General features: G+C 49.4%; 225 protein-coding genes, 1 other RNA gene, 4 pseudogenes and 1 riboswitch (2 of these 231 only partly in view). Of the genes and pseudogenes, 97 read left to right on the forward strand and 133 right to left on the reverse strand.

Going from position 1 to position 230,686, the window contains the following annotated elements:
* The 6 genes from SFSGTM_RS15280 to SFSGTM_RS15300 all read left to right on the forward strand — a co-directional run.
* A protein-coding gene (locus SFSGTM_RS15280) for a type VI secretion system Vgr family protein (protein WP_198420571.1) crosses the window boundary here: on the forward strand, positions 1-1,905 show its 3' portion. It extends 1,563 nt beyond the left edge of the window; the window shows 1,905 of its 3,468 coding nt (coding positions 1,564-3,468); its start codon lies off the left edge, out of view; the stop codon is at positions 1,903-1,905.
* A complete protein-coding gene (locus SFSGTM_RS15285) occupies positions 1,902-4,268 on the forward strand; it encodes a phospholipase D-like domain-containing protein (RefSeq protein WP_162085909.1) in 2,367 nt (788 codons plus the stop codon). The genes SFSGTM_RS15280 and SFSGTM_RS15285 overlap by 4 nt, the downstream gene beginning before the upstream one ends.
* Positions 4,265-5,278 carry a T6SS immunity protein Tli4 family protein gene (locus SFSGTM_RS15290; RefSeq protein ID WP_162085910.1) on the forward strand — a complete coding sequence of 338 codons (1,014 nt, stop codon included), beginning with the start codon at positions 4,265-4,267 and terminating at the stop codon, positions 5,276-5,278. The genes SFSGTM_RS15285 and SFSGTM_RS15290 overlap by 4 nt, the downstream gene beginning before the upstream one ends.
* Complete coding sequence (locus SFSGTM_RS17235) at positions 5,275-5,400, forward strand: hypothetical protein (protein ID WP_269780065.1); 126 nt, start codon at positions 5,275-5,277, stop codon at positions 5,398-5,400. Before SFSGTM_RS15290 ends, SFSGTM_RS17235 begins: the two co-directional genes overlap by 4 nt.
* Before the next feature lie 237 nt (positions 5,401-5,637).
* The gene (locus SFSGTM_RS15295; RefSeq protein WP_162085911.1) at positions 5,638-6,414 is read left to right on the forward strand and encodes a tetratricopeptide repeat protein; all 777 of its coding nucleotides are present in this window, start codon (positions 5,638-5,640) and stop codon (positions 6,412-6,414) included.
* 250 nt (positions 6,415-6,664) lie between these two features.
* On the forward strand, positions 6,665-7,486 hold the full coding sequence (locus tag SFSGTM_RS15300) for an outer membrane protein (RefSeq protein WP_162085912.1): 822 nt from the start codon (positions 6,665-6,667) through the stop codon (positions 7,484-7,486).
* Positions 7,487-7,604: 118 nt separating this feature from the next.
* On the opposite strand, the gene SFSGTM_RS15305 is transcribed toward SFSGTM_RS15300, so the two are convergent.
* The 7 genes from SFSGTM_RS15305 to SFSGTM_RS15335 all read right to left on the reverse strand — a co-directional run bounded on the left by SFSGTM_RS15305 (position 7,605) and on the right by SFSGTM_RS15335 (position 12,168).
* Entirely contained in the window at positions 7,605-8,249 is a 645-nt protein-coding gene (locus SFSGTM_RS15305) for a tetratricopeptide repeat protein (protein ID WP_162085913.1), read from the reverse strand.
* Between the two features lie 410 nt (positions 8,250-8,659).
* On the reverse strand, positions 8,660-8,986 hold the full coding sequence (locus SFSGTM_RS15310) for a BrnA antitoxin family protein (RefSeq protein WP_198420572.1): 327 nt from the start codon (positions 8,984-8,986) through the stop codon (positions 8,660-8,662).
* Positions 8,967-9,263, reverse strand: a complete 297-nt coding sequence (locus SFSGTM_RS15315) for a BrnT family toxin (protein WP_162085915.1) — start codon at positions 9,261-9,263, stop codon at positions 8,967-8,969. Before SFSGTM_RS15315 ends, SFSGTM_RS15310 begins: the two co-directional genes overlap by 20 nt.
* Before the next feature lie 52 nt (positions 9,264-9,315).
* Positions 9,316-9,906 carry a recombinase family protein gene (locus SFSGTM_RS15320; RefSeq protein ID WP_162085916.1) on the reverse strand — a complete coding sequence of 197 codons (591 nt, stop codon included), beginning with the start codon at positions 9,904-9,906 and terminating at the stop codon, positions 9,316-9,318.
* Positions 9,907-10,320: 414 nt separating this feature from the next.
* Positions 10,321-10,800, reverse strand: coding sequence for a DUF1203 domain-containing protein (locus tag SFSGTM_RS15325; protein ID WP_162085917.1), 480 nt, complete (start codon positions 10,798-10,800; stop codon positions 10,321-10,323).
* Positions 10,801-10,829: 29 nt separating this feature from the next.
* Positions 10,830-11,840: a carbon-nitrogen hydrolase family protein gene (locus tag SFSGTM_RS15330; RefSeq protein ID WP_162085918.1), complete on the reverse strand. Its 1,011-nt coding sequence runs from the start codon at positions 11,838-11,840 to the stop codon at positions 10,830-10,832.
* Positions 11,841-11,916: 76 nt separating this feature from the next.
* Complete coding sequence (locus SFSGTM_RS15335; RefSeq protein WP_162085919.1) at positions 11,917-12,168, reverse strand: hypothetical protein; 252 nt, start codon at positions 12,166-12,168, stop codon at positions 11,917-11,919.
* 197 nt (positions 12,169-12,365) lie between these two features.
* Here SFSGTM_RS15335 and SFSGTM_RS15340 point away from each other — a divergent pair, with 197 nt between their 5' ends.
* Positions 12,366-13,112 (forward strand): tyrosine-type recombinase/integrase, encoded by a 747-nt coding sequence (locus SFSGTM_RS15340; protein ID WP_162085920.1) that lies wholly within the window; start codon positions 12,366-12,368, stop codon positions 13,110-13,112.
* Between the two features lie 45 nt (positions 13,113-13,157).
* Here SFSGTM_RS15340 and SFSGTM_RS15345 read toward each other — a convergent pair whose 3' ends face one another.
* The gene (locus SFSGTM_RS15345) at positions 13,158-14,204 is read right to left on the reverse strand and encodes an IS3 family transposase (RefSeq protein ID WP_434784343.1); all 1,047 of its coding nucleotides are present in this window, start codon (positions 14,202-14,204) and stop codon (positions 13,158-13,160) included.
* 88 nt (positions 14,205-14,292) lie between these two features.
* On the opposite strand from SFSGTM_RS15345, the pseudogene SFSGTM_RS15350 reads away from it, so the two are divergent.
* Positions 14,293-15,473, forward strand: a pseudogene (locus tag SFSGTM_RS15350) (IS3 family transposase); the annotation flags it as partial.
* Between the two features lie 106 nt (positions 15,474-15,579).
* On the opposite strand, the gene SFSGTM_RS17345 reads toward SFSGTM_RS15350, so the two are convergent.
* A complete protein-coding gene (locus tag SFSGTM_RS17345) occupies positions 15,580-15,870 on the reverse strand; it encodes a transposase (protein ID WP_353545175.1) in 291 nt (96 codons plus the stop codon).
* Positions 15,871-16,006: 136 nt separating this feature from the next.
* On the opposite strand from SFSGTM_RS17345, the gene tnpA (SFSGTM_RS15360) reads away from it, so the two are divergent.
* The 3 genes from tnpA (SFSGTM_RS15360) (at position 16,007) to tnpC (SFSGTM_RS15370) (ending at position 18,377) form a co-directional block, all read left to right on the forward strand.
* Positions 16,007-16,312 (forward strand): IS66 family insertion sequence element accessory protein TnpA, encoded by a 306-nt coding sequence (tnpA, locus tag SFSGTM_RS15360; protein WP_162083703.1) that lies wholly within the window; start codon positions 16,007-16,009, stop codon positions 16,310-16,312.
* Positions 16,313-16,374: 62 nt separating this feature from the next.
* The gene (gene tnpB, locus SFSGTM_RS15365) at positions 16,375-16,668 is read left to right on the forward strand and encodes an IS66 family insertion sequence element accessory protein TnpB (protein WP_232526076.1); all 294 of its coding nucleotides are present in this window, start codon (positions 16,375-16,377) and stop codon (positions 16,666-16,668) included.
* 80 nt (positions 16,669-16,748) lie between these two features.
* The gene (gene tnpC / locus SFSGTM_RS15370) at positions 16,749-18,377 is read left to right on the forward strand and encodes an IS66 family transposase (protein WP_162084465.1); all 1,629 of its coding nucleotides are present in this window, start codon (positions 16,749-16,751) and stop codon (positions 18,375-18,377) included.
* A gap of 34 nt (positions 18,378-18,411) precedes the next feature.
* Here tnpC (SFSGTM_RS15370) and SFSGTM_RS15375 read toward each other — a convergent pair whose 3' ends face one another.
* From SFSGTM_RS15375 to SFSGTM_RS15400, 6 genes are all read right to left on the reverse strand, one after another.
* A complete protein-coding gene (locus SFSGTM_RS15375) occupies positions 18,412-18,900 on the reverse strand; it encodes a DUF2867 domain-containing protein (protein WP_162085923.1) in 489 nt (162 codons plus the stop codon).
* A gap of 72 nt (positions 18,901-18,972) precedes the next feature.
* Positions 18,973-19,665, reverse strand: coding sequence for an aspartate/glutamate racemase family protein (locus tag SFSGTM_RS15380; RefSeq protein WP_162085924.1), 693 nt, complete (start codon positions 19,663-19,665; stop codon positions 18,973-18,975).
* Between the two features lie 35 nt (positions 19,666-19,700).
* Complete coding sequence (locus tag SFSGTM_RS15385; protein ID WP_162085925.1) at positions 19,701-20,051, reverse strand: antibiotic biosynthesis monooxygenase family protein; 351 nt, start codon at positions 20,049-20,051, stop codon at positions 19,701-19,703.
* Between the two features lie 4 nt (positions 20,052-20,055).
* A complete protein-coding gene (locus tag SFSGTM_RS15390; protein ID WP_162085926.1) occupies positions 20,056-20,415 on the reverse strand; it encodes an antibiotic biosynthesis monooxygenase family protein in 360 nt (119 codons plus the stop codon).
* Positions 20,416-20,492: 77 nt separating this feature from the next.
* Positions 20,493-21,008, reverse strand: coding sequence for a hypothetical protein (locus tag SFSGTM_RS15395; RefSeq protein ID WP_162085927.1), 516 nt, complete (start codon positions 21,006-21,008; stop codon positions 20,493-20,495).
* A gap of 28 nt (positions 21,009-21,036) precedes the next feature.
* Positions 21,037-21,330 (reverse strand): DUF1330 domain-containing protein, encoded by a 294-nt coding sequence (locus tag SFSGTM_RS15400; RefSeq protein ID WP_162085928.1) that lies wholly within the window; start codon positions 21,328-21,330, stop codon positions 21,037-21,039.
* Positions 21,331-21,362: 32 nt separating this feature from the next.
* On the opposite strand from SFSGTM_RS15400, the gene SFSGTM_RS15405 reads away from it, so the two are divergent.
* Positions 21,363-21,500 carry a hypothetical protein gene (locus SFSGTM_RS15405; protein WP_162085929.1) on the forward strand — a complete coding sequence of 46 codons (138 nt, stop codon included), beginning with the start codon at positions 21,363-21,365 and terminating at the stop codon, positions 21,498-21,500.
* Positions 21,501-21,653: 153 nt separating this feature from the next.
* Here SFSGTM_RS15405 and tpx (SFSGTM_RS15410) read toward each other — a convergent pair whose 3' ends face one another.
* A complete protein-coding gene (gene tpx / locus SFSGTM_RS15410; RefSeq protein ID WP_162085930.1) occupies positions 21,654-22,145 on the reverse strand; it encodes a thiol peroxidase in 492 nt (163 codons plus the stop codon).
* Positions 22,146-22,855: 710 nt separating this feature from the next.
* Here tpx (SFSGTM_RS15410) and SFSGTM_RS15415 point away from each other — a divergent pair.
* Positions 22,856-23,134, forward strand: a complete 279-nt coding sequence (locus SFSGTM_RS15415) for a type II toxin-antitoxin system RelE/ParE family toxin (RefSeq protein ID WP_162085931.1) — start codon at positions 22,856-22,858, stop codon at positions 23,132-23,134.
* A 10-nt stretch (positions 23,135-23,144) separates the two neighbouring features.
* Entirely contained in the window at positions 23,145-23,435 is a 291-nt protein-coding gene (locus SFSGTM_RS15420; protein WP_162085932.1) for a HigA family addiction module antitoxin, read from the forward strand.
* Between the two features lie 76 nt (positions 23,436-23,511).
* Here SFSGTM_RS15420 and SFSGTM_RS15425 read toward each other — a convergent pair whose 3' ends face one another.
* From SFSGTM_RS15425 to SFSGTM_RS15435, 3 genes are all read right to left on the reverse strand, one after another.
* Positions 23,512-23,823 (reverse strand): hypothetical protein, encoded by a 312-nt coding sequence (locus SFSGTM_RS15425; RefSeq protein ID WP_162085933.1) that lies wholly within the window; start codon positions 23,821-23,823, stop codon positions 23,512-23,514.
* On the reverse strand, positions 23,820-24,449 hold the full coding sequence (locus SFSGTM_RS15430; RefSeq protein ID WP_162085934.1) for a nucleotide-binding protein: 630 nt from the start codon (positions 24,447-24,449) through the stop codon (positions 23,820-23,822). The genes SFSGTM_RS15425 and SFSGTM_RS15430 overlap by 4 nt, the downstream gene beginning before the upstream one ends.
* 222 nt (positions 24,450-24,671) lie before the next feature.
* Entirely contained in the window at positions 24,672-25,097 is a 426-nt protein-coding gene (locus tag SFSGTM_RS15435) for a hypothetical protein (RefSeq protein WP_162085935.1), read from the reverse strand.
* A gap of 335 nt (positions 25,098-25,432) precedes the next feature.
* Between SFSGTM_RS15435 and SFSGTM_RS15440 the strand changes: the two genes are divergently transcribed.
* From SFSGTM_RS15440 to SFSGTM_RS15455, 4 genes are all read left to right on the forward strand, one after another.
* Positions 25,433-26,710, forward strand: coding sequence for a carbohydrate porin (locus tag SFSGTM_RS15440; RefSeq protein WP_162085936.1), 1,278 nt, complete (start codon positions 25,433-25,435; stop codon positions 26,708-26,710).
* A gap of 22 nt (positions 26,711-26,732) precedes the next feature.
* Entirely contained in the window at positions 26,733-27,920 is a 1,188-nt protein-coding gene (locus SFSGTM_RS15445) for an NHL repeat-containing protein (RefSeq protein ID WP_198420574.1), read from the forward strand.
* A complete protein-coding gene (locus tag SFSGTM_RS15450) occupies positions 27,917-29,203 on the forward strand; it encodes a Dyp-type peroxidase (protein ID WP_198420575.1) in 1,287 nt (428 codons plus the stop codon). Before SFSGTM_RS15445 ends, SFSGTM_RS15450 begins: the two co-directional genes overlap by 4 nt.
* A gap of 151 nt (positions 29,204-29,354) precedes the next feature.
* On the forward strand, positions 29,355-29,885 hold the full coding sequence (locus tag SFSGTM_RS15455) for a carboxymuconolactone decarboxylase family protein (RefSeq protein ID WP_162085937.1): 531 nt from the start codon (positions 29,355-29,357) through the stop codon (positions 29,883-29,885).
* A gap of 506 nt (positions 29,886-30,391) precedes the next feature.
* On the opposite strand, the gene SFSGTM_RS15465 is transcribed toward SFSGTM_RS15455, so the two are convergent.
* On the reverse strand, positions 30,392-33,343 hold the full coding sequence (locus tag SFSGTM_RS15465; protein ID WP_162085939.1) for a Tn3 family transposase: 2,952 nt from the start codon (positions 33,341-33,343) through the stop codon (positions 30,392-30,394).
* A gap of 159 nt (positions 33,344-33,502) precedes the next feature.
* Between SFSGTM_RS15465 and SFSGTM_RS15470 the strand changes: the two genes are divergently transcribed.
* From SFSGTM_RS15470 to SFSGTM_RS15500, 7 genes are all read left to right on the forward strand, one after another.
* Positions 33,503-34,153: a recombinase family protein gene (locus SFSGTM_RS15470; RefSeq protein ID WP_162085940.1), complete on the forward strand. Its 651-nt coding sequence runs from the start codon at positions 33,503-33,505 to the stop codon at positions 34,151-34,153.
* 331 nt (positions 34,154-34,484) lie between these two features.
* Entirely contained in the window at positions 34,485-34,718 is a 234-nt protein-coding gene (locus tag SFSGTM_RS15475) for a hypothetical protein (RefSeq protein WP_162085941.1), read from the forward strand.
* Positions 34,715-36,025 (forward strand): RNA polymerase sigma factor, encoded by a 1,311-nt coding sequence (locus SFSGTM_RS15480; protein WP_162085942.1) that lies wholly within the window; start codon positions 34,715-34,717, stop codon positions 36,023-36,025. Before SFSGTM_RS15475 ends, SFSGTM_RS15480 begins: the two co-directional genes overlap by 4 nt.
* Before the next feature lie 97 nt (positions 36,026-36,122).
* Positions 36,123-36,545 (forward strand): YciI family protein, encoded by a 423-nt coding sequence (locus SFSGTM_RS15485; protein WP_162085943.1) that lies wholly within the window; start codon positions 36,123-36,125, stop codon positions 36,543-36,545.
* A gap of 87 nt (positions 36,546-36,632) precedes the next feature.
* A complete protein-coding gene (locus SFSGTM_RS15490; RefSeq protein WP_162085944.1) occupies positions 36,633-37,118 on the forward strand; it encodes a VOC family protein in 486 nt (161 codons plus the stop codon).
* Between the two features lie 34 nt (positions 37,119-37,152).
* The gene (locus SFSGTM_RS15495; protein ID WP_162085945.1) at positions 37,153-37,503 is read left to right on the forward strand and encodes a YciI family protein; all 351 of its coding nucleotides are present in this window, start codon (positions 37,153-37,155) and stop codon (positions 37,501-37,503) included.
* Between the two features lie 363 nt (positions 37,504-37,866).
* Positions 37,867-38,454, forward strand: coding sequence for a dihydrofolate reductase family protein (locus SFSGTM_RS15500; RefSeq protein ID WP_162085946.1), 588 nt, complete (start codon positions 37,867-37,869; stop codon positions 38,452-38,454).
* A 154-nt stretch (positions 38,455-38,608) separates the two neighbouring features.
* On the opposite strand, the gene SFSGTM_RS15505 is transcribed toward SFSGTM_RS15500, so the two are convergent.
* From SFSGTM_RS15505 to SFSGTM_RS15535, 7 genes are all read right to left on the reverse strand, one after another.
* Positions 38,609-38,932 (reverse strand): integrase core domain-containing protein, encoded by a 324-nt coding sequence (locus SFSGTM_RS15505; protein ID WP_162086377.1) that lies wholly within the window; start codon positions 38,930-38,932, stop codon positions 38,609-38,611.
* A 208-nt stretch (positions 38,933-39,140) separates the two neighbouring features.
* Positions 39,141-39,830 (reverse strand): hypothetical protein, encoded by a 690-nt coding sequence (locus SFSGTM_RS15510; RefSeq protein ID WP_162085947.1) that lies wholly within the window; start codon positions 39,828-39,830, stop codon positions 39,141-39,143.
* Positions 39,831-39,847: 17 nt separating this feature from the next.
* The gene (gene tnpC, locus SFSGTM_RS15515) at positions 39,848-41,476 is read right to left on the reverse strand and encodes an IS66 family transposase (RefSeq protein ID WP_162084465.1); all 1,629 of its coding nucleotides are present in this window, start codon (positions 41,474-41,476) and stop codon (positions 39,848-39,850) included.
* A gap of 80 nt (positions 41,477-41,556) precedes the next feature.
* Positions 41,557-41,916 (reverse strand): IS66 family insertion sequence element accessory protein TnpB, encoded by a 360-nt coding sequence (gene tnpB / locus SFSGTM_RS15520; RefSeq protein ID WP_162083704.1) that lies wholly within the window; start codon positions 41,914-41,916, stop codon positions 41,557-41,559.
* Entirely contained in the window at positions 41,913-42,218 is a 306-nt protein-coding gene (gene tnpA / locus SFSGTM_RS15525; protein WP_162083703.1) for an IS66 family insertion sequence element accessory protein TnpA, read from the reverse strand. The genes tnpB (SFSGTM_RS15520) and tnpA (SFSGTM_RS15525) overlap by 4 nt, the downstream gene beginning before the upstream one ends.
* Positions 42,219-42,244: 26 nt before the next feature.
* The gene (locus SFSGTM_RS15530) at positions 42,245-42,982 is read right to left on the reverse strand and encodes a hypothetical protein (RefSeq protein WP_162085948.1); all 738 of its coding nucleotides are present in this window, start codon (positions 42,980-42,982) and stop codon (positions 42,245-42,247) included.
* 168 nt (positions 42,983-43,150) lie between these two features.
* The gene (locus SFSGTM_RS15535) at positions 43,151-46,129 is read right to left on the reverse strand and encodes a Tn3 family transposase (RefSeq protein ID WP_162084761.1); all 2,979 of its coding nucleotides are present in this window, start codon (positions 46,127-46,129) and stop codon (positions 43,151-43,153) included.
* Positions 46,130-46,287: 158 nt separating this feature from the next.
* On the opposite strand from SFSGTM_RS15535, the gene SFSGTM_RS15540 reads away from it, so the two are divergent.
* The 5 genes from SFSGTM_RS15540 to SFSGTM_RS15560 all read left to right on the forward strand — a co-directional run bounded on the left by SFSGTM_RS15540 (position 46,288) and on the right by SFSGTM_RS15560 (position 49,812).
* Positions 46,288-46,488 carry a DUF5397 domain-containing protein gene (locus SFSGTM_RS15540; protein WP_162084760.1) on the forward strand — a complete coding sequence of 67 codons (201 nt, stop codon included), beginning with the start codon at positions 46,288-46,290 and terminating at the stop codon, positions 46,486-46,488.
* Positions 46,488-46,769, forward strand: coding sequence for a virulence factor (locus tag SFSGTM_RS15545; RefSeq protein ID WP_162084759.1), 282 nt, complete (start codon positions 46,488-46,490; stop codon positions 46,767-46,769). The genes SFSGTM_RS15540 and SFSGTM_RS15545 overlap by 1 nt, the downstream gene beginning before the upstream one ends.
* Positions 46,770-46,813: 44 nt before the next feature.
* Positions 46,814-47,371: a recombinase family protein gene (locus SFSGTM_RS15550; protein ID WP_162084758.1), complete on the forward strand. Its 558-nt coding sequence runs from the start codon at positions 46,814-46,816 to the stop codon at positions 47,369-47,371.
* A 529-nt stretch (positions 47,372-47,900) separates the two neighbouring features.
* A complete protein-coding gene (locus SFSGTM_RS15555) occupies positions 47,901-48,779 on the forward strand; it encodes a DUF6671 family protein (protein WP_162085949.1) in 879 nt (292 codons plus the stop codon).
* 103 nt (positions 48,780-48,882) lie between these two features.
* Positions 48,883-49,812: a LysR family transcriptional regulator gene (locus SFSGTM_RS15560; protein ID WP_162085950.1), complete on the forward strand. Its 930-nt coding sequence runs from the start codon at positions 48,883-48,885 to the stop codon at positions 49,810-49,812.
* A 351-nt stretch (positions 49,813-50,163) separates the two neighbouring features.
* Here the strand turns inward: SFSGTM_RS15560 and SFSGTM_RS15565 are convergent, their stop codons facing one another.
* The 18 genes from SFSGTM_RS15565 to SFSGTM_RS15650 all read right to left on the reverse strand — a co-directional run bounded on the left by SFSGTM_RS15565 (position 50,164) and on the right by SFSGTM_RS15650 (position 67,999).
* Positions 50,164-51,087, reverse strand: a complete 924-nt coding sequence (locus tag SFSGTM_RS15565; protein ID WP_162085951.1) for a class II fructose-bisphosphate aldolase — start codon at positions 51,085-51,087, stop codon at positions 50,164-50,166.
* Positions 51,088-51,243: 156 nt separating this feature from the next.
* A complete protein-coding gene (locus SFSGTM_RS15570) occupies positions 51,244-53,802 on the reverse strand; it encodes a YbcC family protein (protein ID WP_198420576.1) in 2,559 nt (852 codons plus the stop codon).
* Between the two features lie 2 nt (positions 53,803-53,804).
* Positions 53,805-55,454, reverse strand: a complete 1,650-nt coding sequence (locus SFSGTM_RS15575; protein WP_162085952.1) for an NADH-quinone oxidoreductase subunit L — start codon at positions 55,452-55,454, stop codon at positions 53,805-53,807.
* 35 nt (positions 55,455-55,489) lie between these two features.
* Entirely contained in the window at positions 55,490-57,841 is a 2,352-nt protein-coding gene (locus SFSGTM_RS15580; protein ID WP_162085953.1) for a nitric oxide reductase activation protein NorD, read from the reverse strand.
* A gap of 132 nt (positions 57,842-57,973) precedes the next feature.
* Positions 57,974-58,777: a CbbQ/NirQ/NorQ/GpvN family protein gene (locus tag SFSGTM_RS15585; RefSeq protein WP_162085954.1), complete on the reverse strand. Its 804-nt coding sequence runs from the start codon at positions 58,775-58,777 to the stop codon at positions 57,974-57,976.
* Between the two features lie 87 nt (positions 58,778-58,864).
* Positions 58,865-59,074 (reverse strand): hypothetical protein, encoded by a 210-nt coding sequence (locus SFSGTM_RS15590; protein WP_162085955.1) that lies wholly within the window; start codon positions 59,072-59,074, stop codon positions 58,865-58,867.
* Entirely contained in the window at positions 59,065-59,700 is a 636-nt protein-coding gene (gene parA, locus SFSGTM_RS15595) for a ParA family partition ATPase (RefSeq protein WP_162085956.1), read from the reverse strand. The genes SFSGTM_RS15590 and parA overlap by 10 nt, the downstream gene beginning before the upstream one ends.
* Positions 59,701-59,725: 25 nt before the next feature.
* Positions 59,726-60,010, reverse strand: a complete 285-nt coding sequence (locus SFSGTM_RS15600; RefSeq protein ID WP_162085957.1) for a hypothetical protein — start codon at positions 60,008-60,010, stop codon at positions 59,726-59,728.
* Entirely contained in the window at positions 60,007-60,450 is a 444-nt protein-coding gene (locus tag SFSGTM_RS15605) for a ferritin-like domain-containing protein (RefSeq protein WP_162085958.1), read from the reverse strand. The genes SFSGTM_RS15600 and SFSGTM_RS15605 overlap by 4 nt, the downstream gene beginning before the upstream one ends.
* Positions 60,451-60,476: 26 nt before the next feature.
* The gene (gene csoS1, locus SFSGTM_RS15610) at positions 60,477-60,803 is read right to left on the reverse strand and encodes an alpha-carboxysome major shell protein CsoS1 (RefSeq protein ID WP_162085959.1); all 327 of its coding nucleotides are present in this window, start codon (positions 60,801-60,803) and stop codon (positions 60,477-60,479) included.
* Between the two features lie 51 nt (positions 60,804-60,854).
* Complete coding sequence (gene csoS1 / locus SFSGTM_RS15615) at positions 60,855-61,148, reverse strand: alpha-carboxysome major shell protein CsoS1 (protein ID WP_162085960.1); 294 nt, start codon at positions 61,146-61,148, stop codon at positions 60,855-60,857.
* Between the two features lie 52 nt (positions 61,149-61,200).
* Positions 61,201-61,494, reverse strand: a complete 294-nt coding sequence (gene csoS1, locus SFSGTM_RS15620; RefSeq protein ID WP_162085961.1) for an alpha-carboxysome major shell protein CsoS1 — start codon at positions 61,492-61,494, stop codon at positions 61,201-61,203.
* A gap of 33 nt (positions 61,495-61,527) precedes the next feature.
* The gene (locus SFSGTM_RS15625) at positions 61,528-61,785 is read right to left on the reverse strand and encodes a carboxysome peptide B (protein ID WP_162085962.1); all 258 of its coding nucleotides are present in this window, start codon (positions 61,783-61,785) and stop codon (positions 61,528-61,530) included.
* Position 61,786: 1 nt separating this feature from the next.
* Positions 61,787-62,038, reverse strand: a complete 252-nt coding sequence (csoS4, locus tag SFSGTM_RS15630) for an alpha-carboxysome shell vertex protein CsoS4 (protein ID WP_162085963.1) — start codon at positions 62,036-62,038, stop codon at positions 61,787-61,789.
* Positions 62,039-62,057: 19 nt separating this feature from the next.
* Complete coding sequence (locus tag SFSGTM_RS15635; protein WP_162085964.1) at positions 62,058-63,629, reverse strand: carboxysome shell carbonic anhydrase; 1,572 nt, start codon at positions 63,627-63,629, stop codon at positions 62,058-62,060.
* Positions 63,630-63,676: 47 nt separating this feature from the next.
* On the reverse strand, positions 63,677-66,064 hold the full coding sequence (locus SFSGTM_RS15640) for an alpha-carboxysome scaffolding protein CsoS2 (protein WP_162085965.1): 2,388 nt from the start codon (positions 66,062-66,064) through the stop codon (positions 63,677-63,679).
* Positions 66,065-66,155: 91 nt separating this feature from the next.
* Entirely contained in the window at positions 66,156-66,488 is a 333-nt protein-coding gene (locus tag SFSGTM_RS15645; protein ID WP_162085966.1) for a ribulose bisphosphate carboxylase small subunit, read from the reverse strand.
* 89 nt (positions 66,489-66,577) lie between these two features.
* Positions 66,578-67,999 (reverse strand): form I ribulose bisphosphate carboxylase large subunit, encoded by a 1,422-nt coding sequence (locus SFSGTM_RS15650; protein ID WP_162085967.1) that lies wholly within the window; start codon positions 67,997-67,999, stop codon positions 66,578-66,580.
* Positions 68,000-68,593: 594 nt separating this feature from the next.
* On the opposite strand from SFSGTM_RS15650, the gene glgP reads away from it, so the two are divergent.
* From glgP to zwf, 11 genes are all read left to right on the forward strand, one after another.
* The gene (glgP, locus tag SFSGTM_RS15655; protein ID WP_162085968.1) at positions 68,594-71,140 is read left to right on the forward strand and encodes an alpha-glucan family phosphorylase; all 2,547 of its coding nucleotides are present in this window, start codon (positions 68,594-68,596) and stop codon (positions 71,138-71,140) included.
* Between the two features lie 110 nt (positions 71,141-71,250).
* Positions 71,251-72,135 (forward strand): slipin family protein, encoded by an 885-nt coding sequence (locus SFSGTM_RS15660; protein WP_162085969.1) that lies wholly within the window; start codon positions 71,251-71,253, stop codon positions 72,133-72,135.
* A 16-nt stretch (positions 72,136-72,151) separates the two neighbouring features.
* Entirely contained in the window at positions 72,152-72,691 is a 540-nt protein-coding gene (locus SFSGTM_RS15665) for an HdeD family acid-resistance protein (protein WP_162085970.1), read from the forward strand.
* A 54-nt stretch (positions 72,692-72,745) separates the two neighbouring features.
* Complete coding sequence (glgX, locus tag SFSGTM_RS15670; RefSeq protein WP_162085971.1) at positions 72,746-74,911, forward strand: glycogen debranching protein GlgX; 2,166 nt, start codon at positions 72,746-72,748, stop codon at positions 74,909-74,911.
* A gap of 140 nt (positions 74,912-75,051) precedes the next feature.
* Positions 75,052-75,414: a SpoIIAA family protein gene (locus tag SFSGTM_RS15675; protein WP_162085972.1), complete on the forward strand. Its 363-nt coding sequence runs from the start codon at positions 75,052-75,054 to the stop codon at positions 75,412-75,414.
* Between the two features lie 60 nt (positions 75,415-75,474).
* Complete coding sequence (locus tag SFSGTM_RS15680; RefSeq protein ID WP_162085973.1) at positions 75,475-78,075, forward strand: plasma-membrane proton-efflux P-type ATPase; 2,601 nt, start codon at positions 75,475-75,477, stop codon at positions 78,073-78,075.
* A gap of 73 nt (positions 78,076-78,148) precedes the next feature.
* Positions 78,149-78,637 carry a YHS domain-containing protein gene (locus SFSGTM_RS15685; protein WP_162085974.1) on the forward strand — a complete coding sequence of 163 codons (489 nt, stop codon included), beginning with the start codon at positions 78,149-78,151 and terminating at the stop codon, positions 78,635-78,637.
* Between the two features lie 350 nt (positions 78,638-78,987).
* Positions 78,988-81,114, forward strand: a complete 2,127-nt coding sequence (locus SFSGTM_RS15690; RefSeq protein WP_162085975.1) for a copper-translocating P-type ATPase — start codon at positions 78,988-78,990, stop codon at positions 81,112-81,114.
* 90 nt (positions 81,115-81,204) lie between these two features.
* Positions 81,205-82,095 (forward strand): ADP-polyphosphate phosphotransferase, encoded by an 891-nt coding sequence (locus SFSGTM_RS15695; protein ID WP_162085976.1) that lies wholly within the window; start codon positions 81,205-81,207, stop codon positions 82,093-82,095.
* Positions 82,096-82,122: 27 nt separating this feature from the next.
* The gene (locus SFSGTM_RS15700; RefSeq protein ID WP_162085977.1) at positions 82,123-82,638 is read left to right on the forward strand and encodes a zinc ribbon-containing protein; all 516 of its coding nucleotides are present in this window, start codon (positions 82,123-82,125) and stop codon (positions 82,636-82,638) included.
* Between the two features lie 33 nt (positions 82,639-82,671).
* Complete coding sequence (gene zwf, locus SFSGTM_RS15705) at positions 82,672-84,084, forward strand: glucose-6-phosphate dehydrogenase (protein WP_162085978.1); 1,413 nt, start codon at positions 82,672-82,674, stop codon at positions 84,082-84,084.
* A 105-nt stretch (positions 84,085-84,189) separates the two neighbouring features.
* Here zwf and SFSGTM_RS15710 read toward each other — a convergent pair whose 3' ends face one another.
* From SFSGTM_RS15710 to SFSGTM_RS15735, 6 genes are all read right to left on the reverse strand, one after another.
* Positions 84,190-84,861 carry a class I SAM-dependent methyltransferase gene (locus SFSGTM_RS15710; protein ID WP_162085979.1) on the reverse strand — a complete coding sequence of 224 codons (672 nt, stop codon included), beginning with the start codon at positions 84,859-84,861 and terminating at the stop codon, positions 84,190-84,192.
* A gap of 12 nt (positions 84,862-84,873) precedes the next feature.
* A complete protein-coding gene (locus SFSGTM_RS15715; RefSeq protein WP_162085980.1) occupies positions 84,874-85,392 on the reverse strand; it encodes a DUF2059 domain-containing protein in 519 nt (172 codons plus the stop codon).
* 48 nt (positions 85,393-85,440) lie between these two features.
* Positions 85,441-88,077, reverse strand: a complete 2,637-nt coding sequence (locus tag SFSGTM_RS15720; RefSeq protein ID WP_162085981.1) for a bifunctional diguanylate cyclase/phosphodiesterase — start codon at positions 88,075-88,077, stop codon at positions 85,441-85,443.
* A 70-nt stretch (positions 88,078-88,147) separates the two neighbouring features.
* A complete protein-coding gene (locus SFSGTM_RS15725) occupies positions 88,148-88,720 on the reverse strand; it encodes a response regulator (protein WP_162085982.1) in 573 nt (190 codons plus the stop codon).
* A gap of 23 nt (positions 88,721-88,743) precedes the next feature.
* Complete coding sequence (locus SFSGTM_RS15730; RefSeq protein ID WP_162085983.1) at positions 88,744-89,604, reverse strand: ion transporter; 861 nt, start codon at positions 89,602-89,604, stop codon at positions 88,744-88,746.
* 3 nt (positions 89,605-89,607) lie between these two features.
* Positions 89,608-89,808 (reverse strand): hypothetical protein, encoded by a 201-nt coding sequence (locus SFSGTM_RS15735; RefSeq protein WP_162085984.1) that lies wholly within the window; start codon positions 89,806-89,808, stop codon positions 89,608-89,610.
* A 216-nt stretch (positions 89,809-90,024) separates the two neighbouring features.
* Here SFSGTM_RS15735 and SFSGTM_RS15740 point away from each other — a divergent pair, with 216 nt between their 5' ends.
* Positions 90,025-90,798: a hypothetical protein gene (locus SFSGTM_RS15740; protein WP_179954405.1), complete on the forward strand. Its 774-nt coding sequence runs from the start codon at positions 90,025-90,027 to the stop codon at positions 90,796-90,798.
* Position 90,799: 1 nt separating this feature from the next.
* Positions 90,800-91,396 (forward strand): DUF938 domain-containing protein, encoded by a 597-nt coding sequence (locus tag SFSGTM_RS15745; protein WP_174237428.1) that lies wholly within the window; start codon positions 90,800-90,802, stop codon positions 91,394-91,396.
* 26 nt (positions 91,397-91,422) lie between these two features.
* On the opposite strand, the gene SFSGTM_RS15750 is transcribed toward SFSGTM_RS15745, so the two are convergent.
* The 8 genes from SFSGTM_RS15750 to SFSGTM_RS15785 all read right to left on the reverse strand — a co-directional run bounded on the left by SFSGTM_RS15750 (position 91,423) and on the right by SFSGTM_RS15785 (position 97,657).
* Entirely contained in the window at positions 91,423-92,553 is a 1,131-nt protein-coding gene (locus SFSGTM_RS15750) for a GNAT family N-acetyltransferase (protein WP_198420577.1), read from the reverse strand.
* Between the two features lie 4 nt (positions 92,554-92,557).
* Positions 92,558-93,178, reverse strand: a complete 621-nt coding sequence (gene cobO / locus SFSGTM_RS15755) for a cob(I)yrinic acid a,c-diamide adenosyltransferase (RefSeq protein ID WP_162085985.1) — start codon at positions 93,176-93,178, stop codon at positions 92,558-92,560.
* Entirely contained in the window at positions 93,175-93,735 is a 561-nt protein-coding gene (locus SFSGTM_RS15760; RefSeq protein ID WP_162085986.1) for a hypothetical protein, read from the reverse strand. Before SFSGTM_RS15760 ends, cobO begins: the two co-directional genes overlap by 4 nt.
* A gap of 52 nt (positions 93,736-93,787) precedes the next feature.
* Complete coding sequence (locus SFSGTM_RS15765) at positions 93,788-95,725, reverse strand: TonB-dependent receptor plug domain-containing protein (protein WP_162085987.1); 1,938 nt, start codon at positions 95,723-95,725, stop codon at positions 93,788-93,790.
* Between the two features lie 130 nt (positions 95,726-95,855).
* Positions 95,856-96,040: riboswitch (cobalamin riboswitch) on the reverse strand.
* A gap of 23 nt (positions 96,041-96,063) precedes the next feature.
* The gene (locus SFSGTM_RS15770) at positions 96,064-96,585 is read right to left on the reverse strand and encodes a hypothetical protein (protein WP_162085988.1); all 522 of its coding nucleotides are present in this window, start codon (positions 96,583-96,585) and stop codon (positions 96,064-96,066) included.
* A 4-nt stretch (positions 96,586-96,589) separates the two neighbouring features.
* Positions 96,590-97,039: a hypothetical protein gene (locus SFSGTM_RS15775; RefSeq protein ID WP_162085989.1), complete on the reverse strand. Its 450-nt coding sequence runs from the start codon at positions 97,037-97,039 to the stop codon at positions 96,590-96,592.
* Positions 97,036-97,317, reverse strand: coding sequence for a nucleotidyltransferase domain-containing protein (locus SFSGTM_RS15780; RefSeq protein ID WP_162085990.1), 282 nt, complete (start codon positions 97,315-97,317; stop codon positions 97,036-97,038). Before SFSGTM_RS15780 ends, SFSGTM_RS15775 begins: the two co-directional genes overlap by 4 nt.
* A gap of 10 nt (positions 97,318-97,327) precedes the next feature.
* Positions 97,328-97,657 (reverse strand): hypothetical protein, encoded by a 330-nt coding sequence (locus tag SFSGTM_RS15785; RefSeq protein ID WP_162085991.1) that lies wholly within the window; start codon positions 97,655-97,657, stop codon positions 97,328-97,330.
* Between the two features lie 74 nt (positions 97,658-97,731).
* Here SFSGTM_RS15785 and SFSGTM_RS15790 point away from each other — a divergent pair, with 74 nt between their 5' ends.
* The 4 genes from SFSGTM_RS15790 to SFSGTM_RS15805 all read left to right on the forward strand — a co-directional run bounded on the left by SFSGTM_RS15790 (position 97,732) and on the right by SFSGTM_RS15805 (position 99,066).
* Positions 97,732-97,932 carry a coiled-coil domain-containing protein gene (locus tag SFSGTM_RS15790; RefSeq protein ID WP_162085992.1) on the forward strand — a complete coding sequence of 67 codons (201 nt, stop codon included), beginning with the start codon at positions 97,732-97,734 and terminating at the stop codon, positions 97,930-97,932.
* Positions 97,929-98,264: a cell division protein ZapA gene (locus SFSGTM_RS15795; RefSeq protein WP_162085993.1), complete on the forward strand. Its 336-nt coding sequence runs from the start codon at positions 97,929-97,931 to the stop codon at positions 98,262-98,264. Before SFSGTM_RS15790 ends, SFSGTM_RS15795 begins: the two co-directional genes overlap by 4 nt.
* 8 nt (positions 98,265-98,272) lie before the next feature.
* A non-coding RNA gene (ssrS, locus tag SFSGTM_RS15800) (6S RNA) lies at positions 98,273-98,450 on the forward strand.
* Positions 98,451-98,457: 7 nt separating this feature from the next.
* Positions 98,458-99,066: a 5-formyltetrahydrofolate cyclo-ligase gene (locus SFSGTM_RS15805; protein WP_162085994.1), complete on the forward strand. Its 609-nt coding sequence runs from the start codon at positions 98,458-98,460 to the stop codon at positions 99,064-99,066.
* Here SFSGTM_RS15805 and SFSGTM_RS15810 read toward each other — a convergent pair.
* Together SFSGTM_RS15810 and SFSGTM_RS15815 are read right to left on the reverse strand one after the other, a co-directional pair.
* The gene (locus SFSGTM_RS15810) at positions 99,053-99,583 is read right to left on the reverse strand and encodes a phosphatase PAP2 family protein (RefSeq protein WP_162085995.1); all 531 of its coding nucleotides are present in this window, start codon (positions 99,581-99,583) and stop codon (positions 99,053-99,055) included. The genes SFSGTM_RS15805 and SFSGTM_RS15810 overlap by 14 nt on opposite strands.
* Positions 99,549-100,766: a glycosyltransferase family 4 protein gene (locus SFSGTM_RS15815; protein ID WP_162085996.1), complete on the reverse strand. Its 1,218-nt coding sequence runs from the start codon at positions 100,764-100,766 to the stop codon at positions 99,549-99,551. The genes SFSGTM_RS15810 and SFSGTM_RS15815 overlap by 35 nt, the downstream gene beginning before the upstream one ends.
* A 96-nt stretch (positions 100,767-100,862) precedes the next feature.
* Here SFSGTM_RS15815 and SFSGTM_RS15820 point away from each other — a divergent pair, with 96 nt between their 5' ends.
* On the forward strand, positions 100,863-103,046 hold the full coding sequence (locus tag SFSGTM_RS15820) for a primosomal protein N' (RefSeq protein ID WP_162085997.1): 2,184 nt from the start codon (positions 100,863-100,865) through the stop codon (positions 103,044-103,046).
* Positions 103,047-103,052: 6 nt separating this feature from the next.
* Here the strand turns inward: SFSGTM_RS15820 and SFSGTM_RS15825 are convergent, their stop codons facing one another.
* The 5 genes and pseudogenes from SFSGTM_RS15825 to SFSGTM_RS15850 all read right to left on the reverse strand — a co-directional run bounded on the left by SFSGTM_RS15825 (position 103,053) and on the right by SFSGTM_RS15850 (position 107,384).
* Positions 103,053-103,319, reverse strand: a complete 267-nt coding sequence (locus tag SFSGTM_RS15825; protein WP_162085998.1) for a Txe/YoeB family addiction module toxin — start codon at positions 103,317-103,319, stop codon at positions 103,053-103,055.
* A complete protein-coding gene (locus tag SFSGTM_RS15830) occupies positions 103,312-103,566 on the reverse strand; it encodes a type II toxin-antitoxin system Phd/YefM family antitoxin (RefSeq protein WP_162085999.1) in 255 nt (84 codons plus the stop codon). Before SFSGTM_RS15830 ends, SFSGTM_RS15825 begins: the two co-directional genes overlap by 8 nt.
* Positions 103,567-103,649: 83 nt before the next feature.
* The gene (locus tag SFSGTM_RS15835; RefSeq protein WP_162086000.1) at positions 103,650-104,645 is read right to left on the reverse strand and encodes an integron integrase; all 996 of its coding nucleotides are present in this window, start codon (positions 104,643-104,645) and stop codon (positions 103,650-103,652) included.
* A gap of 713 nt (positions 104,646-105,358) precedes the next feature.
* On the reverse strand, positions 105,359-106,474 hold the full coding sequence (locus SFSGTM_RS15840; protein WP_162083488.1) for an IS91 family transposase: 1,116 nt from the start codon (positions 106,472-106,474) through the stop codon (positions 105,359-105,361).
* Positions 106,471-107,384, reverse strand: a pseudogene (locus tag SFSGTM_RS15850) (tyrosine-type recombinase/integrase). The gene SFSGTM_RS15840 and the pseudogene SFSGTM_RS15850 overlap by 4 nt, the downstream one beginning before the upstream one ends.
* Positions 107,385-107,585: 201 nt before the next feature.
* On the opposite strand from SFSGTM_RS15850, the gene SFSGTM_RS15855 reads away from it, so the two are divergent.
* On the forward strand, positions 107,586-107,813 hold the full coding sequence (locus SFSGTM_RS15855; RefSeq protein WP_162086001.1) for a hypothetical protein: 228 nt from the start codon (positions 107,586-107,588) through the stop codon (positions 107,811-107,813).
* Between the two features lie 90 nt (positions 107,814-107,903).
* On the forward strand, positions 107,904-108,557 hold the full coding sequence (locus tag SFSGTM_RS15860; protein ID WP_162086002.1) for a hypothetical protein: 654 nt from the start codon (positions 107,904-107,906) through the stop codon (positions 108,555-108,557).
* Positions 108,558-108,658: 101 nt separating this feature from the next.
* Here the strand turns inward: SFSGTM_RS15860 and SFSGTM_RS15865 are convergent, their stop codons facing one another.
* The 3 genes and pseudogenes from SFSGTM_RS15865 to SFSGTM_RS15880 all read right to left on the reverse strand — a co-directional run bounded on the left by SFSGTM_RS15865 (position 108,659) and on the right by SFSGTM_RS15880 (position 110,894).
* Positions 108,659-108,796, reverse strand: coding sequence for a hypothetical protein (locus SFSGTM_RS15865; RefSeq protein WP_162086003.1), 138 nt, complete (start codon positions 108,794-108,796; stop codon positions 108,659-108,661).
* Positions 108,797-108,874: 78 nt separating this feature from the next.
* Positions 108,875-109,984, reverse strand: coding sequence for an IS91 family transposase (locus tag SFSGTM_RS15870; protein WP_232525998.1), 1,110 nt, complete (start codon positions 109,982-109,984; stop codon positions 108,875-108,877).
* Positions 109,981-110,894, reverse strand: a pseudogene (locus tag SFSGTM_RS15880) (tyrosine-type recombinase/integrase). The gene SFSGTM_RS15870 and the pseudogene SFSGTM_RS15880 overlap by 4 nt, the downstream one beginning before the upstream one ends.
* Positions 110,895-111,099: 205 nt before the next feature.
* On the opposite strand from SFSGTM_RS15880, the gene SFSGTM_RS15885 reads away from it, so the two are divergent.
* The 4 genes from SFSGTM_RS15885 (at position 111,100) to SFSGTM_RS15900 (ending at position 113,692) form a co-directional block, all read left to right on the forward strand.
* Entirely contained in the window at positions 111,100-111,432 is a 333-nt protein-coding gene (locus tag SFSGTM_RS15885) for a hypothetical protein (RefSeq protein ID WP_162086004.1), read from the forward strand.
* A gap of 203 nt (positions 111,433-111,635) precedes the next feature.
* Positions 111,636-112,172, forward strand: coding sequence for a DUF924 family protein (locus tag SFSGTM_RS15890; RefSeq protein WP_162086005.1), 537 nt, complete (start codon positions 111,636-111,638; stop codon positions 112,170-112,172).
* A gap of 72 nt (positions 112,173-112,244) precedes the next feature.
* The gene (locus SFSGTM_RS15895) at positions 112,245-112,796 is read left to right on the forward strand and encodes a pyridoxamine 5'-phosphate oxidase family protein (RefSeq protein ID WP_162086006.1); all 552 of its coding nucleotides are present in this window, start codon (positions 112,245-112,247) and stop codon (positions 112,794-112,796) included.
* 140 nt (positions 112,797-112,936) lie between these two features.
* Entirely contained in the window at positions 112,937-113,692 is a 756-nt protein-coding gene (locus SFSGTM_RS15900) for an SDR family oxidoreductase (RefSeq protein ID WP_162086007.1), read from the forward strand.
* Positions 113,693-114,029: 337 nt separating this feature from the next.
* On the opposite strand, the gene SFSGTM_RS15905 is transcribed toward SFSGTM_RS15900, so the two are convergent.
* Positions 114,030-115,115: a rhodanese-like domain-containing protein gene (locus tag SFSGTM_RS15905; RefSeq protein ID WP_162086008.1), complete on the reverse strand. Its 1,086-nt coding sequence runs from the start codon at positions 115,113-115,115 to the stop codon at positions 114,030-114,032.
* Positions 115,116-115,304: 189 nt separating this feature from the next.
* On the opposite strand from SFSGTM_RS15905, the gene SFSGTM_RS15910 reads away from it, so the two are divergent.
* The 4 genes from SFSGTM_RS15910 (at position 115,305) to SFSGTM_RS15925 (ending at position 117,854) form a co-directional block, all read left to right on the forward strand.
* A complete protein-coding gene (locus tag SFSGTM_RS15910; RefSeq protein ID WP_162086009.1) occupies positions 115,305-115,889 on the forward strand; it encodes a TMEM175 family protein in 585 nt (194 codons plus the stop codon).
* 51 nt (positions 115,890-115,940) lie between these two features.
* Positions 115,941-116,273 carry a hypothetical protein gene (locus SFSGTM_RS15915; protein ID WP_162086010.1) on the forward strand — a complete coding sequence of 111 codons (333 nt, stop codon included), beginning with the start codon at positions 115,941-115,943 and terminating at the stop codon, positions 116,271-116,273.
* 42 nt (positions 116,274-116,315) lie between these two features.
* A complete protein-coding gene (locus SFSGTM_RS15920) occupies positions 116,316-116,918 on the forward strand; it encodes a hypothetical protein (RefSeq protein WP_162086011.1) in 603 nt (200 codons plus the stop codon).
* 81 nt (positions 116,919-116,999) lie between these two features.
* Positions 117,000-117,854 carry a transposase gene (locus SFSGTM_RS15925; RefSeq protein ID WP_162086012.1) on the forward strand — a complete coding sequence of 285 codons (855 nt, stop codon included), beginning with the start codon at positions 117,000-117,002 and terminating at the stop codon, positions 117,852-117,854.
* 101 nt (positions 117,855-117,955) lie between these two features.
* Here SFSGTM_RS15925 and SFSGTM_RS15930 read toward each other — a convergent pair whose 3' ends face one another.
* The 5 genes from SFSGTM_RS15930 to SFSGTM_RS15950 form a co-directional block, all read right to left on the reverse strand.
* Positions 117,956-118,963 carry a class 1 fructose-bisphosphatase gene (locus tag SFSGTM_RS15930; protein ID WP_162086013.1) on the reverse strand — a complete coding sequence of 336 codons (1,008 nt, stop codon included), beginning with the start codon at positions 118,961-118,963 and terminating at the stop codon, positions 117,956-117,958.
* An 80-nt stretch (positions 118,964-119,043) separates the two neighbouring features.
* Positions 119,044-119,931: an energy transducer TonB gene (locus tag SFSGTM_RS15935; RefSeq protein WP_232525999.1), complete on the reverse strand. Its 888-nt coding sequence runs from the start codon at positions 119,929-119,931 to the stop codon at positions 119,044-119,046.
* An 18-nt stretch (positions 119,932-119,949) separates the two neighbouring features.
* Positions 119,950-121,827 carry a ribonuclease catalytic domain-containing protein gene (locus SFSGTM_RS15940; protein WP_162086014.1) on the reverse strand — a complete coding sequence of 626 codons (1,878 nt, stop codon included), beginning with the start codon at positions 121,825-121,827 and terminating at the stop codon, positions 119,950-119,952.
* A 15-nt stretch (positions 121,828-121,842) separates the two neighbouring features.
* Positions 121,843-122,394: a YqiA/YcfP family alpha/beta fold hydrolase gene (locus tag SFSGTM_RS15945; protein WP_162086015.1), complete on the reverse strand. Its 552-nt coding sequence runs from the start codon at positions 122,392-122,394 to the stop codon at positions 121,843-121,845.
* The gene (locus tag SFSGTM_RS15950; RefSeq protein WP_232526000.1) at positions 122,394-123,299 is read right to left on the reverse strand and encodes a serine hydrolase; all 906 of its coding nucleotides are present in this window, start codon (positions 123,297-123,299) and stop codon (positions 122,394-122,396) included. The genes SFSGTM_RS15945 and SFSGTM_RS15950 overlap by 1 nt, the downstream gene beginning before the upstream one ends.
* Before the next feature lie 267 nt (positions 123,300-123,566).
* Between SFSGTM_RS15950 and SFSGTM_RS15955 the strand changes: the two genes are divergently transcribed.
* On the forward strand, positions 123,567-125,198 hold the full coding sequence (locus SFSGTM_RS15955; RefSeq protein WP_162086017.1) for a putative bifunctional diguanylate cyclase/phosphodiesterase: 1,632 nt from the start codon (positions 123,567-123,569) through the stop codon (positions 125,196-125,198).
* On the opposite strand, the gene SFSGTM_RS15960 is transcribed toward SFSGTM_RS15955, so the two are convergent.
* From SFSGTM_RS15960 to SFSGTM_RS15970, 3 genes are read right to left on the reverse strand one after another with little or no spacing between them, the layout of a single operon-like run.
* Positions 125,187-125,903, reverse strand: coding sequence for a pseudouridine synthase (locus tag SFSGTM_RS15960; protein ID WP_162086018.1), 717 nt, complete (start codon positions 125,901-125,903; stop codon positions 125,187-125,189). The genes SFSGTM_RS15955 and SFSGTM_RS15960 overlap by 12 nt on opposite strands.
* 59 nt (positions 125,904-125,962) lie before the next feature.
* Positions 125,963-126,703, reverse strand: coding sequence for a hypothetical protein (locus SFSGTM_RS15965; protein WP_162086019.1), 741 nt, complete (start codon positions 126,701-126,703; stop codon positions 125,963-125,965).
* Entirely contained in the window at positions 126,700-127,248 is a 549-nt protein-coding gene (locus tag SFSGTM_RS15970; protein WP_162086020.1) for an RNA polymerase sigma factor, read from the reverse strand. Before SFSGTM_RS15970 ends, SFSGTM_RS15965 begins: the two co-directional genes overlap by 4 nt.
* Before the next feature lie 189 nt (positions 127,249-127,437).
* Between SFSGTM_RS15970 and SFSGTM_RS15975 the strand changes: the two genes are divergently transcribed.
* Both SFSGTM_RS15975 and SFSGTM_RS15980 read left to right on the forward strand, forming a co-directional pair.
* Positions 127,438-127,890, forward strand: a complete 453-nt coding sequence (locus tag SFSGTM_RS15975; RefSeq protein WP_162086021.1) for a DsrE family protein — start codon at positions 127,438-127,440, stop codon at positions 127,888-127,890.
* A 51-nt stretch (positions 127,891-127,941) separates the two neighbouring features.
* Positions 127,942-129,285, forward strand: coding sequence for a porin (locus SFSGTM_RS15980; RefSeq protein WP_162086022.1), 1,344 nt, complete (start codon positions 127,942-127,944; stop codon positions 129,283-129,285).
* Positions 129,286-129,339: 54 nt separating this feature from the next.
* Here the strand turns inward: SFSGTM_RS15980 and SFSGTM_RS15985 are convergent, their stop codons facing one another.
* Together SFSGTM_RS15985 and aroB are read right to left on the reverse strand one after the other, a co-directional pair.
* Positions 129,340-130,476, reverse strand: a complete 1,137-nt coding sequence (locus SFSGTM_RS15985; protein ID WP_162086023.1) for a deoxyguanosinetriphosphate triphosphohydrolase — start codon at positions 130,474-130,476, stop codon at positions 129,340-129,342.
* A complete protein-coding gene (gene aroB, locus SFSGTM_RS15990; protein ID WP_162086024.1) occupies positions 130,460-131,548 on the reverse strand; it encodes a 3-dehydroquinate synthase in 1,089 nt (362 codons plus the stop codon). The genes SFSGTM_RS15985 and aroB overlap by 17 nt, the downstream gene beginning before the upstream one ends.
* Positions 131,549-131,834: 286 nt before the next feature.
* Between aroB and SFSGTM_RS17240 the strand changes: the two genes are divergently transcribed.
* The 5 genes from SFSGTM_RS17240 to SFSGTM_RS16015 are packed head-to-tail and all read left to right on the forward strand — an operon-like array spanning position 131,835 to position 136,066.
* Positions 131,835-133,445 carry a methyl-accepting chemotaxis protein gene (locus SFSGTM_RS17240; RefSeq protein WP_162086025.1) on the forward strand — a complete coding sequence of 537 codons (1,611 nt, stop codon included), beginning with the start codon at positions 131,835-131,837 and terminating at the stop codon, positions 133,443-133,445.
* A 26-nt stretch (positions 133,446-133,471) separates the two neighbouring features.
* Positions 133,472-133,783 carry a (2Fe-2S) ferredoxin domain-containing protein gene (locus SFSGTM_RS16000; protein WP_162086026.1) on the forward strand — a complete coding sequence of 104 codons (312 nt, stop codon included), beginning with the start codon at positions 133,472-133,474 and terminating at the stop codon, positions 133,781-133,783.
* Positions 133,780-134,385: an alpha/beta hydrolase gene (locus SFSGTM_RS16005; protein WP_162086027.1), complete on the forward strand. Its 606-nt coding sequence runs from the start codon at positions 133,780-133,782 to the stop codon at positions 134,383-134,385. Before SFSGTM_RS16000 ends, SFSGTM_RS16005 begins: the two co-directional genes overlap by 4 nt.
* On the forward strand, positions 134,373-135,287 hold the full coding sequence (locus SFSGTM_RS16010) for an ATP-binding cassette domain-containing protein (RefSeq protein ID WP_174237429.1): 915 nt from the start codon (positions 134,373-134,375) through the stop codon (positions 135,285-135,287). Before SFSGTM_RS16005 ends, SFSGTM_RS16010 begins: the two co-directional genes overlap by 13 nt.
* Positions 135,284-136,066 carry an ABC transporter permease gene (locus SFSGTM_RS16015; RefSeq protein WP_162086028.1) on the forward strand — a complete coding sequence of 261 codons (783 nt, stop codon included), beginning with the start codon at positions 135,284-135,286 and terminating at the stop codon, positions 136,064-136,066. The genes SFSGTM_RS16010 and SFSGTM_RS16015 overlap by 4 nt, the downstream gene beginning before the upstream one ends.
* A gap of 1 nt (position 136,067) precedes the next feature.
* Here SFSGTM_RS16015 and SFSGTM_RS16020 read toward each other — a convergent pair whose 3' ends face one another.
* The 4 genes from SFSGTM_RS16020 to SFSGTM_RS16035 form a co-directional block, all read right to left on the reverse strand.
* Positions 136,068-136,691, reverse strand: a complete 624-nt coding sequence (locus SFSGTM_RS16020) for a hypothetical protein (protein WP_162086029.1) — start codon at positions 136,689-136,691, stop codon at positions 136,068-136,070.
* 5 nt (positions 136,692-136,696) lie between these two features.
* On the reverse strand, positions 136,697-138,688 hold the full coding sequence (locus SFSGTM_RS16025) for an alkaline phosphatase family protein (protein WP_162086030.1): 1,992 nt from the start codon (positions 138,686-138,688) through the stop codon (positions 136,697-136,699).
* 284 nt (positions 138,689-138,972) lie between these two features.
* Positions 138,973-140,340, reverse strand: coding sequence for an autotransporter outer membrane beta-barrel domain-containing protein (locus tag SFSGTM_RS16030; protein ID WP_162086031.1), 1,368 nt, complete (start codon positions 140,338-140,340; stop codon positions 138,973-138,975).
* Between the two features lie 136 nt (positions 140,341-140,476).
* Positions 140,477-142,891: a Lon protease family protein gene (locus SFSGTM_RS16035; protein WP_162086032.1), complete on the reverse strand. Its 2,415-nt coding sequence runs from the start codon at positions 142,889-142,891 to the stop codon at positions 140,477-140,479.
* 218 nt (positions 142,892-143,109) lie between these two features.
* Here SFSGTM_RS16035 and gltB point away from each other — a divergent pair, with 218 nt between their 5' ends.
* From gltB to hemE, 3 genes are all read left to right on the forward strand, one after another.
* The gene (gene gltB / locus SFSGTM_RS16040; RefSeq protein ID WP_162086033.1) at positions 143,110-147,555 is read left to right on the forward strand and encodes a glutamate synthase large subunit; all 4,446 of its coding nucleotides are present in this window, start codon (positions 143,110-143,112) and stop codon (positions 147,553-147,555) included.
* 39 nt (positions 147,556-147,594) lie between these two features.
* The gene (locus SFSGTM_RS16045; RefSeq protein ID WP_162086034.1) at positions 147,595-148,998 is read left to right on the forward strand and encodes an FAD-dependent oxidoreductase; all 1,404 of its coding nucleotides are present in this window, start codon (positions 147,595-147,597) and stop codon (positions 148,996-148,998) included.
* A gap of 92 nt (positions 148,999-149,090) precedes the next feature.
* Positions 149,091-150,155, forward strand: a complete 1,065-nt coding sequence (gene hemE / locus SFSGTM_RS16050; protein WP_162086035.1) for a uroporphyrinogen decarboxylase — start codon at positions 149,091-149,093, stop codon at positions 150,153-150,155.
* A 333-nt stretch (positions 150,156-150,488) separates the two neighbouring features.
* Here the strand turns inward: hemE and fabG are convergent, their stop codons facing one another.
* From fabG to SFSGTM_RS16070, 4 genes are read right to left on the reverse strand one after another with little or no spacing between them, the layout of a single operon-like run.
* Positions 150,489-151,208, reverse strand: a complete 720-nt coding sequence (gene fabG, locus SFSGTM_RS16055) for a 3-oxoacyl-ACP reductase FabG (protein ID WP_162086036.1) — start codon at positions 151,206-151,208, stop codon at positions 150,489-150,491.
* Positions 151,205-151,678, reverse strand: coding sequence for a hotdog family protein (locus SFSGTM_RS16060; RefSeq protein ID WP_162086037.1), 474 nt, complete (start codon positions 151,676-151,678; stop codon positions 151,205-151,207). Before SFSGTM_RS16060 ends, fabG begins: the two co-directional genes overlap by 4 nt.
* Entirely contained in the window at positions 151,672-152,469 is a 798-nt protein-coding gene (locus SFSGTM_RS16065; RefSeq protein ID WP_162086038.1) for a beta-ketoacyl synthase chain length factor, read from the reverse strand. The genes SFSGTM_RS16060 and SFSGTM_RS16065 overlap by 7 nt, the downstream gene beginning before the upstream one ends.
* Positions 152,466-153,659: a beta-ketoacyl-[acyl-carrier-protein] synthase family protein gene (locus SFSGTM_RS16070; RefSeq protein WP_162086039.1), complete on the reverse strand. Its 1,194-nt coding sequence runs from the start codon at positions 153,657-153,659 to the stop codon at positions 152,466-152,468. Before SFSGTM_RS16070 ends, SFSGTM_RS16065 begins: the two co-directional genes overlap by 4 nt.
* A gap of 248 nt (positions 153,660-153,907) precedes the next feature.
* On the opposite strand from SFSGTM_RS16070, the gene SFSGTM_RS16075 reads away from it, so the two are divergent.
* On the forward strand, positions 153,908-155,242 hold the full coding sequence (locus SFSGTM_RS16075; protein WP_162086040.1) for an NAD(P)/FAD-dependent oxidoreductase: 1,335 nt from the start codon (positions 153,908-153,910) through the stop codon (positions 155,240-155,242).
* 57 nt (positions 155,243-155,299) lie between these two features.
* A complete protein-coding gene (locus SFSGTM_RS16080) occupies positions 155,300-156,064 on the forward strand; it encodes a lysophospholipid acyltransferase family protein (RefSeq protein ID WP_174237430.1) in 765 nt (254 codons plus the stop codon).
* A 77-nt stretch (positions 156,065-156,141) separates the two neighbouring features.
* Here the strand turns inward: SFSGTM_RS16080 and SFSGTM_RS16085 are convergent, their stop codons facing one another.
* Complete coding sequence (locus SFSGTM_RS16085; protein ID WP_162086041.1) at positions 156,142-156,912, reverse strand: ABC transporter permease; 771 nt, start codon at positions 156,910-156,912, stop codon at positions 156,142-156,144.
* A 10-nt stretch (positions 156,913-156,922) separates the two neighbouring features.
* Positions 156,923-157,747: an ABC transporter ATP-binding protein gene (locus SFSGTM_RS16090; protein ID WP_162086042.1), complete on the reverse strand. Its 825-nt coding sequence runs from the start codon at positions 157,745-157,747 to the stop codon at positions 156,923-156,925.
* Positions 157,748-157,968: 221 nt separating this feature from the next.
* Here SFSGTM_RS16090 and SFSGTM_RS16095 point away from each other — a divergent pair, with 221 nt between their 5' ends.
* Positions 157,969-159,132 (forward strand): TGL-type protein-glutamine gamma-glutamyltransferase, encoded by a 1,164-nt coding sequence (locus tag SFSGTM_RS16095; protein WP_162086043.1) that lies wholly within the window; start codon positions 157,969-157,971, stop codon positions 159,130-159,132.
* Between the two features lie 4 nt (positions 159,133-159,136).
* Here SFSGTM_RS16095 and SFSGTM_RS16100 read toward each other — a convergent pair whose 3' ends face one another.
* The 11 genes from SFSGTM_RS16100 to argB form a co-directional block, all read right to left on the reverse strand.
* Positions 159,137-160,459: a cation:proton antiporter gene (locus SFSGTM_RS16100; RefSeq protein WP_162086044.1), complete on the reverse strand. Its 1,323-nt coding sequence runs from the start codon at positions 160,457-160,459 to the stop codon at positions 159,137-159,139.
* Positions 160,460-160,471: 12 nt separating this feature from the next.
* A complete protein-coding gene (locus tag SFSGTM_RS16105) occupies positions 160,472-161,125 on the reverse strand; it encodes a phosphatase PAP2 family protein (RefSeq protein WP_162086045.1) in 654 nt (217 codons plus the stop codon).
* On the reverse strand, positions 161,122-161,925 hold the full coding sequence (locus SFSGTM_RS16110) for a polysaccharide deacetylase family protein (RefSeq protein WP_162086046.1): 804 nt from the start codon (positions 161,923-161,925) through the stop codon (positions 161,122-161,124). The genes SFSGTM_RS16105 and SFSGTM_RS16110 overlap by 4 nt, the downstream gene beginning before the upstream one ends.
* Complete coding sequence (locus tag SFSGTM_RS16115) at positions 161,912-164,245, reverse strand: MMPL family transporter (RefSeq protein ID WP_162086047.1); 2,334 nt, start codon at positions 164,243-164,245, stop codon at positions 161,912-161,914. The genes SFSGTM_RS16110 and SFSGTM_RS16115 overlap by 14 nt, the downstream gene beginning before the upstream one ends.
* A complete protein-coding gene (locus SFSGTM_RS16120) occupies positions 164,242-164,820 on the reverse strand; it encodes a LolA-related protein (RefSeq protein WP_162086048.1) in 579 nt (192 codons plus the stop codon). The genes SFSGTM_RS16115 and SFSGTM_RS16120 overlap by 4 nt, the downstream gene beginning before the upstream one ends.
* A complete protein-coding gene (locus SFSGTM_RS16125; protein ID WP_162086049.1) occupies positions 164,817-165,737 on the reverse strand; it encodes a lysophospholipid acyltransferase family protein in 921 nt (306 codons plus the stop codon). The genes SFSGTM_RS16120 and SFSGTM_RS16125 overlap by 4 nt, the downstream gene beginning before the upstream one ends.
* Positions 165,734-166,030: an ApeI family dehydratase gene (locus tag SFSGTM_RS16130; protein WP_162086050.1), complete on the reverse strand. Its 297-nt coding sequence runs from the start codon at positions 166,028-166,030 to the stop codon at positions 165,734-165,736. Before SFSGTM_RS16130 ends, SFSGTM_RS16125 begins: the two co-directional genes overlap by 4 nt.
* Complete coding sequence (locus SFSGTM_RS16135; RefSeq protein WP_232526001.1) at positions 166,027-167,415, reverse strand: AMP-binding protein; 1,389 nt, start codon at positions 167,413-167,415, stop codon at positions 166,027-166,029. The genes SFSGTM_RS16130 and SFSGTM_RS16135 overlap by 4 nt, the downstream gene beginning before the upstream one ends.
* A complete protein-coding gene (locus SFSGTM_RS16140) occupies positions 167,381-168,022 on the reverse strand; it encodes a COG4648 family protein (RefSeq protein WP_162086051.1) in 642 nt (213 codons plus the stop codon). The genes SFSGTM_RS16135 and SFSGTM_RS16140 overlap by 35 nt, the downstream gene beginning before the upstream one ends.
* Positions 168,022-168,306, reverse strand: coding sequence for a phosphopantetheine-binding protein (locus SFSGTM_RS16145; protein WP_162086052.1), 285 nt, complete (start codon positions 168,304-168,306; stop codon positions 168,022-168,024). The genes SFSGTM_RS16140 and SFSGTM_RS16145 overlap by 1 nt, the downstream gene beginning before the upstream one ends.
* A gap of 150 nt (positions 168,307-168,456) precedes the next feature.
* Entirely contained in the window at positions 168,457-169,344 is an 888-nt protein-coding gene (gene argB, locus SFSGTM_RS16150) for an acetylglutamate kinase (RefSeq protein WP_162086053.1), read from the reverse strand.
* Between the two features lie 94 nt (positions 169,345-169,438).
* Here argB and purE point away from each other — a divergent pair, with 94 nt between their 5' ends.
* From purE to SFSGTM_RS16165, 3 genes are read left to right on the forward strand one after another with little or no spacing between them, the layout of a single operon-like run.
* Positions 169,439-169,939, forward strand: coding sequence for a 5-(carboxyamino)imidazole ribonucleotide mutase (gene purE, locus SFSGTM_RS16155; protein WP_162086054.1), 501 nt, complete (start codon positions 169,439-169,441; stop codon positions 169,937-169,939).
* Positions 169,936-171,078: a 5-(carboxyamino)imidazole ribonucleotide synthase gene (locus tag SFSGTM_RS16160; protein ID WP_198420578.1), complete on the forward strand. Its 1,143-nt coding sequence runs from the start codon at positions 169,936-169,938 to the stop codon at positions 171,076-171,078. The genes purE and SFSGTM_RS16160 overlap by 4 nt, the downstream gene beginning before the upstream one ends.
* Before the next feature lie 52 nt (positions 171,079-171,130).
* Positions 171,131-171,460 (forward strand): antibiotic biosynthesis monooxygenase family protein, encoded by a 330-nt coding sequence (locus SFSGTM_RS16165; protein ID WP_162086055.1) that lies wholly within the window; start codon positions 171,131-171,133, stop codon positions 171,458-171,460.
* Positions 171,461-171,593: 133 nt separating this feature from the next.
* Here the strand turns inward: SFSGTM_RS16165 and SFSGTM_RS16170 are convergent, their stop codons facing one another.
* The 7 genes from SFSGTM_RS16170 to SFSGTM_RS16200 all read right to left on the reverse strand — a co-directional run bounded on the left by SFSGTM_RS16170 (position 171,594) and on the right by SFSGTM_RS16200 (position 180,224).
* A complete protein-coding gene (locus SFSGTM_RS16170; RefSeq protein WP_162086056.1) occupies positions 171,594-172,598 on the reverse strand; it encodes a DUF3108 domain-containing protein in 1,005 nt (334 codons plus the stop codon).
* Between the two features lie 2 nt (positions 172,599-172,600).
* Complete coding sequence (gene purN / locus SFSGTM_RS16175; protein WP_162086057.1) at positions 172,601-173,233, reverse strand: phosphoribosylglycinamide formyltransferase; 633 nt, start codon at positions 173,231-173,233, stop codon at positions 172,601-172,603.
* Positions 173,233-174,828, reverse strand: coding sequence for an ABC-F family ATPase (locus SFSGTM_RS16180; RefSeq protein WP_162086058.1), 1,596 nt, complete (start codon positions 174,826-174,828; stop codon positions 173,233-173,235). Before SFSGTM_RS16180 ends, purN begins: the two co-directional genes overlap by 1 nt.
* 52 nt (positions 174,829-174,880) lie before the next feature.
* Positions 174,881-177,178 (reverse strand): EAL domain-containing protein, encoded by a 2,298-nt coding sequence (locus SFSGTM_RS16185; protein ID WP_162086059.1) that lies wholly within the window; start codon positions 177,176-177,178, stop codon positions 174,881-174,883.
* Positions 177,179-177,207: 29 nt separating this feature from the next.
* Positions 177,208-178,047 carry a phosphate/phosphite/phosphonate ABC transporter substrate-binding protein gene (locus SFSGTM_RS16190; RefSeq protein ID WP_162086060.1) on the reverse strand — a complete coding sequence of 280 codons (840 nt, stop codon included), beginning with the start codon at positions 178,045-178,047 and terminating at the stop codon, positions 177,208-177,210.
* 67 nt (positions 178,048-178,114) lie between these two features.
* Positions 178,115-179,458 carry an amino-acid N-acetyltransferase gene (gene argA / locus SFSGTM_RS16195; RefSeq protein ID WP_232526002.1) on the reverse strand — a complete coding sequence of 448 codons (1,344 nt, stop codon included), beginning with the start codon at positions 179,456-179,458 and terminating at the stop codon, positions 178,115-178,117.
* Positions 179,459-179,498: 40 nt separating this feature from the next.
* The gene (locus SFSGTM_RS16200) at positions 179,499-180,224 is read right to left on the reverse strand and encodes a 16S rRNA (uracil(1498)-N(3))-methyltransferase (protein WP_162086061.1); all 726 of its coding nucleotides are present in this window, start codon (positions 180,222-180,224) and stop codon (positions 179,499-179,501) included.
* Between the two features lie 68 nt (positions 180,225-180,292).
* On the opposite strand from SFSGTM_RS16200, the gene SFSGTM_RS16205 reads away from it, so the two are divergent.
* The 7 genes from SFSGTM_RS16205 to fba all read left to right on the forward strand — a co-directional run bounded on the left by SFSGTM_RS16205 (position 180,293) and on the right by fba (position 188,711).
* Complete coding sequence (locus tag SFSGTM_RS16205) at positions 180,293-180,847, forward strand: thioredoxin family protein (protein WP_162086388.1); 555 nt, start codon at positions 180,293-180,295, stop codon at positions 180,845-180,847.
* A gap of 4 nt (positions 180,848-180,851) precedes the next feature.
* On the forward strand, positions 180,852-181,655 hold the full coding sequence (locus SFSGTM_RS16210) for an inositol monophosphatase family protein (protein WP_162086062.1): 804 nt from the start codon (positions 180,852-180,854) through the stop codon (positions 181,653-181,655).
* Positions 181,656-181,785: 130 nt separating this feature from the next.
* On the forward strand, positions 181,786-183,771 hold the full coding sequence (gene tkt, locus SFSGTM_RS16215; RefSeq protein WP_162086063.1) for a transketolase: 1,986 nt from the start codon (positions 181,786-181,788) through the stop codon (positions 183,769-183,771).
* Positions 183,772-183,842: 71 nt separating this feature from the next.
* A complete protein-coding gene (gene gap, locus SFSGTM_RS16220) occupies positions 183,843-184,841 on the forward strand; it encodes a type I glyceraldehyde-3-phosphate dehydrogenase (protein WP_162086064.1) in 999 nt (332 codons plus the stop codon).
* A gap of 96 nt (positions 184,842-184,937) precedes the next feature.
* A complete protein-coding gene (locus SFSGTM_RS16225) occupies positions 184,938-186,119 on the forward strand; it encodes a phosphoglycerate kinase (protein ID WP_162086065.1) in 1,182 nt (393 codons plus the stop codon).
* A gap of 57 nt (positions 186,120-186,176) precedes the next feature.
* Positions 186,177-187,619, forward strand: coding sequence for a pyruvate kinase (gene pyk, locus SFSGTM_RS16230; protein ID WP_162086066.1), 1,443 nt, complete (start codon positions 186,177-186,179; stop codon positions 187,617-187,619).
* A 27-nt stretch (positions 187,620-187,646) separates the two neighbouring features.
* Positions 187,647-188,711, forward strand: a complete 1,065-nt coding sequence (gene fba / locus SFSGTM_RS16235) for a class II fructose-bisphosphate aldolase (RefSeq protein ID WP_162086067.1) — start codon at positions 187,647-187,649, stop codon at positions 188,709-188,711.
* Between the two features lie 57 nt (positions 188,712-188,768).
* Here fba and SFSGTM_RS16240 read toward each other — a convergent pair whose 3' ends face one another.
* The 5 genes from SFSGTM_RS16240 to SFSGTM_RS16260 form a co-directional block, all read right to left on the reverse strand.
* Entirely contained in the window at positions 188,769-189,602 is an 834-nt protein-coding gene (locus SFSGTM_RS16240; RefSeq protein ID WP_162086068.1) for a CorC family transporter, read from the reverse strand.
* Entirely contained in the window at positions 189,595-190,095 is a 501-nt protein-coding gene (gene ybeY, locus SFSGTM_RS16245) for an rRNA maturation RNase YbeY (RefSeq protein WP_162086069.1), read from the reverse strand. The genes SFSGTM_RS16240 and ybeY overlap by 8 nt, the downstream gene beginning before the upstream one ends.
* Positions 190,070-191,008 carry a PhoH family protein gene (locus SFSGTM_RS16250; RefSeq protein ID WP_162086070.1) on the reverse strand — a complete coding sequence of 313 codons (939 nt, stop codon included), beginning with the start codon at positions 191,006-191,008 and terminating at the stop codon, positions 190,070-190,072. Before SFSGTM_RS16250 ends, ybeY begins: the two co-directional genes overlap by 26 nt.
* Positions 191,008-192,336 carry a tRNA (N6-isopentenyl adenosine(37)-C2)-methylthiotransferase MiaB gene (miaB, locus tag SFSGTM_RS16255; protein WP_198420673.1) on the reverse strand — a complete coding sequence of 443 codons (1,329 nt, stop codon included), beginning with the start codon at positions 192,334-192,336 and terminating at the stop codon, positions 191,008-191,010. The genes SFSGTM_RS16250 and miaB overlap by 1 nt, the downstream gene beginning before the upstream one ends.
* A 101-nt stretch (positions 192,337-192,437) precedes the next feature.
* Complete coding sequence (locus SFSGTM_RS16260) at positions 192,438-192,827, reverse strand: rhodanese-like domain-containing protein (protein ID WP_162086072.1); 390 nt, start codon at positions 192,825-192,827, stop codon at positions 192,438-192,440.
* A gap of 141 nt (positions 192,828-192,968) precedes the next feature.
* On the opposite strand from SFSGTM_RS16260, the gene SFSGTM_RS16265 reads away from it, so the two are divergent.
* Entirely contained in the window at positions 192,969-195,146 is a 2,178-nt protein-coding gene (locus SFSGTM_RS16265; protein ID WP_162086073.1) for a TonB-dependent receptor, read from the forward strand.
* 43 nt (positions 195,147-195,189) lie between these two features.
* On the opposite strand, the gene ydiK is transcribed toward SFSGTM_RS16265, so the two are convergent.
* Entirely contained in the window at positions 195,190-196,236 is a 1,047-nt protein-coding gene (gene ydiK, locus SFSGTM_RS16270) for an AI-2E family transporter YdiK (RefSeq protein WP_162086074.1), read from the reverse strand.
* Between the two features lie 57 nt (positions 196,237-196,293).
* On the opposite strand from ydiK, the gene mutY reads away from it, so the two are divergent.
* Genes mutY through SFSGTM_RS16285 form a run of 3 tightly spaced genes read left to right on the forward strand, consistent with a single transcriptional unit; the run spans position 196,294 to position 198,599 of the window.
* Positions 196,294-197,340, forward strand: a complete 1,047-nt coding sequence (gene mutY, locus SFSGTM_RS16275; RefSeq protein WP_162086075.1) for an A/G-specific adenine glycosylase — start codon at positions 196,294-196,296, stop codon at positions 197,338-197,340.
* A gap of 27 nt (positions 197,341-197,367) precedes the next feature.
* Positions 197,368-198,135, forward strand: a complete 768-nt coding sequence (locus tag SFSGTM_RS16280; protein WP_162086076.1) for a TatD family hydrolase — start codon at positions 197,368-197,370, stop codon at positions 198,133-198,135.
* Positions 198,132-198,599: a methyltransferase family protein gene (locus SFSGTM_RS16285; RefSeq protein WP_162086077.1), complete on the forward strand. Its 468-nt coding sequence runs from the start codon at positions 198,132-198,134 to the stop codon at positions 198,597-198,599. The genes SFSGTM_RS16280 and SFSGTM_RS16285 overlap by 4 nt, the downstream gene beginning before the upstream one ends.
* 35 nt (positions 198,600-198,634) lie before the next feature.
* Here SFSGTM_RS16285 and SFSGTM_RS16290 read toward each other — a convergent pair whose 3' ends face one another.
* Positions 198,635-198,976 carry a PsiF family protein gene (locus SFSGTM_RS16290; RefSeq protein WP_162086078.1) on the reverse strand — a complete coding sequence of 114 codons (342 nt, stop codon included), beginning with the start codon at positions 198,974-198,976 and terminating at the stop codon, positions 198,635-198,637.
* A 115-nt stretch (positions 198,977-199,091) separates the two neighbouring features.
* On the opposite strand from SFSGTM_RS16290, the gene SFSGTM_RS16295 reads away from it, so the two are divergent.
* A complete protein-coding gene (locus tag SFSGTM_RS16295; protein WP_198420674.1) occupies positions 199,092-199,631 on the forward strand; it encodes a DUF1415 domain-containing protein in 540 nt (179 codons plus the stop codon).
* Here the strand turns inward: SFSGTM_RS16295 and SFSGTM_RS16300 are convergent.
* The gene (locus SFSGTM_RS16300) at positions 199,617-203,153 is read right to left on the reverse strand and encodes a DUF748 domain-containing protein (protein ID WP_162086080.1); all 3,537 of its coding nucleotides are present in this window, start codon (positions 203,151-203,153) and stop codon (positions 199,617-199,619) included. The genes SFSGTM_RS16295 and SFSGTM_RS16300 overlap by 15 nt on opposite strands.
* 146 nt (positions 203,154-203,299) lie before the next feature.
* Positions 203,300-203,521, reverse strand: a complete 222-nt coding sequence (locus SFSGTM_RS16305) for a nicotinamide mononucleotide transporter (protein WP_162086081.1) — start codon at positions 203,519-203,521, stop codon at positions 203,300-203,302.
* 240 nt (positions 203,522-203,761) lie between these two features.
* Between SFSGTM_RS16305 and SFSGTM_RS16310 the strand changes: the two genes are divergently transcribed.
* Positions 203,762-204,100, forward strand: coding sequence for a hypothetical protein (locus SFSGTM_RS16310; protein WP_162086082.1), 339 nt, complete (start codon positions 203,762-203,764; stop codon positions 204,098-204,100).
* 192 nt (positions 204,101-204,292) lie between these two features.
* A complete protein-coding gene (locus SFSGTM_RS16315) occupies positions 204,293-205,594 on the forward strand; it encodes a polyadenylate binding domain-containing protein (protein WP_162086083.1) in 1,302 nt (433 codons plus the stop codon).
* Between the two features lie 221 nt (positions 205,595-205,815).
* Here SFSGTM_RS16315 and SFSGTM_RS16320 read toward each other — a convergent pair whose 3' ends face one another.
* Positions 205,816-206,391: a recombinase family protein gene (locus SFSGTM_RS16320; protein ID WP_162086084.1), complete on the reverse strand. Its 576-nt coding sequence runs from the start codon at positions 206,389-206,391 to the stop codon at positions 205,816-205,818.
* A gap of 497 nt (positions 206,392-206,888) precedes the next feature.
* Between SFSGTM_RS16320 and SFSGTM_RS16325 the strand changes: the two genes are divergently transcribed.
* Both SFSGTM_RS16325 and SFSGTM_RS16330 read left to right on the forward strand, forming a co-directional pair.
* A complete protein-coding gene (locus SFSGTM_RS16325) occupies positions 206,889-207,185 on the forward strand; it encodes a type II toxin-antitoxin system RelE/ParE family toxin (protein WP_162086389.1) in 297 nt (98 codons plus the stop codon).
* Between the two features lies 1 nt (position 207,186).
* A complete protein-coding gene (locus tag SFSGTM_RS16330; protein ID WP_162086085.1) occupies positions 207,187-207,477 on the forward strand; it encodes an addiction module antidote protein in 291 nt (96 codons plus the stop codon).
* Between the two features lie 297 nt (positions 207,478-207,774).
* Here the strand turns inward: SFSGTM_RS16330 and SFSGTM_RS16335 are convergent, their stop codons facing one another.
* The 4 genes from SFSGTM_RS16335 to SFSGTM_RS16350 all read right to left on the reverse strand — a co-directional run bounded on the left by SFSGTM_RS16335 (position 207,775) and on the right by SFSGTM_RS16350 (position 211,523).
* A complete protein-coding gene (locus tag SFSGTM_RS16335; RefSeq protein WP_162086086.1) occupies positions 207,775-208,953 on the reverse strand; it encodes a polysaccharide deacetylase family protein in 1,179 nt (392 codons plus the stop codon).
* Complete coding sequence (locus tag SFSGTM_RS16340) at positions 208,953-210,137, reverse strand: tetratricopeptide repeat protein (protein ID WP_162086087.1); 1,185 nt, start codon at positions 210,135-210,137, stop codon at positions 208,953-208,955. Before SFSGTM_RS16340 ends, SFSGTM_RS16335 begins: the two co-directional genes overlap by 1 nt.
* Before the next feature lie 710 nt (positions 210,138-210,847).
* The gene (locus SFSGTM_RS16345) at positions 210,848-211,201 is read right to left on the reverse strand and encodes an antibiotic biosynthesis monooxygenase family protein (protein ID WP_232526003.1); all 354 of its coding nucleotides are present in this window, start codon (positions 211,199-211,201) and stop codon (positions 210,848-210,850) included.
* A 28-nt stretch (positions 211,202-211,229) separates the two neighbouring features.
* The gene (locus tag SFSGTM_RS16350) at positions 211,230-211,523 is read right to left on the reverse strand and encodes a DUF1330 domain-containing protein (protein ID WP_162086088.1); all 294 of its coding nucleotides are present in this window, start codon (positions 211,521-211,523) and stop codon (positions 211,230-211,232) included.
* Positions 211,524-211,555: 32 nt separating this feature from the next.
* Here SFSGTM_RS16350 and SFSGTM_RS16355 point away from each other — a divergent pair, with 32 nt between their 5' ends.
* Complete coding sequence (locus tag SFSGTM_RS16355) at positions 211,556-211,693, forward strand: hypothetical protein (RefSeq protein WP_162085929.1); 138 nt, start codon at positions 211,556-211,558, stop codon at positions 211,691-211,693.
* A 153-nt stretch (positions 211,694-211,846) separates the two neighbouring features.
* On the opposite strand, the gene tpx (SFSGTM_RS16360) is transcribed toward SFSGTM_RS16355, so the two are convergent.
* The 7 genes and pseudogenes from tpx (SFSGTM_RS16360) to SFSGTM_RS16385 form a co-directional block, all read right to left on the reverse strand.
* Positions 211,847-212,338, reverse strand: coding sequence for a thiol peroxidase (gene tpx / locus SFSGTM_RS16360; RefSeq protein ID WP_162085930.1), 492 nt, complete (start codon positions 212,336-212,338; stop codon positions 211,847-211,849).
* A 651-nt stretch (positions 212,339-212,989) separates the two neighbouring features.
* Positions 212,990-214,077 (reverse strand): IS3 family transposase gene (locus SFSGTM_RS16365; RefSeq protein WP_162083368.1). Its coding sequence is split into 2 segments (ribosomal slippage): positions 212,990-213,825 and positions 213,825-214,077, totalling 1,089 coding nucleotides; the frame shifts between segments, so codons are not numbered across the junction.
* Between the two features lie 204 nt (positions 214,078-214,281).
* Positions 214,282-215,010 carry a tetratricopeptide repeat protein gene (locus SFSGTM_RS16370; RefSeq protein ID WP_162086089.1) on the reverse strand — a complete coding sequence of 243 codons (729 nt, stop codon included), beginning with the start codon at positions 215,008-215,010 and terminating at the stop codon, positions 214,282-214,284.
* A gap of 33 nt (positions 215,011-215,043) precedes the next feature.
* Entirely contained in the window at positions 215,044-216,345 is a 1,302-nt protein-coding gene (locus tag SFSGTM_RS16375; protein ID WP_162086090.1) for a hypothetical protein, read from the reverse strand.
* Positions 216,346-216,351: 6 nt separating this feature from the next.
* Positions 216,352-216,647: pseudogene (locus SFSGTM_RS17160) on the reverse strand (IS30 family transposase); the annotation flags it as partial.
* Positions 216,648-216,696: 49 nt separating this feature from the next.
* Complete coding sequence (locus SFSGTM_RS16380; RefSeq protein ID WP_162086091.1) at positions 216,697-217,146, reverse strand: IS66 family transposase; 450 nt, start codon at positions 217,144-217,146, stop codon at positions 216,697-216,699.
* A gap of 3 nt (positions 217,147-217,149) precedes the next feature.
* A complete protein-coding gene (locus tag SFSGTM_RS16385; protein WP_162086092.1) occupies positions 217,150-218,241 on the reverse strand; it encodes a J domain-containing protein in 1,092 nt (363 codons plus the stop codon).
* 140 nt (positions 218,242-218,381) lie between these two features.
* Between SFSGTM_RS16385 and SFSGTM_RS16390 the strand changes: the two genes are divergently transcribed.
* Entirely contained in the window at positions 218,382-218,534 is a 153-nt protein-coding gene (locus SFSGTM_RS16390; RefSeq protein ID WP_162086093.1) for a hypothetical protein, read from the forward strand.
* Between the two features lie 188 nt (positions 218,535-218,722).
* Here SFSGTM_RS16390 and SFSGTM_RS16395 read toward each other — a convergent pair whose 3' ends face one another.
* Positions 218,723-219,337 carry a hypothetical protein gene (locus SFSGTM_RS16395; RefSeq protein WP_162086094.1) on the reverse strand — a complete coding sequence of 205 codons (615 nt, stop codon included), beginning with the start codon at positions 219,335-219,337 and terminating at the stop codon, positions 218,723-218,725.
* Positions 219,338-220,638: 1,301 nt separating this feature from the next.
* On the opposite strand from SFSGTM_RS16395, the gene SFSGTM_RS16400 reads away from it, so the two are divergent.
* The 3 genes from SFSGTM_RS16400 to SFSGTM_RS16410 all read left to right on the forward strand — a co-directional run bounded on the left by SFSGTM_RS16400 (position 220,639) and on the right by SFSGTM_RS16410 (position 225,086).
* Entirely contained in the window at positions 220,639-223,617 is a 2,979-nt protein-coding gene (locus tag SFSGTM_RS16400; protein WP_162084761.1) for a Tn3 family transposase, read from the forward strand.
* 374 nt (positions 223,618-223,991) lie between these two features.
* Positions 223,992-224,348, forward strand: a complete 357-nt coding sequence (locus SFSGTM_RS16405; protein WP_162086095.1) for a hypothetical protein — start codon at positions 223,992-223,994, stop codon at positions 224,346-224,348.
* A gap of 207 nt (positions 224,349-224,555) precedes the next feature.
* Positions 224,556-225,086: a carbonic anhydrase gene (locus tag SFSGTM_RS16410; RefSeq protein ID WP_269780112.1), complete on the forward strand. Its 531-nt coding sequence runs from the start codon at positions 224,556-224,558 to the stop codon at positions 225,084-225,086.
* 96 nt (positions 225,087-225,182) lie between these two features.
* Here SFSGTM_RS16410 and SFSGTM_RS16415 read toward each other — a convergent pair whose 3' ends face one another.
* The 3 genes from SFSGTM_RS16415 to glmU form a co-directional block, all read right to left on the reverse strand.
* On the reverse strand, positions 225,183-225,560 hold the full coding sequence (locus SFSGTM_RS16415) for a BON domain-containing protein (protein ID WP_198420579.1): 378 nt from the start codon (positions 225,558-225,560) through the stop codon (positions 225,183-225,185).
* 444 nt (positions 225,561-226,004) lie between these two features.
* Positions 226,005-227,834, reverse strand: coding sequence for a glutamine--fructose-6-phosphate transaminase (isomerizing) (gene glmS / locus SFSGTM_RS16420; protein WP_162086096.1), 1,830 nt, complete (start codon positions 227,832-227,834; stop codon positions 226,005-226,007).
* A 3-nt stretch (positions 227,835-227,837) separates the two neighbouring features.
* The gene (gene glmU / locus SFSGTM_RS16425) at positions 227,838-229,214 is read right to left on the reverse strand and encodes a bifunctional UDP-N-acetylglucosamine diphosphorylase/glucosamine-1-phosphate N-acetyltransferase GlmU (RefSeq protein WP_162086097.1); all 1,377 of its coding nucleotides are present in this window, start codon (positions 229,212-229,214) and stop codon (positions 227,838-227,840) included.
* Positions 229,215-229,435: 221 nt separating this feature from the next.
* Here glmU and pgaA point away from each other — a divergent pair, with 221 nt between their 5' ends.
* On the forward strand, positions 229,436-230,686 hold the 5' portion of the coding sequence (pgaA, locus tag SFSGTM_RS16430) for a poly-beta-1,6 N-acetyl-D-glucosamine export porin PgaA (protein WP_162086098.1). The gene runs 1,038 nt beyond the window's last position; 1,251 of the gene's 2,289 nt are visible here — the first part of the coding sequence; its start codon is at positions 229,436-229,438; its stop codon lies off the right edge, out of view.

The raw sequence follows: 230,686 nt of genomic DNA on the forward strand, positions 1-230,686 counted from the left end.
TGTTGTGATGCGCTGGGGCGGGTGCGGATACGGTTCCAGTGGCAGGATGCGCTAGACCAGACTGGCAGTCGTGCCAGTTGCTGGGTACGGGTGGCGCAGCGTTCGGCTGGTGGCGGGATGGGCAGTCAGTTCCTGCCGCGTATCGGGCAAGAAGTCCAGGTGCAGTTCATGGAGGGTGATATCAATCGCCCGGTGATAGTCGGTGCGCTGTACTTTGGTCAGGGTGAGGCCGGTGTACCGGCAACCCCTGCGGGATCGTTGGTGGATGCGGATACCAGTGCGTTAAGTCAGGCATCTGATCACAGTGTGTCGGCGCAGGGCAATTTGACCGCAGGCTATGCGCCTGCCTGGCATGGTGCGGGGGTGGGTGCGGATGCGCATAACAACGCTGCTGCGCAGTTTGGTATCCGTAGTCAGGAATACAGTGGGTCGGGTTATAACCAGCTGGTGTTTGATGACAGTGATGGTGCGGGTCGGATACAGTTGAAGACAACACAATCAGGGACAGAGTTGAATCTGGGGCATCTGCTGCATACGGCAGATAACTATCGGGGCAGTTTCCGTGGTAATGGGATTGAGCTGCGTACCGATGCCTGGGGGGCATTACGTGCAGGGTCGGGCTGGCTGGTGTCGAGTTATGGGGTGAGCCACAGTGCCAGTCAACGCCAAACCGCTGGGGATGTGCCTGCGGGCTATGGGTTGTTGAATACGGCCAATACGCTCGGGGCGAGTCTGAGTCAGTTGGCGGATAGTCATTTGAGTGTGGGTATTGCGGCGCTCAAGGGCAGTAGCAAAGCCAACGCCAGTTATCTGAATGAGCAGGCGGCGCCAATTCCTGCCTTGGGCAAGGTGTTGCAGGGGATGGTGGATGGCAAGGCGCTGGATGCAGCACAGGGGGATGCGGCAGCACAGAACACGCAGGCAGATGACCAGCACCTGCCCCACCACACTGATCCAGTGATCAGCATTCTGGCGAAGCATGATTTGAGTATGACGGCGAGGCAAGATGTGCAATTTAACGCAGGTGAGACGTTGAATGTGCTGAATGCGGCAGATAGTCAGTTCACTACGGGTGGGGCGTTCCGTGTTCACAGTGGGCAGGCGATAGGCTTGACGGCTGGGGGGTTGAAGCAGAACCAGACGGCGGGCATGCAGTTGATTGCAGCACAAGGCGATACGACGATACAGGCGCATAACGACATCATCAGTTTAAAAGCTAAAAACAATCTGGATATGAAGAGTGCGCAGGCGAGTATCGACTTTGCTGCGGCGACGGATATTACACTGCGTACCGCAGGCGGTGCGGCTATCACGATTGCTGGGGGGAATATCACGGTGCAGTGTCCAGGTAAGATACTGGTGCAGGCTGGGGTGAAGGGGTTTACGGGGGGTGCTAGTATGAATTATGCGTTGCCAACCATGACACGATCACAATTACCACCTGAAGCACCATTCAAACCTGGCATACAAATCACCGATGGGCCAGGACCAACAGGTACAGCCCGGCCTTACACCCCCTGGCGCATTGTGAAGGCACGTAATGCTGAACAGGCTGGTATGAGCGATCACATCATCGTACAGGGTGAGAGTGATGATCAAGGCAAAGCCGCGCTCACCAGCGCGGATAACGATACCCTTAAAACAGCCTATAACCAGACACCCAACCAATTGTGGCTGGTGTATGCAGGCCAGATACGCGAATTTGCACCCAATATTGAACAGCCTCACTGGACTAACAGAGACAAGCTTTATCAAGCATTGGATGCGATGGGTTTTAACGACCAGCCATTCAGTGTGAATGGTAACGACACCGATCAGTTTCATACAGGCTTGTCTTTTGATGAGCTGGCAACGACATCAGGCAGCACCATTTTGAACAAGCTAGACGACGGAGCGTCCTCATGATTCCAACTCAACCTGCCCGCAGCATCAACCCTATTGTGCGTCCTGATGGTAGTTGCTACACCGCCTACGCCACAGAAAATGTCTGGACTGGTGTTGAGGCTTACTCAGGAGTGACCTGGGGCAATAGCGTCACCCCCTACACCACGGGCAAGGATTATTTTGCGCAACTGATTGTTGCACTCAAAGGCGCAACCAAAAGCATTTACATTGCAGGCTGGCAAGTCAACTGGGACGCACAACTGGCCAAGGGTGTACGCCTGTTTGATGTATTGCTCGAAGTCGCCAAAAAAGGCACGGTGCAGATTTATGTGATGCCATGGGATGATACCCCGCCAGTGCAAACCTATGATGACCAGACCAAAGCGGTATTGGAAGCGATCAATGGGATTACTGGCAACCAATGCGTCCATGTCAACCTGGCAGCGTCACTGGCTGATAGTAATGCCAAGTTCTATAGCCATCACCAGAAACAAGTGGTCATCGACAATCAGATCGCCTTCATTGGCGGCATGGATTTGGCTTATGGCCGATATGATGATGCGACCTATGACTTGCACGCCAACGCAGATGGCCGAGCGGTGCTGAATCGTTATAACGGCTGCGTTGCATGGGTAGGGAGCGTCACCAAAAGTGAGGTAGCCGATCCCGATTTGCTGGTGGGGATGTATGATACTCCAGTCAATAGAACAGCCACACTCGCCGCGATACAAAAAGGGGCAATGCAAATACCTGATGGCGCGACATACACCACCCTGAATCCTGCAACCCAACCCCGCATGCCCTGGCAAGACGTACACCTGCAGATAACCGGCCCGGCGGTTGCCGATCTGGTGCGTAATTTTATATGGCGCTGGAATAGCGAAGGCGGCAGTCCGAGCATACCGTTACCTGCGACACCCGCCAAACAAACCGTCAATACCGGCTGTGGCATACAAGTGCTACGCAGCGCTCCCCTGAAAATGCGTCAGGCCGAGTACAAAGCCTTGCCATTTAGCGCCAGGCCAGAAACACCCATTAAGGGAGCGCAGGCCAACATCGCCGACGCTATGGCCATCCTTATCGACAAGGCGCAACACTTCATCTATATTGAGAATCAGTTTTTTGTGTCTGGGTTTGGGCTTGCGGGGAATCGCGAAAGTGGTGATTTAACAGGACCTGCCGACGTAGTACACTCTAACAATAAATACGGTATCGAAGCCACCCGTGTCTATGCTATGTGGGACATTGACGAACCCCCACAAAACAAAATCTGCGAACAACTTGCCACCAAAATAAATGCATTCATCATGAATCATAAGGGTGAGCCGTTCCACGTCTATATCACCCTGCCCGTCCATCCCGAAGGCAAGCTCAATGACGGCTCTATCATGACCCAGATCCACTGGACGATGCAGAGTCTGGTATTTGGTACAAAGAGCCTGCTTAATCGGATACGGCGTTCCTTCAGGGCACGGGATCTGGTTGATCAGAACGGACCCGACAGCGATTGGAAACGTGCGTATGCAGACGACAATACCGAATATGAAAGCATCGACATCAAGCGTTGTTTTGAGTATGTTACCCTGCTTAATTTGCGCAACCATGCGCAACTGGGTGATCGTTATGTCACTGAGCAAATCTATGTGCACAGCAAGATGCTGATAGTGGATGACCTTTTTGCCATTGTAGGCAGTGCCAACATCAACGACCGCAGCTTGCTGGGTAGCCGTGACAGCGAGCTGGCGGTGCTGGTGATGGATAGCAAGGTAGACAGCGTGAATCTGTGCGGTGATAACAAGTTGCGACCTACCCGAGGCCATGCCAGGCAGTTGCGCATGGCGGTGTGGAACAAGCTGTTCGGGATAACCGCAGGTGGAGAGCGTGCAGCAACCGAGCTCAAGGATGCTGTGGAGAGCCCAGGGGCTAAGGCTAGCTGGGAGGCGATACAGGCCAGAGCCGCTAAAAATACGGCGTTGTATGAGGCTGCGTTTGATTTTATTCCGAGGAATAAGACACCGTATAACCCATTGAATTTAACAAATCCAGGTGCGGCTTCTATTTGGCCCAGATGGTATTCAACCGACCCAGCAAAAAAAACATGGGGAAACTTGGGTCTTATGCCCTTCGATAAAGCGTTCTGGACTAACCCTCAATTCAACGCAGCTGCCGCAGCCCAGCTCGCAGTTACTGCAGCCCAGCTCAATGAGGTCAAGGGCTTTATTACCCTGCTCCCCATAGAATGGACAAAAGGCGAGAACAATAATCTGGGCTATCCTACAGCACTCGTTGTTGAGAACAAGACGAACGCTAATCCACTACAACAACCCACAGCAATAGCGCAGGAGGATGTCTCGTTTACGCCCACTACGGAAGGAAAAACATGATGAACCGTTTATTATTGGGGTTAATGTTGTCGATGACGTTGTTGTCGGCTGGTTGTCATGCTGAACCTGCCAAACAAACACAGGCAGCGACTACCACCGACTGGAAGACTGAGTGTGTGGGGCGGTATCAGGTGGCGGTGCCTGGGAATATGGAGGTGGCATTAACTATCCCAGAAAAACTTTTTAAACCCAATGATGTTGTTAATGAGTATAGGTTTAACGATGGGGGGGTTGCGTCATTTTCTGGTATATCTACTGAATATGGCGGTGCGTTTGTAACTAAACCTTTAAATAAAGAAAAATACATCGATTTAAAATCAGAAATTTCTGACCAGTTAAAACAAAGAAAAGAGGAGTTGATTCAACAAGGTGAGAATAAAAGCGCCGACAGTATCACTGTACAATCATTCAACTCTCGATTCAGCAAAAATTTCAGCTGGATTTCAAAATCAGGCGCGATGATTTTTGTACAAGATAATGATGGAAGAATATTTGAACAATTTGGTATAAAGGAAAATCAAACTGGTGAAGAAATTGTTCGTGCATTCCTAACCCATTTCCACCCTCGCGCCCTCTTCGAAATCCCCAAGCAACCAGGAGTGTGTTTCCCCTATGGCTTCATTGCTGATGATGGCAAAGCCCCGCGCAATGTCGCTGTGACCATGAGATTGGTTGATCATCCTGATGTGGAGGTGTTTTTTAAGGATTCGTCTTATCCACTTACTGCGGTAGAGAGCCAGACACCCAAGCAAATCATTGAAACCTTCTGGGAGTTTGGCAACCGGCAGGTCATCAAACAGGCAAAAATGGACTGGCGCGGTTACCGCAGCATCAAAATTGATAACCGTGATGGCACTGGTTTGTTTGTGACGCTGACCCGCTATGACCATAGCACCTACCACGGTGATGAAGCCATGGCTATGGGTGCCCCGGCAGATGGTAGCACCGATTATGGCTACGTCGCCGTTGTAAAAGGCGATTCCAAAGCACAAGAAGCCCCCCCAACTTGATGATCTACGTCATCCGCACGGCCAGTCGCGCCATTGCCAAAGGCATACAACCCGTCAGCAAGGAACAGATCAAAGACATTGCCGAGCAAATGATGGCGTCGATCAAGCGACATCCTGAGTAAAATGAAACCCCTATCATGATTCAAACTACGCACGTGACAAAGCAGACAACAATACCGAATATGAAAGCATCGACATCAAGCGCTGTTTTGAGTATGTTACCCTGCTCAATTCAACGTGGCAGCCACAGCCAAATTCACAGGAATTAATTGTTTTATTACGCGGCTACCAATAGAATTTACCAAAGGTGGGAACGGCAATCTGGGTTCTGTATTTTTTTAAAATGGAGTTATTAAAACATGCGCAAAAGTAAACAATTCAGCATTAGCATCACTGTCAGCGCGGCACTGATTTTGTTCTCGGCAAACGCTTTTGCAATAAGTGGTGGTGATGCCGTTAAACAACTTTCTTCCCAGGCTTATAATGGAGATGCAGCATCGCTTCAGACACTAAAGCAGGACGCCATGAACGGGGATGCTGCATCTGAAAATTGGTATGGTGGTTATTTGGATGCGAAAAAAGATTACGCGCAGGCAGCGATGTGGTACAGAAAAGCTGCTGATCAGGGAGTTGCTAATGCGCAGATCAACCTTGCTATGCTATATGCCAACGGCCAGGGTGTGGCTCAGGATTACGCGCAGGCGGCGGTATGGTACAAAAAAGCTGCTGATCATGGAGTTGTTGATGCACAGTCAAACCTTGGTGTGCTATACGCCAACGGCCAAGGTGTAACGCAAGATTATGCGCAGGCAGCAGCATGGTTCAGAAAAGCCGCTGACCAAGGGGATGGTCAAGCACAAAATGATCTTGGATTGTTGTACGAAAAAGGAGAAAGCATCCCACAAAACCATATCATTGCTTATGCGCTGTACAACCTTTCGGCGAGCAATGGCAGGTCGAGCAATAATACTGCTCTGACAAACAGAGATGCTATCGTTCCTTTGATGTCAGAAGCACAAATTAAAGCGGGGCAAGGCTTGGCGCAGGAAATGGCTGCCAATGGGGTAACTGCCGCAATAGGCAATTACTTGATGCCGCGTAAAAAAATTACATATCAAAAAAGAAAGCATCAATAATTCAATGCTTCAAATGACCGAAGCAATAAATATAGATATTTCAGGTTCAGTGTTTAATTATATAATTAATATGACATTAGCTAAAACCTCCCTTTTCAAGAGAGGATAAAGCGTCGCGCTGGTCAAAGGCCTGCTGTTGTTGATTTTAGGTGTAAGCCCCTTTCTTTCTTGCTTAAGCAAGTTTGCCTTGGCAAAAGGTGAGGGAAGCACATCGCGGACTGTTCAATATATAACTAAGAAAGATTAAACCATGCAACTACGTACTATCGCACTATCGGTCAGTTATGCACTGATTTCTATCAATGCTCTTGCGAACACAACTGACATCAAGTCAGCTAATAATCAAGTTGGCATTCAATACCAATCAACTAATGTTGATTATACTGAAACAGGTAATGGTGTATTGGGTGCAGCAGGCGTTACGCTAGATACAGAAAATGGTTCAGTTCCTGGTTATGGAATTTCCGCATCAGTCATGAAAGATTTGTGGCTTGGTAATGATTATTTTGCGGCTGAATATGATCATGCTAGCGGATCTACGAACTATGTAGGTTCACTTCAGGGTGGTACATACGGTTCTGTTGTGCAATCAGATAGTGCGACATTGGCTAATTACAGCTTACGTTATGGTAAGGGTTTTGTCGTTAATAACAGTACAATGTTGACACCATTTGCTGAAGTTGGTCATCATAAATGGGATCGTGGTGTTAATACGGGTGAAGATTACAGCAACCATTATTTTGGTGCTGGCGTTTTGGCGCAATATTCACCAGTCAGCAAATTAGTATTGTCTGCTAATGCATTGCTTGGTTACACATTTGGCTCGTATATTACTGTTAATGCCATTCCATCGGCCAATTTCGCTGGCTTTGCGGGTGGTCTTGGCAACTCTCCTTTATACCGAGTCGGTGCTGGTGCTGATTATGCATTAACGCAACAGATACATGCCAATATTGGCATTGATTACACTAGCTTCAAATATGGTGCGAGCGCTATTTATAGCGGCTATGGCGAGCCTGATAGCAAAACCAATTACACCACAGTAAAAGTCGGTATTGGTTACGCATTCTAAATTTCATTTAGCGTGTATAGGTTGCCAGATAAATTCTTATTCATTTGGCAACCTAGCAACTTATAAAGGCTGCGTTTTTCTGATTCATTAATGCCACTTTATAGTCATTCACACATCATCATTGATGAATGATATGTGCTTCATTTGACATATACCATTCATCAGCCAGTTTGCGTGAGTCTGATATTTGAGATGGTGTGACAAGTTGCTTTATGCTCTGCATATTCTGCATGGCGGGGACAAAACCATTGTCCACGGCTAACATATACCACTTCATGGCCAGTATATAATCTTGTGGCACACCTTTGCCTTTAGCGTATATAAAACCCAAGTTATTTTGTGCTCCTGCAATACCATGATCAGCCGCTTTTTGATACCAGTCCATGGCTTTTATAATATCTTGCTGAACTCCTTTACCGAAGTCGTACATAATCCCTAGTTGAAATTGTGCGGGTGCATAACCTTGAACGGCTGATTGCTGAAACAGCTGGAATGCAATGATGTGGCTTTGCCGTACACATCGGCCTGTATCATACAAAATTCCTAAATTGTACTGTGCAGAGGCTGCGCCTTGTTTTGCTGACTGGCTGTATTGATCAATATGACTGAGACAATAAGTCTGATCATCATTATTAATGTGCATAACTGATGTATTATCAGATGGCGACACGCCCTCAGTAGCCGTCTGCGAACAAGCAGAAACGCCAAATGACGTAGCAATTAAATAGAGTAGTACGGCTGTTATTTGAGGCGTGAATTTCATGACGGCTTCTTGCAATTTAAATGCAAATTAAAAGGTCGTGTCTGAACGTGCACCATCTTGGTTTTCCAAACTTTTGCCAACGCCCATCTTCAATTGCGCCTTAGACAAAAAGTCCCAAGAGATGCCGTTAATCGCACTCAATTGGACTGATGGTAATCCCCCCTGCAAATAATCGTATTTAAAAGTGGAATTTTCTTAATGATGATTTGCTCTATAGAAAATCCCTGTGTCGTTAGAGGTCTTATTCGTGATCACCAAGGAATTTGCCGAACTTCCCGCCTCGGCTCTCATAGCGAACTGTTTTGGCGAACCAGCCAGGTTGGAGCACGCTTCGACTTGACATCTATCGTTCCTGTTCCTGTTAGCCCCATTAATTCGGCGACCTAGTTTCTGTTTATGCAATGATCTGGCTAGGTATTCTTGGTCGAATGCGTCTTTACCCAATCCAGCAATACTTTGTCCATTTGCACTTGCCATCCAGCACCTTTTGCTTTGAAGTAATCAAGAACTTCCCGGTGATAACGAATTGAAACCTGCACCTTGTTATCTTGACCCAAAGGTCTTCCAATACGGCGTTTCTCAAGATCAGCACGCAGCAATGCGGCGGCATTAGGAGAGTCTTCGTCCTCTGCTGGTTCAATATCATTCTTTACCATACGATGAACACGTGCCCAGTCACTCTGGCTTTTGCCGTTTTCACGGGCCGCACTCATTTCTTCATTCGTCATTGTAGTCATTTTCGAGCCAGTCATAATATATTTCCCGTTCATCTCTGTGAGCATGTCGAAAGCTGATGATATGTGGAATTTCACCAGGCTGATAAACCAATGTCAACACAGTCAATTCATCAAATACATACGAAAATACCTGTTTACGTATTTCCTGTCCTCGCGGACTATCTATTTCATATTTATATGGACTTTCAAGCACTAAATCCGCATCAATGAAATCAAGACCATGCTTAACAATATTCGCTTTGCGTTTAGACTCTTTCCATGTGTAGCGTGTACTCATGTTGTTATTGTAGCTTCAATAAGTAAAATAGGTGATTTTATTTGCGCAACTGTCAGGCATCCACCTTCAAATCCGCCTCCCTGACCCTAATCACCGTCTGCCGAGTGGTGTTAAACTCACGCGCCACTTCTGTGACGCTAGCCCCTGCTGACAACCGTGCAATCACTCGCGCCTTGTCCTCATCATTCAGAGAGGACGGCCTGCCAAATGATTTACCTGCTGCCCGTGCACGTGCAAGACCTGCCTGAGTACGTTCAATCAGCAAGTCGCGCTCAAACTCCGCCACAGAAGCAATTACCTGCATCGTCATCTTGCCTGCTGGGCTGGTGAGATCAATGCCTCCCAATGCCAGGCAATGTACACGTATCCCGCTGCTTTCCAGTTGCTCTACCGTTGCCCGCACATCCATCGCATTGCGACCCAAACGATCTAACTTACTGACCACCAGCACATCACTGGACTCCATCCTGTCCAGTAGCTTCATAAAGCCAGATCTGGCCTTAGCGGCAACCGAGCCACTAATACACTCTTCAACGATACGCTGATCCTCAATAGCAAATCCTGCTGCCTTAATTTCTAAAACTTGGTTTTGGGTGGACTGATCGGCGGTTGAAACACGACAATAGGCGAAAGTGCGTGACATGGCTGAATTGACCGTACTAAATAGATGTACGGATTGTAACGCACATCCGATATTCATTTTGCCTAGTTTCGGACAGGGCTAATTGGGGGTGTACGCAACTGGACGGTTTCGGATGGTGCTGGTGTGACTTGTCACTAATTAACAAAGCAGCTTTTATTGGGTATTATAGTGCGCACGAAATTATGGGGCGCAGCTATATGTACGTAGTGCCGCGCCTAATGAATCGTTTGTTATCATTAGGTCACTACAAGCGCAGTCAAAAAGATATTTCCATAAGCGCTCAAGCAACACCCGCCCCAGCCATGCCGGGCTTGTCCAACAAACGGTTCAGATTGTGGCTCGCTTCGCGATCACAATCTAACCTTATTCGTTAGGCTGGGTGTGTGATTGCTGGACATGAGCCGCCCCATTTAGTTACTCACGTTCGATTCTGAAGCTATAGCATCCGTATGCTGCATACCGAGCCAAAACAAACTCGACTTGGCTGTTCTCAAACATCTTGGTTAGAACCTCTTGAGCGGATGAAGGTTCTAAAAGCTCCGCAGCCACAATATTTTCGGTTTTACTGTAGGCACGCAGGACAAACGGCTGATCGCGTAAGTAGTCTGTCGGCGACCCTTTAGGCAATGGGAGGGATTTATAGTCTACGAATTCTGTTGAAGGAGATGCAAGCACAAACACCGCACCATATTCTTTATACGGGCCAGCTACGGTAAATGGGCAGTAACTTGCCAAGATGAGTTCTTCACCAGGCATTGCTCTTCGGAGAACGTCCCTGCATGGTTCGCCACCGCTCGCAATGACCCGAACCACTTTTTGGTTCTGGTCATCTAGACCAGCATCACGAACTTTCAGTAGGAAGTCTTTCCTAATTGGACGGATTGCTATTTTCATAGTGACACCTTGGTTTTGTGGCCTAACGTTCAAATTGAGGGGCGCGCCGCTTTTGGCGCGTCCCGCTCGAATGCAGGGTTGGGCGTCTTTGACACCACCATTGCCTTTGATTTGCGCAAAGCGCTCTTGGCGTAGGCTCTCTCACCCATTCGTTGTGTCAGCACCCAAATGAATGCCCACCAAGGCATCTTTGCTGTCCAACGCCCGAATGCTCGCGGAATCAATTCCTTTTTCTTGCGCTCTGGCATGAGATGAACTGTGCCGAGAATGACACCTTGCTCGCCGGGGCCAAGTTGCCCTAAGAGCTTGCCGTCGCTGTCAGCGATGGCGCTGAAGCCAGGAAACTCGATGTCTTGCGGTGGAAAGCCTGCAGGAAGCGTGCTCACCAAGCGACCAACCTTGTTGGACATGACAACCGGGATTCCCATCAACTTGGCGGTCTCAGTTGTACCATCACGCAACGCGGCGTTAAGGATATCTGCGTCTCGTTGTCTTACCGGAAACTTGGCTTCAAATGAAGCTCCTGAAAATGGGCGTAGGTATAAGTCGATTCCGGCCTGATGGAGCTCGGCGTAACGTTCATAGAGTGCGTTCTCGAAGCAAATGCCAACGCCAATACGGCCTATAGGCGTATCAAACCAATGGCGGTCAGAACCTCCAGCAAAGAAGTACGCTTCGAAAGATGCGGGAGGGCATTTTCGAACCCGAGCGACAACCTCGCCTTCTGTGCCGGTGAGGACGAATGTGTTGTAGAAGTCTTCGCCATCCGCCTCAAGAAAACTCGTGCCCATATACACTTTTAGGCGCTTAGACAGCTCTCTCATCCATTGAGTGGAAGGTCCATCGAATGGTTCTGCGGTATCCCAAATTGCCTCATTCAGTGTGTAGCCTCCCGGCATCATCTCGGGCAGGAGAATCAACTGGGCTCCTTGCTGAGCCGCCAGCTCCACATATTTTTGCGCATTCGCAAGATTGCCCGCGCGGTCGCCGAGATGACAGGCAACTTGTACTGTTGCGACAGTAAGTGTGTCTGGTTTCATATGGATGCTCGTTTAAGACGCCCAACGTGGAGCTAAGGGGCGCCGCGCTTTTGCGGCGTCCCTCTTGAGCGTAAAGTTAGAATGGAAGTGTTTCATCTGACTGCGGGCGAGATAGTTCCAGTTCGATATAAGACGAATCGGATAACAAAGCATTAAGTCCGTGGTTTAAGTCGAGTTTATTAATGTTGACTTTATAAGCCATGCCCGTTAACCCACCCAATGCTTTTGAAAACGCCTCTTCAATTTGCAGGATGCTGGCAGTTTTTATAGGCCGATGCTCCCAGTCGAACGCTGTTTCATCTTGAGGTTTTTGTTTTTTTACACTCATAAAATTTCTCCGTATATTGAGCTATAGAATTCTAACGTGGAGCTAAGGGGCTGCGCGCTTTTGCGCAGTCCCGCTTGAGCGCAGAGTTGAACGAAGCCGCTATCGCGGAGAAATATCCCTGATCCATCAAATTCCGCAGCATAATTTCGTTTCCCCCAATAATGGATTTTTAATCACTGTAGCACAAGGAGACGACATTGACAGCACCCACACCCATCTCCGCGCATTTTGCGCACAATCACCAGCGGCTGCTGGATTGCCTCAGGCTCAGAGGCATGCAGCCTAAAACCATCGCCTTGTATTCACACGGCGTACGGCGCGCAGCGGCGTATTTTAATGAGCAGATAGACGCGCTCACCAAGCCACAATTAACCGACTATTTTGTACGCATCCTCGATACCCATTCATGGAGTACGCTCAAACATGATCTGCATGGTCTAAAGTTCTATTATGCCCATGTACTGGGCCAACCCTGGCCAGGTGCGGATCTGGTTAAACCACCTAAGTCCTATCGCCTGCCCGACATCATTACCGTCGCCCAGGCACAACAAATCTTCATGGCCACCCGCGTATTGAGCTACCGCGTCTTCTTCTTCACCCTCTACAGCCTGGGCTTACGATTAGGCGAAGGCTTACGCCTGCAGGTAGGGGACATCGATGCGGATAGGATGCGCGTACAAATACGCAACGCCAAAGGCAATCGAGACCGTTTTGTGCCGCTGCCAGACAATACCTTGCACGTATTACGTCGTTTCTGGCTCACCCACCGCAACCCAAACCTGCTCTTTCCTAATCGGCACGGCGGTCTTGCCAAATCGCACCTGGCTCACACCCCGCTGGATCGCGGCGGTATCCAGACCACCCTGAGTCAAGTGACCCGTGACTGTGGCTTAAAAAAAGAATTACACCGCACAGCCTGCGCCACAGCTATGCCACCCACCTGATAGAAGCGGAAATTGTCAACCTAGTTGTCGCCTGACTACTTGCGATTATGCTGCTATTTTGAGAACCAAATCTCCTTTTATTTTCTCGTCTTTTTCAGTGAACTGTTGATCTGGATTCAAGTGCACAACGAGCACGGGTTGCCAGTTTCTGGTGGCGCCGCTCCAGCGCTCAGGATGTCTGTTTTTTGCTGCCTGGTAGACGATAGCACGCTGCGCCAATAATGCCGTATCGAGGCCAGTATGGCGCTCTGCTGGGGTCACGAAGTTGATTGCGCTGTGCCGGTGTTCTTCGTTGTACCATTGCACAAATAGTCCTACCCATTGCCTCGCAGCGAGTAAGTTTTCAAAGGCCCGACGCGGATACGTAGGCCGGTATTTCAAAGTCTTGAACAGCGATTCCGAGTACGGATTATCATTACTGACCGCCGGACGACTGAACGACGGGGACACGCCCAACGCTTGCAACGTCGCCAGCATGGTGGCACCTTTCATCGGGTGGCCGTTGTCAGAATGCAGCACCACCTGATCCGGTTTGATGGCTTCTCGCGCACAAATATCTCGCATCACGTCGCCCGCCAATTCGCCGCTTTCCGCTTCATAAATCTGCCAGCCGACGATTTTTCGACTAAAAATATCCATGAACAAATACAGGTAAAAATAAATGCCTTTCACCGGTGTCGGCAAATAGGTGATGTCCCAACTAAACAGCTGATTCGGCGCAGTGGCGCAGAGTGCTCGCGGTTTGCGACGACGTTGCGCAGGTCCTGCCGCAGCCCGATGTTTCAGCTGATTCTCCGCCCTCAGGATGCGATAGAAGCTTGATTCAGAAGCGATGTATTCGCCACGATCCGCCAGTATTGGCACGATTTGAGAAGGTGGCAGACTGCCAAACTCATCCGAGCTGGCAACCATCAAAACCTTTTTACGCTCCACTACGCTCAGCCTGTTTGACGGCACTTGCGTCCGCTCTGTGCGTTGATCGCCCCGTGTCTGATCACTCTGCCAACGCTGCAAAGTGCGTTCGCTAAGGCTAATCACCGTACAGGCACGATCCTGACGTGCGCCGCAATCCATGGCATGTTGCACCATCATGATGATCTCACCGCGCTCTACAAGGGAAGTCATTTGACCTCGTCCTCCCAGAGTAAAGTGGACCCCGATTTCTGGACAATGAATTAAGATGGTAACCTGCTGTAAAAAGGAGCGGGTTGTGAGTGAAACAAATCGTAAGCATTTTTCGGGTGAGTTTAAAGCCAAGGTTGCAGTGGAAGCGATTCGTGGTGTCAAGACGGTTAACGAAATAGGTCAGGAATTTGGCGTGCATCCGACCCAGGTTGGATTGTGGAAGAAAGAGTTGCAAGAACAAGCTGCTGGCTTGTTTAATGCCAAACGCGGCCCGAAGCCAGTGGATCTCTCTGCTAGTCCAGAGCGACTGTATTCCGAGATTGGCAGACTCAAAATGGAATTGGACTGGCTTAAAAAAAAGTCCGGGATCAACCCATAGCACTGCGCAAGCAGTGGATTAGCCAATGCACATCTTTAGCACTCAGTCAGCAGTGTGCATTGGCGGGTGTGGCGCGATCCAGCGTTTATGCGCCCAGATTGATCAAAGCCACTGACGAACAAGAATTGGCATTGCTGACGTTGATAGACACAGAATACACACGGCATCCATTTTATGGCAGCCGCAAGATTAGGCATTACCTGAGTAGCATAGGACACCACATCAATCGCAAACGAGTGCAACGATTAATGCGCACACTGGGGTTAGCTGGCATGGCGCCAGGACCGAACACCAGTCGTGCGCACCCGCAGCATAAGATTTATCCTTACCTGCTCAGAGGTGTCGCAGTGACCCGTCCCAATCAGGTGTGGAGTACGGATATCACTTACCTGCGCCTGCCACGAGGATTCGTGTATTTGGTGGCAGTGATAGATTGGTACTCGCGCAAAGTGCTGGCATGGCGATTATCGAATACGATGGACAGTGGCTTCTGTGTGGACTGTCTGGAACAGGCACTACAGTCGCACGGCATACCTGAGTTATTTAACACTGATCAGGGCAGTCAGTTCACCAGTGACGCGTTTACGGGTGCACTCAAGGAAAACGGCATTACGATTAGCATGGATGGTCGCGGACGGGCATTGGATAACATCTTTGTGGAACGGCTCTGGCGTAGCGTCAAGCACGAAGACGTATATTTGAAAGGCTATGCTACATTACCAGCACTGCTGCTAGGATTGACGGAATACTTTGTGTTTTATAACGCTGAACGTATCCATCAGTCACTGGGTTATAAAACACCAGACGAGGTTTATCGAACAGCCAGTGGCGGTGGTGCCAGCATCGTGGACAAGTTCACTACGTCAGGAAAAGCGTTGTTAGAAAAAGATCGAAAACCAGAAACAAAACCGGGGCAGCGCCGTGCAGCTGCATATGAAAGGTTACCCTCTTAAACTCGACGTATTATTGTCTTGACGGAGGGGTCCACTTTAGTAATGCTTCACCCGACAGACCGTGGGTTTGATGTAATGCGATCAGCTGCTGTTCAGGGGTCCAATCTTGCGGCCGCTTCTCTTTTACAGGCAACACGCCAGAGCCAACTGCTTTTCTTTTCATCCAATTCTTTACCGTATGACAATTGACATTCAATTCTTCCGCAACCGACCTCACCGTCCGTGTGCCTCGAGAATATACCTTAAATAACGCTTGCTCGATAAATGCTTCTGAATACCGTATTACCATTGTCGCCTCCATGCCTCAAAGTTAAATTTTTGAGGCGACAACTAGTCTGACACCGGGGGTAAGTCTATGGTAAGCGTCCAGCCCATCCACCTGTCATTGCCCGCCAAACTCATGCAATCTAGCTGCTTTTTTATGAAAGGCACGCTAGATGGCTACTCGACACACGCCTGATTTTTGGCAAACGCACCTTACCGCTTGGCAACAAACCAAACTGACCGTCACAGCTTATTGCACCCAGCACGGCTTATGTGCCAAGACCTTTTATCGCTGGCGCAGCCAGCTGACAACAGCGCCCAATCTCACGCGCCAGCCACCGCTAACCCTCATCCCCGTCAGTGTTCAACCTGCGCCTGTCACGGGCACGCTCCAGCTCCACAGCCCCACTGGCTGGCGGGTAGAGCTTCCCATTGCTAGCACGCCCTGGCTAATTGACTTGTTGCGGCAACTGCCATGATATCTGCCCATCCCATCAGCCCCATCGCCACCCAGGTCTGGCTAGTCATCGAACCCGTGGACATGCGCATCGGCATAGATGGCCTTTCCCAGCGCATCCAGCACCGCCTGGGTCGCAGTCCCTGCGACGGCGCCGCCTACGCCTTCCGTAATCGTCGCCAAACGCGGGTCAAGCTCCTGGTCTGGGATGGCACAGGGGTCTGGTTGTGCCAACGCCGACTGCATCGTGGTCACTTCACCTGGCCAGACATCGCTGCCATCACCCATCCTTTAACCCCCACACAGTGGGACTGGCTGATCACAGGTATCGACTGGCAAAGACTCAGTGCCCCAGCCCCTGCCCACTGGCAGGTGTAGCCACTCATGATTCAGTAAAAACATGCCTGAAACCCGCATTATTGCTGGTTTCAGGCGGGGTGAAATGGTATAATTCAAGCATGGATTCAGCCCAACAACTTGCCCAATTTATCCCCGATCCCGCCTTGGCGGCGTATGTGGATAAGCTGTTGGCGCAGGTTAAACAGGATGCTGAACTCATTCAACAAAACACAGTATTACTCCAGCAAAACACCGCACAAATCCTCACGCTGACTAAGCAAATCCAGCACGCCGAACTCAAGAACCAGGCTTTGGTACTGGAACTTGCCTATTACCGCCGCATCCGCTTCGCCAACAAGAGCGAGCAGCTCTCGCCTGAGCAGCGTGCGTTGTTTGATGAGTGCTGGGCAGCCGACATCACGGCCATTGAAGCCCAAATCGGGCAGCCAGATACACCTAATACCGAAGATGCGACAACCGCTATCCCCAAGCCTGCGCGTCCACGCGCAGGTCGTCAGCCACTGCCTGACCATCTGCCCCGCATCATTCATCGCCATGAGCCTGCATCTTGCCAGTGCGGTGCGTGTGGTGGTGCGTTAATCAAAATCGGTGAAGACATCAGCGAACAACTGGATGTCGAACCTGCCCAGTTCACCGTGCATCAACACATCCGTCCACAGTATGCTTGTCGCCACTGCGAAACCGTTGCTGCCGCCCCCATTCCAGCTGCCGTCATCGACGGCGGCGTGGCGACATCAGGTTTGCTGGCGTGGGTGATGATCAGTAAATTCGTTGATCATTTACCGCTCTACCGTATAGAACACATTGCCCAGCGCAGCCAGGTGACCCTGGCGCGTTCCACCTTGGCGGAGTGGGTCGGACGTGTGGGGGTAGCGTTGCAACCGTTGGTCGACAGGCTCACTGAATTACTGCTGGCACGCAGTGTATTGCATGCGGATGAAACGCCAGTGCCACAATTAGACCCCGGGGCGGGCAAAACCAAGAAAGCTTATCTGTGGGCTTACCGCACGGGTGATTTGGCATCCCCTTCATCCGCACCGCCTATCGTGGTGTTTGACTATCAGCCAGGGCGACAGGGATTGCATGCGCGGCACTTTCTGGCAGGTTGGCAAGGACACTTGATGGTTGACGATTACGCTGGTTATAAAGCGTTATTTACCCAAGGCATCACTGAGCTGGCATGCTTCGCACATGCACGTCGGAAGTTCTTTGATTTGCATGCGGCCAACCAAAGTCCAATTGCAGCGGCTGCGCTGCAGCGTATCGCGGCACTCTATGCCATTGAGCAGGCTGCGGACAAGCTGGATGCGGCAGGTCGTTTGCAGTTGCGCCAGACTCAGGCAAAACCGTTATTGGGCGAACTGCATGACTGGTTAATCCAGACTCGCGTCAAAGTGGCCGATGGCAGCGGCACAGCCCGCGCGTTGGATTACAGCATCAAGCGTTGGCCAGCACTGATACGCTATGCGGACAGCGGCATCTTGCCTATTGATAACAACCCAGTCGAAAATGCGATACGACCCATTGCCATCGGCAAAAAGAATTGGCTGTTCGCAGGCTCAGAACGTGCAGGCAAACGCGCTGCAGCGATTCAGAGTTTGTTGGCTACCGCCAAGCTCAATGGCTTGGAACCCTATGCATGGCTCAAAGATACGTTGGAAAAATTACCGGTCTGGCCTAATAGCCAGATTGATGAATTGCTGCCGTTTAAAAATGAACTACCATAAGTAGTGAAGGGATTGGAGTGGCTGGGCTGGACGCTTACAGTCTATGCAGTGGCGTAACCGGAAGCATATAAATTCGCCCCAATAGGTTGTGAATGTGGACAACTGTTGTCACCGAGACGGACTGAACGCCACCTTGGACAGGAGGATGCTTGTAGATGGAGAGCACAACATCCAGATGCTTGTCGCGATCTCCCAGCAGCGCCTCATTGGGTGAATTGGAAATGAGTGTGAAGATACCTACTCGATCTCCAGGCGCATAAGCTGACGCAGGCTTTGAAGGGTTCAACTCTCCAAGGTCACCAAGGTCTTTTAAGCCGACAAAGCGAACCATCTTGTTCCGCAACGCCATGAGCGAATTAACCCAAGGTGGGGTCTTTGCCAAAGCAGTTAGGAAGTAGCCGAGCGCAGTGCGTGTAGTGTCGGGAATAGTTATGACGTAGCAATCGTGAAAATATGCATCCGGTAGTCGTACGTTGATTGCACTTCCGGGTGGTACATCGGAGAGTATGGCGCGTGGTTTCATTGTGGCCTAACGTTCAAATTGAGGGGCGCGCCGCTTTTGGCGTGTCTCGCTCGAATGCAGGGTTGGGCGTCATTATGCAAGCGCCTCTTCTGCAGCCGCACGCGCGTGAATGGCTGTGGTGTCAAACAGCGGAACCTCGGAGTCTTGCTGGCTGACGAGAAGGGATATTTCTGTGCACCCAAGAATAATGCCTTCTGCGCCTTGTGATGCCAGATTTTCCATGATCCGCCGATACTCGCTACGGGACTCAGGCAAGACAACCCCAAGGCACAGTTCTTCGTAAATGATGCGGTGGATAGTATCGCGGTCTTCCGCGTTAGGGACAATCACTTGAAGCCCCTGATGTTCGCTCAAGCGGTCGCGGTAGAAGGCCTCTTCCATCGTGAACCGTGTGCCGAGCAGGCCGACAGTTGAGTGCCCGGCTCGTTTGATTTCTGCAGCGGTTGTATCGGCAATGTGAAGCAGTGGAATGGTGACAGCCGCCTCGATGCTAGGGGCCACTTTGTGCATGGTGTTCGTGCATAAGACCAAAAAATCCGAACCCGCCGTTTCGAGCGAGCGGGCAGCTTCGGCCAACATAGCTCCTGCAGCTTCCCAATCGCCAGCATGCTGTAGTTGCTCGATGTCATGGAAGTCGACGCTGTACAGAACGATCTTCGCCGAATGCAGCCCGCCCAAGCGATTCTTGATCGTCTCGTTGATCTGTCGGTAGTACGGGACAGTTGACTCCCAACTCATACCGCCGATTAGTCCAATTGTCTTCAAGAACACTCCTTGTTAGTAAATGGTGACGCCCAACGTTAAGTTGAGGGGCTCGCCCGCTTCTGGGCGAGTCCCGCTCGAACGACGGGTTGGGCCTCACGTTGCGATGACACAACTGATTGCCCGAAAAAACTACTGTGGCCGTCTTTTACTAAGTAGACCAAATTTTTCGCAATAGCAGTACTCAAAAAATCTTTCAAGCCATCTTGAGCGAAACTTTGGTCATTCCAAGCAATACGATCAGACCAAAATTCTGAGCCTTCATACAATTCATAGGCAATGAAACCATCTTTGTTTTTGAGCCAAGCAACCATCTGTTCAGTGAGATCAAGAAATGATTCACGTGAAGTATCAGGTTTAAGTTTAAATTTTACAATTTGAACGAACATGGTTTTATATACGCCCAACGTTTGAATTCAGCGGCCGCCGGAGGCGGTCCGCTGGAATGATGGGTTGAGCCTCACGTTGCGATGACACAACTGATTGCCCGAAAAAACTACTGTGGCCGTCTTCTACTAAGTAGACCAAATTTTTCGCAATAGCAGTACTCAAAAAATCTTTCAAGCCATCTTGAGCGAAACTTTGGTCATTCCAAGCAATACGATCAGACCAAAATTCTGAGCCTTCATACAATTCATAGGCAATGAAACCATCTTTGTTTTTGAGCCAAGCAACCATCTGTTCAGTGAGATCAAGAAATGATTCACGTGAAGTATCAGGTTTAAGTTTAAATTTTACAATTTGAACGAACATGGTTTTATATACGCCCAACGTTTGAATTCAGCGGCCGCCGGAGGCGGTCCGCTGGAATGATGGGTTGGGCGTTTGAATCATGTTCCCGCTACTCGCTTCAGCGCGGAGACAAGGGGAATTCCACGCTCTTCTGCTCGTTCTAGTGCTTGTAGGCACGAAAGGCTTCTCGCTCTGAGTTCGGTATCTGACATTTCCTTGTAGTGAACGGAAATGAGCCCGAAAGCAACCCGGAACCCGTTCATATTCCCATAGACATAGATGGTGTCTTCCACAAGCTTTGGTCCGAGGAGGCCGATTTTCTCAACCGCCGTCTCAAAGACGAAGTCCTTTGGCTTCTCGAAAGGCCTGAAAATCACGTTCTCTCTATTATGTGTATCCACTGCCTCTATGGTTTTTTGCAGTACATCCCTCAGCATGGGCAACGCCGGCTGATAGGACGATAGCTCTCCGGCTAGAGCTGCCGCAAGAGCCTTGCGATCTCTGTGCCTTCGGAATTGCTCTGCAACTATCGAGTTTAAGTATGCGACAACGAGCGCCGCGGAAGCTGCGACGATAGCCGCAAGTAAAGCATCGGAAACAACGAGAGCTGGCATCGTTACGCCCAACGTTAATTGGGCGTCATCACTGGGCCAGACCATCGACACACACGAGGCGGGCAGAGCTACATTCGTCACGCACCGCTTTGAGCCATTGGTACACGGGACCGTTGTAGAAGGACTCCCATGCTTGAACAGACGGGAACTCGATCAGCACGATACGGCGTGGAGACCAATCACCTTCATGGACCTTGTGCGAACCGCCGCGGGCGAGGTAGCGGGCACCTGCGGACTCAATCGCAGGCTTGACCTCGCGGATGAAATCTTGGTACCGCTCAGGATTGTGGATATCGACGTCGAAGATGACAAAGGCAGACATGGAGCCTCCGATGGTTAGTTGATGTGATCAGGATGAACGTGACGCCTAACGAGGCTGTAGAAAAACTACAAAAAAACATTTTGACAGCGAAATGGATGGGCAGCGAAACCATTCCTGACGTCGCGATCGTCGATCATGGTGCATTCTGTGAAGCCAATTTTCTTTGGTAGGTAATCGAAATATTTTCATTTAGGTTTTTCTACAGCCGCGCACCATGTGACCCAGCCCTTCAGGTTCCAGCAGGCTCATGTGGATGGTCGAAACTATTATCGCCATTCCTTGATTAGTACAGATGAGCCACACCAATCCTGATCCCTGATTTCTCATTTCAATACAGTCAGCGCGGCATCGTAGTTCGGCTCCTGTTTGATTTCTGGAACCAGCTCGGCATGCATCACCCTGTTGTTTTCATCCAGCACGATCAGCGCCCGTGCGCAAACACCAGCGAGGGGTCCGGTGTCGATATTCACGCCATAGTTGACCTTGAAATCCTGGCCACGCATGGTGGAGAGTGTGTATACATTCGGTGCTTCGGCACCACAAAAACGGCTTTGTGCGAAGGGCAGGTCGGCGGAAATGACGATGACCGCTATGCTTTCATTTGCTGCGGCGTTGAGCTTCTTTGTCGAAACCGCACACAGAGGCGTATCGAGAGATGGGACAATGTTGAGGATTTTCTTTTTTCCGGCAAAATCAGACAGTGAAACATCGGCGAGATCCTTGTTCACCAGCTTGAAATCCGGTGCCAGTTCGCCGATCTCTGGAAAGGTGCCGGTGACTTCTATGGGCTTGCCGCCCAAGGTAATGGTTGTCATGCTGTATTTCTCCTACTGACTGATTGAAAGGGTAACTTCAGCGTGCGGCACTGTAGTTAGAATATTATAAACACTATGTCTTACATTTTTGTTACGAAAATTGGCTCTATGCGCGCACTCAAGTTCGAAGTGCAAAGAACCGCTGGTTGTTTAGTATAAGACATTTCCACACCAACAAAGCATACCCCATCTTTGCTTCTGAATCCAAGCATTTTTCGAGGCGACATAACCTACTCTGTCCTATAAAATATATTTTTTATCCTATGTCTTTGTCAGCATGTTCGTAACCAACTTATACCAAAATACAACCCAACCACTCGCTGACCTAGATGCATTGGCAACGGCCTTACGTACCGGCCTGCAAACCGACCGCCTGCTGCGCCTGCACACCCCACTGGACGCGCATTATGGGGTCGTCTCAGAATTCGGAAATTATCGTACGTTAAGCTGCTGGCATGGTCTCGTCTCTCGTAAACGGGGTGATGGCGCATGGGATGTCCTACTGCGACTTTGAAGCTTTCCCAACTGATGTTATGGAACAGCGGATCAGTCTGCGCACCTGCAAAAATTGCAAAAGGATTGTAGCCTGGCATATTGGCGTTACAGTATGGTGTTCGTGCTGGAAACAATACGCACATTGCAACCCAATTCTATACAGATATACCAATCAATTATTGACAACCGTTAATTAACGGTTTACATTATTCGGCATGATTAAAACTTTTCATCACAAAGGACTTGAGCAATTCTTCCGAGATGGAAGCAAAGCTGGAATACAGCCACACCACGCTAATAAGCTACGCATCATGCTAACCATGCTAGACAATGCGAAAAAACCAACGGATATGAATGCACCAGGATGGCGGTTTCACTCATTAGTTGGCAATCTTACAGGGCATTATTCCGTAACGATTAATGGTAATTGGCGAATGACATTCCGCTTCGATGGCAATGATGCCGAGCTGGTGAATTATCAGGACTATCATTAGGAGATTTGAAATGAGCAGAATGAACAATCCAGCACATCCTGGTGAAGTATTGCGTGAATGGATACCAGAAGGCATGACGATAACGAATGCAGCAAAGGCATTACAAGTGTCCCGCGTCACGCTTTCCAAGGTGTTAAATGGTAATGGTGGCATAACAGCAGGCATGGCATTACGTCTTGCGTCATGGCTGTGCACATCTCCTGAAGTTTGGCTTGGGATGCAAACACAGTGGGATCTGTGGCAAGCCGAGCAACAACCAATTCCAAAGATCAAACCGCTTGACCGAACAGCAACTCTTTAGGCGAATCAAAATAAAAAACACTACGCCTTTATGTGAAGACAAAAAACACAACCTATAAAGATAGCTATATATATAGTTATCTATCTATATTAAAAAACTCTCGCAACGCCTGCTCAACCAGTTCAGTCTCGGTCACACGACACCCGCTTTTTTCAGATCGCTCATAGGATTCCCGTTTAAGCACCTTAATTAATTCTAAAGGCAATCTGAAAATCTTTTGCTCTCGATGAATTTTAGTATCCAATACTCTTTCTTCGGTCACTATTGAGTCACCGTCAACATTCTGTAATTTCCCTGTTTTATCTGCCGCATCAGCCGCACCGCCTTCGAGAAAAGCAGACGGGTCTTTCTTCGACTTAAACTGTTCAGTATTGGGTTTTGCTTTCATACGCGAACCTCCCGAAAGAAAGCCTCAATTTCAGCAATTGCCGCCTGATCCTTACCTAACTCCTGAACAGTCACACCTTCTCCAATAGCACGACGAAAAGCAACTCGCTCACAAACTTTAGTTGGCAACACCGTTAAATTTTGTTCAGCTAGAAATGCAAGCATTTCTGCAGCATCTTTTGTACGTGGGTCAACACGAGTCAGCAACACACGAACATCCAAATCCGGATTGTAATCGCGACTTAACTCAACAACCTCCAATAGATCGGTCATAGCCGCAGCATCAAGATTACTAGCGCCAACTGGCACAATCGCCATTTGCGCTAACAGCAGGGCAGAACGCAAACCAACTGAATCACGACCACCCGCATCAACTACAACGTGTTCATATTTAGTTGCAAGCTGTTTACCTTCCAACAGAATAGCTTTACCAGCCAGGCAAGTTGTCGTCGGACTAGGCCCATGAGATAAATTATCACGCCGCCATGCAGCCCAACTTGCGGCACTTGCTTGCGGGTCGCCATCAATTAACAAAGTCTCACCCGTAAGTGCAAGCATAGTTGCCAGATGCACTGATGTGGTAGTTTTACCAACGCCACCTTTGGTATTTACGACTGCATAAATCATGAATGCTCCTACTAGATATATAGTTATCATTATAGCTATATATCTATAAATTATGAAAGCCCATTGTATAGAATTGCACATTCGGGCATTTCTGCCAGCAAAAACAGCTCACCCGTCACTAAAAACTTCCTAAAAACCACCACCCGTCACTAGAAACCCCTACAGCCGTCACTAGAACCTAGCTTAATGTCTTGAATATTTTCTGTGGCGAGGGGCAGATAGTCAATTCGCAAGATCGGCCTCGATAGCATCAAACAAATCATCATGCGCTACCCAAACAGTATTCGGGTCATCCGCTTGTTTGATGGCGGCATCCAGGCTGCGCTGAATCTCGGCCGCTGCCAATGCCTCTCGCAACACTGCGGCTCGATCTGGTCGGGTTGCACGGCCGATGTCCGCCTGTTCTGGCCGCCAGTTTTTAGTGTCCACAGAAAACTCGCGTACCCCCAGCTCTCTGAGCAACAGGGTGGCGCGCTGCACATTACGAAACTCGCGCAATACCGTGCTTCTGGACTTGGTAAGCACGGCATCCCCACGTCGGGTTTCTGCTTCCACATGAAATGCACCGCCTTGTGCCACTAACGACACTGAGAGTATTCCCCCTGTTTCCAGGGTAGTGCGGAATGCGTCTAAGTCTAACTTGTGCATAATGCGTCCTTAATAACAGTAATGTATTTATTATTTTATACAGTTATGGAACACATACAATAGTAATCTGCGCATCCTGCTTAACATAACACCTCTTGTGGGCAATCATGATAAGACAGATAAAGATATTTTCATTCAGCATTGACAATTCATACACATTAATTATAATGCGAGTCATTCTCATTTACTTTCAAGTTCCCGTTAACGATATTTAGGTGTAGTGCTTTATGATGATGTTTCAATCGCAATATAAACAGATGGCAATGCTAATTTGTTTGACTGGTTGCCTGTCAACAAATGTATATGCTGCACCACCTCCAATGATGATGCCGGCCATGGATGATGATACCCCAGCCAATTCAGCAGGATTTTTTGGATTTCTGGATGGTATTAATCGTAGTAGTGCGTTGCTGGGCGATATGTGGGGTATTAGAAAGAACCTCAGCAGGCATGGCATTTCTTTGGGTGTGCAGGAAACGAGTGAGTATTTAGGTAACCTGACGGGTGGTTCGCAAAAGGGATTTGAGTATGATGGGCTTACTCAGGTAGTAGCGCAACTCGATACGCGGCGCTCATTTGGGCATTATGGCGGGTTGTTCAATATTAGCCTGTTGAACATCCACGGTAAAAATCTTAGTGCTGATAATTTACAGACCCTGCAAACTGCCAGCGGCATAGAATCGACTGCAACCACACGCTTGTGGGAAGCATGGTACGACCAGAAATTTCTTGACGAAGATCGACTCGATGTCAAGGTTGGTCAGATAAGTATTGATCAGGAATTTATGGTGAGCAGTAATGCACTTTATTTTGTGAACACCATGTTTGGCTGGCCTGCGTTGCCGTCTTATGACATGCCTGGCGGGGGTAATGCTTATCCGCTGTCGGCATTGGGTGCGCGTATCAGTGCACGTCCAGTTGATGGGGTGACCGTATTGGCTGGCGCATTTAATGGTACGCCGCTGGATCATAATGGGAATAATTTGCACGGTACGAGCTTTCCCTGGAGTGGTGGCAAGCTATATATCGCAGAAATGCAATTTTCTTATCCTGCTTTAGGCAGCATGGTGGAACCTGGGCAAACGCAACCGTTGGGATGGACTTATCGATTAGGTGCCTGGTATAACTCCAGAGATGATTTTGCTGCTGTTTCTGGGGCTGATGTACAGTACAAGGGAAACTATGCAGTTTATGCTGTGGCGGATAAGCTGGTATGGCGTGATGCTGCAGATCCTAATCGTACGGTAGCCTTATTTGGACGAGTGATGGGGACGCCATTAACAGACAGAAATCTGGTCGATTTCAGTATGAATGCAGGTATGGTTTTTCATAGTCCTTTCCGTAATCGCGCTGCCGACACTTTTGGGATAGGTACGGGTTATGCCCATGTCAGCAATCAGGCCCCACAACAGGTGTTGCAAGAGTTGGATTCCATACCACGTGGCGAGGCGTTTGCTGAATTAACTTATCAATATCAGTTAAAACCATGGATACAGATACAACCTGATATTCAGTATGTAGTGAATCCTGGGGCTGGTGTCATAGTGCCTGATAGCACAACGCGTATTAAAAATGAGTTAGTTGCTGGTGTACGCACAAATATTTCTTTCTGATTTTCGATTGGACATTAATTATATGAATACTATTTTTACTTCATTGCTGAATCAATCATCCAGATCCATCAAGGCTGGCTGTTGCAGCTTTGCACTCGTGTTTGGCATGAGTACCGTATATAGCACAGCGGCAATGGCTGATGAACCCAAGGGGTTGCTGGAAACCATGCATAAGCATAAATTTCTGACTTCAACTATGCCAGACAATGGTGATGTTAACCCTTATGCAGTTATTGTTGCCCCTACGTCAGTTGGGTCGATTGAGCAGGGGGATGTATTAGTTGATAATTTCAATAACATTTCAAATCTTCAGGGTACAGGCACAACGATAGTTCGCTATCGCCCAAGCACTAAGGAAACCAAGCTGTTTGCCCAGGTTCCGCAAAAGCTGAAGGAGTGTCCAGGTGGCGTAGGTCTGACTACCGCAATGACCATGCTCAAAAGCGGCTGGGTAATTGTTGGTAGTGCGCCTAGTACTGATGGCACAACACGGACTAAGGGCGATGGTTGTCTGCTGGTATTCGATGCGAATGGTCAGCATGTGGCCACATGGACTAGCCCCACTATCAATGGTCCGTGGGGGAATATGGCCACGATAGACCGAGGCGATAGTGCCACGCTGTTTATTAGCATGGCGGGATTCGGGCTGCAAAGTCCTGATGTTATCGATCCGAAAACAGGCTATCCAGTAATGGGTAATCAGGCAACGGTGCTGCGTCTGGATATGACCATCCCTGCGGGCAAACCACCCGTGTTGCAAAGTCAAACAGTGATAGGCAATGGTTTTTCAGCCAGATCAGATTTGGCTAATTTCCTGCTCGGCCCTACAGGACTGGCACTGGGAACGGATGACACGCTCTATGTAACAGATGGTTTGGACAACGAAATTACAGCTATTCCTAACGCCAGTACACGCACAATCAGCGCAGGTAAAGGCACGCTGGTGACGAAAGATGGTTTACTTGCCTGGCCACTGGCTATGGTGATGACTGCGCAGGGGCATCTAATTGTGGCCAACGGTAAAAATGGTCAGGCAGTAGAGATTGATCCAGTGGCAGGGAAACAAATTTATGCGCATTGGCTGAATGCTGACCAGGCGCAATCCCCACCAGGAAACGGCAATTTGTTCGGGATTACATTGGCTGCAGATGGTAAGAGTTTCTATTATGTAGAAGATGATATTAATGCTTTAAGGATAGCGATGCCATGACTAAGATTATTGACAAAATTCATAACGTGAATCGGCGTAACTTTCTAGCGCGAGCTACACTGGCGGCAGCTGCGATACCCTTTGCTAAAGACACTTTGGCAGCGACTGTATCTAAAACAGTACACACGGAAGCTTCATGCCCAGATACCGAGTCATTCTGGGGTAAACACCAGAGTGGAATTGCAACGCCTATTCAGCGTAGCACCTATTTTATTGCTTTTGATATGGTATCGGAGAAACGGGAAGATTTGATCAAGCTGTTACGCTTATGGACAGATGCGGCAGCAAAGATGAGCAGTGGTCCAGCGCATTTTGATCCTAAGGCTGATCTCAATCAGCCAAGTCGGGAGTCTGGTGCAACGGTTGGTTTAGCTGCATCGCGTTTGACCATCACATTTGGTTTCGGTCCCAGCCTCTTCGATAAAAAAGGTGTGGACAGATTTGGCCTGGCAAAACAACAGCCTGAAGCCTTGGTGGATTTACCACATTTTGCAGGTGATCAACTGGTTCCTGAGCACACTGGAGGTGACTTGTCCGTGCAGGCGTGTGCGGACGATCCACAAGTCGTTGAATATGCGGTGCGCAAGCTTGCAAAATTGGCAGCAGGTATTGCAGAAATGCGTTGGGCACAAATGGGGTTCACTGGTGGATATAAGCCTAGTGAAACGCCACGTAATCAGATGGGCTTTAAGGACGGCACCATTAATATTGACACCAAAGATGCTACTGCCATGAATAAATTTGTCTGGGTGGGTGCAGAAGGACCTTCCTGGTTGCGAGACGGTAGTTATATGGTGATCAGACCTATACGTATTTCCCTCGATCATTGGGATGATATGAAAACCTCGTTTCAGGAAGAGACTGTTGGTCGCCAAAAAATAACAGGTGCACCAATAGGTAAAGCACATGAATTTGATAAGCTGGATTTGACTACAGCCGACAAATACGGCAATACCATCACCGCTGAAAATTCTCATGCAGCTATGTCTGCTCCTGAAAATAATGACGGGGCTGAAATATTGCGCAGGGCATTTTCTTATGACAACGGTATTACCAAAATCGCAGAGCGCTGGCCGCCTTGGCGTCAAGTGGTGACATTTGATGCTGGGCTCTTGTTCCAATGTTATCAGCGGGATCCGAGAACAGGTTTCATTAAATTATTTAAGAAAATGTCACAAATTGACATGCTGAATCAGTTCACAACTCATGTAGGTGGCGGATTATTTGCCTGCCCGCCTGGAGTGAAGCCAGGGGAATTCATTGGGCAGGGAATGTTCGGTTAGCGGCATGTCGGATTTTTGCGATGATACTGATTGAGCGTGAAGCCTTCCTCACCTCTTACCAGGGCAAACTTGCTTAAGAAAATAAAGAAGGTGTCATTGCAAGTAGATTTGTTTAAACTTGGGATTTTTATCTCATCAGGAGCGGGGAAACATGGCAATTATTGAAACAGTATCACCTGAAAGTGCGACAGGTGAGATTGCTGATATTTATGAGCAAACCAAGCAACGTATTGGATACATCCCCAATTCACATGTGCTGTACAGTGCCAATCCGTTGGTGTTAAGGCAGCAAGCAGAATACATCCAGAGCATCATGCAGCACAAGACACTGAGCCCAGCCTTGATGGCGTCAATTCGCGTACTGGTATCCCAATCAACTCAGTGCGCGTACTGCGTTGATCGGAATACGCATATGCTTGTGAATTACTTTGGCTGGACGATTGATCAAGTCGCTGCGACCAAGGAAAACTACATGAACAGCCCACTTTCTGACAAAGAAAAAGCTTTGCTGGGTTTGGTAATTCAATCTGTTAAAGACTCGCACAGCGTCAGCGCAAAGGATATTGAATCAATGCATGGGCTTGGCTGGACAGACGGCGACATTTTTGATGCGATTCATCACGGTGCTAGAATGGTTGCGGCAGATATTGTCATCAACGCTTTTAAAGTGGAGATGGACTGAAACGGACATGTGTGACATGTCAAAAATGAACATAAGGTTGTAGGCGACACACTCGCCACTGAACTCTGTTGCAAATAATTCGCTTGCCACATCATCATTGATTATGTGCAACAAAACCGTTTCTTAGATTCACACAACAATACCAGTATCACAAGGGACTGAATATGCATAAAGCGTCAGGTGCGATGTCGATATCGCCAGGCCTTGTAACAGTACCATAATCCACACGCGCCATCGAAAAATAACCATGGTTTTCTAGCCGCTGGAATACAGGATAGTGCAGATACGGTCGCATATCGAAGTGCCGTTGCTAACCATTATTGAAAGTTAGTCATAACCCGAAATCGGAAGCCACTTGGGGTCGCTGTAGAAAACGGAATTTAAAGTACGTTAAGCCGTCCCAGAAGCTGGAATCCAGCGGTACAGGGGGTGCGTTTAAACAAACGACAGAAAACTCTCATAGGATTTTATTAACCTCTCCCCCCATCGATGTTTTCGACCTCTATTTAGGGTGGAGTCAAACCCATCGAATCGACCATCCGCTCATCCGAAAAATCGAATTCCCCATGCAGGTTGAAATGTGCCCACGTAGCAGCCGATCCATTACGAATGGCTTCGATTAGCAACGCCCTGCGCGCCTCGTTTTTCTCCTCGGCAAGTATCCGCGAAAGATAGAGATAGTTCCAGCATACAATGGCATTTTTGATCAACCGTCGGCAGGCTTCGGCAATTTCCTGGTCTTCCTTTTCGCCCTGGATAAACTCGTGGCTGTGACCAAAAGAAACAGCTTTGGAGAACTTGTTCGAGCCCTCTCCTTTGTTGAGTTGTTTTTCGATAGACTGCCTGAATGGTAGATCGTCACAGTACTTTAAAATGAAAACCGTCTTTGGGGCTTTCCCAAACTCTTTTATGGCCTGATACAGCGGATGCTGCCTGGAATAGGAGTTCAATCGCTTGAAGAGCTGGGAAGCCGTGGTTATTTTCAGTTGGATGGTCGCGATAAAGCGCAGCATCTCATCCCATTGACCCTCTATCATATCCCCATGGACATAATGGCCAGGCAGCAATACGTGTCCTTGATCCTTGTAATGCTGGCGATTCTTGAAGGCGTAGAGCCGCTGGCGGCCGATGCCCTTGATGCGCGGCGCGAACCCAAAATGCAGAAGATGTGTTGCTGCAAAGATGACTTCCGAGAACCCATGCGTGTCAGTCGAATGGATATCGCTCTGGATCACGTCGTTGTGCATCAGCCCATCGATAACGTAGGCAGCTTCCCGTTCGGCGGAGCTGATTACCGTGGAATGCCACATGAAGTCGCGCATATCAACAAATGTAAGCACGCTAACTCCCTTGTCCTTACCCAAGTATTTGAACGAGTAATTGGCATTCAATGAATCCACAGCCACTTCGACTTTCTGTCCGTCACTGGATGTGTGCAAAACATCAGAATCTTGTCGGTAGATGTTCGGCAGATTCATCTGGTCCATAAACCGCAGAATGCGTTCATTGGCATTCTGTATGTTTTGGAGCGAGAAATACCAGTTGACCACATTATCCAACTCACCCTCGTCGATCTGCCTGGATATCTGCGCCAGTTTGCGATGGCCAATGTCACAGCCAAAACCGATAACCCCAGCCAGAAAAAGCTTTTTGGCTGGTTTGGCGCGCTGGAACTTGACCTGCCAATGCTCAAATTCGTCGAGGAAATTTGTGGCATGATCCACTGTCGCCAGCATTTCCAGCATGGAGATATACTTCCGATCTGGAAAGAAAGTTCCCAATGACACGCTTTCGACTTCTTCCTGCTTGGGCGTGCTGACATGGAAAGACCCGTTGGCACGAACGGTCAGATATGGATTTTTGCCAGACGTTAAATTATCGTTGGTTTCCTGGTAACAAGCATCGAGAGTCTGATTCAGCGCTCTCAATGTGGCCTTGCAGTCGGCGAATTCGTCGAGCTGTGCCCGGTGCAGATATTCATCCCTGTTGGCATCCCAATCCGCTTTGGGGATCAGGTATTCGTCGAGCGCGCGATATTTTTCCGAGTGGATGAGATTCAACGCGCCTGACTTGATCGCATCGGCAATGCTGACATACAGCAGCACCTTGTACAGAGATGGGCGAAATTTTCCATCTTGGGTGATCAGTGCCGCCCACAGCTTCGGCAGACTGCAGTTTGGTGCGAATTGTACTTGACGTACGATGTCGGCAACGCGGTGTTGCAGTTTGAGGGAGTACGCCTCCATCAAGGCGAAATAATCCTGACCATGCTGAAGTTTCGTCGCATTTTCCTTGAATTCGTCGACTTGCAAATCGACACGGGCTGTGACATTTTCTGTATTCACGACGGCACCAATCAAGGCAACCTTCTGACTGTCGCTCAATTGCGCATTGGCCACGATATGTTGGATTGATGATATTGTTTCACGGACGCTCCGACGTAGATGTTCGGCCAGTGCGGAGAGGGACTGGGAACGCTGTTCGCGTTCTTGGAAGTAGGCTTCTTTCTCGGCCTTTTCCACGCCATTGACGGCAGCCTGCACGGCGCTCAATAACGTATCGATCAGCGTGTCGTTCAGTTTGAAGGTCTGGTACACAACAAAGGCAATGAGGTGCAGCAAACGGTCATCAGCGGCGCGGCGTGAAACTTGGGGAATCTGGGCCTTGATCACCGAGTAGGCGTAGTATCGGATACACTCGTAACTCAAGTCCAAGCACTGTACCGCTGGTTTCAGGTCGAGATAGAGCGATTGCAGGGTGCCTAGATCGGCCAGATTAGCTCTGATTTTTAACGGCCTGGTGGATTGGAAAGGTCGCTTCAGCAGCGTGATGCGATAGCGCCAACCCTCAATCGTTCCGTTATCGGTCTCCTTTTCCAGCAATGCGTCAAGCGAAGCACGCTGTTCTTCGCTGATGTTGGTGGCGACGATATCGCTGAGCATACGTCGGTGCCAGTTGATGGCAGTGACGATCAGGTCAGCCAGCACATTGTAGCTGGGGATCTCGATTTTCTTGCGGATCAGGATTTGAATGGTTTCCAGCAGAACCAGTTTAGGTCGAAATTGAACGTGCACAAGAGCCGTGATTTCGTTGGCGATGAAAGCCGTCGCTGCTGCGTCGAACGGGACGCAGCCAAAGTGACCCAGGATCACGCGCTGATGACGGGCATACGTATCTTTGTTGTAGGTCTTTGTGTGAACTTCGGCAGGATTTTCGCCAAGCTGTTGTGCAACGTACTCGATGTCCGCTTGGTGAAATTGCCAGGCAAAGAATTTGCGCCGCGCCTTGAAATAACCCGCTGTTACCAGAAAGCAAACTTTATTGGTGGGGGTGCGCAGCCCAACCGCGCCAAACATTAAGGGCAAGGAGAAGAACTGCTTACGCTCCTCGCTGTTGAACACGGGTGGAGACTCGAATGCCTCCTCCTCCAGGGTATTGAAGATTTTCATTCTTGCCATAAGGAAACTTTCAAAATTGGGTGGTAAATACTGCGGGTAAAAGCATACTAGAAACGAACGTTTATAGTATGCTTTAAATTAGATATAAATCATTGATATTTGCATTAATATGACTATATAATAAGTGCGTATTTCTGGTTTTCATCGAAAGGCGTAAAAATGGAGGCGAAGATAGCAGCACAAACGACAGGAAAAACGATCGCTTACCTTCGCGTTTCGACGCTCGACCAGGATATTGAGAAGAACAAAGCGGATATCCTCCACTTTGCTAATGATCGAAATTTTGGCAAGGTGCATTTTGTTGAGGAGGTCGCTTCTGGGCGAAAACCTTGGCGGGAACGTAAGATTGCAGAGGTGCTGGAGGAACTGCAGGACGGAGATGCCATTATTGTGGCTGAACTTTCGCGCCTTGGCCGCAGCATGCTGGAGTGTATGGAGATATTGGCGCTCGCTATGCGCAAGAGCATCTGCGTCTATGCGGTGAAGGGCAACTGGCGGCTGGACAATAGTATTCAGAGCAAAATCATTGCTCTGGCATTCTCGATGGCGGCGGAAATCGAGCGCGACCTTATTTCGCAGCGAACCAAGGAAGCGCTACGGTTCAAGAAGGAACAAGGGGTTATCCTCGGTCGGCCCAAAGGACCTGGCAAGAGCAAGCTGGACGCCTTTAGACCTGAAATTGAAAGTTTGTTGGCGAATGGATCATCCCAGAAGTTTATCGCGCAGCGTTACCACACGACGGGGGCGAATCTCCATAACTGGATCAAGAAGCACTCGCTGAAGACGGTCAAAAGCCATGCCGTTGAGTGAGATGGACATAAGATTGGTTCATTTTAGAGCACTTGCATGTCCTGCCTTAGATAGGAAATCCTATGAGAGTTTTCTGTCGTTTGTTTAAACGCACCCGATAGTTGACGATGAATTTCAAATGGTGGCCTTTTGAAGGCGGACTTATATCGAGCTGTGTCAGCTGGTAATGATGCGGGAGCGCGGTATGGTGGTTGATCATACGACCACATATTGATAGGTCAAGTATTTGAATAATCAAATTGAGTCTGATCACGATCAGCGCAAGCAATTGATTAAAGCTACACTTTGGTTTATCGCTTATGCCACAATCAAGGGTTGAGAGGTGCTGCATATGATCAAAAATGGTCAGATGGCGATGTGGTACCATACCCAAAGTTTAATGGGAGAAGTTCGATTTATCGAGCGTCAATTTCTGATTTTTATAGCCTTAAAAATTGTAGGTAAGGGGCTTCATGCGCAATCAAATTATTTGCAACCGAGCCAGTTTGGCACCATCGAAAAGTGCTTGGCGTTCGAGGCGTATTGGGCGCGGATCGCCGCCCGCGCTTGCTGCTGTACCCCATGACCGTGCCTAAGCCAACCGCCGATGCCATTACGCGCACCATCGCCGCGATCTGGCGCATCGAATCGGCCAAGGTTGTGGCGCACGTAGCGCGCATCACCCATGACCTCGGTTTGGCCGAGGACTGTTCGCAGGACGCGCTGGTTGCCGCGCTGGAACACTGGCCGGAACTCGGCATCCCCGAGCGGCCTGGCGCCTGGCTGATGACCACCGCCAAGCGTCGCGCGCTCGACCATCTGCGACACCGTAAGCTTGCCGCACCGCGCCATGATGCGCTCGGCCACGAGACCGATCTGCAGTATGCCATCGCAGCGCAGGAGTTCAGCGAGATGATCGACACGCGGCTGGACGACGACATCTGCGACGAGCTACTACGGCTGATTTTCACCGCTTGCCATCCGCTGCTTGCGTCCGAGTCGCGCAGCGCGCTCACCCTGCGTGCGATAGGCGGCATGTCTACCGCCGAAATCGCTCGCGCCTACCTCAAGCCCGAAGCAACCATCGCACAACGCATCGTGCGCGCCAAGCGCACCTTGGCGGAAGCGCGCGTGCCCTTTGAGGTTCCGCGTGGCGAGGAACTACAGGCGCGACTAGCCTCGGTACTGGAAGTGCTGTACCTGATGTTCAACGAAGGTTATTGCGCTAGTTCTGGGCCGCACTGGACGCGCCCTGCATTGTGCGAGGAGGCACTGCGCCTGGGCCGCGTGTTGGTCGGTCTGATGCCACAGCAGGCAGAGGTGCAAGGCCTGCTGGCACTTATGGAATTACAGGCCTCGCGCTTGGTTGCGCGATTGGACGCGCAGGGCCAGCCCATCCTGCTCGCCGCACAGGACCGCAGCCGCTGGGACGCTCTGCTGATCCGCCGCGGCTTGGACGCACTGGCTCGCGCAGAAGCGCTGCCAAGCCCGGTCGGGCCCTACGTGCTACAAGCAGCGATTGCGGCATGCCACGCCCGCGCCGCCAGCGTGGACGCAACCGACTGGCCACACATCGTCGCGCTGTACGACGCGCTGCTGCAGATCGCGCCTACTCCCGTAGTGGCGCTGAATCACTCAGTGGCGGTGGGGATGGCCTTCGGCCCCGCTGCAGGGCTGGAACAGGTGAACGCCCTGCAGAACGAACCTGCGCTGGCGCAATACCACCTGCTGCCGGCGGTGCGCGGTGATCTGCTCACCAGACTCGGACGGAACGACGAAGCGCGCGCAGAGTTCGAACGCGCCGCGAAGCTGGCTGGCAATGCGCACGAGCGTGCATTGATGCAAAAGCGAGCCGCGCAGTCGAGCACTCGACCGGCATCAACTGTGCCATGAAGCGACGTGCCGTGAAAACCAATTGTCGATTCCGCACCTCATCGCACGTCGTACGTTTGAAGGCCCGGATCCGCCGAGCCACCACCAGGAGACCCACATGCGTTACATGATCCTTGTCAAATCCATTCCCACCTTTGAGGCGCAGCCCGACACCGGCTTCCAGCCCGACCCCGCCGTGTTCACCGCCATGACTACCTATCACGAAGAACTTGCCCGCGCCGGCGTGCTGCTCGACGCCAACGGCCTCAAGCCGACTCGCAGCGGCTGGCGTGTGCGCTATGAGGGCGAACGCCGCAGCATTATCGACGGCCCGTTCACCGAGTCCAAGGAACTGATCGCCGGCTACACTTTAATCCAGGTGAACTCGCGCGAGGAGGCGCTGGAGTGGGCGCGACGTTTTCCCAATCCGGTGGGCGCTGGGCAACCGGCCGAGATCGAGGTACGCGAGTTGTTCGAGATGGACGATTTCGCGCCGTCCGATGAGCTGGAGCGCTTTCGCGCCATCGATGCCGCGATATAATTACGCCACTGCTGTCGATCCGCCCCCTGCCGGATCGTCGTAATGACAGGACTCACATTTCGTGCGCCCACCAACCAGGAGAACTTAATGAACAAAGTCAACGCCATCCCCGAAGGCATGCACAGCCTCACCCCGCATCTGGTCTGCCGTGACGCCGCAGCCGCTATCGATTTCTACGGACGCGCATTCGGCGCCATCGAGCAGTTCCGTTTACCCATGCCTGATGGCAAAATCATGCACGCCTGCGTGCAGATCGGCGACTCTAAACTCTTCTTGTTCGACGAAATGCCCGAACATGGTGCGTTCGGTCCGCAGGATCTAAAGAGCACGCCGGTAACCATTCACCTTCAGGTGCAGGATGCCGACGCTGTGTTCGCCCGCGCCGTTGCTGCTGGTGCCACCATGACCATGCCGCTGGCTGAGATGTTCTGGGGAGACCGATACGGTAGAGTGCGCGACCCTTTCGGTCACCACTGGTCCATCGCCACGCATACGCGTGATTTGAGCCCGGAGCAGATCCGCGACGCAGCGGCCACCTCAATGGGCAGTTGCCCTCAAGAATCGGCGCACTGATCCGCCGCACAGAACCCAACTAGGAGAAGTCACCATGCGCTATGTGCTGTTGATCCACGAACCGCGCGAACTGCGCGAGACCCGCAACGAGGTTGAGGGCCGCGTGCTCTACGCCGAGATGGTGGCCTTCGGCGAGGGGCTGGGCGAGCAACTCGTCGCCAGCCATTCGCTGCGTCCCGACCGCCACGGCGTGCGGGTGCAGGCACAGCCCAGCAAGCCCCTGCTGCGCGACGGCCCGTTCACCGAAACCAAGGAAATGCTCGGTGGTTTTTACCTTATTGACTGCGCCGACATGGATGAAGCACTCGCCATCGCGAAGCGCTGCCCCGCTACGCGCTTCGGTATCGTGGAAGTGCGCGCATGTGCGCCGTGCTATGAGGGGTAGTGTGCGCATAGGGGACGTTTGACGAAAGGGAAATTAAAGTACACTAAGCTGGAATGTGTGCGCTTAGACCTATAGCCAGATGAAACACTGTCATTAAATTGCTAAATTGCTAAATTGAGTTTATTTTGACGTGTTTCTGAACCTTGCCTGACGCCAAGTATGAGTATGTCTCATTCTGCCAAAGTAATTACAGGCGATGTGAACTGATGGAATTTTCGGTGGTTCTTGCGCAGCATCACTGCTTTTACCTACTGAGCAAACACGCAATATTGAGATGGCAAAATATGGTGCGATTATAAGGAGGGGCCAAACACGGGTGGGTCTTGCAGGCTATTTATCAACAGTTGAGTCAAAGAGAAAATCATGCGAAAAATCGTTTCATTTGCACATGTGTCACTGGATGGTTTTGTTGCCTCCACCACCGAGGGTATGCATAGCCTCGGCTGGATTACGATGAGCGAAGAGTTGTTTAGCTATGCGGAGCAACGGATCTTGCAGACCGACACCGCGTTATACGGGCGCGTCACCTACCAGATGATGGAGTCGTACTGGCCAACAGCTGCCGAACAGCCCAACGCTAGCCCGCATGATCATGTGCATTCGCGCTGGTATAAAACCGCTCACAAAATTGTGTTATCGAAAACCCTGTTGGAAAAAGATCATCCCAATACCAAAATCATCAGTAGCAATTTAAGCGATGAAATATGCAAGCTCAAGCACGGTGCTGGCAGCGAGATTTTAGTGTTCGGCAGCCCCTGTGCCACTCACGCGCTGATGGCGGAAAACCTCATCGACGAGTATTGGCTATTCATCAATCCGATTCTGCTGTGGCAGGGTATTCCCTTATTCAAAAACATTAATGACAAGACCGCACTCACGCTGGTGAAAAGTAAAATTTTTGCGTCGGGCGTGGTGTGCCTCCACTACGAGGTACAACGAAATCAAAGCTGATCCAAGCTGGATACGATAGTTCTTCAAATTCCTTGAGACCGCGACGTAGCGAACCTTCGTCCGACGAACCGGTTGCGATTCTCGATGGCTGTTCGGAAACGTAAACTTTAGGAACGATAGATGTCAAGCTAGTTGTCGCCTAAACGGATAATTCTCAGGCGGCTATTTTCAGTTTTTCATCATCATCCTTTTGATGGTCAGGGTTTAAATGAACGACGGTCACAGGCTGCCAGTTGCGCGCTGCACCAGACCATCGTTCTGGGTGGTTTTGTTTTGCTGCTGCATATACCGCCACGCGGTTCTGTAGCAATGCCGTATCCAAGCCTGCATGGCGTTGCGCAGGGGTCACGAAGCCAATGGCACTGTGGCGATGCTCATGGTTGTACCACTGTACAAATGCAGCTACCCATAGTCTGGCGGTCAGCAGGGTTGCGAATGGGCTGCGCGGGTAGGGGTCGTCGCAGAATTCGGAAAAAATCGTACGCTAACGATACACAGTGCATTGATTTTTAATTAATTTGTTTCACGCAAAAATGGTTGATTTGCGAGAAAAGCATGGCGAGCATAACTCATTGTATTTAAATAGCATAAAAAACGTTAGCGTACGATTTTTTTCGAATTCTGCGACGACCCCAACAAGGTTCCTTAACAGGGTTTTACGTTCCATTGCTCCCTAAACCCCACTTTCATTGCTCGACAAACAAATAAGTTGGAAACGTTTGCCCTGCCAAGTCCACACTAAACTTTGCAATCGTCTGACCCTGTTCGTTTGGTTCACCCGCAAATGGGAATCGCAAATTCTGTCGATATGGCGACTGCGCTTGCCAATATGAGAACCCTTGATCCAACCAAATTTTTGTCAGATGACGGTCATCTGTCTCAATTTCCAAAAAACGGGCATGCATCGCGTCACGCTTATCCATGCTGTGCAAGACGCTGTCCATACCGCAATAGTCAAATGCAGCACTGATAGCCGAGGTGCGATCTGGTACATTGGGCCAATTGTGGTACACGTACATGGGCCGATTAAAGCCGCCTCTTTCTTCTTGGAATGGTGCAACCACCAACTCGACTGACCGAACAGACCAACGGTCTTTGTAAGCCATTTTTAGCGCTGAAATAAAATCAAGAAGTAGCGCGGCGGGAAGGGGTGCGTTCAAATAGCGGTCATGGTAGGCAATACGAATTATGTCCCCTTGGCCTCCGATAAGCTTGGCTCCAAGGTCATCCTCTAACTTCGCCAACAACCGCCGTCCAAATCCATCGGACACACCATCGAGTTCACTTCTAATTTCAAACCGATGAACTTTCCCCTTCATTTCTGCAGGTGCATTTGCAACTATTGAAACTTGTTCGTAAGCGTCCAGCCCAGCCACTCCAATCCCTTCACTACTTATGGTAGTTCATTTTTAAACGGCAGCAATTCATCAATCTGGCTATTAGGCCAGACCGGTAATTTTTCCAACGTATCTTTGAGCCATGCATAGGGTTCCAAGCCATTGAGCTTGGCGGTAGCCAACAAACTCTGAATCGCTGCAGCGCGTTTGCCTGCACGTTCTGAGCCTGCGAACAGCCAATTCTTTTTGCCGATGGCAATGGGTCGTATCGCATTTTCGACTGGGTTGTTATCAATAGGCAAGATGCCGCTGTCCGCATAGCGTATCAGTGCTGGCCAACGCTTGATGCTGTAATCCAACGCGCGGGCTGTGCCGCTGCCATCGGCCACTTTGACGCGAGTCTGGATTAACCAGTCATGCAGTTCGCCCAATAACGGTTTTGCCTGAGTCTGGCGCAACTGCAAACGACCTGCCGCATCCAGCTTGTCCGCAGCCTGCTCAATGGCATAGAGTGCCGCGATACGCTGCAGCGCAGCCGCTGCAATTGGACTTTGGTTGGCCGCATGCAAATCAAAGAACTTCCGACGTGCATGTGCGAAGCATGCCAGCTCAGTGATGCCTTGGGTAAATAACGCTTTATAACCAGCGTAATCGTCAACCATCAAGTGTCCTTGCCAACCTGCCAGAAAGTGCCGCGCATGCAATCCCTGTCGCCCTGGCTGATAGTCAAACACCACGATAGGCGGTGCGGATGAAGGGGATGCCAAATCACCCGTGCGGTAAGCCCACAGATAAGCTTTCTTGGTTTTGCCCGCCCCGGGGTCTAATTGTGGCACTGGCGTTTCATCCGCATGCAATACACTGCGTGCCAGCAGTAATTCAGTGAGCCTGTCGACCAACGGTTGCAACGCTACCCCCACACGTCCGACCCACTCCGCCAAGGTGGAACGCGCCAGGGTCACCTGGCTGCGCTGGGCAATGTGTTCTATACGGTAGAGCGGTAAATGATCAACGAATTTACTGATCATCACCCACGCCAGCAAACCTGATGTCGCCACGCCGCCGTCGATGACGGCAGCTGGAATGGGGGCGGCAGCAACGGTTTCGCAGTGGCGACAAGCATACTGTGGACGGATGTGTTGATGCACGGTGAACTGGGCAGGTTCGACATCCAGTTGTTCGCTGATGTCTTCACCGATTTTGATTAACGCACCACCACACGCACCGCACTGGCAAGATGCAGGCTCATGGCGATGAATGATGCGGGGCAGATGGTCAGGCAGTGGCTGACGACCTGCGCGTGGACGCGCAGGCTTGGGGATAGCGGTTGTCGCATCTTCGGTATTAGGTGTATCTGGCTGCCCGATTTGGGCTTCAATGGCCGTGATGTCGGCTGCCCAGCACTCATCAAACAACGCACGCTGCTCAGGCGAGAGCTGCTCGCTCTTGTTGGCGAAGCGGATGCGGCGGTAATAGGCAAGTTCCAGTACCAAAGCCTGGTTCTTGAGTTCGGCGTGCTGGATTTGCTTAGTCAGCGTGAGGATTTGTGCGGTGTTTTGCTGGAGTAATACTGTGTTTTGTTGAATGAGTTCAGCATCCTGTTTAACCTGCGCCAACAGCTTATCCACATACGCCGCCAAGGCGGGATCGGGGATAAATTGGGCAAGTTGTTGGGCTGAATCCATGCTTGAATTATACCATTTCACCCCGCCTGAAACCAGCAATAATGCGGGTTTCAGGCATGTTTTTACTGAATCATGAGTGGCTACACCTGCCAGTGGGCAGGGGCTGGGGCACTGAGTCTTTGCCAGTCGATACCTGTGATCAGCCAGTCCCACTGTGTGGGGGTTAAAGGATGGGTGATGGCAGCGATGTCTGGCCAGGTGAAGTGACCACGATGCAGTCGGCGTTGGCACAACCAGACCCCTGTGCCATCCCAGACCAGGAGCTTGACCCGCGTTTGGCGACGATTACGGAAGGCGTAGGCGGCGCCGTCGCAGGGACTGCGACCCAGGCGGTGCTGGATGCGCTGGGAAAGGCCATCTATGCCGATGCGCATGTCCACGGGTTCGATGACTAGCCAGACCTGGGTGGCGATGGGGCTGATGGGATGGGCAGATATCATGGCAGTTGCCGCAACAAGTCAATTAGCCAGGGCGTGCTAGCAATGGGAAGCTCTACCCGCCAGCCAGTGGGGCTGTGGAGCTGGAGCGTGCCCGTGACAGGCGCAGGTTGAACACTGACGGGGATGAGGGTTAGCGGTGGCTGGCGCGTGAGATTGGGCGCTGTTGTCAGCTGGCTGCGCCAGCGATAAAAGGTCTTGGCACATAAGCCGTGCTGGGTGCAATAAGCTGTGACGGTCAGTTTGGTTTGTTGCCAAGCGGTAAGGTGCGTTTGCCAAAAATCAGGCGTGTGTCGAGTAGCCATCTAGCGTGCCTTTCATAAAAAAGCAGCTAGATTGCATGAGTTTGGCGGGCAATGACAGGTGGATGGGCTGGACGCTTACGATCAATAAGCCTGATCTCTGCCGAACCATTGGATAACAATGAAATTGGTCGTTCGATTTTTAGGTCAGCGGTGCGCATTTTTCGCTTCCCTTGCCCCAATGCCAGCGACACGTCATACCGTTTAGGTGCCAGTGGATTGCGATCAAAAATACGCAGGCGCGCACCGGTTAGATGGCGAAGTGCAATTTCATCTCCTTCGCGTAATGGCTTTTCTTTGGCATCGAAAAACCTACCACCCGCACTGGGGAAAGGTAGCTTTAATTGCAATTCCTGCGAGCAGCGTTGCCAACGCATGGCAAGGCTTACTGACTCAGGTGGAACATCGCCGCCCTGTAGAAACAGTTTTACACCACGCCCGGCCTGCTCAACCTTCCAATGAAGTCCAGGTTGATCCGCAATTGAAACGTCCGAACAGCCCCAACCATCCAGATGAATATGTCCTTCGCTTGCCGATGTTCCGGATGAGAAATCTGTACGCGCTGAGCTGTCCAGCACCACGAAACGGAAGCGAGCCAGCCGCTCTCCATCCCGTACCAAATAGACATCATGCGGGCCATGTGCGTTTGTTGCATCTTCAAATCGGTTGTTCGTTCCCGCCGCAAACCAGTGCAGTTCTGCTGCTGGTACGCGGCTACGCTCACCTTCAGACGGATAGCGAAAAAGCTTCGGAACTCCGATAAACACTGGCTGTGGACTGGAAGGGTAAGCAATTCGGCGACCTTCCCACACATAAGTGTCGGACGCGCTCGTTGCCTGCTTGGTGCGAATCCTATAATGCTGCTCGCATCTCCTCAGCGTCATTTCACCACGCACAGAATAGGGGTCGCTGTAGAAAACGGAATTTAAAGTACGTTAAGCCCCAGGCATCGGCCGCAACGGCCTGAACTTACCTGCCCCGATCTTAGCGCTGGAGCGCCAGACGTAATCGCCCGTCAGGTTGATGTGCTCCCAGCCCAGTGGCGACAGGTATTGCAATAGCAAGGTGTCCACCTCCTGGCCATGGTTCCGCAAAGTGGCTGTGGCCCGCTCCAGGTAGACCGTATTCCACAAAACGATGGCCGCCGTGACCAGGTTCAAACCACTAGCCCGGTAACGCTGCTGCTCAAAGCTGCGGTCGCGGATTTCGCCCAGTCGGTTGAAGAACACAGCCCTGGCCAGCGCGTTACGCGCCTCTCCCTTGTTCAGTCCGGCATTGACGCGGCGGCGCAACTCCACGCTTTGCAACCAGTCCAGAATAAACAGCGTGCGCTCAATGCGGCCCAACTCACGCAGTGCCACCGCCAAACCGTTTTGTCGTGGGTAACTGCCTAGCTTTCGCAGCATCAGCGAAGCTGTCACGGTGCCTTGCTTGATGGATGTGGCGAGCCGTAGGATTTCATCCCAATGGGCACGAATCTGCTTGATCTTCAATCGCTCACCGCTGATCATCGGTTTGAGACCGTCATAGACGGTGTCGCCTTTCGGAATGAAGAGCTTGGTCTCGCCTAAGTCACGGATGCGCGGCGCGAACCGAAAGCCTACGAAGGGCATCAGGCCAAAGACGTGATCGGTGAAACCTGCTGTGTCGGTGTAGTGCTCCTCGATCCGCAAGTCCGACTCGTGGTACAGCAAGCCATCCAGCACATAGGTGGAGTCGCGCACCCCGACATTGACCACCTTGGTGCTGAACGGTGCGTACTGGTCGGAGATATGGGTGTAGAAGGTGCGCCCCGGTTCCGAGCCGTACTTTGGATTGACATGGCCGGTGCTTTGGGCCTTGCTGCCTACCCGGAAGTTTTGTCCGTCCGATGAGGACGTGGTGCCATCCCCCCAGTGGTCGGCAAAAGGTTGCCGGAATTGGGTATTCACCAGGTTGGCCAAGGCGGCGTTGTAGGTTTCATCGCGGATGTGCCAGGCTTGCAGCCAAGCTAGCTTGGTGTAGGTGGTGCCAGGGCAGGACTCGGCCATCTTGGACAACCCCAGGTTAATACCGTCAGCCAGGAGGGTTGTCATCAACAATGTTTTGTCTTTGGCTACGTCGCCGGACTTCAGGTGGGTGAAGTGGTTGGTAAAGCCAGTCCACCCATCGACCTCCATCAGCAGCTCGGTAATCTTGATGTGGGGCAGCAGTGCCGCCGACTGGTCTATCAGGGCTTGTGCCTCATCGGGTACTACCGCGTCCAGTGGCGTGATCTTCAAACCCGTGGCTGTGGTGATGATGGCGTCCGGCAACTCGTTGGCTAGCGCCATCAAGTTGGCCTTGGCAAGCTGGGATTCCAGCAGCGTCAACCGCTCATGGAGGTACTGGTCACAGTCAGTTGGCACGGCCAGCGGCAATTCGTCGGCCAGTTGCATTGTGGTGAACTTCTCGACAGGGACAAGGTACTCATTGAAGTTCTTGAATTGGCGAGAACCTTGCACCCACACATCACCTGAACGCAGCTTGTTCTTCAGTTCCGACAAGGCGCATAGCTCATAGAAACGGCGGTCGAAACCATTGCTGGTTTTGACTAACCGTGCCCAGCGGGGCGTGATGAATTTGCTGGGCGCGTCCGCTGGCACTTGTTTAGCGTTGCTGGAGTTCATCAAGCGCAGTGCCTCGATAGCTTCCAGTACATCTTTGGCTGCTGGCGCGGCACGCAGTTTCAGCACATTCAGAAATTCAGGCGCATAGCGGCGCAAAGTCGCATATCCATCACCCATGCGGTGCAGGAAATCAAAGCTCTCGGGCTGGGCCAGCACTTGTGCCTCGCTGACGCTCTCGGCGAAGTCTTCCCAAGGAAGCACCGATTCAATGGCTGCGAATGGGTCAGCGCCTGTTTTCTTGGCTTCAATCAGCGCCAAGCCGATACGGCTGTAGAGGCACACCTTGTCATTGATGGCTTTGCCGGAGGCCTGAAACTGCTGCTGGTGCTTGTTTTTGGCTGCGTTGAACAGCTTGCCGATGATGCGGTCGTGCAGGTCGATTATTTCGTCGATGACCGTAGCCATGCCCTCAATGGCCAGCGCTACCAAGGTGGCATAGCGCCGCTGCGGCTCGAACTTGGCCAAGTCAAAGGCCCGCATTTGCCCACCCTCTCGGGCGATTTTGAGAAGACGGTTTTGATGTACCACGTGTTCAACACTGGCTGGCAGATCAAGTGCTTGCCATGATTTCAGGCGCTCAATATGCTCCAGCATGTGGCGCGAGTTTGGCTTCTTGGGTGATAGGCGCAGCCAGGCCAGCTTGGTTGTCTTGCTCCCCTCCTTGTGCAACAGTAGCTCATCCAGTCGCTGGCGGTGGGCGCGGGTCAGCTGATCTGACAGTGCCGCATAAATGCATTTGTTGGCACGGGTGATGGCTTCGGCACAAATACGCTCAATGACGTCAACGGTGGGCAACAACACCCCCTTGCTACGCAGCGACTCGGCCAGAACACTGGCCAGTACGATGCCCTTGTCAATCTGCAAGGCAAGCTCACCCAGGCTGTGCACTGCGGCCCGATAGTGGCTCAACGTGGTGAACGACTGAAATTCATAAGCGGCTTGGAGTTCCAAAAGATGTTCGCGCCGCGTTTCGGCACGCTGGTGCCCGTAGTCGTTCCAAGCCTCGCGGGGAACCTTCAACTCATTCGCCACCATGTTCAGTAAGTGGGCGGAAGGTTCGGCATCAACGCCCAGCAAGATGCCAGGGTAGCGCATGTAACAAAGCTGAACTGCAAAGCCCAACCGGTTCTGAGCACCGCGATGCTGGCGAATGAGTGCCAAGTCGACCTCGCTGAAGGTATACAGACGGATCAACTCATCCCCGGCTGTCGGGATGGCCAGAAGGCTTTCGCGCTCATTTGCAGACAAGATCGAACGGCGGGGCATGCTGTTTCCTTCTTCTTAAAAATGTAGGTTTTTGATAAGCCTCGCCTAGTCGCCGATGCGGCACGCAAAATCAAGGCACTTCCATTCTCACAAATAGTTCTTGATATGTTATTCTCAGTCAACTACCATTACAACGAGTTTTGATAAGGAGAGATGCTATGCAAGCCGTGACGACTGCCCCGCCCATACCCACGGGCAAGATCAAGAGCTTTGGTGCGTTCGGGCCAAAGTACGAAGTTGGCAAGCCACTTCGCCAGTTGGATGATGGTGACTGGATGGTCGAGGTCAAGATGGTCGAGACAGGCGAGTCCGCCGAATATCGGTTGACACATGTTTACGATGATCCAGAGGCTCGCTAATGTACGCAGTTTCCTTTGATCTGACGGTGGCCGACGCCGAGATGAACCACCCAAAAGGGGTTTCACAGGCATACACCGAGATCGGTGCCATCTTGGGTGAACATGGTTTTCGCCGAGTTCAAGGTAGCTTGTATGTGACAGACAACGAGGACATGGCCAATCTCTTCCTTGCCTTCCAAACGTTGCGTGCTCGTCCTTGGTTTCCGAAGTCCGTACGAGATATCCGAGCCTTCCGCATTGAGCAATGGTCAGATTTTACCGCCGTGGTTAAAGGAGTCTGAGCAATGAGCCAATCCACCGCACATAAATTTCACATTACAAAATCATGTTGATCGGGTATGCACGCGTTTCGACACAAGACCAAAACCTTGACCTTCAGATCGACGCTTTAACCAAAGCGGGCTGTACAAAACTGTTTGACGACAAAATCAGCGGCAGTAGTAGAGAACGGCTAGGGCTTACGAAGGCTCTGGATATGCTGCGCGAAGGCGATACCCTCGTGGTGTGGAAGCTTGATCGTTTAGGGCGTAGCGTAAAAAACCTGGTCGATTTGGTCAGTGATTTGCACAAGCAAGGTGTCCAGTTCAAAAGCCTGACTGACGCCATTGACACTGGCACCCCGTCAGGCCGCTTCTTCTTTCACGTCATGGCCAGCCTAGCCGAAATGGAACGTGAACTGACGGTGGAGCGCACCCGCGCAGGGCTGGAAGTCGCCAGAAAACTTGGCCGTACAGGTGGGCGCAAACGAAAAATGACCGACAGTAAGATCGAGTCAGCCAAGAAGCTGCTGGCCAACGGCGTGCCACCTTGTGACGTAGCTCATAACCTCGGCGTGTCCGTGCCAACCCTGTACCGCTGGATTCCAGCTTCTGGGACGGCTTAACGTACTTTAAATTCCGTTTTCTACAGCGACCCCGTGTAGGCTAATGTAAGATGAATATCAGGGTTGAATTTACGGCTTTCCTGAAAGCTGCTTTGAAATTGGTACGCCTTACCCCATCGTAAAATGGGAGTCGTTGTTTACGACTTTAATTATGCAGAACACCTAGCCTATAAAAGGTAATGGGGATAAATCAGTAAATAATAGTTAATCATATTATTAATAACATTTAACTTTCATTAATCAAAAAACCCATCCAAAATATCAACCATCTGCAAATGCTTTGATTCGCATCATCGTAAGTAATTGAGAATATCTCATGTTGCTATATGGTGTTTGCCATGTCAGCAAACACGAATTTTATTCTACTTGTACTTATTTTTGTCGCGCCGTGGCAATGTCGACCGTTAAAGAGCAGGGCGACATTGATAAAACCACAACGATGCTTACAGGGGATGATTATTTTCATATCAAGGACGGGTGATGGTAACAATGGTAATGAGATTTTTTCGATTTCGACCAGAGGCTAGCTATGCTTGAATTAGCGTCTGATGATTCAGATAGTACTAAAAAATCTATCTATAGTGGTTCATCCATTGCTTTGCTTACCCAGCATGGTAAGGAGAAAGTAATCGCCCCTGTACTTGCCGCCGCGGTTGAATGTCAAGTAATGTTGGTATCGGGCTTTGATACTGACCAGTTGGGCACCTTTACTCGTGACATCCCGCGACTTGGCTCCCAGCTCGAAGCTGCGCGAAAAAAGGCACGTATGGGTATGGAGTTGGCGGGTGCGTCGCTTGGTATAGCGAGTGAGGGTAGTTTTGGACCCGATCCATATACTGGGATGTTTCTGTGGAATGTGGAAATGATAGTCTGGATAGACGATACCCTGGGTATAGAAGTGGTGGGTATCGCTTCGGGCAAAGCCAGTTTGTTTCATCAGCTCACGACAAGTTGGGAAGAGGCTGAAAAATTTGCATACAAGGCAGGATTTCCCGAGCACGGTTTGGTAGTACGACCACAGCATCAGGACGATGCCCGCATACGTAAGGGAATTACTGATTGGGAAACATTGCACGAGGCTTTCCAGTGGGCATGCAGCGAGGCGGAAAATGGCAGCGCTTTTCTGGAAAATGACGTGCGTGCCCATATGAACCCTACCCGGATGGAGGTCATTGCCGAAGCGGCACGGGATCTGGCCCATAAGCTTAATGCTTTGTGCCCTAGCTGCAGCTCACCTGGATTTCAAATGGCTGATCATATCTTTGGCCTCCCTTGTGAGAACTGCGGTATCCCGACTCAAGAAGCACGTGCGGACATACACCGTTGTGTCCGATGCAGTTATGAGGTAACGGTACCAAGTTTAGAGAAAAAAGCGCCAGCTGGGCGCTGTGGTTTTTGCAACCCATGAGCAAATTCGTATTATTGGCATATCAGTTGTTCAAGCTTAATATGTCTTTTTAATAGGGATAGGGCACATTTATACTCATTTTTGACTAGGAATTGGTTTTCTTATGCCTATACATCACGCAACGCTTCATCAATTAAAAATATTTGATGCTGTAGCTCGGCACATGAGCTTCGCGCGCGCTGCGGAAGAGCTGCATCTGACACCTCCCGCCATCTCTATTCAGGTCAAGCAACTTGCAGAAGCCATAGGGCAGCCACTATTTGAACAAATAGGTAAAAAGATATCGCTAACACCATTTGGTGAGGTTTCATGGGCAACATGTCGGGACGTACTCAACCGAATGGAACGGTTAAGCCAGGAGCTCGCTGCACTACAAGGGCTGGAGAAAGGAAGCTTTAAGCTGGCAACGCTGGCTACGGCTAAGTATTTTATTCCACGGTTATTAGGTGAGTTTTGTACGAATCACCCTAAAATTGACACGGCCCTGTTTATGGGTAATCGCAAGGACTTACTCGAACGCCTTGCACAAAATCAGGATGATCTTTATATCTTGGGTCAGCCACCAGATCATATGAATGTTGTTACTGAAGCTTTTGCTGATAACCCACTGGTAGTAGTTGCGAGCCCCAATCACCCGCTAACTCAGGAAAGGGATATTGCTCCGGTACGTCTGCAAGACGATGCTTTTATCTTGCGGGAAACTGGATCTGGAACGCGCCTGGCAGCTGAGAAATTTTTTGGGGAGCACGGGGTAACACTCAAGGTACGTATGGAATTGGGCAGTAATGAGGCGGTTAAGCAATTAGTGGCTGGCGGTTTGGGAATATCCGTGCTGTCCGCCACGACGTTACGCGCTGAGATTGCCAGTGGCGAGCTCGTGATACTTGATGTGCGGGGTTTACCGTTAAAGCGAAAGTGGCATCTGGTCTATCCTGCAGCTAAGCAGCTTACCCCAGCCACCAAGGCATTTATAGAGCTACTTTATGCAGCTGCGCAAACCCTGGATTGGTCGCAGTCTGGTGGAGCAAATTAACTTGAGTTGTATATGATCCTAGAAACGGCAGTTGACCGCTAATTTGTTGAGTTAACATCATCATATTTAACGCTTATTTTGGTGATTTACCTGTCACCTGTTTGGTGACTACGCTACACGTTGAATTGCACGCCCCTCACGGCACATGGCGGCGTTGCTCCGCACCTGAATGGAATAGCCATTCAGGATTATCGCGCCTTGCCCTGCACCCTGATGCGCGTACACTTCAACGTGTCCAACTGCCGTTTCTAGGATTATATTCTGCAACGATCTTATCATCGCCCCCTAATCCCTTCGCGAGGTGCGGATAAGCAGCGATATGAATAGCATGCGCTAGAATATAATGTCTGGCTAAGCCAATCGTTTCATGTCTCGCTGATCGGTTTGTGAATTTGCATAATCACTATCCTGAGATTGACACTGTAATAACACTTCCGCTGCACGACCACCACAGCCCCATACTCTTATACAGCGTTCTACTTCAAGCCGGACTGCGTCACGTACGCCTTCCATTATGGCGGCATAGCCTTCGACACCCGCCAGTGCATTTTCTCTCATACGTTGTGCTGCAACATCGAGTAGCACCGAGCTGTAATTGATTTTGGCCGCGCCAAAACTGATCATGCGTTTTAACTGTTCATCGGTAAAACCCGCACTGCCGTGAATTCCAAGCGGGATACCGACGGCCTGATTGATTTTCGAGAGGCGGGTAAAATCATATTTGTTTGCACCGCTGTTCAGGCGCTTAACTGAAATAGCCAGACAACCGACCCCAGTTCGTTCAACGTAATATTTGGCCTCGGACGGCGTAGTAGAGCCGTTAGTTGCAGATTCAACTTCCTCTATGCTATCCCCAGTTTCGAGTTGACCCACTTGTCCGACTACCATTACACCACTTGCAGCAGCTAGCTCAACAACCTTTTGTGTCAATTTCACGTTATCTGGCAGAACGTGAGCAGAAGCGTTGAACACTATGCTGTTACAACCCATGCTGATTGCGACTTCAGCAGCCTGATAACTGTCCTCAACCTCGATCTGGAATGCTACTGGAATTGTGGCTCGCTGAGCCATTTCAATCACCCCGCGTGATAAAGATTCTATGCTGTCAGTTCCCGGATAAGCGTTGGATACACTTAGAATAATTGGCGTGCGCATACCCTCTGCAGCCGCAACCACACCTTCTAGTATCTCCCAGCCAGCCACACCAAAAGCACCCACAGCATAGCCATGATAGTAGGCGTGACCCAGCATATTTTTCATATCAACCAATGGCATTCCAAATCTCCTGAAAGTAGCGCTCACAAAGGCGACAGATGCAATGAATTATGGCGTCAACTTCGTATTAATAAAAGTTAAATATTATTACATTAACGTTTTACTTTTATTTATGATTAGGTCGTATATTCAAGCAGATAGACCTCGCCTACAAGGTTATGTGTCTATCGAGAGTGCTGTATCAGACATTTCCCACTGGGCAGTTGCAACACGACGATAAACGTCACCTGTCTCACCGATACGAAATAGGTGCAACCAGCCATTTTCAACCAACTGCCTCACCAGTTCGTGGCGGGCAATGATGTCTTCCATGGCCGCTTCCGGCGCCTCGATGAATACGCTCAGGCGTAACGGTTCATGGACCCAGCGCTTGCCGTTGTGCAGAGACTGCATAGGCAGGCCGACGCGCAGGTCGCCACCATTGCCCTCCAGCACGCCGATGGCACCGCCAACCACGTTGTGCAGTACTTTATTGCCGCTGCCGAAACGCGGGTTGTCGACGACGGAGCCGTAGTACTGCATGTTGATCCAGTTAGCCACAACCATGGGTGCAGTCATGATTAGTTCCAGGATCTTGAATCCACTATCGTTTTGCCAGGCGTAGTCGTGCAGAAAAGCGCGACCACCCAGATCCATATCTGCTGTACGTACACGTGGCGCAGCAATAAAGGCGGCGTTGTTGGCTAACGCCCATTCCGGCCGAAGTTGCGACCAGTCGCGGCTGCGTTCCCGCACATTGGCTTCAACTGCCTGATCCGATAGACCTGAAATTCCCAGCAAGGCCGAGCGCTGCATGCGGGTCAGGTCACCAGCTTGATCCAGCCACTCGCGCAGATGCGTCAGATCCGGAGCCAGCTGTTTGGGCACATCGTCAGTGTCGAACAGCCGCACCTCGTCTGTGGTGGTATCGTGCAGACCAGCCAGGAACCAGGTGTCCTCCGGAATTACGATGCCCCGCTCGTGGAGATCGCGCCGTACCGCTGGTTGATTCAGCAGAGCGACCACAACACGGGCACTGGCTTCGCCAGTCTGTCCGGCGCAAGCACCGCAGTCTAATCCAGTAGCGTGGGGATTGTTTACCGAGGTGCTGCCGTGACCAGTCAACAACACCAGACGCCCGAAGTTATCAGTCATGGACATAGCCCGCAGAATCCGCTCCGCGTGACCCACCCAGTCAGATGGCGGGATGCCTGAATCTGCATGGTGAGGACATGACTGTGCCTCAGGAACCTGAGCCAGCGTCGGCCCTATCCGATCAATGACCTGCTTGTCGAGTCCATGGGTGAAGGGATCTGGTACTGGCCGGCTCCAGCCAAAGCTGTCGGTCAGCAGTTTGGGCGCATACATCAGCCCGGCAGCCTCCACGAATGAAAAACAGGAGGAAGCAGAAAGCTTGAAACCTTTCCACGCCTTGGATAAAGCGATACGTTGACGCCGCTTGGTCAGTTCTTTGACAGTCTGCTGCTCATCGTCCTTGACCTCTTCATATATGCGATAGGCTGGATTAAAAAGTACCGGTACATGAGAATGGCCAGTGCTGGCACCTAAGGGTACGTATTCGATGAAAATACCAAAAAACCCAGCAAAACCGATGGTCTGTACTGATGGCGCCACAGTTTCCAGAGAGCGTCGGAACACCTCGGAGCGTACATCGATGCAGAAAGCCGCCTGAGCTGCCGGGCGCACAGCAGGTCGGGCTGGTTTTTCATTGGCTTTGCTCAGCCCAGCGATCACGCTACGTTGGAAGCCGATTTCCATGGCGTTGAGCATGATGCGGTCGATCTCGGCAGCAATCTGGCGCTTGGAGGAAGGTGCGCGCATGCTGGCCGCAAGCATCTCGCGCCAGCGTGCTACCAGGGCTACCGACTTTTTCTCTTTGAACAGCAACACGTCCCACATCAGGCGAATAGCCAATAGATCCACGATGGAATCGTTCTGCCCCCCAGTTAGCTCGGCCTGCCAACGCAGGTAACGAGCCCAGGCTGCCCAGCCACCTATACTCAACAGCGAGGCATGCAGATAGCGTTCCATTCCTGCTTCAGGGATGTCCAACTGTGCAACGGCCCAGGCAATAGCTGTGCGGGGATCATCGGGCAGTCGGCTGATTTCCGAGCGGAAGTGGTGTAAGCCCATCATTGCTGGACTGCGGTCGATAGTGGCAGCCTTACGCCAGGATGCATAGAGGGATAGGTTACGCCAGGGCATGGCCTGAATAGCCTGACCCAGGTCAAAATAGGCGGCGCAGTGCAAACTGATGCGTTCAGTAACGAAGCTCGACCAGAGGCCGCCTTCAACTCGCTCCAGCACCTCACTTACTGGCGCCATGCCCAGCTTGGGCTTGGGTGCTTCAGCGGATAGCGACCACTCAACGATAGAAATATCCAGTTGGCTGCCACAGCGGATAATAGCCTGTTGCAGGTCTTCGCGTGAAATACGCCCCGTTACCAATTGCTCGTGGTAATAATCTCTGGGCATATAGAGGTTAGAACCCGTGATGCGTGCGAGCGTGTCCGAGGCATCCTGAAAACTGTAGTCGCATAGCCCAAAGAAAGGATTGACGGCGACAAAGTGTTTCAATGGCCACAACGGTGCGATACGCCCGCAAGCGGCATTGATGCACTGGTTCAGCTCAGCGGCATCCATTTTTTTGGTTGTGGTTTCTTCGTGGGTAGCGATATCGGCGTCGCTCATCGCGATGCTGTCGTTTATACGCATGATCAACCTCCCGTTGGTTTTTCGGTTGCAAAGGGACTGGGACGTGTACTATGAATTGGCGCAGGCCATACCCGCTGCAACAATCGGGTGATATACACGTCAATATACAAGCCGTTATACAGATGCATGTAGAGTCCTTCGACTAGTGTCGGTGGTGCATATTTAAGCAATTTCTGCAGCATGAGCAGCGCCAGAAAGACGCTAATAATGGCAATAGCCATTGCATCCTGGAAGTATCCTGTCGCATCATGTATAGGCAGCACGCTGCCTTCCAGAGCCTTTTCGAAAAGGGCATGCAGGGTAAAATAGGCAGTACAGATTACAGCGCTCAAGCCGACACCACGCAGCAAAAATGTAGCGTTGCTCATTGCATTAGCCGTTTGTAGCAGCAACTGACTCAACGCAATTGCGACGATTCCACCAGCAGCAATTAAAGCGGGTTGCGACTCCGGCGTGATACCAAAAGCAGAACCCACGATTACTGCCATAAGCCCACCTGATCCCAGGGCGATGATGAGCTGGCCAAGCTTGAAGCCACCGTAACTACTGGCAATAGTTGGAGCACGGAAATTATCCACGCCACTGCCAGAAGACAGGAAAGCATGAGCCTTGTACAAGGAGTGGGCAACCAGGTGGAGCATAGCCAAACTGTAAAGACCAAGACCACATTCCAGCAACATGAAGCCCATCTGCGCGGTGGTGGACCAGGCCAGTGATACCTTAATGCTGGTTTGCGTCAGCATCACCAGTGAAGCCAGAGCCAGCGTAGTTAAACCGATCACCGCCAGAATGCCTAAGGCAATTTCTGAGTAAGACATGATAGGACTCATGCGGATAATCAGGAAAGCACCCGCGTTGACTATGCCTGCATGTAGCAATGCGGATACCGGCGTAGGTGCCTCAACTACCTGAATCAACCAGCCATGCAGCGGAAACTGGGCGGATTTGAGGACAGCACTCAGCACAATTAGCACAGACGCCCATTGCAACGTCAACGGTAATGGTTCTTGCATCAACGCCATGCTGTGGAGTATGTCCACGTATTCCAGACTGTGCAGGGTCGAACCAATCAGAAAAATAGCAGTGAGATGACTCAGGTCGCTGATACGGTTAGCGATAAACTTTTTATGTGCCGCAAGTACAGCGGCTGGACGCTCCCGATAAAACGTCAGCAGCTGGTGCAGACACAGGCTATTGGATATCCAGGCCAGCCAGAACATGAGCATGTTGCCCGAAATAATCAAGGTCAGTATGGTACCCAGGGTCAAACTCAGCCATTTGTGAAAGCGGCCCTGATTAGGGTCTCCATCCATGTAGTTGCGCGAGTAGCGGGTTACTATGGCGCCAACAAATGACACCAGCAACAGCATGATTACAGTTACGCTGTTGACATAGGTGGAGATGGAAAAGGCGCCTATATTCCCTGGCAGGTTAATACTGTAAAGCGTCCAGGTACGATTACCATCAAAGGTATGGACTACAGCCGCCAGTAAGGCACTAAAGCAGGCAAGCCATGCGACCGTACCATTCAGTCGCGCCATGAATTGTGGACGTTGATTGGCCCATCCAGTCGGTATCAGCCCTGCCAGCAGCACAATCAATGGCGCTGACAGGACGAGAATGGGCGTGAGTAGACTAGGCAGGGTTTGCATGACAATCTCCATTTAGGGTTTGGCAAAGGCGGTATTCATCGCGTCAATCCCATATAAAGCATAGGCAATTTCTCGGGCAAGCGCTGAACGTGATCAACCACCATGTAATTCTTTGCGCCGAAGATACGCGATACATACTCATCGGCTCTGGGGTCAAGGCTGAGACAATAAGTAGATATGCCGTTACGCGTTAATTCCTCTACTGCTTTTTTAGCATCAAACCGCAGATATTGCGGATCGCGTACATCATTGTCGGCCGGTTCACCGTCAGTAACTACCAGCAGCAGCTTTTTACTGCTGGGTTGGCGTTTCAGTATCGAACCGGCATGGCGCATAGCTGCACCCATACGCGTGGAAAGCTGACCACTCATACCGGCAAGGCGAGCCTTAGCCTTGTCGTTATAAGGCGTACCAAAATCCTTGTAACGGAAATATTCGACATCGTGTCGACCATTAGAATCAAAGCCGTGAATTGCAAAAGGATCACCTATCTTGTCGAGGGCGTCGGCCAAGAGAACAGTTGCTTCACGCGCAAGCTCCAACACGGTACTTTCTGAGCCAACTACGGCATCATTAGTAGATTCTGATAAATCTATCAACAGCATGACCGAGAGATCGCGTACTTTGCGTACATTGCGCATCATGATGCGCAGATCTGGCTGCTCACCCATGCGCATGGCAATCATGGCATTAACGGCTGCATTCAAATCAAGTTCATCACCGTCTTCCTGTTTGCGCAAGCGTTGTACGCCTTGTGGCTGCATCGCCTCAATCAGGAATTTGAGTCGTGAGATCAGCGGCTTGTGCTTGACCACTATGTCGTCAATAATTTTCGCGTCACTCGGTTTGGCACGTTTTTCAAGCACCGTGCACCATTCCGGCCGATCCAGCTGCATCTGGTAATCCCATTCTGGGTAATGGTAGGGATCCGGTGGCGGCTCACGACCCTCTTGCTCATTAATACTGGTGCTTTCCTCATCACGAAAAAACTCGCTGTTCAGCACCCATATTTCATTGGCATCGTCACCCGCGCCAGGTACGTCAATCGCGTTAATCATTTCCATCACGCTAACGTACTTGCGAATTTGCTGACTAGTCACGCCGGCGACGACCTGACCTGCTTCGCGAATATCCTCGAATTCCCAGATATACTGGTTATCATCACGATATGCGATATCTACCACGTCATTAGACTGGCTATAACTGGCACCCAACATCTGCATTTCGTCCGCTAACTGTATGCCGATCGCACATACCCACTCAGCGGCATTTTCTTGTATCTGCCGTTCCATGAATAAACGACGACCCAGTTTGACCCAGCTATGATCATCACGGTAATTTTCATCCAGCAGAACACGTGCCAGACGCGCCATCAGCGCTACCGCGTTATCTCCCGACTCAACTGTTGCTGTATGCATAGGCAGCCATATTTGCTGCAGGCCAGGAAATTGCGCCACTGCAAGTGATTCCACACGCGCGTCTTCAATCAGACCTATCATTGCAACTTGCAATGCATTTAAACCGGTACTGTCATACTGGACGGTACTGTAAACCTGATGGCAAGCTGCATGTGCTGCACTCGCACGGTACAGCTCTATGCCAGACATGCGTAATTCTTCTCCGTTTTCTGCCAGAGTAATGAAATCGTCATAAGCATCTGGCAGATGGATAATGTAACCCTCAATTGAAGGGCGATATCCTTCACGCTTTTCAAAATCGCCACTGGTAGGACGCATGAAAAAATCACGTGCCCACAAGGCGCGCAAATACATACCGATGCGCCGCTGCACATCAATAAATAGCGTACCTTTGCGTTCCTTTTGCAGCACGCCGATAGATTCGGGGCTTTCCAGACTAAAATATTTGAGCTGCCCGTCGAAATTGGTTTTGTGCGTCTGTGCACCCCATAACGCCCAGCGCCGTAAACCGCCTAATGTCAGTTGGCCGAGCAGGGTGCTAAGATGATCCAGCATGGGACGAACGCCGCGCGGAGCTTGTGCCAGCAAGCTATCAAGCAAGTGCAGATAACCGCGAAACAGCTCGGCATCCCCTAAGCGCGAAGCAGCCACTGGACTGGTAGAGAATATCGAGGCGATGACCGACGCACTGGTTTTAGAATACATTTTGATTGCAGCGGCAAGCAGATCGCTGACCGCATCTTCACCCAATTCACGTGCTACAGCGGGCGCGCTCTGGATAAATGAAACTACCAGATCTGTCCCGCGTCCCAGTGACTTCAGGCCAGTTGCGCCTTGCAGGTAATAGGTTTCCAGGCCGCGTGGACTGAACACCCGAGCCGCTTCGCCCCAGGAGGCACGCAATACATCACCTGCATGCTCCCCGAGCTCATCTAATATATCTTGATATTTTTCAAGTTCGACCGCCATGACTCAACTCCTGATGCTAGGTTGTGTTTGGTTTCTGCGGAGCGTAATGAGCTAGACGCATGCCGCGCCATTAAACTCTTTACCCAAATTCGATGGATGACGTTAGCTGTCTATCCATCCGGAACGATACGATTAGAAGTAGGTACTCACTGCTGCATCCAGCGCATCACGCATATCTGGATCATCTGTAATCGGACGGACCAGCGTCATGTGGCAAGCCGCCTTAGGATTGACGTTCTTGGCAATAAGACTTCCTGCGTAGATCAGCATACGAGTGGAGATACCTTCATCGAGACCATGCCCTTTGAGGTTACGCGCGCGCTCTGCAATGGATATCAGCTTGCCGGCCACCTCTGCAGTGACGCCAGTTTCGTGAGCGACAATCTCGGTCTCGATGTCATGTGCTGGATAATTAAAATCCAGAGCACCAAAACGCTGCTTGGTTGACTGTTTCAGATCCTTCATCAGAGACTGATAGCCTGGGTTGTAGGAAATAACCAACTGAAAATCCGGGTGCGCCTGGATCAGCTCGCCTTTTTTCTCAAGCGGAAGTACACGACGATTATCAGTCAACGGATGAATGACCACGGTGGTATCTTGGCGTGCTTCGACTACCTCATCCAGATAGCAAATCGCACCATTACGTGCAGCAATCGCGAGCGGACCATCTTGCCAGCGAGTACCGTTTGCATCTAGCAGGAAGCGACCAACCAGATCAGATGCGGTCATGTCTTCATTACAAGCAACCGTAATTAACGGCTTGTTGAGTTTCCACGCCATGTACTCGACAAAACGAGTTTTACCGCAGCCAGTCGGTCCTTTTAGCATCATCGGCATGCGTACCGAGTAAGCTGCTTCGTACAACTCTATTTCATCAGCTACGTTGCGATAGTAGGGTTGTTTTTCGATTCTGTATTGATTGATAATGTCATTCATGACTATTCCTTAATTGGGTAGATGAGTTCTCTATTAACAGCAGAACATAACCTGCCTGTTCTCAGCTAAGCACTATGCCTGGTCAAATCAATCCGGCCAGACGCGATCCGGATGCTGTATGCCTGATTTGCTGGCTTTGGCTGGCGCAGGCTTGGCGCTGGCACGAGGCTTTGCCGTGGTTACCTTGGCTGCAACGGGAGCGATATCCGGCACTGCAGTTGTTGGAGGGATATCCTGCTGTTCTTTAATCTGGCGTACACCACGTACAAGTTTTGATCCTACATTTTTCACAGGCATAAAACCTCCTCGATAATCGCTTCAATATCAGCCACGGCATGTTTACCGCGTTTTCCCACGCCATATACGCTCAGGCCTTCTACTGCAGCGGTGCGATATGCCGCACGTCGCTGCATGCCTGATGCCAGTACAGGCACATCAAATTCTGTTACTACTTCACGCATTTCACGTGACAAAGCGTTGCGAGATTCCAGCTGATTCAGTACCAGACAGGCACGCAACCCGGGGTTGTCCTGTTGCGCTTTTTTGACTGCATTAGCCATATCCACACTCGCCCACAAATCTATAGGTGAAGGCAAAACGGGTATCAGCGCCAAGTTCGCGATGTGCATGATGGCAGCTACCGTTTCCCCTTGCACCGTAGGTGGACAATCAACCACTACATAACGATAACTGCGTACCAATTTAGTAAGTACAGCAGTCGGATTACCTGCCAGTTGCGCAACACCTGGCAATCCTGAGTTACCACCACCCATGCCCACCCATTGGGTAATTGAGCGTTGCGGGTCGGCATCGACCAGATGCGTAGCACCACGTTTCGACAGTCCTGCCGCCAGATTCAGCGCCAGCGTGGTTTTGCCGGTTCCGCCTTTCTGGTTGATGACAGCGATAATGCGATTGGTCATGGTTAACTCCGCTTCCTGTTGCTAATTATTTAGCAACTGTAGTGGAAACCAGTGCGTGCATCTCGACGATAAAGCTGGAGTTGCGTTCATTCAGCACAGCGAGACCTTCACCATCAATACTGACGTTGGCATAAGTTTTTCCAAAATTAATATTTGGATAGTAATCTTCACGTTTTGACAGCTCTGCCAGTTCATCCAGAAACTTCCGGGTCTCTGGATAGCTGTTAAAGTCAAAGCGTTTATTCATGGTTGGTTCAAGGACTTTGCCGACTAAAACCGTGTCCTTATTGGCAATATTAGCTTCACTCATTGCTCTACTCCCTTATGAATTTCCGTCAACATACGATCCAGCTCTTCCAAATGTCCTAGCTCATCTTGCAAAATCGCTGTGAGCAGCGCATGGGTTTCACTATCTCGTATTCGTGCACAATAATTCGTTGCTTCTTCATATAATCGAATTGCTTCGATCTCCAGTACACGGTCTATCAGCAGCATTTCTTCTACACTACGACCAGTACGAGCCGGAGGTAATTGCGTAGCATTGGACGGGATGCCCAAAACCAGCATCCTCGCCATCAGTCGTTCAGCATGCACCAGCTCTTCTTTTACATCTGTACGCAGTCGGGTACTCATGTCTGTCATACCCCACAAACCGGCAAGTGTGGCTTGCATCAGATACTGTTGCACAGCCGCTAGTTCGTGGCTAAGGGCGCGCGACAGATATCCGTTTAAACGAGGGTCGGACTGCATGGGCATACCTCCATTAGTAGCGAGTATCAGCTGATGTCGCCATCACGGCCGCCAATGCTGGCGTCAGGTGTGCTTGGCAGGATGTTTTCTACCTCAGAGTGCACGCGAGCGATGATGTGCGCGGCTACCAGGCCATCACCCACACGTTCACATGCATCCGCACCCGCACGCACCGCTGCGTTTACTGCACCTGTTTCGCCACGTACCAATACAGTTACATAGCCACCACCTACAAACTGACGACCTACCAGGCGCACTTCTGCCGCCTTGGTCATCGCATCTGCGGCTTCAATCGCGGGTACCAGACCACGCGTTTCGATCATGCCCAATGCTACTCCGGTTACGTTTGCCATTTTTAGTACCCCTTCTCAATTCAGTTGGTTACAGACTTAATGATTGTTTCTTTACTCAGACGCGCTAGGCAGGATGTTTTCTACCTCGGAGTGCACACGAGCGATGATGTGTGCAGCTACCAGGCCATCACCCACACGTTCACATGCATCCGCACCTGCACGCACCGCTGCGTTTACCGCACCCGTTTCACCACGCACCAATACGGTTACATAGCCACCACCAACAAACTGACGACCTACCAGACGTACTTCTGCTGCCTTGGTCATCGCGTCTGCCGCTTCAATCGCAGGTACCAGACCACGGGTCTCGATCATGCCTAATGCTATTCCGCTTACGTTTGCCATTTTTAATGCTCCTTTTTAAATTCAGTTAGTTTCAGATTTAATGATTGTTCTGTTACTCAGTTGCAGTTGGCAGGATGTTCTCCACCTCAGAGTGCACACGCGCGATGATGTGCGCAGCAACCAGGCCATCACCCACACGTTCACATGCATCCGCACCTGCACGTACCGCTGCGTTTACCGCACCAGTTTCGCCACGTACCAATACAGTTACATAGCCACCACCAACAAACTGACGACCTACCAGGCGTACTTCTGCCGCTTTAGTCATCGCGTCTGCTGCTTCAATCGCAGGTACCAGACCACGCGTTTCGATCATGCCTAATGCCACTCCGCTTACGTTTGCCATTTTTAGTACTCCTTCTCAGATTAAAAAACTTGCTTATTCGCCGTTGCCGGCATCCCATGCATCAATAATTCCGCAGATAGTCAAGTCGGTTAAGGTCGCCTTGTCTCCTGTGGCAATTCGTGCTGCAGAACCACCTGCTGTTATTACCCATTTTCCTGGTGGTACACCCACCGGATCACAAGCCACGCTGATCTTGCCCTGAGTATCTTCCAATACTCTCAGTGAAGCGTTTTGCAGACCCGGAACACGCCGCGTCGCCACCAGATCTGACACCACGCGCATAATTTCCATATCAAGCCTCCGACCAGTGATCAATGATGCCGATAATAGTCAAATCACTAGGAAACTCTTTGCTACCGGCAGCTTCACGTGCTGCTGAAGAACCGACACATATCACCCAGTCCCCAGGTATACAACCCACCGCATCTACAGCAACCTGACGTGGCCCGCCTACTTTTTCGCGCACCACCAGTAATGGGCGATGTCCCAGATCCTTAATTCGGTTGGTTGAAACCAGCGTTTTTTCCACTTGGCAAATTTTCATTACGCTCTCCTAAACCGACCTATTTCTCACTCGCTGCTATCAGTTCTATCGGGCTACCTGGGCGCTTGTCCTGTACTGTCAGCCCACATACGATCAACCCCTTTTGTGCCAGCTCCTGGTAACGTCCTTCGATTGCGGCTTTCACCCGTCGGCAGCGTTCCACAGTGCGTTCGCGGCAACCCGGTACGCGACTGTCATAGCGAAAATGTATGGCTACAGGTGCTGGCAACCCACGATTTACATTGAGTTTGGTAAAAATCTTGATACCAACATCCATATCTGGCGCACCTTCTTCCACCGTATGCAGGTGGGCAAAGTAGGCAAGATTTCGCAACTGAAATTCCTCAAAGCCATCACCGACACTGATAAAGCGCTCGGCGTGACCGATGTCTGCATAACGTCCACCCCAGTTGCTGCATACATATTCAATCTGCGATAAATTATTAATCAGCAAAGTCGCAATAAGTCGACGCATGCCTTCATGCGGTTCACCCTGTCCTTCAGCCCAGCCCGTACTGCTGCTGGCAGACTGAATTGCCTGATAAACCTTGAGTCTGGCACCACTTGCGTCATCATTGACACTGGCGCGATACAATTCAATGTTATCTACATACCGATATAAACTTATGTCACCGTTAGCGTCGGGCACGTGTACTTTGATTGCATCAGTATCTGTATCCACACCGATCAACAAAATGTCTACGGACGCACCACAACAAAAACTATTTTCTATGGCCTGACGGAATTCAGTCAGACGCTTCAGTCCTGCTTCTGCCGCCAGGGTCACGTTGCTACAATGTGCAGCACAGCCTTCATGCGTCGGGTCAGAGCTGCTCCAGTGGTAAACCACCACCTTCAGGTAGCGCGTACCTGCATCTGCAGTCACTGGGCGACCTTCTCGGAAACGCATTAGCTCGGTTTCTACCCAGCGTTTCACATTGGCATCTACATCAAACATTGCACCAGCGTAGGCCTTACGGCTGCGCACAGCACCATCCGGCAAGCGCAGGATATAGCGTACAAGTCCCTTCAATCGGCCATCAGAACAGGGAGATATATCCACTGCGTGGTAACCACTGTCGAGAAAGAACGCTATTGCCTCATCTTTGCCCTGATGCGAATTATTTAATTCTGATTGTTCAGCCATGAGGCGCAATGTACGTAAAACACACTCGCCATATAACGCACGCATATCCAAATCTTCAATCCAGGCATCTGCTAACAGTTGAGCGGGCAATTCAAAACCGAGTTGCTCAAGCGCAATACGCTGAGCACGTTCAATAAAATCCGGTTCGTGCTGCATAGCTGCGATACGTTTCAGTACAGGGACAATTGCATCAAAAGCCCCTTTGACTCTATGTTCATGCGCTAACAAACGCTGATTTTCCATATCGTTAGTTAGCGGGTGACGGCATGGTCGTCCAGTTTCAGTCGAACATGCCGGGTTAACCATACGCTCATCATCGATTGCGAATACTGCCAGCCGAGGCCGTACCTGCAGCGCACCAGCAGGCGTGCCCAGTCCATAAGGCGGACGGCTTGCTGTTGACTGCGGGCTAATGACTCGCCCTGGACGGTTTCTCGTATTCATCACATTCTCCAATTAGCTTTACTGTTTACTTGATTACTTTTTTTACCTTAACCGCGCGCACCGCCGGAGTAAGTTATCGCTGAGCCTCTGGCATCATTACCGCTGCTGCCGGTAATTTTGCTTATTGGCAATTCTGGGCGATCACGCTCTTTCATTTGCGATGCACCTATCAGTGCACCACGCTGATCCCCACGTATAGTCGGATTGCGACGGCTGGAATTGCCTTCAGTACCAGTCACGCTTTCATTACGACGCCAAGCTGCTCCGGTGATAGCAAAACCACCTTCACGACCATCACCTGTAAGACGGCTGCGCACTTCTTCAACCACAGGTGTTTGCATCATGACTACGGGTGGTGCTACATCTTCCTGATAACGAAACTCAGGGGTACCTGACACCAGCCCTGCGGCCATGTTTATTGGTCCGGTGATGCGACCGATTGCGCCGTATGCAGTGCCGGTGATGCGGTTCAAGCTACTTTCCTGCGCACTGCGAGCCGGTGTAGCTATACTAAAATCCCCTTGCATCCTCTGTTGCTGGATGACAGGTTCCACTTCACGCGGTGCATTGAGCGGGCTGCGACTCAGCGGATGCGGGTTATTATTAGCGCCACGTTGAGAAACACGCTGATGTGTACCGGAATAAGGTGTACCGCTCAGTACCTGGCTTTCACCTCGCCCTGCACCTGTTACCTTGCCTGCAGATTCGGCATTATCGTTACGCAGTGCGATACCTGCACGTGCACCACGACTGCTCATCAATGCGCGTGACGCTGCCTGCTGCTCAGGATCACAAAATGCTATGTACTGATCCGGTCCTATGTATTCCGTGCCAGAGATTTGTTGACAGCCGCCAAACTCATCGCCGGTCACTTTCTGGCTATGTTCTAACGCAGTACCTGAAACAGGCTGCTCATTCCAGGTACGCATCATGTTTACCTTTTCTGGAACAGACACTGGCTCACGATTACATGCCTGATATTGAGCAAGGCCATTTGATTCAGTACCCGTAACACTTGCACACGCACCACGTTCTGTACCTGTCACCAAATTGCTGGTTGCTACATCAGTACCTGTCACCGTTTTATCCTGTAATGTACTCATGACACTTACCTTACGTGGCGCACTTGTACCATTGCGACTCGCACTTGTGGATTCATTCTGTACATACTGGCTACCAGTAAGTTTTGCACTAGCACCCGTTTCATCACCTGTTACTTTATTGGTACGGCCGATAGCGCCACCACTTACATTCTGACCAGCTGCCGTAACCATGACGCTCACTTTCGCTGGGCCAGGTTTAGGTTTGCTGTCGCAAAATGTAACAAACTGCTCTGTGCCGAGATATTCGGTACCGGTCACGCTCTTGCACAGCCCGTTATCATCGCCAGTTACTTTCATGCTCTGACCAACTTCGGTACCGCTTACACGTTGACCACGACTTGTGGTGCCGATGTTAACTTTTGCCGGAGCAGGCTCTGGTGTTGTGGTGCATAACTGTGAGTATTGCTCCATACCGATATATTCAGTACCAGTGATGGTGCGGCAACTGCCTGACTCTATACCCGTCACCTTGCCATTACGCTCTACCTGAGTTCCGGTTACAGCTGTACCACTTAACGTTGTGCCAGCCTCCACTTTTGCTGGAGCAGGTGGTTTGGGACGAACCCGACCGCTGGGTCGGCATGCAGGGTCGTTCCCGCGGCCTTGCTGGCACATTTCTTCGCGGCGAATTCTGGCTATTTCGCGTCCGCTTAGCCCGCTTTTTAAGCCATTTCTGGCAGCATTGCGTCGGTTTGCAGCTGATCCACCAGTGCTTTTTGCAGCGGTTTTACCCTTGCTGGAAAGCGCACGACGGCGTTCTTGACACAATTGACGAACTGCCGAAGCAACAGAACCAGACAACGCTAACGGTTCATCATCAACAATCGCGCATACCTCTTCAATTGCCTGCTCATATGCAGTCGTGTCAGTCGCCTTTGCCTCCTTACAGCCACATCCACAACCTGTGGTTGATCCACACCCTGAGGATGTGGATTCGGCTGTTGCAGGTTCAGGTGTATCAATTACCTTAACCTGGCTGAATGCAGCTGACATTACCGAATTGTTTTTTGCAATTGCTGACTTTCCACCCTGAGACATGGCTACTCGTCGCGCTCTAGACAACGATTTACCCGATGCACCAGTCACGGAAGCTGCTGTAGCCATTTGCACAGGCGTTACGGCAGCTTCCGCAATTGGCTGCACTGAGGTGACTTGCGGTGTAACAGTTGCTGTACTAGCGTTCGCTGCAGGCTTAGCCACAGATGCTGATGGCTGCGACGGCTTTACGCCTAGCGCAGTGCGTCCATTCTGGGACAGTGCACGTCGTCTCTCTAACGCCGCGGCTCGTGACGAACGTGGACTTGCTGTATTATTTTCCATAGGGTCGTTCATGCTCTTATCCTTCCGTATTCAACAGACCCTCACACGGGTCAATAGCTGCGAGGGTCATCTGCTGGATAGTCTGTCTACCTGGCCAACCTGCTTAACGACCGCGAAACACTACAAAGGAGCTACCCTGACTCTGAGAGTAATTGTCATAACCAATCAGGCGCACGTGATTATTCGGATGTGCGCGATGGCACGCTTCCAGTTCAGCAATAACAACGTCAACAGACTGTTCGCCGAACATAGGCAGCTTCCACATATACCAGTAGTACGCATCAGCACGTGCTGGTTCGACGTGTTCTATGCCGGGGTTCCATCCCTGGCTTATCACGTAAGCGATTTGACGGCGCATTTTATCTGGCGTCATCGCCGGTAAATACGAGAAGGTTTCGTATTTAGGAGTTGATTTGTAATCTTGAATTTCAGCCATTTCCGTTCCTTTCCTTTAGTCACTGCACGCGTTCTTCGTGCAAGCGAAAGTTTTAATTTACATATTTAAGGTTAAATTTGACCTTAAAATTAACGGTTTACCACGTCCAGCTTGTCCACAGTGTCGAATTCAAATTTGATTTCTTTCCATGTTTCCATAGCGATTTTCAGCTCTGGGCTATCCTTGGCTGCGTTGGTAAGAATCTCTTTACCTTCGCGTTCCAGTTCACGACCTTCGTTACGCGCTTCTACGCAAGCTTCAAGTGCGACGCGGTTAGCTGCAGCACCTGCCGCATTGCCCCATGGGTGACCTAAAGTACCGCCACCGAACTGCAACACGGAATCATCACCGAAGATGTTTACCAGTGCTGGCATGTGCCAAACATGAATACCACCAGAAGCAACAGGCATAACACCAGGCATAGAACCCCAGTCCTGATCAAACATGATGCCGCGTGAACGGTCTTCAGGAATGAATGACTCACGCATTAAATCAATCCAGCCGAGGGTCGCAGCACGGTCACCTTCCAGTTTGCCCACAACGGTACCTGAGTGCAGGTGATCACCACCCGACAAGCGCAGAATCTTGGTCAGCACACGGAAGTGAATACCGTGGTGCGGGTTACGATCCAGCACAGCGTGCATAGCGCGGTGTATGTGTAGCAACACACCGTTTTTGCGGCACCAGTTAGCCAGACTTGTATTCGCACTCAGACCACCAGTGAGGTAGTCATGCATAATGATAGGGGCGCCAATTTCTTTAGCGAATTCAGCACGTTCCAGCATATCTTCGCAAGTTGGTGCAGTTACGTTCAGGTAGTGACCCTTGCGTTCACCTGTTTCAGCCTGAGCAGCCATAGTTGCATCCTGAACAAACAGGAAGCGATCACGCCAGCGCATGAATGGTTGGCTGTTAACGTTTTCATCATCTTTGGTGAAATCCAGACCGCCACGAAGACACTCGTATACGGCACGACCGTAGTTCTTAGCTGACAGACCCAGTTTAGGTTTAATCGTACAACCCAACATCGGACGGCCATACTTGTTCATAACGTCGCGCTCTACCTGAATACCTTGAGGAGGACCGCCACAAGATTTCACGTAGGCAACTGAGAAGCGCACGTCTTCCAGACGCAGGGCACGAATCGCTTTAAATCCGAATACGTTACCTACCAGTGAGGTCAGAACGTTAACAACCGAGCCCTCTTCAAACAAATCGATAGGATAGGCAATGAACGCATAGAAACAGGTATCATCACCAGGTACGTCTTCGATACGATAAGCGCGACCTTTGTAATAGTCCAAATCTGTTAAAAGATCGGTCCAAACTGTGGTCCAGGTTCCGGTTGAAGATTCTGCAGCTACTGCAGCAGCAGCTTCTTCACGATCGACCCCTGCTTGTGGGGTGATCTTGAAACAAGCAAGAATGTCCGTATCCAAAGGTACGTACTCTGGCATCCAGTAAGTCTGCCGATACTCTTTAACACCTGCCTCATACTTTTTTGCGGCCATGTTTACTCTCCTAGCACTATTGTTGAAAAATTAAGTTGGAACCGTCATTTTGGTTCCGACGGTTGAAACTATTTTGCAAGAGGCATTTATTTAATAAAAGTTAAATATATTTACGATGTTCTTTTATCATCGTTTAATCTTTGCATTTCTATTCACTATGGAAACCGGCTCTATCCAAGATGCCGTATGCGATAGCCTGATACGCAAGCCTCGCTTGCACTGCAGAGATTTTTCAATTCAAAGGCTGATTTTTGTAAGAAAAATCATATATTTTTCTGGATTCAGTGGGTCTAATGCGGTTAGTAACCGGGTCTGATTTGGTTGGCTTGTCGATATTGGTCTTGAGTTCACCCACCTGGCATCATTGATGTAGCAGGCAGTTGAGGAACTATCACTTAGGGACGTAGTCCTACCGCTTTACTTCAAAAAACAGCGAACAACCAGTAAGCGTAAATCTTATGCAAACACCCTGTGGAGTGTTTTTATCTGGGTTTCTCTTATCCCTGAATAAAATCAGATTATCGACAGCGCTCAATTGCCCACAACTAAACAGGCGCTGGTGTTCGTATCCAGAACAAATTTGAAGGACAGCCAATGAATGAGCAAGTCCATATCGGTCACCCGAAAGAATTACTCTTACCAACCGACGTAGATGGGTTCGATGCTTTAGCTGAACTCGCTCTGGATATGCGTTCATCATGGAATCATGCCACTGACCAGATTTGGCGGCAGCTGGATCCCGAGCTCTGGGAGCTGACCCAGAACCCTTGGGTAGTATTGCAGACTGTGTCGCGAGAAAAACTTCAGGGGCTGTTAGCCGATGCTACTTTTCGCAATAATATTGACGGGTTGGTGCAAGCCAGACGGGATGCTGCCGATGCCCCCGCCTGGTTTCAGCAAGCTCATCCGCAAGTGCAGCTAGGTTGTGTCGCGTACTTCAGTATGGAATACATGCTGAGTGAGGCTTTGCCCATTTATTCTGGTGGGCTGGGTAATGTGGCTGGCGATCAACTCAAAGCCGCCAGTGATTTGGGCGTACCGGTCACAGCTATAGGGTTGCTCTATCAGCAAGGCTATTTTCGCCAGGTGATCGATAAAGATGGCGCGCAGCAAGCGCTATACCCGTACAACGATCCAGGGCAGTTACCCATTACACCGTTGCGCAAGCCGAATGGGGAATGGTTGCGGCTGGAGATCGCCTTGCCCGGTTACTCAGTCTGGCTGCGCGCCTGGCAGGTTCAGGTAGGTCGGGTGAAGCTGTATCTGTTGGATAGCAATGATGCAGCAAATTATCCCGCGCACCGAGGTATTACCAGCGAACTGTATGGCGGTAACCCTGAGTTGCGGCTCAAACAGGAAATGCTGCTCGGGATAGGTGGCTGGCGGCTGCTTGAAGCGCTGGGCATCAAACCGGAAGTCTGCCACTTGAATGAAGGCCACGCGGCATTTGCTGTACTGGAGCGCGCCCGCAGCTTCATGCACACCAGCGGGCAGTCATTTGAGGTTGCGCTGGCCGTCACTCGAGCGGGGAATCTCTTCACCACGCATACAGCAGTGGCCGCCGGCTTTGATCGTTTTACGCCTGCCCTTATCGAGCAGTACCTCGGTGGATACGCCGAGCAGAAGCTCGGAATTCCCTGCCACGATTTGCTGGCTCTGGGTCGTCAGAACCCAGATGATGCGACAGAACCCTTTAACATGGCTTATCTGGCAATACGTGGTTGCGGGGCGGTGAATGGTGTAAGCAGTTTGCATGGCAGGGTGAGCCGGCACTTGTTTGAGCCGCTTTTTCCAAACTGGCCAGTGGATGACGTGCCCGTCAGTCACGTAACCAACGGTGTGCATATGCCGACCTGGGATTCAGCAGCGGCCGATGATCTTTGGACCGAGGCCTGTGGCAAGGATCGCTGGCTGAACGGAACCGATACCCTTGAACAGCAGATGCGCGGTGTCGCTGATGCAAGGCTCTGGGAATTCCGCACCGCTGCAAGTGAATCTCTGGTCGAATACGCTCGCGAACGGTTGGCACTGCAACTGGCTACGTCAGGTTCGTCGCCCGAGGCAGTGGGCGCGGCGAAGCATCTGTTTGACTGTAATACCCTGACACTGGGATTTGCACGACGTTTTGCTACCTATAAGCGACCGAACTTGCTGCTTCACGATCCAGAACGCTTGCTGCGACTGTTGACCAATCCGCAACGCCCGGTACAACTTATCATCGCCGGCAAAGCCCATCCCGCTGATCTAGACGGCCAAGCACTGATCCAGCAATGGATCCATTTCACCCGCCGACCAGAAGCGCGCCCCCATGTGATCTTTCTCAGTGACTACGACATGCATTTGACTAAGCATTTGGTGCAGGGGGTAGATGTATGGCTCAATACGCCGCGCCGTCCATGGGAAGCATGTGGAACCAGTGGCATGAAGGTGCTAGTTAATGGTGGCATCAATCTGTCAGAACTGGACGGCTGGTGGGCAGAAGCCTACTCGCCAGACGTAGGGTGGGCGTTAGGTGATGGTCAGGAGCATGATAACGATCCAGCCTGCGACGCTGCCGAAGCTGAAGCGCTCTATGACTTATTGGAAAACGAAATAATCCCTGAATTCTATACACGTGATGAACAAGGGATACCTACTCTCTGGGTAAATCGGATGCGCGAAAGCATGGCGCAATTGACGCCACGCTTTTCCACCAATCGTTCAGTGCAGGAATATACAGAGCAGTACTACCTTCCTGCGGCTGCTGCCTATATGGAAAGGGCGGCTAATCAAGGCGCAATGGGTGTGGATATTATTAAATGGCAGCATGAACTGGAGCAACAATGGAACAGTCTTCATTTTGGTGAAGTAAAAATACAGAAGGAGGAGGGGCAATATATATTTGACGTTCAGATCTATCTGGATGGGCTGGACCCAGGCGCAGTGAGGCTTGAGCTTTATGCCGATGGTGTTAATGGCGCAGCCCCAGAACATATAGAGATGAAGCAGGTACGGCAATTAGTGGGCGCTGCAAATGGCTACACTTATCGCATCGATGTACCTGCAATTCGACCAACTTCAGATTATACGGCGCGACTTATACCGTACCACGTCGGTGTGGCGGTGCCACTCGAAGTCGATCGAATTCTGTGGCAGAGATGATGCCATGTAATGTCCGACACCATTTAACGATGCGTGTTGGTGCGCCACCGCACAGAACTGGCTGGCGTGGTCGTGTAATTTTGAGTGCTACTATCTGAGGAGTAATACGCATGAATCCCGTCACATCCTTTCTGGTCTTTGTGCTTATTTTCTGTGGTCTTGCCGTAGGCAAGTGGGTGGATCCCTATGTGGCAATGGTTTTCTTCGTCGCCGCGCTGATAGTTGCAGTGTCATTGAAAATGGCTAACACATGGCAGAAATTTGTCATCCTGAGGATGGGCAAGTTGCAAAGTGTCAAAGGTGCTGGCATGTTTGTCATTATTCCCGTCATCGACAACGTCATTGCGGTTATAGATGAGCGTATACAAACCACGGGTTTTAATGCTGAACAAGCGCTGACCAGAGACACGGTGCCAGTCAATGTTGATGCAATCATTTTCTGGCATGTACACGATGCGGAAAAAGCTGCATTGGCTATTACCGATTATCGTGCAGCCATCGATCAGGTAGCCCAAACCTCATTGCGCGAGATGATAGGTTCTTCAATGTTGGCCGCATTATTGTCAGATCGTAAAGATGCCGACCAGCAGCTAAAGAATGAGATCGGTGCTAAGACAGCACCATGGGGCATAACCGTAGGTTCGGTGGAGATACGCGATGTCGCATTGCCAGTGGCATTGCAGGATGCCATGTCACGGCAAGCCCAGGCTGAACGTGAGAAGCAGGCGCGGGTGATACTCGGTTCTGCCGAGGCAGCGATTGCAGGACAGTTCGTTGAGGCCGCCAATATTTATGCGGGTCATCCCGCGGCATTGCAGCTGCGTGCCATGAATATCATTTACGAGACCACCAAGGAACGTGGCGCCACCATCCTGATTCCAAGTGCGATGGTCGACAGCCTCAATCCTTCAGTTACGAGTATGGCACTTTCGCTCGCGACTAAAGAAATAGCAGATTCAGAAGTTACCCCACATCAAGTTACCGCTACTAGTTAAATCAGAAAGAGAAATAATGAACATTTTGCCTATTGATAAACACCCCAATAAATTCGGTTCATATACTTTGATGACCGGGGTATTACTAATCGTGCTGGGAGCAACGGGGATTTTATTGCCGACGCTGATGTCCCTGAGCACGTCTATCCTGGTTGGCTGGTTATTGCTAGTCGGCGCCAGTTTATGGGCCGTACACACTTATATATATAGTTCGAAGATAGTCATGGACTGGATCAAACCAGTTTTGCTGTTTGTCATCGGCAGTTTAATGCTGTTCTATCCGGTAACCGGGGTAGCCACCATAGGCCTATTGCTGGCGGTATATCTGCTGCTCGATGCGATGCACAGTTTCGCGCATGCACAGGCTACCCATCCTGCTAAAGGCTGGGGCTGGATGACTTTCAATGGTGTCATCTCGGCGCTGTTGGCTGCGCTGTTTTTGTTAGGTTGGCCGGCTACTTCCATGTGGCTGGTAGGTATATTTGTAAGCATCAGCCTGCTGTTTGATGGCTGGGCGCTAGTTGCCATCGGCTGGGCGTTACGTAAGGGGAAATAAGCTTATATCGGCATGTCGTTTTGTAAATATGAGCGGAGGTAATTTAATACGAACATGACTACACCTGAACGCCAACTCGATGAGTATATCGCTAGTGTTTCCGAACATGCTGATGTTCGCAGAGGTGTTCCCTTGCCCTTAGGAACACACGAGTCTGAGGGTGGTGTCAATTTTGCTTTATTTAGTCGTCATGCCACCCGTATCAGGCTGGACTTATTTGAACGGTCTGCAGATGCAACACCGGTCAGGACGATAGACTTCGATCCTGATCGCAATCGCACCGGTGATGTTTGGCACATCTGGGTTAACGGTATACGCCCTGGGCAACTTTATGGTTATCGGGTGGATGGCCCATATTTACCCGGTGAAGGCCATCGTTTCAATTTCCATAAGCTGCTTCTGGACCCATTCGCAACGGCAATTTCGGCGTTGCAAAAATGGGATTTTGGTCCAGCGCGAGGATGCGATCCCGATGCACCTGAACAGGACAAGGTGCGTTCGGAAATTGACGATGCCGGAACCATGCCGAAATCTGTATTTACTAGCGAGCACTTTCATTGGCAGGACGATAGTCCGCCTAGACATCTTTGGGCCAAGACGGTGATATATGAAATGCATGTTCGTGGCTTCACCATACACAGCAATTCTGGTGTGACACATGGTGGAACCTACCGAGGTCTGATCGAAAAAATCCCTTATTTGCAGGAACTGGGCGTGACCGCAGTGGAATTAATGCCCATACATGAATTCAACGAGTATCAGTCAGCAGGAATTCATCCACAAACGGGTCAGCTACTTAAAAACTACTGGGGTTATGATCCAGTGACTTTCTTCGCGCCCAAAGCAACTTATAGCAGTGCAGGCGGCTTGGGACAGCAGAAACTGGAATTTAAGGAGATGGTCAGGGCGCTCCATCAAGCCGGAATCGAAGTGATTCTCGATGTGGTGTTCAATCACACGGCTGAGGGTAACGAGCTGGGTCCGACCTTGTGTTTCCGCGGGATCGATAACGCGATTTTCTATATGTTGGCGGCAGATCAGCGCCATTATCAGGACTACACGGGCACGGGTAACACCATCAACGCCAATCATCTCGTGGTGCGGGATCATATTCTGACAGCCTTGCGCTACTGGGTGGTGGAGATGCATGTCGATGGATTCCGCTTTGATCTGGCGTCAGTTCTCGGCAGGGATGAAACCGGCAAGTTGTTGGCCAATGCTCCGCTACTGGAGCGCATCGCCGAAGACCCGATACTCGGCGATGTAAAAATTATTGCTGAAGCGTGGGATGCCGCCGGAGCCTATGAGGTAGGCAGTTTTTCGGAGCAGCGCTGGGCGGAATGGAATGGCCGCTACCGAGACGATGTACGGCGTTATTGGCGCGGCGACAATGGCATGCTCGGATTATTTGTCAGCCGCATCTGCGGCAGTGCTGATATTTATAGTGGCTCAGGCAAAGGCCCTAAAAACAGCATCAATTTTGTCACCTGCCACGATGGTTTTACGCTGAATGATCTGGTGAGTTATTGCAACAAGCACAATGACGCAAATGGCGAAAACAGCCGCGACGGCACTGATGCCAACTACAGCGATAACTATGGTGTAGAAGGTGTAGCGACGGATGCGGCAATCGAGGCGGTGCGCAAGACGCAGATCAAGAATTTCCTGCTGACGCTGATGATCTCGCGCGGGGTGCCGATGTTGCTCAGTGGAGATGAGATGCGCCGTACCCAAGGTGGCAATAACAACGCATGGTGTCAGGATAACGAAACCAGCTGGCATGACTGGAGTGGTTTAGAACAACACCGGGAAATTTTCCGTTTCACCCAGGGCATGATCGCCTTTCGTCGCGACCATTCAATTCTGAGCAAGGAGCAATTCTACACGGACGCTGATGTCCATTGGTTCGATCCGCAAGGAGGGCTACCTGACTGGGCAGATTCAAAAGCAAAACTGTTTGCCTGTCTGATCCATGAAGATGCGCAGCGCGCGATTTTGCTGATGTTCAATGCCGGTACCGAGGCAGTTGATTTCAGTTTGCCTCTGCTGAAAACGGGTACTTGCTGGCATCTGGCCGTTGATACCTCACATGAAGCACCTCAAGATTTGTATGTTGCAGGCGAAGAGCCGCTACTGCCAAACACCCAAACTTACTGCTTGCTTCCTCGATCCAGTGCCATATTGCTGGTTCGGGAGAGTATGTCAGTGGAGGCGATATGAAGCCAAATATAACAATTCCGTTCCTTGATATAGGTGGTGTTGTGCACACTAACGGCTGGGATCAACTTACGTGTCAGCAGGCCGCAAATGTTTTGTGAAACTTTTAAGCGGCACATTCTTAATAATTAAAGGAGTACGAAATGCCCATGCAGCTCAATGAAGAAAACGGCGGCAAATTGCTCGTCATCCACGTTACCGGCAAGCTGGTCAAAGCCGATTACGCCCAATTTGTGCCTGAAGTCGATCGGCTGGTTCAGCAGCATGGCACGTTGCGCTTGCTGTTTGATATGACCGATTTTCATGGTTGGGAAATCAGTGCAGCCTGGGAGGATTTCAAATTCGGCGTTGAGCATTATGCCGACATTGAGCGTATCGCCATGGTCGGCGAAAAGCAGTGGCAGCAAGGTATGGTTGTATTTGCCAGACCGTTCACAAAAGCGACAGTTCGATATTTCGATCATGCTGATGCCGTCGAGGCGCGTAAGTGGCTGGATGCTTCGTAGCACCATCAGTAATGTGCAGCTCGCAATTCGCAACATGGCAGGAACAGGAGAGTAGATGTTATGGAATCTGATACCGAACAGAGCAAGCCTACTAAAGCAAAGATAGCAACCAAGGACGATCTGAAGTCCTTGCCGCTGGATGAAGTGGAAAAAAAACTGGGATATTCCAAGGACGGCCTCAGTCAGGACGAAGCGCAGAAACGGCTGACTCAATACGGGCCTAACGAGATTGAGGAAAAGAAAACCAACTTGTTTTTAAAGCTCCTCAGCTATTTCTGGGGACCTATCCCGTGGATGATAGAAGCGGCCGTGATACTTTCCGCGGTAGCTCAGCATTGGCCGGATTTCGGCATTATTCTCACGCTGCTACTGGCTAATGCCGCCGTCGGATTCTGGGAAGAGCATCAGGCGGGTAACGCCATTGCCGCGCTGAAGGCCAAGCTGGCGATCAAGGCTCAGGTAAAACGCGATGGCAAGTGGGTCAACCCTGCTGCGCGTGAACTAGTCCCGGGCGATGTCATCCATTTGCGTCTTGGTAACATCGTACCGGCAGATGCGCGCTTGCTGGATGGTGACGCAATAGAAGTAGATCAGTCTGCGCTGACCGGAGAATCCTTGCCGGTCATGCACAAATCCGGTGATGCGGTGTTCTCGGGTTCTATCATTCGTACCGGCGAAATTGACGCGCTGGTGTACGGCACGGGTCAGAATACTTATTTTGGCAAAACGGCACAATTGGTGCAGGGGGCGCAGACAGCCAGCCATTTTCAGCGCGCAGTGCTAAAAATCGGCAATTACCTGATCATACTTGCTGTGGTGTTGGTGGCTGTGATTATTGCCGTCGCACTCTTTCGTGGCGACCCTATCCTCACCACCTTACAGTTCGCGCTGGTGTTAACGGTGGCGGCTATTCCTGTGGCGATGCCGACGGTATTGTCCGTGACGATGGCGGTGGGTGCGCGTCTGCTTGCGAAGAAACAGGCGATAGTGAGCCGGTTGGTGGCGATTGAAGAGCTGGCTGGTGTCGACGTGCTATGCGCGGACAAGACGGGCACGCTGACTCAGAACAAACTGACGCTGGGTGATCCATTCAGCGTGAACGACTATTCTGCCGATCAAGTCATCCTGAATGCCGCACTGGCGTCGAATGCGGACAATAACGACACCATCGATTTAGCAGTGATAGGTGGCCTGAAGGATAAAGCGTCGTTACAAGCTTATCAGGTAGTTCATTTTCAGCCATTCGACCCGGTACACAAGCGCACTGAGGCCACAATCAAGAATGCGGATGGAACTCAGTTCAAGGTGAGCAAGGGTGCACCGCAGGTAATTTTAGAATTATCAGCTAATGCTGCGCAGGTGAAAGATGCCGTCGACAAGGCAGTCAACGAGTTTGCGGCACGCGGATTCCGTTCGCTGGGTGTAGCGCGAGCTGATGGCGATGGGCAATGGCATTTTGTTGGCGTGTTGCCTATGTTCGATCCTCCGCGTGAGGATGCCAAAGCCACCATCGCGGCTGCGCTGGCAATGGGTGTCAAGGTCAAGATGGTGACGGGCGATGCGCTCGCCATCGCCAAGGAAACTGCCAAAAAACTGAACATGGGCGCCAACATCCTTGATGCCAGTGGTTTGGGCGATGTAAAACAAAATGAGAACGCGCAGACGGCCGCATCTATTGAGCAGGCTGATGGTTTTGCACAGGTGTTTCCAGAACACAAATTTCATATTGTCGATGTACTGCAAAAACAAGGGCATATAGTAGGTATGACTGGCGATGGGGTAAACGATGCCCCGGCGCTGAAGAAGGCTGACTGCGGCATCGCCGTATCTGATGCGACTGATGCTGCACGCGCGGCGGCGGATATCGTACTGATGACGCCTGGCCTGTCGGTAATCATCGATGCAATCAAGGAAAGTCGACGCATTTTCCAGCGCATGAACAGCTATGCGATTTACCGCATAGCTGAGACGCTGCGCGTGCTGTTCTTCATGACGCTGGCGATTGTGGTGTTCAATTTTTATCCATTAACAGCCGTCATGATCGTGATGCTGGCGCTGCTTAACGACGGTGCCATCCTGTCTATTGCTTACGACAACGTGCATTACAAGAAGCAGCCCGAGGCCTGGAACATGCGTATGGTACTGGGGATATCCACGGTACTGGGTATTATCGGTGTTGTCGCCGCTTTTGGTCTGTTTTATCTGGGTGAGCGCGTATTTCATCTCGATCGTGCACATATCCAGACGCTGATGTATCTGAAACTGTCAGTGGCGGGTCATCTGACGATTTTCCTGACACGTACACGTGGCCCATTCTGGTCCATACGTCCTGCCCGAATCTTATGGGTGGCCGTACTCGGTACGCAAATTGTAGCGACGCTGATAGCGGTTTATGGGCTGTTCATGACACCGTTGGGCTGGGGCTGGGCGGCATTTGTATGGGGTTATGCGCTGCTGTGGTTCCTGGTCAACGATCGCATAAAACTGCTGGCATATCGGATATTTGACCCAGTAGTAGAACCTACGTCAATTAAGCCAGCAGTTGATGTAACGCCACAGATTGCTACACGGGCTTATGAGCTGTATGAGCAGGAAGGTCGTCAGGATGGACATGATGTTCAGGACTGGAATCAGGCCGAGCGTGAGATACGGAAACATTAGGTAAGACGAGACAGTACGCCGATGTTTTTGTCGTGCTGGCGTTTATGGTTTTGTTCTTTGAAGGAAATTGATAATGAATGACGATACAAATGATCCTGTATGCGGAATGCTAGTCAAGCCAGACTCATTTGCAATGGAGTATCTCGACATACATTACGCTTTTTGTTCTCAGCAATGCAGGGATCGGTTCTGCGCGAATCCTCGTCTTTATGTCGGAGTGCCGGGTGAAGAAGCGCCCAAGCAGAAGGGTATGGAAGTTATTAAACAGCGACGTTTCCGCTTGGATCGGGAGTTGACCGGTGCAGAGGCGTTGCTGCTCGAGGAAGAGTTGAGTGTGATGATGGGTATCAGGCAAATCGTGGTTGCTGGTGACACCATCAATATCACCTATGACTTGTTGTTGGTAACTGCCGAACAAATTGAAGCATGTGTAGAGCAGGCGGGTATGCACCTTGGTACAGGATGGGGCGAGCGTCTACAACGAGGCTTTATCCATGATTTTGAAGAAATTGAAATTGACAGTCTGGAAGTCAGACCTCGGCCAGTACCAATCAAACCTTAAACATAGGTTAGCTTTTTGCCAGGGTTGCATACATAAGTGATCGTGATTGCATCATTTTCTTAGTCAGTCAGCAGTATTGTGTACGTTGGCGCACTGAGAATTTATTGGCAGTAATAAATAATATTTACTGTGATTTCTTCAACAACCGAAAAAATTAGAGGTAATAACGATGATACAAGGCAACTGGATGGCTGGCTGGGGTTGGCCTTGGATAATATTGGTCGTGATTTTGATTGTTGTTGGGATAGTGATCACGCGTAAAGATAATGACAGGAAGAAAAGTCATGTAAGAAAGCGGGTCAGGATGCCATGACTCAGCTACTTAAATTCCAAAAAAACGGTACATAAACATGCAAGCACATAATCATCAGAGTCACCACGCGCATATGGCTGAGGATTTCCGGCAGCGTTTCTGGATCGCATTGGTACTGACCGTGCCGATACTGGCCCTCTCGCCGTTGCTTCAGGAGCTGGTGGGTTTACGTAAAACCATCAGTTTTTCTGGCGATTTATATGTCTTGTTTGGCCTGTCTACCGCAGTATTCTTTTATGGTGGCTGGCCATTTCTGAAGGGTCTATACACAGAACTCAAATCCGCCCGACCGGGGATGATGACGCTGGTCGCAGTTGCCATCACTACGGCATATGCATATAGCAGTGCCGTGGTTTTTGGCTTGCCCGGCAAGGTGTTCTTTTGGGAGCTGGCTACGCTGGTCGATGTGATGTTGCTCGGGCACTGGATAGAAATGAAGTCAGTGATGGGTGCATCCAAAGCGCTGGAGGAATTGGCGAAATTGATGCCTTCCGACGCCCACAAACTCATGCCTGACGGCAGTGTGAAGGATGTGCCGTTAAGCGAGCTGGCGGTGGACGATCAGGTGCTGATCAAACCGGGTGAAAAGATTCCCGCTGACGGTATTATCGTGGATGGTGAAAGTGCGGTGAATGAAGCCATGCTCACCGGGGAATCAATGCCAGTCACCAAAAAAACCAACGACAAGGTTATCGGCGGTGCCATCAATGGCGAAGGTTCACTCACCATCGCAGTTAAAGGTACCGGCAAGGATTCATTTTTGTCGCAGGTCATCGATCTGGTTAAACAGGCTCAGGAAAGCAAATCCAAGACTCAGGATCTGGCCAACACCGCAGCAATGTGGCTCACCATTATCGCGTTGAGTGGTGGTGCAATTACCTTCTTTATCTGGTTGGGCGTCATGGGCAAAGATCTCTCTTTTGCTATTGAACGTGCCGTAACTGTCATGGTCATCACTTGCCCGCATGCGCTTGGTTTGGCAGTGCCGCTGGTAGTTGCTGTTTCCACGGCGTTGGCCGCGAGCAATGGATTATTGATTCGTAATCGTTCCGCTTTTGAACAGGCCAGAAAAGTACAGGCGATTATTTTCGACAAAACCGGCACGCTTACCGAAGGCCGTTTTGGCGTGACGGATACCCTGCTGTTAGCGCAGGATATCGACAAAGATACACTGATTAAATATGCGGCCTCGGTGGAAGCCAATTCCGAGCACCCCATTGCCAAGGCTATTGCTTCTTACGAAGATAAATTGCCCATAGAAAACTTTAAAGGCATAGCTGGCAAAGGTGCCGAAGCCAGAGTTGATGGCAAGGAGGTCAAAGTGGTGAGCCCGGGCTTCCTGCGCGAACAGAACATCGCTATGGATGACAAACGCGTGGACGAACTCAAAGCGCAAGGCAAAACGGTGGTATTTGTGCTGATTGATGGTCAGCTGAAAGGCGCAATTGCACTGGCTGATATCATCCGGCCCGAATCTAAACAGGCTATCGCTGCACTCAGGGCGATGGGTATCAAGTGCATGATGCTCACTGGGGACAACAAACAGGTCGCCCAATGGGTGTCGGATCAGGTCGGGCTGGATGAGTATTTCGCCGAAGTCCTGCCTCAGGATAAAGCGGCCAAAGTTAAAGAAGTGCAGTCCCGTGGCATATTGGTGGCTATGACCGGTGATGGCGTGAACGACGCTCCCGCGTTGGCGCAGGCGAATTTGGGTATCGCTATTGGGGCGGGTTCCGATGTTGCAGTCGAAACGGCAGACATTATTCTGGTGCGCAGTAATCCGATGGATGTTGTGGCGCTCCTCAAGCTTTCCAAGGCTACCTATAGCAAGATGATTCAGAACCTCATCTGGGCGACCGGCTATAACGCGTTCGCTATCCCGCTGGCAGCCGGTGCCCTTTACAGCTGGGGAGTGATTCTATCTCCAGCATTGGGCGCGGCGCTGATGGCCGCGAGCACGGTGATAGTCGCGATTAACGCACGTTTACTCACCATACCTCGGGGTTCTGATACCAAGTCGGTAATACCGCAAGATAAACAAGGTATTAAAACCAAACAACAAATCACCAAACGTGCCTATGAATTGTATGAGCAGGAAGGTCGTCAGAATGGACATGATGTTCAGGACTGGAATCAGGCCGAACATGAGATTCGGAAAGAATAGGCAAGATGGAATATTTGCACAGATGCTTTGCTACTCATAAGCGAAAAAAGTAATTTATGCAATCCAAATTACTGAAAGGAAAAGATAAAGATGAAAATTAAACCTAAGGATTTCCAGGTGCAAGAAGGTAAAAAGCTTGATCTTGCGAAGTGGCCGACGCAGATCAAAACGGTCTATAAGTCGAAGTCAAAATACAAGAAATACCTCAAAGCACAGGTGGAGGAGTTAAGCGAGCTGCAACGCATACACTACGCATCCAATCACTATTCTGTATTGCTTATTTTTCAGGCCATGGATGCGGCTGGTAAGGATGGCGCCATTCGGCACGTTATGTCCGGCGTCAATCCGCAAGGTTGTCAGGTATTCAGCTTCAAACATCCGACCCCCGAGGAACTGGAACACGATTTCCTGTGGCGTAGTACGCGTGATTTACCGGAACGAGGACGTATCGGTATTTTCAACCGATCCTACTATGAGGAAGTCCTGATCGTTCGTGTGCATCCGGAGATACTGCAAGGTGAAGGCTTGCCTGATGGGGTGCTCAATGAGAAAACCGTCTGGCGTGAGCGATATCGCTCCATCGTCGATATGGAGAACCATCTTTATCGAAACGGGACACGGATCATTAAGTTTTTCTTGCATCTTTCCAAGGAAGAGCAGCGCAAACGCTTTCTGGATCGCATCGACGAGCCTGAAAAGAACTGGAAATTCAGCCTCAACGATATGGTCGAACGGGGATATTGGGAGCAGTATATGCAGGCCTATGAATCATGCCTGAGTGCAACCAGTACCGAGCACGCACCCTGGTATGTGGTTCCTGCCGATGATAAGAAAAATGCGCGACTAATTATTTCCGAAATTATTCTGGATACATTCAAGTCACTCAACATGAGTTATCCGGAAGTAGACGCTGCACGGCTGCAGGAATTGGCGTCAATACGCCAGCAACTGATGTTGGAAGCGCCATGTCCTAAACCTTAAACACTAACAGTTAGAAGGAGAATTAAAATGAAAGATTTACTGCCACCACGCGATCCTATAGACGGTATGGGTGAAGCTTATGAATTGCTGCTGGAAAATGTGTTAAAGAAAACGCGGCAAAGTGGTATCGTTGCTCGTGAAGTATATGATGAGATTCGCAACGAGATCATAGCCTTGGACAAGTTTAGCGATGATGAAGTTGACAAGCTGGAAGTCTATATAAAACGCGACCTGATCGATGCCGCGCAATATCTCGATGAGAATGGTAAAGATTTGACAGCATGGATAGGGTTTGACATAGCATTGATCAAGCGTGATTTTCTGGAACGATTTACCAATGCAGCAGATCAAACTACTGTAGCGTTAGCTCGGCTGAAACTCAAAGCGGAAATAGCAGGTTATAAAACCGGTGAGCTGACTGGGTTGGGCACACTGGTCTGTGATCAATGTGGTGAAAAATTGCACTTTCATAAACCGGGGCACATCCCCCCTTGTCCCAAGTGTAATAGCACGCATTTTCACCGGCAGAAGATAGAATTATGAATGCATAATTGAGGCACTGAAAGGGGCGCAGAGATGGACACTAGCCATAGTCGTATGGCACCTGCAGATGCACTGGTGATTTTTGGTGTGACCGGCGACCTTGCCCACAAGATGATTTTCCCTGCGCTGTACGCAATGGCCAAGCGTGGTGTGCTTAACGTGCCCGTGGTAGGCGTTGCCGGGTCACAGTTGAGTCTTGCGCAATTGCGTCAACGGGTGGAGGATAGTGTTGCTGAAGCCGGCAAGATCGATGATCGTGCTGCATTCGATCACCTGCTGTCATTGCTCTGTTATGTGGGCGGTGATTACAACGATCCGGACACGTTCATTGCGCTTAAACAGGCATTGGGTGCTGCCCGTCGCCCAGCGCATTATCTGGCTATTCCACCTGCACTGTTCGCTATTGTGATCAGGGGGCTGGGTGCTGCCGGACTTGCCGATCAGGCGCGCGTCATCGTTGAGAAACCGTTCGGGCGCGATCTCGCTTCTGCACAGGCGCTGAACCGCATCGCGCTGTCGGTGTTCGCGGAAGATGCCATTTTCCGCATCGATCACTATCTCGGGAAAGAGGCTATTATGAATATCCTCTATTTCCGCTTCGCCAATTCTTTCCTCGAGCCAATCTGGAATCGTAATTACGTATCCAGCGTACAGATTACGCTGTCTGAAAATTTCGGCATCAAGGAGCGCGGTGCGTTTTACGAAAGTGCAGGTTGCCTGCGCGATGTTATCCAGAACCATTTATTTCAGATTGTCGCATTGCTGGCTATGGAGCCGCCAGCCTATCAGGGCTTCGGTGCCGTACATAGCGAGAAGGCCAAGGTATTTCAGGCCATGCGTCCTTTGCAGCCGGATGACGTGGTGCGTGGCCAGTACAGCGGTTATCGTCAGGAAGCGGGTGTTGCGCCAGATTCGGATGTCGAGACCTACTGCGCGCTGCGGCTATTTATCGATTCGTGGCGCTGGCAAGGGGTACCGTGGTATTTGCGTTCTGGTAAATGTCTGGCGGAGACGGCTGCCGAGGTGCTGGTCGAGCTGAAACCACCACCACAAAAATTGTTTGATGACGCTGCGGCTGTAACTGGGCGCGCCAATTATTTTCGTTTCCGGATTTCCCCCAATTCAGCGGTCGCGCTCGCCGCGCGCGTCAAACGGGCAGGCAAGGAATTCACCGGTGACCAGCGTGAACTTTATCTGCTGGATGAGCAACTTGGGGAAGAAACACCCTACGAACGCTTACTTGAGGATGCCATGGCCGGCGATGGCGCGCTTTTCACTCGTGAAGATGCAGTCGAAGCTGCCTGGGCAGTGGTCGACCTGGTACTCGACGCGCACCAGCCGGCATACCCCTACCAGCCCGGTAGCTGGGGTCCGCAGCAGGCTGATACATTGATTGCCGCAGACAGTATCTGGCATAACCCGATGCCAGAAAAGGGTAGAAAATGATGTCCGCACTGTATTAATACGCTGTTGAATTATCCTCAGCGAGTAAATCGTTAAGATCGCTCAGGCCGCAATCCACTTTTTATTATAAGTATTCACGGAATAGTTCTATTTAGTTGGACGGTTGTAACAAGCGAAAAAGTGTTGCACGGGTGGAGCCTGATCGTCATCGTAGATCACGAAAGCTTGTTCGCATAATCCTGCGCGGATAAATCCGTCTATTTCTGGGCGGTCAAGTGGCAGCGGAAAGGCGTCTTCTTTTTCTCCCGTATTGCGGCTGCGACAGGAAATCAGTGCATGACCACCAGGAGCAACCATGGCGGCAATTGCATTCAGTGCACGTAACCGATATTCCCCAGGTAAGACTTGTATGGTGTTGCATTCAAATACCAGATCAAATCCATTTGCCCAGTCTCGCGGGTGGTCGAACAGATCGGCGACTACATAGTTGACCCTGCTGTCTGGGTAGCGCTTGCGGCATAGCGCGATGGCTGTTGGCGAAATATCGAAAGCGGTGACCTGATAGCCGTGAGCAGACAGTGCTTCAGCGTCATCACCGACACCACAACCTACAGTGATTGCAGTGCGCTGGGGGCTGGTATTTGGGTGCGCTTCGAGCCAGGTAATCAGGTAAGGGTTGGGTACGAGGTCTGCCCAGAATACAGCGCTTACGTCACCATCGGCATCCTGATAAACCTGATCACACCAGCCGCTAGGATCGTCTCTATCCTGGTGGGCTTTGACCATGCTGAGAAATTTACTGCGGGCTGATTCATCCATAGCAGATTGCGTTCAGTTTCCTGTACCTTTATTTGCGGCTTTTAATTCAACGAGAAAATCTTGCTGAATCTTTTGAATTTTTGGGCGATCTTGGGACAACATGTTTTGTACTTCAAACATGGATTTTTGCATCAAAACTGGCATTTTTTGTATCACCGCCTGACCTGCGGGTGTTTTATAAAACGCCAACATACCTGCGACTTCTTCTTCTGTAAATGTGTCTTTGTAAAGACGAATGTACATGGGCTCAACCTTGTCCCAAGCCAGATCGCCATGGATAAGCACAACCATTTTATCTTTCATATTGTTAATGGCTTGTTGCTCACCAGGATTTGGAACCTTGCCTTTTAATGCTTGTTGTATGGACATGCTCATCATGGCATCAACTTGATTTAACATGCCCGCTACTAGTTTCTGTGCTTGAGTGATGGCAAGTAGTTGTTTAATAGAATTTTCATCAGCGGGTGCAGCCGTGGCTACAGTAGCACTGAGGAGGAGAACTGTGGCGATCGTAATTTTAATAATACGCATGAGGGTTCCTAAGAGTGAGAGAGGTAAGAATAGTGGCTGTATTCAGCTTTAACTAAATAAACTGACGCTTTCCTGTAATAGCAATTGGCATACGCCGGCAGGGGAGGCTTCGCTAAAGAAATGCCCCTGAATATAATGCACACCTATGCTTTGCAGATATTGTACGGTGGTGTCGGATTCTACCCCTTCAACTATCATTTTCAGGCTGAGCGCATCAGCCATTTGTACAATAGCTTGTACTATGCGTTGACCGTCGGTGGTGTCTAGCCGCGAAGTGAAGGAGCTGTCGATTTTGAGTATGTCGATAGGCATTGCGTGCAGTTGCGATAGCGCGGAATAGCCAGTACCAAAATCGTCGATGGCCAGCGTAAAGCCTGCATCATGGAGTTCTTGCAGGCGTTTGGATTCATAGGATAAATCCAGTAGTGCGACACTTTCGGTAATTTCCAGAATCACATCCTGTGGCTGTAGACCATAATGCTGAACTTTATCCAGCAGATTCTGTACAAAAGCAGGGGTGAATAGTTGTGCGCGGGAAATGTTGACCGATGCCTGTATTTTCCCATGGGTCTCATGCCAGACTTGCAGGCGTTGCAGGGTGTGGTCAAATACCTGGTCACCCAGTTCCTGAATGATGCCCAGATGCTCTGCCATGGGGATAAAAGTAGCTGGTGGTATCCAGCCATTTTCATCGTCATGCCAGCGAGCCAGTGCTTCAAACGAGACAATTTCCTGGGTTCGGGTATCTACGACAGGCTGGAAAAATACTTGTATGGTTTTGTTGTGGATGGCGTGGCTCAGCCGTGTTTGCATGAGTACATTTTCGCGATCCAGAGTTTTGTCGTGGATGTCCTGGAAAAACTGTACGTTGTTACGTCCCACGCCTTTGGCATGGAACATGGTGTGGTCAGCTACGCTCATAAGGGTTTCGGCACTGTCAGCATCATCAGGATAAATGGCGAAACCGATGCTGATGGTGAGTTTGGTTTCATTGCCGTCGATGTCTATACTCGCACGCGCGGCATCACGCAGGCGCTCGGCGATGTTGCGTATGTGAGCCTCATTATTGGCCTCGGGCAAGAGCACGACAAACTCATCCCCACCCCAGCGCGATAGCGTATCTACGCTCCTTAAAACAGCAGATAGCCGCTGGCTGAGGGTAACGAGTACCGTGTCGCCAGCTTTGTGACCCATGGTGTCATTGATGTGCTTGAAATGGTCGAGGTCGATAAAGCCTAATGCCACTTTGTCATTCGTGCGGGTTGCGCGTGCAATGGCTTGCTGTAAATGGTCTTCCAGCAGTATCCGGTTTGGCAGCTGGGTCAGTGCATCGTGCAGCGCGAGTTGGGTAATGCGCCGCTCCTGCAAATGACTGGTGGTAATGTCGCGCAGTACACCACGCAGCCCAGTGATTTCATGCTTGTGACCATGGTGTGCGAGCAAATGGGCTTCTATCCAGATAGGCTCCTCTCCATGCAGCAAGCGAAAACGGATAACTTGAGAATGCAATTTGCCTACGGCCAACTGTTGTATGACAGCTGCAAGCGCAGCGCGATCTTCTTTGCAGACAAATGTAGTGAGTGGCTGCCCTATGTGGGTATATTCCCGATCTGCGGGGACATCCAGCAGCTTGCCCCATGCAGCGCTGAAGTTAAGTAGCAGCCCATCGGTAGATAAATCGATGATGGCTTCTTCCAGCAGGTTGAGCGTTTCCAGCATAGATAAGCGCTGGGCTTCTTCATGCATGAGGTCGCTGATATCGCGAATAAGCGCTACGGTATTGCGCATATCGGTTGTTTCGGCAGGTATGGTTTGTAGCCGACCAAGGAAAAACCTGTCCTCATCGTGGATACGTAAAGTAAATTCAAAAGTTTCGCGATGTTGTTGGGTGCGCAGTTTGGTGGACGCGGAGAGTATGGCCTGAGCCATGTTATAGGGCAGCGCGATTTCCAGCGCAAGGCCTTGGGCATGATTTTCCAGGGTGATAGGAAAAGCGTGGTTGTCGGTCCATACATTGAGTATCTGATGGTTTTGATCATATTCGATAATCATGTCTTCGGTAGAGCCAACCAGCGTTCTCAGACGATGGGCATTCACTTCCAGACTTTGCTCAGCCTGTTTGCGCGTAAGTGCCAGTGCTATGCTGTTTGCTACGGCGCAAATAACATCAATTTCCACTGTGTGCCAGTTACGGGCAGTGTGCTGGCTGAATAATCCAATAAAGCCTTCCATTTCATCATCCATTAGCAAAGGGACGCAAAGTGCAGTCTGGATGTTCTGTGTAGCAAACAATGCTGCCTCGGCTGGCGACAACTCGGGCAGATGTTTGCAAAATACCATGCCTACCTGCAAGGCATCAAATAGCAATGGATAGCGTTGAAATTCAAGTTCGCGAAAATGGTCAAAGTTGGATAAGCGACTGACTGCTTCGCCTGTTGACCAGGTGCAATTGAGTTTTGCGATTTGTTGGTCATGCTGATTGGTCTTGTTTAAAAAGAGGGCGCAACAGCCTACACCTGTGGTTTCAGAAAGTAATCGCAGCACACCAGACAGACTTTGTTCGCTGGTTTTTTCCAGTAGTAATCCCGCAATATGCTCAAGCATTTTGAGGTAGCGTTTGTATAGGGCGAGCTCTTCCGTTAGCGGTAGCGGTGTATTATTTGAAATCAGGTTGGATGTGTGCAAATGGATATGCTCCTGTGGTCGCTTACAGTCTAAGCTGTATTAGCGAAAGTCATAACGGCTATAGCCAATATCAAACAGCTCCGGCACCTGGTGCTGGAGTGGGCTCATAGGTTGGACGGCGTAGATGTGAATCTGAGTCGACCAGCTTTTCCAGCCGGGCAAAGACTTCCTGACGGGCAAATGGTTTTTTCATAAAATCATCAGCACCGATGCGGCTGCCAAAAAACTGTTCGGTCGCCTGTTCGTTACTGCTCATCATGATGATGGGGATGTTCTTGGTCAGCGGGTCGCGTCGTAGCAGACGTAATGCAGCAAAGCCATTCATGCCGGGCAAAACAATATCGAGAAAGATGACTTCGGGTCTTTCTGTTCGGGCTATTTCTATTCCGCTTTCGGCATCAAAGGCTTCTAAAGTTGTATAACCCGTCGACTGCAAAACTCTTCTCAGCGCAAAAACGACGGTTCCCGAGTCATCAATAATCAGGGCTCGTGTGCCTTTTGCGGCATTGCGGCGCTTTCTATTGCGACGCTCAATCTGGCGCTTGGTTGGTTGCGCTGCCTGCTCTTCGGCATCAAGTTCGTGCGCTATCGGCATCGGTGTTTTTTTGCGGAAGAGGGAGAGAAATAATTTAAAGTAGCCCATAATGTTTTCTGTTCGCTATCGGTTTAATTATGTTCATAAGGCGGTAGAGCTGCACCGCAGTTTTTGCAATATATTGCATCTTCATCCAGACCTTCAGTCAGACAGGTGGGGCAGGTACGGGTAGTTGGTTTGAATTTCTGAGCGCTGATTTCCGCGCTGATGATGCCAGTAGGGACGGCGAGTATGCCCCAGCCGAGCAGCATCATTAAAGAAGTGATAAGTCGACCTAAATCGGTCTTGGGCGATATGTCACCGAAGCCGACAGTGGTAATGGTCGTTATCGCCCAATACACGGAGACGGGGATGCTGGTAAAGCCATTAGCCGGGCCTTCCACGGCATACATTAGCGTCCCTAGCAGAAAGGTGACTATCAGTACGACGGAGAGGAATATCATGATCTTGCGACGGCTGGCGGCAAGCGCGCTGCCCAGTTGGCTGTATTCATTAATGAATGAGACCAGCTTGAGTATCCGGAAAATACGTAATAACCGTAGCAAGCGCACGTTAGTCAGGAAATGCGCACCGGGTAAAAATAATTCTAGATAGCTAGGCAGTATGGTGAGTAAATCGATAATGCCAAAGAAGCTACGGGCGTAGCGTGTCGGGTGGCGCACGCAACTGAGCCGCGCAATATATTCGATGGTAAATAAAATGGTGAAAAACCATTCCAGTACTTTGAGTATAGTTTGATATTGCAGCGCAATGGACGCGACGCTATCCAGAATAACCGTGATTACGCTTAATAAAACCGCAGCGATCAGGATTAAATCAAACCATTTTCCTGCAGGGGTATCAGCTTCAAAAATGATAACGTAGAGTTTATGTCGCCAGGCAGCGCCAGACGAGCCGTCATCATTTTCATTTGGCCTGACATTGAGGTTCAAGACTTAGCCCCGATAAGTATCATAAATGGTTTTGGCGTCAATTTTGGCCTGAGCTTTGGTGCGTAGCGCTGCGTTTTCGTCATGGGGAACGAAAAATTCAGCATCTTGCGCTTTCATTACTAAGCCTATGGCGACCGCATCAATTAATTTATAGTTTTCGGCGATGAGCGTGGTGACTTCATCCAGATAAGTTTCATAATTCATAATTTTGTGCCTGCAGGACGCTTGCCAAGCTGTGTCACGCCTGTTTTTCAGGGTGATTACAGTGGTATGGAGGAGCGTGCTGTCTCTAGTTTATATTTAGTTAGTTGTTAATTTTACTGCTTTTTTTCGTGTAGCGGGAATATGGAATGAGGTTGTGGTCGAAAAATAACATAAGCTAAATGTTAAGATGTGGACTGATAACTAAAACTAAGGGATATGATGACTTTTCGGGGTGTGCGGATTACCATTTTATTGGGTGTGTTGATAACGCTGGCGGCGTTGACTTCATGGGAACGCTGGTTCGTGGCGCAGTGGATGCGTCCGCTGCATATAGTGATTTACCCAATTAATGGCGACCATAATGAGCAGGTGCAGGCGTATATTGATGCGCTTACGGTGGATGATTTTACTGAAATCAGCCAGTTTATTAATCAGCAAAGTGCGCGTTATCGGTTGACGCCGATTGCCGTGCCACAAGTGAAGTTGGCGCACACTATTGCTACCGAGCCACCTCTGCCGCCCAAACCGCCAGCAAGTGCTGTCGATATTGCATTGTGGAGTCTGAAATTACGTCAGTATGTGTGGCAAAACACAGCTTTCTGGCAGAGCTTGGGACAGGTTAAACTGTTTGTTGTTTATCATCAGGGAGAAGACGGCGTAGCGCTGGAACATTCCTTAGGATTGCAAAAGGGCTTAATTGGTGTGGTGCATGCGTTTGCACAACCTCAGCAAAATGCGCAGAACAATGTGGTGATTACACATGAGTTACTGCACACGCTGGGCGCGACCGATAAATATGATGCAAATTTGCAGCCTATATACCCCGAAGGTTTTGCTGATGTAGATGGTAACGTACCCCATTATCCGCAATCTGAAGCTGAAATCATGGCAGGGCGTATCGCCTTGTCGCCTACTCACGCGGTGATGCCCAAGCGTCTGCAAGATTGCGTCATAGGCGCGAAGACCGCATTTGAAATACAGTGGCACTGATATGATGAAACCTAACTCACCCTCCTGCCTGCGCAACCAGGCGCCGATATTGGCGCAGTTACAAACGTTTTTTGCCAATAGTCATCACGTACTGGAAATCGCCAGCGGCACTGGGCAGCACGCAGTGTATTTTGGGCAGGCATTGCCCCATCTGACCTGGCAAACCAGTGATTTGCCAGAGCACCATGCAGGCATACAGGCTTGGCTGGATGAAGCACGGCTGCCCAATGTGTTGCCACCTCTGGTGCTGGACGTCAATCAGCCCGACTGGGGCGTGACTCAGGTTGATGCGGTGTTCAATGCCAATGCTGTGCATATCATGTCATGGCCATCAGTAGGTAATTTGTTTGTTGGCGTGGCGCGGGTGTTGGCGGTGAATGGTATGTTGTGTTTATATGGCCCATTTAATTATGGCGGCAATTACACTTCCGATAGTAATGCCGAATTTGATGGCTGGCTCAAAGCACGTGACCCCGCCAGTGGCATCCGTGATTTTGAAGCGATATGTGAATTAGCGTCGTCTCACGGCCTAGTATTGCGGGAGGATATTGCCATGCCGTCGAATAACCGGCTTTTGGTGTTCAGCAAAGTTTCGTAGTTTGGATTCAAACGTATACAGTTAGCTTAGTCAGGTAAGTTCTTATAAGGATTGTGCTCATTCAGTTCATCGGTATAGCGCGCCATTCCTTGCGTTTCTCGGCTAAGAAAATCGGCGACGGCACGGCTGAATTTATCGTGTGCCAGCCAGTGTGCTGACCACGTTGTCACTGGCAGGAAGCCACGAGCGATTTTGTGTTCACCTTGGGCACCGCCTTCAAAAACCTTGAGGCGATAGGAGATGCAAAACTCTATCGCCTGATAATAGCAAGTTTCGAAATGCAAGCCGGAGTGAAATTCCATTGCACCCCAGTAACGGCCATAGAGCGTATCCGCTGTGTAAATATTTAATGCGCTGGCTATTGGCTGGCCGTCACGATAAGCGATTACCAGTAACACATTATCTGGCATGGTCGCGCCGATGCGCTGGAAAAAATCCAGATTCAAATAGGGTGTGGAGCGATGCTGGATATAAGTGCTGTCGTAGCAACGGGTGAAAAAATGCCAATGCTGATGGGTAATGTTGTGCCCGGTGTAGTGTGCAAACGTGATACCTGCATCACGGACGCGGCGTCGTTCCTGTTTGATTTTTTTGCGTTTGTCATTGTTCATGGTCGCCAGAAAAGCATCAAAATCAGCATAGTCAGCATTGCGCCAGTGGAATTGAACGCCCTGCCGCAGCATCATGCCTGCCAGTTGCATAGTCTGCGCTTGCGCTTCGTCCGGGAATAAACAATGCAGTGATGAAACACCCAGTGTCTGTGCCAGCTGCAAAGCGGCATTGATGAGGGCTGCGCGAATTTCTGCCGTTGCGCCTAGCGCACGCAATCCCGTAATCGGACTAAACGGCACCGCGCACAGTAGTTTCGGGTAGTACGCCAACCCTTGCCGTTCATAAGCCTCTGCCCATGCCCAGTCGAATACATACTCCCCGTAGGAGTGAGATTTCAGGTACAGCGGCATCGCACCTATGAGTTGCTGATCCTGCCATAGCGTAATGAATTGCGCCTGCCAGCCTGTTTGTGGTGTGGCGCAGCCAGGCGTTTCTAATGCGGCTAAAAATGCATGGGAGAGGAACGGATTACCATCATTCAGCCCATCCCATAATGCAGCGGGGATGTCGGTGATGGTGTTGATGATTTGTATGGTGGTATGCAAAGCCTTAGAAATCTATACCTGGTTGTGCTTTGACACCATCTCGATAAGCATGTTTCTCATCAGCAATGATGGATACGGTATCGGCGAGTTCGATGAGTGCGTCGGTAGCACCACGACCAGTGGCAATAACGTGCTGCATGTCAGGGCGGTTGGCCAGAGTGTCCAATACCAGGTCATTGTCCAGATAGCCATACGACAGCAGATAAGTCAGTTCATCAAGTACTACCAACTGATAGCTGGGGTCATTCAACATGCGCGTCGCTACCGCCCAGCCGCGTTTGGCTGTGGCTATGTCCTGTTCACGGTTCTGTGTATCCCAGGTGAAACCGTCACCCAGAACGTGCCATTCCACATTCGGCAGTTTGCCAAAAAAGGCTTCCTCGCCCGTATCGGTGCGGCTTTTAATGAACTGACAAACGCCGACTTTCATGCCGTAGCCCAAAGCCCGTGCCATAGTACCGAAAGCCGAAGTGCTTTTTCCTTTGCCGTTGCCGGTGATGACGATGAGCAGGCCGTGTTCGTCGGTGGCGTTGGCAATTGCAGCATCAATCACAGCTTTTTTGCGCGCCATGCGTGTGGCATGACGCGCATTGTTTTCTGCGATTTCAGCGGCAGTTAAGCTCATGCAGTGCGCTGTCCGTGCGTGCTGCTTATTAACAGATGGGCAATTGCTGCCGCACCCAAATAGAAAGCAAATGACGACAGCATCACTGGGAAGTACTCAAAAAACTGCGGGATAAACCCGGCCAGTGTAGGCTCGGCAAAACGACCAGAATAGACATAGAAGCCGCCGCTGGAAAACAACTCAGCTGCGATGGCACCAACCAGCGCGGTGCCAAATAGCCATGGCAGTGTGCTCAGGCTCATGCGGTGATGTGCAGCATAGATGCGACCAGCGATAAACAGCGAAGCATAGGCGGGTACGAGCAACCCATAGGCTGGCGATATACAGAAATCGGATACGCCAAATTGACTGATTGCAACATAGTCTATTCCCATCGCGGCAGCAATCAGGGCGGGCATAATCCACATTGGGCGCAGATAGACGCCGACCAGAAAGAATATTGCCCAGGATGCATCTGGTAATGCACTGAGCGTAGCCCAATGATGGCTGCGTGTGAGCGCCATGATCAGGGTGAGGATAAGGCCAATGTTGATTTGTTGACGGGTGCTACAGTTCATATTGATCTCCAATAGGGCAGGGGTAGCGGGGACTACCCCTTGTTACAACAGGTTAAAAGCTGGCTTTTAACCCTATGCGATAATTACGCGTGAAATTAACTGGATAAATTGTATCATCCTGCACCCATAGACCATTGCTGTGAGCAAATATATTATCAATTGCCGCGCTGGCCTCGTAATTCTTATAGTGATAATGCACCGCGAAATTGGTTGATTGTATCGCCGCCTGTCGCTGCGTAGCATTATTTGCAAAATCATTCGCTGCATAAGCAGTGCTGCGCCACATCTGCGTCAGATTAATGGTGCTGTGATCTGTCCACAGATAAGTCATGCCCAGATTGATGCCATGTTTTGGTACGCCAGGCAAGTCATTACCATTGTAGGTTCCCCCGACGCCATCGCTGGCTCGGTCAATAATCGCGCGCGTGTAAGTGTAGCGAGCATTCAGACTGAGCTGTTCATTGATATGCCAGACATCACGGAGTTCGATGCCATATTTATGCGATTGATCAAGGTTGGTACTGGTGTAGGTGAATGGGTTGTAATAAATTTCATTGTTAAGATCGGCACGGAATAGCGCAATTTTTACTTTGTGTTGATCCGTTGCGTGGTTGACGCCTACAGTCAGTGTTTTGACCGTTTCCGGCACAATGAAGCCATTGAAACTGCCAGTGAATGTGTTGAAAAAGCTATCTATGTCAGGTGCCAGAAATGCATGGTTGTAATTGGCAAATACCGATGTCTTGGGGTTGAACTGGTAATTCGTACCTATGTCCCAGGCATTGAATTGCTGGTTACTAAACAATGCAGTACCACCAGCAGGTGCGTAGTTGTAATCCACTTTTTCATGGCGTGCACCTGCGGATAGGGTCAGTTGTCCCAAGTGATACTCGCCATGAGCGTAATAACCAAGATTATTTTTACTGGTGTTATTAGGTGTGGTGAATGAGCTGACGCTTGCGCGGGTACCATTAAAGCTTTGTACACCCGTGGTCAGTTTCCATGAGTCACCGTTGTGTATTAACGCGATGTCGTCAGTGGTGTAATCGTAGTTCGATGTGTATGGATAGGGCGAAATATAATCGGACAGTTTGTTTTCCTGATTATGGCTCAGGGTGAGTTTGGTTAGGCTGGTGATATCCCAGGCCGCGCCAAATCGCCATTGATCGCTGTTTAATGCCTGATGGTTATATTGATTGCCACCATTTTGCGTGGGGTCGGATTGAAATTGTGCCAGTGTTAATGGTCCCACGTAGCGGGTGTCAGCACGCGAGCTAGCACCATTGAGAGAGAGCCAGAGCGTTTCCAGTGGGCGAAATTTAATTTGACCAGTCTGCGTGTTCAGGGTGGATGCATCCTTATGCCCAGTGATATCAGCCTGACTGGTGCCATCACTATGCTGATAATCACTACTTGCAGAGAGCTGAAGCAGCTCGGTAGACAGGCCTGCTGTTACCGTGCCTGTTAATTGACCATGATTACCTGCGCTCGTGGCTAAAGTGACACCCTTATGTGGGTGTGTGTAAATTTGTATCGTGCCTGCAGTGGCGCCATCACCATAGATGACAGAACCGCTGCCCGGCGTTATTTCAATACGATCTATGCTGGAAAGCGGAATGCTGCCCAGCAGTGCGGGCATGCCATCAATATTGTTGAGACGCTGTCCATCTAGGCTGATAACCATGTTCTGAAAACCGTTGCTAAGACCGTAACCTCTCATATCGAGTAGTGGCGTGAATTGATTGCCATAAGATGGCATGACAGTGAGCGCGGTGTTTTGCGTCAGGTAGTCAACCAGTGTCGTTGCGCCAGAGGCTTTAATCATTGCTTGCGTATAGACTTCCGAGTCATAGGTTGCAGTGACGTCAGATGTGGGTGTGCGTGTCGCAGTGACGATGACGTCGTCAAGCGAGTATGTGGGGGTGGTGTCAGCGTGAGCGTAAGAGGTTATGGCGAGCGCAATCGCGCTCAGGGTGTAACGTGGGTGCATGATAAGTCCTGAAATTAACGCAAGCTCCCCGCTTGCGGTGGATAAATGAAACAGCGGGGGATAAATTAGTCAGTGAGTCGTCATGCGGCAGGCGCGGTGAGGAGACACGTCATCATTGCCTCCCCGCAATGTTTCGGATCATTATCAGGCCGGTATCCGGGCTCACAAGACTTGACGCATCGCCTTCCCATGTTTACACACAGTGGCTGGAATGACACGTCCACACTTGCTTACCGTTGCGGGGGCAGCACTGGTATTGCACCAGTTTCCCGTTTAACACTACTCGCGTAGCGCACCTGACAAAGTACGCGGATTATAGCGAAATTGAGGTGCTGACGCTATTCCTTGATGACCACGCGGATGTAGAAGCCGCAAGTTTGACCTGGCGTGGGATTGGCAGGAACGGCGTGAAACGGATACACACCCTTACCCAGACCGTGCATATCGGTGCTGCATAACACGGCAATTTTTGCATCATGCTCAGGGGAGACAGGGAACAGTTGTATACCTATCGCACCGTCACGGCTAGGTGCGGCATCAATATACATCTGACGTGTGACGTCTTGCGTGAGCACGGTAAGCAGTTTTACCAGCGGTTCCAGTTCGCAATTTAGTCCATTGGCAATCAGCTGCTGCGCGAGTACGCGGGGTCCCGTCTGAATAAAGAACGGGTCAGACAGCGCGGCATATAGCATTGCACCGCTGTCTTGTGGAATAGCAGGCGAAGCGGCAAGATTGCGCTGTATGAGCTCGGGTGTAACTGGCACTTGCTCAATCCGTTGTTCGGGCGGCACACCCGCAGTGACAACGCTGCCTTTAGGCGCCCAGCGGGATTTGATGTAATCGAGGAGGTAGGCCATAGGGTTAGTAGTGTTGAATAAGTGAATTTGCGTAGGTGGTGACAGCGGGCACTACATTTAACAAAGATGGGGTGAGGCTAGCAACCGCCGTGTAGACTTCAACCATGCGGTCACCGCTGTATTCGTGGGCAATTAAATTGCGTAATTCTCGTATTTTGATAAGCTCGGATGCATTACCCCAGCCGCGTTTTTCTGCACGATAGATGCGATCAAGTAGCGTACTGTTGCCTACCAATTCAATATCATCAATCAGGCGAAATAGACGTTGAGTGAGTAAGTCGGCAAGGCGTGCGAAACGGCTTGCTAATGACTCGAGTCGTTCGAGTTGCTCGGGTGGCAAGTTGGTTATACCTGTTAAGCCCTCACATCGTGCCAGGGAATAACGTAAATGTTCTGCTGCAAGCTGTAAGCCTTGTAGCTCAATCTGCAATAATTCTATTTTGGCGGAAGTCATAACGGCACACCTGTTGCCATCACCATGCGTGGAAAAGGATGTTGTGTGTCGGGATAAATAGCAATATCAATTTTTCGTTCGCCTAATTGCATATGCAATTGTGCCAGAATGTTAAGTTTGTCCATGATATTCAGTTTTTTGGACAATACTAATAAATCAATATCGCCACCTTGTGCGTTGTCATCTATGCGCGAGCCAAATAGGTAAATGCGTGCGGTGGCATCAGCTTGATGTATCGCTTGGTTAATAGCTAATTGTTCATTATCCGCTAAGCGCATATTGGGCTTTCTAAAACAGTTCTATCCGTGCCTGATAACGAAATACGACAAGGCGATAGAGATCGTCACCGACTTGTACATGGGTGGATTCGCGTCTATCCATACGGATGGCATCTCCGCCATTGGCAGAGAGGGTGCGGAATCCAAAAACATCGTTTTCGACTAAACTGTTAAGAATATCGTTGCATTCTGTAGCATCGAGATTATTTCCTGTATTATCAACGAGTTCGCAAGTTTTGCCACGGGCGTTGTTGGCGCGGTAGAATACTGCATCTTCGCGTAGCGGGTTGTTTTCATCGAAATTGGCGTTCGGATCAACAAATTGACTGATATTATCCATATATTAAGTAATTACTTTCAATTAGTAGTGATGAGTCATTGACGCAACTGAATTTTTCAAATTATAGTACAGCTATGGAATCTCAACTAAACTCTCTCGAAATTAAGCTCACGCAACTGGTGGAATTGTGTCAGAACTTGCGTGCGGAAAATCAAAAGCTGCGCCAGCAAGTGGCCGTGGCGAATGACCAGAACAAGCAACTAGGCGAGCGCGTTATATACGCCCGCACGCGCATGGAAAATCTGCTGTCTAACATACCCGAGGGTGAAGTATGAGTCGCGATAGTAAGGGTTTGGATATTTCTATACTGGGGCGTGATTTCCGCGTCGCCTGTCCCGCCTCAGAACAAGATGCTTTGCTGGCAGCCGCAGAATACCTGGATAGCAAAATGCGTGAAATTCGTGAACAAGGCAAAGTCATAGGTGTTGAACGTATAGCCGTGATGGCCGCCCTTAATATTGCTTTCGAGCTACAAAACAAACCAAAACAAAATGGCGTTGACATCAGTGTGACGGAGCGTAGAATCGAAGCCATGTCGGGAATGATAGACGAAGTATTAAGACCTCAGGATACTTTGTTTGATGTACTGGATAACCCAGTAGCCTGACAGCACTATGTTCCCTGCGGTGCGCGTCCAGATTGCGAATTCTTTGAACCAATAAATTTGCGATGGTTGCGGCTAAAAAAGCACTGGTGTGCGCGTCTCACTTGTTGATGTGCCTGATGTGCTTGCGTTGTGACCACTTGAACCCTAGGTTCAAGATAGCGGTCAGACGGCATCTGCGGGGAGCTCCTCCTTTATGAATTCACCTCCAACCAAATCTGAATTACGCAGCCAGATGCTCAAGTGCAGGCGCGCACTGACACCTGTCTATCGCAAGCAAGCAGCTAAGCAAATGTCAGTACACGCGCTGCGTTCACATCTTGCTTTACGTTACCACCACATCGGGCTTTATTTGCCGCATGGCCCGGAAATCAGTACCGTGCCGCTGATGAACGCTTTACTGGCACTGGGTAAAACGGTGTATTTGCCGGCGTTACCATTTGGGCAAGGCAAGCAATTATGGTTTCATCGCATAGAGGCTAATCAGGGCTGGTATTTGAATAAATTCGGCATCCCTGAAAATCGCGGCACTCAGCGCATACGTGCGCGGCAACTGGACGTGCTGTTCATGCCACTGGTGGGCTTTGATGATGCAGGTTCACGTATCGGCATGGGTGGTGGTTATTACGATGCCAGTCTGGCTTATTTGCACCGTCGGCATGCCCATCTCAAGCCGTATTTGATTGGTGTGGCATTTGCCTGCCAGCATATAGCAGGCACATTGCCGCACGATAGCTGGGATGTGCCGCTGAATGCGATTCTGACCGAGCAGGGTTTGCGTAGGTTTGTCGTTAAAAAACCATAAATGATACGCTGGCCACCAGGCTGCCGAGTACAAATCCAGCCAATACATCAGTAGGATAATGCAAGCCCAGCACCAGCCGTGAAGCAGCGACCGCAAGCGTAAACGGGATAAGCAACCCTCCCAGCATCGGATAATAATAAATCGCTACCAGACTAAATGTCACTGCGTGCAGGGTATGACCAGACGGAAAGCTGAACCTGTCCAGCGGTGCTGTTAAGCAATGGATGTGACCAAACTGATGGTGCGGACGCGGGCGCAAAGTTTTCTGCTTCAGCCATTTGTATATCAGCGTCGCAGTCAGGCCAGCCGCGATCATTTGTATAATCACGGGTAGCGCTGCTTTGCCATTGACGACGTACAACACTATCATCAAGGTGTACCAGAATACGCCATCACCCAGGCGACTAATGATTTGGAAAGCGCGCACGATAGCGGGGTAACGTTCAACGCGGTTGAAGCGTTGGGTTAGTCCAGCCTCGTGTTCACCCATCCACTGCCAGCTCAATTTCTCCATCATATTCTTCCCTGTCTATGATGCTTTGCAAAACTTTTTCAAAGCGTTGATGTATATGATCCCACGCGATAGTCAGCGCAGTCTGGTGTGCAGCAAGGCCTAATGATTGCGCAAGCGCAGGCTGGTAGGCTAATTCACATGCTGCTGCGATAAATTTTTGTTCGTCATCGAATGGCGCAACCAGACCATTTTCACGATGTTTGATCAATGCTTGTGCCGCTGCATAATCATAGGCAACCACAGCCAGACCGCTGGCCATGGCCTCAGTCGTAACATTGCCAAAAGTTTCAGTCATGCTGGCAAACAAAAACACATCACCCGATGCATAATGGCGCGCCAATTCTTCACCGCTACGCATGCCGCAAAATATTACTTCTGGGAACTGCGCTTGCAGACTGGCACGTAGCGGACCATCCCCGACTATAACCAGTCGCATATTCGGGTTGATTGCACGCATTGCGGTGTAAGCCTTGAATACCAGTGGCAGGTTTTTCTCAGGTGCGACACGGCCAACATAAATCACTACTTGTGTTTGCTCATCCGCACCCCAGCTTTCGCGCAGCGCGGCATCGCGCTTGGCAGAATTGAACAGCGAGGTATCGACGCCGCGTGATACCACTTCCACATTGCGATAGCCGTGGGCTTCAAGTTCCAGTCGCAAGCTTTCCGTCGGTACCAGTGTCACCGCAGCTTTGTTATGGAATTTGCGCAAATACGCCAATATCGGGCGGCGCAACCAGCTAGCGCCGTAGTGCTTGCTGTAGCTGTGAAAATTAGTGTGAAAATCGGTACTCACCGGCAAGCGCAACTTGTGTGCAGCGGATAACGCTGACCAGCCCAGCGGGCCTTCCGTGGCGATATGCACCAGATCCGGGCGTTTTAACTGCCATAAACGCACCAGTGCTGATTTGGCTGGCAGGCCCATTTTTAAGCCGGCGTAACGTGGGATCGGCACGCCTACCTTGAGCACCTCCTCCAGTTGCGGGCTTTGCGTGGCGGTGTCTGCAGCGTTCTGGCGCGGGCGTATCAATTGGATCTGATGCCCGCGTTGCTGCAAATCAGCCACTTGTCGCCCCAGGGTCATGGCAACACCGTTGATCTCTGGTGGATAAGTCTCCGTCACCAAAGCGATACGCAACGGTGAAGTTGGAGAGCTGAAAGTTTGGAGTAGGAGGTCTTTATTCATGTGTGCGATTTTGCAACTGCCACAAGTCAATATCGTGACGCGTTTTTGAATATTTAGTGACAATCGCCTGCGGGCTTTTGCGGTAAACTGATACGTATGTTGCCCGTTATCGCTCAGGTCGCGCTCGACCTTCCCGTACCTCGTTTATTTGATTATCTCGCCCCTACGCTGACAGCGGCGGACGTGGGGCGGCGCGTGTGTGTGCCGTTTGGGCGCAAGGAATTGCTGGGCATAGTGCTGGCTGTCGGGCATAAATCAGACCATCCTGTTGCGCGGCTCAAGCCAATTAGTCAGGTGCTCGACGACGCGCCGATATTGCCAGCGGAAGTGCTTAAATTGCTGCAGTTTTGTAGTGACTATTACCATCATCCATTGGGCGCAACAGTGTTATCTGCCTTGCCCACTGCATTGCGTAAGCCCCAGCCTTACACACTTAAAACCACCAGTGCATGGCAGTTAACTGAATCAGGTCAGCGTGCTGAGATACCCGCCCGAGCTCACGGACAGCGTGCATTGTTCACGCTATTGGCCGATGGCGCAGTGCACCCTGCCGCATCGCTCGCTGCGGCATCTGCCAGCTACCGCAGCACACTTAAGCATTGGCTGGAGCTGGGTTGGGTCAGTTTGTTATCAACTATCGCCCCATTAAATAATAATGCCGTCGTTGCCGATATAGCGCCGGTGCTCAATCCTGAACAAGCTAGCGCGGTTGAGAAAATCAGCGCAGCAACGGGACAGTTTCAGCCATTTTTACTGCACGGTGTCACTGGCAGCGGCAAAACCGAAGTCTATTTGCATCTGGTGCAGGCAGCTTTAGCGCAGGGTGGGCAAGTGTTAGTGCTGGTGCCGGAAATCAACCTCACGCCACAATTAACCGGTGTGTTCCGCGCCCGTTTTCCTGATGTAGAAATCGCCACCCTGAATAGCGGTATGAATGATGGTGACCGCCTGCAACACTGGCTGGCCGCCAGCGCAGGGCGTGCGCGTATCGTGCTGGGTACGCGACTGGCGGTGTTTACGCCGCTGCCGCAGTTGGCGCTGATTATTATCGACGAGGAACACGACAGCTCGTTTTACCAACAGGACGGCCTGCGTTACGCTGCGCGCGATGTCGCGATTATCCGCGCCCAGCAGCGCAATATTCCCATCATGTTAGGCTCCGCCACTCCCGCGCTGGAGACCTGGCACAATGCGCAAACTGGGCGCTATCAACGGCTGAGCCTGACCCAGCGCGCCATCAGTGCAGCGACGCTGCCGTCAATTCGGCTGGTCGATTTACGTACCCAAAAATGTGATGCCGGCATATCACCCGCACTCAGTGCCGCCATCCAGCAACGGCTGGATTTGCAACAACAAAGCCTGATTTTCATTAACCGTCGTGGGTATGCGCCCACGCTGGTGTGTCGTGCCTGTGGCTGGAATGCTGGCTGTCCAAGGTGTTCAGTACGGCTAGTAGTACATTTGCGCGACAAACAATTGCGCTGCCATCATTGCGGCTACGCCCAACGCGTTCCCCATGCCTGCCCCGATTGCGGCAACGTTGATATCTCGCCCACAGGTGTAGGCACGCAACGGCTGGAAGAAAAACTGCAACAGCAATTCCCCACCGCTCGTGTCCTGCGCATAGATCGCGACAGTACGCGGCGCAAAGACAGCTGGGCAACCATGCAGCAGCAAATCCGTGCCGGTGAAGTCGATATCCTCATCGGCACGCAGCTGTTAGCCAAAGGCCACGATTTCCCTAATCTCACATTAGTCGGCGTGATTGATGCTGACAGCGCGTTATACAGCCCCGACTTCCGCGCCAGCGAACGCCTGTTCTCGCAGCTCATGCAAGTCAGCGGACGGGCAGGCCGCGCACAACATACGGGCGAGGTGCTGATACAGACTGAATTCATCGACCATCCCCTGTATCGCGCATTGCAAAAGCACGACTATATTGGTTACGCTAAAACCCTGCTCAACGAACGCCGCAGCGCCAGCTTTCCGCCCTATATCCATCAGGCAGTATTGCGTGCCGAAGCCGAGTATGTCCAGGACGCGCTGGCATTTCTGAGTGAAGCCAAAGCACAGGCGTCTGATAACGAACACATCAGCCTGTTTGACCCCACCCCCGCAGCACTCACCCGCAAAGCCAACGTCGAGCGCGCGCTGCTATTGGTGCAATCACCCAACCGTCGAGTGTTGCAGGGGTTTTTGCAGGAATGGATAAGCAGAGTGTATAAAATGAAAGCCAACAAACTGCGCTGGCATCTGGATGTGGATCCTTGGGAGATTTGAGCTGGGTTAGTTGCCGTAGTGATAGCGGCAGGCAATGATAACCAAATCACCTTCGTTTACGCAGTACACCAAGCGATTAGTTTCATCAATTCTGCGTGACCAGTAACCTGCCAAGTTCTCTTTTAATGGTTCTGGCTTACCTATGCCTTCAAACGGTTGCCGCATTGTTGCCTGAATAAGCTGATTGATGCGTTTAAGCGTCTTTTTGTCCTGACCTTGCCAATAAACATAATCATCCCAGGATGCCAGTGTCCAGGTCAGCCGACTAATCATCTACCAGTTCTCGGGATACGGTTTTGCCTTGTTGATATTGTGCAATTGAGTTTGCCAAATGCGCTGCATTAGCAGGGGATTTTAATAAATGCACGGTTTCCATTAAGCCATTAAAGGCATCTAACGACATAATCACCGCATCGGGCGCATCGCGTCGAGCAATGACGGTGTAATCAGCATCATCAACAACTTGATCGATCACCGCTTTTAAACTGCTACGAGCTTCAGAAAAATTCATGACACGCATGGCGCACTCCAATTTGCACTATATATTGTACAAGTTTGCAGTGCTTTTCGCACATTGTCAAGTTTGAAAATCTAGTCAAGCCTTTACATATCCAACGGACTTTTTACCCCACGACCACCTTTATTTAACACATGGGTGTAAATCATCGTTGTGGATACATCCGAATGTCCGAGTAACTCCTGCACCGTGCGGATGTCATAACCCGATTGCAATAAATGTGTGGCAAAAGAGTGCCGTAAAGTATGCGGCGTTGCTGGTTTGGTGAAACCCAAATCACGTACCGCTTGTTTAATAGCGCGTTGCAAACCTTTTTCATCAATATGATGTCGGCGCGTGATGTTAGAACGTGGGTCGGTTGATAAATTTTTAGATGGGAAAACATACTGCCAACCCCATTCACGCCCCGCATGTGGGTATTTCTTGTCTAATGCAAATGGCAAATAAACCTCGCCATAACCCAGCGCTAAATCCTCATCATGCAATGCTTTTACTTTAGCCAAATGTAGTTTAAGCGGGGTGATTAACGATTCTGGCAACATCGTTATTCTGTCCTTAAAACCCTTACCCTCCCGCACAATAATTTCATGCCGCGTAAACTCAATATCTTTTACCCTTAAACGAACAGCCTCCATCAAGCGCATACCTGCACCATACAACAAACCCGCCATCAAGCCATGCGTACCCTTTAATTGCGCCAGCATCGCTTGTGTTTCGCTTACAGTTAAGACCACAGGCAAACGTTTTGGTGCTTTCGCCTGCGTCACGTTATCCAGCCATGGTAATTGGATTGCCAATACCTCACGATATAGAAATAGTAACGCGCTTTTAGCTTGATTCTGTGTTGAAGCAGCCACTTTGCCCGCTACTGCCAAATGCGTCAAAAATGCCTCCACCTCAGCAGTCCCCATCTCCTGTGGGTGCTGCTTGCCATGAAACAGAATATAGCGTTTAATCCAATCTAAATAAGTTTGTTCCGTGCGTATGCTGTAATGCTTAACCCGCAATTTATCGCGTACACGGTCAAGTAATTTAGGAGGTGGTGCAGTGGGGTTATCTACAGAAAAATTGGGGCGTGTCATAATTTTATCCTCAATGAATACAACGTACTGCATCACGAAAACCAGAATATACACCTTGAAGGTGCTTTTTATGGCATTTTTTAGGGTGTCTACTTTACGTTAAGCTCAGATAGCCATGCATCACGCATGGTAGTAATAATTAAATAATAAAATTCATGCGCGGCACATGATGCTGGCAAGAAAATTGCTTTATTTACAACAAGTTATAAATATGATATTGAGTGAAGCGAGACGTAACGCTGTCGCATAACTGAATTCGTTGATGCGAACATCGTGAGACTCGCTTCACGCAACATGATGATATTTTCGGGTGTTTCTTTCGGTGGTGGTGCATAAGGGTATGTGTCAGAAATGAATCATCGTATACAAATAGCGAGAGGCCGTGCACGGCCATCTGCGCCTAACGAATAAGGTTAGATTGTGATCGCGAAGCGAGCCACAATCTGAACCGTTTGTTGGACAAGCCCGGCATGGCTGGGGCGGGTGTTGCTTGAGCGCTTATGGAAATATCTTTTTGACTATGCTGGCATAACTGGACGCGTTACGCATCCCACCCGCCATTTCACGACCTTCACGTTGCCATTGCAGCAACTTATTCTATTCAACTCACCGTTTTTAGTCGGCTTTTCGGGCATGTTAACCCAATTTCAGCCTTCTTCAGGGCGAGCACGGCCATACCTGCCTAGTCTGGCAGGTGGGCGGTGTGGGCTGGTTTAGCGCATGGTCTCCCACCCTGTGTCATCTGCTCTGTGTTCCCGTTTTATAGATGGGGCTGATGTGGCTAGCGGTATCGCTTTGATACGTGTGCGCACTATCTTCATCACCCCACCGCAACATTGGCAACGTATCGCTGGTCTGGGTTGCGCTGGCGGCGGATTGTTCCGTCGCCATAGGTGGGTCAGCTGTAGCTGGGTGAGTAGTTTGCTATTGGGATGCAGGTAGCCAAAGTTGCGGGCGCGGCGGTAGCCTTTGGGCAGAATGTGTTGCAGTATCAGTCGCAGGAAGGCTACACCACTCAAGGTACGGGTTTCCATTTGTTTGGTTTGGCTGTTCCGGTAACGGAAGGTGACCTGACCATGCCGGTCGGAGAGGATGTCTTTCTCCTGTATCACCCCCCGATACAGATAGCGCCCAAGGTAGATCAGAGCGTGCTGTCCAGTGCCGACGGCTTTGCAATCCACCACCCAATCGGTCGGGTAATCGTTTGGCAGGGTGAGTCCTGCTTGTCTGATGCCTGCCAGTAATTTGGCACGAAATACTTTGGCCAGGGCTTTGTGGTTAAACAGGTAGTTGCCGTGTTTATGACGCATGCGTCGCTGTTTGGGGTTAAAGGCGACAGCGGGCATGACGAGATGCACATGGGGGTGATAGTCCAGTCGGCGGTTATGGGTATGCAGTACAGTCACCGCCCCTGCGCTGCCGCGCAGCTTGTTGTCGTTTTGGCTGAAGGTGTTGACTGTTTCCCACGCGCAGCGTGTGATCAAGTCATACATGACGCGCTGATGTTGCCAGGCCAGTGTGCGCAACTGGGCGGGCACGGTGAAGGTGAGCATGAAGTAGTTGGCGGGGATGGATTTGTGTAATTGCTGGTCTATCCAGCGCTGTGATTCGTGCGCCTGGCAATGCGGGCAATGCCGATGACCGCAGGAATGTGGCAGGTAGCTGGGTGTTTGACAATCATCACAGGCAAGTTGCATCCTCGGGCTCATCTGGCTACGGCAGGTTTGAAAGGCGGTTAAGGCAGCTTGCTGGCTGGGCAATAGGTGATGACCGTGTTGTGCAAGCAGTTTAGCTGCGTAGGTTGCTACGATGTGCGCCAGTCTGATCATTTGACTTTGCCCCAATGAATGTGGAATTTCTCCATTAATTGATTAAGGCGAGTGTGTGCGCTCTGATGGCGTTGTTCGGTGAGGTGGGTGTAGCGGATGGTGGTGAGGATGGACTGGTGTCCGAGTATCTGCTGAATTTCGAGTAAATCGATGCCAGCTTCTATCAGGTGGGTGGCATAGCTGTGGCGCAGGCTGTGTGGTGTAATTCTTTTTTTAAGCCACAGTCACGGGTCACTTGACCCAAGGTGGTCTGGATACCACCACGATCCAGCGGGGTGCGTGCCAAGTGCGATTTGGCAAGACCGCCGTGTCGATTAGGAAAGAGCAAGCTTGGGTTGCGATGGGTGAGCCAGAAACGGCGCAATACCTGCAAGGTGTTCTCTGATAACGGCACCAATCGATCACGGTTGCCTTTGGCGTTGCGTACTTGCACCCGCATCCGATCCGCATCGATATCCCCTACCTGCAAGCGTAAGCCTTCGCCTAATCGTAAGCCCAGGCTGTAGAGGGTGAAGAAGAATACGCGGTAGCTCAATACGCGGGTGGCCATGAAGATTTGTTGTGCCTGGGCGACGGTAATGATGTCGGGCAGGCTATATGACTTGGGTGGTTTAACCAGATCCGCACCTGGCCAGGGTTGGCTGAGTACATGGGCATAATAGAACTTCAGTCCATACAGATCATGTTTGAGCGTACTCCATGAATGGGTATCCAGGATGCGAACAAAATAGTCGGTTAATTGTGGCTTGGTGAGCGCGTCTATCTGGTCATTAAAATACACCGCTGCGCGCCGTACGCCGTGTGAATACAAGGCGATGGTTTTAGGCTGCATGCCTCTGAGCTTGAGGCAATTCAGCAGTCGCTGGTGATTGTGCTCGAAGTGCGCGGGGATGGGTGTGGGGGCTGTCAATGTCGTCTCCTCGTGGTACAGTAATCAAAATTCCATTGCTGGGGGAGACGAAATTATGCTGCGTAATTTGATGGTTCGGGAATATTTCTCCGCGATAGCGGCTTCGTTCAACGTCTCGTTCGAGCGAACACCGTTCGCTTCGCTCTCGGCTTACGCCCCTTCGGGGTGTCGCTCAACTCAAACACGTTAGGCCTTACAAGCATGTCATTACTTTGGTTGCTACCTATCGAAAAAATCCCCGCCAAAATTGGTGGCCCCGCACTGATTGTTGTTGGCGCTTTGGGTCTTCTTTCCGAGCCTGAGTGGGGTGGCTTCGTAATTACAATTGGTATGGGAGTTTGCGCATATGCAGTAATCAAGAGTCGTATCACGATACCTAAAGTGCAAAACAGCTCTTCGGCACAAATAGAAGATGATGAAAAAAAGTAAATGTCTTCGTAATGAAGCATCCAGCCTAACACCACATTTGAGCGAGACAGGCCAGAAGCGGCCTGCCCCTCAATTTGAACGTTGGGCATCATGAATATCATCACATCCACTGTTTTCTTTGTTGCCAGCCTGGCATTCGCGCTTCAACCCGCGCTGGCGGCATCCTGTTCACAGCCCCTTGCCCCATTCGCCAAGCGGATGCAACTGAGTGGGTCGACTCCTCCACGGGACGATTGCGTATGCGACAAGTCACTACGCAACCTTGAGGCGACCTTGCCGAAACAGATGAAGCTCGTCGCTGCTTGCGGTCTACTCTGGAACGATGGAAGAAAAGTTAATCTTTCCATGCAAAAGGCATCGCTAGATAGAAGCACGGACTACTACATCTGGCATGGGGATATATTTATAACTGGCACTGCAAAGCTTTCTGGGCCGTTAACCTTTGAGGTCGGAGAAACAGAACATGCGTGGCTCTCTCCGGTACCACCCCTTATTGATAAAGGCTATGAAGTACCGCTTGCTAATGGCCTCCGTAGTCTCTACTTCGATGATAAAAACATATTTGAGCAGTTCTATGCATTCTTATCTAACAGTAAATCCAACAGTAGCTGTATCACTGCCAACGCCACTATTGAGATTGACGGCATACACCTAACGATCTCCGAAGGAGACGATAAAGGCGCTTTCCCGGTCAAGTTCAAGGTCGTAAGCATAGAGGGCTTCAAACCGTGTCCAAAAAGGTGATGCCCAACGAGTAAGGTTAGATTGTGATCGCGAAGCGAGCCACAATCTGAACCGTTTGTTGGACAAGCCCGGCATGGTTGGGGCGGGTGTTGCTTGAGCGCTTATGGAAATATCTTTTTGACTGTGCTGGCATAACTGGACGCGTTACGCATCCCACCCGCCATTTCACGACCTTCACGTTGCCATTGCAGCAACTTTGTTCTACTCAACTCACCGTTTTTAGTTGGCTTTTCGCCCATTCTGACCCAGTTTCAGCCTTTTTCAGGGCGAGTGCGGCCATACCTGCCAACTCTGGCAGGTGGACGATGTGGGCTGGTTTAGCGCATGATCTCCCACCCCGCGCCATCTGGTCTGTGTTCTGACATAGATGGGTTGGCGGCTAGCGGTGTCGCTTTGATACGGGTACGTACTATCTTCATCACGCCTCCACAACATGGGCAACGTATCGCGGGTCTGGGTTGCGCGGGTGGCGGATTGTTCCGTCGCCGCAGGTGGGTCAACTGTAGTTGTGTGAGCAGTTTGCTGTTGGGATGCAGATAGCCAAAGTTGCGGGCGCGGCGGTAGCCTTTGGGTAAGATGTGTTGCAGTATCAGTCGCAGGAAGGCTACACCACTCAAGGTACGGGTTTCCATTTGTTTGGTTTGGCTGTTCCGGTAACGGAAGGTGACCTGACCATGCCGGTCGGAGAGGATGTCTTTCTCCTGTATCACCCCCCGATACAGATAGCGCCCAAGGTAGATCAGAGCGTGCTGTCCAGTGCCGACGGCTTTGCAATCCACCACCCAATCGGTCGGGTAATCGTTTGGCAGGGTGAGTCCTGCTTGTCTGATGCCTGCCAGTAATTTGGCACGAAATACTTTGGCCAGGGCTTTGTGGTTAAACAGGTAGTTGCCGTGTTTATGACGCATGCGTCGCTGTTTGGGGTTAAAGGCGACAGCGGGCATGACGAGATGCACATGGGGGTGATAGTCCAGTCGGCGGTTATGGGTATGCAGTACAGTCACCGCCCCTGCGCTGCCGCGCAGCTTGTTGTCGTTTTGGCTGAAGGTGTTGACTGTTTCCCACGCGCAGCGTGTGATCAAGTCATACATGACGCGCTGATGTTGCCAGGCCAGTGTGCGCAACTGGGCGGGCACGGTGAAGGTGAGCATGAAGTAGTTGGCGGGGATGGATTTGTGTAATTGCTGGTCTATCCAGCGCTGTGATTCGTGCGCCTGGCAATGCGGGCAATGCCGATGACCGCAGGAATGTGGCAGGTAGCTGGGTGTTTGACAATCATCACAGGCAAGTTGCATCCTCGGGCTCATCTGGCTACGGCAGGTTTGAAAGGCGGTTAAGGCAGCTTGCTGGCTGGGCAATAGGTGATGACCGTGTTGTGCAAGCAGTTTAGCTGCGTAGGTTGCTACGATGTGCGCCAGTCTGATCATTTGACTTTGCCCCAATGAATGTGGAATTTCTCCATTAATTGATTAAGGCGAGTGTGTGCGCTCTGATGGCGTTGTTCGGTGAGGTGGGTGTAGCGGATGGTGGTGAGGATGGACTGGTGTCCGAGTATCTGCTGAATTTCGAGTAAATCGATGCCAGCTTCTATCAGGTGGGTGGCATAGCTGTGGCGCAGGCTGTGTGGTGTAATTCTTTTTTTAAGCCACAGTCACGGGTCACTTGACCCAAGGTGGTCTGGATACCACCACGATCCAGCGGGGTGCGTGCCAAGTGCGATTTGGCAAGACCGCCGTGTCGATTAGGAAAGAGCAAGCTTGGGTTGCGATGGGTGAGCCAGAAACGGCGCAATACCTGCAAGGTGTTCTCTGATAACGGCACCAATCGATCACGGTTGCCTTTGGCGTTGCGTACTTGCACCCGCATCCGATCCGCATCGATATCCCCTACCTGCAAGCGTAAGCCTTCGCCTAATCGTAAGCCCAGGCTGTAGAGGGTGAAGAAGAATACGCGGTAGCTCAATACGCGGGTGGCCATGAAGATTTGTTGTGCCTGGGCGACGGTAATGATGTCGGGCAGGCTATATGACTTGGGTGGTTTAACCAGATCCGCACCTGGCCAGGGTTGGCTGAGTACATGGGCATAATAGAACTTCAGTCCATACAGATCATGTTTGAGCGTACTCCATGAATGGGTATCCAGGATGCGAACAAAATAGTCGGTTAATTGTGGCTTGGTGAGCGCGTCTATCTGGTCATTAAAATACACCGCTGCGCGCCGTACGCCGTGTGAATACAAGGCGATGGTTTTAGGCTGCATGCCTCTGAGCTTGAGGCAATTCAGCAGTCGCTGGTGATTGTGCTCGAAGTGCGCGGGGATGGGTGTGGGGGCTGTCAATGTCGTCTCCTCGTGGTACAGTAATCAAAATTCCATTGCTGGGGGAGACGAAATTATGCTGCGTAATTTGATGGTTCGGGAATATTTCTCCGCGATAGCGGCTTCGTTCAACCCTACGGTCAAGTTCGCTGCGCTGGGACTGCGTTAAAGTGCAGCCCCCTACTTTTACGTTAGACAACACTAGAAATAGGGAGAATTATAGAAAATGGCAGTCCAATTTTTACCAATCATAAAGGCGATAGCCCCTTATTTAGCTCAAGTAGCAACAGCTGCAATCCCGGCTTTTACATTCAAGCCTGCGGCTGCAAAGTCAGATCCAGTTGTGGAAAGGCAGATAGAGGAGCTTCAGGCGGCCGCAACACAAAATGCGCAATCTATTCATGTTCTCGCTGAGAAAATTCAGCAAGCCATGCAAGACATCGAAAATGCTGTAGAAGAAGCCAAGAAACAGGTTGCTGCCTATAAAATAATCTTATTAGTTTCTCTCGGATTGTCCGCCGTTTCTTTGTCTATTTGTGTGTATCTTTTGGTGCGCTGATGTTTAATCTTCCCATCAAGCAGGACGTGCTACTTCTAAGGAAGCCCTTCAGTTGAGATAATCACCTATCAGTGATGACGACGGAGCCCTTGTGGTCTTGACAGTGCGGACTGACCCTAAGCTTCTGAGGGGCGCTACGCTGACAAGTCGGCTACGCAACCCTTTGCACGTTAAGGCATTTACACCCCAAATCAGGAGTAAGCATGTACCAAGAAGTCCTCAAATTCTGGTTTACGGAGACTGCTCCAAAAATGTGGTGGGCAACTGATCCGTCCTTCGATGAACTGCTCAGGCTGCGCTTTGGCGATCTGCTTCTTCAAGCCAAACGCTGTGAGGTATATGAGTGGCGCGATACGCCGCAAGGACGACTCGCAGAGATTATTGTTCTGGATCAGTTTTCAAGAAATATCTACCGCAACACACCAGCGTCTTTTGCCCAGGACCCTATGGCTCTGGCTTTGGCTCAGGAAGCTGTGCGCCTGCAGGTGCACTCTCAGTTGCCGCCAACTGAGCGCAGCTTCTTGTTGCTTCCATATATGCACAGCGAATCCAAGCAAATTCATGTGCTAGCCGAACAGCTCTACCGTGAGTTTGCGCCTGCGGGTAATTATGAATTTGAGCTGAAGCACAAAGCGATTATTGACCGCTTCGGGCGTTACCCACATAGAAACTCTATTCTTGGGCGAGTCTCAACTGAGGAAGAAGTGGAGTTCCTGAAGCAGCCGGGGTCGAGCTTTTGAGCGCTGCGGACTTGCAAAGCTGTATAACTGTCACCAGTCATAAACGTTATGCAATAAGTATTAAGGAGTTTTATGGGTAAGCAATACGAATCACTTTCTGAGTCATTAGTTGAGTTTATCAATGAACAGAAGATCTTTTTTGTGGGCACGGCAACGGCTGATAGTCGGGTCAATGTTTCTCCCAAGGGGATGGATACGCTACGCGTCTTAAATGATAAACGGGTAATCTGGCTTAATTTGACGGGTAGCGGAAACGAAAGCGCCGCACACGTTCAGCTGAGCCCGCGCATGACCATTTTGTTTTGTGCATTTGAAGGACCGCCGCTTATTCTTCGGCTTTATGGGACTGCAAGAGTTGTTCATCATGGAGACGATGATTGGGAAGCGCTTTTTTCGCAATTCAAGCCATTACCCGGCGCCCGCCAGATATTTGATCTTGCCATTGATCTGGTGCAAACCTCTTGTGGCATGGCTGTCCCCTATTTCTCCCACATGGGAGATCGTGAGTTGCTCTCTGACTGGGCTGTAAAAAAGGGTGATGAAGGTTTGAAGCAGTACTGGGAGGACAAAAACCAAATAAGCCTGGATGGTATTCCCACGCACATTGTTGCCAAAAGCAGTTAATCCAGCATTATTAAGTTGTGCAAGGTCGCTACTGATGCAGTCTATCTTTGGTAACTGATTGTAAGCTTGCATCACCCTTTTCAGCATAAGGGTTGCTTACTAAAATTGTCTTTCGCCCATAACAATAGTCGAGCGTGCTCATGCTATGCTTAACCTGTGTCTCACTCACTGACAGGTTATTCATGAACGCTGAACTCACTAATCAAACTGTTATTGTCGTTGGTGGTACTTCTGGTATGGGTCTCGCCATTGCTCGTTTGGCCATTTCACGTGGTGCTTCCGTTACTGTCGCCAGTCGCTCGCCCGACAAGGTTGTGGCTGTGGCGTCGGAGCTTGGTGCAGTAGGTGTGCCTCTTGATACTACGGATGAGGCTTCAGTCCGCGAATTTTTCGCAGCAGTTGGGCCTTTGGACCATCTAGTCGTTACCGGTAGTTCTGTTCGTACCGGTACGCTTAAGGACGCTCCGCTGGAGGATGGTGAATTCACGTTTCGCAGTAAATTTTTCGGGCCATATTTGTGCGCCAAATATGCCCAGATGAAACCTACCGGTTCGATCACGTTCTTCTCTGGCATCCTGTCCCGTCGTCCCGGTCATAATGATGCTGTACTCGCTGGTGTAAACGCTGCCGTTGAGGCGATGGGTCGTGCTTTGGCTCGCGATCTTGCACCTGTTCGCGTCAACACTGTTTCTCCGGGCATGACTCGTGGGACGAGTGCTTATCTTTCCATGCCCGAGGCTGCTCGCGAGGGGATGTATACTTCCATTGCATCCAATTTGCCAGTCGGTCGTGTTGGCACCGCCGATGATATCGCAGCTGCTACACTGATGTTGATGACGAACGGGTTTATAACAGGTGTTACGCTTGATGTAGATGGAGGGGGCGTTCTGGTCTGAATTTGACCAACACCTCTGGCTATCAATGCGCGAGCATGTTGAATTCGATCCTTTCCATATTGAGGTATCGCTCAAAAATGAATTGGCTTTCTAGAATATTGCATCCAAAATCGAAAGTTGCCAATAAGTCCCTAAGTTATTGGAGGTCGGAGCTCACTACCCGGCCTGATTGGGCATTGGAGAATATCATTGTGAATCCAGGTGAATTCACGGTCGAAATGAGGATGGCTGCACGGGAAATTCTTGCTCAGAGAAAATCCAGCGCCTGACTCGAGGTTTCCATCACTGCATTTCTGGAAATGCAGGTAGAGAGAAGCGAGATCAGGGTCTAGCTTGGTTACTCCTCGGTTTCATAAGGCCAGTCTCTGAACCCGCCTTCCAGTGTTTGTACATCAAACCCTGCCTGGGTTAGCCGCAGGGCAGCGACTGAGCTGCGATTGCCGGAGTAGCAATAGATGATATAGCGCTGTGTTGGATCTAATTCTGCAATGCGTTTTCTTAATTCAAACAGGGGGATAAGTTGTGCTCCTGGCAGGCGGCCGTATTCATACTCTTCTTCGGAGCGGACATCGATAAGTTTATATCCAGTTTCCAGCATGGTTTTGGCCACTTTGGCATTGACCGCTTTAATCATTTGTTTGCTGATTAACCAGTCAAAATCTTCTTTGCCCAAGGTGAGTAAGCTGCCATCCTCTATCATACGTACGGTTTCACTACGGGTTTTGCCAGAAATGAGGGCTTCGCAGCCGAAAGCATCACCTTCGCCGATGTCAGCGGATTTTTGCATCTTGCCATCAATAGCGCTGGGCTGCCAAACTTCGGCATGTCCGCTAGTGATAATATAGAATGCATCTCCATTTTCACCGTGTTTCACGACCTCTTCACCGGCTTTGACTTCTATGGGGCGCATGCGCTCAAAGGCGGCTTCTACACTTTCCCAAGGCAGCCGGCGGAAAACAAGCGAATTTCGTACGCGTTCCATACGTTGACGGACTTCAGCTTCATCTTCACTCATGTTGCTGATAACCACATCCCAAGAAATCAGGCGGTCTATCACTTGCCGCTCTACATGGCAGATGATGGTGTTTTCACGTGCCAGCAGGGTTACGGCACCATCATTTTTGGATAAAATCAAAGGCTGTTTAGGTGTGCTCTGCAAAGATTGAATGGCGCCATTACGAATGACATCAACTTGGCCTTCCAGCACAAACAGGCAGTCACTTCCTTGATCTATCCGCATTTGGAACAGTTCACCTGTATGTAACTCTACAAATCGAACCAGATTAACCAGTTCGGACAGGCGCTCCTCGGATAACAGATTGAATGGTTGATAATGATGTATCAGCGCATCCATCATCCTGTCCATTTTGAGATTTTTTATGGAGATGGCATTAACTTTGATAGGCATTTCGTGCTGACTCATTTATTGTCTCCTGAATAATTTTTAATTATATTGGTATAGAAATTTTAGCCATTACGTTGTATATCACTATAGGCTTGAATAGCTTATGGTGTAAAGGTTGGTATAGGTTGTTTATAAGAAAAATTGTGGGTGAGTGCAGGGCTGGAAATTTTTGTATATTTAAGTTTAATTTTAATATCAGGAGGCGCAATGGGAACAGGTCGGCTGGAAGCGTTTAGTGATGGTGTAATTGCGGTTGTTATCACGATTATGGTGCTGGAAATGAAGGTGCCACATGGTGAGAGTCTGGCAGCGTTGATGGAAATTCTCCCGGTTTTTCTGAGCTACATTCTGAGTTTTATTTATGTAGGTATTTACTGGAATAATCATCATCATTTACTGCACGCTACTAAAAAAGTGACGGGTGCTATTCTGTGGGCGAATTTACATTTGCTGTTCTGGCTGTCGTTATTTCCGTTTGCGACTGGATGGATGGGGGAGAATCATTTTGCAGCCGTTCCTACGGCTGTGTATGGCGTGATTCTGTTTATGGCGGCCGTGGCGTATTGGCTGTTGCAACGGACGATTATTGCTGCGGAGGGCGATGCATCCGTGCTGAAGCGTGCATTGGGGTATGATTGGAAAGGTAAGGTATCGCCGCTGTTATATGCGGGAGGTATCGTTGTGTCATTCTGGTCACAGGGGTTGGCTCAGGGGCTGTATGTGCTGGTTGCGCTGATGTGGTTGGTGCCTGATCGTCGTATTGAGCATGTTTTGCTGCAAGAAGTTGGCTGATATTGTCGTGCAGAGGGGTTTTGTTGTTATTTAAAAGATACAGGAGTCAGTATGAATAAAATGAGCAAAATTATTGTGCCATTGTGTATCTTATTCGCCTTATGCCATCGTGCGCAGGCGGCTGAGAATGAGTCTGCTGGAGCGAATTCGGATACCAAACCTGGCGTGGTAAATAAAGTGGAGCACGCAGTCGAGCATGGTACCAAAGCAACGGTCAATGGTATTAAACATGGGGGGAAGGCTGCTGCTGGTGGTTTGAAGCGCGGTGGTGAGGCTGCCGCTCATGGTATAGAAGTGGGTGTTAAAGCGACCGAAAGAACGACGCGTCGGGTGGTGAATAAAGTGGATGGGAAATCAGATAAGTCGAGTGATGAGAGTAAGTGATTTTCATTTCTGCACGATTCACTTTAGCGGTACGGGAATTACATGAACGATAAGATACGCAGTTTGTTGGCGCAAATGAATACGCTGGAAGATGAATTACGTACCGAGCTGCATGAGCAGGAATCACGTATGCTGTTTGAAATCAAAGGTAAGCATGTCGAGTTTGAGCGTGCGGTTAAGCAAGCACACCGTAAGTTGAAGAAAAATGTCTTTCGCTGGCTAGTGACAAATCGTCCGTGGAATCTGATTACAGGGCCCATTATTTACAGCATGATAGTGCCTTTTCTAATGATCGATCTTTTGGTGAGTTTCTATCAATTTACGTGTTTTCCTATTTACCAGATTGCCAAGGTGCGTCGTGCTGACTATCTGGTGTTTGATCGTGGTCAGTTGCAATATCTCAATTTTGTCGAGAAATTTCATTGCGTATACTGTGAGTATGCGAATGGGTTGATTGCATACATACGCGAAATTCTTGCCAGAACCGAGGCTTATTTTTGTCCGATCAAGCATGCCCGCAAAGTCCTGGGTTCTCATGAACGCTATGCGTATTTTCTGGATTATGGCGAAGCGGATGATTATGAAACAAAGCAGGAAGCTTACAGAGTCGCGCTGGGTAAGGCTGACGCCAAAAAATCATCATAGTTCAAGCCATGCATGGGGGATTGGCTATTTTTAGTGGGGTCAAGTCTAACATTCAGACAGGCCGCATGTTATACTTTGACCATGGCTAGACCTCTCAGATTAGAATTTTCAGGTGCAATTTATCACGTTACCTCACGCGGTGATCGGCAGGAGGATATATTCCTGTGCGACGATGACAGGGATGACTGGCTGGAAATATTGGGCATTGTCTGCACTCGTTTTAACTGGGTGGTGCACGCCTATTGCCAGATGAATAATCATTATCATCTACTGGTGGAAACGGTGGATGGTAACTTATCTCGCGGCATGCGTCAGCTTAATGGTCTGTATACGCAGCGCTTCAATCGGCGCCATGGCATGGTGGGGCATTTGTTGCAGGGGCGTTATAAGGCGCTACTGGTGCAACGTGAGGCATATTTGCTGGAGTTGTCACGTTATGTGGTATTGAATCCGCTGCGTGTACATGCGGTGGCGGCACTCGAAGATTGGCGCTGGAGCAGTTATCCTGCAGTTATGGGTATGGCGCCTGTACCCGCGTGGTTAAATACGCAATGGCTGCTCAGTCAGTTTGGGGTTGATCGCAATGTTGCCATTGCTCATTATCAACAGTTTGTTATGGCTGGCATGGGTTACCCTAGTCCGTTACTGAATATACGTCATCAACTATTATTGGGTGATAAGGATTTCATTGAGCGTCATTGGCAACCAAAAGATAATGATGTATTCCGTGAAGTATCTAAAGCACAACGTAAATCGGTGACGTTGCCACTGTCTGAATACGAGATTCGTAATTCGGACAGAAATGTGGCGATGGCGCAGGCTTATGCTACTGGTGCTTATACCATGGCAGAGATTGGCCAGCATTTTGGTGTGCATTACATGACGGTGAGTCGCGCAGTGCGTAAGTTTGAGGCGGTGGCCAGAATGGCAACCTGATTTTCGTTGAGCGCAATAACAAAAAACCCGCTAGCAGCGGATTTTTATTTGGCTAGCCAAACCCGCTCAAATGAGCGAGTTGGACTATTTTCTACCCAGGATTACATGTCTTTATGATAAGACAAAATCACTTCAACTTCATTTTTAGAGCCCAGGATAACAGGCACACGCTGATGCAGGCCTTCTGGTTGTACATCCAGAATACGTTGACGACCTGTGCTGGAAATGCCGCCAGCCTGTTCAACGATAAAGCTCATAGGATTAGCTTCATACATCAAGCGTAATTTACCTGCTTTAGCTGGATCCTTGGTGTCTTTAGGGTACATGAACACGCCGCCACGGATGATGATGCGGTGTACTTCAGCTACCATGGAAGCAACCCAGCGCATGTTGAAATCACGACCACGAGGACCTGTTTTGCCAGCAACACATTCGCGTACATAACGTTGTACTGGTGCTTCCCAGAAACGTTCGTTTGATGCATTGATAGCGAATTCTTTGGTGTCAGGTGCAATCATCATGTTAGGGTGCGTTAACAGGAATTCACCGATGTTCACATCCAGTGTGAAACCGTTTACGCCGTGACCAGTAGTAATAACCAGCATGGTAGAAGAACCATACAAAGCGTAACCAGCTGCAACTTGCTGGGTGCCAGGTTGCAGGAATTCAGCGGCAGCAGGTGTAGCTGAATCGCCTTTGTATTCTAAAATCGAGAAGATGGTGCCGACAGAAATGTTTACGTCAACGTTGGATGAACCATCCAATGGATCGAAAACGATGAGGTATTTGCCACGTGGGTACTGGCCAGGTATGTGATAAACATCGTCCATTTCTTCAGATGCCATCGCGGCCAATTGACCACCACGCTCAGTAGTCTGCATGAAAATTTCGTTGGTGATAACGTCCAGTTTTTTCTGGGTTTCACCCTGGATGTTTTCAGTATCCAGACTGCCCATGACGCCAGATAGCGCGCCTTTGTTAACTGCAGTCGCAATGACTTTACACGCAGTAACAACTTGACCCATTAATTCTAACAAGTCAGTTTGGTTGGTATTCAGTTTGCGTTGTTCGTCAGCAAGGAATTGCGTGATTGTGGTTCCGATTTGCATGGGTGTTACCTCTTTAAGATTAAAAATGAATTCAATAGTATCCGTAAATTATATCATGAGCTGAGTCAGCCCAAGCGCAACTATTCTTTCGTGCTTAATTGGTCACCCGGCGCAAAGGTCCAGGTGCGGGTGATGACGACTACATCTGCCTTTTTACGGACATCTTCAGGGAACGGTGCATAAGGCGCTGAGCGGCGGACTATGGATACGGCGGCATCATCCAGCACTTTGGAGCCGGAAGAGCGTGTGACCTCAATATCCGATAAGGTGCCATCCGCTTTGATAGATACGCTTAACTGTAGCTTGCCATATACTTTCTGGCGGCGGGCTTCTTCTGGATAATTCTGGTTGCCGATGCGCTCAACCTTGATGCGCCAGTCTTCTATATATCGTGCAAATACGTATTCTTGTGCGCTGGCACCAATAAACAATTTACGTGGGCGCTTCTGATAGGCATCGTATTCCTGTGCAATTTGCGCTTCAAGTTTTGCCATTTCCAGACTTTGTTCCAGCAGCGTACCTTTGCCAGACTGGGTTGCTGGTTGTGCAGTCTGCTCAGTTTGCGGATGTCCGTCATGCAGACTGTAATTGGATTTGAGCTGCGTCATAATTTTGCGTTCCTGCTCTTCCAGCAGTTGCACGCGCTGTTGTGCACTGGCGGCTTCAGATTGGCGCTGGTCATGTGACATTGCCGGTAACGGGCTTTTGGCGCGTCTGTCATCATCGGTATTGCCACCGCCATCCAGATTAGCTTGCGCCAATGCATCAGCTTTGTGTGGTCGCTTGGCCGATTTGCTGTTCACCAATACAACTTCCAGCGGCGGGGTAAACAGATTCATTTCGCTGACAATAGGAAAGCTGAAATGCATCGCCAAGACCAGGCCATGCAGCACCAGCGAAAGCAATAATGCTGATACAAACATCACGGGTAACCGCAGCGTGGCGGCTAAGTCATTAATTAGTTTCATTGCATTTCTCACTCAACATCATGCGTCTAATGAATCTGCCTCATCTTCAACAACTTCTATTTTATGGTGAAACCCGCATATTAGTTCGACCTCAAACAAATCGATGATATCTATGGTCAAGCCTACTCGGGTGCCAACAGCCAGCTCTGGTAACGACGGTACGCGTGCCACGAATGGCAAGCCATCGAGCCGCACCAGGTTTTCTTTTATTACGTTGGCATTGATCTCGCTGAGGTTTTCTTGTTGTAACCAGCGCAGACACCAGTAACGTTCCATTTTACGTTGAAAATCATTGTATGCATCATGCGCTAATTCAAAATCACGCAAAATTGTGTAGAGCACACTGGCTTTGGGTGGGTATGGTGGCGCTTCGCCTTGAGCAAGGGCTATGAGCTGGCGTTGATTCACCAAGTCTATATAGCGACGTAATGGCGAACTGGACCAGGTATATTGCTCGACTCCCAGCCCTACGTGCGGACCTGGTTTTGCGCTCATTTTGACTTTGCCGTTTTGCTGGGTGCGGTAGAGTGCCATGGTTTCGGTGTCGGCTAGCCATTTACCCCAGTTAGCGTTGACGAATATCATCAACTCAGAAACGACGCGATCTATAGGGTTGCCACGCTGCCTGTCAGTAATGGTAACGCGGTCATTTTCTACCTTGAAATTATAATCTGTACGCGGTGGCAATTTAGGATCAGGGGTTTTGCCACGTGCGGCTTCAAGTGCACCCGAAAAATGCCAGAGCAGGGTGAGCTCGTCCTGATATGAATAGGCAGGGCAATCACCGATCAAGTTGGCGTGATTGAAATCCTGTTCCAGGCATTCATGGCGTAAGTTGGCGACGATAGGCACGGTTTCGAGTTTGGTGTGCTGGCCGAGTACCTGATAGTCTGCGTCGATTTCTATATACATCGATAGCGCAGGCACTACGCGACCTTCACTCAGGGTGTAACCATTGACCACGTCCTCAGGCAGCATAGTGATTTTGCCGCCTGGATAATAGACTGTGGATAGGCGTTGTGCTGCGATTGTATCCATTGCCGAGTCAGGCAGTATGCCTAACGCAGGTGCGGCTATATGTACGCCGACTTGCCAATTGCCGTTTTCCATACGCTGCACAGAAAAAGCATCGTCGATTTCGGTGGTGGAGGCATCATCTATGCTGAATGCAGCGACTTCGGCTACGGGGAGTTCAGGCATGGCAGGTGCGGATTCTACCTCTGTGAAACCAGTGCCGCGCGGGAAATGCTCACGTAAAAATAGTTGCAGATGATAGTCGTGGCTGGAAGGAATGGCGCCACAGCGGTGTAGCAATTTAACTGGTGTCAGACAAGTTAATTTGCATGCGGCATCTATGGCTTTCCACGCTATTTGATTTTTGTCCGGGGCGTAAAGTAGAGCGTCAATTTGATCGGATAATGCTTCTGGTAGCGTGAAATTCGTTAGCTCTGTGACATAGGCTGCTAAGGTTTCGGCTTCACGTTGTCGTCGTTCGACGCCCGCTTTTGCAGCCGCTAGTGCTTCTGCGGGTGCGGCTTTGTAACGACCGCGCCCTTTTTTGTAGAAATGCATGGGGGATTCATGCAGCCGCATTAATATGCCGGCGGATTCTATTGGGGTCGGCGTGTGTCCGAAATATTCAGTACCGAGTTCTATAAAACCAAACTCTTCCTGGCTGGCAACTTCCCATAAAAAATCGGCATCGGTGTCATCGCGTACTTGCTGAGCGGCTGACATCATTTCAGTCGGCGTCGGTGTGGCGAAACGCATCATGACGTTTAATAATTTGACCTTAACCCGTTTGCCATGCTGGCTATCCACTTGCAGGGAGCTGTCGTTGTCAGTGACTATCGTACCAGCCTTAAAATGGCCGTCTTCTTCATAAAGTAAATGCATGTAAATTGCGCGTCATTAAAACGCGATGATAGTCGGAATATGTTGCGGAAATGCTAAGAAATTATGATTGCCGCCCTCAACAATGATTTGGCGGCTGTTGTGATAATAGTTAACGGCATCACGATAATCCAGTACCGTGTCCCCCGTTTCGACCATCAACAAAATTTTCTCTGGATGTGATGTGGCAGGTAAATCTAGTGCCGCCAGCTCATCTATATGCTGTTGCGTAAATTGGTAAACTTCGCCGCTGCTATAGTTAGTTTGTTCGCCTATCTGACCCGCTAACAATATGTGCGCATGGACAGCAGGATTGATCAATACGGATTTGACACCAAATTGCTCGGCCAGCCAGGTTGCATAAAACCCGCCCAGCGAGCTCCCTATCAGAGTCGCTAGCGGATGTTGCTTAATTAAATCAGTTAACAGGGCGATTGCAGCAGCTGGGCGGTGGGGCAGGTCAGGGCAGATGCAGCCATCTGGCTCGCCGTGTTCTGACATATATGCTTGCAACGTACGTGCTTTACCCGAGGCTGAGCCACTATTGAAACCATGGACATAAATCAGCATTAGTTCAAAGCCGTCCTGTCCATACGTAGCGCGATTTTGTCTGCAGGTTGTTGTTCTAACCAGGCTTTGATATGTTTCGCATCATTAATACGGCCATAACGACCGCTGGCATCCAGCAGTACGATAATGACAGGTTTTTGAGCAATTTTGGCCTGCATGACCAGACAATGCCCAGCCTCGTTAATGAAGCCGGTTTTTGATAAGCCGATGTCCCATTCCTGATCACGCACTAATTGATTTGTGTTATGGAATGCGACACGCTGTTCGACACTATGTGCCTTTTTATGATGTTTACGTCCGACCATTACCATTGCAGTTCGGGTGATTTCATACTGGCCTGTGGTGGTAATCTCATGAATTAATGGATATTTAACAGCAGCTTCTACCATTTTTGCCAGATCAGCGGCAGTTGATTGGTTATTGCTGGATAAACCCGTCGCGTCTTCAAACGAAGTGTGAGACATACCCAGGGACTTGGCTTTGCGATTCATCGCTTCAATAAATTTGGCATGCCCACCTGGGTAATTTTGGGATAGCGCTGAAGCTGCACGGTTCTCGGAAGCAATGAGTGCCAGGTGCATCAGTTCCCCTCGGCTCAGGCGTGTGCCCACGGCAATGCGCGAACTGGTGTGGCGTAGTTTGTCCACGTCTGCCTGAGTAATTTCCAGCGTTTCATTCATATCCAGATGCGCATCCAGCACCACCATTGCTGTCATCAGCTTGGAGATAGATGCGATAGGTGTTTCCATATCGATATTTTTTTGATAAATAGGCAGGCCATCCTTTTGATCCAGCACGAGTACAGATAACGCGCTCAGTTGCGGTGCAGTTGGTGCAACCTCATATTCAGCAGAACGGAGTGGCGCTGATTTGCCAGCAGCCTGGGCGTGACCCGCAAGTAGCATGCACATACTTACGAATATTACGGAGTGGCGAAAAATTGGTTTCATAGGGTTTTACCTCAATTGCTGTATCTGCCTCAAATATAGCAAAAAAATAACGACTTGGCGCAATTACTTAACGCAGATTTTAACTTAATTGTAAATCAGTGCTAACAGAACGACATAATACCGTCTAAAATGACACCTTAGTGTCTGAATACTAATAATAACTATATATATTTTGATAACATAAGTCGTTTGTTACTTTGAATCAACTGTCTGGATAACACTTTGAAAGAGCTTAGTTTATTTCTCACTACCATCGGCATTGTTGCAATGCTGCGTGCCTTGTTGTACGCGCGGGTATTGCTGAATGATGAGCGCACTCGTAATTTGGCGGGCTGGCGCCTGTTGTTCGGGTTGCTGTGGTTATTTATCCTGGGATTTGCTGGATATAGTCTGACCTTGTTTACGCGTTCAGCATCGATGATTGATGCAGTGGTTTCCAGCATATTTTGCGGTGGTGGGCTGTTTACACTGGTTTCGTTGAATGTCAGTGTTAAAACTTTGCAATATGTGGGTGAAATCACCCGCCGCGAACGTCATGGCTGGTTGCATGATAGCCTGACCAATTTACCCAATCGGCGTTTGCTAATGGAACGGATAGAGCATGCGATTGATAGTGCAAATCTGACCAAACGACCTGTTGCCATCATGATGATGGATTTAAACCGTTTTAAAGATGTGAACGATACACTCGGACATCATTATGGTGATGAACTGTTAATTGCGCTTGCCCAGCGTTTGCGGCATATGACCAGTCTGTCGCGCATGGTTGCGCGTATGGGTGGGGACGAATTTGGTTTTGTGCTGGAAGGCTTTAGCAAAAAAGATGCTATGACCTTAGGTCGAGAGATACTTGCACTGGTTGATAAACCGTTTGTCATTGATGGGCATAAACTTAGCATAGGCGGAAGTATAGGCGTGACCATGTATCCCGAGCATGGCGATATTGCCCAACAGCTATTGCAAAATGCCGATGTGGCTATGTATGCAGCCAAACGCAATGGCGGTGGCGTGACCATGTATGCGGCGGGCATCAATGAAGCCAGTTTGAGCAATCTGAACTTGATTGCCATGCTTAAGCACCCCGATCTGCGAGATCAGCTCACGATTTGTTATCAACCCAAAGTCAATCTGCGCGATGGTACAGCGTGCGGGCTGGAGGCGTTGGTGCGCTGGAATCATCCTACGCTGGGTAATATTCCGCCGGACCAGTTTATCCCGATTGCTGAGCGTGCAGGGGTCATGAAAGAGATTACTTTTGCTGTGTTACACAGCGTGTTAGCGCAGCTTGAAGAGTGGCATGCATTGGGGTTGCAGGTGAAAGTCGCGGTCAATCTGTCGATGCGCAATTTGAGCGACGAAGGCTTGCCTGATGACATTGCCAAGGCGCTTGCATCCTACAATATTCCGCCAGATTGCCTTATCCTGGAAGTGACGGAGAGCAGCATGATGGTTAATCCAGAACTTGCCAATGCCACGCTTACCACCTTGAGCAAGCTCGGGGTGCAATGTTCAATTGACGATTTTGGTACGGGGTTTTCCTCGCTGGCCTATCTTAAAAGCCTGCCTGCATCTGAAATTAAGATAGATAAATCGTTTGTCACTGATATGACGAATGATGAGAGTGATGCCATCATTGTTCACGCCACTATCGTGATGGCGCACAACATGGGATACCGCGTGGTAGCAGAGGGTGTGGAAAATGCGGAAATTCTGGAGTTGTTGCAAATTCTGGGCTGTGACATTGCCCAAGGATTTTATTTCAGTAAACCTATCGCCGCTGAGCATGTTGCGGAGTGGATAGTGTTGCATAACAAAAGTAGCCAGAATTTCGTGAGCCGGCGCTTAACTCCCTGACAAAAGCGCCATCTGCGTCTCGCTTAAATAACACCACGCTCCCATAGCCAGATTTAAATCTGCCAGCATTAAGCTACCTATTGCTACCCGTTGTAATGCATCGCAATGATTCCCTGCTGCTGCCAACATGCGTTTCACTTGATGATACTTACCCTGTTCCAGCACGATTTCCAGTTGAAACTCACCGATCTGGCGACAGGTTGTGGCGGCTAATGGTGCGGGTTCGTCATGCAGCTTCACTCCGCCAAGTAGCATATTAACTAATTCAGTGGTGACCGGGCTGTGAGTGGTTGCGAGATAGAGCTTGGGCACATGGCGCTTGGGTGAAGACTGAGCATGTATGAATGCGCCATCATCCGATAGTAATAACAACCCGGTGGTATCGTGATCCAGCCGGCCGACAGGTTGTACATCACGCCAGGAAAACTGCTCAGGCAATAGTGTCAGCACGCCGGGATGATGGCTGGGTTTGCGTGAGCATTCATAGTCGGCGGGTTTATTTAGCGCGATATAAACATGTTCACGATAAACCCACTCGGTATTAAACAAATGAAACGCCAGGTCAGTCGTGTCGATTTTAGATTTGGTGTCTGTAAAGGGCGTGCCCGCAATACTGACTGCGCCCTCCGCAACCAGTTGCTGACAGTACTTACGGGTACCAAAACCTTGGGATTGCAGGATACGATCTAATGTGAGTTTCTTCATGGCGACACTTTACCAGAATCACCATGAAGTTAACTAGCGGATGTAGTTACGCTATGTCATCAGACTTTGATATAGGACCAGCCATCGTGCAGGCGGTGTACAATTTCTTCAGTGGCATTAGGCGTGATTTGTGTATTTGGGAGTAAATTCACCTTAACACCGGTTTTGCTTAAACGTTGTATGCTCTGATTGCAAGCAACGAATTTTACATTGGGGTGTTGTGCTTCCAGCTCGCTGATGCGTTGCGCATAGGGTGTTACGTCAGTACGCAACATACCCAGACCGGAATGGCTGGCAACAACCTCCACCTGTATTGGTTGTCCCAGTGCGGCCTGATGTTGGGTCAATGCATCTATATCATCTAACAGGGCTTTGAATTTGGCAGGATCGGCCGAATCAATATGCATGAGCAGCTTATGTGTATCTTCAGTGACGCCTGCCAAACTGACCAACTGAAAATTGTTTGGTTGCGTTTTTGACTGATTTTGCGCAAATTGCAGATTGTTATCTGCTTGATGGAAATCGTGCATCATCCAGCCCAGACTCAATCCTAGCGCAAGCATTACCCCTGCGGCTAACGATTTTGGTATGGTGAATTTTCGCACCCACTCACTATGCGTGGCTTCTGGCGGTTCGGCATAACCATGGCGTACCAGCTCTTTAACTGCGCGCAGATCGCAGACTTGATTGGCCAGTTCGGCATCAGCTTGTATCCGCGTAAACAGTTGGTCTTTTTCAGCGACATCCAACTCGTTATCAATAAACGCGTTTAATTGTGCATTTGATATTTCGGTGTTCATTTCACTATCCTTAATGCGATGCCCTTACTTACGGGTGCCAAATCAATCAGGCTGTTCTGCAGTGTTTGCCTGCCCCTGCATAGCCGGCTCATGACAGTGCCAACGGGAATAGACAGGATGTCAGCAACCTGGTTGTAGCTAAATTCTTCCAGATCAACCAGTGTTAATACTTGGCGTTGGCCTATGGGTAACAAAGCCACAGCTGCCCGTACCTTGTCCACTACCTGATTGCGCGAATTAATGTGCTCTGGCGTTTCATCATGCGCATAGAGGTAATCTTCCATGTCCTCTACGTCCTGAAAATCCTTTTGGCAGCGCAAACAGTCACGCCAGCAGTTATGCAAAATCTTGAATAACCAGCTATCCAGTTGTGCCACATCACGCAGCTGGTGCATACGTGCCAGTCCACGCGCTAACGCTTCCTGCACCAAATCATCTGCCATTGCGCGGTCATGCGACCAGGCATAGGCGACCCGATACAAACGATCGCGTCTTTCCTTGATCTGCGTGCCTATGCCCAATCCCAACAAATGCAATAAATTCATTATTTAGCTGTCCTGATTTTTTCATCCACCTTAGTAAGACGTTCGACCTGTGTAATTTATTCCATGAAATATATATATTTTTTATGACGGAATAATCATCGAGCGCCATGCGTCTTTACTGTACGGATAACAATTACACCGTACTCGCATTTAACCTTTATTGATTTACCATGACTTAAGGAACAACATATGAACCAACGCGTCGTTAGATTATTGTCTGCCAGCCTTGCTGTTTTTAGTTTTATATTCACGCCATTGCTTCATGCCGCGGAAAATACCAAGAGTACTAACCCAATCAAAGTGGTGTATCACATAGACGATACCACGCGTGCCAGCGCCTTACTTAAAAACGTGCAAAATAATTTAGAAGCTGTACCCGGCACTAAGATTACAGTCGTTGCGCATGGCAAAGGCATCGATTTTATGTTGAATAATGCGCAAGATGCCAACGGCAATCCTTATAACGTCATGATGGAAACGCTGGCTCAACAAGGGGTGGAATTCAAAATTTGCAACAATACCCTCAAAAGTCGTCATTTAACCGCTGCCGATGTCGCCTATCCTGTGACTATCGTCCCCGCAGGTATTGCTGAAATTGCCAGATTGCAGGCGCAAGAGGGCTATGTGTATGTGAAACCTTAAAGCTGTTGCTAACAATTTGACCATACATACCATAACCATATTAAGGGAATCATGATGAAAAAAAACGTATTATTGCTCACACTTATTTCTGGCTTAGGCGTTGCTAATGCCAGCTACGCTGCAGACTGGATGTCGGTACAAGGTCTGGAGCCTGCCAATGCAGAAGCTTACAAATTATGGGGGTTTATACAGCCTACTTATACCTATATTGAGGCCAAGCCTATTGCAGGTTTAGGCGGCACTATTGCTGGCTATAATGGACAACAACAAATTCCTAACTTAGTTGGTCCTGATCTGGAGCACACACAAAATATCCAGTTATTTCGTGCGCGACTAGGTGTGCGTGGTGTGTTGAAGGCCGTGGATGATCGTATCAATTACTTCGTTTTGCTGGAAGCGGGACGTAACGGGATTACCCGTGACCAGAATGTGGTGCTGAGTGATGCGTCCATGACTTTCAGTTACATTCCTGGCATGCATTTGCGTGCAGGTCTGTTCAAATTGCCTACGGGTGAAGAAGCGCTATCTCCGGTTCACGTTGATTATAATTACGTCAACTTCACCAACGTCACCGATGGCATGTTGAATGAGCGCGATATGACACCGATTACTGGCACTGTACCTGCAGGGCTCGCTGGCGGTACTGTTCAAGGCAGCCTGAGTGGTTTCCGCGATATTGGTATTGAGGCATTTAATACTTTCCGTCATAACAAATGGGAATTTGGTTATGCTGCGATGGTGTCTAATGGCAACAACATCAATTTCATCACTGACAATAATCACGCCAAAGACTTTACTGGCAGATTACAGGTTTCCTATGTTTTCGGTGGCGCGGGCGCTGCTCGTGAAGATGTTAATGCTTTTATCTGGCATCAGGAAGGTAAGCGTACATTTGGTTCGACGGATTACAACCGCATGCGCGAAGGTCTGGGTTTCAAATATATGAAAGACAAAATACGTGTTTCCGGGGAAGCCATGCATGGTTCAGGCATGATCTATAATGGACCTAACCCACCGTTTAATGATATTCCTGGCGCGAATACACCGGCTCCGATAGACACTGTGGCGCTGCAGGATTACAACACCGCGGAAGGCTGGTATCTGGAAGGGGGTTATAAGTTCTTGCCACAGTGGAGAGCTAACCTTAAGTATGACGTATACAATCGTTTAACCAACTCACAGCAAGCTGCTAACGAACGTGATTTCAAGACATGGACGATAGGTGGCGAGTATTTGATGAGTAAAAATACTCACTTTACCCTGACGTACGAAATCCGTAAGAATAGTGTTGCTCATCCTGAAGCGATTGCTAATGCAACTAACCGTAACAACGCATTGCTGATTGCTGATGACTTGGGTAATCGGATTAGCTTGCAAATGACACACATTTTCTAAATCTGCTACAAATCTTGCACAACGGCTTGATGGCTGTTGTGCAAGTTCATCGTATTAAACCAGTACATCTTCAATAGCAAACAATCGGCGATACTCACGCATCGCATAGCGGTCTGTCATACCTGCAATATAATCAGCAATCACCCGTGGAATGTCGCTATCTGCTGTCGGCTGATGCTCGGTCGGCAATAACGCCGGTGTTGTCAAAAACGCCTGAAATAGTTCTGACACGACACGTGCAGCTTTCGTTGTCATGCGCGTGACGCGATAATGGCGATACAGGTTTTTGCGTAAAAACTGTTTGAGTTCCAGATTTTGTTTAACAATGTCTGCGCTAAAACCTATTAGTGGCGGCGTGCTGCGTACGTCACCCAGACTTTGTACACCAGCGGCCACAATTGCTGATTGACTATGCGAGATTAAATCCGATACCAGTGCGTTAATCATGCGGCGTATGGTTTCGTGGATGGTGCGGCGCTCGTTTAATTTGGGGAAGTGCGCGCGCACTTCGTTGAGATAGCGTGCGAATAGTGTGACTTCTTCCAGTTGTGCCAGGGTAATGAGACCAGAACGCAGGCCATCATCAATGTCGTGATTGTTGTAGGCAATCTCATCGGCCAGATTGGCAAGCTGTGCTTCCAGGCTGGGCTGATGCTTGTGTATAAAGCGTTCACCGACATCACCCAGTTGCCGTGCGTTTTCCAGGGCACAATGTTTGAGTATACCTTCGCGGGTTTCAAAACACAGATTCAATCCATCAAATTCGGCATAGCGCTGTTCCAGCTTATCCACCACGCGCAGACTTTGCAGATTGTGTTCAAAGCCGCCGTAATCTTTCATGCAGGCGTTGAGCGCATCTTGTCCAGCGTGACCAAATGGGGTGTGTCCCAGATCGTGAGCGAGTGAAATCGCCTCGACCAAGTCCTCGTTCAGGCACAGTATCCGCGCCATGGATCGGCCGATCTGGGCGACTTCCAGACTATGTGTCAAACGTGTGCGGAATAAGTCGCCTTCATGGTTTACAAATACCTGCGTCTTGTATTCCAGCCGTCGAAATGCACCCGAGTGGATAATGCGATCACGATCACGCTGAAACTCGCCGCGAGGTGCTGCCGACAGTTCAGGATAGTGGCGACCTTTGCTGGTGACGTCGTGTGCGGCATAAGCCGCCAGCTTAAATGGCGTGGACATAATGTGTCAGCGCAGCGGTTAAATCTGTTTCGGGAACATCGGCACTGACAAAAGCGGAGCCTATGCCGCTTAATAAGACAAAGCGGATGCGCCCACTTTCAACTTTTTTATCCAGTCCCATGTAATCCATATAACGGGCTGCGCCTAAGTCGGGTGCGGTATCAGGTAAGCCGGCACTACGATACAGGGCGCGTATCCGTTCAACTTGAGCCGTCTTTAGCAAGCCCATGCGCTGTGATACATCCGCTGCCAGCACCGTGCCTGCAGCCACGGCTTCGCCGTGTAGCCAGTTGCCATAACCCATGCCGGATTCTATGGCGTGACCAAACGTATGTCCCAGATTCAATAATGCGCGCATGCCCGATTCGCGTTCGTCCTGCGCCACGACCTCGGCTTTAATTTCACAGGAGCGGTGTACGGCGTAAGCAATACTATCCTTATCTAGGGTACGTAATTTCGCCATATTGTCTTCCAGCCAAACAAAAAACTCAGGATCATAAATCAGGCCATATTTAATGACTTCAGCCAGACCTGCCGACAATTCGCGAGCAGGCAAAGTTGCTAATGTGGTGGTATCTGCTAACACTAGCTGTGGCTGATAAAACGCACCTATCATGTTCTTACCCAGCGGGTGATTAATTCCTGTCTTGCCACCCACAGATGAATCCACTTGTGCAAGCAGTGTCGTTGGTATCTGAATAAATGGCACGCCACGTAAATAACTGGCTGCGGCAAATCCGGTCAAATCGCCGATGACGCCACCACCTAGTGCGATAAGTGTGGTCTTGCGTTCACAGCGATTTTCCAGCAATGCATCAAAAATCAGATTCAGCGTTTCCCAGGTTTTATATTCTTCCCCATCAGGCAGAATGATCGGCACCACCGCCACACCATGAGCAGTTAATCTTGCTGTCAGTTTGTCCAGATACAATGGCGCGACAGTGGTGTTGGTGACGATGGCTACACGTTTCTGTGGCAAGTGTGCGATGATGAGTTCAGGCTGGTTCAGTAAGTCGATGCCAATATGAATTGGGTAGCTGCGGCTACCGAGGGCGACAGTTAAAGTTTGCATGGTAATCATTAATTACATAGAGATAGTGTAATTATACCCATATTGGCTATTATCATATTTAATATGGATAACTTGACTTCGCTCATGGGTTTTCTGGTGTTGAAACTATCAGCCATGAAATGAAAAGTTATGCGGTTAAACAAGTTTACCTATCGTTATTAATTCGGCTAAGATATTGAAGCGATGAATTAATAACGCCTAATAATAAAAAGACCAGCAAATGCTGTGCAAATAATAATAGTAACTACTTTCGAGGTTTCTATATTTTTTATGGGGTGACTTAAAGATGCGTAAAAATTTCCCAGTAACAGAACGTGAATATATCCTCAATGATGGTCAAGCCATCGTATCAACTACTAATCTCAAAGGGCAAATCACTTATGTAAACCCTTATTTTCTTGAAGTCAGCGGATTTACTGAGCAAGAGTTGATAAATGCACCGCATAATATTGTGCGTCACCCTGATATGCCAGAAGCTGCGTTTGCTGATTTGTGGATTACACTTAAATCAGGGTTGCCATGGACTGGGATGGTTAAAAACCGTTGTAAGAATGGCGATTATTACTGGGTGGTGGCGAATGTTATCCCGGTGATAGAAAAAGGCATGCCTGTTGGTTACATGTCAGTCAGAACCAAGCCTACGCGTGAACAGGTAAAGCAGGCTACCCAGCTCTATGAAGAAATTAATGCGGGTAATCCTAGGAAATTGGCAATTAAAAATGGTGCAGCCGTTAAATCAGGCTGGGCAGGTAAATTAGCTGCACTTACGAAAATGTCATTAGCGCAACGTCTGGCATGGAACTTTAGTTTCATTTTATTGGTGTTGTGCGCGATTAGTATTTTTGCCTGGGTTTCTGGCACACACATTTTCCTTGGTATTGCCTCGGTATTGGCTATTTTGATGACCATGTATTCTTGGTATTCATTAACCCAGACTATCGTTGTGCCATTAAGAAGCGCGATCAAAGCAACGCATATACTGGCTGGTGGTGATTTGACCACGCGTCTGGAAGTACAAGGGCATGATGAGTTTGGACAGCTATTGCTTGGATTACGTCAGCTGAATATCAATTTGCATACGATTATCGGTGATGTACGTAGCAGCTTCGCGCGTATAGGTATCGCGACTCAGGAAGTGGCTGCGGGGAATATGGATTTATCGGGTAGAACCGAAGCGCAGGCGGCCAGTCTGGAAGAAACGGCAGCCAGCATGATGCAATTTACGTCGACGGTTAAGAAAAATACTGCGCACGCGGTAGAGGCAAATAGCTTGGCGAACGAGGCTACATCTGTTGCTGAAAAAGGCGGTGTGGTTGTTGCTAAAGTCGTTACTGCCATGAGTGATATCAACACCTCTTCCAGAAAAATCGTAGATATTATTGGCTTGATTGATAGCATAGCGTTTCAAACCAATATTCTTGCGCTTAATGCAGCTGTTGAGGCCGCTCGTGCAGGTGAGCAGGGACGTGGATTTGCAGTTGTCGCAACTGAGGTGCGCAGTCTTGCACAACGCAGTGCGGCAGCTGCAAAAGAAATTAAGTCGTTGATAGATGTTTCGGTTGCCAAAGTGGATGAAGGCGCGGCATTAGCTGATGAAGCAGGCAGTAACATGAATGAAATTGTTAATGCAATTAAACGTGTGTCTGTCATTATGAATGAGATTAGCGTTGCTTCACGCGAGCAAAGCATAGGCATAGGTCAGGTCAATGATGCAATTGCTGAGATGGATGAGGTTACCCAGCGCAATGCTGCTCAGGTTGAAGAAGCTGCTGCGGCAGCAGCCATCTTGGAAGAGCAGACATTGTCACTGATTAATGCTTTGAAAGTATTTAAAATAGACGGTGCAACTGATGTACCACGGAAAGCATCTGGCAAGATGCGTGTATTGACTAAATAATCTTATTAGAACAACGAGACTGCAACATGACTTATTTTAAACACCATGTATTTTTTTGCACCAATGAACGCGACGATGGCGCAAAGTGTTGTGGCGCATCGGGTGGGCAGGCGATGCGGGATTACACCAAAAAGAAAATCAAAGCGCTGGATATGAATGGCGAGGGTAAATGCCGTATTAACAGCGCAGGATGTATGGACAGATGCAGCGAAGGTCCATTGCTGGTGGTGTATCCGGAAGCCACTTGGTACACCTATGTGGATGAAGAAGACATAGATGAAATTATCACTGAACATTTGCAAAATGGACGCGTGGTGGACAGGCTGCTGCTTAAATGAAACGTTCCAAACTTCGTATCAAATCTGCTATCGGTTATATAGAAACGCTGGTCAATGATCCTGGTGAGCGTCGGCGCGGCCTGGCATTCATTGCGCATCCCCATCCGCTGCATGGCGGCACGATGGATAACAAAGTGGTGTTGAGCATGGCGCAAACTTGCTATGAGCAAGATTATGTTGCTGTCCGCCCGAATTTTCGCGGCGTGGGTAGCTCCGATGGTGAATACACAGGCGGCATAGGTGAAACCGAAGATATGCTGGAACTCATTGCTTTTGTGCGTGGGCATTATGATGCTGACTTACCCATTGTGCTGGCTGGTTTTTCATTTGGGGGTTACGTGCAACACCGCGTGGCGCAGCAACTGGATGTAAGTAAACTCATCCTTATTGGCCCTGCGGTAAATTTATATGAATTTGGCAGCGTGCCTGCCAATACCAGCGTCATCCATGGTATCAACGACGAAGTTGTGCCTTATGCTGATGCGCAAGCATGGGCGCATAATCAGCACATTAATTTTCAAACTATCGATGACACCGGTCATTTTTTTCATGGCAAATTAGCCGAACTCAAGTCAGCGGTACTCGCAGCATGTCAATCATAAAAGTACGTCATTTAGCCAAAAAATACGGTGACAACGAAGTAGTACGCGGCCTGGATCTGGATATCCAGCGCGGCGAATGTTTTGGCTTGCTTGGCCCCAATGGCGCAGGTAAAACCACTACGCTGAAAATGCTGCTCGGTCTGGTTCGTCCTGATACGGGCGAAATTTTAATTCTTGATGAAGATATCTCCTGTCACGCCCGCGAAGCGCGACTGCGTATCGGCGTAGTGCCGCAAATGGATAATCTTGATCCTGATTTCAGCGTGGCGGAAAATCTGCTGATATACGGGCGTTATTTTGGCCTGAGTGATGCGGTGATTAACAGTCGTATTCCCGCGTTACTGGAATTTGCGGGATTGACCAGCAAAGCTGATGCAAAAATCACTTCGCTATCAGGCGGGATGAAGCGCCGCCTTACGTTGGCACGTGCGCTGGTGAATGACCCTGAACTGATAGTGCTTGATGAACCGACGACAGGGCTGGATCCACAAGCACGGCACGTTATCTGGCAAGGGTTGCGCCGCTTGATACATCAAGGTAAAACCATCTTGCTCACCACTCACTTTATGGAAGAAGCTGAGCGCTTATGCGATAACCTGGTTATCCTCGATCACGGCAAAGTCATCGCCAAAGGCAATCCGCGTGATTTAATCGCGGCTGAAATTGAGCCTAATGTGGTGGAAATTTATGGCGAGACTGTCGAAGACTGGTCTCGGCAGCACGGTGAGCAATGGTGTGCCCGCCATGAAATCACGGGTGAAACGCTATTTTGCTACACGCATGACTGCATAGGGCTAATCGAACATTTGCGTGAGCAGCAAGCTTTACGCTATGTACAGCGCCCATCCAATCTGGAAGATGTTTTCTTAAAATTTACTGGACGTGAGTTACGCGACGCATGAACTATTTTACTCACCCACAATTCTCCTGGCGCTTTATCCCAGTTTGGCGACGTAACTTTCTGGTCTGGAAGAAACTGGCAGGCTCCAGCATCCTCGGTAACTTGGCTGATCCCATGTTTTACATGCTGGGTTTTGGTTATGGACTGGGCAGCCTGATTCCGCAAGTTGGTGGCGCGAGTTACATGACTTTTCTGGCGGCGGGTACAATCTGTTACTCGACCATGAACAGCGCAACGTTTGAAGTGCTGTATTCAGGTTTCTCGCGTATGCACGTACAAAAAACCTGGGAGGCCATACTCAATGCGCCGCTCACATTAGATGATGTGATGCTGGCAGAACTCACATGGGGTGCGTCCAAGAGCCTGCTCTCTGGTATCGCCATACTGGCCGTGATTTGGGCGTTGGGTTTGCAACAAAGCTGGATGCTGAGTTTGTGGGTGATGCCCGTGGTGATATTGATCGGCCTGACGTTCTCGGCGATGGGTTTGGTGATGACCGCCGTTTCGCCCAGCTATGACTTTTTCATGTATTACTTCACTCTGGTGATTACACCCATGGTGTTGTTGTGCGGTGTGTTCTACCCCGTTGAGCGTATGCCTGAAATTTTGCAAAACGTTGCAGCGGTGTTGCCGCTGTCGCACGCGATCGACCTCGTGCGACCGCTGATACTGGGACATGTTCCTGCCGCAATTTTTACTCACGTCGCTGCATTGCTGGCCTGGACGACTGTTAGCTACTGGCTCGCAGTGGGGCTGACACGGCGACGGATATTGAAATAACCTAGTCCGCATCTATATCGACGTTGGTGTCGATGCGGGTGTAGGGCAGGCGGGCGTAATTCGCAAATATCGCGGGTGCGCTGGTGTCTAGGGCAGTGATTTCGAAAATGGGCTGATGGTTTTGCTGTATCAGCAATGGCAACGCCCATGCCGATGACCAGCAGATGTGGCGGTCATCCTGGTTGGGCATGTTGAGCTGGTACCAGTGGCATAGTCCCCATGCGGTCGCTAGCGGTGCAGTCTGTTCAGTGGTGAGTGTGTATGTGCCTTGCGGCATGGTCAATATATGCGCCATGCCATTCCAGTTGGCGTAGATGCCTATGCGATACAAGTGGCTGCGGTCTGCGCTGGTAACGGTATGGCGCTTGAGATCATAGAGCTGATAATTTTCTTCCGTCCCCGTTTGACGAAGGATGCTGATCATGACGTTGTGGTCGGTCAGTCGCGTCAGTTGTTGCTCCCCCTCGCGCCACATTTGCAAGGCGTGTGGCATGCCTTTGCTATCCAGATAATTTGCTTGTAAATACACCTGCCGAGGTGCCTGATCAACAGGGAATGCTGTATTCCAGTCCAGCGTGTCGGCAAATGCCGGGGCTGCAAGCAGCATCCCCAGCGCTAATTTCACTAGTCTCAATTACGGATAGCCTTGGCACTATCGAAGTAAGTATAAGGTTTGCCATTTTCGTACAAGGTGTGTGTACTCAGTTCGACGTGATAATGATGTTGCGCATTATTGATGTCCTTGCCATCAGGGTCAGTTGGGTAAACGATAGTCAAATCATCAGCCTTGGTCGACGACATGACGTGCTGCGTAACCTTGGGTTTGAAATTCTTCGCAGTGCGTAGCGCTTCCAGCAGGACGCGGCCATCGTGTCCTTCACCTGCCAGATTCAGTCCCATGATATGGGCAATTGTCGGTGCCAGATCAACGTTGCCACTTGGATATTTATCAAGATAGCTGCGACGGAAATCTGGACCGTAAGCGATGAAGGTGTTATGCACGTCTATCGGGCTGAAGCTGCCATGCATGCCGCGATTATTGCCCGCACTTTCATATTCGGTACCTGGCATGCCTTGGACAACGGCTTTTTCATTGAAGTTGAAGCTCACGATCAGGTCAGGATTGCGGCCAGCAGTATTTTCCAGATGCACAGCTTGCAGTGGCAGCGTGCCAGGTAATTGGCCATAGCGGCTATCTGCAAATATCGCACCGTATTCAGGACGCGATTGCACATAACGCACCACCTTTGCCACAGTAGCTGCATCGTGGTCGGGCAAGTACAGGTAGTCGCTGCCGCCGTTTGCAGCAATGACTATCGGGTGTTTGTCCACAGGCAACTCCGCAGGCACCTTGAAGTTGCCAGTGGTGTATTTCTGTCCAGCTTTGCCGCATACACTGCCATCATTATCTGTTTGTGTGGCATAAACGGGTGTGTTGTCGGCGCGTATGCCAGACATCACTGGATCCAGCACGCAGCCTTTGCCGTCATAAGCGGTGAAACCTGCACGCGTTAGTAAATCAGCAGTACGCACATCACCCGATACCGAGTAGGCCAGCTCGCTGGTTTGACCTGGTTTGCCGTCTGCGACTACGCGCAAAGGGAACCAGTCAGCATCGCCAGCAACCGTGCTGTGACCGTGATCGGAGACCACCACGATATCGGTAGCGCTTGCCATGCGCAGCGCCTTGAGTCTGGCCTGCAGGTCGCCCAGTAGCTGATCCTGTGCACGCAGCGCATCGTGGTAATTGGCAGTGCCCGGACCGTAATTGTGTTCGGTAGAGTCTGGATTACGCAACCAGATCAGGCTCAGTTTGGGCTGATGCATAGGCAGGATTTGATTGAGATACGCGTGCATCATGTAAGCATTTGCATTCTTGTACGGAGAGCCACTACCATTGGTCGGGTCGGTTGTGACTTTGTCATCCAGTTTCGCAACGGGAGTGGATGCGGTTGGGTCACCGTTGTTGGGCGCTAGCGCCAACGTAGCATTGGCATCGGTTATTGTGGCTGTTTTTGGCAAGGCAACGCCAGCCGCCTGTAATTCCTGCGCCAGACTTAGCGGCATGACCGTGCGTTCATCGAGCAACAAACCGCCGCGTTTGAAATCCTGCAAATAAGCTGGGCCCGACTTGCCGATGGCGGCCGTCGTGATGCCGCTGGCCTGCGCAGCCTGGAACAGCGTGCCCACCATCAACAGCTGGTTGCTGTAATAGGCATTGATGTCATCGAGGATGCCGTAATCTTCGGTAAATATCGGCTGCTGAAAATCAACCGGCTTGCCATGCGCATCCTTGCCCGTAGCACCAGCACGCCAAACGGTATTGCCGTAGAACCCGGTATGCTCAGGGAAACTACCAGTGGCAAAACTCGCCGCATTCATCATGGTAAAGGTCGGGTAAGTTGCATGGTTAGCACTGAAATTCACGCCTGCGCTACGCATACGCAACAGATTCGGGGTGTCGGCCGCAGTCACCGAGTCAGGACGTAAACCATCCCATACGAAAATAATGACATTGTGGGCGTTAGCTTTGCTTGGCGTTGCCTGAGCAGGCAGCACACTCAGCAACAAGCTGGCGGCAGACAGGGCTAAACATATTTTTTTCAGGGCGGGTAGCTTCATGATGGGTAGATTCGTGGCGAGAATTGATGATGGCAATAAGCGTACACAATATACATGACGATATTGTGGCAGCTTGCTGACGCATCGTGAGTAGTGGCTAATGATTTTGGAGTGGTTTTTATCTAGCCAAACGATTTTTTCTGCGAAATCAAATCAATTTCGTGCACTATGCTGATGAAGGCCTCAACTCGACTCAAAGCAGCCCTCATACCCGCCAAACAAAAGACACCCGAGGGGGCCTATACTCTTCATGCGCGGCTAAGCTTTAGGTATTGCGACTTCGGTTAAAGTCCAATCATATAACTGAGGTAAACAGTAGTTGACCCCGTGCTTTGGAATGGCAGTTGTTGGTAATAAACATCTCCTGAAATACGTTGCGTTTTAGACACTGCGTAATAAGCACCAGCCGAAGCCACTGGGCGTAAACGCTTAATACTGTCGTTAAAGTTCTCTGACGTCAGGTTGGCAATGCTTGATGATGTGGCGATATATTGGTCAACGCTATGTTCTAAATCCTGCTCTATACCAAGGCTTGCCGTTAAGGTGGTTTTAGGTGTCAGTGTGTGGTTTAGCTTTAATCCAACCAATGCTGTTGTTGAACGGTCTTTAAGTGTCGCGTAGCTTAAAGGAGCTGTAACCCCTGTTTCTGTATAAGCATCTTGCTTTATGGTAGTTTGCCGTAATGCAAAATAAGGGCGAAGTAGTGTTTTATCTTTAAAGGTAAATGCGTAACTTAATTCACCGACATAGCTTTGAATATTAAGGTTAGTGTCACCGGTACCAGCTTCTGAAGTTCCAATCACATCACGTGTGATGTTGACATCTTTGTCTTGGTAAGCATTAGCCACTTTTACTTGGAGGCCTAAACCATCAGCGTTTTGATTCCATACTGCAAATACACCCATCAATGGATTCTTATTAGACACCTTGATACCCGTAGGTGTGTTGTTACTTACATTCTGGTTTACGAAGCCACCAATGCGGATGTTGGGTGTGGCTTTATAACCAATTACCACCACAGCACTGGTATTACTTGAATTTGGATTGTCTACTGTTGTGTAACGCCCACCTGAAGAGATACACATACCCTTAGTATCAAACAAGTTACAGTCGTAGGTATTCATGTTGGCGAAGTTAGTTGATATAGCGGCTGCGTTGAAGATACCACGTAATCTTTGCGCTGAAATATCGAGTGATGCTTGTGTGTCAGCGGTAGAAGGGCCGCTAACCAATACACTTATGCTAAGGGTGCCATATGCTGCACCCGCTAAATTAAAAGGATTCAACAGGTAAGAGCTAGTTCCGCTATCGTAACTAATGTTCATTGTTCCTCCGCCATTGGAGGTAGTAAACGCAACCCCCTGAGAGTTCAAATACAGAGGACTGCCTAGCCAATTATTTTGAATTCCATATATATTTGAAAGACCCGTGATGACATAACTGGTCCCCATGTAATACACGTTCCCTAAAATCGCTGTAATAGTGCCACTATTAACAGTAAATACTCCATTGACAGTATCTACGGGGCCACCGGAAATAATATTGTTACCGGAAAACACAAAATTATAATTAGTATCAGCCCAAGTTGACTCCACTCCACCTAACAATAATGTTGATGAAACAAGCAGATTTTTAAAAAATGATAAGGTCATATAGCACTCAGTAATTAGGTTGAGTTGAAGTTAAGGACGGTTGCTTATTCCGCTAAACAGATCGTACGCCATCACCCTCCCAAAATCATTAACTTATTATGAGTCTAGTATCAGATCGGGCTTCAATTGATGGCTGCTATGCCAGCGCCTTATGCCGTGACTTGGCATCGGGTTTGGTTGCGTCATCCGGATTGCACAGGCGGTGAAAGCGCATCAATGTTTTTTGTGCGCGGCCGAGTACGCTGTTGTTGGTGTAAATGCCGGTCTCGTCGAGTTCGCCTTCGGGGTGGCCCATCAGTAGGTCTAGCCCATCGGTGACGTGGTCGATTACATGGATATGGAATTGGCCTTGTTCAACTGCGGTTATGACTGCATGGCTTAACATGAGATGCGGGCGGTTGCGAGCCGGGAGGATGATGCCCTGGCTGCCGTCCAGCCCTGCTTCCTGACAGACTTGGAAAAACCCTTCTATTTTTTCATTCAAGCCGCCTATGGGCAGGACTTCGCCGAATTGATTGAGCGCGCCTGTGACGGCAATGCCTTGACGGATGGGTAAGCCGGACAGGCTGGATATCAACGCATAAAATTCAGCGCATGAAGCCGAATCGCCTTCTACGCCGTGGTATTCCTGTTCAAAAACCAGTGCACCATCGACTGAGAGCGGGCCGAGATGGGCGAACAGGCTGGCAAAATAGTTTTGCAGTATAAAGACGCCTTTGTCGTGGATGGGGCCGGACATTTCTACTTCACGTTCTATATTGATGAGGCCATCCTTGCCGGGAAAGGTACGCGCGGAGATAACGACGGGCAGTCCGAAACGGTGGTCGCCCTGGTCTATCTGGGTGAGGCCGTTAATGTGGCCTACGCGTTCGCCTTGTACGCTAATCAGTAATTCACCCTCGGCGATGGATTCGTGCAGGCGCTGATCAGGATAGTCATGGCGCCATGTTTTGGCCTGTAGCGCAGCCTCGACATCCTCGCGCTGTACAATTTTACCTTGAGCTACGGTGCCGCTTTCAACCACCAGCTGTTCCAGATAAGCGAATATGGCATAGAGTCGGGTCTGGTCGTCCGCTTCACGGTGCATTTCTTCCAGTAGTCGGGCAACTGCTGCTGCGGAAAAATGCGGCAAACCCAGGCGGCGACAGGTGTGTGCAATAAAAATGGCGCTGTCGTGATGGGTGCTTACTCCGGCTTTGAAGCTTTCAGCAAAATCTACTTTGATGCGGAAATAGCGGCCGAATTCAGGGTCGTCTTCTTGTAGTTCGTAATAATGCTCGCGCGTCCCGATCAGGATGATTTTTACAGCGACATCGACTGCTTCGGGTGTGAGTGATACTGCCGGGTTGGGTGAATATTGCGTGCCGGGTTCTTCAATCTGCAAGCGTCCGCTGCGCAAGAATCGTCGCAGTTTTTCCCATACCAGCGGGTCGCCAAACAGATCACGCAGATGCAGCAACAAAAATCCGCCATGCGCACGTAACAGGCTGCCTGCGCGTATGCGGGAAAAATCCGTCATCAGCACGTCGTTTTCGACCTGATATTCTATACTGCCAAATAGCGAGCGAAACAGCGGGTTATCTTCGACCAGCGCGGGTGCACCATTCAATTCGCTATTGTCTACCACCAGATTTACGCGGTAAGCCAGCATGGCCTCCAGCAATTCTGCTTGCACGGCGATATCTTCGGAGCCGAATAATTCGAGCTGATACAGCACGTCTTGGGCAACCGCATCAAGATAGCGCCCCAGTTTGCCCACATCCATAATCTGCTGCTTCATCGCCATGCGTATCTGCTGTAGCTCATGATCCAGCATGGGTTTAATTAAATGGCGTTTGAATTGGATCAGCGCTTCCTTATTTGCACGTTCTTTAGGGCGCATTTTCTCCAGAAAGCGTGCGATCTCTACGCGCAGCAGTTGTTCATCGCGGTCAAGTTCGATTTTGCGTTCGGCTGACAGTGCGAGCATATCTGCTTCGGTCATGGCGTGCCCGTCGGCATCCAGCAAGGTAAAAATCAGACGTCCGTCTTCACGATGCAACGTGAAATGGCGTGCTGCTGCAAATGCAGACAGTTCAGCATAGGCAATTGCTTCTTCATCTTTATATGTCTGCTGTATGCGTTCATTTTCTGCATTGAATTCCGGGCCTGCCAGACGTCGGGGGATTTCCACTTGTAGCAGTTGTATCAGTGCTGCCATCATGTCGCGCAATATGCGGCCTTGGCCAGCAGGTAAGCGGAGTGCGATGGGATTCTCAGGTACGTCGAAATGATGCAAGTAGCATAAATCGGGCGGTGGCGAGCGTTTGGCTGCAGCAGCATGCATGGCTGCTTCCAGCAATGATGATCGTCCGCTACCGACCTCACCTAACACGAATAAATTGTAGCCCGGCTGATCTATCGAAAGACCGAAGTGGGCAGCTTTCTCCGCGCGTTCCTGACCTATCCACGGCAGTGTTTCATCAACTAATTCTACTGTGGTGGCAAACCCCAGTTTGTCTGCATTAAGCGTTAAGCGGAGTTGTGATGGTAGTAGTTTGGAAAGCGCCATGGACGACTCGGTATCAAAGGGTAATGTGTATTATTCCACTTGTAGATGGAAATTGCAGATTAATGACAGGAAAATGTCATGAAGTATTAGGTCGGTCTGTAGTACATTCAGCTAAATCCGCCCCAGATTAGCCTGTTTGGGCAAATATTAGCATTGCCTGATACCGCAGCGACGAGTAGAATTGAGTCAATTTCGCTTTTACTTTTATATAGCTACCAATGGACAGACAGAGCTGGTTGCAAGGGACTTTATACAGTCCTGATTTTGAACAAGATAGCTGCGGCTTCGGGCTGATGGCTCAATTAGATAATCAACCTAGCCATTGGCTGGTTAAAACCGCGATTTCGTCGTTGGCGTGTCTCACCCATCGGGGTGCGGTGGCGGCTGACGGCAAATCGGGTGATGGTTGTGGTTTGCTATTTAAAAAGCCTGACGTTTTCTTGCGCGCAGTGGCGGCTGAATGTGGCTTTAGCCTCAATGCACACTATGCCGCAGGCTTGGTATTCCTTAATCAGGATCCGGCATTGGCGACTGTCGCACGCGACACGCTGAATCGTGAGCTTGCTGCGCAAGGGTTGACGGTTGCTGGTTATCGCCTGTTGCCTGTGGATACGTCTGTTTGCGGTGAGTATGCACTGACGACATTACCCCATTTCGAACAGATTTTCGTTAACTGTCCTGCGGTCATGGATGCAGAAGCATTTGAACGCAAGCTGTATATCGCGCGACGTTTGACCGAAAAAGCATTGGCGGGTGATAAGACTTTCTATATTCCGACTTTGTCAGGCAATGTGATTCTGTACAAAGGCCTGGTGATGCCAGATGCGTTGCCAGTGTTTTATCAGGATTTGAGCGACGAACGTTTCGCCTCCTCATTGGCGGTTTACCATCAGCGTTTTTCTACTAATACCTGGCCAGAATGGCGTCTGGCGCAGCCTTTCCGTTATCTTGCGCACAATGGTGAGATTAATACGGTGGAAGGTAACCGTAACTGGTCATTGGCGCGTGAACGTAAATTTGCAACGCCGCTGATTCCAAATATGGATGATATACGTCCTATCGTTGGCCGTAATGGTTCAGATTCTTACAGCATGGATAACATGCTTGAAGGTCTGGTCATGGGTGGCGCGGGTCTGTTCCGCAGCTTGCGTATGATGATACCGCCAGCATGGCAGAATGTGCCTGAGATGGATGCGGATCTGCGTGCATTCTATGAATATAACTCCATGCACATGGAGCCGTGGGATGGCCCTGCTGGTGTGGTGTTGACGGATGGCCGCTATGGCGCCTGTCTGCTGGATCGCAACGGCTTGCGTCCTGCGCGTTATGTGGTTACTAAAGATCGTCATTTCACCATTGCATCTGAAGTCGGCGTGTGGAATTACGCACCTGAAGATGTGGTGCAAAAAGGTCGTATCAAGCCAGGTCAAATGATTGCGGCAGATTTGCTGACCGGCAAAATCTTGTTGCCAGCTGATATTGAAACCGAATTGAAATCTGCGCATCCTTATCGTGAGTGGCTGAAAAAGTCGCAGCATCTGGAATTGGGCATGTCGCAAGATGCGCATGTGGAAAAATTTGACGCACCTACTTTGTCGGTTTATCAGAAATTGTTCGGTGTGAGTTTTGAAGAGCGCGATCAGGTATTGCGTGTGCTTGGTGAAGATGGTCAGGAAGCGATAGGCTCCATGGGTGACGATACGCCTATGGCTGTGTTGTCGCAAAAAGTACGTTCACCGTTTGATTATCTGCGTCAGCAATTTGCGCAAGTCACCAATCCGCCGATAGATCCTATTCGCGAAGCTGTGGTGATGTCATTGAATACCTGCTTCGGTCCAGAGCGTAACCTGTTCGAGCAAACACCAGAGCACGCTCACCGTCTGGAAATACCTTCGCCAGTGTTGTCGCATGATGCATTTGTATATTTAACGACGCTGACTGACGATAACTATCGTAGTGCACAATTTGAATTAAGCTACGACCCTGCAACTACTAATTTGCAGGCGGCTGTGCAGAAGCTCACGCAAGACGTGACTGCCTCTGTGCAAGCTGGCAATGTGGTTATTGTGTTGTCCGATCGCGCAATCAGCAAAGCACGTTTGCCTGTGCATGCGCTGTTTGCAGTTGGTGCGGTGCATCATGCGTTGATTAAGGCGGGCTTGCGTTGCAATTGCAATATTATCGCTGAAACAGCAAGTGCGCGTGACCCACACCAGATCGCTGCGCTGCTGGGTTATGGCGCAACTGCCGTTTACCCATACCTTGCTTATCAAGCCATTATGAATATGGTGGCGTCGGGCGATATCAAACATAAAGTTGAAAAAGCGCTGACCAATTACCGTAAAGGTATAGACAAGGGCTTGCTTAAAGTCTTGTCTAAGATGGGTATTTCTACCATAGCCAGCTATCGTGGTGCGCAACTGTATGAAGCAGTCGGTGTGCATGAAGAAGTGGTTGCGCTGAGTTTGCATGGCACTGTGTCACGTATTTCAGGTGCGAACTTTGCTGACTTTGAAGAAGATCAGAAACAGCTGGCTCGTCTGGCTTACAACCCTATGCGCCCTATTGCGCAAGGTGGATTGCTGAAATTCATCCATGGCGAAGAATTCCACGCATATAACCCCGACGTGGTGTCGCAACTGCAACAAGCGGTACAAAAGGGTGATTATGCACTGTATAAGGAATACGCTGATTTGGTAAACGGTCGTCAAGTCGCCATGTTGCGCGATTTGATGGGCCTGAGCGAAGATGCACAACCTATTTCTATAGATGAAGTAGAGTCGATAGAAAAAATTCTGAAACGCTTTGATTCTGCCGGCATGTCGTTGGGTGCGTTGTCACCTGAAGCGCATGAAGCCTTGGCGATAGGGATGAACCGCATCGGTGGTCGCTCCAACTCGGGCGAAGGTGGTGAAGATCCTGTGCGCTATGGCACGATGAAAATGTCCAAGATCAAGCAGGTGGCTTCTGGACGTTTTGGTGTTACTGCACATTATCTGGTCAATGCTGAAGTATTGCAGATCAAGATTTCGCAGGGTGCGAAGCCGGGTGAAGGCGGGCAGTTACCGGGACACAAAGTGTCGGAAATGATAGGTAAGCTGCGTTGTGCAAAACCGGGTGTTTCTTTGATTTCGCCGCCGCCGCATCACGATATTTATTCTATCGAAGATTTGGCTCAGTTGATTTTTGACTTGAAGCAAGTCAACCCTAAAGCGTTGATCTCTGTGAAATTGGTGGCTGAGCCTGGTGTGGGTACTGTCGCTGCTGGTGTGGCTAAGGCTTACGCCGATTTGATTACCATTTCAGGTTATGACGGTGGTACAGGTGCGTCTCCACTAACCAGTGTGAAATATGCGGGTACGCCATGGGAGCTGGGTTTGACCGAAGCGCAGCAAGTATTGCGTGCCAACGGCTTGCGTGGGCGTGTGCGCGTGCAAACTGATGGTGGTTTGAAAACAGGCTATGACGTGATCAAAGCGGCTATTCTTGGTGCTGAAAGCTTTGGCTTTGGTACAGCGCCGATGATAGCGCTAGGTTGCAAATATTTGCGTATTTGCCATCTGAACAATTGCGCGACAGGCGTTGCAACGCAAGATGAGCGGTTACGCAAGCAGCACTTTATCGGTTTGCCAGAAATGGTTGTCAATTTCTTCACTTTCGTGGCGATGGAAACGCGTGAGTGGATGGCAAAATTAGGTGTGCGCACGATAGAGGAGCTTATTGGTCGTATTGATTTGCTCAAGCTCAATGCAGGTGATACGCCACGTCAAGGTCGTTTGAATCTGCAAACCTTGTTGACGCAAGGTAGCATACCTGAATCTGAACCGCGCTTCTGTGTGGAAACATCCAATCCGTCATTTGATAAGGGTGAATTGGCAGAGCAAATGGTCGTAGACGCGATGGAATGCATACGCACCAAGACGCCAACGACTTTGCATTACGCTGTACACAACGTTAATCGTTCTATCGGTGCGCGTTTGTCGGGTGAGATTGCGCGTCAACACGGTGCGCTCGGTTTGCCTGATGGTTGTTTAACACTGAAGCTGCAAGGTTCTGCAGGTCAGAGTTTTGGTGTGTGGAATAACAACGGTTTGAACTTGCTGTTGGAAGGTGACGCTAACGATTACGTTGGTAAAGGTATGTCAGGCGGTATTATCGCGATACAGCCATCGCCTAAAGCAGGGTTTGTTGCGCATGATGCTGTGATTATCGGTAACACTTGCTTGTATGGTGCTACGGGTGGTGAGTTGTATGCTGCAGGTACGGCTGGTGAGCGTTTCGCTGTACGTAACTCAGGCAGTTATGCCGTGATAGAAGGTGCGGGTGACCATTGCTGCGAATACATGACCGGCGGTTGTGTCACTGTGCTGGGCGAGACCGGGATTAACTTCGGCGCAGGTATGACCGGCGGTTTTGCCTTGATTTATGATGCCAAGGGCGATTTTGCATCGCGTTACAATAATGAGCTCATAGATATTCACCGTATTCATACCGAGCATACAGCTGAATACCGCCATTTCCTGAAACAACGTCTGGAAGCGCATGCGCTGCACACCAATAGTGCTCGTGCGGCTAGCATGTTAGCTAACTTCACTGATATCGTTGCAAAATTCTGGTTGGTTAAGCCCAAAGCTGTGACTTTGGATAGCTTGCTAAAAGACTGATGCGCGCCGCTATGAAACCAACTAGTCTGGATAAATATTATGTCTGACGTATTTCAATTTATGAACATCCCGCGCCAGGACGGCGCGAAAACCGCCGCCGAAATTCGGCGCATGCAGTATAAAGAAATCTATGCACCTATGGATGCGAGACAGGCAACTGAGCAATCAGGAAGATGCTTGTCATGCGGCAATCCTTATTGTGAGTGGAAGTGCCCAGTACATAATTACATACCAAGCTGGTTGAAGCTGGTTAATGAAGGCAAGTTGTTTGAAGCGGCTGAATTGTCGCATCAAACTAATTCATTGCCTGAAGTCTGTGGTCGTGTTTGCCCGCAAGACCGTTTGTGCGAAGGCTCTTGTACGCTGAATGACGGGTTCAGTGCAGTTACCATAGGTCAAATCGAAAAGTATATTTCGGAAGAGGCTTTCAAGGCGGGCTGGCGTCCAGATATGAGCAAGGTGGTTGCGACTGACAAGCGCGTCGCGATTATTGGTGCAGGACCTGCGGGTTTAGGTTGCGCGGATGTTCTGGTGCGTAATGGTGTGAAGCCTGTGGTATTTGACCGCTATGACCAAATTGGTGGCTTGCTCACATTTGGTATCCCAGAATTCAAAATGGAAAAGTGGGTGATGCAACGCCGCCGTGAGGTGTTAGAGCAAATGGGTGTGGAATTCCGTCTCGGCGTAGAAGTGGATCACGCGCAAATGCAAACCCTGATGTCTGAGTACGATGCCGTGTTTATGGGTATGGGTACCTATACTTACATGAAAGGTGGCTTCCCTGGTGAAGACTTGCCTGGCGTACTGGAGGCTTTGCCATTCCTGATTTCCAACGTCAAGCACTGTCTTGATCTGGAAAAGGCGGGTGATGTTTTCACCTCCATGGAAGGTCAGCGCGTTGTGGTTCTGGGTGGTGGTGATACTGCCATGGATTGCAACCGTACCAGCATCCGCCAAGGTGCAACATCAGTTACTTGTGCATACCGTCGTGATGAAGCAAATATGCCGGGTTCCAAGCGCGAAGTTACCAATGCCAAGGAAGAAGGCGTGAAGTTCTTATGGAACCGTCAGCCAGTCGCAATTGTGGGTGATGGAAAAGTCGAGGGTGTGAAACTGGTTACGACAGAGTTAGGTGAACCAGATGCACGCGGTCGTCGTACTCCTGTGGTAGTTGAAGGCTCAGAAGAAATCATTCCTGCTGATCGCGTGATCGTGGCTTTCGGTTTCCGTCCTAGCCCAGCTCCGTGGTTTGCTGATATTGGCGTGACTACTGATCAAGGTGGTCGTGTTATAGCTAAAGGAAGTAAACACAAATTCCAGACAGCGAATGCCAAAGTTTTCGCAGGTGGTGACATGGTTCGCGGTTCGGATCTGGTCGTTACTGCTGTGTTTGAAGGTCGTGAAGCAGCTGAAGGTATTCTGGCTTATCTCGGCGTTTGGTAATAAGTTTTTAATCAGCATAAGACACGAAAAACACTGGCTGTTTTTCGTGTTGTTTTTTGTAAGTACAGTCTTTACATCTCTGGTAAATCATCATGTCTAAACTTAAAAATGATACATTTTTACGTGCTTTAATGCGTCAACCTACCGATTACACCCCAGTATGGATGATGCGGCAAGCGGGACGGTATTTGCCTGAATACAATCAGACCCGTGCACGTGCAGGAGATTTTTTGTCATTATGCAAAAACCCTGAGCTTGCAACTGAAGTCACGTTACAACCGCTAGCGCGCTTCCCTTTGGATGCGGCGATATTGTTTTCCGATATTCTCACCATACCTGATGCAATGGGCCTGGGGTTGTATTTTGCTCAGGGCGAAGGTCCAAAATTTGAACGTCCATTGCGTGAAGAATGGGAGATTCGAGATCTTACTGCGCCGAATCCTTACGAGCATTTAGGCTACGTGATTGATGCTGTTAAGGAAATTCGTCGTGCACTGGATGGTAGCGTGCCACTGATAGGCTTCTCTGGTAGTCCGTTTACTTTGGCCTGTTACATGATAGAAGGTCAGGGTGGTACAGACTTCTCTACGGTGAAGAAGATGTTGTACCAGCGTCCAGACTTGCTACATCATATTCTTGCTGTGAACGCGCAAGCTGTAACGGATTATTTGAATGCGCAAATTGAAGCGGGTGCGCAAGCGGTGATGATATTTGATACTTGGGGCGGTGCATTGTCCCACGCGGCGTATCATGAGTTTTCTTTGCGTTATATGCAAGATATTATGAATGGACTGACTCGTAAGAAAGATGGCGTAGATATCCCCGCAGTTATTTTTACCAAGGGTGGCGGAAACTGGCTGGAAAGCATGGCGGCAGCCGGTTGCGATGCATTAGGCTTGGACTGGACTGTTGATATCGGTGTTGCACGCCAGCGTGTGGGTGATCGTGTGGCGTTACAAGGCAATCTGGATCCATCTATTCTACTGACTGACCCGGATACTGTGCGTGCAGAAACCGCTAAAGTACTGGCAAGCTATGGTTCTGGCCATGGTCACGTATTTAATTTAGGTCACGGCATCTCCCAGTTTGCACCGCCAGAAAATGCGGCGGCACTGATAGAAGCGGTGCATAGCTTGAGCCCTGCCTATCATCTGTAAATAGCCGCTGATTATAGGTGGTGAAGTTAGCGCCGGAAGCTGGTGTATTTTCTGTATTTCGAGAATAAATCTCTAATGTTAAACGCTATTTTTGTTATCCACACATTCTGTGGATAACTTTGTGGGTAAAGCTAAGATAATTAGCTAAACCCTCACAGGATATAGACTTTTGCTGTTCTGCTTAAAAATTCCGCAACAATATAAACTCATAAAAAACAAGAAGTTATGTTTTTTTGATGTGTGGTGCACGGTTTAGGTACATAGCGGGTTGATTGCACTGTATTTGTGCATAAATGAGGCTGGCGGATAGAAAGTGCTTGACTTGGTGCAACGTTATATCATGCCGCCATTAATAGAAATAATCTGTCCCGTAATATACGTCGCCTGAGGCGAAGCAAGGAAACTAATGAGGTCGGCAACTTCATCTGGTTTGCCTGCACGTTTCATCGGTACCATGCGGGCGATGTCTTCGGTGCTGAAGGTGGCTTCACTCATGCTGGTGGTGATGATGCCAGGTGCAACGGCGTTAACGGTAATGCCTCGACTGGCGACTTCCAGTGCTAAGGATTTTGTAGCGGAGTTAAGCGCACCCTTTGCGGCGGCGTAGTTGACCTGTCCGCGATTGCCTGTAATGGCCGCGATGGAAGAAACATTGATAATCCGTCCCCAGCGACTACGTATCATCGGCATCATCACGGTGTGGGTAACATTATAAAAACCATTTACCGACACATCCATTACCCGTTGCCATTGATCTATGTGCATACCGGGAAAAACAACATCGTCATGGATGCCAGCGTTATTCACCAACACTTGTATGGGGGTGTCATCGACCAGCGGTGTAAGTGTCTCAATAACGGACTGATGGTCGGTGACGTCAAAGCATAAAGCCTGAGCACTATACCCGTTCAGTGTGATTTCATCTGCCAGCGCTTGTGCAGCATCCAGATTGCGATGGGCATGAATGAATACATGGTAGCCATCCGCAGCCAGCTGGCGACATATTGCCATACCGATACCGCCGCTACCACCGGTGACGAGAGCGTGTTTCATGTGAGTGTGCCTGCTTGTTGAAGTTGATTTTCTGCATTTAATATCACTGCGGCGCGCCCGTCGATCAGTAGTTGTTGTGCAGCATGTACGGTGAATTGGTAAAGAATGTTGTCGGCACTGCTGTGTATGCAGGTTGCGACGATATCGAGATCGTCGCAGATATCGTCCAGGCGTGGGGTATGTAAGGTGGTGCCACGCACGCTAATTAAAAAGCCGGCACGCGGACGAGCATTATCTCTGGGGGCGAGTAATGCGCCATGTATTGCCATGGCTTGTGCAGCATATTCAATACCGCAAGCGCAGCTGAGCTGGTCACGTGAACGCAGCGGGTTGTTTGCTAACTTGTGGCTGTTGGCCAGGCAATGAATCTGCAGTGTATCCCAGCTGACAACATGATCAAGCAGGCACATATCATACTGATGCGGGATGTGTGCAGCTATCCATGCATGATTTAACTGCGTGTTCAGCATAGGGCAATATCTATGGCTATTTGGAGTGGCGGTAAATAGTCGAGCACGACACGAGCACTGCGCTTTTGCGCCAGCGCCTGCATTAAAGGCAAACTTCGCGCTGAGGGTATGCTGGTTCGTAGTTGCTCCAGCTCTACATTACTCATGGTCAGCGCTGCATCACTGGTCAGGCTGACGCTGATTTTTGCAATGCTGTGGGCGCTGGCTATGGGTGTGAGCACCATGGCAGTTGCAAAATTATCGGGTATGGGGCGGGTGCGGTGTAAGGGTTCTGGATAAGTGGTGTCACTGGAAATGAGCAGGGTGGCGGTATGATCCACAACAACCTGAGTGATAGCTTCCAACAAACCTGCACCAAAGCTGGCATCATACGCACACAGCACGGAAATAGGGGTCATAGCACCCGTGGCAATACTCCAGTAGCCTGCTGCGGCATTGTGTACCGAGTTGTGGAAGCGGGTGGGAGAAATATGTCTATCGTCAGAGGCCAGGGTAAGGCAAATCTCGTGGCAGTTCTGTCCATCACTGCCTGAAGCGCTATACACGCAAGGCAGTGTAGCGGGATCCAGCCCTGCTGCATTAGATGCCTCTAATCCCGTTGCCAGCGTGGTTTTGACTATGGCGCCACTGCGACGGCGTTCGGCAGTAGGAAGCAGTGCGGGTGCGGGTAATACCGTAGGCTGGTTGTTATAAGGCACCAGATCAGCCAGTATGCGCTCACTTTCGCTCCAGCCAGTTAAGCCAGGGCCAAGCAGGCCGATACCATCAATGTAAGCGGTGAGCGTGGTCATGGTGCACGACCAAATATCAGGCTGCAATTAGTGCCGCCAAAGCCGAATGAGTTGCTCATGACATGGGCGATAGCTAGGTCGCGGTTTTCCAGCAGGTAGTCAAGTGGAATGTCAGCATCCAGTTGCTGGGTATTGATACCCGCAGGCAGCAAATTATTCCGTAGTGCCAGCCCACAGATCACTGCTTCTAATGCGCCTGCTGCGCCTAAGGTGTGTCCGGTTGCGCCTTTGGTTGAACTGCAAGGAGTGGATGCGCCGAATAATGCACTGACGGCTTTACCTTCGGCTGCGTCATTGCTGGGGGTGGCAGTGCCGTGGAGATTGATGTAATCAATCTGTTGTGGAGTTAGTTCGGCCATATCCAGAGCTGCCTGCATGGCCATGCGTGCGCCTAGTCCTTCTGGGTGTGGCGAGGACATATGGTAGGCGTCACTGGACTCACCCACACCTAATAATAATATGGCATCGTCTTCGAGTTGCGCTGGCTGTTGTTCAAGCAAAATAAATGCGCCCGCTTCGCCGATGGAAATGCCATCTCGGTTGCTGTCATATGGGCGGCACGGCTGTGCTGCGGTCAGTCCAAGCGAGTTAAAGCCATAAAGTGTAGTCAGGCATAGTGTATCAACGCCGCCCACCACAGCGGCATCAATCAGCCCCGCAGCTATCATGCGTCGAGCCGAGCTGAATACTTTTGCGCTTGATGAGCAGGCTGAAGATACGGTAGCTGCAGGCCCTGTCAGTCCAAAATACAGCCGCGTAAAATCAGCGACAGAGTAGGTGTTGTGTTGGGTGCGGTAGTGGAAGGTATCAGGTAAAGCACCAGTTTCGTCATCTGTCTGTCGATAAGCCAGCTCGGTTTCTAATATGGCGGAGGTGCTGGTGCCGATAAAAACACCTATGCGATGACTTCCATACTTTTCAGCAGCGGCACGTACGGCATCGGCAAAGCCATCCTGCATTAATGCCAGTTGTGCCAATCGATTATTACGGCAGTCATAGTCAGCAAGGTGCTCGGGTATTTCGACTGCATCTATACCGTCAACCTCGCCGACGGACGTTGTTAAATCTACGGTTTCAAATGTGCACGGCAATAATCCGCTATGACACTGCTGCAGTGCAGCCAGTGTTTGTTCCAGCCCGCGACCTATGCAGCTGGTGGCAGTAAAATGGGAAAGTAACAGCGATTTCAATGTGATAAATCCGTTTTAAATTTGCCTGTAGTGGGTAGGGAATAATCAGAACATAAATTATTCACCCTGTAGCTGTTTTCTACAGTCGACTGTGCAATTATCGCATTACCTGTATGGAATTACATAGAAGCATCATGATTTTGGCGTAAAATGCATCATTGTTCGGATGGGGAAAGCTGAACAAAGGTGCTCGCCAGCAATCTTGCTAACAGAAAGATGCTTCTGTGTAGTCCAATCAAAAGAGTTCTATGAATAAAAACACTTCAATTTTGCAAGACACGAATTGTACAAGCTGCGATGTGTTGGTCATCGGCGGTGGACCTGCGGGTTCTACGGCTGCGACTTTGCTGGCTGAGCGCGGCTATCAGGTGACGCTGCTGGAAAAAGCACACCATCCACGCTTTCATATCGGAGAGTCACTTTTGCCGGCTAATTTACCCTTGCTTGAACGGCTGGGTGTAGCTGATGCGGTCAAGGCTATCGGCATGGAGAAATGGGGTGCCGAGTTTGTTTCTCCTCAGCACGATCATCAGCAGCGGTTTGAGTTTGCCGATGCCTGGGATAAATCCATGCCCATGGCATATCAAGTACGCCGTGCAGACTTTGATGAAATACTCATCCGTAATGCGGCGGCTAAAAATGCAACCGTGCTGGAAGGGTGTCAGGTACAGGATGTGCAGTTTTTACCTGATGGGCAAGGGGCGATAGTCCAGGCGCAGCTGGATGATGGTAAAAAATTGAGCTGGCATGCGCGTTTTGTACTGGATGCTTCAGGTCGAGATACTTTTTTGGGTAATCGGCTCCAAGCCAAGCAGCGTAATAAAAAACATAACAGCACTGCTATTTATGCACACTTCTCAGGTGCGCAGCGCCATGCGGGTAAGGAAGCAGGGTACATTACTGTGTTCTGGTTTGAGCATGGCTGGTTCTGGTTTATTCCGCTGGCAGATGGAACGACCAGCGTGGGCGCGGTGACCTGGCCTTATTATTTGAAGACGCGCGGCAAGAAAACGCTGACCGAATTCTTTAACGAGACCATCGCCATGAGTCCTATGTTGATGGAACGCCTGACCTCCGCAAAAATGGAGACTGCAGTTGAAGCCACGGGTAATTTTTCGTATGTGTGTGATCGCACCCACGGAGAGAATTTCCTGCTGTTGGGCGATGCCTATGCCTTTATTGACCCGGTGTTTTCATCAGGTGTGATGCTTGCAATGCAAAGCGCATTTGTTGGTGCGGATACAGTTGATACTTGTCTGCGTAATCCTGAGCAGGCAGCGGCCGCTTTGAAAAAATTCGATCACAGTACGCGCAGGGGACCAAAAGCATTTTCCTGGTTTATTTATCGTATGACCAACCCGACCATGCGCGATATGTTCATGGGGCCACGCAATATTTTGCGTACTAAAGAAGCCGTGCTTTCTGTGCTGGCGGGAGATATCTTCGGTAAAACGCCGATAGGACCCTCAATTACTTTTTTCAAGACGCTCTATTATTTGGGATCTGTGTTTAATTTGCGCCGCACGCTGCACGCCTGGCGATTGCGTAAATTGAATATACGTCCCGTTGATGATGTCGTTTGATCTGGTGTGTTAATGAAGAATTATAGTCTTGCTTACTGCATCGTATGGTAGCTGAGGATGATGCGGCGTATAGCAGTAGTTTATGATTATCTGGTGTTATATCTGGGCCTGATCTGGCTAGGTTTGTTGTGTCTGGGCTGGACGCCGATTGCCGTGTTGTTGCATCCTTTGCTGCCTAAACGCTGGGGTCGGATACTGGGTCGTCGGGTCATTACGTCGGCATTCCGCATGTATCTGGCGAGTCTGACCATGTCGCGGCGCTGTCATTTTGATTTGACTGCGCTAGATGCCTTGCGCGATGAAGCGCCGTTGATCATTGCACCCAATCACCCCTGTTTGCTCGATGCGGTCATGGTGATTTCGCGTTTGCCTAACGTTGCCTGCGTGATGAAGGCGGACTTGATGAATAATGTTTTTCTCGGTGCCGGCGCACGGTTAGCAGGTTATATTCGAAGTGAGCCCTTACGCCACATGATACGGCTTGCGGTCGATGATTTTCAGCACGGCAGTCACTTGCTATTGTTTCCCGAAGGCACGCGCACCACACAAGACCCGGTGAATCCGCTCAAAGGTAGCGTCGCGCTGATCGCCCATCAAGCCCAGGTGCGGGTGCAAACCGTATTAATCGAAACCGATACGCATTACCTCAGCAAAGGCTGGTCGTTGTTTCGCAAGCCAGCAATGCCCATTACTTACCGTTTGCGTCTGGGGCGCTGTTTTGATGCCCCACAAAATACTCAGGCGTTTATGATGGAGCTGGAAGATTACTTTACAAATGAACTGGTGCAAGGCTCAGCGTTTCATCGCATGGGCACATTATGACCTAACTTATCTAGGTGCATTTGCCTAGAAATACCTATGCTGAATATAATCATAATAGACAGTATGGTGAGTATTTTTCACTCTGCCAGTGACGGGTAGAGCTTGACGGCAATGAACAGCAGTCCAGCAAATATCCCTATTAAGACCGAGAAATCAACGCGGAAACCGTAAACGCTGGTGCCGTTAGTAATGACTAATCCGCGCAGCGCATCAATCAGATAAGTAAGTGGATTGATGCGCGCAACCAGACGTAACCAGTGCGGCATGATATCCAGGGGATAAATTGCGTTGCTGGCGAAAAACATGGGCATGGTCAGCACTTGACCTATGCCCATGAAACGTTCGCGAGTCTTAACGATGCAGGCAATGACGAGTGAGAATGTGGCAAATATGCCGGCACCCAGCATTACGCTGCCTGCTACCGCCAGTATGGCTAACGGATCCAGCCGAATTGAGACATGCATCACCAGCGCAATCAGGTAAATGACTATAGTCTGGATCAGGCCACGAAATCCTGCGGCGATGGCTTTGCCAAATACCAGCGAGGCGCGCCAGGCTGGGCTCACCAATAATTTATGTACGACACCGAGGTCGCGTTCCCAGATAATTGCGATGCCATAGAAGATTGAGCTGAACAGTATGCTTTGCGCGAGTATGCCCGGGGTAATGAATGCCAGATAATTGACTTGGCCAGTATGAATGCCGCGCACCTGAGCAAGCACTTGTCCAAACACGACTAGCCATAACAATGGCTGTATAGCACGGGAAAGCAGTTCGGTTGGGTCGCGGATGAGCTTAATTAATTCCACTTCTACTATGGCGGAAGTCTCGCGGATAAGTCGTTGCATCTGTTTACTTTCAGCCCAGGCGGTGAGCGGTTCGGCGAGTTTTGGCTACATCATTATATGAGCCGCTTTCATGTATGGATCCACCCGCATAATGCGCGAACACCTCATCCATGGTGGCGGTTTCCCCCAGTCCTGCGCGCAACTCGGCAGGTTTGCCGATAATGCTGATCTTGCCTGCGTGCAGTATCGCCAGCGTGTCACATAGTATTTCTGCTTCTTCCATATCGTGCGTGGTAATGAGTACGGTCATGCCATAGTCACGGCGCAAATCCAGTAACCTGTCCCAGACTATGTGTCGCGCGACAGGGTCCAGCCCTATCGTGGGTTCGTCGAGAAACAGAATGGCGGGACGATGCAGCATGGCCTGCGCCAACTCTAGTCTGCGTATCATGCCACCAGAATAGGTTTTAACCAGCTTGTTTGCTGATTCTGTCAGCCCCATGAAACTCAGGGCATCATTGATACGCGTTTTGGTGTTGTGCGCATCCAGACCATACAGTCGTGCCGATAACTTCAGATTTTCAAAACCCGTTAGTGCGCCGTCAGCGGATAGCAATTGAGACACATAACCGATACGCCGCCGAACTTCTCCGGGTGCCTGGATAATGTTAAATCCGCCGACTTCAGCTGAGCCGCTGGTGGGCGGCAGCAGCGTAGTCAACATTTTGATCAGCGTGCTTTTTCCCGCACCGTTTGCACCCAGTAAACCAAAAATTTCTCCATATTTAACCTGAAGCACAATGTGATCTACAGCAGTCAGGCGACCAAACTGGCGCGTCAGTGCTGTTGTCTGGATGGCAAAGTCGTCCAGTTTTTCGGGGGTAGTTGGGTTCATATCAGGTATGACGCTCTCTTTCGGATTTCGTTCTTCGTGATACAAAAACAACACTAACGACAGTCAGCGTTGTCGGTAAGCAGTCAGGAAAGCTCTATAGAATGAGCGGCCTGAAATGTTTGCACAGGCTCAATTCTGCCTTCTATTTCAGACATGGTCTTCTCTCTTTAAGTATTGATGCAAGGAGTGGGTGCTGATCACTGGCATCGTAAATAAAGTTTATGCATACTGAATATCATCGTATCAATAATAGCGTAAAGCTACCGGTTAATGGCGGTATCGTCATTTTCGGTGAAGTATTGGCACATATCGCCACTGCACAAAGTCGTTTGCAGGCGCAGCTAGATCAGTTAGGTATAGGTCGGCAAGTGGTCATTACCTGTGAATCCAGTGCTACGCATCCGTGTCTGGTACGTTTCCGGCTGGATGAGCATCATGCGCAAAAATGTGCGCCTCACTACGACACCACGCAGTTGTGTACTAATTTTCAGCTGGATACTGAAAACAGTCAGCAAGATTTGTTACGAGAAATTTTGTTGGCTATGTTGCTAGGGCCTGTTGCCTTTGAGTTTCCAAGTTACGATGAATTGCAGGCAGCTGTGCGCGTACGACTAAACATCGTTATTGCCAGTCGTAAAACTGCGATGGCATTTGACACCGCTGCAGCAGAACGTCCAGCTGATTGCTGGCAATATCATGAAGATACCGGTTTTACGATTCGTCCAGGAAACTCGCTGATTACTTCGTTAATTAAAGCCACACAGCCTGAAGCGACGGGAAAGCTGTTTTCATTTTCATGTTATCGAGCAACCGAATACGTCATATTGTTGGGGATTGCTCAGGAAATGTCGTTCAGTAATCCGACTTTGTATCACCAACTCACGCAGCACTGGACGCATAAAGCTATTATGTCTGGCGCATTTCATGACGTGTTTTTACGCGAATATGGGACGGTGGAATCACCATTGCCGTCGCATTATTACGTTCCAGGTGATCGACTCTGGTTTCGTAATCCTGATAGCTATTCTTCGGATGTGCCTGGTTACGAAGGCTCATGGGTGTTTTATTTGGGCAATGGGTTATTTAAAAACTTCTGGAAGCACGATCAGCCTTATACGCTGACAACGAAGTGCATAGAAATATTTCATTGGCGTAATGCGACGTATCAGGATCAGCAAGGCGAGTTGCATATAGATGAAAATGTGGTGGCCAACCATGTACGTGAAACATTGGCTAATCAGGCAGAAATGGAAGCGATACTGGCGAAAATGATGCGGCTACGCGACCCTCAGGGTGTGTATGCACAAGGCGGCTGCATAGATAGTTCACGCGAATATCCACGCTGGGTCTGTCCCGACACGACAGACATCGTTTTGCCTGGTTGATGATTTACCCATGCTGCTCATGTGCAGAGTGATCCAGCTTGGTCGTGTGTGTGGGTATCGCGATGCCGATTGCTGGTAGCCAGCGCCGTAACAGGGGTGAGGTAATGACCGTGCTGAATATGGCCATAATGACCAGCATAGTAAACATCTGTTGCGAGATCACTCCCAGGTCATAACCTACGTTGATCACGATGAGTTCCATTAGTGCGCGGGTATTCATCATGATGCCCATTACTTTGCCTTCTGCATGACTCATGCCGGCAATCCGCGCTGCAATGTAGGCGCCACCGAATTTCCCCACTGTAGCTAGCAGTATGATCATCGCACACCATCCCCACGCAGTGAGTGTGTCCAGACTGCCGATATTGGTTCGCAGACCGGTATAGGTAAAGAATATAGGCAGGAAAAATACCATCACAAACGGGCTGATGCGTGCTTTCCAGGTGCGCACAAAAGCGTGCTCGTCGTGCAGCAACACGCCCATCATAAAGCCGCCAAATATTGCGAATATTCCCAGTTGGTAAGTCACCATGGCAGATAAGAAGATGGCTGCCAGCACGATGCCCAGCAAGTTGTGTGAAAGCGCACCGGACTGTGCGTCGCAATGATGCAAGATGCGTTTCATCACAGGGCGCACAGCAAACCAGCTGAGTACGAAAAATCCCAGAACCAGGCCAATTTTCAATGCAAAATAGCCTGCGTTGAAATCGGACAAGGTTAGTGTGGTAATCAGTGCTAATAACAGCCAGCCAATAACATCATTAATAGCTGCGGCGCTGATGGCAATGACGCCAATAGGCGTACGCGTCATGTTAAATTCCATCATGATGCGCCCGAGGATAGGTAAGGCAGTGATGGAAAATGCGGTGGCAATAAACAGTGCTGTGCCTAGTGCGTTAGCAGAGGGTGAAAGTAAGTGCGCACTGACTTGACCTGTAGCAAAACCAAATGCAAAGGGCAGGATCAGGCTGGCGAGGGCAATCAGCATCACTGATTTTCGATGTTTGGGCGCTGCCAAGTGAGCGAAATCGAATTCCAGCCCAATCTGGAACATGAGCAGGATTAAGCCAATTTGGGACAGCATCTGCATCGGTTCAGGTGCGCCAGAATGAAATACATATTGAAATATGTCAGGTGCCAGCAGGCCAAATAGCGATGGCCCGAGCAAGATGCCGATGATGATTTCGCCTACGACAGCAGACTGCCCGACACGCAATGCGACACTGCCACCAACTCTCGCCGCCAATACGATAATCGTGAGTTGTAGCAAGGTAAAAAACAGCAGTGCTTCGGATTTATGCGTGGCAATATGTGGCGTAATAGTCATGGCTGGCTGCGGTTAAGGTGCTGTTGATCGGGCTTGTTTACGTAACGCATATTGCGCTATGACCGCGCCCAGAACAAGTCCACCTATCACATCGATAATGACATGCTGGCGTGTTGCCAAAGTTGAGTAAACAATCCCCGCACACCATACGCTATTTATTACCAGTACCCAACTCGGTGCGCGAAATCGGCGTAATACGTCATGCAGCCACATAGCTGAAAATATAGCAGTCGCGACATGCAGGGAAGGGAAAGCATTACCACCCGCATCCACGCTTTTAAGGTAGGCCATACTGGCATGTTGTGACCAGTCGATACTGGCTGCTGGAACTGCACTCGGCCAAAAATAAAATATGATCAATCCAGTCAGGCAGGTAGTGGTCATGGCACCAGCATAGGTAAATAGTTCGCGTCGCGTGGTGAGCAGAGATGAGGGCAATGAAACATATACCCACAACGATAAATATAGCGGCATGGTTGCTGGCTGGTAGGGGATTAGCGCATCTAGGGCAGTAAATGGCATGATGCTGACCGGAAACGCAGGGTGTTTGAGCAGGTACAAGTAGGCGACAAAAAACAGCGCGATGAAGGTGGGCGTACCTGTGGCTTTGAGCAGGATGTGCTTGGTCAGTGCCGCGCCTATTTGGCGATACCAGGGTGATATCATGAACAGGCCTGACGTAAGGTGACAAAGCGTAGCTGTGCGGCTAGTGCGGCTTCAATCACATCGGGTAGGACTTTTAGTATGACAGGCTCACCAGTATCGGTGCGCGCTGCGTGCGCGTCATGCAATAAAACGATAGCGCCTGCGTGCAGACCCTGTATCAGTGCGCGCGCAACCTTGTCAGCATCGCCAACGCGGGTATCAAAGGCGCGCACCGACCAGCTGGCGAGTTGCAGTCCTAATTTATGCAGCACAGGATCGAGAAATGGATTGCGCAAGCCAGCAGGGGCGCGGAAAAATAATGGGGGCTGCCCGGTAATTCCTGTCAGTGTGGTTTGAGCTGCTTGAATTTCCTGAGTCAGATCTTTGATGCCCATTAAGGAAAAATTGTGGTGATGCCGCTGGCTATGATTTTCTATGGTGTGGCCACGCTTAATGATGTCTCGGCATAATTCTGGATAGCGTTGTGCAACATCACCTATGCAAAAGAAAGTGGCATGCACACTATAACGAGCAAGTATATCCAGCACCTGGGGCGTGACTTCAGGATCAGGGCCATCATCTATGGTGAGGGCGATTTCATTCCGCGCTATGGCAGCATCAGGTAACTGAGTCCAGTTTTTCCCCAGCCATGTGCTGCGAGGCCATAAACCAACCATGGTGAGGAGGAGATGATTGGCAATGAGGCTGGCTAGCACCCAGCGCCAGTGCTGCGGTGTTGTGATCAACACGAGCAGCGCAGTCACGTGGATCGCCAGCGTCAGGTAGATGAGTAGGCTCGGCTGCCAGCTAGTTTTCGGCATGGGCAGTGCGTGCAAAAATGGCTGAGTAGATCAGCGCCAATATCACGCCAGGCGCGACGGTCATGCCCATGGCTTGCAGTATGGAAACGTCAGAAAAAGCCAGTAATCCAAAGCCCGCTACAGTGGTTAGATTGGCAAAGAACATTGATGCCAAAGTGCGTGGGGCAATGGCTGGCGTATTTGTATTGCGGTCAAAAAACAAGGCGTAATTGGAGCCTATGGCAACCACCAGCAACAGTCCGATCAAATGTAATATGGTTAATGCGTGTCCTAGCAGCGTCAGCCCCGCCGTGACCGTTATCACTGCTACTGCCAGTGGTGCGAGTATGCGCAGCACCCGTGCAGGAGAGCGGAACACGATCAGTAATAAGGCAATGACGGCAACTAGCCCGCCTAATGACAGCAGGATGGCTTCATGCAAATAGCTGGAATAGAGCTGGTTTGATTCCTGTGTCATGTCCACCAGAATAACGTTGGGTAATCCGTGCAGTGCGGCACGGATGTGCGCAGCATTGATTTCGGTATTGGGTAAAGCTGTGAGCGGCAACAATGCACGCCAGTCACTGCCATGATGAATCAGCAGTGCATCCACCGCCATCGCCATGGAGGTGCCACGTAAATCCGATAATTGTAACAATGGCTGAGTTCTGGCACTGGCGACATCGGTGAGGAACGGACTGAGCCGATTTGCCTGTATCGGTAAACCTAGGACAGCATTTGTCAGGTTTTCCTGTAATTGCTCGGCCGTTGGCAGACTGGCTTGCCGCGTGCGTTGACTGGCGGTGCTAGGTAAATAGTGGCTGGGGCTGTCAAAACTTGCCAGCTCTCCGCGTTCTACCTGCGTTTGCAGAACATTGGCGACCTGTTCACTGCTGCGCAGTACGGCTTCTTGCGTGGTCTCGGAGATGACGACCAGATAGCGTACGTCCGGCGCGCCAGAGTCAGCACGTAACTGCGTGTCTAGTGCAATATCTGCCTGAGAGACCGGGCTCAGTGAGGAAATTTTATCATCCCAGATGTGATCGTGATTTTTGGCGACGATGGCTAGCGCGAGTAACAGCATTCCTGCTGCGAGCCAGCGCAGTTTCGGTGCGTTTTGTTCCAGACAAGACAGTTTGATACCTATGGCTGTAACGTCATGAATGTGGAAATTGTCAGGCAGCAGGTGAGGTAAGACGTAGCGCGTGACTGCCGCTGCCGTAATCAGGCCAGCAATGGAATATAGTCCCAGCTGCGCCAAACCGGGAAAGCCTGAAAATAGCAGAGAAGCAAAGCCCGCGATCGAGGTCAGCACACCCAGTCGTATGGTGGGCCAGTAGCGTTTAATCCATAGTTCGTGCTGGCGCTGTTCTGACTGTACAAACAGGTAGATAGAATAATCGACAGCCTCGCCTATGAGGGCAGTGCCAAATCCCAACGTAATGCCATGTACAGTGCCAAAGCCGAGGCTGACAGCCGCTATGCCTGCCAGCGCGCCGCTGATTACAGGCATAAATCCCAGTATCAGTGCAGTCGGTGAGCGGTACACCAGCAACAGCAAAGTGGCGATCAGCCCTACACTAATGATGGAGAGTAAAGTGACTTGCGCTTTAATGGTGTTGCGTGATTTGACCGAGAATACGCCGGGGCCAGTCATTTCCAGTTGAGTTGTCGCTTTCGTTCCTGCAGCAAGCTGATATGCCTGTTCAATCTGGGTCATGGCTAGCTGTTGTGCATCGGTATCCGCACCTGATGCGCGGGTCTGGATCAGCAACAGGGCGCGGCTGCCATCATGGGATATCCACGCGCCATCGCGTAGCGCGGGCGGCCGGCTGTTACTGAACTGGGTGAGGAGCTCTACCATTTCCCCGGTCGGGTCATGTGGCAACATACTCTTGACTAAAAGCCCTGCCGGCGACGCGAGTAAATCTATGCTGTCACTGATTGCATTATGCAAACCAGCGACACCGAAGCGTTCTGGGGTGACAGTGGCACTTAATAAATATCGATGATTAAACCAGTAGGCACGGTCTTGCTCGGCGGTGACTGGCTCGCCATTGTTGACGCTGACAAACTGACTGTTCTGGCGTAACTGTTGTGCCATCTGCTTGGAGATGCGGGCGCGGGCAGGGGCGTCGGCACCTTTGATGCCAACCAGTATGAGTCGTGAGGCGAGGCCGTCGTGTATCTGTTCCAGTAACAGTTGCTGCGCAGGTGTGGGACTACGCGGTAAAAAAGCGGACAAGTCGGCAGTGAAATGACTGCGAGTGATAATCGCGCTGCAGCCCAGTATGAATATGAGCCAGAGGGTGATAGCAGTGCGGCTCGCTGTAAATTTCACGGCGTTGCCACTTTTTCAATTTGCATATGTGAGCTGTCGCCATCGGTCTGCGCAATGTCTATGCTGCGTACTTCATCGCCTGCACCCATAATCCGTATGCGGCTAATTACTTGCTGCATACGTGCGTTGTTGGGGATCAGCTGTAGCGTCCAGTTCGCGGCATTGCCTTCAAGACTGAGCTGGTAGGTGCGTTCCAGGGCTTTGCGATCACCCGCCAGCGTGCCGCGGATGCTATCAATAAAAGCGGCTAGTTCAGGATAGTCTGATAATTGCAGATGGTATGTTTTCTTGCCGCGTTCGATGTCCAGATTATCGCCGTCGACCAGCATATTTTCAACTTTGGGTTTGATGGTGCGCTTTTCCAGATGGTCGGGTGCAGCATATAGCAGTTCACCGGAGGATGTGACTGGTTGGTCGAGCAGTGCCAGGGTTTTTTTCTCAACAAAGGTCGCATGTCCGGAGCGCGTCAATGCAAGATTATGCATGAGCTGGTCTATATCCCAGCTGGCAGCCTGGCTCAGGCTGCTGCATAGTAGTAAGGGTATTATTGATAGCAGGCGGTTGAATAGCATCATGTGTTTTCAGTAGTGGCAGTATGTGGTTGTTGCCAGAAATCAAAAAAATTAAACCAGTTATAGGGTGCATTACGGCAATGCTGTTCGATTAGCGCAGCATAACGCATAACGGCAGCGTTGACTAAGGTGCCACGTTGCCCGGTGGGGATGTCGGTGAAGTCGGCTAGTGGCTCAAAGCTGATCTGGTAACGGTTAGCACCGAGATATACCCCAGTCATAAATACCATGCGCTGGCGCAACAGTGCGGCCATGCGGAATGGTCCGGTTGGCAGATGTGCGGTATGTCCTAATAAACTGACTGGCTGCGTGGCGTCTTCGCCTAAAGTACGGTCAGCTAGTATACCGACCATGGCACCTTGTTCCAGGCGTTCACGCACCTTGAGCATGGTGTCGATGTGACCCAGACCGATAATGTCGGCAGCGGCTTCAGGATTGATGGCGGCAAGCATCGCATTTATTTTCATCGCATTGTTTTCATGCATGACCATGCTCACGTGCAGATTGGGGATGCTGCGTCCCATAGCATGCATCACTTCGAAGCTGCCAAAGTGGGCGCCTACCAGAAACACCCCTGTGCCGGATTGTATTGCCTCGTCTATACACGCTTGCCCTGAGACCTGAATATCAAATAAGTCAAAGCGTTGATTAATGAGGTAGATGCGATCATGTATGGTGCTGGCAAAGCTGTAAAAATGACGGTACATGTCACGCCAGTTAGCTTTGCGATTCAGTGCTCGAGTAAGGTAGGTGAGTGAGGCGCGGCGACTGCTGGGAGAAAATATCAGGAAATAGGCTGCAATCAGATGCAAAATAACACGGCCTGCGCGTCGCCCCATGCGCAGGGAAATCCAGGTCATGATACGCAGCATCAGCATGTTGCTGCGTTCGGGGGTGGCTGTCCAGTGCTGCGTACTCATGGTGTGAGTGTCATGCTGCCGCTGGCAATTTGATGGCTGGCGGTGTTGATGGAGAAATGTATCGCGCCGCTGTCTGTGTGTTTGTGGGTAATGGTCAGCACGTCGCCTGGCCGAGCAGGGTGGATGAATTTAACTGAGTTCAGTGTGTACTGGTTGAATACGATATTGTTGGCATCGGCGATAGACTGCAATGCCAGATCCAGCAACACTACACCAGGCAAGATAGGGCTGCCAGGAAAATGCCCAGCAAACGTAGGGTGATCCAGCGGGATGGTGTAGTGCGTTGTGTTCATGCTGCAGGTGGAGTCAGATGGTTGTGCAATAAATCTCGTAATGCCGTCCGCGGCAGTTTGCCAGTGGCGTTACGCGGGAGCTGGTCTACGAATATCAATGGGCGTGGTAAAAACGCCGGATCTATGCATGCTCGTAACAAAGCTCGTAATTGTGTTGCATCCAGTGCTGGTGCAACGACAAATGCCGCGAGGCGAGTAATGCTGTCGGGGGTAATCTCGTCAGGCATGTAAAACGCGCCATCGACGACACCCGGCAGACTGGTCAGCTGGTGATTGAGATAGCTCAGCGAACTACGCTTGCCTGCAATGTTAACTAAGTCAGCAGTGCGTCCGTGCAGCAGGAATGTGTTTTCACCGACAGGCTCAATGATGTCATTCAGCGTGATTGCGGGATTGATTTGTACGCTGCTGACACTTGCATGTTCGCCATTTATGCTGAGTTTGATGTTCGGGAACAGCTGCCATGCGGCACTGTGTACAGGCAGCCGTGTGGCGATTACACCCGTTTCAGTGCTGCCATAGACTTCGTGTACATGGGTGTGAAACCGGGTTTCAAGTGCACCAGCCAGCTCGACCGAAAGTGGCGCAGTCGCTGAGACGATCAAGGCAATAGGGTCTGGTTGTAGACCAGCATCAAGCAGTGCACGCAGATGTACAGGGGAGGAAATCAGCACAGCGGGCGCAGGCGCCGCAGCGATTGCCTGACAGATATCGGCAGGATAAAAAGGCTGCCGGCTGTCGAGCGCATTGCTACTTTGCAACGGCATGATGACTGTCGATTCCAGTCCGTACATGTGCTGCGGAGGAACAGTGCCGATGAGCGTATATGTTGCGCCATCCATTAAACCGAGTTGTTGTGCTTCAGCGCGGGCGCTGTGTGTTAGTTGCCCCCAGGTTTTGGTATGTGCTTGTGGGACACCCGTTGAGCCTGAGGTAAATACGATAGCTACGTGCTGCGTATTTGCAATTTGCGGAATATCAAATTGCTCGCTGATGGTCGCAGGTGCAGCAGGGTATAGGGTTTGTGGCAGGGCTATTGCTGGTAAAGCTTGCTCAGTGAGGCAGAATGCGTCGGGTGCATAGCACTTGAGCTGATTAATCATTTCTGCGGTGTGAGTTGGTGGCAGCAGGCTGATTTTGTTGCTGATGACCGCAGCGGCTAAGCCGACGGCAAAGCGGTAGCGGTCAGCACACATATTAAGTATGTGCGAGCTTGCTGGGAGCTGCGCCGCAAGTTGTTTCACATCAGCCAAAAATTGCGCGGCGGTGATGGCTGTGCCATGTTGCCAGGCGATGATCTGGTCTGGCTGGGTGTGGGAAAATAACGGGATGCTCGGCATGGTCTGTGGCTTAATGGCGATGCGCAGAATGTTGCATGAATGCACGTACCGCATCCATGATATTAACCTGTGCCAGCTCGGGACGAACTATTTTGCGTACGGCATATTCTGCAATGAACATGACTGCGACTAAAGGCATGAAGATGAAATTTGCAAATATCGACCAGACCGCAATCGGCTGCAAGAAGAACAAGCTGGTGGAAATGATGATCATCAGTGCGAAAAATGCGGTCCAGGCGACCGTGACCTGATAGGTATAACGTGCATACAGCGGGGTAAGTTCGCCGTGGACGATGGTTGCAAGCTGGGTGCAGAGAGGTTGTCGCTGCTGGCGCAGCGTGCGCGCGAAAGTGAGCAGTAGCGCCCATTGCAGGCTTTCATGTTCCAGCCAGTAGATCCAGCCGTAATGAAGTTCGAGCATAGGCCACATTAGCCAGGCTAGTGAGGTGGTAACGATGATTGTGGCTATTAAGTAGCCCCGTCGTGTGGCATGCCATGTCATGATAATGCCAGTCAGAATCAGGGGGGCAAGTGCTACCAGTACACCTAAGGTGGCGCTGTGTGTCGATTGGTTGGTGTAGTTTGCCAAGATGGCGTAGCCGATAATGGCGAATGCGATGACGAGTCCGCGCATTAAGCCGGCATTGATCATTACTTGCTTCGATGTGCTGCGATGTAGTCAGTCAGATTGCGCAACGAGCTGAATATGTGCTGATTATCCGCGTTGTCTGCGCGTAGCTGCAGGCCATAGCGTTTGGATACCACGAGTGCGATTTCGAGCACGTCTATAGAATCCAGACCAAGTCCATCACCATATAGTGGTGCATCCAGCGTGATCTCGTCGGCAGAAATTTCAAGATTAAGCGCTTCGACCATGAGTGCGGCGATCTCTGGATAGAACAGGCTGTTATCAGTAGTTGAGTGGTTGTCTGACATGGTGGTAATCAATTAAGTATGAAGCGGAAAAACAGGGTGGTTGCTGATTGCGTAGATCAATAACCTAATATTCAGTACGCCGATGATTATACAACAATTATCTGGCAGGTGCCCGTTGTGTCACCATCAATGCCACAACGGGAAGTAGCGTTAACTGCGTTTAATTAATGTGCCGACACCATCTTTGGTCAGCACTTCCAGCAATAATGCATGGTTTACCCGGCCATCAATAATGTGCGCGGTATGTACGCCATTCTTGACTGCATCCAGCGCGCAGTGGATTTTAGGCAGCATGCCGCCATAAATAGTGCCATTGGCAATCAGCTCATCAACCCGTTGCGCGGTCAGGCCGGTGAGTAAGCCGCCCTCTTTATCCAGTACGCCAGGAATGTTGGTCATGAGGATGAGTTTTTCCGCGCGCAAGGTTTCAGCCAGTTTGCCTGCGACCAAGTCTGCGTTGATATTGTAAGATTCACCGTCCATGCCTACACCGACCGGGGCGATAACAGGGATGAAATCGCGCGTGTCGAGCAACTCTACCAACTCCGGATCTATGCCCAGCACTTCACCGACTGAGCCTATGTCATGTTTGATATTGGGGTCATCCTGGTCGGCAATGAGCAGTTTTTTGGCACGTATCATGCCGCCGTCCTTACCTGTCAAACCGACCGCCTTACCACCCTGCTGATTGATGAGGTTGACGATTTCCTTGTTAACCAGACCACCCAGTACCATTTCAACTACGTCCATGGTTTCTTCGTCAGTCACGCGCATGCCCTGAATGAACTCGCTTTGCTTGCCTACGCGTTTTAACAGTTCACCTATCTGTGGGCCGCCGCCGTGGACGATAACCGGGTTCATGCCGACTAATTTCAGCAGCACCACGTCACGCGCAAAGCCTTCTTTTAGCTTGTCGTCAGTCATGGCGTTGCCGCCGTATTTGATGACTATGGTTTTATCAAAAAAACGCTGTATGTAAGGTAACGCTTCTGACAGGATATTGGCTTTGTCGCCGGGCGTAAATTGGCTGGTAGGCATGGAGCTTCCTTGCGATTTGAGATGCGTTATTTTAACTTAGAAAACGGCTGATTTAGGTTAAAATACTCGCTTTAATTTGCATGCGGATAATACGATGAGCGCACCACAAATAGGCATAGTTATGGGTAGCAACAGCGATTGGGCAGTGATGCAACAGGCTGCGCTGATACTCAGATCATTTGATGTGGCGTTTGAAGCGAAAGTGGTGTCTGCGCACCGTACACCTGATTTACTGTTTGATTATGCTGCGTCAGCCCAGTCACGTGGCTTGCGTGCGATTATCGCGGGTGCTGGCGGGGCTGCGCATTTGCCGGGCATGCTGGCAGCGAAAACTATAGTCCCTGTGCTCGGTGTGCCGGTACCGTCCAAATATTTGAAGGGGATGGATTCATTGCTCTCTATCGTGCAAATGCCTAAAGGCATCCCCGTTGCAACATTTGCCATCGGTGAAGCGGGCGCAGCCAATGCAGCCTTATTTGCGCTGGCAATACTGGCAACTGAGCAACCCGTGTTAGCACAAAAACTGGCGGATTTCCGTGCCAAGCAAGAGGCGACAGTGTTAGCGATGGATTTGCCTGACGTGGTGGTGGAATGAGCGCGATGATATTGCCGGGCGCAACCTTGGGCATGCTCGGAGGCGGGCAATTGGGCCGCATGTTCACCGTGGCTGCACGTACTATGGGTTATCGGGTGATGGTGCTGGATCCTGATGCAGCCAGTCCGGCGGGGCAATTTGCCGATGAGCATCTTTGTGCCGATTATGCAGACATGGACGCGCTGGCCAAAATGGCGAAGTGCTGTGCTGCGATTACCACCGAATTTGAAAATGTGCCTGCTGATACCCTGCGTTACCTGGCCGAGCATTGTCCAGTCAAACCCAGTGCCAATGCAGTAGAAATCGCACAAAACCGCGTGGCAGAAAAATCCTGGCTGCAACAGCATGGTTTTGCCACCGCACCTTTCGCGGTGATTACCCATGCCGATGATTTGCTCACGACGGTTGCTACCGTCGGCTACCCTGCTGTGCTTAAGGTGTCGCGTTTCGGCTATGACGGTAAAGGTCAGGTGCGAGTCGCCGATGTGGCGGCAGCGCAAGCAGCGTTTGCCAGCATGGGTGGAGAGACGTGTGTGCTGGAACGCATGATGTCGCTGGAATGCGAGTTGTCCGTGGTGTTGGGACGTAATGAAGCGGGTGAAACGGCAGTTTACCCGGTGGCAGAAAACATACACGAAGCTGGCATACTTGATATCAGCATCGTACCTGCGCGAGTAGCGGACAATCTCACTGCTCAAGCCCGCGAAATGGCAACAACCATCGCACAACAGCTTAATTATTGCGGCGTCATGGCGGTAGAGTTTTTCGTTGTTAATGGCGGGCAACTAGTGGTCAACGAAATTGCCCCGCGTCCGCATAACAGTGGGCATTACACCCTGGATGCATGTTTATCCAGCCAGTTTGAAATGCAGGTTCGCACATTGTGCAATCTGCCACTAGGCGCAACCGCGCTGCACACGCCAGCCGTGATGGTTAACCTGCTGGGCGATGTCTGGGGCGATAGCCAGCCCAACTGGGCAGCGCTGATGGCGCATCCGCAAGCCAAGCTGCATCTATACGGCAAACAAAGCGCGCGCCCGGGGCGCAAGATGGGGCATTTTACTTGTATCGATAATGACTTGGATGTGGCGTTGGTGTTGGCTAAGCAGATACGGGCGGAGTTGTCGTTTATTCAATAGGATATGCCGCGTTACTTCGCCTGTTGAGCGTTGGTTAGAATTAAGGAATCGTATGTACTCAGCAACTTTTATCTTTGATAAGAAACAGTACGATGAAGAGTTTTATAAACTAGACAGCGCTATAGCGGAGATTGCAAAGAATTCTGCTGGTTACCTTGGTGAAGAAGCTTGGGAAAATCCTGAGACTGGTCGTGTTTCAAATGTATATTATTGGGAAACGCTGGAGGGGCTGCAAGAATTAATAAAGCACCCCACACACTTGAAGGCAAAGGCGTCACAGGCTAAGTGGCTTAATGGGTACCAAGTCGTTATTTCTCAAGTGATACGCGCTTATGGTGATGGCGCATTTCACCATCCAGCATCATCTTTTAAGAATAATTAAACTTTGCAAAAACCTGGGTCAGGATTGTCTATGTCCGAATTCTGAGATTCAGCTATTTTCCCGTTCCGGTTTGATCGTCATAATAGGGGTCAGTTCTCACATTGCTATATATCGTAAAGAATTTCGCTTGCTCCTATTCACCTGCTTTCATTCCAGTAATCAGTTGCTCCACTATCCCATATTTGCTGTGATCAATGCGGATTTTGACGGGGGTGAAGTTGTAGTCTGTTGCCAGCCACATGTCGATGGCGTCTTCGCCTTCTTCTGCTGGGCGTTGCAGGTGCAGGGTGTTGACTTCACCTAGTGCGGTATCAATGCGTTCTTCGCCAATGACGATTGCATGATAGGGCTTAAGGGATTTGCCTGAGGTAACGTGGCGTAGCATGTCTTCGGAAAACGGTGAGCGTACAACTAGCTGGAATATGACGCTGAGAATATCCTGGGCGTTGTCTTCCAGGGGTACTGAATAGGCGTTGTTGTCTTTGGTGATAGTGACAGTTTTCCGGGTGTAATCAAAGTGTGCGGCAGTAGTTTTGTCGGGGGTGGCACGGCCACGCTGTATCCAGAAATCGTCGGGTGCTAGTCCAAACGGGGTGATTTTGCCCTGGCTAATCTGGACGAGGTTGCCAGGTTGTATTAATGAAAATATCCCTATGCCGTGAGTAATGCTGGTGAGTGTGTAACCACCGCTTTTGTTTACCCAGATGTAAGTGGCACTACCCAGATTGAAGAGGTCTTCGCCTTTGACGACTTTGTATTGTAATTCCAGCCTTGCAGGAGGGTAATTTAGAGTCGGGGTGTCTGGTGCGGATATGTCGTCGGTAACAGGGGCGTTTGCATTGGGCTCTACTGCGGTTGGTTCAACAGCAGGAGTTGCATCTTGGGTGGTTACAATTGTTTGTGCCGGTTTTGGCGGGTGTGGCTTTGCAAGATGGTGTGGTTTCTTTGGTGCGGTAGTTTTTTTAGTGGTAGATGGTGTGGTGGGTTTGGGCATGGGCTGTAAACGTGCTTCGATGATGGTAGTGTCATCATCTATATTCAGCGGCAGGCTGAATTTTACACCTGTAAGCAAAAGCACATGTATCAACAGCGAGGCAATAAACGCGATAACTAAAGCACGCTTGCTGTTGAGGGTCATGTTTATGGCTCGGTATAAAAGACTGTTTGCTCTGACCCATTGTTATTTAATAAGTTTACTTTGCCATCAGCGGCTAATTGTATGCGCCCGCCGATAAACCAGTGGATTGCAGTTGGGTATATCTGATGTTCCATGCACAGTACACGCTCACTCAGGCTGTCGGCATTGTCATTGTTGAGCACGGGGACGGCAGCCTGGATGATGATAGGGCCGTGATCGAGTGTGGGGGTGACAAAATGGACGGTGCAGCCATGCACTTTGACGCCATCATCCAGTGCGCGTTGATGGGTGTTGAGTCCTGCGTAGCTGGGTAATAGTGAAGGGTGAATATTAAGCAGGCGTCCTTGATAGTGGTTTACAAACTCATCCGTCAATATGCGCATATAACCTGCAAGCACGACTAAATCAGGTTGGTAACCATCGATGATTTGTATCATCGCTTTATCAAATTCAGCGCGACTGGCAAAGGTGGTATGTGCCAAAGCTTGTGTAGCAATTCCCGCAGCTTGTGCAACTTGCAAACCTGTTGCGTCGGGTTTGTTGCTGATGACGGCAACAATTTGTGCGGGGAGTTGCGCGGCTAAAATTGCTTGCAGATTCGAGCCGCGTCCGGAGATGAGTACAACGATGCGCATTAATTCAAGCCGCGACTGGTGAGGAATTCCTCGTAGTTGCCGTTGAATATATCGGCCTTGTTGTCTTTAATCTCGATCAAGCGAGTTGCCAGTGAAGATACGAATGAACGGTCATGTGAGACGAATATCACCGTGCCTTTGTAGAGCTCAACTGCGGTGTTAATGGACTCGATGGACTCCATATCCATGTGGTTGGTTGGCTCATCCAGTACCAGTACGTTGGCCTGGTTCAAGGTGAGCTTGCCGAACATCATACGGCCTTGTTCGCCACCGGATAATACTTTGACTGATTTTTTGACGTCGTCACCCGAGAACAACAGTTTGCCCAGAACGCTGCGGATAGCTTGATCGTCTTCGCCGTGCGTTGCCCATTGTTTCATCCAGTCAAACAGGTTCAGGTCGGTATCAAATTCGGATGCATGATCTTGCGCGTAGTAGGCAATGTTGGCATTTTCTGACCATTTGATTTTGCCGCCTAAGGCAGGTAATTCGCCCATCAGTGTTTTTACCAACGAGGTTTTACCAGCACCGTTTTCACCGATGATGGCGATGCGTTCACCTGCTTCGATGATGATATCAAGCTTGGTAAATAACGGGGTGTCATAACCAACAGCCAATTCACTGACTTCAACCACGTTACGATGTAGCTGTTTTTCTTGCTCAAAGCGTATGTAAGGATACTGACGTGATGATGGTTTGATGACCGCCATGTCCTGTTTGAGCTTGTCGATTTGCTTGACGCGTGAAGTTGCCTGACGTGCTTTGGACGCATTCGCAGAGAATCGTGATACGAAGGTTTGCAGTTCTGCAATTTTGTCTTTGGCTCGCGCGTTTGCAGCCTGTAAACCATCTTTAGCTTGTGCCGCAGCGGTCATGTATTCGTCGTAGTTACCCGGGAATAGCTGAATTTTGCCGTAATCCAAGTCGGCCATGTGGGTGCAGATGGAGTTCAGGAAGTGGCGGTCATGAGAAATAATCACCATGGTGCAACTACGCTGGTCAAGGATATCTTCCAGCCAGCGGATGGCGTTGATGTCCAGGTTGTTGGTTGGTTCGTCGAGTAGCAGAATATCAGGATTGCCAAACAGGGCTTGCGCCAGCAAAACACGCAACTTCCAGCCTGGTGCAACTTCGCGCATCGTGCCAGTGTGCTGTGCACTAGGGATGCCCAGACCTAATAGCAGTTCGCCAGCACGGGCTTCGGCTGAGTAGCCATCTAATTCTGCAAACTTGCCTTCAAGCTCAGCCGCACGCATGTAGTCGTCTTCAGTGGCTTCCAGATTGGCATAAATGCTGTCTTTTTCATGCTTGACTGCCCATAGTTCGGCATCGCCTTGCATGACCACATCCAGCACAATTTGATCTTCATAACCAAATTGGTCCTGGCGCAGCCAGCCAAGTTTGTCGCCTGTGTCGAGGGCAACATGACCTTGAGTCGGCGCAATCTGCCCGGCCAGTATTTTCATGAAAGTGGATTTGCCAGAGCCGTTTGCACCGATTAAACCATAGCGATTACCATCGCCAAATTTAACAGTAACGTTTTCAAACAGCGGCTTGGCGCCAAATTGTATGGTGAGACCTTGAGTAGCTAGCACGGCAGTAACCTAACGAACAAATAAGTTACTATTCTACACCGATACCTTGGGCTTAGACGAGAGGTGCGGGTTTGTGCAGGAAATAGCCTTGCATCATATCCACGCCCAGTTCCTGTAATAGCATGTGAATTTCGGCTGTTTCCACGCACTCAGCGACAGTTTTCTTACCCAGCCCATGCGCTACGTCGACGATGGCCTTAATAAAAACACGGTTGTCTGGTTCTTCGCAAAGGTTACGGATAAACAGGCCGTCGATTTTGAGGACATCGGCATCGAGGTATTTAAGATAGGCGAATGAGGCGAAGCCTGTGCCAAAGTCATCGAGACTGACCGAGCAGCCCATCTGGCGAAGCGCCTGTATGGTGCGCTGGGCATCCTGCAAGTCTGACAGTGCAGCTGTTTCAGTGATTTCAAACATGAGTCTGGCATGATCGATCTGGTTATGGGTGAGCAATTCCAGTATGTAATCGGTTAGTCCGGTGTCGTCGAGTGATCGACCCGATAAATTAACCGCGATTGCCGGAATATCAGGGCGGGTGGCTAGCGTTAATATGCTGTGACTAAGTACCCAGCGATCTATGGCGAGTATTTGGCCAGATTGTTCAGCAATATTAATGAAATGGGCGGGCGCCACTAGCTCGACATCGGGAGCTTCGCGCATGCGGATTAAGGCTTCATAGTGCGACACTCGGTTGCTGTGAGTGTGATATACACCCTGGAAGTGCAATACGAATAGCTCATTCTCCAAAGCTTGTTGTATGCGACGGCTCCATTGCATGGTTTGTACCATGTCGCGTGAAATATCTTGTTCCGCCTGATAAATGCGCCAGCTGTTCTTGCCTGCGAGTTTGGCCTGATACATCGCCGCGTCTGCCCGGGATACTAAAATTTCAGCATCTTGTGCATGCTGCGGGAATAAAGCGATGCCGATGCTGGATGTGATGCGGATATCCTGATCTTCAAAATGAAACGGAATCTGAGCAATGGCGATAACAACACGGCTGGCCAGGGTTTGTGCGTCTGCCTGGCCGGCAACGTTAAGGAGTATGGCAAATTCGTCACCACCGAGGCGGTAGAGTGTTTCACCTGCGCGTATCAGGCTGCTCATGACGCCAGCGATGCGTATCAGCGTTTCATCTCCGGCATGGTGCCCAAAAGTATCGTTGATGTGCTTGAAACCATCCAGATCAATAAATAGTAGCGCGCCAGCTTGCTGGGTACGAGCATGTTCGATAAAGGTGGCGTTCAAAGCCTTTTCAAAGCTGTGTCTGTTATACAAACCAGTCAGTGCATCGCGTTCAGCCAGATAGATGAGCTGGCTTGCCGCAAGTCGTGACTGGGTGATGTCATCGAATATCCATAATTCACCTATGGGCTGTCCATCAATATTATGAATAGTGCGTATGGTGTGGGTAATGATGCGTCCATCCACCATATCGATTTCCAGCGCCTGGGCGCGTTTACCCGGTCGTGCCAGATGCTCGGAAAAAGCAGATGGGTTGGCGAGTGCTATACCCGATTCTTGTAGTGCCAGTGTTGCCAGTTTTCCGTGCATTTGCTCTGGATTTTTAAGCCGCCATATATTGTTAAATGCAGGATTGCTATAGAGGATAGCGCCTTGGTTATCCACAAACAGGATGCCCAGATTCATGGTGGCTAATAACGCTGTGAGACGCGCTTGTTCGGCTTGTGCCAGATCCAGACTAGCGCGGAGTTGAGTTTGCAATTTATGGAGATCGGCAATTTGTTGCTGCAAGGTGTCGGCCATGTGATTAAAGGCGATGTTCAGTTTGCCTATTTCATCCTGCTCGGTCTCTGATAATCGAATATGCAAATTGCCGTGACTGAATGCCTCGCTGGCCAGCGAAAGTTGACGTAAGCGTTTGGTGATCCATATGCTTAATGTTAGCAGCAGTATGGCCGCAATCAGTATGGTCGCAACGGCTATCCAGAAGCCACGTAATAGCAGTGCCTGTTGAGCGCGCTGCTCAGTCGTGGTTGATAAATCGAATGTTAATGTGCCTATGACCAGATCATTAATTTCGATAGGCAGGGTTTGGTGGACGGCATCGGGCGTGGGTTTACCTTCGGTGGCAATGAGTGACCCCGAGTCATCTATCAGGCGCAAATAGGCAATGCCATCATCGCGCCGTATGCGTTTTAATAGTAGATTGATGCTGGCAATATCGCGTTCGAACAGGGCGTTGGCAATATTGGTATTGAGGAGTGGGCGTAACTCATTGATACGCGTTTGGGTTTGTTGTTGTAGCGCCTTGTTGAATGTGGTGAACGATGTGTAGCCCAGCGCCAACAAAACCAATGCTTGCACCAGACTAGCGGCGATAAGCATTTTTAACCATAGAGGTGTATTAGGCAGTTTCACGGTTGGGCGAGTAAGGATTGGGTGATAACGGCGTAAGGCTGGGTAGGCGCAAGGTCTTGTCCATTCGCCATTACAATGGCGCCCAAACGCTGATTGGCTGCGAAATTAACGCCTTCAGGGGTGTTGGAGAAATTAAGCAAGGCTTTACGCAGACTGGCGCTGGTGGTTTTGTCCAGTTTGGGTGCGCTCATGAAAAACTGGCTGGCCACGGCTTTGGTCTGGCCAATTACGTGCAGGGTTTGCTGAATGTCCTCCGCCATTTGGCTATAAGGCAGGTTGCCTATGATGGCGCAATCGGCTTTGTTGACCATTACTGCGAGTGCTGCATTGGTATGGTTATTCAGGACTATCGACTGATAGTCGACTCCCTCCTGCAGTCCCTGGGATAATAAATAACTTGTTCCGAGTTGATGCACTATGGTCAAGGGGTCGGTGAGTGCAATGATTTTATGGCGGCAGTCTGCCGAGCTTTCGATGTGGGTGTTGCGTTTGCTGACCAGTAATCCTGCAACAGCATTGGTGTAACGTGCCAAGGGTTGATAGTTGGATTCCGTCATGGCTAGTCCAGCCAGATTTGGTGCGGTAATGATAAAGTCAAATTTTTGGTCACGAGTAGCCTGATAAAACTCCCGGAAGTCCTTTGCTGACGACAGGCGCACAGGTATCCCAATTTGTTGCGTTAAATAAATTGCGAGAGGCTGGTATATGGTGACTAATTTATGCGCAGGCAGGTTGGGAAATATGCCTAACGTCAGGCTGCGAGTTTGTGCCCATGCAGTCAAAGGAAGGCTGAGAAATAGCAACAGACTAAAGAAAAACGTACGCGTAAAGTTCATGACCCCTCCTCGTGAAGTTGAGCGTTTGCGTGGTCATGGGGCTTGTTACGTCGTGCAAAGGCTCAGCTTATATTATATTTTTTACAAACACTTTGGACCGTCTCTGGTAATTGTATAGCAGTTGTTTCTGTGTTGGTAAATCATTGACGCTGGCATTGACGAAATCATGTTCAATAAACCAGTGTGCAGTATGGGTAGTCAGCACGAATAAACGGCTTAAATGCAGCTGGCGAGCCGCACTTTCTATGGACTCTAGTAGCGCGTCGCCGCGATCTTGACCACGATAGTCTGGATGGATGGCAAGGCAGGCCAGTTCGCCAGCATTATCATCCGTAAATGGGTAGAGTGCGGCGCACCCTATGAGCATGCCATCATGTTCGAGCACGATAAAGCGGGTGATTTCCATTTCCAGTCGCTCACGGGAGCGGCGCACTAACATGCCTTCTTCTTCAAGCGGATGGATGAGTGCAAGTATGCCACCCACGTCGTCAATGTTAGCTGTGCGCAGGGTTTCCAGACGGCTGGGGGTGAGCATGGTGCCTACACCATTATGGGTAAACAATTCGCTGAGTAATGCGCCATCGGTGTGGCGGCTAATCAGGTGCACGCGACGTACGCCTTGCTCGCAGGCGCTGATGGCACATGGTAAGTAATAGCCCACGTCTTCAGTAAGATGTTCCTTGTGCGCCAATAATTGTTTGGCTTCAGTCACGTTCAGGCTGCGTAATAATTCGCCTTCTGAATTCTGTACACCATCAGTTTCCATTAAAAAAATGAGTTTGTCAGCGCCTAATGCCTGAGCAGTTGCGCATGCCACGTCTTCAAGCGACAGGTTGAAAATTTCACCTGTGGGTGAATAGCCTAGGGGTGATAGCAGCACAATGTCGTTGTCATCAAGACGTTGCCGTATTGCGGCTACGTTGATTTTTCGTACCGCACCTGTATGCAGCAAATCGACACCCAGACGTACGCCCAGCGGACGTGCGGTGACAAAATTGCCTGAAGCGACACGAATATCGGCATTGGCCATGGGGCTGTTGGGAAGCCCCATAGACAGCAAAGCTTCAATTTCTACCCGCACTTCACCCACGGCCTCTTTGACGCACATCAATGCGTCAGCGTCAGTCACGCGCAAACCATCTATGTAACGAATTTCCGCATTGCGTTCGATCAGATGGGTTTCTACTTGTGGACGTACGCCGTGAACCAGGACTAAACGCACACCTAAACTGTTAAGTAAATTGACGTCGTGTGCCAGTCGGGTGAAATGACCATCGCTTAATACTTCACCACCAAATGCAAGCACAAAGGTTTTGCCACGAAAAGCATGAATGTAAGGTGCGGCAGCACGGAACCAGTGGACAAATGAGGTGGGTGATGTGGTAGGCATGGCGTTGAGTTTAGTTGGCATGATAATGAGTTTATAAGCTAACGATGGTATTGTCCACGCGCTAAAAGTCACCCCATAAGGTTTGCATTGCGCTCAGGGCGGCCAGGGCGGCCGTTTCGGTGCGTAATACGCGTGGACCGAGGCGTATGGCGGTGTGCTGTGTGGCGAGTGCTGCCTGATATTCGTCTGGTGTAAAGCCGCCTTCAGGGCCCGCCAGTAATTCTATGGGGCCGGTAGGGGCTGCTAACGTGTGTAGTGTGTGTTCGGCGTCTGGCGCGAACAGCAGGCGCAGTTGGCTGGTGCTGGGGAGATTCAGCCATGCATTTAATGACATGACGGGTGCAACTTGGGGCACGGTGTTGCGCCCGCATTGTTCGCATGCGGAAATAACCAGATTCTGCCAGTGGATGCGGCGCTTATCAGCACGTTCGTCATTTAGTTTGACTACACTACGTGCACAACTGACTGGCTGTATGTGTGTTACGCCGAGTTCGACGGCTTTTTGCAAAGTGTAGTCCATGCGGTCACCGCTGGAAATTCCTTGTACCAATGTGGTCTTTAGTGGTGATTCGCGGCTCGTATTTTGGCAGCTTTCGATATGTACATTGACGTTGCGCTTGTCAATAAATGTAATGCTGGCAGCGTATTCTTCGCCTGTACCATTAAACAACGTGATGTGATCGCCAACGTTGAGGCGTAGCACGCGTGCGGCATGATGGGCTGCGGCATCGGGAAGTGCGTAGTCTTGATGAGTTTGTATCGTATCGGGGAAATAAAATCGTGACATGACAGGCTAATCTATGGGTGGGTGTCCATGATATGATAACCGTTAATTTAGTGTATGCGGAGTGGAATATGGTTAGTTTACAAACCCCTGTGTGTGATTTTGGCTGGAAGGCGCCGGAATTTGATTTGCCTGGCATCGACGGCAAACGTTATAGCCTGTCGACGGCAATGGGCGAAAATGGCTTGCTGGTTATGTTTATCTGCAATCATTGTCCTTATGTGCAGTCTATACGTCCACGTTTAGTGCGCGATTGTCGTGAGTTGCGCGATGTGCACGGGATTAACAGCATAGCGATTATGTCGAATGATCCAGCTGATTATGCTGAAGATAGCTTTGAAAATATGGCTAAAGTAGCGGCGGAATTTGATTTCCCGTTTCCTTATGTGTTTGATGAGTCACAAGCAGTAGCGCGAGCTTATGATGCAGTGTGTACCCCCGATTTTTTCGGCTTAAATCGTGACGGTGGGTTGCAGTATCGTGGGCGGTTTGATGCGTCACGCAAGGAAACCGCGCCCGAAGGTGTGCGTCGTGATTTATTTGAGGCTATGGTGCAGGTGGCTACCGCGCAAAAGGGGCCTGCTGCGCAAATTCCAAGTATGGGATGCTCTATTAAATGGAAATGAATCCATGTTGAATCAAATAATTGACGTTGTTAAGCGCGTCGCACAAGCGGAGGTTATGCCGCGTTATCTGAAAGTGGCGCATACACGTAAAACAGACGGCAGTATGTTCACTGAGGCCGATATGGCATGTCAAAATGCTTTGGTGGCGGAGTTGCAAAAAATCGCACCTTACCCAGTGCTGGGTGAGGAAATGACTGACGCCGAACAGGCCGCGCAATGGGATTTGGGTGATGCGGGATTGTGGTGCATAGATCCGATAGACGGTACGTCCAATTTTGTAAATGGTATCCCCTATTTTGCGATTTCAGTGGCGCTAATGCGGCATGGTCGGAGCGTGTTGGGTGTAATTTATGATCCTGTTGCTGATGAGATGTTTTATGCAGAGCAGGGTAAAGGTGCTTTTTTGAATGGCGAAGCTTTGCCGATTTCGACTCGCTCACCCAATTTGGCGCGCAGTCTGGCTGGTGTTGATCTGAAACGTATCAGCGATAATATCACTGCGCAGATTGCCATGCGCCCACCTTACAGCTCGCAGCGGAATTTTGGCGCAAGCACGCTGGACTGGTGCTATGTGGCGGCGGGGCGTATGGATGTGTATTTGCACGGTGGCCAAAAACTCTGGGATTACGCGGCAGGTTGCGTGATCGTGCAAGAAGCAGGTGGCCATTGTTGCACGCTTACTCATGATGATTTCTGGGCAGAAAAACCTTGGCAGCGTTCAGTTATTGCGGCGCTGGGAGAGGGTTTGTTTAATGAGTGGCGCGATTGGGTACGTAAGGCGGCAATAACACCAATTTGCATTGAATGAATAAGGTTTTTGCAGTAAAGCGTTGAATGAAAAACGGCTGTTTTTACTTGCCGAAATGACCTATGTCGGCGATAATCAATAACCTTTGGTTTCAATTGACACCCCATTTTTTTATTTCTAAGGAAGAAGCATGGCAACTCGTAACGAATTGGCAAACGCCATCCGCGCATTGGCGATGGATGCTGTTGAAAAAGCGAAATCTGGTCACCCAGGCGCACCTATGGGGATGGCAGAAATTGCTGAAGTAGTTTGGAATCACCATCTACGTCACAATCCAACAAATCCTAAATGGGCTGATCGCGACCGTTTCGTATTGTCGAATGGCCATGGTTCCATGTTGATTTATGCATTATTGCATTTGACTGGCTATGATTTGCCAATTGAAGAAATCAAGAATTTCCGCCAGATGCATTCTAAAACGCCAGGTCACCCTGAGTATGGTTACACAGCTGGTGTAGAAACAACTACCGGTCCTTTGGGCCAAGGTATCACCAATGCTGTTGGTATGGCGATGGCTGAGAAATTGCTGGCAGCTGAATTTAACAAGCCTGATCATGAAATCGTTAATCATCACACCTATGTGTTCCTGGGTGACGGTTGCTTGATGGAAGGTATTTCCCACGAAGCGTGCGCGCTGGCAGGTACATGGGGTCTGGGCAAACTGATCGCATTCTGGGATGACAACGGTATTTCTATCGATGGTCACGTAGAGGGCTGGTTTACCGACAATACGCCTATGCGTTTTGAATCTTACGGCTGGCATGTGATTGCTGGCGTGGATGGTCACAATGCAGAGGCAGTTGAAGCCGCAGTGCAAGCTGCAAAAGCGGTAACCGACAAGCCAACCATGATCTGCTGCAAAACCATTATCGGTAAAGGTTCACCGAATAAAGAAGGTACGCATGATGTGCATGGCGCGGCTTTGGGCGCGCAAGAAGTTGCTGATACTCGTAAAAATCTGGGTTGGAACCATGCGCCATTTGAAATTCCTGCTGATGTTTATGAAGGCTGGGATGCGCGTACTAAGGGCAAAGGTCTGGAAACGCTGTGGAACAACAAATTTGCAGAATATGCTAAGGCTTATCCAGCCGAGGCTGCTGAATTCAAACGCCGTATGGCGAGTGAATTGCCGGCTAACTGGGATGCGCATTTGGCACAAGCAGTTGCTGCAATTAACGTTAAGGCGGAAACAGTTGCTACACGTAAAGCGTCACAAATCGCAATTAATGCACTGGCACCTGCATTGCCAGAATTCCTCGGTGGTTCAGCTGACTTGACGGGTTCTAACTTGACCAACTGGACAGGTTGCCATCACGTACACGGCAAATCTACAGGTAATTACATTTCCTACGGTGTGCGCGAGTTTGGTATGAGCCACATTATGAATGGTATGGCGTTGCATGGTGGTTTGTTGCCATTCGGTGGTACATTCCTGATGTTCTCTGAGTATGCACGTAATGCATTACGTATGGCTGCATTGATGAAACAGCGCGTTATCTGGGTATTTACCCATGACTCTATCGGTCTGGGTGAAGACGGTCCTACTCACCAGCCAGTTGAGCAAACCGCTACATTGCGCATGATACCTAACATGGATGTATGGCGTCCTTGCGATACCGTAGAAACTATTGTTGCCTGGGGTTTCGGTGTTGCGCGTCATGATGGTCCTACCAGTCTGATTTTAAGTCGTCAAAACTTGCCATTCATGGCGCGTGATGAAGCGACTGTCGCAAATATCGCCCGTGGTGGTTATGTGCTGAAAGATGTTGCTAATCCACAAGTTGTGCTGATTGCAACTGGTTCTGAAGTTGAGTTGGCAGTAAATGCACAAGCTGCATTGGCTGAGTCAGGTATTGCTGCTCGCGTGGTTTCTATGCCTTCTACTAACGTATTTGACCGTCAAGATGCGGCTTACAAAGCCAGCGTATTGCCTAAAGGTATAGTGCGCGTTGCAATTGAAGCGGGTGTGACTGGCTTCTGGCATAAATATGTTGGTTTGGAAGGTGCGGTTGTGGGTATGGATACATTCGGTGAGTCTGCCCCTGCTCCAGCATTGTTCAAACATTTCGGCTTCACAGTTGAAAACGTAGTAAGCAAAGTTAAAGGCGTGTTGTAATTTGACGCGTTACCCTAGCCAGCTTATTGGCTGGCTAGGGTAAGGTTTTTTTATCGTTAGGAGTAGTAACAATGGCAATTAAAGTAGGTATTAACGGCTTCGGTCGTATTGGTCGTATGGCGTTCCGCGCAATCGCTAAAGATTTCCCTAGCATTGAAGTCGTCGCTATTAATGACTTGTTAGATCCAGAATATTTGGCATACATGTTGCAATACGATTCAGTACACGGTCGCTTCAATGGCACAGTGTCTGTTGAAGGCAACACCATGACAGTTAATGGCAAAAAAATTCGTTTGACAGCAGAGCGTGATCCAGCGAATCTGAAGTGGGATGAAGTTGGTGCTGATATCATTATCGAATCAACAGGTTTCTTCTTGACCAAAGAAAGCTGCCAGGCACACATCAACGCTGGCGCTAAAAAAGTGGTACAAAGCGCACCATCTAAAGATGACACCCCTATGTTTGTGTATGGCGTAAACCACACCAAATATGCAGGTGAAGCGATTGTTTCTGCTGCTTCTTGCACCACTAACTGCTTGGCTCCAGTAGCTAAAGTGTTGAATGATAATTTCGGCATCAAACGCGGCTTGATGACAACTGTACACGCAGCAACTGCGACACAGAAAACTGTTGACGGTCCTTCAAGCAAAGACTGGCGTGGTGGTCGTGGTATTCTGGAAAACATCATTCCTTCTTCTACTGGCGCTGCTAAAGCGGTAGGCGTGGTTATTCCTGAACTGAACAAGAAACTGACTGGTATGGCATTCCGTGTGCCAACTTCTGACGTTTCAGTGGTTGATTTGACAGTCGAATTGCTCAAAGAAACAACTTACGCTGACATTTGCGCTGCAATGAAGGCTGCTTCTGAAGGTGAAATGAAGGGCGTGTTAGGCTATACCACTGATAAAGTGGTTTCAACTGACTTCCGTGGTCATACTTGCCCATCTATTTTTGACGTAGATGCAGGTATTGCGCTGGATGCTACTTTCGTTAAAGTCGTAGCTTGGTACGATAACGAATATGGTTACACATGCAACATGTTACGTTTAGTAGAAACTGTAGCTAAGTAATTGATGTAGGTGGGTTGGCGTTGCCAGCCCACTGTGAGTTTTAAGCTTAGGCAATCCAAGCCTAAGCTTAAATCTTACTTAAATTTGGAGAATTGCATGGCTGTTATCAAAGTAACTGATCTTGATCTTAAAGGTAAACGTGTATTTATTCGTGCTGATATGAATGTGCCTGTTAAAGATGGCAAAGTCACTTCTGATGCGCGTATTACTGCTTCTATGCGCACTATTGAGCATTGCATGAAAGCGGGCGCTAAGGTGATGGTTACGTCGCATTTGGGTCGCCCAACTGAAGGTGAGTTTTCTGCTGAGAATTCATTGCAGCCAGTAGCAGATGTGTTGTCTGCGAATGTCGGTAAGCCAGTGCGTTTAATCAAAGACTGGATTAACGGTGGTTTTGATGTGGCAGATGGTGAATTAGTACTGCTGGAAAATGTGCGTTTCAACGTAGGCGAAAAGAAAAGCCTGGATGAAACAGCGAAAAAATATGCTGCGTTGTGTGATGTGTTTGTGATGGACGCATTTGGTACAGCTCACCGTGCAGAGGCTTCTACCCATGGTGTGGCTAAATTTGCACCTATCGCCGCCGCAGGTATTCTGCTGACGGAAGAGTTGGAAGCGTTGACTAAAGCATTGTTAAGTCCAGCTCGTCCTATGGTAGCAATCGTAGGTGGCTCTAAAGTGTCAACCAAGTTGACCGTGTTAGAAGCGCTTTCAGAAAAAGTGGATCAGTTGGTTGTGGGTGGTGGTATCGCTAACACCTTCATCAAGGCAACAGGCAAAAACGTAGGTAAATCATTGTGTGAAGATGACTTAGTCCCAGTAGCTCAGGCACTGATGGTTAAAATGACTGCACGTAATGCAACCATACCAATAGCGGTAGACGTGGTGTGTGCAAAGAAATTTGATGCTAACGAGCCAGCTGTGTTGAAAGATGTGGGCGATGTGGCTGATGATGATATGATTTTCGATATCGGCCCAAAATCAGCACAAGAACTTGCAGACATTATCATGAAAGCGGGTACCGTGGTTTGGAATGGTCCAGTTGGTGTGTTTGAGTTTGATCAATTTGGCGCAGGTACAAAAACCATAGCTGATGCGATTGCTAATACCAGCGCGTTTACTTTGGCTGGTGGTGGTGACACTATTGCAGCGATACAGAAATATGATATCTTCGATAAAGTTTCATATATTTCTACAGCAGGCGGCGCTTTCCTGGAATTCCTGGAAGGTAAGACATTGCCAGCAGTAGAAATTCTGGAACAACGCGCAGCAGGTTAAGTCAGAGTGGGGTGCAAAGTTGCGCCCCTTAATTTTAGTGAGAACTGGTAAATTTCAATGATACGCAGAACTAAGATAGTCGCAACATTAGGCCCTTCATCAAACGATGCAAAAGTATTGGATGCAATGATGGAAGCGGGTTTGGATGTAGTGCGTTTGAACTTTTCTCATGGTACAGCCCAAGATCATATAGACCGTGCTGAATTAGTCCGTTCGCTTGCTCGTGCGCGCGGTCGCGCAGTTGGCGTGTTAGCGGATTTGCAAGGTCCAAAAATTCGTGTGGGTAAGTTTGAGAATACAAAGATCACCTTGGAAACAGGGGATAAATTTATACTTGATGCGAACTGTACTTTAGGTAATCAGGAGCGTGTAGGTCTGGATTATAAAGATCTGCCTAAAGATCTGGAGCGTGGTGCAACATTGCTACTGGATGATGGCCGCATCGAAATGTGGGTAGAAGAGGTTAAAGGCGCGGAAATTATTTGCAAAGTCATACAAGGTGGCGTGCTTTCAAATAATAAAGGTATTAACCGCAAAGGTGGTGGCCTGTCAGCAGCGGCTTTGACCGAGAAAGATATTGAAGATCTGAAAACTGCGGCGGCATTACAAGCTGATTACATCGCTATTTCTTTTCCACGGTCTGCAGAAGATATGCATTTGGCTCGTCGCCTGCTTAAAGAAGCTGGCGGTCATGGTATGTTGGTGGCTAAAATTGAACGAGCTGAAGCTATTGAAGCTTTAGAAGAAATCGTGCTGGCTTCAGATGCCATCATGGTGGCACGTGGAGACTTGGGTGTTGAAGTTGGTGATGCTGCAGTACCTGCGTTACAAAAGAAAATGATACGCATTGCGCGTAAACATAATCGCCCAGTGATTACTGCAACCCAGATGATGGAATCAATGATACAAAATCCGATTCCTACGCGTGCAGAGGTATCTGACGTGGCAAATGCGGTGCTGGATGGTACTGATGCGGTTATGTTGTCAGCAGAAACGGCTGCAGGATTGTATCCAGTAGAAGCGATAGCAGCAATGCATCGGGTCTGTATAGAAGCAGAGAAAGAAACCGGGATAGAGTTCAATAGAAGGCATGCGACTACTGAAATAGTGGAAGTAGATGAGTCTATCGCTCTGGCTGCTATTTATACGGCTACACATTTAGAAAATGTGAAAGCGATTGCTGCATTGACTCAATCAGGTTCAACCTGCCTGTGGATGTCACGAGTAAGCACAGCTGTGCCTATTTATGCGTTGACGCCTGAAGTCGGTACGCGTCGTAAAGTGACTTTGTACCGTGGCGTGTACCCTATCAATTTCAAAGTTGATAGTAAGGACAGGGATGAGCTGCTAATAGAAGCTGAAGAAGAGTTGCGCCGTCGTGGCGCGGTGCGTGAAGGTGATTTGATCGTATTGACTATCGGTGAGCCTATTGGACAGGCAGGTGGTACCAACACCATGAAGATAGTTAAGGTCGGCGAGTACAAAACACGCAACAATTAATTTTTTTAACCTAGGTAGGAGATTGCAATGGCACTCGTTTCATTACGTCAATTATTGGATCACGCAGCAGAAAACGGTTATGGTTTACCTGCGTTTAACGTAAACAACCTTGAGCAAGTTCACGCTATCATGCAGGCAGCTGATGCATGTAACAGCCCAGTGATCATGCAAGCATCAGCAGGCGCACGCAAATATGCGGGTGCGAGCTTTTTGCGTCATTTGATTACTGCTGCAGTTGAAGCGTATCCACATATTCCAGTTGTTATGCATCAGGATCACGGTGCTTCTATGCCTGTTTGTGTACGTTCAATTACCGATGGTTTTTCATCAGTAATGATGGACGGTTCTTTGAAAGAAGACGGTAAGACACCTGCAAGCTATGAATACAACGTGGAAATCACGCGTAAAGTTGTCGAAATCGCTCACTCAGTTGGCGTTTCAGTTGAAGGTGAGTTAGGTTGTCTGGGTTCACTGGAAACCGGTATGGCTGGCGAAGAAGATGGTCAAGGTGCAGAAGGCGTGCTGGATCATTCACAATTGTTGACAGACCCAGAAGAAGCAGCTGATTTCGTTAAGAAAACAGGTGTTGATGCTTTGGCGATCGCGATTGGTACTTCACATGGTGCTTACAAATTCACACGTCCACCTACAGGTGATATTCTGGCTATCAGCCGTATCAAAGAAATTCACGCACGTATTCCTAACACCCACTTGGTCATGCACGGTTCTTCTTCAGTGCCACAAGAATGGTTGAAGATCATCAACGATTTTGGTGGTGATATGGGTGAAACATATGGCGTGCCTGTTGAAGAAATCGTTGAAGGTATCAAGCACGGTGTGCGTAAAGTAAATATTGATACTGACTTGCGTATGGCTTCTACTGGTGCTGTGCGTAAATTCTTGGCTGAAAACCGTTCAGAATTTGATCCACGCAAATTCCTGATTGCTTCTACTAAAGCGATGCAAGAGATTTGCAGATTGCGTTATGAAGCATTTGGTTCAGCTGGTCAAGCAAGCAAAATCAAAGCTGTGGACTTGGAAAAAATGGCTGCTAAATACGCTAAAGGCGAATTGGCTGCGATTATCAAGTAATAGGTTTGACGCAATAAAAAAGGCAGCTTAGGCTGCCTTTTTTATTGCGTCGGATAATTAGAGCAAAGGTTGTTGGGCAGATTTTTCGATTAGCAGCATATGCACACGTCGACTATCGGCACGCAATATTTCGAATTTGAAGCCGTCGAAAGCAATAGCTTCACCACGTTTGGGTAAATGACCAAAACGATTAATAACTAATCCGGCTATGGTATCGAAATCAGTCTCATCGAGCTTGCTTTGCATAAAAGCATTAAAGTCGGCAATTTCGGTGGTGGCTTTAACGCGAAACTTACCAAACTTGTCGGGAATAATGCTGTCTTCAGCATCATCGAAGTCATACTCGTCTTCTATATCACCAACTATCTGCTCAAGCACGTCTTCAATTGTCACCAGACCCGCAACACCACCATATTCATCTACAACGATAGCCATGTGGTTGCGACTGGCGCGAAACTCTTTAAGCAGTACATTAAGCCGTTTTGATTCAGGAATAAACACCGCAGGACGCAGCATTTCACGGACATGAAAGCTGGGTTCAGTGTAGTAACGCAATAAATCCTTGGCTAGTAATATGCCAATTATGTCGTCTTTGTTTTTATCGAATACGGGAAAGCGTGAGTGAGCAGCTTCAATGGCGGAAGGAATAAATTCATCAGGTGTGTCATCGATGTCTATCATATCCATTTGTGCGCGTGGGATCATGATGTCGCGTACTTGTATTTCTGAGACCTGCAGTACACCTTCTATCATTGCCAGCGCATCTGCATCCAGCAGGTTGTGCTGATACGCACCCTGTAATATATCTAATAGCTCATCACGCGTTTCAGGTTCGGGGCTGAGTAATGCGCCTAATCGTTCAAACCAGCTGGGTTTAGACGGTTCATCCATGATGCAAAGACTCCATTTGTAAGTAGGGATTGGCAAAACCTAATCCAGTTACGATATCAATTTCCAATGCTTCCATTTCCTCGGCTTCAGCTTCGCTGATGTGGTCATAACCGTGTAAATGCAAAACGCCATGAACTATCATATGCGCATAGTGCGCTAATATGGATTTGCCTTGTTCGACTGCCTCCCGGCTAATCACTGGCGCACACAAAACCAAATCACCATGGACTGTGGGTTCGGATGTATAAACGAACGATAGCACATTGGTGGCGTAATCTTTATGACGATAATCGAAATTGAGTTGTTGGCCTTCGATTTCATTAACGATACGTAGGGTGATTTCCATATCGCGCATCATTGCAGATCGGGCAAAGCGCATGATTTCGTTGCGGGTGGGTGCGTCTATGGCGCGGGTGCCGCGCTGAACTGAGATAGTCGCACGCGGCTTTTGTCTTCGGGGGGTGGGGTCAGCGGGCTTGGTCACGTTTTTCATAAGCATTTACGATGCGTGCCACCAGCGGATGGCGGACAACATCTTCGGACAGGAAATGGGTAAAGGCAATACCACGAACATCTTGCAGCACTTCGGCGGCATCTACTAAACCACTTTTTTGATGGCGGGCCAGGTCAACCTGGGTGACGTCACCCGTAATCACGACTTTGGAGCCAAAACCGATGCGCGTCAGGAACATTTTCATCTGCTCAGGCGTAGTGTTTTGGGCTTCGTCCAGAATGATAAATGCAGCGTTTAAAGTACGCCCACGCATATAGGCGAGTGGGGCAATTTCTATCGTGCCGCGTTCAAATAACTTGGACATTTTGTCTGAACCCATTAAGTCATACAGTGCATCATATAATGGACGCAAGTAAGGGTCTATTTTTTGTGTCAAATCGCCTGGAAGAAACCCCAGCCGTTCACCGGCTTCTACCGCTGGGCGAGTGAGGATAATGCGTTTTACCAAATCACGCTCCAGCGCGTCAACTGCACTGGCTACAGCAAGAAAAGTCTTGCCTGTGCCCGCCGGTCCGACTCCAAAGGTAATATCGTGTGCCTGAATTTGTTTAAGATAATCCGTTTGCCGCGGAGTGCGACCACGTAAATCGCTACGACGCGTCATTAACGTTGGTGCTGTATCGGCAAGGTTGGCTTCGGTTTGATGGCTCATTTCGACTAGTGCAAGCTGCAAGCTATCCAGTGGAATTGCATGGTCTGCCTGAGTATAAAACTGTTTGAGCAAATTGCTAGCCAGACGTGTCGCATGAGTCGTGCCGCTGAGATTGAAATGTTCGCCGCGACGACTGATGGTGACATCCAGCGCGGTTTCTATCTGGCGCAAGTTTTCTTCCAGTACGCCACATAAATTAGCCAGCTTGTGATTGTCTACAGGGCTAAAAGTAATTTGCATTATGCGCTAACCAGTTCGCCACGCAGGCTGTAGGTCTGCGCATTGGTTATTTTAATGGTGACGAATTGTCCGACTAGGCTGGCATCAGCAGCAAAATGCACACTGCGGTTGTTGTCGGTACGTCCGCTTAATATGTGCTCGTCCTTTTTGCTTACACCAGTCACCAGCACGCGCTGTGTTGTACCAACCATGGCAAAGCTGATGTTATGTACATGTACATCCACCGCTTCTTTTAAAGCTAACAAGCGGGTCTGTTTCACTGATTGTGGCACGTCATCGGGCAAATCTGCGGCAGGTGTGCCCGGACGTTTGCTGTAAATAAAGCTATAGGAAGAGTCAAAGCCGATGTCATTTATCAGTTTCATCGTTGCATCAAAATCAGCATCGGTCTCACCAGGGAACCCGATAATGAAATCGGAAGAAATCTCCATGCCGGGGCGTATTTCACGTAAACGTCGGACGATGGATTTGAATTCCAATGCGGTATAGCCGCGTTTCATTGCAGCCAGAATGCGGTCTGAACCTGATTGCACAGGTAAGTGCAACAACGAGACCAGTTTCGGCAAGCGTGCGTAGCAATCTATCAAGCGTTGAGTAAATTCACGTGGATGGCTGGTGGTAAAGCGCAATCGTTCCACGCCGGGCATGTCGTGGACATAATCCAGCAATAAGGCGAAATCAGCCATTTCGCCATCTTCCATCACGCCACGATAAGCATTGACGTTTTGCCCTAATAAATGGATTTCTTTTACACCTTGTGCGGTGAGTTTGGCAATTTCAGCCAGAATGTCATCGAACGGACGCGAGACTTCTTCTCCGCGCGTATAAGGGACAACACAGAACGAGCAATATTTGGAACAGCCTTCCATAATCGACACAAAAGCAGCACCGCCATCAACACTGGGGGTGGGTAGGTTGTCGAATTTTTCAATTTCAGGGAAGGAAATATCTAGCTGCGGACGACCTGTCGCGCGACGTTGCGCTAGCAGTTCTGGCAGGCGATGCAAGGTTTGTGGACCGAATACCACATCGACATAAGGGGCGCGAGAAATAATAGTTGCGCCTTCCTGGCTGGCAACACACCCGCCTACGCCGATAAGTAAATTGGGATTGGCTTCTTTCAGTTCGCGTACGCGACCCAGATCGGAAAACACCTTCTCTTGCGCTTTTTCACGTACTGAACAGGTGTTGAACAGGATGACATCTGCGTCAGCAGGATTGTCAGTTGGCGTTAAGCCTTCGGCATCACGCATTACATCTGCCATGATGTCCGAGTCATACTCGTTCATCTGGCAACCAAATGTTTTGATATAGATTTTTTTCACAATTTACGCTGTACAGCGAACACTCACGCAAAATTTAACGTAATGCATTTTAGCATTTTTACGTGCATTCCGCGAATATGTGGTGTTTATCCTACTTGGGGCGCTTATGTGAGCGCGCGATAGCCACCACGTAACGAGAACACACGTTGATAGCCAAGTTCACGAAACAGCTGGGTTGCTGGCAGGCTGCGTCGTCCGCTGTTACACACGCAGATCAGTATGCGCTCTTTAGTGTAATGCAGGCCATTGATGAGCTGCAGGAAGTGTTGCACGTCGTGCGGGTCAGGCAGGTCTGCATCCAGTAATTCTTGTTCTTCTTCATTGAGCGCGTGGCCTAGGGATTTTTTTAGCTGGAATAGGGGAAGCGAGATTGCGTTGGCAATTGTGCCCTCTGCTTCCAGTTCAAATGGCTGGCGTATATCGATTAAGCAGGCGAGATCAAGTTTGACTAATTCAATCGCGCTGGAGGCTGATATTTCTATGGTGTCATTCATGGTTTTGCTGATTCTATGCAAATCGTTATATTCATTTAAGTATAGCGAATAGTCAAGTGAAATGTCTCTGCGGCAATTTGTCACATTCCATCTTTGCCACGCACTCCTTATCATGCACGGATTTGTCGTTAAGGAGTATGTATGGTGTTCAAGCATCACACAGTATGGGCTGCAGTCAGTCTGGCATTTCCCGCGCTGGCTATAGCAGATGATGTTTATCAAATGCCTGAAGTTACGGTTACGGCACCAAGTGCCAATACTACATTGGCTGCATCTGAATTGAGTATAAATGATCTGGCTGCGTTGAAGCCAAGCACTAGCGATACAGCAAGCCTGTTGCGGGACATGGCTGGGGTGAGTTTGAATATGGGTGGTGGTGTTTCCAGCTTGCCTGCTATTCATGGCATGGCGGATGACAGGTTACGGGTGCAAGTTGATGGTATGGATTTGATCGCGGCTTGCCCGAATCATATGAATTCACCACTTTCTTACATAGACCCAACCAATGTCGGCGCTGTTAAGGTTTATACGGGGGTGACGCCAGTCAGCGTGGGTGGTGACAGTATAGGCGGAAGCATACAGGTCGCTTCAATAGATCCGCAATTTGCGACAGGTGCCGATAAACTGGTTACCGGGCAGGTGGGTACTTACTATCGTAGCAATGGTAATGCGCAGGGGGCTAATCTGTCGGCCACCATGGCAAGTGCTAGCGCAAGCATTGCCTATAATGGTTCAGTTGCAACATCTGATAACTATACTGCGGGTGGCGATTTTAAGAAGGCTGGACTGGCTGCAACAGGTAAGGAATATCTGGATGGCAGTACAGTTGGCTCTACCGCCTATAAATCAGAAAACCAGTCATTAAATCTGGCGTTGCGCGGTGAAAATAAGTTACTCGAATTGAAGCTGGGGTTTCAGCATATTCCATATGAAGGATACGCCAATCAGCGTATGGACATGACAGGGAATGACAGCACACAAATCAACTTACATTACAAAGAATTGTACCAATGGGGGGCGCTGGATGCTCGGGTATATCACGAGGCAACTCAGCATGAAATGAATTTCGGTGATGATAAACAGTACCAGTATGGCACTGCACCAGGCATGCCGATGAATACCGAGGGTAAGAATACGGGTGTTGCGATCAAGGCGGATATGGCGCTGACGTCAAAAGATACCCTCAAAATAGGTAGTGAATACCAGCAATACCGACTCAATGACTGGTGGCCGCCATCAGGTACGGGGATGATGATGTCACCTAATACCTTTGAAAATATCAATAACGGTCAACGTGATAAATTCAGCCTATTTGGCGAGTGGGAAAAACGCTGGACTCCTAAGTGGTTAAGCCAGTTCGGTATTCGTAGTGACAGTGTGTTTATGAATGCAGATGCGGTGCAGGGGTATAGCGCCATGTACGCCACTGATGCAGCTAATTTCAATGCTAGTGATCGTAGCCATGTAGATCACAATTTTGATTTAACAGCACTAACACGTTACACGCCAGATCAAATGGTGTCGTTTGAATTAGGCTATGCACAGAAAACACGTTCACCTAATCTGTATGAACGTTACACGTGGTCTTATAACTCCATGGCCATGATCATGAATAACTTTGCAGGTGACGGCAATGGTTATGTGGGCAACCCTTATCTTAAGCCCGAAGTTGCGCATACAATCAGCACTACTATGCGTTTGCATGATGCAAACAAGGTGCAATGGGGTCTGCAAATGACGCCATACTATACTTATGTGGAAGACTATATCGACGCGCAACGTACCGCCACCAGTTCCACAGCAAATAACGTATTTGTTAACTTGCAATATGTTAACCAAACTGCGCAGTTATTCGGTATGGACATATCGGGTCATGTCCTGATTGCAAAATCGCATGCGTATGGTGATTTCAACCTGACTGGCTTGTTGAATTACACGCGGGGTGAGAATCTGACTACGGGTGATAATTTGTACAACATCATGCCGTTGAATCTGAAACTGGCTTTGACACAAACCATGGGCAAATGGCGTAATACAATTGAAACTCAATTCGTAGCTGCAAAAACTGATATTTCTCAGGTTAGAAATGAAGTGAAAACTGGGGGTTATAGCCTGGTTAACTTGCGTAGCAGCTATGAATGGAAAAAGGTCAGATTGGATGTGGGGATAGACAATCTGTTTGATAAATCTTATGCCTTGCCGACGGGTGGTGCTTATGTTGGTCAAGGCCAGACCATGTCTATCAATGGCATACCTTGGGGTATTGCGATGCCTGGGATGGGACGATCGATATATACTGGGTTGAATTTCAAGTTCTGAGCTAATAGGACGATAAAAACGCTGCGTTATCGCAGCGTTTTTATTAAGGTACTTTCGTTTCAGCCACCCAAGTCTGCAATAGCGTGTAACTCACAGCCAGTACAGCAGGGCCAACAAAAATCCCTACCAGACCAAAACTCAGTAACCCGCCAATAACCCCCGCCAATATCAGCAGCATAGGCAAATCAGCTCCTTGTTTGATCAGATAGGGGCGCAGGAAATTGTCCAGACTGGCGACGATAATCATCCACACCAGTAAGAAAATTGCCCATGATGTATCGCCATGCCAATATAGCCAGATACTGGCGGGCAACAAAACTGGGATGACACCAATCTGTGCGATGCATAGCATGAACATCAGTGCAGTGAGGACTGCGGCGAATGGCACGCTGGTAATGGCAAGCCCGATACCACCGAGCAGCGCCTGCACTATGGCGGTCACGCCTACACCCAAGGCAACAGCGCGTATGGCCTGACTGGCAATATTAATAACCTCGGTGCCGCGATCACCTGCCAATTTGCGGGCAAATTGTTTAATACCAGCAGCAGCGGCTTCACCATATGCAAACATGACGGCGGCCAATGCAGTCATCAACAAGAAATGGGTAAATAACAGCCCCAGACTACCCGCTTCAGTCACCAGCCATTTTGCCACGGCTCCCGCATAAGGCGTTGCTTTGCTGGTAAACTCCTGCGTGCCCGTGGCAGCAATGTCCTGCCAGGTTTGCGCGGCTTGCGTGCCTATGTACGGGAGTTGTGCCAACCAGTCAGGAGGCGTGGTCGACATGTTGGACAAAGACTTGGCAGCATTGGTAATCAGGTCAGTATTTTGCATAATAGTCGTAATCGCTAAGATTAGCGGTATGACAAATATCATCACAACCAAACTCGTCATTACCAGCACAGCAAGACCGCGTTTATTATTCAGACGCGCCTGAACTTTGAGCATGAGTGGCCAGGTAGCAATCACTATCATCGTTGCCCATAAGGTCGCAGGCAGGAATGGGCGTAATATCCATAAACTCGCAGCAATGAGGCCGACGATAAACGCGATGGCGAAGATGGAGCGAGTGAGGTCGGAGTTCTGCATTGGAATATCAAATTAGGAAAATGATGCTTAATGTATATGATTTAAGGTGTTTTGGGTATGTCTGATTTTGCCGGCAAATTAATCGGCTGGCAGCGCCTGCACGGACGGCATGATTTGCCCTGGCAGAGCAGTCGCGAGCCTTATCGGGTGTGGCTGTCCGAAATCATGTTGCAGCAGACGCAGGTTGCGACGGTCATTCCCTATTACTTACGTTTTGTTGCGCGATTTCCCGATTTGGCGAGTCTGGCAGCGGCCACGCAGGATGAGGTGTTAGCACACTGGAGCGGTCTGGGCTATTACTCACGTGCTCGCAATTTGCATGCGGCGGCGCAGAAAGTAGTGGCTGACTTTGGCGGTGAATTTCCAAAAAATATCGATGATATTGTCAGTCTGCCAGGGATAGGTCGTTCAACCGCAGCTGCGATTGCGGCGTTTTGCTTCGGCGCACGTGCGGCGATACTCGATGGTAACGTCAAACGTGTGCTGACACGGCAATTTGGTATCGTCGGTTATCCGGGCGAAAAAGCGGTAGAGATGCGTTTATGGACGTTAGCCGAGTCATTATTGCCGAGTGGCAACGTTGATCATTACACTCAGTCTCTCATGGATATGGGCGCGACGCTCTGTACGCGTGGCCGCCCCCGTTGCGAGGCGTGCCCTGTGGCGAACAGTTGTGTTGCGCTGGCTACGCAACAAGTTGCGACATTACCTACGCCGAAACCGAAAAAGGCCATCCCCCACAAAACTACGCGCTTCATTATTCTGCATCATGCCGGGCGAATATGGCTACAGCAACGCCCGCCGACGGGTATCTGGGGTGGGCTGTGGAGCTTCCCGGAACTGGATATGGCGGCTGACGTGCTGACTACATGCCGCGATGAATGGCAATTGCAAACCACAGCAGTGCATGAGTTGCCTGCTTTTAAGCATGTATTCACCCATTTTAGTCTTATGATCACGCCGCACTGGGTCGATGTGGTAAGTCTGCCGCTGACAATACAGGAAAATACCGGGCGCTGGTTGAGTGTTGCAGATGCAATGCGGGCAGCAATTCCTGCGCCTGTACGTAGTGTATTAACGCAAATTGATCAGTTAAACGCGTAAACTATAACCATTCCATCCCGTGTGAAAATGATGATAGATACGCACTGCCATCTTGATGCGACTGAGTTCGATGCCGACCGTGCAGAGGTTGTGGCGCGGGCGTTGGCATTGGGAGTGGAGCAGATTATTGTGCCGGCGGTGAGTGCGCGTAATTTCGCTCTAGTGCAGGCAACCTGTGTCACCTATCCGCAATGTCAGCCTGCGCTGGGTCTGCATCCGATTTTCGCCATGCAGCATCAGCCCGAAGAATTGAACGTTTTGCGCTTGGCCGTAGCAGCAGAACGTCCAGTGGCGATAGGTGAGATCGGGCTGGATTTGTTTGTGCATGACGTCGACATGACGCAGCAGATTTATTATTTTACTGAACAGTTAAAAATTGCCAGTGAGTTTGACTTGCCCGTGTTGCTGCATACTCGCCATGCCAATGATGAAATCATGAAACAGTTACGCCGATTTAATATTCGTCGCGGTATCGCTCATGCGTTTAATGGCAGTGTGCAACAAGCCGAGGTATTTATTAAACAGGGTTTCAAACTCGGATTTGGCGGCGCGATGACTTATACTCGAGCGACTAATCTGCGCAAATTGGCAGCGGAATTGCCATTGGAAAGTATCGTGCTGGAGACCGATGCACCTGATATGTCGCCAGCCTGGGCGCATGGGCAGCGCAATAGCCCTGAATATCTTCCGCAAATTGCACAAGTGCTGGCGGATTTGCGGGGTGTTTCATTGGCGACGATATTAACGACAACCACGAACAATGCACATGCTGTTTTAAAAGAGGAAAATGTATGACAGATTTAGCCGAACGCCCACGTACGCTGGCGCCGCCGCCACTGGTTTATGCTGCCGGATTAGGTATGAGTTGGTGGCTGGAGCGTGTAGTGCCGTTGGGATTTACACCAAGTGGATTGCTGTTGCAAGGCGGCTGGGTAGCGCTGGCGATTAGTTTTGCGCTGATGTTGTGGGCGGCATTGACCATCTGGCGGCATCACACCACGGTGAATCCATATAAGGGCGTGTCGAGTTTAGTGACTAGTGGACCTTTTTCGTTTTCCCGTAACCCGATTTATCTGGCGGATGTGATTGCGTATCTTGCGGTGATGGTACTGATGGGAACGATATGGCCGTTGTTTTTTGCACCACTGGTGTGGGTAGTGATGCGTTATGCGGTGATTGCGCATGAAGAGGCGCATTTGACAGCTAAGTTTGGTGATGTTTATACGGAATATTGTCAGCGCGTACGGCGCTGGATATAGAAATCAGGGTGGCGCGATGCCACCCTGGTGTTACATTACTTCATGTTTTCAGGGCCTTTGGCTTTCAGGCATGCACTCATGAATTTTTTACGTTCGTCGCCTTTTTTCCCAGTTGCTGCTTTGTTGCAGGTGGTCATGGCGTTTTGGGGTGTGCCAGCCGCTGCAGCTTCAGGTGCTGCGGCAGGTGCAGCTGCTTCAGGTTTGTTAGACAGGCATGATTTCATAAAGGCTTTGCGCTCATCGCCCTTCAGGCTTTTGGCAGCAGCATCTTTATTGCAAGTACCCATTTTTTCTTGTTGTGCAGTTTTAGCCATCGCACCGAAAGAAGTGGCGGATAATACAGCGGACATGATTAATGCAGCGAGAACTTTATTCATAAAACCTCCAGTGGATTAATTAACATGCTGAGCTTGTCAGCATGGTCAGTATAACGGATAGAAATCGGGTTTTGTTGACCAGGTTTAGCCGCTACAGAAAGGAACGAGTATGGAATTGGAAAATACACAAATCATTAAAGATACACAAGACTGGCTGGAAAAAGCAGTCATCGGTTTAAATCTCTGCCCGTTTGCCAAGGCAGTACATGTTAAACAGCAGATTCGCTATGTGGTCAGTACGGCGAAAACTGAAGCGGCATTGCTGGATGATTTGCTGCAAGAGCTGGATTTTCTGATGGCGGCGGATCCTGAGGTGGTGGATACCACCCTGCTTATTCATCCGTGGGTGCTCACAGATTTTCTGGATTACAATGATTTTCTCGATGTGGCTGATGGGGCGGCGGCAGAGCCTGAATTTAACGATGCCCTGCAAATCGCAAGCTTTCATCCGCAATATCAATTTGCCGATACAGAGCTTGATGACATTGCCAATTTTACCAACCGTTCGCCTTATCCCATGCTGCATCTGTTACGCGAAGACAGTATAGATCGTGCAGTCGCGGCATTCCCTGAGGCTGATGCTATCTATGAGAAAAATATGCAAACCCTGCGTGAATTAGGGCTTGCCGGATGGAAAAAGTTAATGGCTACCTAAGATAAAATCCACTCGATTATCAGGCAGTTTCTTTTGTTCTTCAGATTCTGTTTTGGCTGTGGTAATGAAAATACGGGTGGCATCGATGGCGCCTGATTTCAGCAGATATTCTTTTGCCGCTTGCGCACGTTTGATGGTGAGGTCACGTAAATCATCTGCGCTGATTTTAATGTTGGCGAGCATCAGTTTTTCCATTTGTGCAGGTGGAATATCCTTGTCTATCAGACCCATGATTTTGGGTTTGTCAGGTATCTTGTCGGCTTTGTAGGCGGCTTTCAGATAAGTTGTATACTCATTGCTGGCTATCTTGATATCGTCTGCTGAGGTGATGGATACGCCATCTTTGACCAGTTGTTTGAGTTTTTGTACTTTCAGTAAGCGTTCAAATGCCAGTTGGCGCAGCCCATTGCTATCTGTTTCAGTATCCACTCTGCCCGCGATATCGAGTTTCAGGCTAGGACGATCCGCTAGTGCTTTACTGAGGTGGTCGAGCTTGGTTATGCCCGCTTCATTGATAATTGCACTGCCAGCAGGGAAGTCCAGAAAACTGAGTTGCGCACTATCGCCACCTAACAAGCCACCAATTAATGCAAAAGGTGAGGTGACCGCTTTGACCAGCAGATTAACGATGACTTTAATGATGAGGCCGCCTATGCTGAACTGCGGGTCATCTAGCGAGCCAGAGATAGGCAGGTTAATGTCGATGTTGCCATTTCTGTCCTTGAGTAGCGCTAAAGCGAGGGTGACAGGTAGCTTGGTCGCAGTGGGGCTGTCTATCTTGTCGCCCAGTGTCAGTTGATTGAGATAGAGGTGATTCTCTGCAGACAGTTTTCTATCATTAATCTGGTATTTGACTTCAAACCCCAGCTTGCCTTTTTGTATACCATAACCTGCATATTTCGCTGAGTAAGGCGTGAGTGGCGACAACTCAAAATCGCTGAGTTTGGCGAGCAAGTTCAGATATAAGTTACCTGACAGCGGATTCACCTGACCGCTGATGTCCAATTGCCCTTGATTATCCACTTTGCCGTTAATGAGTATGTCGGCCTTGCTGCTGGCTAGCGATGAAAGTCCAGTTACGCCACCATTCAGATCGGTGAGGTTGGCGGAGTAATTAGGTTTGATATAGTGATCGGTAAAGTTGACATGCCCTTTGTTTAACGCGATTTTGTTAATGCTGACCACAGCTGGCTGCTTTGCAGGTTGTGGCGCTGGCACGGCTGCTGCCGGTGCAACCGAAGTTGTTGTCGGTGTGGCGCTGGTTTTGACGATATTCTGTACGTTTAACTTACCATCTGGATTGATAATAAGACGAGAATACAAGCCTGCCAGGCTAATGGTATTAATGCTTAAGCGCTGGGGCTGACTGGCGAAATTGATATGTTGCAATGCCAGGTTATCCCATTTGAGAAAATCGGCAGAATCCTGATTATCAACGCTGGCAAAGCTGGTGATGTTGGCATTGCCTGTGTAATTGATGGTGGTGGGTTGTTTGTCATGGGTGGCAAGTTGCAATTTGCCTTTTGCAGATACATCGCCATCGGTGACGGTAACGTTGAGCTGATCGGCAAAGTAGGGCTGTATCGGTACGATGTCAATGCCGCGAGCGGTGAGGTTGAGCGTGCCGCTGAATGGCGTCGGGGTGATTAAGCCGTTGACTACCAGCTTACCCGTACGATTAATATTGAGTTGTAAATCAAGTTTGGTTTTGTTGTTCGCCACCGTGCTGAAGTCACTGGCACTCAGTTTGATGTTGCTGGTTTTAACGGTAACGGGGCTGGCAGCGCTTGCATCGGTAAAATTAACTGCATAATTACTCAGGGCGAATTGACTAACTGCAACAGTCCAGTCGGGTGACGTTGTTGATGCGTGGGCATGAGTTGGATGGTCAGGCGTGAGCTGGGTAAAATTGATGACGCCGCCGCGGTTGCGTTTGACCTCAATCAAGCCATCTTCGGTGCTGATTTCGCCCAAGGTGACACTGTGCTTTGCCAGATCCAGCTCGCCTTGCTTAACAGCTAAATGTGCGATTTTGAGCAGGTTGTTGCTGTGTTGCTGAAATTGCAGTTGGCTAATATCACCATTGAGCTGACTCAGACGCAATTGTGGCGTGTTGTCGGTCAGGCTGAACTGATAGTGGCTGGCGAGATTTGCCGTGCCGGCTGGGTTAAACAAAATCAGTTTGTTGTAGTACGGCGCGTAGTGTTCCAGCGCTATGTCGGTGAGCTGTAAATCACCTTCAGCTGCCAGTGGATTGAGTGTGAGCTTGGTGGTGTTGCTAAGGGTCGCATGATAGTCAGTGGTCAGGCTGGCAAGGATGTTCATCGGGTGATTCGCTGCAGTCGAAAACTGCTTCAGGTGGATGTCGATGTCATTCAGGCGGGTGTGAAATACGGGGCTGGGAACTTCGTCATTGAAATTGACGCTGCCATGGGTCAAGTTAACATCAGCTATTTCCAATAGTACTGGATTTGATTTGGCAGCTGGCGCAGATTTTTCAGCGGGGCTGGATGGCAGCAGTTGGCTGAAATTGAGTTGCCCATGTGTGTTGCGAGTGAGATTGATGTCGGGTGAGTCGATGTTGAGTTGGCTGAGTTTAAAGTGCATGCCAAACAGATCGGCATTATCCAGCTTTACACTGAGTTGCTTGATTGCCAGCAGACTGTTGTTTGCCTGCGCCATCTGTATTTGGCTCAGGCTGGCCGTGCCACTTAAATTCAGGGTGGGCTGATGCTGGGTATTTTCAGCAAAATTAATGACGAGGTTGGTGTCCAGGTGTGCGCTGGATACGCTGAAATTAAGTTTTGCTGGTACGTATCCCATGTATTTGGCAATGTCTACATCAGTTAGCTTGAGGTCAATCATGCTTTGATGTGATGTTGCAAATGGCTGGCTGCGTCCGGTGAGCTTAATCGCGGCGCCATTAATTTTGGCCATAAGCAATGGCGTAACATAACTTTCCGACTGATACGGTAAATTGGAAATAAAGGGGATGTTCAGGTTCAGGTCGCTGACTACTTGTTGAGTATGTACAGGCTGATCATCAAAGTTTATGAGACCCTGAGTGACCTGTATGTTGTTAAGCGAAAATAAAGTTTTACTGTCTGATGGCTTGAGTATGTCGTCGATGATGTCGGTAATATTGTAAGTATTCGCAGTTAGGCGGGTAATGTGTAACTCGGGTTGAGTCAGTTGCAGTGCTTCAACGACTGGTGCACCAGCGAAAATGGAGCGAGCCTGTACATTGACGTAAAGCTCTTTGAATTTGAGTAAAGGCGATTTGCCGTCCCGATCCAGCATGTTGAATTGTTTAATGCGGGCGGAAAGGACGATAGGGTTAATGCTGATGCTGTCTATGCTGACTGGGCGGTGGTATTTATCCGTGATCAGTTTTTCCAGCAGCGGCTTGGCCGCATAGGGCATGATGAAAAAACCTGTCGCCCAGAATATCAGGGTGGCAATGACTAAACGGCGTGACCATTTGATGGAGCTCGGTGAGGTGATGAATGCAGGTAGGTTCATAGGTCACGCTCCATAATGACTGCGGCTAATTTGTCGTATTGTTTGACTGAGGTGAATAAAGGTTGCATGGCCAGGTATTGGGATGACGCTCAATGACTGGCTGTCACTAAACCATGCAGAAATATAATGTCGTTTCACCTATGGCTTCAAAACAGCCCAGACCGATAAATCCCTAGCGCACTGGTCGCCATGAAGCCTAATTGTTGCGTCAATAACCCGTAATGCTTTGATCGTGCCGCAAATGCGATCATCGCAAAATTGGCGATCAGGAAAGCAAACCAACCATAAGCCGATACACGCGTGTTTGTCGCAAGCAAAAACGCACCCAGTAGCCCGAAGATAGAGCCTATCCATTCTATTGTTTTCATGAAGCCTCGTTTTCTGCTGAACAAAAGTCAGATCATCACCCAATAGTGGCTTGTCATGTTTAGCAACATTTTAGCAAAGACCAAGCTCACAATGGATTATGGCCATATAAAATGCCACGGTCAATTTGATACATATCTGAAACCTATTGTAACCAGACCATGGTCAACGGCTATTAGCCCCTATCGTTATTTGCAATGTAGCACGTAACTACTTAACCAAAAACCGATATGGAGATTGTCATGCTAAACCGCACAAGCAAAGCCGTTCTGATTACTGTACTTACTGGATTTATTGCTGCAACAGCAACTAGCGCAATGGCTGAATCGAAGTTCGAAAAAACGCACCCACGACGTGATCAAGTCAATGATCGTGTACACAATCAGGATAAGCGCATTAACAAGGAAGTCAAAGAAGGTGACATGAGCAAACGTGAAGCTAACAAGCTACATAAAGATGATCACCAGATTCGTCAAGAAGAGCGTGATATGGCACACCAGGGCGGCGGTCACATCACCAAGCAAGAGCAAAAAACGCTAAATCAACAGGAAAATGGCGTCAGTAAACAAATAGGTCAGTAACTATTCGACATCAGCTACCCCTACTTTTTTCAAAGTGGGGGTAGCATCGAGCAAGCCAGCGGCCTGCTGTTGTTGGTTTTAGGTAAAAGCGCCTTCCTTTCTTGCTTAAGCAAGTTTGCCTTGGCAAAGAAGATGGGCTTCATTTGTGCGTTTTTCATTTGGCTTATACGGCATCCTGTCAGGAGGATTTTTTTGAAGAAGATAGTTATTGTTACTGCCGCCACTTTGTTGGGTGGTTGCGTCGGCGAAGCGCCACCCAGAGTGGTATATGTGCAACCAGCGCCATATGGATACATGCAAGCCCAGCCTATGCGAATTTATCAACCCCCAGCACCTCAGCCCGTTGTGAGTATTTATGTCGAACCGCCACTTTACCAGCCTCCACCGATCAGAGTGGCCTGGGCTCCACCACCAATGCTGGTTGATGCACCACCCCCTATGCCTTATTATGGTGCGGTTTGGACGGGTGGCTATTGGGTATGGGAAGGCAACTGGGTTTGGGCGCATGGTCGATGGAGTTCACCACCACGCCCTGGCTATGGCTGGGTGAATCCTTACTACGAAAATCGTGGCGGGGCGGTCGTATTTATCAATGGATTCTGGGCAGCGCCTGGCGTTCCATTTGTCGCACCTCCTTTAGGTATCAATATTGCCATGGGCGAGGTCGCAGTCGGCGTTACCGCCGGCCCCCGTCCAATGGGTCCTGAAGGCGTGTTTGTGCCTCCACCACCAGGGTCGCGCTTCGGCTTGATTGTGCCAGCACCGATTGGTACGTCTCCCTCCGTGGTGACGAGTGCCCCACCAGTAATCAGGGGAGGTATGCATATTAACGTCAATAATAACGTGACTAACATACACAACGTGACCAATGTAACAAACATCACCAACGTGACGATCATCGCACCTGCAGGTGCGACGGCCAATGGACAGGCAGTCAACGCGTCGGTTCCTGCACAAGCGCATTTAGCCGCTGCAATGCCCTCAGTGATTAAAGCCGTGGCGCCAGCGCCAGCATCAGCAAAACCTGTGCCCGCTTATACGCCAGAGCGACCGCTAGCCAACTTGCCGCCAGCTCAAGTGGTGCATACCGAGGCACAACCAGCTTTGATGCATCCAGAAAACCAATCGCGCCCACCAACTATGCAACCCGTTCATGAGATGCCCGTAGATCGATATCAGACTAACCAGAATCAGGCAAAATCAGGCATGACTCAGCCTGAAATACAAACGAATACAGAGCCTCATGTAGTGCAAAAGCCTATTATGCAACCAGATCGACGGCCAGTAGTAGCTCAGCATCAGGTTAATCAGAATCAAGCGGAAGTGAATGGGACGAGACATGATGAGACAAAGCAACCATTGAAAGCCGGCACACCTAAACAACAAAAACCTGAGAAAGTTTTGCAGGAGAAAGGTGACGGGGAAAAGCTTGATGAGCACAGAAGATCATCTGAAATCCGCGAAGATCATAACCAGAGGCAAATCTCAGATTAAAAAACGACAGCTGGGTACGTTGAAATGTCGTTTCTAGCAGCCTGTCGGACTTAAAGGAAGACGGCTGTTAAATCGCATCCAATATTTGCCATCAATCAGCACGTAAACCTGCCATCAGTTTTTTAGTAAACCCATATTTGGCTTGGCTTTTTAATCTGTATCACTGATGTTTAAAACAAGGAAGCTGAAAAAATTAGGACGCTGTTTGACACACGTCCACTTTAATTCTCTATCAAAGCCGTGCGAGCGAGCGTATCGATCAGGGTGGTGCGTTTGACATTAAAATTTCTGCAGGCAGCCGCTTTGGACATCCCACCGCGTAATGCAGCCATGATGGCAGCCAGTTTTTCTGTATCAATAGCGACAGGACGTCCACCGACACGTCCACGTCGTTTGGCTGCTGCCAAACCTGCCACCACCCGTTCTTGTGTCATGGCCCGCTCATATTGGGCAAGCGCACCAAATATCTGGAACAGCATTTCACCGGATGCCGTGGTGGTGTCCATTCCTTCGGTGAGAGAACGAAAAGCGACCTGTTTGCTTTTCAGTGAATTCACAATCGAGAGTAAGTGCGGCAAAGACCGGCCTAAACGATCCAGCTTCCAAACAATAAGCACGTCACCTGTTTTAACAAATTCCAGCGCACGTGCTAAACCAGGACGATCTTCCTTTGCACCCGACGCATGGTCTTCAAATAAATGTCGATGATCAACGCCAGCGCAAAGTAACGCATCACGCTGCAAGTCTGTGGATTGTCGATCTGACTCTGAAGAAACCCGCATGTAGCCGATAAGCATGTCGCAAAACCCATATTGTATTGTTTCCGTATGATACACCAATCCGACATGGTTTTTCGTACTATTTTATGGGCGTTTTTACTGGTTTTTTGAGTGCACGGCTTACCCTGTCGTAAAACAAATGTTTTGCGACATAAAAACAGACAATCTTACGGTGACAAAGTTTTCGGGGGCTCTTCTTCCTGGGGTCGCTGTAGCAAACGGAAATTATCGTACGCCAAGCAAAAAAACACATTAATCTATGAATGATTTTTTTCGCTCAATCACAAACGTACTATATGGTGGCCGTGCGTATGCGTAATCCAATGGGTTGATGCGGATAAAAAACCATTAACGTACGATTTTTCCGTTTTATACATCTACCCCTTGTTGATTTTAGGTGAAAGCACCTTCCTTTCTTGCTTAAGGAAGCTTCACACTGAGGATCGTAACATCGCGCTGAAGCACCATCTGCGCCTGCCTCTTGCTGGCATGTGATTTATAAATTACAATTACGAATGGTTGAGATAAAACAAACAGAGACTTTCCGACGATGGCGAACACATCTCAAAGATGAGCGTGCTCGTGCTCTGATTGCATCCCGTTTGGACCGCCTTAGCTTCGGTCATGCAGGGGATGTAGCACCTGTGGGACAAGGGATTAGCGAATTACGTATTCATTATGGTCCTGGATACCGCGTCTATTTCCACAAACGAGGTGACAAAATCATCGTCTTGCTGTGTGGTGGAGATAAGAGCACACAGGCAAAAGATATTAAGACTGCAAAATGTTTAGCTGCTGAATGGAGTGAATGACATGGCTGAAAAACTTACCACCTATGATCCCGCTGAAGATTTATCTTCTGATGAAGCGATGGCGACCTTTATGGCTGAAGCCTTCGAGACAAACGATGCCAGTTACATCGCGCACTCAATTGGTGTGGTTGCACGTGCAAAGGGTATGGCCGAGATTGCTGGCAAAACAGGTCTTTCTCGAGAGCAACTTTATCGCTCTTTTAGCAACAATGGCAACCCAACTCTGAAAACCACCCTTGCTGTGATGAAGTCTCTTGGTCTCGATCTGACGGCTAAGATCCATCAAATTTGATGGCTTTCGACAATTCCACCCTCAATATTTTTATTTCGTTTAATCCATTGCTACACAAATCTTTTAACTTACCCAGCTAAAGACAGTTAGAAATAGGTATTTACACAATCTAATTTACAGCTTCCTGCCTAGCGTTGTTGAATAAATAAAATGAGGTTAAAACTTTCCCTAGTTTTGTCCTCATTTCAAATTTTTACAGGCACTGGCATACCGAGTTGAGGAAAGCTTCACGTTGAAATGCCAGATTTACCGCTTAATTGCCAAATAATCGATTTGTTCAAAAACGCCTCCAAATGCCTATAATGAATTTAATTGATGACAATCCATCCAGTTTACCGCCAACCCAAGTTTCTCGATGATTGCTGGTACAGCGACTTTGGCTTTTGGGTGAATATCATGGAACAATATAACCCCATGACGCTTGATTAGCATAAGTGTCGTAATGCGATTAATTATGTCATTAACATCGACATGGTTATTCCAGTCTTGAGAATCAATATTCCATAAAGCAACATGTAAAGATTGGGATTGAAAGAAGTCGCCACTGTCAGCCTTCCGCTGTCCATACGGAGGGCGAAATAAAGGAAGTGCAGAATTTTTTTGTAAATTCGCATTCACTAGCGCTTTGGTTTTCTTAATAGAGTCTTGCCACTGATCCCATTTAGCGTGAGATTGGTGCTCCCATCCATGTAAACCGACGCATTGCGAGCCATACAGTTCAGTCATCGCTAATGAGCTCGTATTATTCAACCGTGCCTGGAAGTTTTCACCTAGTACAAAAAAAGTTGCACTTTTATTTTGCGCAGCCAGCATCTTCAATGTTTGGTCGGTCGTCCCTTGTGCATTGGTTGGGCCGTCATCAAATGTCAGAAAAAATTGACGATCTTGAACCATGTCGCCATTCCACTCGTTATTGTTGAATAGGTCAATTTCACTACTTACTTTTGGAAAAAGAGCTGCTAGACGTAATTGCTCAGCAATATAGGAGTGAGAAAAAGTATTTATATTAATTGCCCATGACTTGAGATCGTTAGGGATTTTTTGTACCGCACTAGTCGCAGCCTTTAGAAGCGCATCAGATGACGTATCTTCCACGCAAGTCCAATCACTGGAGATGCAGTTTTTAGCACCAAATTGGTAGTTATGCCAAGATTGCTTATATTCTTTTGCTAGCCACTTATCTACAGAGCCACGATTGATGCTTTTTATTTTAAATGATTCAAGCATGTCTTTATCTGACATTTTCTGCATATCTTGCAAAGCTAATAGATATACCAATATTGAAGCTCTCGAAGCTAGGTTAAACCCATTCACGGTATTGATTGGTTCATTCCACAGGCTTTGATCAGCCTTTGCGACAACAGATGGCCCAACATCAGACGCAAAGACGGTTGATGTATGTGTTAAACAAAGACAGAGTGCCGCTGCTAATGAAAGCGGTGACAGCCTGCGCTTGACTGAGCGCAGGCTCAACATTATTGAGCTCCTTTTTGTTGCATGCGTTGAATAGACTTATCATACACAGGGTTTGCTTTCTCGTTTTTTGCTAAACGATATTCGCGCAATGCGTCGATCCACTGGTTAGCCGCCTCATAAATTTTCCCATTATTATAATGAGCGCTTGCTCTTACAGTGGCAGCAGTTGAGCCGCTTGCTAACGCAATAGCTTTGCGGTTAGCCCATAATGCCTCGGCCACGCGTCCTGCTTTTTGAAATGCTAAGCCTAGATTACTATAAGCCTGCCCATAATTCCTGTCCTGATCAATGGCGCTTTGATATAAGCGAATGGATTCGTCGAGATTGCCTGCATGATAAGCATCTTCACCTTGTCTATTCAATGACTTTGCACTATCTAGGTCGCTAGCGCTATATGTCACTGGGGATATAGTTGCTTGGTTAGTGCTGCTCTCTAAATTTGGACCGTTTGTTCCACCCATTGTATTGATGTCCTGGATCTCACCTGATTCTGTTATCGCGAAGACTGTCCATAAATTTCCTATTGTATGAGTTGGAACGTAATAAGTCCTGATTAATGTCTGACCAACATAAACAAATACTTTTGCACCGCTGTTTGATAAGTCATGCGTGGTCGTGTCGGCATAATTGCTGAAGCTATGCACGGCGTACACATACCTCTCCCCATCGTGCTTACGCATAATTGTCGTAGTTTCTGGTCCGTAACCATCTGTATCATCCACATCCAGTAGCGCATCTGTACCATTTTTGTTCTGGAAGAAAATGTGGTTGTTTTTGAACAGTAGGTGGGAGTCTAAGTCTGGAGGAGTCGCTCCCCAGTTTAAAACAATGCGCATACCATCTAAATTGGTCATTACTGGACTAATGGCATAAGTCATCCCTGCGCATGGGCATTTCACCACCAAATTCGAGTAGCCAGCTTTCTTTACAATGAGTAATGCCGATGGGTCGTCTGCGAATGATGGGCTAAGATTAACTAACCCCTGTGAATTTGTGGTGCCAGTGGCTGATTGTTCTCCATTCTTCTGAAGAATAGCAGTTGCACCATTTATTCTTTGATCCTTAATTGTTGCGCTTAATATCTGAACATTAATATTCGCTGCTTGTGATTGTGCAACCATACCGAATGTGGTTGCGATTAGAAATGGTACGGCTTTTAAAAAGTTAATTTTTTTGCTATCCATTAAGCTGGTCTCCGATTTTTTATTGAAATGCATAATGCGTGCGAAAGTTTGTTAGAAATAGACAGTTCATCGGCAATCACCCCCAGTTTGTGAAGTTCCACCACCTTTTGCTAAGGCAAACTTGCTTAAACAAGAAAAAGAGGCTGAGACCGCATACAATTCTGTGTAAGCGCCATTCTTAAATATACCCTTTCAGGCGATATTCAAAAGCAATCATAAACTGAGTCATGAAAATACACCAGTTTTGTATGGACATCGTTCTTTTTTAGCGGCTGCCTGTATTGTTCAGCTGCATGTGATTAGGTTACCCTGGTAATCTCGATGAAGTATTGTCTTGACTGTGGAGTCCACTTTAAACAGTCGGTTGCCATGCATCCCATGCCCTTTCATGAACTCGTAGCTAATCCACAACCAAAAGGTCCGCAACAAGAGTCCGTCGCACCATCTAAACCTCGCAGCAAAGCGCCTTCTTCCCTCGATATTGCCGTGCCAACTCATCCGTGGCGATCATAGTTACCGTATTAAGCTAGATACCCCACTTTATTAAACGAGATTTTTATACCGAAAATGGTTGCTTCATGCCTATAAATTGTTGTTTTGGTAAGTTTCGATAAAACGAAGGTTTAATCGAACTCCTTAACTGAGCTACCTGTTCCGTTGCTTCCCAGACCCCAAACCCTAACGTTTGAATTCACCAGCGGTGCGCGGCTTCATCGCGCAGCGTCCGGTGGAATGATGGGTTGGACGGCAATGGCGCCATTCGTAGCCACCAGCTCATAGTGCTCCACCGTTGGAAACGGTTCATAGAAATGATGCAGTAGCTGTTTCCATTCTTGGTATTGCTGCGACTGACGAAAACCAATGGTGTGATCCTCCAGTCTTTGCCACTGCACCAGCAAGAGGTACTTCTCTTGTGATTCCAGGCAACGCTGCAACTGATGCGAAGCGTAACCGGGCATGGACGAGATAATGTCTTGTGCTTGGGAGAAGGCTTGCTCGAAGGCAACGCCCTCTCCAGCACGCACATTTAGTATTGCAACCTCAAGGATCATCGCTGTTTCCACTTTGACGCCCAACGTTAATTGGGCGTCATCACTGGGCCAGACCATCGACACACACGAGGCGGGCAGAGCTGCATTCGTCACGCACCGCTTTGAGCCCTTGGTACACGGGACCGTTGTAGAAGGACTCCCATGCTTGAACAGACGGGAACTCGATCAGCACGATACGGCGTGGAGACCAATCACCTTCATGGACCTTGTGCGGACCGCCGCGGGCGAGGTAGCGGGCACCTGCGGACTCAATCGCAGGCTTGACCTCGCGGATGAAATCTTGGTACCGCTCAGGATTGTGGATATCGACGTCGAAGATGACAAAGGCAGACATGGAGCCTCCGATGGTTAGTTGATGTGATCAGGATGAACGTGACGCCTAACGAGGCTGTAGAAAAACTACAAAAAAACATTTTGACAGCGAAATGGATGGGCAGCGAAACCATTCCTGACGTCGCGATCGTCGATCATGGTGCATTCTGTGAAGCCAATTTTCTTTGGTAGGTAATCGAAATATTTTCATTTAGGTTTTTCTACAGCCGCGCACCATGTGACCCAGCCCTTCAGGTTCCAGCAGGCTCATGTGGATGGTCGAAACTATTATCGCCATTCCTTGATTAGTACAGATGAGCCACACCAATCCTGATCCCTGATTTCTCATTTCAATACAGTCAGCGCGGCATCGTAGTTCGGCTCCTGTTTGATTTCTGGAACCAGCTCGGCATGCATCACCCTGTTGTTTTCATCCAGCACGATCAGCGCCCGTGCGCAAACACCAGCGAGGGGTCCAGTGTCGATATTCACGCCATAGTTGACCTTGAAATCCTGGCCACGCATGGTGGAGAGTGTGTATACATTCGGTGCTTCGGCACCACAAAAACGGCTTTGTGCGAAGGGCAGGTCGGCGGAAATGACGATGACCGCTATGCTTTCATTTGCCGCGGCGTTGAGCTTCTTTGTCGAAACCGCACACAGAGGCGTATCGAGAGATGGGACAATGTTGAGGATTTTCTTTTTTCCGGCAAAATCAGACAGTGAAACATCGGCGAGATCCTTGTTCACCAGCTTGAAATCCGGTGCCAGTTCGCCGATCTCTGGAAAGGTGCCGGTGACTTCTATGGGCTTGCCGCCCAAGGTAATGGTTGTCATGCTGTATTTCTCCTACTGACTGATTGAAAGGGTAACTTCAGCGTGCGGCACTGTAGTTAGAATATTATAAACACTATGTCTTACATTTTTGTTACGAAAATTGGCTCTATGCGCGCACTCAAGTTCGAAGTGCAAAGAACCGCTGGTTGTTTAGTATAAGACATTTCCACACCAACAAAGCATACCCCATCTTTGCTTCTGAATCCAAGCATTTTTCGAGGCGACATAACCTACTCTGTCCTATAAAATATATTTTTTATCCTATGTCTTTGTCAGCATGTTCGTAACCAACTTATACCAAAATACAACCCAACCACTCGCTGACCTAGATGCATTGGCAACGGCCTTACGTACCGGCCTGCAAACCGACCGCCTGCTGCGCCTGCACACCCCACTGGACGCGCATTATGGGGTCGTCTCAGAATTCGGAAATTATCGTACGTTAAGCTGCTGGCATGGTCTCGTCTCTCGTAAACGACCATTTTCGAGAAGCTTGCGTGAGAATGTGGGCCGCGCCAGTGCTGACCTTGTTTGCCCCATTCTCGATAACCGCTCTCGTATCGAACGGCCATGAATCCTGAGTTTCGAGAACAGCCTGAACGTCACTGCCAGGGTAATCCCCCCATTAATAACCGCAGTTAAAAGTAGAGGTTAAGCGGCCATAGCGAGTTTGTGTTTAGGCGGGATACCGCCAATCGCCGTGTTTGGTCGTTCGTTATTGTAAGTCCATAACCAAGCTGTCGCAAAGTTTTGCACTTCCTCGACGGTATCGAACAAGTAATGCGCCAACCAGTCATAGCGCACTGTGCGGTTATAGCGCTCGATATAAGCATTCTGCTGGGGGTTGCCTGGCTGAATGAAGTCAAGTTTGATACCCCGCTGTTCAGCCCATTCCTTAGTCATATTGCTGATGTACTCAGGGCCGTTGTCACATCGAATCACCTTGGGTACGCCACGCCATTCGATGATTTGTTCCAGTGACCGAATCACACGTTCTGACGGCAGCGAGAAATCCACATCAATACACAAACCTTCACGATTAAAGTCATCAATGACGTTGAATAGCCTGATACAGCGGCCATCCGCTAACTGGTCGTGCATGAAGTCCATTGACCAGACTTCGTTGATTTGTGTTGGTACGGCAAGCGCCTCTGGTTTCTCCCGTACCAGACGACGTCTGGGTTTGATGCGTAGGTTCAATTCCAGCTCGCGATATATTCTGTAAACCCGCTTGTGGTTCCAACGAAACTGTTTGGTATTACGCAGGTAAAAATAACACAAGCCAAACCCCCAGTTGCGTTGGTTGGTGGTCAAACGTATCAGCCAGTCGGCGATGAGGGCATTCTCTGACGACAGCTTAGCCTGATAGCGATAGCAGGTTTCGCTGATATTAAAGGCAGCGCAGGCAGTACTGATGCTGATTTGCCTAGTTTGCACTACCAACACAGCCATCTCGCGGCGCAGAGATGGCTTCACCACTTTTTTGCAAGCGCCTCTGAAACGATTTCGGCTTTGAGGCGTTCTTCAGCATACATCTTTTTAAGCCGACGGTTCTCGTCTTCCAGCTCTTTGAGCCTGGCCATCATGGAGGCATCCATGCCGCCAAATTTGGCGCGCCATTTGTAAAATGTCGCTGAACTCATGCCGTGCTCTCGGCATAGTGTAGGCACTGGCGTGCCTGCCTCCGCCAGCTTCAATATCTGCATAATCTGGTTGTCACTAAATCGGGTAGTCTTCATGTAAAAAATCCTCAAATCCTAATTAAGAAAATTCTACTTTTAAATGCACTTATTTGCTGGGGGGATTACCCCAGCGATAGCCGCCACGAGCCAAGCCACGCCGCTGTTGGATAAAACATTCCTTAGCGTACTTTAAATTCCCTTTTCTGAGTCGACCCCTATCTGACCACATTGTTTTCTGCTTGCTTGTTTTTCCAGCTTTTGTTACAAACCGTTAATTGTCTTCATCACCCCGATAGATCGCATACGTTGAGTTAGCTTCAGCCCCTCAGAAATCTGGGCATCAGTCATATTTGCAGAATCCTCATCGCGAAGCTTCGCTGCATTCTTGTAGTTCCCTATTGCGGCAAGATTAAACAAGGCATAAGCTATAACACTATCTTGCGCCACGCCGTGGCCGAGGGCATACAATACCCCAAGATCATATTGCGCTCGCGCATATCCCTGATCAGCTGCTTTTCGCCACCACGCAGCCGCTTGGCCGAAAGACTGCGGTACGCCTTCACCTAGAAAATACTGCCCACCTAGATTGGTTTGCGCGTCCATATCTCCCTGATCGGCCGCTTTTCGCCACCACGCTGCCGCTTGGCAGGCATCATACGGTACGTCTCCACTTATAAAATACTGCACACCCAGATGGTCTTGCGCTCGCGCATATCCCTGATTAGCCGCTTTTTGCAACCACTCAGCCGCTTGATCTAACTGGGTACGGTTCTCATACAGCAACGCCAATTCAAACTGCGCTTTAGAATCTCCTTGTTGAGCGTCCAAGCGAAGCCTTGTCAATGCGTTCACGTCACCTCGAGCTGCCGATGCTTCTAACGCATCGGCTTGTTCGGTTCTTAAGCCATCGGCATTAGCCATAATGGGTGGAATAGAAAGAACAAGAACGGTAGCAAATAAAGATGTACGTAATAGGTGATGTTTGAACATTTTTAAGCTCCAAAGAGGAAATCCTATGCAACTTTAGTGACGTTTGTTTAAACTCACCCAGTTAGAGTTATAGTCATTATTAAGCAACGACTTGTACTTTTCCGCCTCGATCAATGCTTGCTTAAAATCCATAACTATCGGTGCTGGCACTTCATCCTTTTCACGCCAGGTTTCATCTGTAGAGCCTTTCTCCTTCTCCCAATACACCAAAACGCCATTAACCCACCCCATAGTTTCCTGCGAAGATTCGTCCGTTTTATCATTCTCAAATAGGCGTCGTGTAGCGAATAACTCACCATCTTGGTAGTAATAATAAACTTTTGCAGATTGATCGGTTGAATATGAAAAAGATGAAATAAGTGTATCTGCGTTTGGCTCAAGCTCATTATTTGGATCAAAACCAAAATCAGCATCTGGATGGGAATTTTCGCAAACAACCTCTATCAATAAAAAACGTGATGGATACTGATAATAAGTAGCGTTGCATCTATTAAAGTGAAATTTGCTTTGAAAAAAAACGGGAGCAACCAATGTTTTCATTACAATTTTATTTTCAATCGAATGAGGTAGCTCGTCACGATCACTCAATATTTCTTCATAATCATTCAAAAGGTTCCAAACCCAATAGAACTTGTCTGTAAATTGACAACCAAAATCTGAACACCCCCTCTTACCAAGTATCAAAGAAGAAAAATCAACATCCGAGCCTTGGTAAAAATGGTCAAATGCAATGGCTTTAGAGTGTATCTTGGCAAAAACGGCTGTCAAACATGGATGCGCTCCAAGATAGTTATCTTCAATATTGGGATATGATGCTGTTGCGAAAGTAACTGTACTTTTTCCAGTTTCAAGAAGTTCCGGTCTTCCAAAACGAAATGAACCGTTTATCTCGTTTGATTTCATTACAATCGTACTTAAATAATAACTAGAAAAAATCCCGAGGAGCTTATTTTTAACGCGAATAGTTAATTCAGAACCATTCCACTTTAAATCTTTATCCGAAACAAATTCTGTTTTGAGATCGCCGTAACGAGTGCAGATTTCCCCACTGACAAAAGGACCTACAGGTCCACCATCGTGAGCCCCATTCGGCGTGCAATCATTGTGTGAATTAATGATTGGAATTACTTTGATGGGCTCGTAAATAAGGTTTATTTTTAAATTTTTTGGATGCAGTGTCGGCGGGTTGGTAGAGTAGAAATGTAAAGTAATAATTGAATGTTTACTATCATCTATCAGATTGGCATCAACTTCATTGGCAGAAGCTTCAGTCAAAATAATCAAAGAAGAAAAAAATAGCATGATGAATAAAGACTTTTTTGATTTTTTTTCCATGTCGGTTTAAAGTCCAAGTGCAATAGCCTCAAATTTCCCAGCCCAGTAAGCCTTAAAGTCAAAAGCGCCTACAGGGAGGAACAGTTCTGCTGGGCATTTCCAGCCCAATGATTTTCTGGGTCTGGTGTTGAGTTTCCAAGCGATGTCATCAAGCTGGGCTTGTGTGTATAGGGATAGGCTGTCCCTTTAGGCAGATACTGCCGCAGCAAGCCATTAGTGTTTTCGTTACGCCCACGCTCCCATGGGCTGTGTGGGTGAGCAAAGTATACAACAATGCCAGTCTGCTCAGTTAGTTTGGCATGGCGTTGTTGAATAAATCGATTATTTGGCAAATTAACCGCTGATCAGGCATCATGCGGCAAGAATGCCCTTATATGACATGGTTTGCAGATAGCTGGTTATACGGCAATATGCCTGTGCAAGTGATTGAGAGCGGAAGCAGCCTGACACTTTTTGTTTGACCTTGCTCATTCTTAAATCTCGTTCACCACGATTATTGGTAAATGGCACCAATGGATTTTTGGTAAAGAGCAACACCGCATCCGCGTATTTCTGCAATCTTTCGAGCAAGTTATGCGCATCCGACTTGGCGATTTTACCGCGCTTACCTTCGGGTTTGTTGGGTATGGCTGGCATTTCCAATACCCCTTTTGCAAGGATGCGTTGATAGTATTTATGCAGTTGCGCATACGCCTTGTCCGTGAGGCACTTGTCCTCGCGTTTGGAAACGCGTTTAATGTCAGATGTCTTTGGGTGATTAATGGGTTTGTAGTAAGTGTGCTGGCCGACGAGTGCGCACAATCATCAATTATGTAACAAGCCTAGCCAGACCTTGAGCGTCTTGATATCTTGCAACATGAGCAACTCTCTTTCCAGGTTGCTGACGGTCTGCTCGGCCCTTACTGTGTTGATGTGAAGTTGCTGCATGATGCTATCTGGACGCATCCGAACAAAGGGGAGGATGCCGAATTGCCCTTTAAACCTATCCTCTGTGTAAAAAATCTCCTGCTCCAGTTCGGCAAGCTGCTCTTTAAGAATCTTTGTGAAATGTTTTAACCTACTCTCTGAGAGATTATTAATGATGGTTTGATCAATATGCTCCAGTTCAAGTTGCAACTCCAATAATAGCAATAGGTTTTTCTTATCATAGGCCTGATTAACACGCTGCATTAGCGTCGTTTTCCGTTCGCGCTCCTCCGGGTTAGTTTCCCGATCAGGATGCAACATGCTGACTAATTTACGGTAGACCTCCCGTACAGACTGCCCGATCTCATGATCTTCAGCCTTTTGTTGCTCTTCTTTGGCAATCTGCTTTGCTGATTTTTTTCGTGAGGCTCGCCGTGCCGCTTGCGCCTCACGGGCAGCCTCAAACGCTGCCTGTTGTTCCAGCATACGTTCTTGAGCATGCTTTAAAAACGCTTCAGGTGACAAACCCTCCAGACCCTCACCCAGATCAACACCCATCATCTCTTCGAACATCAGCCTCATCTCGTTCGCCGCTGTCGATTCCTCGGTATCGTAGTTCGATCCACTATGCTTATTGTAGAGGCGCTTCATTTGCTCATCACCCAGATCGGCAGCCAAATCGCCTGCCAGATCACTAATCAGAAAAGCAACCTCTCGGCGCTCAGTGGCTGTTAACCCTTTCTGATCATAAGCACGATCCAGACAAAGCACCATCTCAACTTGTAGCTTTGTCGCGGATTCAATCAGCGGAAGCAATTCGCTAACATGGCGTTTTTGATAGTGCGGAATAATTTCTTGCCAGGCAGCCAGATAGGTGCGTTTGTCCTCAATCTTTTTGATCAGGGTATTAAAAGTTTTCTGCGTTCTGGACAAAGTTGACTGGTTTTGCCCAGTGGTGATACTGATCGCTTTGGTTTTTAGTGTAAGCATAATGCGTTGGTCGTTATGTAGAAATCGGCCTGACGGCCAGGTTAAATGATTAAAAGTTTCTGATGTATGTTTATTTGCAATCCTATCGGTATTATTGAACAAATCAGACCTTTTAAGCAATTATAAGCTCAAGAGGCATTATGTCGGATAACTTTACATCTGAGTATCTCCATACTGTTAATACCGACCCCAAACTGACCCAGACTACCGATATGCACCCACCCATCCACGCGGATCGACGTATTCCAAGGCGGGATAGCCGCCTTGCCGCGATGAGTTTGAAACCAGGTTAAATATTAAAACAGGCGCGGTGCGCTACGCGCAGAACGGCACGTCGCCCGTGAACGAATAGCCTGCTGGCAAGCCAGCCCCGACTAAATCACGCTCAGTCGCCAAAACCGCGCCTGACCGCTCAAGTCGGCTCTACCGAGGGCTATTTAACAAAATTTAGGGAGATAAAAAGCAGCTTGTAGGAAATGTCCTATTGAGACTTGGTGTAACCTGTGGCGCTCAATCGATCAGAGCTGACTTGCTGAAGCGTCAACACCCTTGATTTTATTTCGTGAAACTTCAACTTCTTCTTATCCAGGTTCCGTAGTGAGGCCCTGATGGATTGTTGACGCTTGCGCAGCGCTTTACGTTCTAATATTAGATCACGAACAATGCTGAGTAATTCAGTGGCGTTGTCGTAATTAAGATCTGAATAAGGCGTCTGTTTAATTTTAGTGTTGGGTGATACAGGTTTTGGCGTCATCACCCCATTCGCCTGTGGGATCCAGCAAACCAGCACAGGTGTTCTCCATTTGTCACCGCCTTTCAACTTCCACCACCTGACATCGATGCTGTGGTACATGCCAATTGGTTGTGATGTTCGTAAGGCTTCGGCGCTTAATTCGATTAATTTATCTAATTCGATCAACCGAGCATAGTATTCCATCAACAGCGCATTAAGCGCCCTGATCTCATCCTGAATTAACGGCGTATTGTATTCAACACCTACTTTAGATTCCTCGCCACCCCGTTCAGCCCACATACCTTTTTTAGTCGGTGCTGTAGGTCGTTTAATCGGCGGCCTAATTTGTTTGGATTTTTCCATGTAATGATTAGCCTGGGTGTCGATAGGAAATCTATTTTAGCTCAAACTTAAAGGTATTAGGCAGGTGTTGACAGTATGAAAAGAAAAGGTGCGCCGTGGTTATAAATTCAGAATTATTGTAGAAGTGAGCGCGGAATGGAAATCAATAATTTCTTAGGCAGGTTCATCCAGTTACAAGATTTAGGGAAAGGGAAAAGCACGAACTGGTTATCGTTAGAAAAAATTGTGGAGATGTAAAAGTGAGGTAAGCGCTGAAGATTTTAATATTAAAAAAGTAGCTTAATGTAATCCTAGCTGCGCTAGGATTGTTAAGCGTAGATGGTTATAAATTGAAGGGTTTGAGGTTTAGAAAAGTAAAGTTATTGGATATTGAAAAAATGAAGGATTCGACTTTGGTGGTGTTATAAAAAAGCATGGATTTTGGATTATATGAAGCGTGGTAAAGAAATTGTGACGCGCTACAGGGCTGAGTATCGGCAAGATAAAAATAATGGCTTAAAACGGCTTAAATTGAATAGCGGGAATTTATTTAAAAATTGAGCTGGCCATGAATAAAAAAATTAGCGATATTCGGTTGAGATGTTTTTCAAGATGAATATGAATATAAAAAATGTTTATTTGCAATCCATGGCCACCGCACAACAAATAAAATCCTTAACAGGAATGCGCACACCCACCCAAGTCCAAGTTGCCCTCCCCCATCCAAATAAATCCAAGGTGAAGTAAAAGCGCTTTCACCAACCAGGTTAAAACCATACATCAGTACGGCAATTTGATTGCACCTGTCGTGATGAAAAAATTCAAAGTGAAAAAGGTATTATGAATCAATGCTGAATTTTAATATCCCAATTTACCGTACCTATAAATTGAATTCAGATCATTTGTGGATTTGTAAATTATAAATTGAGTGCGGGAATGATGTGCGAGATTATTTTAGGCAGGTTCATCCAGTTGCTAATGATGAATGTGAGTTTAATGAAATTGTGAGTTTAAAAAAACGAGATTGCAGGACAGGTTTAAAAAAATGTATGACTGAGAAATATTTATTAAAAAAATAAATGATGAAGTTGAAATCTGGTGAGGACTAATCAGTTAAATAAAATATAGATTTTTATTTGTGCGACCAAGACGGGAGTTATAAAAAAATAATGAACTGGATAAAATTATATAAATTGTGGAATGGAATTTTGTAGAGAAACGGCACGACTTAAATAAAAATATTTTTCTGACAAGACATCTGACAAGACAAACGTTCATCACAGATTAAATAAATTGTACATTTTTAAGAAGAAGGAAACAGCATGCCCCGCCGTTCGATCTTGTCTGCAAATGAGCGCGAAAGCCTTCTGGCCATCCCGACAGCCGGGGATGAGTTGATCCGTCTGTATACCTTCAGCGAGGTCGACTTGGCACTCATTCGCCAGCATCGCGGTGCTCAGAACCGGTTGGGCTTTGCAGTTCAGCTTTGTTACATGCGCTACCCTGGCATCTTGCTGGGCGTTGATGCCGAACCTTCCGCCCACTTACTGAACATGGTGGCGAATGAGTTGAAGGTTCCCCGCGAGGCTTGGAACGACTACGGGCACCAGCGTGCCGAAACGCGGCGCGAACATCTTTTGGAACTCCAAGCCGCTTATGAATTTCAGTCGTTCACCACGTTGAGCCACTATCGGGCCGCAGTGCACAGCCTGGGTGAGCTTGCCTTGCAGATTGACAAGGGCATCGTACTGGCCAGTGTTCTGGCCGAGTCGCTGCGTAGCAAGGGGGTGTTGTTGCCCACCGTTGACGTCATTGAGCGTATTTGTGCCGAAGCCATCACCCGTGCCAACAAATGCATTTATGCGGCACTGTCAGATCAGCTGACCCGCGCCCACCGCCAGCGACTGGATGAGCTACTGTTGCACAAGGAGGGGAGCAAGACAACCAAGCTGGCCTGGCTGCGCCTATCACCCAAGAAGCCAAACTCGCGCCACATGCTGGAGCATATTGAGCGCCTGAAATCATGGCAAGCACTTGATCTGCCAGCCAGTGTTGAACACGTGGTACATCAAAACCGTCTTCTCAAAATCGCCCGAGAGGGTGGGCAAATGCGGGCCTTTGACTTGGCCAAGTTCGAGCCGCAGCGGCGCTATGCCACCTTGGTAGCGCTGGCCATTGAGGGCATGGCTACGGTCATCGACGAAATAATCGACCTGCACGACCGCATCATCGGCAAGCTGTTCAACGCAGCCAAAAACAAGCACCAGCAGCAGTTTCAGGCCTCCGGCAAAGCCATCAATGACAAGGTGTGCCTCTACAGCCGTATCGGCTTGGCGCTGATTGAAGCCAAGAAAACAGGCGCTGACCCATTCGCAGCCATTGAATCGGTGCTTCCTTGGGAAGACTTCGCCGAGAGCGTCAGCGAGGCACAAGTGCTGGCCCAGCCCGAGAGCTTTGATTTCCTGCACCGCATGGGTGATGGATATGCGACTTTGCGCCGCTATGCGCCTGAATTTCTGAATGTGCTGAAACTGCGTGCCGCGCCAGCAGCCAAAGATGTACTGGAAGCTATCGAGGCACTGCGCTTGATGAACTCCAGCAACGCTAAACAAGTGCCAGCGGACGCGCCCAGCAAATTCATCACGCCCCGCTGGGCACGGTTAGTCAAAACCAGCAATGGTTTCGACCGCCGTTTCTATGAGCTATGCGCCTTGTCGGAACTGAAGAACAAGCTGCGTTCAGGTGATGTGTGGGTGCAAGGTTCTCGCCAATTCAAGAACTTCAATGAGTACCTTGTCCCTGTCGAGAAGTTCACCACAATGCAACTGGCCGACGAATTGCCGCTGGCCGTGCCAACTGACTGTGACCAGTACCTCCATGAGCGGTTGACGCTGCTGGAATCCCAGCTTGCCAAGGCCAACTTGATGGCGCTAGCCAACGAGTTGCCGGACGCCATCATCACCACAGCCACGGGTTTGAAGATCACGCCACTGGACGCGGTAGTACCCGATGAGGCACAAGCCCTGATAGACCAGTCGGCGGCACTGCTGCCCCACATCAAGATTACCGAGCTGCTGATGGAGGTCGATGGGTGGACTGGCTTTACCAACCACTTCACCCACCTGAAGTCCGGCGACGTAGCCAAAGACAAAACATTGTTGATGACAACCCTCCTGGCTGACGGTATTAACCTGGGGTTGTCCAAGATGGCCGAGTCCTGCCCTGGCACCACCTACACCAAGCTAGCTTGGCTGCAAGCCTGGCACATCCGCGATGAAACCTACAACGCCGCCTTGGCCAACCTGGTGAATACCCAATTCCGGCAACCTTTTGCCGACCACTGGGGGGATGGCACCACGTCCTCATCGGACGGACAAAACTTCCGGGTAGGCAGCAAGGCCCAAAGCACCGGCCATGTCAATCCAAAGTACGGCTCGGAACCGGGGCGCACCTTCTACACCCATATCTCCGACCAGTACGCACCGTTCAGCACCAAGGTGGTCAATGTCGGGGTGCGCGACTCCACCTATGTGCTGGATGGCTTGCTGTACCACGAGTCGGACTTGCGGATCGAGGAGCACTACACCGACACAGCAGGTTTCACCGATCACGTCTTTGGCCTGATGCCCTTCGTAGGCTTTCGGTTCGCGCCGCGCATCCGTGACTTAGGCGAGACCAAGCTCTTCATTCCGAAAGGCGACACCGTCTATGACGGTCTCAAACCGATGATCAGCGGTGAGCGATTGAAGATCAAGCAGATTCGTGCCCATTGGGATGAAATCCTACGGCTCGCCACATCCATCAAGCAAGGCACCGTGACAGCTTCGCTGATGCTGCGAAAGCTAGGCAGTTACCCACGACAAAACGGTTTGGCGGTGGCACTGCGTGAGTTGGGCCGCATTGAGCGCACGCTGTTTATTCTGGACTGGTTGCAAAGCGTGGAGTTGCGCCGCCGCGTCAATGCCGGACTGAACAAGGGAGAGGCGCGTAACGCGCTGGCCAGGGCTGTGTTCTTCAACCGACTGGGCGAAATCCGCGACCGCAGCTTTGAGCAGCAGCGTTACCGGGCTAGTGGTTTGAACCTGGTCACGGCGGCCATCGTTTTGTGGAATACGGTCTACCTGGAGCGGGCCACAGCCACTTTGCGGAACCATGGCCAGGAGGTGGACACCTTGCTATTGCAATACCTGTCGCCACTGGGCTGGGAGCACATCAACCTGACGGGCGATTACGTCTGGCGCTCCAGCGCTAAGATCGGGGCAGGTAAGTTCAGGCCGTTGCGGCCGATGCCTGGGGCTTAACGTACTTTAAATTCCGTTTTCTACAGCGACCCCTACACAACTAAATCCTTTGCTCGACCTTAGGTAAATGCCCCTTATCGGCGATTGCCAAAGAATGTTATGTGCACTAGCGCACAGACTTAAGCATGAGCGAATGCTTCAATGAGCCTATGAACTCGTGCTTAATTATTCTCCCAGAGGATGGGCTATGAGGTTGAGGTGAAAAATGTATATCGGTCTCGGTACTGTAGTACTCATTGTTATTATATATCTTGTCTTTTTTCGTTAAATATCTCCTGAAACGATAGTCAAACTGGACGAGATTCAAGTGTAGTTTATCTAGAACCAGTTGCTGATTAGATATTGTCGATAATTTTTACCATGAAGGATTAATTATGAATAAGAAACTGTTAATTTCCACCTTGCTTTTAGCTGCGATTACCATACCATTTCAAGTAACAGTGGCCGCTGATCAAACAAGCACCCAAACTCAACTACAAACGCAGAATCAGATATATGGCAGTCAATTAATGACGCTTCAAGAACGTACAACTTATCGTAATGAAATGCACAGGGCAAAAACTGAGCAGGCGCGTGAACAAATTCGCAGCCAGCATCACGAACAAATGCAAGTTAGGGCTAAAGAACGGGGTGTTACACTGCCTGACAGCCCTCCAGCAATGGGAGGCGGTATGGGGCCAGGCATGAGTGGTGGGGGAATGGGACCTGGTGGAGGTAAAGGGGGTCACTGAGCATCATATTCAGCGAGTGATCCGCCCTAAACAACTAGCGGATTAAACCGGTCGATGCGACATAGCATAATCTGTTCGCAGCTATCTAACGCATAAATTAGGCACAAAGGATACGGCGATGTCATCACCGCACAAGCAATTATCAAAGAAATTCAAGCTGATGATAACGCTTATATCGCAACACACAGCACCACTTTCTTTCAAGAGCTGGCCAAAGGGCAGCATCCGCGGGCAACTGTAGTAACCTGCTCAGATTCACGCGTGCACACCAACATGCTAGACAAAACACCTGAAGGTGATTTGTTCATGGTTCGCAACATCGGCAATCAATTATCAACAGCCAAAGGTTCTGTGCAATATGGAGTAAATCATCTTGCTTCCTCTCTATTGATTTTTATTGGCCACTCCTCATGCGGTGCTATCAAGGCTGCCAGTGGTGACTATTCTACTTTAGAGCCGGAAATCAAGAACGAACTCGATACTATCAGCATCACAAAAGGCGGTTCCAATATTGATGGAGTAAAGACTAATGTCAATAACCAAGTGGCTGCGGCACTTAAGGAGTGGGCAGACAAAGTGAAGAATGGTGAATTATTGATAGTAGGTGCAGTATATGATTTTGCAGATGACATGAAACAGGGAGCAGGCAAACTTAACATTATCAATATCAATGGCAATACTGAAGCTAGTGAAATTGCGAAATCTCTTTCAGCAAAACCGACAGCAGCTCAACACTAGTTATACTAAGTGTAAAAAGTAGTAACGAAAAGCTGGTTAAATCCGGCTTTTCGTACTTTTACAAAGACTGCAAAGGCAGTCTGTTGCGTTTCACCCCTATTTTTTGATCTCCAAATGATTATGGATAGTATGAACACCATCAACGCTACGAACTAATTTGTCTGCATAATCAATTTGACTCTGATCATCAACAACACCTGTGAGCATGACATCTCCATTCGTGGTCACGGCTGTGATGCGAAAGCCTTTTAGAATATCATCCTGAACCAGCGCTGATCGTACACCCTGATCCACGCCGCTATCGTTAATGTGAGCCGCTTCAGTAGCACCCTGCTGAGTACTCGGCATCTCTGTGGGCTTATTACAACCAGCGATCAACATCGTCGCCAGCGCTGTACCCACAATAAGTAATCCTTTGTGCGTTTTCATCTTGAATATCTCCTCAAACAGATAACCATCAAATGATGGCTCCATGTGAAAAATTACTGCATTATTCCTCAGATAACTGTTCGCTACCGAACATTAGTCTAATTGTTAAGTAGCGTTTTGAATTAAGCCACTTTGTCTGAATGTTTGCATTACATATTGACCCGCCTCAAGAGAGGCTACATGACAAATTATCAAATTTGGTGGGTCAGCCGAAAATACAAAAGATGGATCAATCTACGGTGCAAGTTAACATTATGAGTAAGCATATGATTAAGAAAGGTCCATGCTGCAACCTTAATGCATAACAAATAAGTTCAGATGTGATCGCTGAGTGATCACAATCTGAACATTTAGTTAGGGCAAAACTACAGAGTCTAAAAGCACTATTTTAGCGAGTCTCAATTTACGACTATATTAGTTCTATTTACGACTTTATTAACCTATTTACGACTTTAATTGTGCAGAATATTAATTGCGCAGTATTGCGACCTACTCAACCGTCACCGACTTGGCCAGGTTACGCGGTTTATCAACGTCCGTACCTTTTTGTAGTGCTGCATGGTACGACAAAAGCTGCAAAGGTATGGTATGCAAAATCGGTGACAGCCAGCCAGCATTGTTAGCTACCTGCAGCACATGCACGCCATCACTGTTGGCAATTTGCGTGTCAAAATCCGCAAACACATACAACTCGCCACCGCGCGCGCGGACTTCTTGCAAATTGGATTTGAGTTTTTCCAATAAGGCATCGTTAGGCGCGATCGCAACAACGGGCATGTCTTTATCGACCAATGCTAACGGTCCGTGCTTCAGCTCACCCGCTGGATAAGCTTCGGCGTGAATGTAGGAAATTTCCTTGAGTTTTAATGCCCCTTCCATGGCGATGGGGTAATGCATGCCTCGTCCAAGAAACAAAGCATGCTGTTTATCAGCAAAACGTTCTGCCCATTGTGCGATCGCAGGCTCCAGTGTTAATACGCGCTGCACTTCTGCTGGTAATGCGCGTAAAGCGTGAATATATTTGGTTTCATCTTCTGACGTTAAGCGGCCACGCTGTTTGGCGATAACCATGGTAAGCAAGAATAATGCGGCTAACTGCGTAGTAAACGCTTTGGTAGACGCGACGCCAATTTCGGGGCCGGCACGGGTGAGGAAACGTAATTTAGAAGCGCGCACCAAGGCGGATTCAGGCACGTTGCAAATCGACAAGGTGTGCTCATGTCCCAGGCTCACTGCATGACTGAGTGCTGCCAGGGTATCCGCAGTTTCGCCGGATTGCGATAAAGTCACGACCAAAGCACGAGGGTTCGGCACGCTGATGCGATAACGGTATTCGCTGGCAACTTCGGCGCGACATGGAATGCCTGCGATTGCCTCTAGCCAATATGCTGCTACGCTGCCTGCATGGAAGCTGGTTCCGCACGCCAGTATGGCAACGGCATCGATTTGCGCAAAAACGTTTTCGGCTTCAAAACCAAATATGGCTGATGATAATTGCTCGCCCATCACTGCATCTTGCAAAGTATCGATCAACGCACGAGGCTGTTCGTGGATTTCCTTTTGCATAAAATGACGATAGTTACCCAATTCAGACATTTCTGACGACTGCTCTGAAACAAATACATTACGCGTAACAGCTTGCCCAGCCGCATCGTAAATATTAATTGCCAGCAGTCCGATATCAGCAATATCGCCCTCTTCCAGATAGATCATTTTCTGGGTGACGGGTAACAATGCGGATACATCCGAGGCGATAAAATTTTCTTCTATGCCCAGCCCTATCAGTAACGGGCTACCGCGACGCGCACAAACTAAACGTTGCGGCGCATCAGTTGCAACTACGCCGATAGCAAATGCGCCTTTTAAATCAGCCACAGCTTGTTGTGTCGCAATTAACAAATCAGGTTTTATTTTGTAGTAGTGGTGGACTAAGTGAGCGATTACTTCAGTGTCTGTTTCGGAAGTAAAAACATAACCCAACTCGCGCAAATGCAAGCGCAATGCTTCGTAATTTTCAATGATGCCGTTATGCACGACTGCGATAAGGTCATGGCTGACATGCGGATGCGCATTAGCTTCATTTGGCGCACCATGCGTCGCCCAGCGAGTATGTGCAATACCCAATCCACCATGAACGTGCTGTTGTTTGACAGCTTCCGCCAAGGACGCAACCCGCCCTATACTCCGTACGCGATGCAAGCCATTGTTGATAACAACCAGACCCGCTGAATCATAGCCGCGATATTCCAGACGACGCAGGCCTTCCAATAAAATTGGTACTACGTTACGTTGCGCTACTGCACCGACTATGCCACACATAATTTAACCCTTTGCTTTTTTGACTGGACGTTGCCAGCCTGTAATTGTTAACTGCTTGCTACGCGACAAAGTGAGTTCACCTGCAGGTGCGTCTTTGGTAATGGTCGAACCAGCCCCTATGGTTGCGCCTTTACCAACGGTAACGGGCGCAACTAATTGGGTGTCAGATCCTATGAAGGCATTATCTTCTATCACCGTACGGAATTTGTTCGCACCGTCATAGTTGCAAGTAATTGTACCTGCACCTATATTGACCTGTTTACCTACTGTGCTGTCGCCAACATAGGATAAATGATTGATTTTTGAACCCACATCTATCTGGCTATTTTTGATTTCCACAAAATTACCGACATGTACATCTGCTGCCAAAGTGGTGCCTGGGCGCAGACGCGCGTAGGGTCCAATATGATTATGCTCGCCCACCACTGCATCAACCAAATGTGAATATGGCTGGATCTGTGTGCCAGTCCCGATCTCCACATTACGCAACACACAGTGAGCGCCCACACTCACGCCATCAGCCAATTTAACTGCGCCTTCAAATATGCACCCGATATCTATACTGACATCACGACCGCATGTTAATTGTCCGCGCACATCGATGCGCGCAGGGTCAAGCAGGGTCACGCCCTGTATCATAAGCTGCTGCGCAACATGATGTTGGTGCAAGCGCTCCAACTCTGCCAATTGAACTTTGCTGTTTACACCCATCGTTTCCCAAATCGCAGCAGGCTGGCAAGTTTGTACCGCCACGGCATCGGCGACGGCCATGGCAATGATGTCGGTCAGATAATATTCACTCTGCGCATTGTCATTGTTCAACTGCGCCAACCAGGTTGCCAGACGCTTACTTGGCACTGCCATTAGCCCAGTATTTACCTCCTGTATCTGGCGTATAGCCGCGTCTGCATCTTTATGCTCTACGATGCGCGTCACTTGTCCTTGTTCATCACGCACAATCCGTCCATAGCCAGTGGGATCCGGCAGATTCACGGTTAACAATGCCAGCTCATCCTGTGCTGCAATCGTTACCAGAGCTTGCATGGTTGCAGACATCGTCAAAGGCACATCGCCATACAGTATCAATGTCACGTCTGCATCTGTCAGATGCGGTACAGCCTGCATCACTGCGTGTCCTGTACCATGCTGTTCAGCCTGTAATGCCCACACAACATCCCCCGCCGCCAAAGCCTGCGGCACTTGTTCACCACCATAACCATAAACCACACACATTTGCTGCGGTGACAAACTGCGGGCAGTATCGAGCAAATGCGCCAGCATCGGGCGACCCGCCAAGGGGTGTAACACCTTGGGCAAATCAGACATCATGCGTGTGCCACGCCCTGCTGCGAGAATAACTATGTTAAATAAAATAGCCATGATTGATTGAGAAAATGATTAATGAAGCAAGTATAGCAAATTGGGTTTTATTGTAGCTGTCATTATGACGTAAGCATTCTCTGTAACAATCAGAAACATAAAGATACATTCTGTCAAAAATTTTATTTGTCAGATTGACACTCTATAAATCGAGGTCTATATTCAATTACAAGACGTAACAAAATCAAACTAAACGATCTTATCTTTACCTGGTGTATATCATGAATAAAAAATCTCTGAATCACATAGGAAGTTTACGTTTAATTAGCGCCTCACTGATGATTAGCGGTTTATTTAACCCTAACGTTTATGCCAGTGATCCAGTTGTGAACACAACTGCTGCGCGCCACCAAGCCATGGCCGATGCGCGAGCGGGGCATTTGGAAGCAGCCATCAAGAAACTGACGGAACTCCACGCCAGTGCGCCAAATGATATGGTGCTCACAGCCGATCTGATGGTGTTGCTGCGTCAGGCTGGCCGTAACGCTGAAATCATTGCCCTCTCCCAACAAGCACCTATTACCAGCCTGCCAGACTACGCACTCATGCCATTAGCAGGCGCGCTACGTGATGAAAAAAAATTTGTTGGTGCGCAACACGTATTAGCGGATAGCCGACAACGACTGGGTTCCAAGGCACAAATTCTATATGCAGTGGTAACTGTAGAGGCAGGACAACCTAAGGAAGCGATTGCTGCCTTGCCGCCTGAAACAACTGCGAATCTGGATGGAGATGACTTTGCTGGTATGGCTTATGTTTACCGCATGGCAGGTAACCCAGCACAATCTGAACGTTTAGCAACCATTGCTTTAACAAAAGACCCTGACAATAAATTAGGTGCACGTGAACGCGTATTTGGATTAGCCGATTTAGGTGCGTCCAGCATGGCTTTGCAATATGCCCAGCAACGCCCCAAGATATTTACACAATATGAGCTGGATTACCTGAGTGCTGAACAATCGGCTCTAAACACCCGCAATGCGTACCAAGAGAGACGCCGACTCGACACGCAGGACACTTACCGACAACACAACCAGGCTCTGCAAGCATCCTTAGCCGAACTTGATGCCAATTTAGTCAAATTTGCTAACGAACCTGATTTACTTTTACGCACCCATTACGATCACATTTTCGTTCTGAGCAGCCTGGAAATGATGCCGCAAGCTATTGATGAATACTCTACACTCAAACCACCAATACCAAGTTATGTACGCGGAGCAGCAGCCGATGCTTATTTAAAAATGCACCAGCCTGAAAAAGCCGCGCCGCTTTATGAGCAGCTGATAAAAGAAAATCCGCTTGCCAACGTCGAAGTATATATGGGGTTATATTTTTCCTATGTTGAAAGCGAACGCTATGACGATGCAGCACGCATCCTGGCACACGTCGATAAAACCACACCGATTTGGCATAACGGCCAAGCCGCCAATGTAGAACGCCTGGAAAACTGGGAACGTGTTGACGTGGATGAC

Origin of the sequence: Sulfuriferula nivalis, from assembly GCF_009937995.1 — a bacterium.
GTDB classification, from domain to species: Bacteria; Pseudomonadota; Gammaproteobacteria; order Burkholderiales; family Sulfuriferulaceae; genus Sulfuriferula; species Sulfuriferula nivalis.

Coding starts and splice junctions, on each gene's coding strand:
- SFSGTM_RS15285 (WP_162085909.1), top strand. CDS start 1,902: ATGATTCCAACTCAACCTGCCCGCAGCATCAACCCTATTGTGCGTCCT.
- SFSGTM_RS15290 (WP_162085910.1), top strand. CDS start 4,265: ATGATGAACCGTTTATTATTGGGGTTAATGTTGTCGATGACGTTGTTG.
- SFSGTM_RS15295 (WP_162085911.1), top strand. CDS start 5,638: ATGCGCAAAAGTAAACAATTCAGCATTAGCATCACTGTCAGCGCGGCA.
- SFSGTM_RS15300 (WP_162085912.1), top strand. CDS start 6,665: ATGCAACTACGTACTATCGCACTATCGGTCAGTTATGCACTGATTTCT.
- SFSGTM_RS15305 (WP_162085913.1), bottom strand. CDS start 8,249: ATGAAATTCACGCCTCAAATAACAGCCGTACTACTCTATTTAATTGCT.
- SFSGTM_RS15310 (WP_198420572.1), bottom strand. CDS start 8,986: ATGACTACAATGACGAATGAAGAAATGAGTGCGGCCCGTGAAAACGGC.
- SFSGTM_RS15315 (WP_162085915.1), bottom strand. CDS start 9,263: ATGAGTACACGCTACACATGGAAAGAGTCTAAACGCAAAGCGAATATT.
- SFSGTM_RS15320 (WP_162085916.1), bottom strand. CDS start 9,906: ATGTCACGCACTTTCGCCTATTGTCGTGTTTCAACCGCCGATCAGTCC.
- SFSGTM_RS15325 (WP_162085917.1), bottom strand. CDS start 10,800: ATGAAAATAGCAATCCGTCCAATTAGGAAAGACTTCCTACTGAAAGTT.
- SFSGTM_RS15330 (WP_162085918.1), bottom strand. CDS start 11,840: ATGAAACCAGACACACTTACTGTCGCAACAGTACAAGTTGCCTGTCAT.
- SFSGTM_RS15335 (WP_162085919.1), bottom strand. CDS start 12,168: ATGAGTGTAAAAAAACAAAAACCTCAAGATGAAACAGCGTTCGACTGG.
- SFSGTM_RS15345 (WP_434784343.1), bottom strand. CDS start 14,204: ATGATGGTGCAACATGCCATGGATTGCGGCGCACGTCAGGATCGTGCC.
- SFSGTM_RS17345 (WP_353545175.1), bottom strand. CDS start 15,870: ATGGAGGCGACAATGGTAATACGGTATTCAGAAGCATTTATCGAGCAA.
- tnpA (WP_162083703.1), top strand. CDS start 16,007: ATGGCTACTCGACACACGCCTGATTTTTGGCAAACGCACCTTACCGCT.
- tnpB (WP_232526076.1), top strand. CDS start 16,375: ATGCGCATCGGCATAGATGGCCTTTCCCAGCGCATCCAGCACCGCCTG.
- tnpC (WP_162084465.1), top strand. CDS start 16,749: ATGGATTCAGCCCAACAACTTGCCCAATTTATCCCCGATCCCGCCTTG.
- SFSGTM_RS15375 (WP_162085923.1), bottom strand. CDS start 18,900: ATGAAACCACGCGCCATACTCTCCGATGTACCACCCGGAAGTGCAATC.
- SFSGTM_RS15385 (WP_162085925.1), bottom strand. CDS start 20,051: ATGTTCGTTCAAATTGTAAAATTTAAACTTAAACCTGATACTTCACGT.
- SFSGTM_RS15390 (WP_162085926.1), bottom strand. CDS start 20,415: ATGTTCGTTCAAATTGTAAAATTTAAACTTAAACCTGATACTTCACGT.
- SFSGTM_RS15395 (WP_162085927.1), bottom strand. CDS start 21,008: ATGCCAGCTCTCGTTGTTTCCGATGCTTTACTTGCGGCTATCGTCGCA.
- SFSGTM_RS15400 (WP_162085928.1), bottom strand. CDS start 21,330: ATGTCTGCCTTTGTCATCTTCGACGTCGATATCCACAATCCTGAGCGG.
- SFSGTM_RS15405 (WP_162085929.1), top strand. CDS start 21,363: ATGAACGTGACGCCTAACGAGGCTGTAGAAAAACTACAAAAAAACATT.
- tpx (WP_162085930.1), bottom strand. CDS start 22,145: ATGACAACCATTACCTTGGGCGGCAAGCCCATAGAAGTCACCGGCACC.
- SFSGTM_RS15415 (WP_162085931.1), top strand. CDS start 22,856: ATGATTAAAACTTTTCATCACAAAGGACTTGAGCAATTCTTCCGAGAT.
- SFSGTM_RS15420 (WP_162085932.1), top strand. CDS start 23,145: ATGAGCAGAATGAACAATCCAGCACATCCTGGTGAAGTATTGCGTGAA.
- SFSGTM_RS15425 (WP_162085933.1), bottom strand. CDS start 23,823: ATGAAAGCAAAACCCAATACTGAACAGTTTAAGTCGAAGAAAGACCCG.
- SFSGTM_RS15430 (WP_162085934.1), bottom strand. CDS start 24,449: ATGATTTATGCAGTCGTAAATACCAAAGGTGGCGTTGGTAAAACTACC.
- SFSGTM_RS15435 (WP_162085935.1), bottom strand. CDS start 25,097: ATGCACAAGTTAGACTTAGACGCATTCCGCACTACCCTGGAAACAGGG.
- SFSGTM_RS15440 (WP_162085936.1), top strand. CDS start 25,433: ATGGATGATGATACCCCAGCCAATTCAGCAGGATTTTTTGGATTTCTG.
- SFSGTM_RS15445 (WP_198420574.1), top strand. CDS start 26,733: ATGAATACTATTTTTACTTCATTGCTGAATCAATCATCCAGATCCATC.
- SFSGTM_RS15450 (WP_198420575.1), top strand. CDS start 27,917: ATGACTAAGATTATTGACAAAATTCATAACGTGAATCGGCGTAACTTT.
- SFSGTM_RS15455 (WP_162085937.1), top strand. CDS start 29,355: ATGGCAATTATTGAAACAGTATCACCTGAAAGTGCGACAGGTGAGATT.
- SFSGTM_RS15465 (WP_162085939.1), bottom strand. CDS start 33,343: ATGGCAAGAATGAAAATCTTCAATACCCTGGAGGAGGAGGCATTCGAG.
- SFSGTM_RS15470 (WP_162085940.1), top strand. CDS start 33,503: ATGGAGGCGAAGATAGCAGCACAAACGACAGGAAAAACGATCGCTTAC.
- SFSGTM_RS15475 (WP_162085941.1), top strand. CDS start 34,485: ATGATCAAAAATGGTCAGATGGCGATGTGGTACCATACCCAAAGTTTA.
- SFSGTM_RS15480 (WP_162085942.1), top strand. CDS start 34,715: ATGACCGTGCCTAAGCCAACCGCCGATGCCATTACGCGCACCATCGCC.
- SFSGTM_RS15485 (WP_162085943.1), top strand. CDS start 36,123: ATGCGTTACATGATCCTTGTCAAATCCATTCCCACCTTTGAGGCGCAG.
- SFSGTM_RS15490 (WP_162085944.1), top strand. CDS start 36,633: ATGAACAAAGTCAACGCCATCCCCGAAGGCATGCACAGCCTCACCCCG.
- SFSGTM_RS15495 (WP_162085945.1), top strand. CDS start 37,153: ATGCGCTATGTGCTGTTGATCCACGAACCGCGCGAACTGCGCGAGACC.
- SFSGTM_RS15500 (WP_162085946.1), top strand. CDS start 37,867: ATGCGAAAAATCGTTTCATTTGCACATGTGTCACTGGATGGTTTTGTT.
- tnpC (WP_162084465.1), bottom strand. CDS start 41,476: ATGGATTCAGCCCAACAACTTGCCCAATTTATCCCCGATCCCGCCTTG.
- tnpB (WP_162083704.1), bottom strand. CDS start 41,916: ATGATATCTGCCCATCCCATCAGCCCCATCGCCACCCAGGTCTGGCTA.
- tnpA (WP_162083703.1), bottom strand. CDS start 42,218: ATGGCTACTCGACACACGCCTGATTTTTGGCAAACGCACCTTACCGCT.
- SFSGTM_RS15535 (WP_162084761.1), bottom strand. CDS start 46,129: ATGCCCCGCCGTTCGATCTTGTCTGCAAATGAGCGCGAAAGCCTTCTG.
- SFSGTM_RS15540 (WP_162084760.1), top strand. CDS start 46,288: ATGCAAGCCGTGACGACTGCCCCGCCCATACCCACGGGCAAGATCAAG.
- SFSGTM_RS15545 (WP_162084759.1), top strand. CDS start 46,488: ATGTACGCAGTTTCCTTTGATCTGACGGTGGCCGACGCCGAGATGAAC.
- SFSGTM_RS15550 (WP_162084758.1), top strand. CDS start 46,814: ATGTTGATCGGGTATGCACGCGTTTCGACACAAGACCAAAACCTTGAC.
- SFSGTM_RS15555 (WP_162085949.1), top strand. CDS start 47,901: ATGCTTGAATTAGCGTCTGATGATTCAGATAGTACTAAAAAATCTATC.
- SFSGTM_RS15560 (WP_162085950.1), top strand. CDS start 48,883: ATGCCTATACATCACGCAACGCTTCATCAATTAAAAATATTTGATGCT.
- SFSGTM_RS15565 (WP_162085951.1), bottom strand. CDS start 51,087: ATGCCATTGGTTGATATGAAAAATATGCTGGGTCACGCCTACTATCAT.
- SFSGTM_RS15570 (WP_198420576.1), bottom strand. CDS start 53,802: ATGCGTATAAACGACAGCATCGCGATGAGCGACGCCGATATCGCTACC.
- SFSGTM_RS15575 (WP_162085952.1), bottom strand. CDS start 55,454: ATGCAAACCCTGCCTAGTCTACTCACGCCCATTCTCGTCCTGTCAGCG.
- SFSGTM_RS15580 (WP_162085953.1), bottom strand. CDS start 57,841: ATGGCGGTCGAACTTGAAAAATATCAAGATATATTAGATGAGCTCGGG.
- SFSGTM_RS15585 (WP_162085954.1), bottom strand. CDS start 58,777: ATGAATGACATTATCAATCAATACAGAATCGAAAAACAACCCTACTAT.
- SFSGTM_RS15590 (WP_162085955.1), bottom strand. CDS start 59,074: ATGCCTGTGAAAAATGTAGGATCAAAACTTGTACGTGGTGTACGCCAG.
- parA (WP_162085956.1), bottom strand. CDS start 59,700: ATGACCAATCGCATTATCGCTGTCATCAACCAGAAAGGCGGAACCGGC.
- SFSGTM_RS15600 (WP_162085957.1), bottom strand. CDS start 60,010: ATGAGTGAAGCTAATATTGCCAATAAGGACACGGTTTTAGTCGGCAAA.
- SFSGTM_RS15605 (WP_162085958.1), bottom strand. CDS start 60,450: ATGCAGTCCGACCCTCGTTTAAACGGATATCTGTCGCGCGCCCTTAGC.
- csoS1 (WP_162085959.1), bottom strand. CDS start 60,803: ATGGCAAACGTAACCGGAGTAGCATTGGGCATGATCGAAACGCGTGGT.
- csoS1 (WP_162085960.1), bottom strand. CDS start 61,148: ATGGCAAACGTAAGCGGAATAGCATTAGGCATGATCGAGACCCGTGGT.
- csoS1 (WP_162085961.1), bottom strand. CDS start 61,494: ATGGCAAACGTAAGCGGAGTGGCATTAGGCATGATCGAAACGCGTGGT.
- SFSGTM_RS15625 (WP_162085962.1), bottom strand. CDS start 61,785: ATGGAAATTATGCGCGTGGTGTCAGATCTGGTGGCGACGCGGCGTGTT.
- csoS4 (WP_162085963.1), bottom strand. CDS start 62,038: ATGAAAATTTGCCAAGTGGAAAAAACGCTGGTTTCAACCAACCGAATT.
- SFSGTM_RS15635 (WP_162085964.1), bottom strand. CDS start 63,629: ATGAATACGAGAAACCGTCCAGGGCGAGTCATTAGCCCGCAGTCAACA.
- SFSGTM_RS15640 (WP_162085965.1), bottom strand. CDS start 66,064: ATGAACGACCCTATGGAAAATAATACAGCAAGTCCACGTTCGTCACGA.
- SFSGTM_RS15645 (WP_162085966.1), bottom strand. CDS start 66,488: ATGGCTGAAATTCAAGATTACAAATCAACTCCTAAATACGAAACCTTC.
- SFSGTM_RS15650 (WP_162085967.1), bottom strand. CDS start 67,999: ATGGCCGCAAAAAAGTATGAGGCAGGTGTTAAAGAGTATCGGCAGACT.
- glgP (WP_162085968.1), top strand. CDS start 68,594: ATGAATGAGCAAGTCCATATCGGTCACCCGAAAGAATTACTCTTACCA.
- SFSGTM_RS15660 (WP_162085969.1), top strand. CDS start 71,251: ATGAATCCCGTCACATCCTTTCTGGTCTTTGTGCTTATTTTCTGTGGT.
- SFSGTM_RS15665 (WP_162085970.1), top strand. CDS start 72,152: ATGAACATTTTGCCTATTGATAAACACCCCAATAAATTCGGTTCATAT.
- glgX (WP_162085971.1), top strand. CDS start 72,746: ATGACTACACCTGAACGCCAACTCGATGAGTATATCGCTAGTGTTTCC.
- SFSGTM_RS15675 (WP_162085972.1), top strand. CDS start 75,052: ATGCCCATGCAGCTCAATGAAGAAAACGGCGGCAAATTGCTCGTCATC.
- SFSGTM_RS15680 (WP_162085973.1), top strand. CDS start 75,475: ATGGAATCTGATACCGAACAGAGCAAGCCTACTAAAGCAAAGATAGCA.
- SFSGTM_RS15685 (WP_162085974.1), top strand. CDS start 78,149: ATGAATGACGATACAAATGATCCTGTATGCGGAATGCTAGTCAAGCCA.
- SFSGTM_RS15690 (WP_162085975.1), top strand. CDS start 78,988: ATGCAAGCACATAATCATCAGAGTCACCACGCGCATATGGCTGAGGAT.
- SFSGTM_RS15695 (WP_162085976.1), top strand. CDS start 81,205: ATGAAAATTAAACCTAAGGATTTCCAGGTGCAAGAAGGTAAAAAGCTT.
- SFSGTM_RS15700 (WP_162085977.1), top strand. CDS start 82,123: ATGAAAGATTTACTGCCACCACGCGATCCTATAGACGGTATGGGTGAA.
- zwf (WP_162085978.1), top strand. CDS start 82,672: ATGGACACTAGCCATAGTCGTATGGCACCTGCAGATGCACTGGTGATT.
- SFSGTM_RS15710 (WP_162085979.1), bottom strand. CDS start 84,861: ATGGATGAATCAGCCCGCAGTAAATTTCTCAGCATGGTCAAAGCCCAC.
- SFSGTM_RS15715 (WP_162085980.1), bottom strand. CDS start 85,392: ATGCGTATTATTAAAATTACGATCGCCACAGTTCTCCTCCTCAGTGCT.
- SFSGTM_RS15725 (WP_162085982.1), bottom strand. CDS start 88,720: ATGGGCTACTTTAAATTATTTCTCTCCCTCTTCCGCAAAAAAACACCG.
- SFSGTM_RS15735 (WP_162085984.1), bottom strand. CDS start 89,808: ATGAATTATGAAACTTATCTGGATGAAGTCACCACGCTCATCGCCGAA.
- SFSGTM_RS15740 (WP_179954405.1), top strand. CDS start 90,025: ATGATGACTTTTCGGGGTGTGCGGATTACCATTTTATTGGGTGTGTTG.
- SFSGTM_RS15745 (WP_174237428.1), top strand. CDS start 90,800: ATGATGAAACCTAACTCACCCTCCTGCCTGCGCAACCAGGCGCCGATA.
- cobO (WP_162085985.1), bottom strand. CDS start 93,178: ATGAGCTTAACTGCCGCTGAAATCGCAGAAAACAATGCGCGTCATGCC.
- SFSGTM_RS15760 (WP_162085986.1), bottom strand. CDS start 93,735: ATGAACTGTAGCACCCGTCAACAAATCAACATTGGCCTTATCCTCACC.
- SFSGTM_RS15765 (WP_162085987.1), bottom strand. CDS start 95,725: ATGCACCCACGTTACACCCTGAGCGCGATTGCGCTCGCCATAACCTCT.
- SFSGTM_RS15770 (WP_162085988.1), bottom strand. CDS start 96,585: ATGGCCTACCTCCTCGATTACATCAAATCCCGCTGGGCGCCTAAAGGC.
- SFSGTM_RS15775 (WP_162085989.1), bottom strand. CDS start 97,039: ATGACTTCCGCCAAAATAGAATTATTGCAGATTGAGCTACAAGGCTTA.
- SFSGTM_RS15780 (WP_162085990.1), bottom strand. CDS start 97,317: ATGCGCTTAGCGGATAATGAACAATTAGCTATTAACCAAGCGATACAT.
- SFSGTM_RS15785 (WP_162085991.1), bottom strand. CDS start 97,657: ATGGATAATATCAGTCAATTTGTTGATCCGAACGCCAATTTCGATGAA.
- SFSGTM_RS15790 (WP_162085992.1), top strand. CDS start 97,732: ATGGAATCTCAACTAAACTCTCTCGAAATTAAGCTCACGCAACTGGTG.
- SFSGTM_RS15795 (WP_162085993.1), top strand. CDS start 97,929: ATGAGTCGCGATAGTAAGGGTTTGGATATTTCTATACTGGGGCGTGAT.
- SFSGTM_RS15805 (WP_162085994.1), top strand. CDS start 98,458: ATGAATTCACCTCCAACCAAATCTGAATTACGCAGCCAGATGCTCAAG.
- SFSGTM_RS15810 (WP_162085995.1), bottom strand. CDS start 99,583: ATGATGGAGAAATTGAGCTGGCAGTGGATGGGTGAACACGAGGCTGGA.
- SFSGTM_RS15815 (WP_162085996.1), bottom strand. CDS start 100,766: ATGAATAAAGACCTCCTACTCCAAACTTTCAGCTCTCCAACTTCACCG.
- SFSGTM_RS15820 (WP_162085997.1), top strand. CDS start 100,863: ATGTTGCCCGTTATCGCTCAGGTCGCGCTCGACCTTCCCGTACCTCGT.
- SFSGTM_RS15825 (WP_162085998.1), bottom strand. CDS start 103,319: ATGATTAGTCGGCTGACCTGGACACTGGCATCCTGGGATGATTATGTT.
- SFSGTM_RS15830 (WP_162085999.1), bottom strand. CDS start 103,566: ATGCGTGTCATGAATTTTTCTGAAGCTCGTAGCAGTTTAAAAGCGGTG.
- SFSGTM_RS15835 (WP_162086000.1), bottom strand. CDS start 104,645: ATGACACGCCCCAATTTTTCTGTAGATAACCCCACTGCACCACCTCCT.
- SFSGTM_RS15840 (WP_162083488.1), bottom strand. CDS start 106,474: ATGATCAGACTGGCGCACATCGTAGCAACCTACGCAGCTAAACTGCTT.
- SFSGTM_RS15855 (WP_162086001.1), top strand. CDS start 107,586: ATGTCATTACTTTGGTTGCTACCTATCGAAAAAATCCCCGCCAAAATT.
- SFSGTM_RS15860 (WP_162086002.1), top strand. CDS start 107,904: ATGAATATCATCACATCCACTGTTTTCTTTGTTGCCAGCCTGGCATTC.
- SFSGTM_RS15865 (WP_162086003.1), bottom strand. CDS start 108,796: ATGGGCGAAAAGCCAACTAAAAACGGTGAGTTGAGTAGAACAAAGTTG.
- SFSGTM_RS15870 (WP_232525998.1), bottom strand. CDS start 109,984: ATGATCAGACTGGCGCACATCGTAGCAACCTACGCAGCTAAACTGCTT.
- SFSGTM_RS15885 (WP_162086004.1), top strand. CDS start 111,100: ATGGCAGTCCAATTTTTACCAATCATAAAGGCGATAGCCCCTTATTTA.
- SFSGTM_RS15890 (WP_162086005.1), top strand. CDS start 111,636: ATGTACCAAGAAGTCCTCAAATTCTGGTTTACGGAGACTGCTCCAAAA.
- SFSGTM_RS15895 (WP_162086006.1), top strand. CDS start 112,245: ATGGGTAAGCAATACGAATCACTTTCTGAGTCATTAGTTGAGTTTATC.
- SFSGTM_RS15900 (WP_162086007.1), top strand. CDS start 112,937: ATGCTATGCTTAACCTGTGTCTCACTCACTGACAGGTTATTCATGAAC.
- SFSGTM_RS15905 (WP_162086008.1), bottom strand. CDS start 115,115: ATGAGTCAGCACGAAATGCCTATCAAAGTTAATGCCATCTCCATAAAA.
- SFSGTM_RS15910 (WP_162086009.1), top strand. CDS start 115,305: ATGGGAACAGGTCGGCTGGAAGCGTTTAGTGATGGTGTAATTGCGGTT.
- SFSGTM_RS15915 (WP_162086010.1), top strand. CDS start 115,941: ATGAATAAAATGAGCAAAATTATTGTGCCATTGTGTATCTTATTCGCC.
- SFSGTM_RS15920 (WP_162086011.1), top strand. CDS start 116,316: ATGAACGATAAGATACGCAGTTTGTTGGCGCAAATGAATACGCTGGAA.
- SFSGTM_RS15925 (WP_162086012.1), top strand. CDS start 117,000: ATGGCTAGACCTCTCAGATTAGAATTTTCAGGTGCAATTTATCACGTT.
- SFSGTM_RS15930 (WP_162086013.1), bottom strand. CDS start 118,963: ATGCAAATCGGAACCACAATCACGCAATTCCTTGCTGACGAACAACGC.
- SFSGTM_RS15935 (WP_232525999.1), bottom strand. CDS start 119,931: ATGAAACTAATTAATGACTTAGCCGCCACGCTGCGGTTACCCGTGATG.
- SFSGTM_RS15940 (WP_162086014.1), bottom strand. CDS start 121,827: ATGCATTTACTTTATGAAGAAGACGGCCATTTTAAGGCTGGTACGATA.
- SFSGTM_RS15945 (WP_162086015.1), bottom strand. CDS start 122,394: ATGCTGATTTATGTCCATGGTTTCAATAGTGGCTCAGCCTCGGGTAAA.
- SFSGTM_RS15950 (WP_232526000.1), bottom strand. CDS start 123,299: ATGCTACTTGCGGGTCACGCCCAGGCTGCTGGCAAATCAGCGCCACTC.
- SFSGTM_RS15960 (WP_162086018.1), bottom strand. CDS start 125,903: ATGAAGAAACTCACATTAGATCGTATCCTGCAATCCCAAGGTTTTGGT.
- SFSGTM_RS15965 (WP_162086019.1), bottom strand. CDS start 126,703: ATGAACACCGAAATATCAAATGCACAATTAAACGCGTTTATTGATAAC.
- SFSGTM_RS15970 (WP_162086020.1), bottom strand. CDS start 127,248: ATGAATTTATTGCATTTGTTGGGATTGGGCATAGGCACGCAGATCAAG.
- SFSGTM_RS15975 (WP_162086021.1), top strand. CDS start 127,438: ATGAACCAACGCGTCGTTAGATTATTGTCTGCCAGCCTTGCTGTTTTT.
- SFSGTM_RS15980 (WP_162086022.1), top strand. CDS start 127,942: ATGATGAAAAAAAACGTATTATTGCTCACACTTATTTCTGGCTTAGGC.
- SFSGTM_RS15985 (WP_162086023.1), bottom strand. CDS start 130,476: ATGTCCACGCCATTTAAGCTGGCGGCTTATGCCGCACACGACGTCACC.
- aroB (WP_162086024.1), bottom strand. CDS start 131,548: ATGCAAACTTTAACTGTCGCCCTCGGTAGCCGCAGCTACCCAATTCAT.
- SFSGTM_RS17240 (WP_162086025.1), top strand. CDS start 131,835: ATGCGTAAAAATTTCCCAGTAACAGAACGTGAATATATCCTCAATGAT.
- SFSGTM_RS16000 (WP_162086026.1), top strand. CDS start 133,472: ATGACTTATTTTAAACACCATGTATTTTTTTGCACCAATGAACGCGAC.
- SFSGTM_RS16005 (WP_162086027.1), top strand. CDS start 133,780: ATGAAACGTTCCAAACTTCGTATCAAATCTGCTATCGGTTATATAGAA.
- SFSGTM_RS16010 (WP_174237429.1), top strand. CDS start 134,373: ATGTCAATCATAAAAGTACGTCATTTAGCCAAAAAATACGGTGACAAC.
- SFSGTM_RS16015 (WP_162086028.1), top strand. CDS start 135,284: ATGAACTATTTTACTCACCCACAATTCTCCTGGCGCTTTATCCCAGTT.
- SFSGTM_RS16025 (WP_162086030.1), bottom strand. CDS start 138,688: ATGAAGCTACCCGCCCTGAAAAAAATATGTTTAGCCCTGTCTGCCGCC.
- SFSGTM_RS16030 (WP_162086031.1), bottom strand. CDS start 140,340: ATGACCTTATCATTTTTTAAAAATCTGCTTGTTTCATCAACATTATTG.
- SFSGTM_RS16035 (WP_162086032.1), bottom strand. CDS start 142,891: ATGGCGCTTTCCAAACTACTACCATCACAACTCCGCTTAACGCTTAAT.
- gltB (WP_162086033.1), top strand. CDS start 143,110: ATGGACAGACAGAGCTGGTTGCAAGGGACTTTATACAGTCCTGATTTT.
- SFSGTM_RS16045 (WP_162086034.1), top strand. CDS start 147,595: ATGTCTGACGTATTTCAATTTATGAACATCCCGCGCCAGGACGGCGCG.
- hemE (WP_162086035.1), top strand. CDS start 149,091: ATGTCTAAACTTAAAAATGATACATTTTTACGTGCTTTAATGCGTCAA.
- fabG (WP_162086036.1), bottom strand. CDS start 151,208: ATGAAACACGCTCTCGTCACCGGTGGTAGCGGCGGTATCGGTATGGCA.
- SFSGTM_RS16060 (WP_162086037.1), bottom strand. CDS start 151,678: ATGCTGAACACGCAGTTAAATCATGCATGGATAGCTGCACACATCCCG.
- SFSGTM_RS16065 (WP_162086038.1), bottom strand. CDS start 152,469: ATGACCACGCTCACCGCTTACATTGATGGTATCGGCCTGCTTGGCCCT.
- SFSGTM_RS16075 (WP_162086040.1), top strand. CDS start 153,908: ATGAATAAAAACACTTCAATTTTGCAAGACACGAATTGTACAAGCTGC.
- SFSGTM_RS16080 (WP_174237430.1), top strand. CDS start 155,300: ATGATGCGGCGTATAGCAGTAGTTTATGATTATCTGGTGTTATATCTG.
- SFSGTM_RS16085 (WP_162086041.1), bottom strand. CDS start 156,912: ATGCAACGACTTATCCGCGAGACTTCCGCCATAGTAGAAGTGGAATTA.
- SFSGTM_RS16090 (WP_162086042.1), bottom strand. CDS start 157,747: ATGAACCCAACTACCCCCGAAAAACTGGACGACTTTGCCATCCAGACA.
- SFSGTM_RS16095 (WP_162086043.1), top strand. CDS start 157,969: ATGCATACTGAATATCATCGTATCAATAATAGCGTAAAGCTACCGGTT.
- SFSGTM_RS16100 (WP_162086044.1), bottom strand. CDS start 160,459: ATGACTATTACGCCACATATTGCCACGCATAAATCCGAAGCACTGCTG.
- SFSGTM_RS16105 (WP_162086045.1), bottom strand. CDS start 161,125: ATGATATCACCCTGGTATCGCCAAATAGGCGCGGCACTGACCAAGCAC.
- SFSGTM_RS16110 (WP_162086046.1), bottom strand. CDS start 161,925: ATGCCGAAAACTAGCTGGCAGCCGAGCCTACTCATCTACCTGACGCTG.
- SFSGTM_RS16120 (WP_162086048.1), bottom strand. CDS start 164,820: ATGATGCTATTCAACCGCCTGCTATCAATAATACCCTTACTACTATGC.
- SFSGTM_RS16125 (WP_162086049.1), bottom strand. CDS start 165,737: ATGAGTACGCAGCACTGGACAGCCACCCCCGAACGCAGCAACATGCTG.
- SFSGTM_RS16130 (WP_162086050.1), bottom strand. CDS start 166,030: ATGAACACAACGCACTACACCATCCCGCTGGATCACCCTACGTTTGCT.
- SFSGTM_RS16140 (WP_162086051.1), bottom strand. CDS start 168,022: ATGATCAATGCCGGCTTAATGCGCGGACTCGTCATCGCATTCGCCATT.
- SFSGTM_RS16145 (WP_162086052.1), bottom strand. CDS start 168,306: ATGTCAGACAACCACTCAACTACTGATAACAGCCTGTTCTATCCAGAG.
- argB (WP_162086053.1), bottom strand. CDS start 169,344: ATGCCTACCAGCCAATTTACGCCCGGCGACAAAGCCAATATCCTGTCA.
- purE (WP_162086054.1), top strand. CDS start 169,439: ATGAGCGCACCACAAATAGGCATAGTTATGGGTAGCAACAGCGATTGG.
- SFSGTM_RS16160 (WP_198420578.1), top strand. CDS start 169,936: ATGAGCGCGATGATATTGCCGGGCGCAACCTTGGGCATGCTCGGAGGC.
- SFSGTM_RS16165 (WP_162086055.1), top strand. CDS start 171,131: ATGTACTCAGCAACTTTTATCTTTGATAAGAAACAGTACGATGAAGAG.
- SFSGTM_RS16170 (WP_162086056.1), bottom strand. CDS start 172,598: ATGACCCTCAACAGCAAGCGTGCTTTAGTTATCGCGTTTATTGCCTCG.
- purN (WP_162086057.1), bottom strand. CDS start 173,233: ATGCGCATCGTTGTACTCATCTCCGGACGCGGCTCGAATCTGCAAGCA.
- SFSGTM_RS16185 (WP_162086059.1), bottom strand. CDS start 177,178: ATGCTTATCGCCGCTAGTCTGGTGCAAGCATTGGTTTTGTTGGCGCTG.
- SFSGTM_RS16190 (WP_162086060.1), bottom strand. CDS start 178,047: ATGAACTTTACGCGTACGTTTTTCTTTAGTCTGTTGCTATTTCTCAGC.
- argA (WP_232526002.1), bottom strand. CDS start 179,458: ATGCCAACTAAACTCAACGCCATGCCTACCACATCACCCACCTCATTT.
- SFSGTM_RS16200 (WP_162086061.1), bottom strand. CDS start 180,224: ATGTCACGATTTTATTTCCCCGATACGATACAAACTCATCAAGACTAC.
- SFSGTM_RS16205 (WP_162086388.1), top strand. CDS start 180,293: ATGGTTAGTTTACAAACCCCTGTGTGTGATTTTGGCTGGAAGGCGCCG.
- SFSGTM_RS16210 (WP_162086062.1), top strand. CDS start 180,852: ATGTTGAATCAAATAATTGACGTTGTTAAGCGCGTCGCACAAGCGGAG.
- tkt (WP_162086063.1), top strand. CDS start 181,786: ATGGCAACTCGTAACGAATTGGCAAACGCCATCCGCGCATTGGCGATG.
- gap (WP_162086064.1), top strand. CDS start 183,843: ATGGCAATTAAAGTAGGTATTAACGGCTTCGGTCGTATTGGTCGTATG.
- SFSGTM_RS16225 (WP_162086065.1), top strand. CDS start 184,938: ATGGCTGTTATCAAAGTAACTGATCTTGATCTTAAAGGTAAACGTGTA.
- pyk (WP_162086066.1), top strand. CDS start 186,177: ATGATACGCAGAACTAAGATAGTCGCAACATTAGGCCCTTCATCAAAC.
- fba (WP_162086067.1), top strand. CDS start 187,647: ATGGCACTCGTTTCATTACGTCAATTATTGGATCACGCAGCAGAAAAC.
- SFSGTM_RS16240 (WP_162086068.1), bottom strand. CDS start 189,602: ATGGATGAACCGTCTAAACCCAGCTGGTTTGAACGATTAGGCGCATTA.
- ybeY (WP_162086069.1), bottom strand. CDS start 190,095: ATGAAAAACGTGACCAAGCCCGCTGACCCCACCCCCCGAAGACAAAAG.
- SFSGTM_RS16250 (WP_162086070.1), bottom strand. CDS start 191,008: ATGCAAATTACTTTTAGCCCTGTAGACAATCACAAGCTGGCTAATTTA.
- SFSGTM_RS16260 (WP_162086072.1), bottom strand. CDS start 192,827: ATGAATGACACCATAGAAATATCAGCCTCCAGCGCGATTGAATTAGTC.
- SFSGTM_RS16265 (WP_162086073.1), top strand. CDS start 192,969: ATGGTGTTCAAGCATCACACAGTATGGGCTGCAGTCAGTCTGGCATTT.
- ydiK (WP_162086074.1), bottom strand. CDS start 196,236: ATGCAGAACTCCGACCTCACTCGCTCCATCTTCGCCATCGCGTTTATC.
- mutY (WP_162086075.1), top strand. CDS start 196,294: ATGTCTGATTTTGCCGGCAAATTAATCGGCTGGCAGCGCCTGCACGGA.
- SFSGTM_RS16280 (WP_162086076.1), top strand. CDS start 197,368: ATGATGATAGATACGCACTGCCATCTTGATGCGACTGAGTTCGATGCC.
- SFSGTM_RS16285 (WP_162086077.1), top strand. CDS start 198,132: ATGACAGATTTAGCCGAACGCCCACGTACGCTGGCGCCGCCGCCACTG.
- SFSGTM_RS16290 (WP_162086078.1), bottom strand. CDS start 198,976: ATGAATAAAGTTCTCGCTGCATTAATCATGTCCGCTGTATTATCCGCC.
- SFSGTM_RS16300 (WP_162086080.1), bottom strand. CDS start 203,153: ATGAACCTACCTGCATTCATCACCTCACCGAGCTCCATCAAATGGTCA.
- SFSGTM_RS16305 (WP_162086081.1), bottom strand. CDS start 203,521: ATGAAAACAATAGAATGGATAGGCTCTATCTTCGGGCTACTGGGTGCG.
- SFSGTM_RS16310 (WP_162086082.1), top strand. CDS start 203,762: ATGCTAAACCGCACAAGCAAAGCCGTTCTGATTACTGTACTTACTGGA.
- SFSGTM_RS16320 (WP_162086084.1), bottom strand. CDS start 206,391: ATGCTTATCGGCTACATGCGGGTTTCTTCAGAGTCAGATCGACAATCC.
- SFSGTM_RS16325 (WP_162086389.1), top strand. CDS start 206,889: ATGGTTGAGATAAAACAAACAGAGACTTTCCGACGATGGCGAACACAT.
- SFSGTM_RS16330 (WP_162086085.1), top strand. CDS start 207,187: ATGGCTGAAAAACTTACCACCTATGATCCCGCTGAAGATTTATCTTCT.
- SFSGTM_RS16335 (WP_162086086.1), bottom strand. CDS start 208,953: ATGTTGAGCCTGCGCTCAGTCAAGCGCAGGCTGTCACCGCTTTCATTA.
- SFSGTM_RS16340 (WP_162086087.1), bottom strand. CDS start 210,137: ATGGATAGCAAAAAAATTAACTTTTTAAAAGCCGTACCATTTCTAATC.
- SFSGTM_RS16350 (WP_162086088.1), bottom strand. CDS start 211,523: ATGTCTGCCTTTGTCATCTTCGACGTCGATATCCACAATCCTGAGCGG.
- SFSGTM_RS16355 (WP_162085929.1), top strand. CDS start 211,556: ATGAACGTGACGCCTAACGAGGCTGTAGAAAAACTACAAAAAAACATT.
- tpx (WP_162085930.1), bottom strand. CDS start 212,338: ATGACAACCATTACCTTGGGCGGCAAGCCCATAGAAGTCACCGGCACC.
- SFSGTM_RS16370 (WP_162086089.1), bottom strand. CDS start 215,010: ATGTTCAAACATCACCTATTACGTACATCTTTATTTGCTACCGTTCTT.
- SFSGTM_RS16375 (WP_162086090.1), bottom strand. CDS start 216,345: ATGGAAAAAAAATCAAAAAAGTCTTTATTCATCATGCTATTTTTTTCT.
- SFSGTM_RS16385 (WP_162086092.1), bottom strand. CDS start 218,241: ATGCTTACACTAAAAACCAAAGCGATCAGTATCACCACTGGGCAAAAC.
- SFSGTM_RS16390 (WP_162086093.1), top strand. CDS start 218,382: ATGTCGGATAACTTTACATCTGAGTATCTCCATACTGTTAATACCGAC.
- SFSGTM_RS16395 (WP_162086094.1), bottom strand. CDS start 219,337: ATGGAAAAATCCAAACAAATTAGGCCGCCGATTAAACGACCTACAGCA.
- SFSGTM_RS16400 (WP_162084761.1), top strand. CDS start 220,639: ATGCCCCGCCGTTCGATCTTGTCTGCAAATGAGCGCGAAAGCCTTCTG.
- SFSGTM_RS16405 (WP_162086095.1), top strand. CDS start 223,992: ATGAATAAGAAACTGTTAATTTCCACCTTGCTTTTAGCTGCGATTACC.
- SFSGTM_RS16415 (WP_198420579.1), bottom strand. CDS start 225,560: ATGGAGCCATCATTTGATGGTTATCTGTTTGAGGAGATATTCAAGATG.
- glmS (WP_162086096.1), bottom strand. CDS start 227,834: ATGTGTGGCATAGTCGGTGCAGTAGCGCAACGTAACGTAGTACCAATT.
- glmU (WP_162086097.1), bottom strand. CDS start 229,214: ATGGCTATTTTATTTAACATAGTTATTCTCGCAGCAGGGCGTGGCACA.